This is a genomic window from Bacillus thuringiensis (genome assembly GCF_001182785.1).
GTDB lineage: Bacteria > Bacillota > Bacilli > Bacillales > Bacillaceae_G > Bacillus_A > Bacillus_A thuringiensis_S.
On sequence record NZ_CP012099.1, the window covers coordinates 1260221 to 1490033 of the forward strand.

Below are 229813 nucleotides of genomic sequence, written 5' to 3' on the forward strand. Positions count from 1 at the left end.
TCAAAGTGTTACGAAATCAGATCGACCAGGTATGATCCGTGTTAACTTACCAGATAAAGATGTTAAAACAATTGAGCCAGCATTTGGTAAACAATATTATTACAGCACAAAAGGTGACGATCTTCATACGAAGATGGAAACACCGTTGTTCGATTTAACGAATGCAACGAATGCAACGAATGCAAAATTTGATTTCAAGTCATTATATGAGATTGAAGCAGGTTATGATTTCCTTGAAGTACACGCTGTAACAGAAGATGGTAAACAAACGTTAATTGAAAGACTTGGCGAGAAAGCAACTAGTGGAAATGCAGATTCGACAAATGGAAAATGGATTGACAAATCATATGATTTAAGTCAATTCAAAGGCAAGAAAGTAAAATTAACATTTGATTACATTACTGATGGTGGTTTAGCATTAAATGGATTCGCTCTTGATAATGCTTCATTAACAGTAGATGGTAAAGTAGTATTCTCTGATGATGCAGAAGGTACACCACAATTAAAATTAGATGGTTTCGTTGTATCTAACGGAACAGAAAAGAAAAAACATAACTACTATGTTGAGTGGAGAAACTATGCTGGGGCAGATAACGCGTTGAAATTTGCTCGCGGTCCAGTATTTAACACTGGTATGGTTGTATGGTATGCAGATTCAGCTTATACAGATAACTGGGTTGGTGTACATCCAGGACACGGTTTCCTTGGTGTTGTTGATTCTCATCCAGAAGCAATTGTTGGTACTTTAAATGGTAAACCAACAGTTAAGAGCAGTACACGATTCCAAATCGCTGATGCTGCGTTCTCATTCGACAAAACGCCAGCTTGGAAAGTTGTATCTCCAACGCGTGGAACATTTACGTATGATGGCTTAGCGGGTGTAGCGAAGTTTGATGATTCGAAAACGTATATTAACCAACAGATTCCAGATGCAGGACGTATTTTACCGAAGCTTGGTCTGAAGTTTGAAGTAGTAGGACAAGCTGATGATAATTCTGCAGGTGCTGTTCGTTTATATCGTTAATACAGTAAAACTACCGAGAGATTTTCTTTCGGTAGTTTTTTTGTGAGCAATGAATTTTATATAGCTGAAAAAGTCATATATAATGTAACTTTAAGAATAGAAATTTGTTATATATGAAGTCTATATAAATAATGAAAGAATTGGATAAAAATAGTGGGAGAAGGTGAGTGAATGAGTATTTCCTCTATTGTAAGTAGGCAAAAGGAATATTTTTTAAAAGGGCATACGAGAAGCATCAAAATAAGAAAAAATAATTTGAAGAAACTTTATGAAGGCATTCAGCATTTTGAAGAAGAAATATTTCAGGCGTTGAAATTAGATTTAAATAAGTCAGTTCACGAGTCGTTTACAACGGAAGTTGGATATGTATTAAAAGAAATTTCCTTTCAATTGAAACATATGTCATCGTGGAGTAAACCGAAGCGAGTTCGAACGGCACTCACTCATTTTGGATCAAAAGGAAAAGTAGTGCCAGAACCGTATGGTGTGACGCTTATTATTGCACCGTGGAACTATCCTTTTCAATTAGCAATTGCACCACTTGTAGGAGCACTGGCAGCTGGAAATACAATCGTTTTAAAGCCGTCAGAGTTAACGCCAAGCGTTTCAAAAGTGCTTAAGAGAATGTTAGATGAATTATTCCCAGAAGAGCTTGTAGCGGTAGTAGAAGGCGGCGTTGAAGAGAGTACATCTTTGCTGAGGGAACCGTTTGATTATATTTTCTTTACTGGTAGTGTTGGCGTTGGAAAAGTTGTAATGGAAGCAGCAGCGAAACAGTTGACGCCGCTCACTTTAGAACTTGGCGGGAAAAGTCCTTGTATTGTACATAAAGATGCAAAGATAGAGGTGACAGCAAGAAGAATTGTTTGGGGTAAGTTTTTAAATGCAGGGCAGACATGTGTAGCGCCTGATTATATGTACGTGCATTCTTCCGTGAAAGAAAAGCTAGTTGAGGCACTGCGACATGAAATTATAGAGCAGTATAGTAAAGAACCTTTGCAAAATGAAAATTACGTGCGTATTGTAAGTGAGCGTCATTTTGAACGCTTATGTCGATTTTTACAAGATGGTCAAGTCGTAATTGGTGGAAACTATAAGAAAGATACATTACATATTGAACCGACAGTACTAGCGGATATTACATGGCAAGATGCTGCTATGGAAGATGAAATTTTTGGTCCGATTTTACCAATCATAGAGTACGACAATATAGAAGAGGTAATTGGCACAATCCAGCAACATCCGAAGCCGTTAGCGTTATATGTATTTTCGGAAGATAAAGAAGTACAAAAGAAAGTGACGAGTAATATTTCATATGGTGGAGGCTGTATTAATGATGTTGTCTACCATCTTGCTACGCCATATTTACCTTTTGGGGGTGTTGGAAGTAGTGGATTAGGGGGTTATCATGGGGAAGAAAGTTTTCGGACTTTTTCACATTATAAAAGCATTTTAGCCCAATCTACAGCATTCGACATGAAAATTCGTTACTCTTCTACAAAAAGTGCTTTAAAATTCATACGAAAGTTGTTAAAATGATGATGGTGTTTATCAGTAGGCGTAGCCGTATGATAATAGCCCCTTCGCAATGGAAGGGGTTTTTCTGTTCGACGTTATGTATCATGCGAAAATGAATCAAACATACTACATAAAGAATAGAAACGAACGCTTGCTAAATAACCATTTTTGTTTGGATCGAAACAAAAAATAGTCTATAGAACATAAATATTTATTCATGAATATAAAAATTAAAATTTAAGGTAGATAGGACGGGAAAATGAAAAAGATTATTAAAGTTGAAGCAGTTGAAAAACATTTTGGAAATCAAGTGATTATCCCACCTCTTTCTTTAGATATTAAAGAGGGAGAGTTTTTAACAATTTTAGGGCCGAGTGGCTGCGGGAAAACGACTTTACTTCGTATGATCGCAGGATTTGAAACTCCAACTAAAGGGAATCTTTTATTAGATGATGAAAGAATTAACGATTTGCCGCCATATAAGCGTCATATGAACCTAGTGTTCCAACATTACGCACTATTCCCACATATGACAGTAGAGAAGAATATTTGTTTTGGTATGAAAATGCAGAAAGTATCAGCAGCAGAGCAGAAAGAGCGTGCTGAAGAGGCAATGCGTTTAACGCAGTTACTTGAGTTCCGTAATCGTAAACCTGCGAAGCTTTCTGGTGGACAACAGCAGCGTGTTGCAATTGCAAGAGCGATTGTAAATAATCCGCGTGTATTACTATTAGATGAGCCACTTGGAGCGCTTGACTTTAAGTTACGAAAAGACTTGCAACGTGAATTGAAAAACTTACAACGTAATTTAGGAATTACGTTCATATACGTAACGCACGATCAAGAAGAAGCAATGAGCATGAGCGATCGTATCGTCGTTATGAATAAAGGACATATCGAACAAATTGGAACGCCGAAAGAAATTTATAATAAGCCGAAAACATTGTTCGTTGCGACATTCATCGGTGAAAATAATATTGTGAAAAATGGGGAAGGCTATGTAGCAATTCGCCCTGAAAATGTGAAAGTGCGTTCGGTTGAAGAACCAATTTTAAAAGAATACCATCTTGGACATATTGAAGATATCGAGTTTGTCGGAAATATGGAGAAGCTTTATGTACGTGATGAGAAAACATCAGAATTACTAATGGCATATCAAACTGCTGAAGAGGCAGCGCAGTGGAGCATTGGAGATAATGTATATGTAGGCTGGGAGCAAGAGGACGAGGTGACCTTAAATTGAAAAAAGGGAAATTACTCGCACTACCTACAGTCGCGTGGCTGTTAATTTTCTTCCTAATCCCGCTCGTATTCGTATTAGGATTCGCCTTCATGCAGCGCGGAGCTTACGGGACAGTAGAAATGCAATTTACGCTGGAGAATATATCCCGTGTGTTTGATCCATTGTACTTAGGAACGTTATGGGAAACTGTTAAGATTGCAGTTATTACGACAGTAATATGTTTATTAATTGGTTATCCATTTGCGTATACAATTACAATTGTTGACCGCAAATATCGTTCTATTCTTTTATTATTGGCAACGATCCCGTTTTGGATTAACTTTCTTGTTCGTTCATACGCATGGATTGTTATTTTACGTTCACAAGGTCTTGTGAATACGTTGTTATTAAAACTCGGCATTATTAGTGAACCGTTAAATTTATTATATAATACGCCTTCTGTAATACTCGGAATGGTCTATTCTTTATTACCATTTATGATTTTACCAGTGTATGCAGCAATTGAGCAGCTGGATAAGCGTAAGCTAGAAGCGGCTTATGATTTAGGAGCAACACCAATAAAGGCATTTTGGAATATAACAGTGCCGATGACAATGTCAGGAATTGCGACTGGTTCTATCTTAGTATTCGTTTCTTCTATCGGGATGTTTGTTGTATCAGACGTGATGGGCGGATCGAAAGTAGCATTAATCGGAAACGTTATTCAAAACCAATTCTTAGGTGCACGTGACTGGCCGTTTGGATCTGCGTTATCGATTATCGTTGTTCTATTCTCTGTTCTGTTAATTTACTTATATTATCGTGCAACGAAAGTATATAAATATAATGAGAACGGAGGGGAATAGGCAAAGATGAAGAAGTTTTTAGTTTCTTATTCTTGGTTAATTTTGTTATTCTTGTATTTTCCAATGATGGTTTTAATGGTCTATTCTTTCAACGACTCTCGCATTAATGCGGAGTGGGAAGGTTTTACATTCCATTGGTATACAGATTTATTTCAAAAACAAGATGTTATTGATGCATTTGTAAATAGTATTACGATTGCAGTTATAACAACGATTGTGACAACGGTACTTGGTGTATTCTTTGCGATTGCTTTACATCGTTATAAATATCGTTTCGAAGGGGCTATTAATGGCCTTGTATATTTACCAATTTTAATTCCTGATATTTTAATGGGATTATCTTTACTAATTCTTTTCAGTCAGCTAGGAATGGAACTTGGACAAACAACGATTATTATTGCACATATTACATTTAGTATTTCGTTTGTTGTTGTTATTTTAGCTGCGCGTCTTTCAAGTATGGGACGTGACTTAGAAGAAGCTGCAAATGATTTAGGAGCAACGCCTTGGCAAACGTTTCGTTTTGTAACGTTCCCAGCAATTGCACCGGGAGTTATTTCAGCAGCATTATTAACATTCACATTATCAATTGATGATTTTGTAATTAGTTTCTTCGTATCAGGACCAGGATCAACAACATTGCCATTATACATTTACAGTATGGTTAAGCGCGGAGTATCACCAGAAATTAATGCTCTTTCTACAATTTTAATTGTTGCTATCGTAGGATTAATGGTTCTATCTGAAATCTTCCGTAACAAAGGTGCAGATGGTGAAGAAAACTCTGGAGGACACCTTCCTTTATAATACGAACGATATAGAAAGTACGAGGAGGTAATAAACCGATGAAATTAATGAAAAGAATAGCTGGCGCAGCAATTAGCTTTAGCCTTGTTGCTGGTGTACTTGCTGGTTGTGGTGAAAAGAAAGAAGAATTAAATATTTATAGCTGGGCTGACAATTTTGATGAGCAAGTGCTAAGAGATTTTGAAAAGAAATATAATGTGAAAATTAACTATGATAAGTACGCAAGTAACGAAGAAATGCTTGCGAAATTACAAGCTGGTGGCGCAAAGTATGATTTAATTCAGCCATCTGATTACATGGTTAAAACAATGGCAAAAATGGATTTATTAGCGCCATTAGATAAAAAGAATATCCCAAATATCGAGAACATGGTTTCTAATTTCAAAACACCTGCGTTTGATCCAGAGAATAAATATTCTTTAGTGTACACTTGGGGTGTAACAGGGATTGCATACAATAAAAAGTATGTGAAAGAAGCACCTACGAGCTGGGCTGACTTATGGAATGAGAAATATAAAGGACATGTAACGTTACTAAACGATTCTCGTGAAGTATTAGGAGTGGGTCTTAAGAAGCACGGGTTCTCAAACAGCACGAAAGAAGATGCGGAGTTAAAGACAGCAGCAGATGATTTAAAGAAACTGCTTCCAAACTTATTAGCATTTGATACAGATAACATTAAACAAAAATTCATTACAGAAGATGCTTGGATCGGAACAGTTTGGTCTGGAGATGCAGCATTTATCGCAAAAGATAATAAAGATGTAGAATACGTTGTACCAAAAGAAGGTGGCACAATTTGGGCTGATACGTTAGCAATTCCAAAAGGTGCAAAACATAAAGAGCTTGCTGAGAAGTTTATGAACTACTTACTTGATGAAAAAGTAAGTGTGAAAAACTACGAGTCAATTGGTTACAGTAATCCAAATGAAAAAGCTCATCCTCTTCATAGCAAAGAATACCGTGATAATCACATGATTTTCTTAACGAAAGAAGAGTTAGATCGTACAGAATGGCTTGTTGATGTAGACGATAAGTTAAAAGACTATGATCGTTACTGGACAGAGCTAAAAACAAAAGGTAAATAAGTAAGAAAATGCGGTTTCTAAAGTAGAAATCGCATTTTTTCATAGTAGGAGGAAATCGTTTGAAGAAGAAGTTACATCAGTATGAGGTAATGTGTATCGGTTTATTATTTGCTGTATTTAGTATTGTTGCTTGGCGCGTACATGCAGGTGGTGTTACAGTGATGGATACATATGTCCGCGGATTAGTAAAAGGGCTACAAACGGAAAGTTCCCTTACATTTTTCTCGTACTTTACAAAATTGGGATCAGCAATTGGGATAGTCGCTACGCTCGTGATAAGTTTGCTTGTTTTTTGGAAGAAGCGTTATTATGCTGCGATGATTGTGTATCCAATGGGAATTTTAATAACACATCTTGTGAATAAAGGGATAAAAGAGATTGTAAAGAGAGAACGTCCGTCATTAAATGAAGCGCTAGATGCACTTGGATATAGTTTTCCTAGTGGACATGCAATGCTATCGATTATGACATTTGGATTTCTTGCTTATATCATTGCGGCTAATTTGAAAAGCGTAGCTGGGAAATGTGTCATAACGATTTTGATGGGGATAGTAATCTTATCGATTGGATTAAGTAGAATCATTTTAAATGTACATTACCCAACTGATATTTTAGCTGGTTATTGCGTAGGTGGTATTTTGTTAATTATCGCGATTTACTACCATCGTTTACTTACTGAGAGATTGGGACTTAATAAAGAGAGATAGAAAAAACGCCTGGAAAAACTATCATTATAGTGTTCCTAGGCGTTTTTTGTTTGTATAAAGATATGATACAGTATAAGTGACAATTGAATTATTTAAAGTAGGTGAAAATGTGTGAAGACAAATGTTCATAAAGTTGATAAGTGGGGGAAGTTAGGAGCTTTTTTGTATCAATTTCGTTATACAGTAATTGTAGCGTTACTGTTGCTTGCAATCGCACTTGGGATTTTTGCTCCAAAGCTACCGGGAGTATTAGGTGGTGACGGTTTCCAAACGGAAGGAGACTATCAAAAAACAAAAGAAATTTTAGATAAAGATTTTAAGAAATCTCAAGATACGCTGCTACTCGTTTTTGAGAAAAATAAAGATGCTTCACATGAGGAATTTAAAAAGCGAATAGATGAAATTGTAAAGAATGTTCAAGAGAAAGAGAACTATGAATCTTTCCATCACCCAATGCAAAATAAAGAAATGTTACAAGATGATATCGGTTATGCGACAATTTTATTTTCCGGGAAAACAAATAAAGAAAGAATGGAAAAGACTTTACAATTTGCTGATGAGATTGAGAAAGAAAGTAATGCAGCATTAAAAGTAACACCTACAGGATTTCCAAAAATTAATCAAGAGATTAATGAAAGAACGCAAAATGATTTAAAAGTAGCAGAAATGATTGGATTACCAATTGCGTTTCTTGTATTACTATTTTCGTTTGGTAGCCTTTTGGCATCAATTTTACCGATTTTGAATGGGGCGCTTAGTGTTATTAGCACGATGGGTATATTGTATTTCATCGGTGTGGATAAAGAGCTATCTATTTTCGTGTTAAACGTTGCACCGATGATTGGACTTGCACTATCTATTGATTTTGCGCTATTATTTGTGAACCGTTTTCGAGAGGAAGTTGCTAAACGAACGGTAAAAGAAGCGATAGCAATTACATATCAGACGGCAGGACGTGCAATTGTATTTTCAGGATTATGCGTATTTGTTGGGTTATCCGGTTTGTTTTTCTTTAAGATAGATTATATTCAATCTGTCGCAATTAGCGGAATGATTGTTGTGATTATGAGTATTTTATTCTCACTCACACTTCTTCCAGCGCTATTATCGTTAATAGGTAAAAGAATATTAAAAAAGAATCAAGTAGCACATACGCCGGCAAAAGCATGGCGTAAATTTGCACAATTTGTGATGAAACATCCAATTGCAATGATTGTTGTTGTTACAACATTTATTGTTATTTGCTTATTACCGTTACGTACAGCTAATTTGCAGTTCCCTAGTGTTGAAGCTTTACCTGAAAAGAGTGATACAAGGATTGCATATGAAAAGTATGAAGAAGCATTTAATAAAACTGTCAAAACACACGCTGATGTTACGTTAGTTGTAGAGACGAAAAAAGATATGAAAGAAAAAGAAAGTCTACAAAAGATAGAAGAAGTCGTTCAAAAGTTAAAAGATGATAAGAAAGTACATGAAGTAAGAAGTTTATACGACGGGTTAATTGGAATGAAAGCAGATCAAGTTGCTGGAATATTGCAGTCGCCAGAAGCTGCAAAACTAACTCCTGTATTTGAAGCATACACGAAAGGGAATAAGACGACGATAGAAGTCTTTTTGAAAACAAAACCACGTACAGAGACTGCAAAACAGTGGGTGCGTGACTTTAAAAAGAACTATAAAGAAACGGATGTTACGTATTATCTAGGCGGAATGACGACGTTTCAACAAGAATTAGAAGATGAAATTAAAGATAAAGTCGTAATTGGTATGTCTGTTATATTTGGATCGACCTTTGTTATATTATTATTTGCATTCCGATCTATACTCATTCCAATTAAGGCAATTATTATGAATATACTTAGTTTAAGTGCAACCATTGGAATTGTTGTTTGGTTATTTGAAGGTGGTCATTTCGGTTTAGAAGCGAGTCCGGTTCTGTTTGTCTTACCAATCTTCATTTTTGGTCTCGTATTTGGGCTTAGTATGGATTATGAAGTATTTCTTATTTCACGTATTCATGAGCTCTATGAAGAAACAGGCGATAATGATCAAGCAACGTTAGAAGGGCTCGTTTCAACAAGTAGAATCATTACATCAGCTGCTTTAATAATGATTGTTGTAACTGGTGCATTCGCATTTACTGATATTTTACCAGTAAAGCAGATGGGGCTTGGCGTTGCATTAGCAATATTTCTTGATGCAACAATTATTCGTCTTATGCTCGTTCCAAGCTTAATGAAGTTATTTGGAGACTGGAATTGGTGGTTACCATTTCGAAAAAAACGAGAAAAATCATCGTAAAAAAATGCTCATCATATTGATGAGCATTTTTTTATGAATAGCAAGGCCTACATTTTGCAAATAGTATGTGATAAGAACATTACATACAAGTAGGTGAAGGCAATGTTTCGTTATTTTAAGTTTAAGTTAAATGATACAGTACAGTTTGCAGAAAACGATGGGCATATGTATCGCATTGTCGGTTATCGGTTAGAAAAGGGATTTTATCCAAAAGATGAATGGACTCATATCATTTATGAACTACTTAGAGAATTTGACGGGTATACGATGGATGCAGAGGAGGAAGAACTTGTAAAGGTCGTTCAAGTAGAGGATGAGTATTACAAAATACAAGAAGTATCAGGTTATCGTTATCCAGTAAAAATGAAACAAAAACAACAAGTGATGAAAATAGAAAGGATGGACGATTTATTAGATGCTTACAATGACTATAAAAGGTTGGCGGATTTCTTTAAAGATTTATCGTATGAACAAAAAGCTGAAGAAGTATTGTTAGAAATGAAAAGGCTTAGAGCTTGAGGGGCAGTCTATTATAAGACTGTCCTCTATTTTTGACGGTGCATCAAAGTGTGTTTTCCGTTACAATGAGAGAATCAATAGAAATAAGGTGATAAACAGTATGGAAACAAAGAAAAAGGGCGAATGGTGTGAAATTACCGTTCCAGCTAAATGGAATGGTATAAGTATTGAATCCGTATTAAAAGTAGAATGGGAAATACCGAAAAAGCTATTGCATCAGCTTCGTATGGAAAAAGGTGTTACGGTTAACGGGGAACAAAGAAGATGGAATGAGCTTTTAAAAGAGAACGATAAGTTACAAGTTCATATGTTTGCGGGGGAAGAGTACGGTGTAGATCCAGAATATGGTGAATTACATGTAGTATACGAAGATGATCACGTACTCATCGTAAATAAACCAGAGAAAATGGACACACATCCTGCTGAAAAAGGTGGAACCGGGACGCTTGCAAATCTTGTTGCTTTTCATTTTCAAATGCAAGGTTTAGAGACGAAGGTGCGTCATATTCATCGTTTAGATAAAGATACGACAGGTGGTGTCGTATTTGCTAAGCATAGAATTGCTGGTGCAATTATGGATCGTTTATTAATGGAAAGAAAAATTAAAAGGACGTACGCAGCGCTCGTTGAAGGGAAAGTAAAGAAGAAACAAGGAACGATTGATGCTGCTATCGGAAGGGATCGCCATCATGCTACAAGGCGTCGTATTTCTCCAAAAGGTGACCAAGCTATCACATATTATAAAGTAGAAAAGTATTTTAAGAAGCAAAACACGACTTTCGTAACGTTACAATTAGAAACAGGTAGAACGCATCAAATCCGTGTTCATATGAGCCATAATGGTAATCCGCTAGTTGGGGATGTATTATATGGTGGACAAACAAAATATATGTCCAGTCAAGCATTACATGCGATGAAGATAAATTTCTTGCATCCAATTACGAAAGAAGCGATTGAAGTTGATGTGCCGTTTCCTACAAAGTTAAATAATAAAATAAAAGAATTTCAAAAAGAAAATGCGTAAAGTATAAGTTTTAATTTGAAAAAAGTAGATTTTTGCAGGGATTTCTCTAAAAGAGGCGAAGCCGTTAAGAGAAAAGAGAGGTGAGAATTACTTGATCAAATATAAGTATGTACTTGGAATATTTTTCGCTTGTCTTTTACTTACTCTATGCCTCTATCCCTATTTACCAAATCGTATGGCAGTACATTGGAATGTAAATGGTGAGCCAAACGAGTTTATGAGTAAACAAGTTGTTGTAGCATTTATTCCTTGTTTTATTATTTTTTCATATGGATTTTTGTATATTATTTCACATAATATATTTAAGTTTAATGAAAGAGAGCATTGTATTATAGATGGATTTATAAAGAAAATTACGTTATTTATGTTGTTTATTCATATGCTTATCCTCTTTATTAATTTTGGGGATTTGATATTCTTTCAAACAGGATTAACGATTGGGATTAGTATGTTTCTTTTTATGCTGAGTAAAGAATTTAAGAAAATAAAAGGTAAAGAAAAAGACCCAATTAAATTACAAAAAATTCGTTTAGTAAGTAGACGGATTTTTCAAGTGATGGCATGTAGTATATTGTTTTCATTGTTTTTGAAATTAGAGTGGGGATTTTATGTATTGCTTAGTATAATAAGCTGTGGATCTATGCTGTTTATGTTATATATTTTCTATTCATACATAATAGAAAGCTATGAAACTTAAAAAAGAGTCTTCTCATTATGAGAAGACTCTTTTAATCTATTTACTTTGTAATAAATTGTTGTGTCCAGTAGTTGCCGCTTTCTACATAACCAACACCGATGTGAGTGAAGCCGTTATTTAAGATGTTTGCACGGTGTCCAGCGCTGTTCATCCAAGCTTGTACTACTTCTTCAGGTGTACGTTGGCCTTGAGCGATGTTTTCACCTGCAGATGTATAAGAAATACCAAATTTCTTCATCATATCAAACGGAGATCCGTATGTAGGGCTGTTATGATCAAAGTAGTTGTTTTTTTGCATATCTTCAGACTTAATACGTGCTACTTTGCTTAATTCAGTATCGATTTTTAGTGCTGATAAGCCTTGTTTTGCACGCTCAGCGTTTGTTAATTCAACAACACGTTGTTCGAACTCGCTTAAAGATTTTGCTTCTTCAGCAGGCTTTTGCTCAGCTGGTTTTTGTTCAGCAGGTTTTTGCGTATTGTTGTTTTCAGCAGGCTTTTGTTCAGCAGGTTTTTGAACTTCTTCAGCAGGCTTTTGCTCAACTGGTTTTTGCTCAGCAGGCTTTTGAGTTTCTGGCTTAGCTGTTGGTTGCTCAGTTGCAACATTTTCAGTAGGTTGTTGACCAGGAATGAAGCAGTTTGGTTGGAAGTTTCCTTGTTGCCATTGTGCTAATGATTCAACTCCCATAGATTGTAAGAATGCTTGTAATTCTTGTTGGCTCATTTGCTTCATCATCATTTTTGAATGCTGAATATTTTGAACCTTTATGTTAGATGGTTGTACTGTTGCAGCTTGTGCATCTAGAGAAGATACTCCTAAAGTAAGAGCCGTTGCAGCAGCTACAGATAATAAAACACGCTTTTTCATGATGTGTGTCCCCCTATATAAAGTTTTAATTTGTTTTCACACGATTTGTTTTTGACAGCCTGTCTGACTGACAAATTCATCGTAGCATACAATTTGCAAGAAAAAAGATGGAAAAAAATTCATAGACTTTAAAATTACCTAATTTATCCTAAGAGAAGAAGGGAGAAAAAATAAGAGAAATATAGAGTATAAAAGGAATTTATAGTGTTTTTATACTTGGTTTTAAGAGGGTGTTTTTGGATAAAGTTACCTAAATAGAAAATGAAGAATCCTATTGTATCAATGGTTTGAGCGATTTTTTGAGGAATATAATGGATTGATTTTTACAAAACTGTAATGTTTCTGTTGTTCTTTTTTATAATAAAGTAACATATTTTTAATGTTGTAGCAGACAAAAAAGCGGCTATCTCTTTACATAGACGAAGGAGATAGCCGTTTTCCTATTATTACGTATGTTACGAGTTATTACGAGTTAGTTTCAATTGCTTCTAATAATAAATCCACAATGTGAATTCCTCTCATTTTATGAGAAAGCCCTTCTCGCTCAATGCCCAATTTCATTTGTAATAAACAACCTGGATTTGCAGTAACAATGGTTGCTGCGTCTGTTTCATGCACACGGTCCATTTTGTAATCTAGAAATTCCATTGATAACTCTGAATGAACAATATTGTAAATACCAGCAGAGCCACAGCAGCGGTCCGCATCTTTCATTTCTCGATATGTTGCACCTTGGATAGCCTCTAGTAACATACGAGGTTCAGAAGATGTGCGCATAACATTGCGTAAATGACAAGAGTCTTGATACGTAATAACCTGCGGCGTGAGTCGTAAGTCAGTTCGCTTATGGAAGTCTAGTTCTACTAGTATAGCAGTAATATCTTTAATCTTAGAAACAAACTGCTTAGCACGTTCAGCCCAATCCGGATCATCCTTTAAAAGATAATCATAGTCTACGAGGTAAGCTCCGCAACCTCCTGCATTCGTAATAATATAGTCGATGTTTAAATCTTCGAATGCTTTTATATTTCGCTTTGCTAATTCTTTTGCTCCACTCTTTTCACCAGCATGTCCATGCAATGCACCGCAGCAACTTTGTGTTTTCGGAATAACAATATCACAACCAGCTAATTGGAGAAGTTTCATCGTTGCGTTATTTGTTTCTAAAAACATCGTATCCATTAAGCAGCCTGTGAAGAATGCAACTTGTTTTTTCTTTGTACTTTCTGCAGGTAAAAATGAAGGACGATCTTTCATTGCTTTCATTTTAGGGACTTTTGGTAAAACGAGATCCATCGTTGCAAGTGTTTCAGGGAATAACTTCATAATACCTGTTTTATGTGTTAGCGTTTGTAAACCAGAACGTTGATAAAATCCGATTAGTCCGGTTAATGTTCGCATTCGATTTTGATGGGGGAATAATCCTTCAAAAACGACTTTTCGAACAGCTTTCACTGGCATTGAGAATTTTTTATTTTGATTAATAATATCTCGAGCTTCTTCTAATAAATGTCCATAATTTACACCAGATGGACAAACAGGCTCACAAGCACGGCAACCAAGACAAACGTTTAATGTATTTTCAACATCTTCATCTGGTTCGATTAAACCATCAACGACTGCTTTCATTAATGCGATACGTCCGCGCGGTGAATGTGACTCTTTATATCCGGATTGAATGTAGGTAGGACAAGTAGGTAAACAAAAACCGCATCGCATACAGTTTAGTAGCTCATCTTCACTTAATCGTTTTTTAAATTCTTTTTGAATATTTTCTTTATTTAATGTGGTCATCGCTCAACCACCACTCTTTTTCGAGTGTCTTTCGCGAACATTTTTCCAGGATTCATAATGTTATTTGGATCAAAAGCTTGCTTTATTCCTTGCATAGCTGCAATACCTTCTTTACCTAATTTCATTTCTAAATATGGAGCTTTCATCGCACCAACACCGTGTTCACCAGTAATTGTGCCACCAAGTTCAATTGCTTTTGCAAATATTTCAGCAAAAGCTTGTTCAGCTCGGTGCATTTCTTCTGCATTACGAGCATCTGTCATACAAGTTGGATGTAAGTTACCATCACCAGCGTGTCCAAACGTACAAATAGGAATATTATATTTTTTTGCAATGGCATTAATTGCTTCAACCATCGGAGCGATTTGTGAACGTGGTACAGTCGCATCTTCTAATATTGTAGTAGGTTTTAATCGTGCGAGCGCTGATAGAGCACTACGGCGAGCAGTACGAAGCGCATCTGCTTCTGTTTCATCTTTTGCAATGCGAACATCAACTGCATTCATAGAGCGGCAAACGTTAGCCATGTTTTCAATATCTCGATTGACTACTTCGGGCGGGCCGTCTTGTTCGATTAATAAAATTGCTTTTACATCTGTAGGTAAACCGATTTGCGCAAACTCTTCTACTACTTCAATTGTCGGTTGGTCTAAAAACTCCAGGGTTGCTGGAATGATTTTATTTGCAATAATAGAAGAAACAGCACGTGCAGCTTCATTAATATCTTCATATAATGCAAGCATTGTTTTCTTTGTTTCAGGTATAGGAACAAGTTTTAATATAGCTTCTGTTACCACACCAAGTGTTCCTTCAGAACCGATAAATAAACGAGTTAAATCGTAACCTGCTACATCTTTTGCTAATTTACCGCCAGTGCGAATAATATCACCATTTGGTAAGACAAGTTCAAGCCCCATTACATAATCACGTGTTACGCCATATTTCAAACCGCGTAATCCACCTGAGTTTTCATTAATATTGCCGCCGATTGTAGAAATTTTCATCGAGCTTGGATCTGGTGGATAAAATAAACCTTTTTCTTCTACCGCTTTAATAATATCAAGTGTAATGACACCAGCTTGTACAGTAATTGTTAAGTTTTCTTCATCAATTTCTAAAATATTGTTCATATGGCGGAAAATAAGGACGATACCGCCTTCAAGTGGACATGTACCTGCGCAAAGGTTTGTTCCAGACCCGCGCACATATACAGGAATTTTGTGAGTGTTACATATTTTTAACACTTCAGCTACTTCATTTGTATTACGAGGAGCAATGACTGCATCAGGCATTGCTTGGAAGTTTGGAGTGGCATCATAACTATAAGTTAAACGACCCATATTGGATGTATCTACATTATCTTCGCCAACAATAGATACGAATGAATGAATAATTTGCTTTTCTAACATTGGAAATCCCCCTCAAACTGTTAACGTTTTTAGTTATAATAAACAACGTGGTAACAGTGCTTTCATTATAATGATAAAAAAGTCGAGGGATTCTTTCTATGTGTAATCATCTGAAGATTAATCTGTTTTATCCTTCTTTTTTGTATGATTATCTAATAGGAGGAGTGCGAAGTATAAAACGTTTAAGTCTTTGAATTGCTTTGGATCAAGTCCTGTATGTTCTTCAATCTTTTTTAGCCTGTAATGTAATGTGTTAATGTGTATATGTAATTGTTTAGCCGTCTGTTTATAAGATTGGTTATAATCGATAAACAAGCGTAAAGTGTGCATAAGCTCAGGAAATGATAGTAAGTTCTCGATGGTACGCTCTAGAAATTGTTCGCGCGTTTCGGCAGAAATATCTTGTAAACACATTTCTAAACGTAAATCTTCATTAAATACAATTTTTTTCGTTTCCAATGATACAGAAAGAGCACGTAATGCTTGTTCGTAACATATGTTCATATTGTTTGGGGTAACTGTTTGTCCAATCCCAATATATAAAGGAATCGAAAATAAAGTTTCGCAGTCTTGTTTTAACCGTTTTAAAAATTGATAAGTTTGCTCTTTGGAGCTCATCGCTGTAAATAAAATAAAACGATCATTTCCCCAGCGAACAAATAGATGCTCTTTTGTTAAAATATTACGTACATGTTGCCATATTTTACGCTGGAGCATCGTGTCATTTTTGCCAATAGAAAACAAAATAAGTTGTTTCTTCTTATATAAATCAATGCCAAGTGTTTTGGCGCGATCGAGAAAACTCGGGGACCACTCTGTATTTTGAAGCCAATCAAAGACGAAAGCTTCATAGGAGCGGTGCTCAAGTTCTAGTTGCTCTAAAAAGTAGTTTTCATGAATTAATAATTCGGTCATCTTACGCAATATTTCTCCGTAGCGTGAAATATTTTCAGGTTCTCCTGTAATTCCAATGACACCAATTACTTCATCATGAAATAATAAAGGAAGATTCATCCCAGCCTTTACACCTTGCAATCGCCTTTCATCTTCTTTTGTAATTATGACGGTTTTCTTTTGTTTGGCGCAGCGGAGTGCACCTTCATGAAATTGACCAATTCTTTCTGTATCTGTACTTGCGATAATAACGCCTTCTATATTAATGATAATAATATTTTCTGTAATTAGTCTGCGTACTTCTCGTACAATTTTATTCGCTAAATCAGGAAATAGCATAATTGACACACCTCAAATTCTATTTGTTGTACATTATATATGTAAATGCAGTAAGAAAGGAAAATTTCACACTTTCCACACATTTATTTGTTATTTTACAATTATAACGAAATCATCCGAAGATGGAGGGAATCTTTTGAGAAAGTATGTTTTTCTTCTCTGTTTTTTATTTCTATTAGTAGGGTGTCAAGGAAGTTCATATACACCAATTGCTAAAGATAAAAATGTTATTATAACAACGAATATAAAAGAAGGCAGTATTAGTTTTATTGATAAAAAAGATAAAAAGTTAATCACGACATGGGAACTAAATGAGCCAATGGCCGGAATCACACTGCTTCCAAACGGTGAGGAAATACTTGTATACGGTAAGCAATTAGAATATATGTATGTATATTCACTAGCGGAAGGAAGGCAAGTAGGAAAATATAAAACTGGAAAGGGCATTGTAAATGTGGTCGTATCAGAAGATAAAAAACAATTATTTGCTGCCGATCAAAATGTTCAAAAGGTAAGGTTCTTTACGATAAATGGGAAAGAGACAGGAAATGTTTCAACAGGCAAAGGACCTATAACGATGGTAGAGTATCATAATCGGTTATCTGTATTAAACTTTTATGATACGAAACTAACGACAATTGATACGAAGAAAAAAGAGGTTGTTCAATCCTTTATGATTCCACCAGCATCAACAGGAGCAACGATTAGTCCTGATGGGAAAGAAATATGGATTGGCGGACATGGTGATGGAAATCAAGTAAATGAGAAAGTGTTAGTGTATTCTTTGCAGGATGGAGAAATGGTACGTTCTTTACATGCTCCATTTATGCCTGTGAATATAACGAAGGATAGTAAGTACGTATATGCATTAAGTCATGGGTCGAATACACTTAGAAAGTTTGATATTAGCACATATAAAGAAATAGCTTCTGTAGAAGTAGGATCGAATCCATTTGCATTTTTGGAGAGCGGAGTAGAAGGATATGTAGCAAGTTATGATAGTGATGAAGTGTGCGTTATGGATATGAAGAATTTAAAAATAAAACAAACAATTAAAGTCGGAAAAGGACCGTTTCAACTCATAGAGAGGGAAGGGAAGGACAATGAATAAATATAGAGTGCTAGTTGTAGATGATGAAAGTGATATGAGGCAGCTTGTTGGAATGTATTTGGATAACTTCGGATATGAGTGGGGAGAAGCTGAAAATGGAAAAGAGGCTCTTAAAAAAATAGAAACGGATCATTATGATTTCGTTGTATTAGATATTATGATGCCAGAAATGGATGGCCTTTCAGTTTGTAAAGAAATTAGAAAAACGTCAGATGTGCCGATTATATTTTTAACCGCAAAAGGTGAAGAGTGGAATAGGGTGAACGGCTTACGTATGGGAGCAGATGATTATATTGTAAAACCGTTTAGTCCTGGTGAATTGGTTGCCCGTATGGAAGCTGTGTTAAGAAGATATACAAAGCAAGAACAGCAAGAAGAGATTCAATTCGGACCAATTCTTATCAATGAAAAAAGTAGACGAATCGAGGCGGATGGTGAGTCGATTTCTCTTACTGTAAAAGAGTTTGATTTACTATATTTTCTTTGCCAGCATACAGGACAAGTATTTAGCCGGGAGCAATTACTTGAAAAGGTATGGGGATATGATTATGCCGGAAGTACAAGAACAGTAGATACGCACGTGAAAACGATGCGCTTGAAGCTTGGAGAAAGTGGAAACTACATTCAAACTGTTTGGGGTGTAGGCTATAAATTCGAGGTGTAACGTATGTTTACGATGGTACAAAAACTTTGGCTTACAGTAGTATGTGCAGTATGTGTAACAGTGTCCTTTCTTTATTTCGTATCTTTATACTCGTATGAAAAACTATACGTTGATAATTTAAAAGGCTCATTAGTAATGGAAGGAAAAAATCTTGCTGCTCAATATGATAAGCACGAAGGAATATCAACTTTTGAAGAGAAAGTAAGGTCGTTTGATCAAATATCTAGTTCAGACGTTATTTTCGTGTCTAATCCGCGTGATTTAAGCGCATGTTTGCCTTTTGATGTGCATCATCATTCCCTTATAAGTGAAGGAGATAGGCAAACACTATTAGATGGGAAAACTGTGACAAAAATAGGATATGAAGAACATTTTGACCGTAATATTATGGGGGTTGTCATCCCTGTATTGGAAAATAAAAAATTAGTCGGAATTGTCTATTCGTATATTCCTTTAAAAAGTATAAAAGACTTAATTTATGATATGGGTCTTATTTTAGCACCATTAGCAATTGCTATGATTTTAATTACTATATGGGTTGGAAGAAAAATTATAATTGCAATTACGAAGCCACTTTCGCAAATGGAACGGGTTGCAAATCATTTGGCTACGGGAGATTTCTCAGAGCGGATTACAGTTTCTTCAGAGGATGAAATTGGACGATTAGGAAAAGCATTTAATAAAATGGCCAATTCATTAGAAACAGAAGATGTAAAGCGTAAGGAATTTTTAGCAAATGTTTCGCATGAACTTAGAACACCACTTAGTTATATAAAAGGGTATAGCGAGGCTATTTTAGATGGCGTTGCCAAGGGACCGCAGCAGGAAAAAGTAACGCAGCTAATTCATAAAGAAGCAGGTCGTATGCAGCGTCTCGTGCATGACTTGTTAGACTTAGCACAATTAGAAGGTGAGCACTTTCCGTTAAAGAAGCAACCTATCGTTTTTTCACAGCTGATTGAAGACGTATTAGATACGTATGAGATTAAGTTTATAGAAAAGGAAATTCATATTTCAACCAATTTAAATCCAGAGGTCATTGTCATGATTGATGAGGATCGTATGCAACAAGTGCTTCATAATGTGTTAGATAATGCGATACGGTATACAAACGAAAACGGAAATATCGTTATAACTTTAGAGCAAATCGATGATTACTGTGAATTGAAAATACAAGATACAGGAATTGGAATTGATATAGAGCATTTAGAAAATCTTGGAGAGCGCTTTTACCGAGTTGATAAAGCGAGAAGTCGTCAACATGGTGGAACAGGCTTAGGTCTTGCTATTGTGAGACAAATTGTCCATATACATGGTGGACAGTGGCGAATTGAAAGTGAAAAAGATAAAGGAACAACGGTTATTATTAAACTGAATGTACAGGATGAGGTGGGCATGTTCTAATTTTTAGGACATGTTCTTTATATTGAAGGGAATATTTATCCCGCTATTTGCCGAGCAGTAAGATCCCCACCTCAAAATTCAACGGAAGCAAAGAAGTTAGGTGGGGAATGAACAAGACCCCTACTGATTAAAGTTTCACTTTATACGTAAAAATATAAATTAATATGTAATAAATATCAAAAATTTGACTATTTTATGAACAAAACATTTGTACTTCTTATCAATTCGGTCTAAAATAGTTATGATGCAAAGTTCTTATAAATCGTTTCAATTGTTGTTTGGAAGATACTGAGGTGATTTAACTGGAGTACAAATCTATTAAACCGAAAAAAATTTACGAAGAAGTATCTGAAGCTATTTTAACAATGATTAAAAATGGTACGTTAAAACCTGGTGACAAACTACTCCCTGTGCATCAATTAGCTGAGCAGTTTCAAGTTGGCAGATCTGCTGTTCGTGAAGCGCTAAGTGCGCTAAGAGCGATGGGCTTAATTGAGATGAAACAAGGAGAAGGTACATATGTGAAGAACTTCGATTCTTCTTCATTAACGAAATCATTAAACAATAGATTATTAATGAAGAAAGAAGATATTTTGAATTTATTAGAAGTACGAAAGGTGCTTGAAGTGGGGGCAGTTCGAGTAGCGGCGGCAAAACGTACGGAAGCTAATTTACAAAATATGAAACATTGGTTAGATGAAATGGCAAAGAGCATTGGAGATGAAAAGGCTGGTGAAAAAGCCGATTTTCAATTTCATATGGGAATTGCAGAGTCTTCGCATAATAACATTTTGCTTGAACTCATGAATCATGTTTCAGAGATGATTGCTGAAACGATTGGTGAATCAAGACGCATTATTTTATATGGTGAACAAACGACATCAGAACGACTTATAGAAGAGCATCAAGTTATATATGATGCGGTGTTAAAACAAGATGTAGAATTAGCGCAGCAAGCAATGCTAGATCATTTAACAAATGTAGAACATATTGTCACAGGTAAAAACGATATAAATTCGTAATTTAATCTTTTAAAAATTTAATTTTCTGATAAAATAGAGAAAGATTAAGTAAGCGTTTTCTTTAGAAGAGGGAGAGGATAGGCCATGGTTGAGCCTATTTCTTCTCTACTCAGTCATCTGATGACCATATGTTTGTTGGTGAAGTTGTAAAAAGGGGGAGTAATAGTTATGAAAGTTACTTTATTTGTTACTTGTTTAGTCGATATGTTTGAAACAAATGTCGGCAAAGCAACAGTTGAAGTGTTGGAGCGTTTAGGTTGTGAAATTGAATTTCCAGAAGCACAAGTTTGTTGTGGCCAGCCTGCTTATAATAGTGGCCATGTAGAAGCAGCAAAAGAAGCGATGAAACATATGATTGAAACTTTCGAAGATGCAGAATATATTGTTACGCCATCTGGTTCGTGTGCGACAATGTTTCATGAGTATCCGCATGTTTTCAAAGATGATCCAAAGTGGGCTAAACGTGCACAAAAAGTTGCTGATAAAACTTATGAATTTACACAGTTTATTGTAGATGTTTTAAAAGTTACAGATGTTGGTGCAAGTTTACCAGGGATAGCTACTATTCATAAATCATGTCATATGACACGTATGCTTGGGATAAAAGAAGCACCAGGAATTTTATTATCAAATGTAAAAGGATTAACTGTGAGAGATTTGCCAAACGTGCAAAATTGTTGCGGGTTTGGGGGAACGTTTTCAGTTAAGATGACTCCAATTTCTGAGCAAATGGTAGACGAAAAAGTAGATAGTGTAATGGAAACAGGTGCAGATTATTTAATCGGTGCAGATTGTGGGTGTTTGTTAAACATTGGCGGACGTATTGAGCGTTTAGGAAAAGAAGTAAAAGTAATGCATATTGCTGAGGTACTGAATAGTCGCTCATGAAGGGGGAACATAAGCTATGTCTATGAAAATCAGTGAGAAAAAATTTAATGATCGCGTTGGTGATGGAATTCAAGATTCGTTTATGCGCGGAGCAGTTTCTTCTGCACAAACGCGTTTATATACGAATCGCTTAAAAGCCGCAGATGAATTAGGAAACTGGGAAGAGTGGCGAGAACTAGGTGAACAAATTCGTCAACATACATTAGAAAATCTTGATTATTATTTAATGCAGTTAAGTGAAAATGTATCAAAAAGAGGCGGACACGTGTACTTTGCGAAGACGAAAGAGGAAGCAGCAAAGTATATTCAAGACGTTGCCAAAAAGAAACAAGCGAAAAAAGTAGTAAAATCAAAGTCGATGGTAACAGAAGAAATCAGTATGAACCATGCGCTTGAAGAGATTGGCTGTGAAGTGTTAGAGAGTGACTTAGGAGAGTATATCTTACAAGTAGATAACGATCCACCTTCACATATTATTGCACCTGCACTTCATAAAAATAGAACGCAAATTCGCGATGTATTTAAAGAAAAACTAGGATATGAAAATTCTGATGACCCGTATGAAATGACAAAGTTTGTTCGTAAACAACTTCGTGAGAAATTTATGGATGCAGAAATTGGTGTAACTGGTTGTAACTTTGCTGTTGCAAATACTGGCTCTCTTTGTTTAGTAACGAATGAAGGTAATGCAGATCTTGTTATGTCAATTCCGAAAACACAAATTGCGGTAATGGGTATGGAACGTATGGTTCCGACAATGGAAGAATTAGATGTTTTAGTTGGTTTACTATGTCGTAGTGCAGTAGGCCAAAAATTAACAAGTTATGTTACAGTAGCAGGACCAATTCAAGAAGAGGAAGTTGATGGACCTGAAGAATTCCATTTAGTTGTTGTTGATAATGGTCGCTCTCAAATTCTTGGATCTGAATTCCGTTCAGTATTACAATGTATTCGTTGCGCTGCTTGTGTTAACGTATGTCCTGTATATCGTCACGTTGGTGGACATTCATATGGATCGATTTACTCAGGGCCAATCGGTGCGGTATTAACACCGCTTCTAGGTGGATATGATGATTACAAAGAGCTTCCTTATGCATCTAGTTTATGCGGAGCATGTACAGAAGCTTGTCCAGTAAAAATTCCATTGCATGATTTATTATTAAAACATCGTCAAGTCATCGTTGAGCAAGAAGGTCGTGCACCACTTGCAGAAAAACTAGCGATGAAAATGTTTAGTATGGGTGCTTCTTCAGCTGCTTTATATAAAATGGGTTCAAAAATGGCACCAGCGGCAATGAGTCCATTTACATCTGGTAATCGTGTATCAAAAGGTGTTGGACCACTTAAAAACTGGACGGATATTCGTGAATTTCCAGCTCCAAGTAAAGAACGATTCCGTGATTGGTATAAAGATCATAAGAAAGGCGGAGATAAATAATGACAGGATTAATTCAAAACCGTGATGCCTTTCTAGATAACATTGCAAAAGAACTTGGACGCGCGCGTAAAACAGAAGGTGTAGAGCGTCCAGTATGGAAAAGTAATGTGAATATAGAAACGTTAAAAGATTATTCACAAGAAGAATTACTAGAAGTGTTTAAAAAGCAATGTACAAACATTCATACAAATGTAGTAGAAACGACAAATGACCGTTTAGGTGAAGACCTTCAAAAAGTAATCATGGAAAACGGCGGGGGACCTATTTTATTATCAGCAGATGAGCGTTTTGATGCATATGGTTTAACATCTTTATTTAAAGAAGAACTTCCAAAGCGAGACATTGAAGTAAACGTATGGGATCCAGAGAGAAAAGACGAAAATATGCGTTTAGCTGAAAAAGCGAATATTGGTATTGCATTTAGTGATTATACATTAGCTGAATCTGGTACAATTGTTGTACAAAGCCATAAAGGGCAAGGACGTTCTTTACACTTTTTACCGACTGTATATTTTGCTATTATTCCACGTGAAACACTTGTGCCTCGTATTACACAAGCGGTTCAGGATATGAACTCACGTGTAGAAAATGGGGAGACAGCGGCATCTTGTATTAACTTTATTACAGGGCCAAGTAACTCGGCTGATATTGAGATGAATCTTGTTGTCGGAGTACATGGACCATTAAAAGCAGTATATTTCATCGTATAAAAGAGGGGAAAGCAGGCCGGAAAATGGCCTGCTTTTTTAGTAGAATAAAGGATAATATGAAGTAGAAGTTCTCTCCTTTTTTTGCTATGTTTTTTGGGAAAGGAGAGGAAGGGATGTTCACTTATTTATATGCAATGTTAGCAGGGATGGTGTTTGGTTCTTTTTTTATGTTAGTTGCGATGAGGATTCCATTAGGTGCGTCTATCATTACCCCGCGTTCACATTGTTATTATTGCAAATATGTGCTAAGGCCAAAAGAATTAATCCCCATCATTTCATTTTATATACAAAGAGGCTGTTGTACGAATTGTAAGAGAAAAATTCCAATTATGTATGTAGCATTTGAATGTATAACAGGAAGTATATTTCTTCTTACCGTGTATATGATTGGAATAGAACGAGAGCTTATTATCATTTTATCCCTTTTTTCGCTACTTCTTATTATTTCAGTTACAGATTACTTATATATGTTAATTCCTGATTGTATTTTAATTTCGTTTGCCGTTTTACTCATTCTTGAAAGTGTTTTTGTACAATTAGTTACTTGGACAGATAGTATAGTTGGTAGTGGTGTTATATTCATTTTGTTATATTGCATGCAAAAGATATATCCAGAAGGGCTTGGCGGAGGAGATATAAAACTACTTTCGTTACTTGGGTTTATAGTAGGAGTGAAGGGAGTTTTTATCGTTTTATTTTTAGCGTCTTGTTTCAGTCTTTGTTTCTTCGGGATTGGTATCGTATTAAAACGTATAGAAGTACGAAAACCAATTCCATTTGGTCCTTTTATTAGTCTTGCGGCAATATGTTATGTATTGGCCGCATATTCAAATTAGAGAGGGAATAGAAAATGAACGTATATATGGATGATCAAAGAAGTTGCCCGTTCGGGTATGTGCCCGCAACTACAGTAGAATGTGCCTTGCAAATGGTCCGGGATTATGATGTGAATATTCTTTCCCTTGATTTTAATATGGGGTGGGGAGCAAAAAATGGACTGGATTTTGTAGAAGCTTTTTGTACAGAGGGGTTATATGTAAATGAAATTCACCTTCATACGAATGATATCATCGGTATGCACAAGATGAAACAGAGAATGGATAAGGGAAAGGAAGAAGGAGAAATTAATCCTCACCTTGTTGTTAAATACGTGGGAAGCTAAAAACTCCAAAGTAAAACTTTGGAGTTTTTAATGTTTCATATGTGCTTGTAAAGGAATAATCTCTTCTTGTTGAGTTGCTGCGATTTCAGTTTCTTCCTGTTGAACTTCAGGTGTTTTCTTTGTTAAGTAGTGGTATACCATACCGACAAATACTGATCCGCCAATAATGTTACCGATTGTAACAGGAATTAAGTTATGAATAGCACCTGAAAAAGAAATTGTCTCAGGATGCGGTGAAACTAAAGATAAAGCAAAGAGTGACAAGTTTGCAATACTATGTTCGTAACCAGATAAGAAGAATGTGAAAACAAGTAGCATCATGACCATTATTTTTGCTGTGTCGCCTTTAACCTGAGATGGTAAGAAGCAAGCAAGACATACGAGCCAGTTACATAAAATGGCTTTAAAGAATAGCTGCATTGTAGGTGTGTTCATCTTTCCTTCAACGACTTTATTCATTAAGTGACCGTGATCAATTGCTTCAAAAATTCCAGTTGCGTAAAATAGTAAGGCAAAGAATAACGCGCCGGCTAAGTTACCTGCATAACAAGCAACCCAGTTACGAAGTGTATCAGAAATCGTTGTTTCTTTCCTTAAAGTTGCTACAGTAAAGTACATTGTGTTTCCAGTAAACAATTCAGCACCGCCATATATAATAAGTACGAGAGCAATCCCGAAAAACATAGAAGCAGCTAAATAAGTTGCTGGTGAATCTGCAATGTGAAAAAAGTTACCTAATTTAAAACATAGTACAATAATAAAACCGATATAAATACCCGCAAGTGCAGCACGAATGAAATATTGCATTGGGTTTGTATCTAGCATTTTCTTTTTGCTTTTAGCCAGTTTGACAACATAATCTAGTCCTTGTTCTAGCATGAGTAATACGCTCCTTTAGTAAATCTTCTATAAATACTCCTTATATGAATAAAGTACATGGAATTGTTCTCACTTTCAATAAGTTTGTGCAATGTTTCACAAAAAGGACATACATACGTTAAGAAAACGTTTACAAAAGATAGTATAATGGAATTTTTTCTGGACATTGAGAGGAAGAAAGGAAAAAGAAAAAGCGCTGTAATTACAGCGCTTTTTCGTCTAAATTCTTTTCTACTTTTACTTCTACTTCTTTTGAGAAGAACCAACCACCAACTGCGATTCCGACTAATACAATCCAGAATGTAAGCTTCCACGGAGTGGATTCTGGGAATGAATGTGGAATTACATTTAATGCAGGGTGTGCTAATGTATAAACTGCTAGCTTCACACCAACCCAACCTACAATTAAGAATGCTGCAGTTTCAAGTCCTGGTTTACGTTTTAAGATTTGTACGAAAGCAGTTGCTGCAAATCGCATAATGATTAATCCGATAAGTCCACCTACAAAGATAACAACGAATTGCCCAGTATCTAGACTACCAATTGTACCTAATCCTGTTTTTGGTAAAGTCATTGCTAGTGCAACCGCAGCTAAAATTGAATCAACTGCGAAGGCGATATCAGCAACTTCAACTTTAAATACAGTCCACCAAAAGTTCTCTTGTTTTTTCTTTGCTTCTTTTTCTTCTGTTTCTTCATCTGTATTCTTTTTAACATATGTTTTAAATAAGTGATTACCAGCGATAAACATAAGGTAGATGGCACCGATTGCTTGCACTTGCCATACATCGACTAAGAACGAAATCATAAATAACGATCCAAATCGGAAAACAAATGCCCCCGCTAATCCGTAAAATAGTGCTTTCTTTCGTTTTTCTTCTGGTAAATGTTTTACCATAATTGCAAGAACAAGAGCGTTATCAGCCGCTAAAATCCCTTCAAGTGCAATTAGGATGAGTAATACCCAACCATACTCCAATAATAATGATACATCCATGTACATTCTCCTCTCATCTCTATAAGTTCTAAATAAGTGAAGAATTTCCCCACTATTTAGTTTCCCCATACTCCTGCCTATTAACTTTGGAAGAATTTGGAAGTGAATACAAAAAAGACCTCTGCCGTTAATAGGCAAAGGTCTTGCTAGACATATGTAATAAAAATGCCAACAAAGCCGGAAGAACTAAGTTCTACGTAATGACGACTTTGTTTCCAAGAAATATTCTTGGACGCTACTCCCCTTTGGAGATATGTTATTGTATTCTCATTATATGGATAATTTATACGGTTGTCAACCTGTTAAAATATCTTCATTAGGATATTTTATTTTCCGGTTCTTTTTACGAGCAAATGAAAAAGCCAATGTTAAAGGACCCATTTTCCCAAAAAACATCATAAAGATAATAATAGCTTTTCCGATTATAGTTAAGTGAGGTGTTAAGTTCATACTGAGGCCAACAGTCCCAAATGCTGAAAATACTTCGAAAGCACTCATCAATAGAGGAACTCGCTCAGTAATACTCAAAATTAAAATAGCAAAAAAGATAAATGAAATGGAAATAATAGTAATGGTTAATGATTTGACAATGAGAGTATCTTTAATGGATTTTTTAAATACGACAATATCCTCTTGTTCTTGTAAAAATTTAAATACGCCAAAAAATATGATTAAAAATGTTGTTAACTTAATCCCACCACCCGTTGAAGCACTACCAGCACCAATAAACATAAGGAGCATCATTAATAGGAGGGAAGGTTTTGACAATGTAGAAATATCAACAGTATTAAACCCGGCAGTTCGTGTTGAAATTGCTTGAAAATAAGAGGCCATTCCTTCTTCAAATGGGGTAAAACCTCTCATAGAAAGGGAGTTATGGAACTCGAATATAAAAATAAAAAGGGTAGCAATAATGTTGACGATTAGAGTAGAAGTGAGCATAAGTTTTGAATGTAGTGTAAGGTTTTTAAAGTTTTTCTTTCTTTTTATGTCTACAATTACTGTAAAACCAATTCCACCTAAAATGATGAGAGAGGAAATGACGAAATTGACAAGAATGCTATGAGAATGGGACATTAAATTATCGCTCCACACAGAAAAACCAGCATTGTTAAAGGCTGAGATTGAATGGAAAAAACTATAATAGATCCCTTTGGTAACCCCATATTTTGGTACCCATTCAAAAGAAAGAATTAAAGTAGCGATACATTCGACTGTAAAAGAGAATAAAAATAATGCTTTGGCAAGACGGATAACGCCGCCGATATTCGTTTGATTTAATGCTTGTTGCAATAAAATACGGTTTTGAAGACCGATTTTTCTTCCGAGCATAATGGCAATTAAGACCGCAAAGCTCATAATGCCAAGCCCGCCAACTTGTATAAGCGTTAAAATGACACATTGTCCAAATAAAGTAAACACTTTTCCAGTATCCACAACACCAAGCCCAGTAACAGTACAAGCGGAAACGGTTGTAAATAAGGCATCGAGCCATGAAATGGACGTTGTCGTAGCAATTGGCAGTTTTAATAAGCATGTGCCGACAACTGATAATACAATAAAAGATAAAGTAAGAACGCGGGGAGGGCTCATGCTAATATTAATCCGTTTCATGTCACATATTGCTCCTTTCGTTTTGCTTTGATTAGTATGTGAAAAAGCACTGTTATGTATGTTGAAAATAGAAAGAGGCAGATAATATCTGCCTCTAAGCCATATGTTATATTATTATCCACGTAATTGTTGTTGAGCTAAAGCAACAAGACGTTTTGTTACTTCACCGCCAACTGAACCGTTAGAACGAGATGCTGTATTAGAACCTAAGCTTACACCAAATTCTTGTGCAATTTCATATTTAAATTGTTCAAGCGCTTGTTCTGCACCTGGAACTAATAATTTGTTTGTTTTTACCATGTTGATACACATCCTTATGAGTAGTCCAGTTCAGCTAAGTTCTTATCTAAACTGGTAACGTTATTTTATGTGGAAACGACATACTCATACGCGGAAGTAATCGGTGCGATTAGAAGTTCTTGGATAGAAAAAAGAGTAGCAAATTTGCTACTCTTTTTTCAGTATTGTCGCTGTACCTTCCACGACAATATCATCCGATTGATTATATATGTTTGTTTGCAACGTAATGATTTTTTTATCGTCACGCTTCTTAATAACCTCTGCCACAACGCGAAGTGTATCACCGATTTTGACAGGGGCACGGAATGAAACGTTTTGGGATAAATAAATCGTATTTTTGCCTGGGAGTTTCGTTCCAAGGATGGTAGAAATAAAACTCGAAACGAGCATACCGTGAGCAATACGTTCTTTAAACATTGTCGTTTTTGCAAAAGAATCTAAAATGTGAATAGGATTCACATCTCCAGTCAATTTTGCAAAATTGATAACATCTTCATCTGTAATTGTTTTTGTAAGGGATGCTTGATCACCGACTTGAATCTCATCATAACGAAGCTCCGGAACAGTTTGTGCTTCTTGAAATGGATTCATTTTGTCCTCCTTCTTTTCCATATCGAAAAATGTTAGCCATCTTGATGTAGTAGGAGGAAGAAAGAGTTTTGTTTGTGCTGCAGTTAGCTCCCACATTTTTCTTACTTGATGGAAGTAAATAGATTTTTTGAGTTTTCCTCGAACTTTTTTGCGAGTTCCAACTGTTTTGACTTGAACTCTTCCAAAAAACCCTCTAACTGTTTTTGAGCCTCTTCACGTTGTAATTGTTGTTGCTCAATAAATTGTTTTGTTGTTTCTTCAAATTGACCGCTTGTTTGTGTAAGAATTGACAAAGATGTTTTTGTAGGAGAAACAGTAAGCTGCTGCATATGAGCAGAAAGTTCCTTCCACTTGTCTTGCCACTCGTTAATTTGATCATTTAAGGAGTTACCAGTTAATTGTTTCACGTAATCTGTATATTGGTTATTGAACTGAGCAGTGATTTGTTGTAGTTCTTTTTCTAGTTCATCTACTCCTGATGTTAATTTATGCAAAGCGTCTTGTTGTTGTTTTAATGTTTCTAAAGTAAGTTGCTCTAATTGTTTCCCAGCTGAAGAGAAAAGGGAAAGTGATTGAGACCAGTTTTTCCAAAATGCATCGACTAATTCGTATGGTTTAGTTTCCATTGTTTGACCCCCAAATGTTTTTTTGCATATTGTGAACGCAGATTACTCTGCTGTACCACCAGGTGAAGATGAAGAATCCTTTTCATCCTTTTCTGGAGAAGTAGAAAATGGAAAGAATGCATTGGTGTATAACGTGAAAAACGTTCGCAACATATTTTGATAATGTTCAAAAGAAGTCGCACATGTTGTTAAATATTGCTCTCCATATTCAGTTAAAGAATAAATTCTTTTTGCCGGCCCTCCATCGCTTGTATCCCAAGTAGAAGAAATAAGGTTTTCTTTTTCTAATTTGCGTAGTGTTCTATAAACATTACCTTGGTCAACAGAAGAAAAGCCGATATCCATTAGCATTTGAATAAGTTTGTAACCATGAAGACTCCAGTCTTTTAGACAGAGAAGTAAGAAGGGAACTAAGAAGTTTTTTGGCATGGAGTTTGGTTGTTTCGCTTGGTTGTTCTCCAAACTTTCGCGTTGTTCTGGTTCATTTTGTAGCATGATTGTGCATCACCTCATGAATCAGTTAGATGGAATTTTTTGCTTATAAGTGCAATTTACACCTATCTGTTTTTAAAGTCAACACATTTGTTAGAAAATAGAAAAAAATAAAATATAGACTTGAAGTTTTATTCAGAATATTAGAAAATAGTGAATAGGTTGAATTGTTTCAAAAACGAAAAAGGGAGTGTAGGTAAAGTGATTGATCAAAAATTCGATCCACTACAAGCATGGAAAAATGCTTATGAACAAACCGAAACATTTTGGGGAAAAGCGCTCAATGAAACAATTAAAACAGAAGAATATTCTGCTTGGATGGGCAGCGTTCTAGATTTGAATTTGTTTTATCAAAAAGCATTAAATGATACGACAAAAAACTATTTAGAACAAGTAAATGTGCCGACGAAAGAGGATATCGCAAGAGTGGCTACGCTTGTTATTAACTTAGAAAATAAAGTAGATAACATTGAGGAGTTTCTAGAGGAGAAAGTAGATTCTTTAGGACAAGCTCCTACATTAAAGCGTGATGTGACGAAAGTGAAACAAGATATTCGTACGCTTGAAACAAAAGTAGATCAAATTTTAGAATTGCTAGAAAAGCAAAATGCAGTACTAGCTAAACTACAAGTACCTGTAAAAGAAGAGATAAAGCCTGCGAATAAGCCGGAAAATAAAAAATGATAAAAGCGCTTGTTTATAACAGGTAAAAGAGAGAGGGAGAATCTCTTTTCACGTGTAAACAGCGAAACATAATTATATAGGGACTCTACAGTATGAGTGCCAAAATGATTCATAACAATCGTTCACAAATTCATTTAAGGGGGAAAAGAAATGGTTCAATTAAATGGCAAAGTAGCAATCGTAACAGGTGGAGCAAAAGGGATTGGAAAAGCAATTACAGTAGCATTAGCACAAGAGGGAGCGAAAGTAGTTATTAACTATAATAGCAGTAAAGAAGCAGCTGAAAACTTAGTAAATGAACTAGGAAAAGACGGACATGACGTTTATGCAGTGCAAGCGGATGTTTCTAAAGTAGAAGATGCAAACCGACTTGTAGAAGAAGCTGTGAATCATTTTGGTAAAGTTGATATTCTTGTTAATAATGCTGGTATTACAAGAGATCGTACATTCAAAAAGTTAAATCGTGAAGATTGGGAGCGCGTAATTGACGTGAATTTAAGTAGCGTATTTAATACGACAAGCGCGGTTCTTCCATACATAACGGAAGCGGAAGAAGGAAGAATTATTAGCATTTCTTCTATTATTGGTCAAGCAGGTGGATTTGGCCAAACAAACTATTCAGCAGCAAAAGCGGGTATGTTAGGATTTACAAAATCATTAGCGTTAGAACTTGCAAAAACAAATGTCACTGTAAATGCAATTTGCCCAGGGTTTATTGATACTGAAATGGTAGCAGAAGTACCAGAAGAAGTACGTCAAAAAATCGTTGCAAAAATCCCGAAAAAACGTTTTGGTCAAGCTGATGAAATTGCAAAAGGTGTAGTATACCTATGCCGTGACGGTGCGTATATCACAGGTCAGCAATTAAACATTAACGGCGGATTATATATGTAATGAAGTAAGAAAAAAGTGCATATCCATAGCAGGAATGCACTTCTTTTTTTAAGAAGGAAATCGACCAAAAAGGAGATAAAAAAATGACTACATTCGCAACAGAATGGGAAAAGCAATTAGAGCTATACCCAGAAGAGTACCGAAAAGCATACCGCCGAGTGAAAAGGGCGAGTGAAATTTTATTACGTGAACCAGAGCCGCAAGTAGGATTAACGCCGAAAGAGGTTATTTGGACGAAGAATAAGACGAAGCTTTATCGCTACATTCCAAAACAAGAAAAAACACAAAGAGTTCCAATCCTGTTAATATACGCTCTTATTAATAAACCATATATTATGGATTTAACTCCTGGAAATAGTTTAGTGGAATATCTAGTGGATCGTGGTTTTGATGTGTATATGCTTGATTGGGGCACATTTGGTTTAGAAGATAGTCATTTGAAATTTGATGATTTCGTGTTTGATTATATTGCAAAAGCAGTAAAAAAAGTAATGCGAACTGCAAAATCGGACGAGATTTCTTTACTTGGTTATTGCATGGGTGGAACGCTAACTTCTATTTATGCAGCACTTCATCCGCACATGCCAATTCGTAATTTAATTTTCATGACAAGTCCTTTTGATTTCTCTGAAACAGGATTGTATGGTCCTTTATTAGATGAGAAATACTTCAATTTAGATAAAGCGGTTGATACATTTGGAAATATTCCGCCAGAAATGATTGATTTCGGAAACAAAATGTTAAAACCAATTACAAACTTTGTCGGTCCATATGTTGCTTTAGTAGATCGTTCAGAGAATGAGCGCTTCGTCGAAAGCTGGAGATTGGTTCAAAAGTGGGTTGGTGATGGTATTCCGTTCCCAGGTGAATCATACAGACAGTGGATTCGTGATTTTTATCAAAATAATAAACTGGTTAAGGGTGAACTCGTTATTCGCGGACAAAAGGTAGACCTTGCAAATATTAAGGCGAATGTCTTAAATATTTCCGGGAAACGTGATCATATTGCTTTGCCATGTCAAGTAGAAGCATTACTAGACCATATTTCTAGCACAGATAAACAATATGTATGTTTACCGACAGGGCATATGTCTATCGTTTACGGTGGAACAGCTGTAAAACAAACATATCCGACGATTGGAAATTGGCTTGAAGAGCGTTCTAATTAAAAATAAAAAATCCAACTAGCCTATGTTAGTTGGATTTTTTTATGGAAAATAACAAAACATAGAAAGGAGAAATTTATATTTTAGGAGTATAATTATGAAACTTATGACTGGTAAGTTGTTTTGGAATACAGGGGTTTCTGTACCTTGTTATCAACTGTTAGAAAATGATATGATATGTGATGTGCTTGTAGTCGGGAGCGGCGAAGCCGGTGCTCATATAGCGCATTCATTAGCGAAAATTGGCATGAGTGTTACACTTATTGAAAAAAGAGCAATTGCGTGTGGTAGCACAGCTGCTAATACAGGCTTACTACAATTTCTTCATGATAAATCGTTAACCTCTCTTATCCATACATTTGGTAAAGACAAAGGGATACGAGCATATAAACTTTGTTATGAAGCGCTAAGAACAATGGAAGAGGCTATACCGACTCTTGATATTGATCCCCATTTTATTCCGCGAAATAGTTTATATTATGCAAGTAAAAGTGAGGATGTCTCATTTTTACAAGAGGAATATAATACGTTACAGAATTATGGATTTCCAGTTGAATATTTTACAGAAGCTGATATTAAGAAACGTTATTCTTTTGCAAAACAAGCAGCGTTATATACGCAAGGTGATGCTGAGGTGAATCCGTATTTATTAGCACATAGTTTTTTGCATAAAGCAAACCAAATGGGAGCTAATATATATGAACATACAGAGGCAATACATATAAAAAAACGCCAAAATGATTTAATTTGTTACACGAAAACAGGAAATCAAATTGTAGCAAAGAATATTATTATGGCGACAGGTTATGAAGCGCTTTTTGGAAAAAAAGAAAAAAATACAACAGTAGAAACTTCTTATGCAATTGTAACAAATGAAATAGATCAGTTTGAAGGCTGGCATGAGCAATCGTTAATTTGGGAAACGGCACGGCCCTACTTATATTTTCGAACGTATCAAAACCGCATTATTGTAGGCGGATTAGATGAAGCGATGCAAATTCAAACAATCGGTGATACGAAATTATTGCATAAGCGTGATATCCTTATTAATATTGTAAAAGAGATGTTCCCGCAGTATAAAAATATACAGGCAGACTACTATTGGGCAGCAGCATTTGGTGGTACTCATGATGGTCTCCCCATTTTAAAAGAAGACGAAAAGATACATAATTTATTTTACGCATTGCCGTATGGGGGGAATGGAACTGTATATGGAATGGTCTTTGCCAAATTATTTGAACAGTTATTTACAAATAAAGAAAGGGAAGATTTTTCTTTATTTAATCGATAGAAAAAAGGTAGCGAAGTGATGGAATGAGAGATATAAAAAAGTTTTTACAAAAATTACGTCCAGTACAACTCATTGTTTTATTTTATTTATTAGCAGTAGTTGTATCGGTAATCTTGCTTAGTTTACCGTTTGTTACGAAACCTGGTGTGAAATGGACATTTATAGATGCCCTTTTTACATCGGTTAGTGCGGTAAGTGTTACGGGACTGTCTGTTATTACGATTTCAGATACGTTTACTACAGCAGGAATTATTGTTTTAGCCCTTATTTTACAATTAGGCGGCTTAGGAATTATGGCGCTTGGTACATTTGTTTGGATCATTACGGGGAAAAAGATTGGTTTGCAAAGAAGAAGATTAATTATGGCAGACCATAATCAAGGAAATTTATCGGGTCTTGTAGAATTGATGCGTTCTATTTTAATTGTAATTATTTCGATAGAACTTATTGGAGCAATCCTATTAGGTACAAGATTTTTACTTTACTTTCCGACTTGGCAAGAAGCTTATTTTCACGGTTTCTTTGCAGCAGTTAGTGCGACTACGAACGGCGGATTTGATTTAACAGGACAATCGTTAATTCCGTATAAAAAAGATTATATTGTTCAAATGATTCATATGCTACTAATTATTTTAGGAGCAATTGGTTTCCCTGTGCTAATGGAAGTGAAACAATTCCTTAGTAAAAGAGGACAACAATTATTTCGTTTTTCATTATTTACAAAATTGACGACAACAACATTTTTTGCACTCGTTGTTGTTGGTACAATTATGATTTTTTTACTGGAGAGAAATCACTTTTTAGTAGGAAAGTCATGGCATGAAACGGTATTTTATACATTATTCCAATCTGTGACGACGCGAAGTGGTGGACTTGCTACGATGGATATACGTGAATTGTCACAACCGACGCTTTTATTTATGAGTATATTAATGTTTATAGGGGCATCTCCAAGTTCGGTTGGGGGCGGAATACGTACAACAACATTTGCTGTTAGTATATTGTCACTATACACCTTTGCAAGAGGCGGTAGAACAGTTAGAGTCTTCAAACGTCAGCTACATGAAGAGGATGTACTAAAAGCATCTGTCGTTATGACGATGGGGATTTTGTTATGTGCTACTGCGCTATTCATTTTATCTATTACGGAAAATGTACCGCTTATGAGCTTAATTGTTGAAGTTTGTTCTGCTTTCGGAACGACGGGATTATCAACAGGTGTTACGCCTGATTTAACAACTGTTGGGAAACTTGTACTCATTGTGCTTATGTTCATCGGACGCGTTGGTATTTTAACATTTATTTTAGCTAGTGGTGGAAGGGAACAACCACCTCGCTATAAATACCCGAAAGAGCGGATTATTATTGGATAGTATGAAACCATTCTACCTACGTTAGGTAGAATGGTTTTTTAGTCGTTAATTCCAAATTGTGGATGCATAAAAGCTTCATTTTTATTATCTGATTCGTTTTTTAGCAACTCTTGATTTTCTTCTGAAATCCACCCAATATCATTTGTAGGATGGATCCACTCATCGCCAGCCATAATGGCAGGATCTACTTCATCACTCCAATTGTTAAGCGGACTGTTCTCGGAATTATATTTACTGTCTCCAATTACAACATCATATTGATTCACAAAAGGTTGTTGCATCGTTTTTCCTGTTCCTTTAAAAGATGGAAAATTCATTTGATGCGGGAGCGTTTCGTCTAAAATTGGTGATTGAATCTTTTCTTTTTTCTTCAAAATCATCGCTCCTTTTTATAATGATTTCTTCATACGTAGTATTTCCATCGAACGCCTCTTATGTACTTGTTAACACTTGCCAGTAATAATTATTTTAAGTTGTTTCAAACTAGAGTAGAAAGTGATTTCTTGAGAGCAGGTGAATGTATTGGTAAAAAGAAAAGTGAAACAAAATGCGGCAATCAATAATAATAAAACTCCGAAAGAAAGCTTACCAGATGCAGAATTTGCATTAGAGTATGAAGGAGAAAATAGCGCAAAGTATGCTAATCGTAATTCGAAAAAAGGGAAACAAAAATGAGGCGTTTTTTACAAACGCCTCATTTTTTTGTGGGATTATAAAGGTTTTTTTAATTATTTGTAAATTTAGTGTTTTCTATTAGCAGAAAAATGCGAAAAAACATAGAAGTAGCAACGTATTACACAAAAACAAACAACAAACAAAAGATTAATGTTGGTTTAATACTGCTTTTACACTAGTTGTTTATATTTGAGTTGTACATAAGATTTGTAAAAGGAGAGAGAGACAGTGAAAAAAACAATCTTTAAAGCTGTAGCAACTGGAATGGTATTTTCGTTATTAATGGGGTGTGGTGCAAAGAAGGAGGAAAGTGCTGGAGCGAAAGTGAAAGATGACAAATTATCTGGATCATTAACTGTTTACACAGCAATTGAAGAAGAGCTTGTACCAATTTATCTTGATTCCTTTAAAAAGAAATATCCTGATGTGAAATTGAACATTGTACGTGATTCAACAGGAGTTATTACTGCGAAATTGCTAGCTGAAGGGAAAAATACACAAGCAGATGTTGTATGGGGAACTGCGGCATCAAGTCTATTAGCTTTAGATAAAAAAGATATGTTAAAAGGATACTCTCCAAAAGGAGCAGATCGTGTTCTTCCGCAATTTAAAGATGATAAGCAACCTGAAAAATGGGTAGGAAATACTGCATTTATGACGGGGATTGCTGTAAATAAAGAAGAGTTAAAGAAGAAAAATTTACCGATGCCAGAATCATATGAAGATTTAACGAAACCAGAGTATAAAGGAACACTTGTTATGCCACATCCAGCATCATCTGGAACAGGATTTTTAACAGTTTCTGCATGGCTACAAATCATGGGTGAAGATAAAGGCTGGGATTACATGAAGAAACTTCATGATAATATGGCAAGTTATACGCATTCAGGATCAAAACCAGCGAAATTAGCAGGAGCAGGTGAATATCCAGTCGGTGTATCAATGGTTTATAGTGCTTTAAAAGAGAAACAAAAAGGTGCACCAGTTGAAGTTGTACTGCCGAAAGAAGGATTAGGCTGGGAAGTAGAAGCGAACGCACTTATTAAGAAAGATAATGCGAAAAATGATAAAATAGCGCAAGCATTTTTAGATTGGGCAATTACTGATGATGTAATGAAGTTATACTTTGAGAAAAATGGATTTGCGACAATTAAAAATGATTATAAACTTCCAGAGGGGTTCCCGAAAGATGTTACTGAAAAATTATATAAAAAGAATGACTTTAAATGGGCAGCAGAAAATCGTGACAAAATTTTAGAAAAATGGGAAAAAGAGTTTGGCCAAAAAGCAGAACCGAAAAAGTAAGTGAGTGGGAGAGAGAAAAATGAGCGAATATTTATCAATTCAACACATTCAAAAACAGTTTGATGCATTTACAGCGTTAAAAGATATTTCTTTTACTGTGAACAAAAATGAGTTTGTTTGTTTATTAGGCCCGAGTGGCTGTGGGAAAACGACGTTGCTTCGCATTTTAGCGGGACTAGAGGAACCAACGACTGGCAGTATAGCTGTGAATGGAAAAGATATTACAGCATTGCCTCCTGGAAAGAGAAACTTCGGAATGGTTTTCCAATCGTATGCTTTATTTCCGAATTTAACAGCACTTGAAAATATTGAATACGGCTTAAAGACAAAAAAATATGGGAAAGCAGAAGTGAAAGAGAAAGCGCTAGATGCGTTAAAACTTGTAGATTTGCTGAATGTAAAAGATAAATATCCTGCTCAAATGTCTGGTGGACAACAGCAGCGAGTAGCACTTGCACGTGCGCTCGCTCTGTCTCCAGATATTTTGTTACTCGATGAGCCGTTATCAGCTTTAGATGCAAAAGTGCGTGAAAAATTACGTAGGGAAATGCGTGATTTGCAAGAGAAAATAGGAATAACGACGATTATGGTAACGCATGATCAAGAAGAGGCATTAACGATGGCTGATAAAATTGTTGTAATGAATCATGCGGAAATTATGCAGATTGGAACACCAGAGGAGATTTATCAAAGACCAGCCAATCCGTTTGTGGCAGATTTTATTGGTTCTATTAATTTCTTTTCGAAAAATAACGAAGAACATGCAATTCGTCCTGAACATGTAACAATTGTACAAAAGGACGGTATTAAAACAGTTGTGGAAAGTATGGAATTTCGCGGATCTGTATATCGGACGGAAGTTCGAGTCGTAGAAGAAAACACACACCTTTATAATGAGAAAATTGTAGTGGATATATTAGCATCAGAAGTAGAAGCAACGGCTATTAGAAAAGGAAAGCCGATTCAAATCTCTTTCTCAGAAAATCATATGTTGTCATATGGAAAGAAGGTCATTGTATAGATGGAGATGTTAGAAAACTATAAGGTAGAAAGTACGAAAAAAAAGATTAAGAGAAGTATAGGGAAAGAGGAATGGATCCAAAGGCTTGTAATTATCGGTATGATTCTTTCCTTCCTTATCATACTTGTACTACCGCTATTACAACTATTTACACAAGCTTTTTATAATAAAGATGGAGTTTTCATTGGTTTAGCGAATTTCAGTAAATATTTCACAACACCAACTTTAGTGCAGTCTTTACAAAATACAGTATGGATTTCGGGCGTAACAACAATTATTTCAGTTGCAATCGCATTTGTTTACGCATATGCAATTGCCCGTACGAATGTTTTTGGAAAGCGCGTATTTCAGTATGTAGCGTTATTACCATTGTTCGCACCAACGATGATGCACGGTATAGCACTTACATATTTATTTGGTAATCAAGGGCTAGTAACGAAAGGAATGTTTGGTTTATTTGAAGGTATACAAATCCCTTTATATGGACCAGTAGGAATTGTAATAGCTGAAGTTATGTATACATTTCCGCAAGCCTTTCTCATATTGCTAATTGCCTTTCAAGGATCTGATTATCGTTTATATGAAGCTTCTAATATGTTAGGGGCGAGTAAAACAAAGCAATTTTTCACGGTTACTTTACCTAGTGTAAAGTACGGATTAATTAGTGCAATGTTTGTTGTGTTTACACTTAGTTTTACTGATTTTGGGGCACCAAAAATTGTTGGTGGGCAATATAATGTGCTTGCTACTGACGTATACAAACAAGTGATTGGACAACAAAATATGCCGATGGGTGCAACTGTCGGAATGATTTTATTAATCCCAGCTATATTCGCATTTGTAGTTGATCGTATTACGCAAAGAAAGCAGGCGAATTTCTTATCTTCAAAGGCAGTACCATACAGAATAATAGCTAATAAGAAAAGAGATGTAATCTCATTCATATATTGTAGTGTGATTACCCTTATGATCATTCTATTATTTGTTGCAGTTGGTATTGCTGCAAGTGTGAAAGTATGGCCATATAATATGAGTTTTACATTTGAGCATTTTAATTTTTCAAGTTTAACAGGAGATGGACTTGAAGCATTTACAAATAGCGTAATTGTTTCAGCAGTTACAGCAGTTATCGGGGCGATTTTAACATTTGTATTCGCATATGCAATTGAGAAAATAGACCAGCTACAATTTTTCAGAAAAACAGGTTACTTTTTCTCTATAGTGCCGTTAGCGATACCAGGTTTAGTACTCGGATTAGGATATGTCTTTTTCTTTAGTCAACCAACGATTCAAATTCTTGGACTATCAGTAACGAATCCGTTTCATTCTTTATACGGAACAATTGCTGTATTAGTACTAGTAAATATCATTCATTTTTATTCTGTAACATTTGTTACGGCAACGACTGCCTTAAAGAAATTAGACCGAGAGTTTGAGCTTGTTTCGCAGTCGATGGGTATTCCGTTTTATAAAACATTCTTCCGAGTAACAGTACCAATGTGTTTACCAGCAATTTTAGAAATGGTAATGTACTACTTCGTAAATTCAATGGTAACTGTATCGGCAGTTGTGTTCCTATATGCAGCTGATTTTAAACTAGCTGCCGTATCAATCGTAAATATGGATGATGCAGGAAATGTAGCGCCAGCAGCTGCAATGAGTGTACTTATTGTTGTTACAAATATTGTAGTGAGAGTTGTATATGAATGGGGAACGAAAGCACTTCGTAACCGAACTTCACAATGGCAAAAAAGATAAGTAAGAAGGGTGATGGACAGAATGAAAATTGAAGCAGTTATTTTTGATTGGGCAGGTACGACGGTTGATTACGGATGTTTTGCACCACTAGAAGTATTCATGAAGATTTTTCATAAACGCGGCGTTGAAATTACAGCAGAAGAAGCACGTAAGCCAATGGGATTATTAAAAATAGATCATGTAAGGGCACTAACAGAAATGCCTCGTATTGCGGATGAGTGGAAGCGTGTCTTCGGTCAATTACCAACAGAAGCAGACATTCATGAGATGTATGAAGAGTTTGAAGAAATTCTCTTTTCTATTTTGCCAAATTATGCCACGCCGATTAATGGGGTAAAAGAAGTAATCGCTTCTTTACGTGAGAGAGGCATTAAAATCGGTTCAACAACTGGTTATACGAGAGAAATGATGGATATTGTAGCAAAGGAAGCAGCGTTACAAGGATATAAACCTGATTTTCTTGTTACGCCAGATGATGTTCCAGCAGGCCGCCCATACCCATGGATGTGCTATAAAAATGCAATGGAACTTGGTGTGTATCCGATGAACCATATGATAAAAGTAGGGGACACAGTATCAGATATGAAAGAAGGTAGAAATGCTGGAATGTGGACAGTTGGTGTAATTCTTGGAAGTAGTGAGCTCGGTTTAACGGAAGAGGAAGTGGAGAGTATGGATTCGGTAGAGCTTCGTGAAAAAATAGAAATAGTTCGTAATCGGTTTGTTGAAAATGGGGCTCATTTTACGATTGAAACGATGCAGGAGCTCGAAAACGTAATGGAACATATCGAGAAACAAGAACTTATTATTTCATAAAAGGGGTACGGGATCATGAATGAAAATCACTACTTATTATTAACACCAGGACCATTAACGACAACAAAATCAGTAAAAGAAGTTATGCTATACGATTGGTGTACGTGGGATGTTGAATATAATACGATGGTGCAAGAAGTAAGAGCTAAACTTGTATCGCTAGCGACGAAGGAAGAAGAGAAATATACAACAGTGTTAATGCAAGGAAGCGGTACGTTTTCAGTTGAAGCAGTAATTGGTTCTGTTATTAAGGAAAATGGGAAGCTTCTCGTTTGTACAAATGGTGCGTACGGTAAGCGCATTGTACAAATGGCAGAGATGTTACAGATTGATGTAGTGGTCAGTCAAACAGAAGAGTGGGAACCTACTAATATTGTAGAAGTAGAAAAGTTATTGGAAGAAGATAAAGAGATTACACATATTGCAGTTGTTCACTGTGAAACAACGACAGGCATTATAAATCCAATTGTAGATGTATGTAAATTAGGAAAGCAGTATGGAAAGGTTACAATTGTTGATGCGATGAGTAGTTTCGGCGGGATTGAAATAGACATTGCTGATTTACAAATTGATTTTTTAATTAGTAGTGCGAATAAGTGTATTCAAGGGGTTCCTGGATTCGGATTTGTAATCGCAAAACGTGATGAATTATTGAAGTGTAAAGGGCAAGGACGCTCTTTATCTCTTGATTTATATGATCAATGGGAAACGATGGAAAAACAAAATGGGAAATGGCGTTTTACTTCACCTACACATGTTGTACATGCTTTTTATCAAGCACTACTTGAACTAGAAAAAGAGGGTGGAGTAAGAGCGCGTTACAATCGATATTACAACAATCAAAAACTACTAGTGAATAGAATGGGAGAAATCGGATTTAAGGCACTAGTAGATGAGAAATATCAATCTCCTATTATTACATCTTTTATTTATCCAAAAGAGGAGTTCGAGTTTCAACAGTTATATAACGAATTAAAGCGTTATGGATTTGTTATTTACCCTGGTAAAATTTCGAAAGTAGATACGTTCCGCATTGGAAATATCGGTGATGTACATGAAGAAGATATTAATCGCTTAGTTGATAGTATTGCTAAAGGAGCTGTTATTGGATGAAAGTATTTTGCTTAGGTGGAGCAGGTAAAATTTGTCGTGAAGCTATTTTGGATTTAGTTCAATTTTCATCTTTTGAGACGATTACAGTAGCTGATTTTAACGAGGAAGAGGGCCGTAAAGTAGTAGAATGGCTCAATGATCCTCGTGTTGATTTTGTAAAAGTAGATGTAACGAATCACGAGGATACGGTTGCAAAAATGAAAGATTATGACATTGTAATGGACGGTACGACGATAAATCTAAACGGTTTGTCGACCCGCTGTATTGCAGAAGCAGGCTGTCACGGTGTGAACTTAAATGGATTTGGTGAAGAAAATGAATCGCATGCTATATTTGTTCAAAATGAAAAAACATTTTTACCTGGATTTGGCATGACGCCAGGTGTAACGCAAATGATGGCAATGCATGCAGCAAATCAACTGGATACTGTAGAGTCCGTCCGTGTAAGTCATGGTTCGTATCGTCCGATTGCTTTTTCTGCATCAATTACAGAGACAACGACATATGAATATGATCCACATTTACCATCGCGTACAGTGTATGAAGATGGTGAATTTAAGCAAGTACTTCCGTTTGCGCGTCCGAGAGAAATAGAATTGCCAGCGCCTTATGGTAAGGCAACGCAGTATATCATTCCGCATTCTGAAACGATTACGTTAGCAAAGGCATTAGAAAATAAAGGTGTTAAACTGATAGAGACGAGAGGAACTTGGCCGAAGCAAAATATGCAACTTGTACGTGCTTTATATGATTACGGCATATTGCGTAATGATCAGATTGAAATAAACGGGAAAGAAATAGGCATTATGGATTGTATTTCGCAGTATTTATTGCAATCGAAAGAAGGACAAGAAACAGAGCTTTATGGTTATGCACTTCATGTAGAAGTAATAGGTATGAAAAATAATGAGAAGCAAAGACATGTGTTATATCATACACACCCGTTATCTGATGGTTCTGTTGTAGGATGGGAAAAATTAAGAGCGTATACGAGAAACGTCGGTATTCCATTTGGGATTGCTGCAGAGTTAATTGCAAATGGAAATGTAAATAGGGTGGGTGTTGTTACGCCGGAAGAAGCTTTTGAAAATCCACAATTGATTTTTGATGAGCTAGCAAAGCGCGGTATTCATATTCATGAAGAAGTTTTCACTTACAAAGAAAAGTATAACTTTGTATAAGTAAGTTTATGAGGGAGATATAAATGAGGTGAAGCTATGTCTGTAGTAGGAGAAGAAAGAAAGCGAACCATTCTTGAAAAGGTAGAATTTAAAGGGAAAGTAAAGGTTTCAGAATTAGCGAGAGAATTTGCTGTATCAACAGAAACGATTCGTCGATATTTAGAAGAATTAGATCGTGAAAAGAAGCTGAAGAAAGTGTATGGTGGAGCTGTTCAACTTCCAGGCGCTGGGATAGAGGCACCAATGTTAGAAAGAGAAATGCTACATATAGAAGAGAAGAAAAGAATTGGTTATAAAGCAGCGACATTTGTAGAAGATGGTGATGTCATTGCAATTGATGATGGAAGTACACCGCTTCAAATGGTTCCATATCTTGTTCATCGTAAAAACTTAACGATTGTAACGAGTTCATTTCCGGTCGCAACACAATTAATTTCTTCTATTAATAAAAAGATGTTTCATGGTGAAGTTTTATTTATAGGTGGAAAAGTGTCTCCAAAGCATTCGCGTGTATCGGGATCTATTTCGCAGCAAGTAATACAGCAATTCCATTTTCATAAAGCGTTTGTTTCGATTGATGGGCTATTACCTAGTTTTGGAGTTTCCAGCTTTGAATTAGAGAAAGCGAAATTGTCAGAGGCGATGATGAAATTAGCTGAGAAGACATATATTTTATGTGATCATACGAAGGTAGGCGTGAAAGGGAATTATCGTATAGCAGCATTTTCACGTATTCAACATGTAATTTGTGATAAAAAAATGCCATATAGTTTTGAAGAAGAACTTATGAAGCATAATATTCAGTGGACAGTTTGTTAAATAAAGTGAAAGTACCTAAACTCCCGCCTAATTTTTAGGAGGGAGTTTTATTGTCTACAAATCGTAAAATAAAAGATTTGCATTTATGCAAAAAGTGGACACATTTTCTCATCTCTTTCATATAATTTACCAATACAAAAAAAGTTGGTCGAAGGAAAGAAGGGAGAACATGTCAGAACGAATATATAATAAACTTGTATTGTACGCGAATATTTTGCAAAAAATTGGTGTCATCAATGAGAAGGAAAAAAGTGAAATTCTTCATACGATAGGTAAAAAAGCCCTTTGAATAAAGGGCTTTTTATTTTTTATCTTTAAAAATATAAATTTAATGTAATATTCTCATTGACAATGATAATGATATTCATTATCATTTATTTGTGAGTAATTGATATTCATTATCAATTATAAAAAATTATATATGATAGGGGATATTATTTTGAAAAAAAATTATATGAAGGCGCTAGTAGTAGCCACAACATTAGCAATTCCATTTGCTACGTATTCTACTCCAGCATTAGCGGCATTAAAAGTTGAAGCAAATCAATCGGTAGCAGCAGCGAGTGATCGCACGTATGATACTGAAATTAAAATATATAAGGACCAAAAAGACGAGCCATCTATGGTTTCTCAATATATAAAAGATCCTAAAGTAACGATTGCAGCTGGCAAAAAAATTGTCACTGTAACAATGCAAGATAGCGATTATTTTCAATATCTTAGAATAGAAGATAGAAACCAGCCTGGTGTATTTCATGATGTGAAGGTTTTATCAGAAGATAAGAGGAAGAACGGAACGAAAGTAGTCCAATTTGAAATTGGCGAGTTTGAGAAGAAGCACAATATGCAAATGCATATACTTATTCCGGCTATTGGATATGATCACAAATATCAAGTTCAATTTGAAATTAAAGATCCAACTGTAGGTAACAAAGAAACAGAGAAACCAGATGATAACTCTAATTCAGGCAATACGGAAACGGATAATCCAGTTGATAATCAAAATATGATAACAGATAACAAATTAAGAGAACTTGTTAATAAAAAAGTATTTAATAGAAAAGATTTAAATACACCAATTACGAAAGAAGAGTTATTACAAGTAAAGGATTTATTTTTAAATACAAATGAGATACTTGATTATAGTGCATTAAAATATATGCCAAATTTAAAATCTTTAACAGTTGCGAATGCGAAGATAAAAGACCCGTCGTTCTTTGCGAACTTAAAGCAATTAAATCATTTAGCTTTGCGTGGTAATGAATTTGCAGATGTAACGCCACTTGTTAAGATGGATAATTTAGAATCTCTTGATTTAAGTAATAATAAAATTACAAATGTTGCACCACTAACTGAAATGAAAAATGTAAAAAGTTTATATCTATCAGGCAACCAAATAGAAGATGTAACAGCATTAGCGAAAATGGAACAACTAGATTACTTGAATTTAGCAAATAATAAAATTACGAACGTTGCTCCATTAAGCGCTTTGAAAAATGTAACATACTTAACTTTAGCAGGTAATCAAATTGAAGATATTAAACCGTTATATTCATTACCTTTAACAGACTTAGTAGTAACACGTAATAAAGTTAAAGATTTATCCGGCATTGAGCAAATGAAGCAATTAGAAGAATTGTGGATCGGGAAAAATGAAATAAAAGATGTTACTCCTCTAAGTAAGATGACACAGTTAAAACAATTACACTTACCTAACAATGAGTTAAAGGATATTACGCCACTATCAAGTCTAGTAAACTTACAAAAACTTGATTTAGAAGCGAATTATATTTCAGACTTATCACCCGTCAGCAATTTGAAAAAATTAGTATTTCTAAGTTTTGTTGCAAATGAAATCCGTGATGTCCGACCAGTTATAGAACTAAGTAAGACGGCTTATATTAATGTCCAAAATCAAAAAGTATTTTTAGAGGAAACAGAAGTAAATAAAGAAGTAAAAGTACCTATATATGAAAAAGATGGTGAGGTTTCTACGAAAATCCGTCTGAAGAGCGATAATGGTACGTATAGTAATGGTGTAGTGAAATGGAGTACATCAGGTGAGAAAGTATATGAATTTGGTGTGAAAGATCCATTTGCGGATACAGGAATCTTCTTTACAGGGTCTGTTATTCAAAATGTAGTAGAAAGTAAAGAAGGTAATACATCTAAAGAAGATGAGAAAACAGAAGTGGTAGAATTTAAAGATGTACCAAAAGGACATTGGTCAGAAGAAGCAATTAATTACTTAGCGAAAGAAAAATTATTTATAGGCTATGGAAATGGTGAATTTGGATTTGGGGATAACATTACTCGTGGACAAGTAGCGCTTCTAATACAAAGGTATTTAAAATTAGAAAATAATCTAGAACCAAAAACGGCATTTACAGATACGAAAGGGAATATGTATGAAACGGCTATTGATGCAGTGGTTCAAGCTGGTATTATGACAGGGTATGGAAATGATATATTCCGTCCAGATGGAGTATTAACTCGATATGAAATGTCAGTGGTACTACAAAGAGTATTTCAGTTAAAAGAAAATGAAAATAGTGCAGAGAATTTTAAAGATATACCAAATGGTCATTGGGCGAAAGGATATGTGAAAGCTTTAGTAGATAATAAAATATCAAAAGGTGACGGAGAAGGGAATTTTTTAGGAGATAATTTCGTAACACGTGAACAATATGCACAGTTTTTATATAATGCAATAAAGAAATAAAGTGAAACTTTAATCAGTGGGGGTTTTGTTCATCCCCCCCACCAAACGGGATTTTACGGGCAGCCCGACCCCGACCTAACTTCTTTGCGTTCGCTGAATTTTGAGGTGGGGGTCTTACTGCCCGGCAAATAGCGGGATAAAAAATGAGGAAAATGCGCTATTCTTTAAGTAAAGAATAGCGCATTTTTTATGTACAAAATGAAATAGGCAATAGACAGGAGTATAGACATATGAATAGCCTATTTTAAAGAAGAACCGCGAAACTATATTGACAAAAAAGCGTTCTCATGTGATAATTCAATTAAATTTTTAGAATAATCAAAAAATATTCCTTTTTACATAGAAAGGATTCGAACCTTATATGAATATTATGCCGGGGGTGACGAAATGTTATTTTTTCTGAAGAAATGGAATGAATTAAAAGATGTGAAATCTGAATTGGCACTTCGTGATTGGTTTTATGGTACCAAAATTAGTTTATCGCTATGTACTTCAAAAGAGCCGTTAACATTCTTAGTAAATGTTGAGGGAAGAGATAAAGGGCTATTTTCGGAAGAAGATTTTATTGTCGTAAATTGCATGTGCGAGTCAGTATTTGAAAATGAAGAAAAACCAGCTGCAGAGTCATTTATGCATGCGGATATTTATAAAAAAAGTAGTGCAGGATGTATTTTACAAGTGCAGACTGTAGATAGTCATTTAATATCAGAGTTATATGGAGAAGAAGGAGAAGTAACGTTCGATAAACGCAGTGTGGAGCGTGTTTTCGGAAAAGAAGGTATAACAGAAATGACAATTCCAATTGTAGAAGATGAAAAAAAATTCGCTGATTTATTAGAAAGCAATGTTCCAAATTTCATTGAAGGTGGAGGAGTAGTTCTTGTTCATAATTACGGCATGATTGTGTGGGGGAAAACGCCAGAAGAAGCGAAAAAATGGCTAGAGGGTATAGAATATTTAATGAACTATCATGTAAAGTTATTAATGATTAAGGGTGCAAGGAGCTCTGTTATATAAAAATGTATGTGATATGGCTACAAGCTAATAAATAAATGAAAGCGTTTTAAAAATAATTTCACTCATAAAATATAGGTCTCCTTATTATATATAGATTACATGTTGACATGTAAGGAGGAACATATTTTGCGAGTTAAATATCATTTTCTGCCAAAGCAGCAAGTAACATTTTGTAAAATAAATGATTCTGGTGAAGAGGCACTGCAAATGATGAACGAAACGGGATTTCGAGCCATCCCGGTATTAGCAGAAGATGAGAAGAAATTCACGGGGATTATTTATAAAGTAGATTTATTAGAAAAAAAATGCAATAGCGGATTAGATCATGTAAGTGCAGGAGATATGCTTGACAATTCCAATGCATTTATTTTTGAAAAGGATTCCTTCTTCAGAGCCTTTTATGTAATTCGTCGACTTCCGTTTTTAGCCGTGCTAAATGATTATAATGAATTTGTCGGTATGTTAACGCATTCGAATATATTTGATGTTATTGAAGATTCATTTGGTATGCGAACAGGTGGTTACATATTAACAATTGCAACACAAGATTGTAAGGGAACGATTAAAGAGCTTGGGACATTGTTAAAAGCATATAATATCGGTGGGTTGTTTACACTCGATAACGGTGATCAATATATCCGCCGTGTTATTGTAAATATATCAGATGAGTTAGATGAAAGAAGATTAAAGCAATTAATCGGAAAAATAGAGAAAAAAGGATTCAGAGTGAGTCATGTAGATTATATTTAAGTTAAAAAAGTACCTATCTGTTATATACAGATAGGTACTTTTTTGTCCCGCTATTTGTGGGCAGTAAGACCCCCGCCTCAAAATTTAGCGAAAGAAATGGGGGCCCGTAAAAGCTCGATTGGTGAGGGCTGATTATATGTGAGTAATGAACTTTATTTTGAAACAGGAGGCGGAGATAATGCTAGATCAGATAAAAAAATAAAGTCTGCATGCTCACGAATTTTAGGGATAGAAGTTTCGATAACGCGTGATGTAATTTCACCTGGGGGGCCCACATGCCCGATAGCTACCATAATAGGTTTTTCTTGAATTTTTTTGATGAGTAATTGGGCTTGTTTTGAAATATGTCCTGCTGTATACACATCATCAAAAAATAGTTGGTTCTCAATAATAGGAACTCCTAATTCTTTTCCGATTTTTGGGACGACACTATTAGGATTGGTTTTACTATCTAAGTAAAATAAACCGTGTTTTTTACAAGCAGCAAGTATAAGGCGAACAATTCGTTCATCCGCTGTTACTTTTGAACCCATATGATTGTTCATTCCAATTGCATGCGGTACTTCTTGAATCGCTTGTTCAAGTCGGTTGTTTATTTCTTCATCGCTTAAATCAGTTGTAATTGCTTTCGGTCCAAGCCATTCTTTTTTCCCTTTTATAGGTTCCATTGGCATATGTATAATAACTTCATGGCCTTTCTTATGGGCAGCTATTGCATCTTCTTTTGTGGAAGGAAGAAAAGGCATAACAGCAACAGTGAGTGGAATGGGAAGTGATAACATTTGATTAGTCCCCTTCATGTTATTGCCGAAATCATCAATGACAATAGCAACTTTATTCGTATGAGCATTTGCTTGAATAGGAAATAAGAAGGACGGTAAAAACAAAACAATGATGAACAATGCAATCGTATATTTTCGCATATAAATATTTCCTTTCTATTGTTATCCTGCTATTTGTGGGTAGTAAGACTCCCACCTCAACATTGGGCTGGATAGGTGGGAGATTCACTGCCTATAAACGCCCGATTGATAAATGTTAATAATCAGTGGGGGCTGAACAAAAAACACTGATTAAAGTTTCACTTTATCAATCATCATTATGTTTTGCTTTTTTATATAAATTAAACAAAAAATGTCGAAGAAAAGTAGTTGGAAAATTAAGAATCCCCGGTTTACGTAGAATTTGTAAAAAAAGAAGATGAAAAAAATGTCTATTATTGCGAATGTATTTACAAAGATAGAATAATTTGTAATAATTCTCAAAGTGAGGGTAAAGATTTGTAAATTACAGGGAGAAAATGTTAAATTTTCTGATTCTTCAAATTTGCATATGATTAAGTAGTTAAAAAAGTCAATGGAGAAGTGAAGTTGAGAGCATGGAAGTATAATAAGGGGGATATGGATGTTTACTGTAAAAAGGAAGTACACATTAGAAAAGCTTTCACGTGATATTCATATGAAACGTGAAGAAATGATTCAACTAGGATTAACAAGTGGGCTAAATAGTAGGGAGACAATTCAAGTTAGTCAAGAATTGGACAAGCTTATTTTACAATATCAGTGTTATAAAGAAAAACAAACACCGAAATGGTTTTCAATTATAAAAATACCTATTTTCCAAATCGGGTATGAAGGAAAATCAAATAATTTTTGGCGAATGCTTGTCGCTGGTTTTATGAAATAAGTATAATTACCCTTATAGGATAAGGATAATTATACTATGTGTAACGGAATTTCGATATGAACTGTCGTTCCTTCGTTTTCTGTACTGTCAATAAAAATATGCCCATTATACATCTCTACAATTCGTTTACATATGACAAGTCCAAGACCTGTTCCAGTATCTTTATTAGTAAAGAACGGATGAAAGAGGTGTTTTTGAATATGTTGTGGAATTCCTTTTCCAGTATCTATAATCTGCAATTGTGCGTGTGTTTCATTGTTTTTTACTACAATGGTTAGTGTATCACTAGAAGTCATAGCCTCAATTGCATTTTTTGTAATGTTTAAAACCACTTGTTTCATATGGTCTTTCGAACAACGGATATGAACAGGATGGTCTGGTAAATGTAAATGGAATATAATGTTATGTAAATTCGCCTCAGATTGAATAATTAATGCTACCTCATTGAGAATCGTTCTTACATCATATGTTTGTTCGATGATGGCGGTTGGCTTTCCAAGAATAAGAAATTCACTTACAATTTCATTGATTCGCTCTATTTCTTGTTCAATTACAGAAAAGTAGAACTGATCTTGTTCATCTTTATATTTCTCTTTTAATAGAGCGACGAGTCCTTTAATTCCAGTAAGAGGGTTACGGATTTCGTGTGCTGTACTCGCTGCAAAAGTTCCAACTAATTCAATTTTCTGTAGTTCATTTTGTTGTCTTTCAAGTTTTGTTTGACGTTTTAACAACATATATTGAGCAAGTAAAAATAAAATAGACATTAAAAATAAAGTAGCTACACACTCTATTGCAACCCACTGGTATAAGGTTTTTTGATGAATAGGTAATGGAGAAACAGAGACCTTCCAATTTAATCTTTGGAGTGGGGTAGTAAGCATATTAGAATGTGAATCACTTGTGTCGGTATTATCATCGGTTAGAAAAACTACATCATGTTTATCAGTTACCTCAAAATGGTATTGTGGTTTAATGGCATTTAAAGAAGATGAAATGTAATCAAAGCGTAAACTAGCTAATAATAATCCAGAGAGCTCCTTTTGTTTATTGAATATGGGGGCAGCAATCATAATAGCTTTATGTCCAAGAACGCGATCAGTAATGACTGATGATACAGTGGTTTTTTTAGTTTGGAGCACGTCTTGAATATATTTACGGTCTGAAACATCTATAGGCTTTGATTCATCTTCAGATGCGATTGTAATGACCCCTTCTGGTGTAGCGTAATATAGACCAGAAAAGCGTGCATCGTTTCCATCTGTATCATGTACAATTTGTTTAATGCCATTTATATTACCAGTCTCGGTGCCCACAACTTTTGCAAGCATGTCTAAAGCAGAAATTGCTTCACCAAGATGATGATCCAAATAATCTCTATATAAAAAGAGAACTGTATGAGCGGATAATTTGTTTTCCTGTTTCATTTTATATGTATGATACGAATAAAATGTAGCACCAATCCCTATTGTCGGTAGGATAACAAGCAATATATATATAATTATGCTTTGGAATTTGACTTTCAAATGTGGTACTCCTTCTTTTTTTATTATCATTATATATAAACTATGTTAAAATTGTCATGTTTTTATTCAAGAATGATTCTTAATATATTAGGGGAGAGGAAATGGATGAGTGAATGCTCATTCGGAATTCACATGAAGTATGAAGTGGCATTTTCTTTTTATTGCTGAGAATTTAAGTGAAGGGTTGAAAGTTGTATGACATCAAATAATGAACGAGAAGATATTTCTCAATCTTTAAAAGTATTTATTGCATTATCTCGTGTACATCGTTCTGTTATGGATACTACAAATAAATCTATACAAAGTAACGGGTTAAATCCAACTGAATTTGCTGTATTAGAACTGCTATATCATAAAGGCGGTCAACCACTCCAGCAAATTGGTGAGCGCATTTTAATAGCTAGTGGCAGCATTACATATGTTGTAGATAAGCTAGAGAAAAAAGGATTAGTAAAGAGAATCCCATGTCCGAATGACAGACGTGTTATTTACGCGCAATTAACTGAGTCTGGCGAGAACTTTATTGCTTCTATTTTTCCGGGGCATGAGAAAGTTATACATCAGTCTTTTGAAATGTTAACGAAAGATGAAAAAGATGAATTACTTGATCTATTAAAAAAAATTGGAAAGTATGAAAAATAATAATATGTTCCAAAGGAGCTTTGGATAAATAAATCCAAGGCTTTTTTGTTTGCAATGAACTCAGGGTAGTAACTGCCGAATTTTGTTGAAAATTAAGAGGGAATTCGAGAATACGTATTGAATTATAATAAAGGTATGTAATGGAGAGGAGGCTCGTTCATGTCATTTAAAGACTATGAATATAAACGCCCAAATATTGAAGAGTTAAAAGAGAAATTTACTGTTGCTTTAGAGAAGTTTGATAACGCAAAAACTGTAGAAGAACAAAAACAAGTCATTAATTCAATTAATGAAATTCGCAACGATTTTGGTACAATGGGAAACCTTTGTTACATTCGCCATTCTGTTGATACGACGGATACTTTTTATAAGGAGGAGCAGGATTTCTTTGATGAATTCTCTCCAGTTGTACAGGGATATGGTACAAAATATTATAAGGCACTCATTAATTCTCCATTTCGTGAAGAATTAGAGGCGTATTATGGAAAACAATTATTTGCTCTAGCAGAATGTGATTTAAAAACATATTCAGATGAAGTCGTGAAAGATTTACAATTAGAAAATAAATTATCGTCGCAATATACACAGTTATTAGCATCTGCAAAAATTGACTTTGCTGGAGAAGAAAGAACGTTATCGCAACTGATTCCGTTTATGCAAGGAAAAGAAAGAAGCGAACGTAAAGCAGCAAGTGAAGCATACTACGGATTTTTAGCTGGAAATGAGGAAGAACTAGATCGTATTTATGATGAGCTTGTTAAAGTGAGAACGAAAATCGCAAAATCTTTAGGTTTCAAAAACTTTGTTGAACTTGGATATGCAAGAATGTACCGTACAGATTATAATGCGGAGATGGTGGCTAATTACCGTCAGCAAGTGCTGGATTATATCGTTCCCGTTACAACGGAATTAAGAAAGCGACAACAAGCACGTATCGGTGTAGAGAAGTTAGCTTATTATGACGAAAACTTTGAGTTTGCTACAGGTAACCCAACTCCAAAAGGAGATGCGGATTGGATTGTTGATCATGGAAAGACGATGTATAAAGAGTTATCGGCTGAAACAGATGAATTTTTCAATTTCATGCTAGATAACGATTTATTAGATTTAGTTGCGAAAAAAGGAAAAGCTGGTGGCGGATATTGTACATATATTGAGAATTATAAAGCGCCATTTATTTTCTCAAACTTCAATGGAACATCTGGTGACATTGATGTATTAACACATGAAGCAGGTCATGCTTTCCAAGTATATGAAAGTCGTAAATTTGAAATTCCAGAATATAATTGGCCAACATATGAAGCATGTGAAATCCACTCTATGAGTATGGAATTCTTTACATGGCCATGGATGAAGCTATTCTTTGAAGAAGATGCAGATAAATATTACTTCTCTCACTTAAGTTCAGCACTTCTATTTTTACCTTATGGTGTATCTGTTGATGAATATCAACATTATGTATATGAAAATCCTGAAGCATCACCTGAAGAGCGTAAGACAGCATGGCGTAACATAGAGAAGAAATATTTACCGCATCGTGATTATGAGGATAATGATTATTTAGAGCGCGGTGGTTTTTGGCAACGGCAAGGGCATATTTATAGTTCACCTTTCTATTATATTGATTACACGCTTGCTCAAATTTGTGCGCTACAATTTTGGAAACGTGCAAGAGATAATAGACAAGAGGCATGGGAAGATTATGTGAATCTATGCCAACAAGGTGGAAGTAAATCGTTCTTAGAATTAGTAGAAGTTGCAAATTTAACATCACCATTTGCTGAAGGCTGTGTGAAAAGTGTTATTACAGAAATTGAAGCATGGTTACATGCAATTGACGACACAAAATTGTAAAAAACATGCGCTTTTTTTCACATGTTTAACATCGACATAATGGGAAAATGATGAGATAATAAAAGAAAATTCAGAATACTAAAGAGGTGTTTCTAATAAGGAGCACCTCTTTTCACCAACAAAAAGGGGGGAAAGAAGTATGCTTCAATCTAATATGGATGTGAGTTTAGAAAGTTTAGTAAGCTCATTACAGTCTACTCGAAGCACGCTATTATCAGAAATTGAAATGTTAAATGATACAGAAGTGAATGTAAAGCCACGCCGTGATAAATGGAGTATTATTCAAATTTTACACCACTTGCATTTAGTTGAACAATCTGTCACGTCTGCCCTTGTATATGCTTTACAAAAAAATGAAAGAAACATGACTCCATTTAAAGACCTCCAACTTACGCTTGATCGCACACATAAACGAGAAGCTCCTCAGCAAATGCAACCAACAGAAACTTTAATGAAAAAACAGCAAGGAATTCAATTACTAGAACATTCACGACAAGAACTATTACATGCGCTTCATAGTGTTATAGATGAAAAAGATCTATTTGAAAATGGATTAAAGCATCCTGTTTTTAATGATCTGAATTTGTATCAATGGATTCAATTTCTTGATTTGCATGAACAAAGACATCTTACGCAATTAAAAGAGGCGAAACATGCAATTTTGCAGCGCTAAAGTGGAAGAAGTGGGAAACCACTTCTTTTTTTGATACGTGCATAGTTTTCTTTCTTATTTTGGAATACTACATGGAGAAAGAAAAGAAGGAGTTGAAAAAATATGTCTAAGAAGAAGCGAGAAGAAGAGCGTGCCTGGAAAGCGCGTAAAGAAAATCAACAACCGCACGGAAAAGTGAAAGCTTTTGCTGAATTAGTTGAAGGAACAGAAAAAACGTGATGATTATTTTATCACGTTTTTTGTATGAGTGGAAAAGTTAATAAAAAGGTTGTACCTGTTCCTTTTTCACTTATAATATCAATTTTTCCATTCATAGCTTGAACAACACTGAATACGACCATCATTCCAAGTCCAGTGCCTTTTTCTTTCGTTGAATAGAAAGGCGAGCCAAGACGTTTTACTTGTTCTGAATCCATACCGACTCCTGTATCTTTTATATATAACTGAATATGCTTATGATCAGGAACTAATGTGAAATAAAGATCACCGCCTTTTGGCATAGCCTCAATGCAATTTTTTAAAATATTTAATAAACATTGATTTAGTTTTTGCTTTTCTCCAGCGATAAAAAAAGAAGTGCTTTGCTTTATATAATGAGTACGTACATTTGTTAAATTAGCAAGTGGTGTAATTAACGATAATGCATGTAGTAATTCTTCTTCTAACTGTAATGTTTGTTCTTTTTCAATGCTTGGTTTGGCAAAGGTTAAATAATCTGTAAGAACATGATTTGCTTGTTCGATGCCATTAATGGCAATGTCGATATATAATTTCCGTTCCTGCTCAGTGCATGTATCTGATTGTAACAGTTGTAAAAAACCTTTCGTTGAAGTTAATGGATTGCGAATTTCATGAGAGATAGACGCTGCCATTTCACCAATTAAATGAAATTTTTCAGCATTTATAAGTTCGTTTTGGAGACGAACTTGAGTTTGTAATATGTGTAGTAAATATAAAATTAGGATTGTACCAAGCATTGAACATAACTCATACACAATAATATGCGGTATATAATCAGCCTTATTTGTAACCTTTGAAAGGAAGAAGGGTATCCAACTAAATCCGTATGTGAGACTGTAGATAATAGCAAGTGTTATTTTTATACGATTAGAAGTTCGATTGAAAAATTTATATGTTAATAATAGAACAATAAATAGAATAACAGAACCGATAAGAGATGGGAAAACACCTACCCCACCTAATAATAAGCGATATATGTTTAATACAACTAAGATAGAACCACCAGCAATAGGCCCTCCCGTTAATGTACCGACAATTAATACAATATGGCGCATATCAAATTGAAAACCATTATTTGTTTTTGCTGCAAATGTAATACAGAGTACGGTAGCGAGGCAACAGAGTACAATGAATATAGCTGAATTTAATTTAGGAGAGCGTTTCCCTTTTTGATTCCAAAATAAATGATATACGAGCATTGTAATAAGGATGAATAATATATTTAAAAAGAGATAAATAATAAAGGATTTCAGTGGGATGCCTCCTCTCTGCTTATATTAAATTAATCATACTATAAAATGAAAGAAATGAAATGATAAATAGCGGAAAAATCAGAAATTTTTACGCTAGTATACAATATGTTACAATAAGCTGTGTCAATGAAAGAAGAAATTCCGTGCACCGCGCGGGAGAGGTTCGCGAACTCCCTCTATAAAAAACTATGGAAACAACAATATCCTTAGGTATTGTTTTGTTTTTTTATTGTGACAGTTCAAGAACGTTCTTTCTTCTTATTTATAGTAGAGAAGGAGAATGAGTGAAATGAAAAAAGAAAAAGCAGTTGTTGTTTTTAGTGGAGGACAAGATAGTACAACATGTTTATTTTGGGCAATAGAGCAGTTTGCAGAGGTAGAAGCTGTAACGTTTAATTACAATCAACGTCATAAGCTAGAAATTGATTGTGCAGCGGAAATTGCAAAAGAGCTAGGAATAAAGCATACGGTACTAGATATGAGTCTATTAAATCAACTTGCTCCAAATGCGTTAACGAGAACGGATATGGAGATTACACATGAAGAAGGTGAATTGCCGTCGACATTTGTAGATGGACGAAATTTACTCTTCCTATCATTTGCTGCTGTATTGGCAAAACAAGTTGGAGCACGTCATATTGTAACGGGTGTATGTGAAACTGATTTCAGTGGTTATCCAGACTGCCGTGACGTGTTTGTGAAATCGTTAAACGTTACTTTAAATTTATCTATGGATTTCCCGTTTGTCATTCACACGCCACTTATGTGGATTGATAAAGCTGAAACATGGAAATTATCAGATGAACTTGGAGCATTTGAGTTTGTTCGAGAAAAAACATTAACATGTTATAACGGAATCATTGGTGATGGTTGCGGTGAATGTCCAGCATGTCAACTTCGTAAAGCAGGATTAGATACGTACCTACAAGAACGCGAAGGAGCGAACAACTAATGGATAACTTTTTTGGATTTCGCATCGTAGAGAATTTGCAAAAAATGGACAAGGATATTCAGCGTAAACAACTCAAATATCATAATAAAAGAGTAATGGTCAGCAAGGAATTTACATTTGATGCAGCACACCATTTACATTGTTATGAAGGGAAATGTAAAAACTTACATGGTCACACATATAAAGTTGTATTTGGAATTAGTGGATATGTAAATGAAATAGGTCTTGCAATTGACTTTGGAGATATAAAAGAAATTTGGAAGAATGAAATAGAAATTTATTTAGATCATCGTTATTTAAACGAAACGTTACCAGCAATGAATACGACTGCTGAAAATATGGTCGTTTGGATTTATGAAAAAATGGCAGAAGCACTAACAAAAGAGAATCGAGTGAACGAATATAAAGGAGCTCGCGTTGAATTTGTTCGTCTATTTGAGACGCCGACTAGTTATGCGGAAGTAAGACGGGAGTGGATGCTCGATGAGTAAAATCCCTGTCTTAGAAATATTCGGTCCGACTATTCAAGGTGAGGGAATGGTCGTAGGACAAAAGACAATGTTTATCCGTACAGCTGGTTGTGATTATAGCTGCGCTTGGTGTGATTCTGCTTTTACGTGGGATGGATCGGCTAAAGATCAAATTAGACAGATGACAGCAGAAGGTATTTGGGACGAGCTTGTTGCAATTGGAGGAGAAAATTTTTCTCATGTTACGATTTCAGGCGGAAATCCGGCATTACTGAAAAATATTGAGTTTCTTCTTTCTATATTAAAAGAAAATGGAATGCGAACGGCAATTGAAACACAAGGGAGTAAATGGCAAGATTGGTTACTTCAAATTGATGAGGTAACAATTTCTCCAAAACCACCAAGTTCGACGATGAAAACAGATTTTCAGAAGTTAGATGCTATTATTCAGAAACTAGCAGGAAAAGATATTAGTTTAAAAGTAGTAGTATTCGATGATCATGATTTTGAATATGCAGTTAAGATGCACGAACGTTATCCAGGTGTACCATTTTTCCTGCAAGTAGGAAACGATGATACAAAAACAGTGGATGATGCGATGCTTATTAAAAAATTATTAGATAAGTATGAGTGGCTGATTGATAAAGCTGTAAATTGTAAAGAGATGAATGATGCAAAAGTATTGCCTCAGCTTCATGCGTTAGTATGGGGAAATAAACGCGGCGTATAACGAGAAGGGATGTTTAAAATGACAGGAAGATTAGATGAAGATTTAAAAGATGTAACATTACTAGGAAATCAAAATACAAAATATTTATTTGAATATAGCCCAGAAATATTAGAGGTATTTGATAATAATCATCCAAACCGTGATTATTTTGTAAAATTCAATTGTCCTGAATTTACAAGTTTATGCCCGAAAACAGGACAACCAGATTTTGCAACAATTTATATTAGCTATATTCCAGAGCAAAAAATGGTAGAGAGTAAATCTTTAAAGTTGTATTTATTTAGTTTCCGCAATCATGGTGATTTCCACGAAGATTGCATGAACGTTATCATGAACGATTTAATTAAATTAATGGATCCACGTTACATTGAGGTATGGGGGAAATTTACACCACGTGGTGGTATTTCAATTGATCCATACTGCAACTACGGTCGCCCAGGGACAAAGTATGAACAAATGGCTGACTACCGCATGATGAACCACGATCTATATCCGGAAACAATTGATAATCGTTAATAGAAAGAAAGGGCCTGTATAGTATACAGGCCCTTTCTTTCTATTATATTATGCATTTTGATTAATGACAGTATAGTTTTTATGACTTACAACTGTAAGAGGTTCCATATCTAGTTCTCTAAAATTCTTCATAATTGTTATATCAACAATAACAGAGTTTTGATTTACTTTTTGAACACGGCCTTGCATGCCACCTTTAAATTCGATGATATCTCCAGTTTCTGCGATCTGCATAAGCAACTCTCCTTGTTACAGTTTTCCCAAAAAAAGAATAAATTTGGGTTTTTTTATTTCCTCCTATTTTGAACCATATTTCCTACTTTGTAAATGTTTCCAAAGTAAAAATTCGAAAAATATTCACTTTTTGTAAGAAAATATGTAGAAAATCCACGTTATTTGAAAAAAATAGCAAAAATGCGGGAATCTTTATATCGAGGTATAATGAAAAAGTAGAATAACCTGCTGAAGTGGGAGAAATTAGAGGCGGTAAAATGATGTTTGAATTTGTGGGGAGTGTTATAGCTTTAATGTTATTTTTATTTTCTTATATGCATTTAAAAAAGATTCGTCAATATGATACGAGTACATATTTTGATGGGATGGATGGTATCCATGCTTCGATAACGCATGATAGTGGTGGGGAGATGTAAAGGTATATGCCTTTCTTTTCTTGCGTGGTATGATGTTTAGAACTAGTGCATAATAGAGTTCGTAAGTGATGAATGGAGAGTGAAAAGAATGAAGATTTCTTTTATTCGTCATGGTTGTTTAGTTCGTATAAGAGAACCGATGACAATTAATTCATTTCACGAATGGATGAAACAGTATGATTCCGAGTCAATGATACAAAAAGCTAAAATGCCGATAGAAACAATAGAGGCAATTGAAGCAGCGAAATTTGTCTTAACAAGTGATCAAAGGCGTGCTGTACAATCAGCAGCTGAATTAACGGATTCTTTATCTTTTATGCAAAACTCTCTTTTTAGAGAAGCTGAAGTTCCTTCATACTTTTTTGCTCCGAAGTGGTTGAAATGCACAATTAAGGTATGGATGTTCATTGGACGCACATTATGGATACTTGGCTACCATAAAGATGTTGAGTCTTATAAGGAAGTAAGAGAGAGGGCAAGGCAAGCGGCTTACCTGTTACATCGTTATGCTCTCGTACATGGAAGTATTGCTCTTGTAGGTCATAATTATTTTAATTCGATGATTGGAACGGAGCTGAGGGCAATGGGATGGTCTGGTTCTCCTATTTTGCATAGAAAGCCATGGGGATGTACAACATATACGTTTCACGAGGCGATGGATGGAAATATATTAAATACGAATTTAACATAAAAGCACACGATTTATATAAATCGTGTGCTTTCTTTTTAAGATATAGAAATTTTGACGTTTAATGGTTTTACGAGATGAGCATAAGGTTCGCCTACTAGCATAACAATTTCATCTTTTTTATAACCTAACTTTTCGTATAGTGAATAGGCGCGTGTGTTTTCTAAATTAACAAGTAAAGCGATTTTTTCATGCCCTTTTTCAGTTGCATAGATTTCGGCAGCTTCAATTAATTTAGAACCAATACCTTTTCCACCGTGTGCACTTGAAACTGATAATGTATCAATGTAATACTCATCAAGCTCAGCTTCTTTTTCTAACGTAATCGATTCATCTTTATGTAATTCTCTTAAGTGATGTACAATTGGTGCGTCAAGCTGTGTTGCTTCACTACCGTGATAAGCGACAATAATTCCAACTGCACTCTCGTCTTGTTCATAAATAAAACAGTTTTCGTAGCTCAGACGGTTATTTTCTTTTGAGAACCATGTCTCAAGTCCTAGTAATACTTCTGCTTCAACTGTGCTACCTGTGATTTTTTCAGCAATTTCATGCAGAGCATTATACAATAAAGGAGCTATTGCCATTGCATCTGTCTTTTTTGCTTTCCGAATCATAGTATCCCTCCTAGTTCTATTTGTATATTGTAGCATAGTGGTATGGAACTTTGCATAATTGAATGCCGAAATGTTTGATATAGAGAAGTAGCTATGTTAGTATATGATATTTAGTGGACATATAGTAAAACGATATTGTTTGCGAAATAACGAAAATAAAATCATGGCATAACAACGAGATAAAGTGAAATGTTAATCAGTAAGATTTTTTGTTCATTCCACGACTGATTAGTAGTCAGCACCAATCGGATTACCCGCAAATAGCGGGATAATTTTACAGTTGTTGACCTATAGAATATACGATAGAATAAAATATTGCAGAGAGGTGAAATACATGGATAAAGAATTAGCAAATACAATTTTAGATCAGCTGAAAAATGGTGAAATAACGGAGTATGTTGTTACGAAAGATGTATTTTATACGTTCAGAGAAGTTGTTGTAAATAGAGAAGACTTTAAGCATTTCATTGGTAACGCACAGCGAGGCGGGCAAGTGATTTATACATATTCAGAAACGCCACGTTCATAAAGGGGAATTTTGATCAGCAGGGCATCCTTCACTAATTAGTAGCCTTCACCAACCGGACGTTTAATGTGGGATAAATAAAAGATAAAGGAGAGGGGAATTATGGGCGATTTTAAACAAAGCATTTTACCACATTGGGATTATATGTGGAAAGATAGAGCCGGCAATAGATTTATGGGAATGGTTATGTATCCAGAGAAACGAAAATGTTCAGCAAAAATGCTTCAGAAAATAAAAAGAGCATATGAAGAAGCGATAGAAATTAAAGTAACTGTACAAGTTCAACATACATATCAGTACGTAGAAGGAATGATTGTATACTTTGATGAAGAGGCTCCTGTATGTACAATGCTTGATAAAGATGAAAATCCACATCACATATTTGTAAAAGATATTTTGCGTATTGAGCACTCTGAATAAACTTTTCATAAATAAATTGAAGTTCCATAATAATAATCTTTTTCTATAATAGTTATCTTTTAGTATGTAACGAAAAACGAAAGTATATGTATAATATATTTAATAAGGTAAATTTGATAAATGTAATCGTTTTTTAGAGCAGATTATAGTTTCATATCTGTTCTTTTTTGCGTGATGCTGGAGAAATATATTTCTCCAGCATCTACCGTTTTATGACAAAATATATTGTTAACTTTTTTAAAAATAAGGTTAAATTCGTTGACAACTTTTTTGAAAAGCACTTTATTGACATGAGTTTTAGAATGTTGTTTCATAGTCATTGTATTGAAAAAAAACGGCTATCATGTCGAAAAGTAAAATTTAAAAAAAGAAAGAATTTATACATATATCTTGTGTCTTATTTTGAAACGTAATACAATATATAGAGAAATCAAGAACAACATATAGAGAATATAGATTTGAGAGGGAGGGTCGGAAATGTTAGTTGCATATGATTCTATGACAGGAAACGTGAAGCGTTTCATTCACAAATTAAATATGCCGGCCGTTCAAATTGATGAAGATCTAGTAATAGATGAAGACTTTATTCTTATTACGTATACAACAGGTTTTGGCAATGTACCAGAACGTGTTTTAGACTTTTTAGAGCGCAATAATGAAAAATTAAAAGGCGTATCTGCAAGCGGCAATCGTAACTGGGGAGACATGTTCGGTGCAAGTGCTGACAAGATTTCTACTAAATATGAAGTGCCTATTGTATCAAAATTTGAGTTATCTGGAACAAATAACGATGTAGAATATTTTAAGGAAAGGGTGCGGGAGATTGCGACACATTGAACTGAATAATGAAATCACGCAAATGCAGGACGGTTTTTATCAGCTTCATAAAGATAAAGAGGCATTAGAAGTCTTTATGGAAGAAGCTAGAGAGAATACCGTTCCTTTTAATAGCGTGGCAGAGCGAATGGAGTATATGAAAGAACATGATTACTATTACAACGTTCTGGACGAGTATAGCTTGGAGGAAGTAGAGGAAGTATATAACATCGCTTATGGTGAAAACTTCGAGTTCCAATCTTATATGGCAGCATCTAAGTTCTACAAAGATTATGCGTTAAAAACGAATGATCAAAAACAATACTTAGAAAGCTATGAAGATCGTGTAGCAATTGTTTCATTATACTTAGGACGCGGTGATGTTTCGAAAGCAAGACAATTCGCAAGCATGATTGTAAAACAAAACTACCAACCAGCGACACCAACCTTTTTAAATGCGGGAAGAAGCAGAAGAGGAGAAATGGTGTCTTGTTTCTTGTTAGAGATGGACGATAGCTTAAATTCAATCGGCTTTAACATTAATACTGCGATGCAATTATCGAAAATCGGCGGGGGAGTAGCTTTAAACTTATCTAAGCTACGCGCACGCGGTGAGCAAATTAAAGGTATTGACAACGCTGCAAGTGGCGTAGTACCTGTTATGAAGTTGCTTGAAGATTCGTTTTCATATGCGAATCAGCTTGGCCAACGAAAAGGTGCCGGTGCAGTATATTTAAACATTTTCCATTGGGATATTATTGAATTCCTTGATACAAAAAAAATAAATGCCGATGAGAAGAGCCGTATTCAGTCTCTATCAATCGGAATTATCGTTCCAAGTAAGTTCTTTGAGCTTGCTGAGAAAAACGAACCTTTCCATGTTTTCGCGCCTTATACGGTTTATAAAGAATATGGCAAGCATTTAGATGATATTGACATTGATGAAATGTATGATGAATTAATGAGCAATCCGAAAGTGAAGAAGAAGCCACTAGATATTAGTGCACGTGATATGCTTATTAAAATCGCTATGATTCAGCTTGAGTCTGGTTACCCATACTTAATGTTTAAATCAAATGCAAATAATCAACATCCATTGAAGGATATTGGAACTGTGAAGATGTCGAACTTATGTACAGAAATCTTCCAGCTTCAAGAAACTTCAGAAATAAATGATTACGGTACAGATGACATTATCCGTCGTGATATTAACTGTAACTTAGGATCGTTAAATATCGTAAACGTAATGGAAAATAAAGAAATTCGTGAAGCAGTTCATGCGGGAATGGAAGCTTTAACAGCTGTTTCTGATATGACGATTATTCCGAATGCACCAACTGTGAAAAAAGCAAATGACGAGCTTCATTCAGTTGGACTTGGAGCAATGAACTTACACGGATATTTAGCAAAAAATAAAATCGCTTATGAAAGTGCAGAAGCGAAAGAATTCGCTCGTACATTCTTTATGATGTTAAATTACTACTCTATTGAGAAAAGTATGGAAATCGCTACAGAAAAAGGCGAGACATTTAAAGACTTCGATAAATCTGATTATGCGAATGGCACATACTTTGAAAAGTATGAAACGACAGATTACAGCCCAGTAACTGAAAAAGTTCAGCAACTATTTGAAGGAATTCATATTCCAACAAAAGAAGATTGGACAAGTTTAAAAGAGCAAGTGCAAAAGAATGGTTTATACAACTCATATCGTCTTGCCATTGCTCCAACACAATCAATCAGTTACGTTCAAAATGCAACTTCAAGCGTAATGCCGATCGTAAGTCAAATCGAATCAAGAACATATGCGAACGCGACAACATATTATCCAATGCCGTATTTATCAAAAGATACGTTCTGGTACTATAAATCTTCTTACGATATGAATCAGTTTAAATTAATTGATTTAATCGCAGAAATTCAAGAACATATTGACCAAGGAATTAGTACAATTCTTTACGTTAATAGTGATATTTCAACACGTGAATTAGCACGTTACTACATCTATGCACATAAAAAAGGCTTAAAGAGTCTGTATTATACGAGAACACGTAAATTAAGCGTGGAAGAGTGTGTGGCTTGTACCGTTTAATATAAAAAGTGAGACATGATGAGCAGGGTTTTCTGAACCCTGCTCATGCTTAGTTATCATATTTAGAGAAGGGGCGATTTAATGCGTGCGGTAAACTGGAACAAAAAAGAAGATGATTTTAGTTTAATGTTTTGGAAGCAAAACATCGCTCAGTTTTGGACAGAAGAAGAAATTGCGGTTTCGTCTGACAAAAATACTTGGGTGCAATTATCGAAAGAAGAGCAAATTGCTTATAAGCGTGTATTAGGTGGTTTAACACTTTTAGATACGAAACAAGGTGGCGAAGGAATGCCACTTGTACTTGTTCATCTTGAAAATTTACAAGCTAAAAGTGTATTAGCTTTCATGGGAGCTATGGAAGAAGTACATGCGAAGAGTTACAGTCATATCTTTACAACGTTAGCTACTGAAGAAGAAATTGATGATATTTTTGACTGGGTAGACAATCATCCATTACTTGAGAAAAAGGCCGGTATTATTACTGGTTACTATCGTCGTTTGTTAAAGCCCGAAGTAACGAAAAAAGAGCTATATATGGCAATGGTAGCAAGTGTGTTCTTAGAAAGTTATTTATTCTATAGTGGATTCTTCTATCCGCTTTACTTAGCTGGTCAAGGAAAACTAACAGCAAGTGGTGAGATTATCAACTTGATAATTCGTGATGAGTCAATTCACGGCGTATTCGTCGGTATTTTAGCACAACAAATCTTCGCAGAACTTTCTGCAGAAGAGCAACAAGAAGTGCAAAAAGAAACACAAGAGTTATTAATGGAACTATATGAAATTGAAATGGCCTATACAGAAGAAATTTACACTTCTATCGGTCTTGTAGAAGATGTAAATCGTTTCGTTCGTTACAATGCGAATAAAGGGCTTATGAACTTAGGACTTGAGCCGAAGTTTGAAGAAGAAGAAATTAACCCAATCGTTTTAAATGGTTTACGTACAGATACGAAAAACCATGATTTCTTCTCTGTAAAAGGAAATGGTTACGTAAAAGCAACGAACGTTGAAAAGTTAGCTGACGATGACTTCGTGTTTAACTTTTAATATAGGATTATAAAGAAAAGCTGTCTTATTCATTGATAAGACAGCTTTTCTTTATAATTTTGTTTACATAACACTATTATTTCTATATAGCGATTTGTGTCTGGGAAGTTCTATTCGGTTAACGGATAGAACTTTTTGTAATTAAATGGGTATTTACAAACTTTTTGTATCAGTGTATTATTTAACTAGTACACCAATACAAAAGGAGGGAAGAAATGAAAATAGAGTTTTCTCCAAATATACCAATTTACATTCAGGTAATGGAATACATAAAAAAAGAGATCGTAACAGGACATTTATTGCCTGGTGATAAAATTCCCTCTGTCCGTGAATTAGCGAGTGAATTACAAGTGAATCCAAATACGATTCAGCGTACATTTCAAGAGCTAGAACGGGATGGAGTTGTTGTAACACGTAGAGGAATGGGACGGTATGTAACGAATGAAGGGGAGAAAATTATGGAGCTGCGAAAAGAGATGGCGAAAGAATTACTTCATTCTTTTATAGATGGAATGGACAATTTAGGTTTTTCAGAAGAAGAAATTCTTACAATTCTTCGTTCTTCATTACATGAAAAGAGGGAGGAGAGCCAATGACAGAGCTATTAAAAATAGAAAACTTATGGAAGAGATACGGATTAAAAGCAGTGATCCGTGAATTAAACATAGAGATTACGGAAGGGAAAATCGTTGGGCTTGTTGGAGATAACGGGAGCGGGAAAACGACGTTATTGAAAATGATTGCAGGCTTGCAACACCCTTCTGAAGGTAGTATCACAATAGATGGTAAAAAGGTAGGATTACAGACGAAAGAAATCGTTTCATTTATGTCCGATAAGCCAGTCTTTGATGATTGGATGACTGTAAAAGACGCTTTATTTTTCTACCGAGATTTTTATAAAGACTTCGATATTCAAAAAGCGGTAGATACGATTGCAGAATTTAAAATACCGTTAGAAGAAAAAATTACAGCATTGTCAAAAGGTATGATAGAGAAGCTGCAAATTATTTTAACATTTTCTCGAAAAGCGAAGCTATACGTACTGGATGAGCCATTGGGCGGGATAGATCCTCTTTCTAGAGAACATGTATTGGATCTAATTCTACAGTTCTATAGAGAAGATTGTACGATATTAATTTCCACTCACTTAATAAATGAAATTGAAAATATTTTTGATGAAGTGATCTTTTTAAAAGATGGAGAAATGGTTCTATATGAAAATGTAGAAGAAATTCGTTTTCAGAGAGGAAAAGCAGTTCATGAATTGTTTAAGGAGGTGTTTAGTAAGTGAAGTCAGTACTTTCCTATTTATGGAATGTAAATAAGAAAAGATATATTGTTACTTTTTTATTCTTTGTGCTAATTGAAGCTGTGTTATTTTCACAAATGATTGTAAGAAAAAGTGATGCGGCTATCAGTAGACAAGAGGGTATATTTGGAATCATTATGATTATATTTTTCTTTTATATTGTTTATATGTTTATACAAACAATGAAATCATATTCACGCTTACTAACTAATCCAATGTTACGACTTACAGCAATATCTGGGAAACAATATGTAATTTCTATGCTTATTTTCTCATTTATCGCAATGGCTATATGGTATGGGATATGTGGAATTCTCTTCTACGTAAGTTATATATTAGCTTTTCCTACGACTTCTGTATATGTAGAGGCAAAAGAGATTATGCAAGTAGGCATAATTAATAATTTAATATATACGATAAGCGATTTATTTGAGTTTTTGTTTAGTGTGTTACAAATTATATTAGTAATTACTCTAGTTAAGTTACTTACGAAAAAGAAAAAGGCGCAAAATATACTAATCGTTATTATTTTTTTAGTAATAAATATAGCGATTACTTTAGCGACAACCTTGCTAGGAAAATTAGCTCCAGCTTTCCAAGTATTGCGAAGAGTAGAATATCATGGTGAAAGCAAGAGTCTGTTTATTAATATGTTTCAAGAAAATGGATTTAACATTTTTAATATAAGTTTCATGGTAATGGTTAGTGCTCTAATAATATATGTAATTGCTTATATTATCGATAAAAAACTAGAAGTCTAAAGGAGGAATCAGCATTGGGAAACGTAGTAGTAAAGTTAGAGAATGTTCGAAAAAGGATTGGTGGAACGGAAATTATTCGTGGTTTATCATTTGAGGTTCGTGAAGGAGAAGTATACGGATTCCTTGGACCGAACGGTAGCGGTAAGACGACGACGATCCGTATGATGACAGGTCTTATTTCAATGACAGAGGGCGATATTACGATTTGTGGACATAGTATTCGCTCGGAGCGTGAAAAGGCACTAGAGCAAATTGGAGCGATTGTAGAAAATCCTGAACTATATGATTATATGACAGGAATGCAAAACTTAAAGCATTTTGCGAACATGGCCATTACTCCAATTAGTAAAGAGCGGATTGCTGAGATTGTAAAGCTTGTTGAATTAGAGCATGCGATTCATAAAAAGGTGAAAACATATTCACTTGGTATGAAACAACGTTTAGGAATTGCACAGGCATTACTTCATCAGCCGAAAATCTTAATTTTAGATGAGCCGACAAATGGATTAGATCCAGCTGGTATTCGCCAAATTCGTGATTATTTACAACGTTTAGCGAAAGAAGAGAATATTGCTGTAATCGTATCAAGTCACTTATTGAGTGAAATTGAATTAATGTGTGATCGCGTTGTTATTATTAAACAAGGTGAGTTTGTACAAGAGTACAACTTACATGAAAAAGTGAAACATGATGAGGCAGTCGTTGTAGCGTTTGAAGTAGATGAAGCTCAGAAAGCGAATGAAATCATTAAAGGTAAAGCAAAAGGGAATGTAATTGTAGCATCTGTAACAAAAGACAACATTCCGCAACTCGTAAAAAAACTTGTGCATGCTGATGTGCTTGTATACGGAGTTACTGTTCAAAATAAAACGTTAGAGGATGAGTTCTTAGCGATTACTGGGGGAGTGAAAGCGTAATGTTTAAATTAATTCAAAATGAATTTTTAAAGTTGCATGCGAAAAAAGGTATGTATATTTTAATTGGTGTCATTGCGGCACTCGAAATTTTAGGTACTTTAGCAATGTTGAAGTGGGGAAAAGGTGATGAGTTTAAGGGATCATATTTAGATTATGCAAACTCAGAGATTGGCTTAATTGTTTTATTTACAACGATTTTTGGGATTACACTTGCTGCCCGTACTATTACTGATGAGTTCCAAAAAGGTACAATTAAACAATTGTTAATCCGTCCAAGAAAAAGACTTGCAGTTTTATTTTCTAAATATATTACAGTGTTATTAGCAATGTTATTTATCGTATTAGCTGGTATGCTAATTGCAATGATTATTGGCGGTATTGTAATGGATGGTAGTAAAACAGAATTAACGTTAGGAATCGTAATGAAGTCCACTTTATATCAACTACTTTCACCGTTCTTTTTTGCAACACTTGCATTTTTCCTAGCAAATGTCTTTAGAAAGTCTGTATTACCATTAATTATTACGATGTTCCTATTCTTCTTACAAGGTGCAATTAATATGGTATTGATAATGTTTGCAAAAGGTGTAGCGAAGTTTGTAGTATTCAACCATTTGGATTTAAGAGCTTACGATAGCAATAAATTAATCAATGGTGGAATGGAACCAACATTTACAGAATTTACGTTTACAACTTCATTATTACTTGTAGCGGCATACTTTGTTGTGTTACTTGTAGCATCAAGTGCATTATTCCAAAAACGTGACGTATTATAATAAAAGAAATCCCCGCTTGTAAAAACGGGGATTTTTATTACATAAATTTCACTTGGATTGCAACTTGAAGAATAGCGATATGTTATTTTAAGAGATATGCTGTTTGAAATGATTTGAGAAAAATAGGAAGAATTTCAACTAGATTCATATTGCAATTTAGTTATCCAATTATTTATAAGGAAAGGACGCCTATAAAATATTGATTCAAGTTTTACTTTATTTTTTACTATCTTTGGGGGTGTTTCATATGCACTATGCATTTTCACGTATAAGACTACGTAGTTTTTTTGGATGGATGATTATAGGGGTGTTCCTTACAATGATTCCATTAAGTCTAGCAAATGTTTCTGAGAATACGATGGAGGTTATTTCACAAATAACTGTATTTTTTGTATTTCCGTTACTTTGGCTATACGTAAAAACAAATAAAAATAATGTTGTATTTAACAGTTTTTTTGATAAGCCAGGACGTTTATCTTGGGGATTAATTGTATTAGCAACGATAATGGGGATGATTTTTTCAGTTGGCATATCTCAGATTCAATTTTACATATTAGCACATACGTTACCGAATTTCTTAGTTACTATGCTAGAAGACGGAAATGTTATTAATACGAGTAACGTATATATGACGATATTTACTTTCATTTCAGCATGTGTGTTAGCACCTATTATGGAAGAGGTTATTTTTAGGGGATTTTTCTTACAGCGAATGGCTCATAAATGGGGAATTAAAAAAGCTGTAATTATATCTTCAATTATTTTTGGCCTAGGACATTTTGATGTTATTGGTGCGTTCATGTTTGGTGTCGTTATGTGTCTTTTATACATAAAGACAAAAAATATATGGACGAATATAGCTGTGCACGCTCTAAATAATTTGATTGCAACAAGTATGCAATTTTTCGGTGGAGAAGAAAGTGGTACAATCTCAATTACTGAATTACAAGCGCAAAGTAATTTATGGATTGGTATCGGTCTTACAGTTGTTGGATTACTATGGTTAATTCCTTATGTTTGGAAACAATGGCGTATAGTAAAAGAAGTTGGCGTGCCACCAGTACGTTTTATAAATGAGCAAAAAGTAGAGAGTGCATCACATGAAAATGAAGTGTATAGTCAAGTGATCGTAACCGATAGATTGATGGCCATAGAGTTACCAGATGAGGCTGTAAATAAGCTTCGGTTAGAAGAAAGTGATTATGTAACAGTATCTGTAGAAGAAGATAAAATCGTTATAAAGAAAGCACATAATAGATAATTAAAAAGTAGCTCTTAGGAGCTACTTTTTAATTTGTAATAATTTCTACACGAAAATTATTACCGTTCTTTACATATTTAATATCTGTAACAGTGCGGACCGTCTTTAAAATCTCCACTTTTTCACCAATTCGCGGGATGGTTGGAACATTATCCCAAATACCAAGCAAGTCATCTAATTGTGCCGTTTTTTCATAAAACCAGATTTTCAATGTAAAGCCCCTTTCTCGAACTTTATGTATTTTAATACATAATATATTATTTTTATTCTTATTGTAAGGGGTTTTTTTATATTTTATGAATAAAAATAAATTAATCTTCTGGGAAGATATGTTCAATATCAGGAGTAAGAGATACTTCTGATAATACGATATGAGAAACTGTCGTTGCATATGAAGAAACATCATTGATAAATTCTTCAAGTTCAACGAGTGAAGGAACAGAAATTTTTACAATGTAGCATAAGCTTCCTGTTACTCGGTAACAAAAACTTGCAGATGGATAAGACTGAATAAATTGTTGCATACGTGTTGTATCACCATTCTTTAAGGTGATTTCTAAAATACAATCTAAAACTAGTCCTGCCTTTTTATAATCAATATCAATTGTGTATTTTTGAATAACACCTTCGCTTTCGAGCTTACGAACACGTTCTGAAGTAGACGGAGCAGATAAGTTTACTCGTTTAGCCAATTCACGCATCGAAAGGCGACTATCATTATATAATTCATTTAAAATTTTTCGATCAACACGGTCTAATTGCATTTGTAAATATACCTCCAGTAAAATAATGATTTTTGTAAAGGGAAAATATAAATTAAGATTCATATGAAATGTAAAGTGAACGTTATTTATTTTACAATAAAACAGAAGGAAATAGGAGGGGAAATGATGGAGAGAATTTCATTATCAAATGTAGGAGATACAAAGTTTCAAAAGTTATTAGGGCATAATTCGGATATATTACACTCGTGGAGTAAGTTAGAAGATACACTGTACAATAAAGGAACTCTTTCAGCAGAGTTGAAGGAGCAAGTGAGAAGAACATTAGCGTATGGGAATGAATGTCCGTACTGTATGGCAAAGGGAAGACCAGATGATGTGCAAAAGGCAGAGGAGATTGGTGTAGCCGTTACTTTTGCGCATACATTTGTTCATGACCGAAAAGCAATAGATGATACTATGTTTCACGCATTAAAACAATATTGGACAGAAAAAGAAATTGTAGAGCTTTGCGCCTATGTTTGCTTTATTACTGCGTCACAACAACTTGGTTTTCTATTTCAATTACAGCCAAATTAAGGGGGAAATGATGACAAATCAAATAGCACTTATCATGATCGATGTACAAAAGGCATTTCAATTACCAGATTGGGGCGAGAGAAATAATATTTTTGCTGAAGAAAACATGAGAATTTTGTTAGAAGAATGGAGAAAAAGGAAACGACCAGTTTTTCATATTCAACATGTAAATAAAGAAAATGCTCAGTCAATGTTTTATGAGAGAGCGGAAACGGTAAACTTTAAAGAAGAAGTGCAACCACTACTTGGTGAAGTGGTTATTCAGAAATTCGTTAACAGCGCGTTCATTGGGACAAATTTAGAAGAGCGATTAAGAAAGAACAAATGTAATGCAGTAGTGGTTGTAGGATTAACGACAAATCATTGCGTGGAAACTACGACACGAATGGCAGGGAATTTAGGATTTACAACATATTTAGTGAGTGATGCAACGGCTACTTTTAACCGTAAAGGTTTAGATGGTAAGGAGTATAGTGCAGAGGATATTCACAATATGACACTTGTAAATTTACATGAAGAGTTTGCTACGATTGTGAAGACAAAAGAAGTATTAAAATTATTTTAAGAAAATAATTGCGAATTATGTAGAAAAAAATAAGAATATTTCGTATAATCTAAGTACAATCATTTTGAAAATAGGGGTGGCATCATATGGAGCAAATTTCAGTAAAGAAATTAGAAGAGGTACTTGTTGTAGCAGGGGATGATAAACAGAAGCAAAAGGAATTTTATGAATTACTCTTATCTACTGAGTTTTATGTTGCTGGTTCACTAGAAGCAGAGGACGGGGCAACAGAAGGAATACTTCGTTTGCGTCATTTCCAAGGAGAAGGTAGATGGATCGTTCCGTTCTTTACACAAATGGAATTTGTAAAAGATGTGTTGCCAGAAGGAACGCCCCTTATTACGATACGTGGGAAAGAGTTATTTGGTAGCATTGAGAAAGATGCTACAGCTGTATTAAATGTTGGCACTGATATAAGTAAAACATTTATTCCAGAAGAAATTGCAGATATCGCATCTGGACGAATTTTTAATTATTATAAGTAAAAGGAAAAGCGTAATCGCTTTTCCTTTTTAATTTGAATATGGAGTGGCTATACCAGAAGAAATAGAGACTGTTTTATTATTCGTGTTTATTGTCGCTGTAGCTCCAAGTGGAATACCGAAGTTTGGACTTATATGTCCAATTGGTAAATCGAATAGGACAGGTATATGATATGGCGCGAAATATTCATATAATATTGTTTGCAATGATTGAGATGGCTTTGAAGGAGTGCAGTCGTGACAACTTGTGAAAATAACGCCCCTGCATTCATTAAACTTTCCAGATAAAAGTAGCTGATTTAACATACGGTCAATGCGGTACGGTTCTTCACCAATGTCTTCAAGTAATAAAAGTGTATTGTCCGTATTTATCTCGTAGGGCGAACCAATTATACTTGTTAACACAGCTAAATTTCCTCCAACTAACGTACTTGTAACTGTACTGTGAGAGCTAGGTACGATACATTCTGATGCAGATAAAATGGTTGAATACGGATGGAATAGCTGATTAAAAGAGGATAAAGATAGGGAATCAATACCTTTTCCTAGTTCTTCAATCATCGGACCATGAAATGTTATAAGCTTTGCATAACGTGAAAAAGCAGTATGTAAAGCTGTAATGTCGCTATATCCCCAAAAGATTTTTTGATTCTGCCTAATAACTTCATATTGAATGTGAGGAAGAAGACGAGCACTTCCATAACCACCTCGTGCACAAAAAATTGCCTTCACTTCATTATTTGTAAATGCTTCATGTATATCGTCAAGCCGAACTTGATCACTTCCGGCTAAAAATCCATATTTCTCGTAAACACTCTTCCCGATTATTACGGATAACCCCATCTCTTTTAATACATTCACACCTTTTAATACATTTTCGATTGTAGGTGGACCAGATGGTGCAATAATCATTACTGTATCACCTTGTTTTAATGCATTTGGATAAATCATTAAGCTCAGCCTCCTTCTCTTTCAATATATTCGCTTCATTTGAGGTCCAACCCTTGCAAAAGCAGGGGAAAGCTTATCAAATAAAGAAGATATAAAGGAAATAGGAGGGAAAATGATGTTTACAAGTCGAGTAACAGACATATTAAAAATTGAGTATCCAGTCGTTCAAGCCGGTATGGCAGGCGCGATTACGACGCCAGAACTTGTTGCAGCAGTAAGTAATAGCGGAGGATTAGGGACGCTTGGAGCGGGCTATATGAGCCCAGAACAAATTCGTGAAGCGATTTATAGAATAAGAGAACTAACAGATAAGCCTTTCGGTGTTAATTTACTTGTAACGAAAGAGATACAAATAGAAGAAGAGAAGATAAATGAGGCGAAAGTATTACTAAGTGGAGTGAATAGAGAATTAGGTATAGAAGTAGAGGGGACGTTAAAGCTTCCAAAAAGCTATAAGGAACAATTACAAGTGCTATTAGATGAAAAAGTACCGGTCGTTAGTTTTGCATTTCAAACGTTAGAAAAAGAAGAAATAAATGCTTTAAAAAGAAGTGGAATAAAAGTTATCGGAACAGCTACCCATGTGAAGGAAGCGAAAGTACTTGCTGAGCTAGGAGTAGATATTATTATCGGGCAAGGTAGCGAAGCAGGAGGGCATAGAGGAACGTTTATTGGGGAAGAACGAGATGCTATGATTGGTACGTTTGCGTTAATACCTCAGTTAGTAGAAGCTGTTCCGCATATCCCAATTGTCGCAGCAGGTGCTGTAATGAGCGGGCAAGGGCTTGTTGCGGCATTGGCACTAGGAGCAGAAGGTGTTCAAATGGGATCGGCCTTTTTAACAAGTGAAGAGAGTGTTACGCACGATGTGTATAAAGAAGCGGTTTTACATAGTACAGATACGAGCACAACTGTAACTCGTGCGTTTTCCGGGAAATATGCACGGGGTATCCGGAATGAATTTATAGAGAGACATGAAGGAAAAGAAGAAGGGCTTCCGATGTATCCAGTGCAAAACGTATTAACTTCTAAAATACGCCAAGAGGCAGCGAAGCAAAATAAGGAAGAATATATGTCACTTTGGGCAGGACAGGCAGCATCGTTGGCACGAATCGAATCAGCTCAGCATGTAGTGGAGCGAGTTATGAAAGAAGCGGAGAATGCAATCGAGCAATTACAAAATATATACAAAAAGACCACTTGAGTAATTCAAGTGGCCTTTTCATTAGTTTGCTTTATAAAATTGTTGGATGGCTTCGTCGATGTAAACCCAGCCTTTCCAACCTAAGTGCATATGATCTTTTAAGAAGTATTTATCGTATTCATGATTTGAGAAGTCGGCAATTGGATAACCAGCTTTTTCAATTTGCTCATGAACTTTCTTATAGTATGCTTCGCGGCGTTCTTTCGGGAAGCCAGCGTAGTCGTACCAAGGACCTTTTACAGGAACAGAAATGAAGAGTGGTTTTGCACCAGATTGTTTTAATAAATCAAGTACAATTTGTAAATCTTCATATTCTGGCGATTGGTCATAAGCATCATTTTTTAAGTAACCTTCACGTTGCTTTAATTTTTTCTTAATTTTGCTATTGAAATAATCATCTTCAATACCGTATTCATTAGATCCAGATTCTACTGCACCTGTTTGATCCGCATGTTTACGAGCCTCTTCCCAGTTCATTTGTTTTAATGAAGGATCAAGCTTTTCTTTGTGCGGTTTAATATTAAACATAGCTGTAAATAAATCTTTACGATCTAAAATATTACGATAAATATAAGCGAAAGGTTTAGCAGCAAGTGCTTTTACTTTATACTTCGTATCATCATAAGCGATACCTTCAAGCGAAATTTTTAATAAAGTTTCTTTTTTTACAATCTCAAAGTTTAATAAACGCTTTGCAATTTGTTTTTTCATTTCAGGTTTTAAATCATTGTTGAAAATGAAGTGGTAACCTTGTTGTTTTGAAAAGTTAGGTGCAAAGTGCGTCTCGTCAATACCTTGTGGTACAAACCATTGCGGAGAAAGAACGAATACCATTTTCTTATCTTTCAATTGATCCATTGTAGATGCGAAGTTTAACACATGTACAATGTCTTGTGTTCCGCCGCGTCCAAGAAGGAATGGCGTAAATCCTTCAGGCTTTACTTTAAAATAATTAGATGGATGGAAAGCATCCATACGTGCGAATTCCGATGAACCGTACATCGGAAGATATTTTGGATCTGCTAACATCTTTTGCTGTAAAATCATACTTTGAATCTTTTCTTCTTTTAAAGAAGTAGCAGCTTGTTCTACTTTTTCATCACTTAAAAGTGGAAGTAGAAAGCGCGTTGGAATAAGTAAGAATACAGCAAAAAGGGCCAATGCTAAAAGCATCGGACCAAATTTTGCTTTGTTCATCGGATTTCTTCCAACTTCTTAATAACCATGTTTGGTGTAGCCCACTCGTCACGGTCAAAATCAGAAATAGAAACTTCAATATCTAAACGCTCTTGGAATTCAACTAATAAAGATACTACAGCGAAAGAATCAAGAATACCTTCTTCAAATAATTGAACATCTAAGTTTTCTTTCACAATATCGTTTTCACATACTTCTTCTAAAATATCTAATACTTGCTCTTTGAATTCTGCCATTTTTAAAATCTCCTTTATATCCGAAATATATTATATGTGCAACTTCTTAATGGAATAAGAAGGGTGCATTAAAAGTATCTGTTAAGGTGTCCAGAGAAGATTAGGAAACCGAAACATACAACGTGGAACGTAATTACAATCGCAAGGATGCGTGTAAATTTATTGTTGGGCCAAAACTTATGCTTCTTGTTTTTTCGTTCGAAAATATCGAATAAAATAAACAGTGCGGCATGATATAGACCATAAATAATATACTGCGCAACAGCGCTTCCTTGGATATGCCAAATTCCCATAATGAAAAAATTTAAAAATGCACCGATATACGAAATTGTGTAACGGTTCTTAATTAACTTTTTCTTCGTTGCAAAAAAGACGAAACGCATGTAAATAAAATCACGGAACCAGAATGATAAACTCATGTGCCAGCGGTTCCAGAAGTCTTTAATATTACGACTAAGGAAGGGCTTATTAAAGTTTTCTGGCGTTTTAATTCCCATCATATAACTTACACCAATTACAAAAGAGCTATAACCAGCAAAATCAAAGAATAGATATAAGCTATAGCTATACATGTAAATCATATTTGAAAAGATTGTATCGTGTTGAGCGAATGCTGGATCCATACAATATTGTTTTATTAAGTAAGCAATAATAAATTTATACAAGAAACCTTGGAAAATACGATTTAGTCCTGTATATAGTAAATTTTGATATTCTTCAGCGCTAGGTGGCTTTTGAATATCTTTTTGGAATCTTCGGTAACGATCGATAGGTCCTGTTGAAATCGCAGGGAAGAATAAAACGAATTCCCAGAAGTTAAAGAAAGAAAGCTCTTTAATTAAACCATCACGAACTTCAAATACCATTTGAACTGCTCTGAATGTTACGTAAGATATACCTAGAAAAACAACAAGTTTTAACTCAGGTAATAACGATGCAAATGGTGCGATTTTTGCCAAAATAAGTGGCAAAATCGATAAAACAACAGCTATACAAAACATGAATGTACTATTGTTTTGTTTTCTTAAAAGTAAATAGCCTTTAATCAGGGCATATTGCCAAATAATAAATGCAGCTAACATAATCGCTTGCTTCGGTTTATCTGAGAAGATAATAGCAAGCATGACTAATGTTAAAACGGCATTATATTTACGCAACATTTTACCTTTTAATCCAGCTATGATAGTAGGTATTAATAAAATGCCCACTATAGCGAAAAAATAAAATGATCCATATGCGGTCATGCTGTAACCTCACTCAATAATTTTTTGCGATCTACCTTTCCATTTGGTGTCATTGGAATAGAAGATTGATACATGAATTTACGTGGAATCATGTAGTTTGGTAATCGCTCATTGAGTTCTTTTTTGATTGCAGATGTTAATTTGAATTCTTTTTCAAACGAATGTTCTCCAGGAACAACAACCGCTAATAAATAATCGTATTTCTCACCTTTTTTAATTGGAACGATAACTGCACCTTCTACGTAAGAACACGCACGAAGGTGATGCTCAATTTCTTCTAATTCCATTCGATAACCATGCAGCTTAATTTGGAAATCAAGACGACCATTATAGAATAGAAGACCATTTTCAACATAGCCAGCATCGCCTGTTTTATAGGCGCGCTCACCGTCAATCATAGTAAATGCTTTTTCTGTTAATTCAGGGCTTCCTAAATATCCAACGCTTACGCTTGGACCGACAATTACGATTTCGCCTTTTTCACCATCAGGTGCAATCGTACCATCTTCTTTCATAATAAGAAGGCGACAGTCTGATTTACAGTAGCCAACTGGAAGTGATTTGTATTGATCAAGTACCTCTACTGTCACGTGAATACCTGTTACAGCGACAGTAGCTTCTGTTGGACCGTACGTATTCATAATTGTTGCATTTGGGAAACGCTCAATTAATTTTCTAGCTACTTCATTTGGTAACACTTCACCGCAGAATAAGAATGTTTTCATGTTTGGTAGCATATTCTCAGAGAAAGATGCTTCCATTAAACACATCTCTGCGAAAGAAGGTGTGGAAGTCCATACTTGTATATCCGATTGCTCTAAAGAAGCAAACAAGTCTTTTGGACGCGCAATCATATCTTTATCGATTGCCCAAAGCGTACCACCTGTTACTAATGATGGGTAAATATCCATAACAGATAAATCGAATGAGAAAGGTGCTTGGTTTAAGAATACTTGCCCTGTTTGTAAGTTGAAATCTTCTACAGCCCATTTTGTAAAGCTAACAAGGCAGTTATAAGTAATCTGAACCCCTTTCGGATTACCTGTGCTTCCTGATGTGTAAATAATGTAGAAGTTCTCATCACCTTTTACCGCATGTTCAGGATTTGGAGTGTTCCCTTTATGAGTAAAGAAAATATCTTTTAAGTTGTCTTCACTTACGATGCGAACTGGCAAATCAGTTACAGTTACTTCTGCTGCCGATAAAAGCAATTTCGCACCAGAATTTTCAGCGATACGTTGTACACGATCAGCTGGGATAGATAAATCTACAGGAATGTAAGCATGTCCAGCTTTTACACATCCTAAAAAGTTAATAATCATTTCAGGTTGCATATGGCCATACACCATAATTGGTGAACGATCGTCTGGATACTCAGAAGAAATCCAATGTGCTAACGCATCAGAATCTTCCTTTAATTGTTTGTACGTAATTTTCGCATCTCGCCAAACAAAAGCGGTTTGATCAGGCGTTTCAATAGCCCACTTTTCAATTTGTTCTAATAACTTCATAACGTTCCCACCCTAGAATTCATTGTAAATAAATGTACTTGTGTTTGTATCATGGAATCCATACAACCAAAGTAATGCAAATAAAATTGCAAGATAATAAACCGTCTTTGCAACCCATTGTGTGAGTGGTCGAGACCATATCTCTTTTAATCTTTCCATGTCTTTCCCTCTCTTAATGAAATAATAGCTCTTTGTAGGTATCATGTCCTACATTATTGTGAAAAAAACAAAATCCCACATTTTAGGTAAAAATAAGTCAAAAGGCTCTTTTCTGATATTAGCACTAAATACTAAAAAAGAAAATCCCTAACTTAGCAATTATATTACATTCAGCATGAATTTGTAATGGGTTTGACATGTAAATAGAAAGTGGATTGTGTGAATACATAAAAGTGGACTATAAGAATACGTAAAAATGCAGTATTTGTTTTTATTAATCATTTAAGACGGAGTAAAATTTCTAGTTCTTTTGAAAAGGAGGAAATTATCATGAATAGAGTGTGGAAGGGTCTAATTTCGGAAGAAAATATCGTGAAATGGAGAAGGCATTTTCATAAGTATCCGGAATTATCATTTCATGAAAAAGAAACTTCGCAATTTATATATGATACATTATGCTCATTTTCTTCTTTTGAAGTAACGAGACCGACGAAGTATAGTGTACTAGCAATTAAAAGAGGTGTGAAGCAAGGGAAAGTAATTGCGATTCGAGCTGATATAGATGCTTTGCCAATTCAAGAGGAGACAAGTAAATCTTATACATCTGTGAATAAAGGAATGATGCATGCATGTGGGCACGATGCTCACGCAGCTATATTATTAAGCACTGCAGAGGTGATTAATAATATGAAGGAAGAGTTTGTAGGGGAAATTCGTCTATTCTTTCAGCATGCAGAAGAAGTATACCCTGGTGGTGGACAAGAAATGGTTGAGGCGGGCGCTATGGACGGTGTTGATTATGTAATAGGTTTACATGTTATGTCTGGCTTGGAAAGTGGGAAGGTAGGAATTGTATATGGACCGATGATGGCAGCACCAGACGTATTTACAGTTGAGATCCAAGGCAAAGGAGGGCATGCGGCGCGGCCAGAAGAAACGATTGATCCTATCGCTATCGGAGCGCAGATTATTACAAATCTACAACATATCGTATCTAGAAATACAAGTGCTTTCATGCAAAGAGTCGTTTCAGTTACGCAGTTTCATGGGGGAGTGGCTGACAATATTATTCCTAGTACAGCAACTTTAATGGGAACTGTTCGTTCATTTAATCAAGCATTGAGGGTGGAAGCAGAAGGGAAAATCGAGAAAATTGTGAAAGGAATTACAGAAGCACATGGAGGATCGTATACATATACGTATCGATATGGATATGATCCGGTTATTAATGATGAATATATTACGAAAATAGTAGAAGAAAGTGCACTACATTTGTTTGGGAATGAGCGTGTTGTGAAGCTTGAACCTTCTATGGGTGGGGAAGATTTTTCAGCATATTTAAGAAAAGCACCCGGTTGTTTCATTAAATTAGGAACAGGTAATGAAAATATATATACTTGTTATCCACATCATCATCCGAAATTTGACGTGGATGAATCAGCATTAATTTGTGGAGTGGAGCTATTCTTAGAGACTACTATAAGATTACTAAAATCATAGAAAAACAAAAAAAGGCAACTGCGCTCTATCGCAGTTGCTTTTATTTCTTTCCGTCAGAGAGGGCTGAGAAAGAACTATGCTCATTTATAGTATATGAATAGCTAACGGACAAGCTTGTACATTTTAATCATTTTTTTAAAAATAGTTGTTGACATTGATAATCAATGTCAATTAATCTAAATATAGTTGAAATTGATAATTATTATCAATAGGATGGATGCGACATGTTAATGAGAAAAAAATTTCACCTTCTACGGAGGGGATTAAAAGATAAAAATAAAGATGTTGATCAGCATATGGAATGGCAACGAAATGTAATTCGGTCTGAATATGTAGATGAGAAGAAGAGCATTCAAACAGAAAAAGAGATACAAAGTAAAGGGAGAGGTTCAGTTGAGTAAGTTAGTAATGATTTTTGCAAGTATGAGTGGAAATACAGAGGAAATGGCTGATCATATTGCCGGCGTGATTCGTGAAACAGAAAATGAAATTGAAGTTATTGATATTATGGATTCACCAGAAGCTTCTATATTAGAACAGTATGATGGAATTATTTTAGGTGCCTACACTTGGGGAGATGGTGATCTTCCTGATGATTTCTTAGATTTTTATGATGCAATGGATTCTATTGATTTAACTGGGAAAAAAGCGGCAGTATTCGGATCATGTGATTCGGCTTATCCGAAATACGGAGTGGCGGTTGACATTTTAATAGAAAAGCTACAAGAGCGCGGGGCAACAGTTGTGTTAGAAGGACTAAAAGTAGAATTAACGCCAGAAGATGAAGATGTAGAAAAATGTTTACAGTTTGGAGCTGAATTTGTAAAACACCTTTCTTAATGGCAGAAGGGAGCTGAAGAGCAAGTGCATGAGAAAATCTCAATCAAAACGATGACAGATTATCATTTGTATGATTTTATGCGGTGTCCGCATAAATTTTATTTTCGTCATATAAAAAGAAGAGAACCTTCTTCATTTGAATGGCAACAAATAGCGCAAATGATTGTGAATCAAATTATTAACGAGTATTACACGCTACCTGCGGGTCAACAAACGAAAATTGTACTTTTAATATTAATAGAAAAGTATTGGAAAAAAGTAACGATTAATATGTTTGCTTCGAAGACGGAGTACTATATTGTATTAGCGAAGCTAACGGATCACTTATTACAGTTTGTTGAAAGGGATGATAGTCAGACACCACCATTGTTTTTATACGAGAAGTTTCAAACATATATGGAAGAGTTAGGTGTCCACATGTCATTGACATTTGAAGTTGGTGAGTGGAATGCTGAGTCGTTTGTAATTAAAAAGTATGTTGTCGATGCGGATGAGGAAATGCTTGCTCTTTGTCAGAAGCTAATGACAGTATTCAGTTATAAAGCTTTCGGCGTTCTTCCAGGAAAAATTGAAGTTATTAATTTAATAGAAGGAACTAAGTATGAGTACATTCCGAAACAGGAAGATATTATAACTGGAATGGCTGATTTATCTAGAATGAAAGAAATGTTACAGCAACCTGAGCATTATACAGAGCGTCATTTTCGTTCTGAGTGTATAAGTTGTGCGTTTCGTAGTGAATGCCAAGGGGAAGAAGTAAAGAAAGAAGCGAAACAGAAGAAAAATATAGTACATTAAAGGATGCAATTTTGCATCCTTTTCTGTTATTGACATGAAAAGCTTTTCATCATTTACGGTATATTTGTAGCAGATTTTAATAAAGTGAAACTTTAATCAGTGGGGGTCAATCGGGCTACCCGCAAATAGCGGGATAAAGGGAGGAATAATCAATGAAAGATGAAACGAAAGTATTTCAATGGTTAAAAGAACAAAATGCTCCTTTTGAAATTCAACTGCAAATTTTACAGGCATTTCAATTGTATAAAGTTATTGTTGAAATGGATAAAAAGTTAATGATGTATGAGGAGAGAGTATATAGGGAGAGAATGTAATCTCATCCCTGTAATATCGTTTTTAGTTGTTCTGTACTTGTAATGAATTCGAGTTCATTCTCTGATTCAAAGTTATAAATAATATTATGTAGTAAAGGACTATATTGATAAAAGGTAGTAATGCGGTGAATGAGTAATGGATCATGATGAGAAATAAGTGTACTGTACTGTTCATATACAGATGTAGTAAACTCATGTCCGAAATCATAATATAGTCCTGCAAAATCAAAAGCAGGATCGCCAATTTGCGCATCACCAAAATCGATAACACCTGAAATGTGTTTGTTCTGCTTGTTAAATAAAATGTGATGATGTGTAAAATCAGCGTGAATGATTGTATTTTGAAATTTAGATGTAGCTAGACAGGCAAAGAAATTCTCGAATAAACGATTTAAGGCTGATTTCTGGAACGAAGTAAGATTGTTAGTAACATACTGATTTAATTTAGTTTGTAGCTCTTTCCAGTAGGTAAGTGTTTTTTCAATAGGGAATCCTAACGCTGTAACACTTTTTAGAGGAATACTATGTAGAACAGCAAGGAAAGTTGCTAATTGTGTAATAAGTGCTTTTCGTTCTTGTTTTTCTAGTGTAGTAACTATTTCTGTTTTTAATGGTTCACCATGAATGAGAGTATAGTAACTACAAAGAGGAATCTCATCAGATTCATTTTTATAAATTAGGTGATATTGTGGAACCTTGATTTCTTGTAGTGATTGAGTGAGAATTGTGCATAGTTCTTTTTCTAACGGAATTCGCATTGCATATTCCTGTTTTCGCGGGAAACGAAACAGTAGCTCATCATTTACTATAATTGCTACATTATCCCAACCTTCTTCATTTTGTTTATATGAATGTATAGAAAGATTAGGCAAAGCTTCTTTTATATAATGTTTGTAAGAGTCCATAATTGTTCCTCGTTTCTGAGTTAAGTTATTCTACTTTATGATATCAGAATTTTCTTTCTATATGTTAAAATATAGCTATCATTATGAAGAAGGGCGGGAGTATTACGAAAAAAAGACTGTTAATCATTTCTCTATGTATCGCTTTTGTATTGTTTTGGTCATATAAAGAGGAGGTTTTTGCTACCTTTAAACCGATTGATCAGTACGAGTTAAATAAGGAATTAAAGAACAAAAGTATAGAAAATTTAACTCATAATGAAATGAAAAAGGTAGGAGAGCATTTTGTGACCGAGCAACTATCCGTGTTTGAGTTTAATAATAAAGAAGATGTGAAACGAAAAGGTGAAGAACTATTTTTAAATAGAGGGTATGAACAATTAATAGAAAATTATTATCCCAATCGTTTTCAAGATTTAGAGTATAAATTTACAAACGAGGAGATACGTGAAGAGACAGATGAGAGTTTTCTCTATCAAGCTGTAGCGTACGTTGCGGGTACTGAAAATGGTAAGAGAAGCGAAATGAAATTGAATTATGAAGTGAAAATTGTAAAGGTTAATAATATATTTATGGTGCTAGAACAAAAGCAGCGCGTACAATAAAGGAAATTCATTGCTCAATAGATCATTTGGGGGTGTACTACTTAATGCGGAATAAAAAGGCCCTCAAGGAATCAAGGACCTTTAAAGATTTTCATTTTGTTGACCAAGTTCTTTTTGAGCAATATATAAATTTCCTTGCTCCACTTGTTTAAGTGTATGAACAGAATCGCCTGCATATCCTTTTTGTGTTTTAACAGTTCTTTTGGAACGATTGGAATTTTGTTTCTTCATATAATAGGCCACCTTTCATCAAAAATAAACGAAAATGATAAGTATGAGTAATACAGCGGCGAAAATGGTAATGCCCATTAAAAACGAAGTGTTTTTATATTTAGGTGGCTTATGTACATCTTGCCGATATCCAGGTGAAATTTCAGGGGCAAATTCTTCATCGAATGATTGCTTTTTTTCTTTGTCGTCCATATGTACCCACCTTTCTTTTTCATTATATTATACGTTACAAGAAAAAATATGCATAAAGAAAACAGCCGCTTTATTATTAGCGGCTGTTTTGTGTTGTATATTTTCGTTGTACTTGAAAGAGACGGATAAGGAGGAAGGCAGCGCCAAATGCTAGACCGATAATAAGACCGATCCAATAACCTTTTGCGGCCCATTCTGTATATGTTGCTAATATGTAACCTAGTGGTAGACCTATTATCCAATAAGCAATTAAAGTCATAATTAGAGCAACATTTACATCTTTATACCCACGCAGAGCTCCTTGTACAGGGGTTGCAATTGCATCTGAAATTTGAAATAAAATCGCAAAGATAAGAAATTCTTTTGCTAAATGATGAACTTTTGCATCTGTCGTATAAATAGAAGCAATTTGATTATCAAAGAAGTAGAGAAGAATTGAATATAATAAAGCAAAGGCAAGGGCTAATCCAATTCCAATCAGTCCGTATTGTTTTGCATTATCGTAACGTTTTGCTCCAACTTCGAATCCGACTGCAATAGTCATTGCCATTGCTAAACTTAGCGGAGTCATATATAACAAGGAAGCAAAGTTCATAGCTGCTTGGTGAGCTGCAATAGTTGTCGTACTAAAATTACTCATCATGAGCGTTACCGCAGCGAAAATACTCGTTTCAAAAAAGATAGCAAATCCGATAGGAACGCCAAGCTTTAAGAATGTTGTCCAACTCGAAAGAGAAGGGCGATATAATTGTTTGAAAATGTTGAAAGAGGCAAAAGGCTCTTTCGTCTGAATAATAATGACTGTAATAATTAAAATGCACCAATATGTTGCAGTGGAAGCAATTGCTGCTCCGACACCACCAAGCTTTGGGAAACCGAAGTTACCAAAAATTAATAGGTAATTTAATATTACGTTAATTGGTAATGATAGTAATGTAATAATCATCGTTGTGCGAGTTTTTCCTAATGCATCAATAAATCCACGTAAAACAGTGTAAGTGAATAAAGGTATAATTCCTATTGCGATAATACTTAAAAATTGAGCTGCAATTCGTTCCACAGGTTCTTCTAAGCGCATGCCGTTTAAAATAGGTGAAACGACGAAGAAACCGATGAGGATAACAACGAAGCTAGCACAAATTGCTAAATAAACTGCTTGTATGACAACGTGGGGAACGTCCTTTTTTTTCTTGGATCCGACGAGTTGTGCAACAATGGGAGTAGTAGCCATTAAAATTCCTGTTAATCCCGTACTAACTGGAAGCCATATACTTGTTCCAATTGCAACACCTGCTAAATCAGTTGGACTTGCATGTCCTGACATTGTTGTATCAAAAAAACTCATCGCAAATAATGACATTTGCGTTACGAAAATCGGAAAAAATAGTAATACAAATTGCTTTAACTTTTGTGAAAATGAAGTAGTTTCTTTCATAAAATCCCCTTTCCATATAAAAAAACAAACTCTTACTATCATACAATTTAATCAAAGATTAGAAAAGAAATACGCGCCTACAACATATGAAACCAATAAAAAAAGGATGCACTTTGAAAAGGGATAAGGTATTATGATAAGGTGTGAAAAAATTACATATTATTTGTTATTAAGGAGGCACTACTTGTGGCTGATTGGTTAATTGGTTTAATCATGGGTGCTGTTGAAGGGTTAACAGAGTTTCTACCAGTATCATCAACAGGACATATGATTTTAACAGGACATTTAATTGGATTTGACGATGAGAGAGCGAAAGTTTTTGAAGTTGTTATCCAATTGGGATCGATTTTAGCAGTTGTTGTTATATTTTGGAAGCGTCTATGGTCGTTAGTTGGAATAGGTAAAGTAACAGACGGACCATCGTTAAATTTATTACATATTATTATCGGGATGATTCCTGCCGGGATACTTGGCGTATTATTCCATAGCACTATTAAAGAGGTTTTATTTGGTCCAGGACCAGTTGTTATTAGCTTAGTAGCCGGTGGTATTTTAATGATTGTTGCTGAGAAGTTTTCAAAACCAAGTACAGCAAGAACGTTAGATGAAATCACATATAAACAGGCATTTACAATTGGAATGTTTCAATGTTTAGCTCTTTGGCCAGGATTCTCTCGTTCTGGTTCTACAATCAGTGGTGGTTTATTAGCTCGCGTGTCGCATACAGCGGCAGCTGAATATACGTTCATTTTAGCGGTACCGATGATGGTAGCTGCAAGTGGATTAGATTTAATTAAAAGCTGGGATGTATTAAGCTCAGCAGATATAACGCTATTTGTAACAGGGTTTATAACTGCATTCGTTGTTGCGATGCTTGCAATTGTTTCATTCTTGAAATTATTATCTCGTGTGAAACTAACACCGTTCGCTTATTATCGTTTCATTTTAGCTGCGGTATTCTATTTCTTCATTATGTAATAAAAAAACCTGCCGAGCTCGGCAGGTTTTTTTATTTTACTATTTTTTCCACCATATTTTCCATTACATGCTCCCAAAGAGAAGTATCATCAGCTAATGTAGCACGGAAATTAGCATACATTTCTTTTTGTTTTTCTTCGAATGTTGGATCTTCTTTTTCAGGTAATGTAGCGCGCATTGAAGTTACTAATTCTTGTACTTTTGGAGCGCGTGGTCCAAAGACGGCTTGTTCATTTCCATCTTTATCAATGAAAATAAAGATTGGAATCGCACGTGCTGTTCCATTTGTTAAATATTGATCCATTAATTCTAAGTTTTCGTCGCGAATTAATAAACTCATTTCAATATTTGCAACTTCAGAAATTCGTTTCATAACAGGTACGCATAAAAGAGCATCGCCACACCAATCAGCAGTTAATACGATAACACGCCAGCCGTCATTTTGACGTTCTTCTAATACAGGAAGTAATTCATTTGGAATTAAAAAGTTATTGTAAATGTGTAGTAGCTCGTATTGGTTTACTTGCATTTCATTCACATATGTATCAAAGGACATACCTTTATCAGCCCATTGTTGTAAGTTCATAATTAACACCTCTTTAGTAAGATTTGCTTTCATTGTACCAATTTTTATATAGAAAAGCTTGTATTCTTACTCTTTCTCGTCACTTAATAATTTATTTAAGAGGAAAAAGAATAGTACGACACATAATTCAGCTATGTTGGACATTTGTACGCTTTCTATCCAATCATCAGCAGTATGAATGACGAACCAATCTAGTGTAATTTCAATGAATGAGAAAAGAGTAATAGAAATCCAATTTGGCATGTTTTGTGTCAGTGGATATAGCAGCGCTTTGAAGAAACTGAAGATGAAAAATGTAATACTGTCTAAGAAAGTGATTAATAAAAAAAAGAGAAGTAACGCAGTACGTGAACTATACTCTATACCTGTAATTTGAAAGATTCCTACATATACAAAAAATATAAATGCAAAAATTATAATGAGAAAAAGAGCGATAATACTAATGATAATCGTTTTATCTTTTAGGCTGAGATTTGAGAATTTCTCCTCCTCATGCATTAAAATACCCCCTTTTTCTGGAAGTTAACTTCATTTTATCATGAAATACATATTAAAAAACTACGAATTATGGGAAAATAAGGTGACAAAAAGTAAGATTTCATGTAAAATTATTAATAAGGTTTTTATTTAACTAAATGAAATAAAAGGAGCTGTCAAAGTTGTCTCAAAATCGAGAGCAATTAATGGAAGAACTATCGACAAATGTGTTTGCTATGTTTCGCACATTGCGTAATGATATCGGAAAAATATTCGGTGGTTACATACCGTGGAATGAATTCATCGTCCTGAGAATATTAAATCGTACGAATAAAGAAATGGTATCGCGTGTAGCAAATGAATTAAATGTGTCGAATAGTCATATTACAGCTGTTACAGAAAAATTAATTAATAAAGGTTTTGTAACTCGTTCACGTTCTACATCAGATCGCCGAGTTGTGTATTTAGAGATTACAGAACAAGGGAAAGATTTAGTTGCGAAAATGGAAGATGCGAAAAAACAATATTTACAAGAAAGATTCTCTACACTTTCAGAAGATGAAATGAATGTAATGATTTCGATTTCCAAAAAACTTATTTAAGTGATAATAAACAAGAAAACGCTTACGTAATGAAAGAGAAGATCTTCCTTATATATGGAAGGTCTTCTTTCGTGTGTAATAGATGTTAAAAAATAAAATGTGTATGAAAAAAGATAGAGCGCCATACTACTAATACAAGGAAGGGAGGGAGAAATATGACGAATCGTAACGGTAGTAAAGGGAGCGGTAATCAAGGGTCACCAAAGTCCGGCCAGTTTAATCAGGAATTTAGCACTGAATTTGAAACTGGTAATGATAATAAAGGGAAAGAATATCGTTCTAAAAAAGGGAGTAAATCAAAAAAGGAGTGAATATATTCACTCCTTTTTTGATTTACGATGCTGCCGATTGATCAGTATTATATTTTTCTTCTGATTTTGCGACAATCATTGCGCAAATTGCATCACCAGAAATGTTTACAGCTGTTCTAGACATATCTAGAATACGGTCAATACCGATAATTAAAGCGATACCTTCTACTGGTAGATTTACTTGATTTAAAACCATTGTAAGCATTACAAGTCCAACACCTGGCACACCAGCAGTACCGATACTAGCTAGTACAGCAGTTAATACGACCATAGCTAATTGCGGTAATGTAAGTTCAACTCCGTATACTTGAGCGATAAATACAGTGGCTACCCCTTGCATAATGGCAGTACCATCCATATTAATAGTTGCCCCTAGTGGTTGTACAAATGAGCTTATCGCTTTTGGAACGCCAAGCTTATCTTGTGCTGTTTTCATTGCAAAAGGAAGCGATGCATTAGAGCTAGATGTACTAAATCCAATTGCCATTACTGGTCCGAAATGTTTAAAGAAACGAACAATACTTTCTTTTGCTAATACCTTTAATAAGCCGCCATATACAAAGACCCCGTGAATAATGAGTACTAACATAACGACAATCATATACTTGAACATCGCAGCGACGCCTGCAAGACCCATTTTACCAACGGATGAAGCGAGCAAACCGAATGTTCCAATTGGGGCTAATTTCATAACGAGATTAACAAGATACATCATTAATTCGTTGCCCTGTTCAAGTAATGAATGGATACCTTGAACTCGTTTTCCTAAAATAGCTATACCGAGTCCAATCAATACGGCAAAGGCAATGATTTGTAACATGTTTCCGTCAGCCATCGCTTTTGCTGGGTTATCTGGTACGATATTTAGCAATGTGTCGACGAAAGATGTTTCAGTTTTTGCCCCTTCATACTTAAGACCTTCTGTTTTAAAATTACCGCCAGCTCCTGGCTTTATAATAAGTGCAAATGTAATCGCTATAGTGATGGCAACCGCAGTTGTTACGAGAAAGAATGAAATTGATTTTAAACCGATTCTTCCAAGTTGTTTCGGATCTCCAAGGCCGGCAGCACCAAGTACGATAGAAATGAACACAACAGGAACAACTAGCATTTTAATAAGTCGAATAAACAATTGACCAATTGGGTTGAACACATATTGATTTAGTGGCTCAAAGATAGATGGAGCGGCTAAATTTAGAGTGAGTCCGACAACTAGACCTAGAAATAATGCGATTAAGATTGCTTTTGTTTGTTTCAATAAAATCCCCCCTTTTGTTTTTGCGAAATTCCTTCCTAAAGTAATTATACCGAAAAAATACCTAATTTGACAATATTTTCTGAATTTTTCGTTTTTTTATTTAAGTACAGATAGATTGATTTTGTGTTTGGAAAATAAAATAGACCATCACATTGGATGGTCTAGGGAAGGGGACAATTTATGTCAATTTAATTAGGGATGGAAGTTGCTTTAAGACACTGGGGAATGTCTTATAAATTAGGGAGGAACAACTTCGATACATATACTATAAAAGATAGGTGTGACTCTCATGTGAACATAGGGTGAAAGAGAGAGGGAGTTTTAAATAAAAGATAGAAAGACAAAAAAATAAGACCATCATTTATAAGATGGTCAAGGAAGGGGACAATTTATGTCAATTTAATTAGGGATGGAAGCTGTTCAAAGACACTGGGGAATGTCTTGTAAATTAGGGAGGAACAACTTCGATACATATACTATAAAAGGGAGATGTGACCTCTGTGTGAACATAGAGTGAAAGAGAGAGGAAGTTTTAAATAAAAGATAGAAAGACAAAAAAATAAGACCATCATTTATAAGATGGTCAAGGGAAGGGGACAATTTAATTAGGGATGGAAGCTATTCAAAGACACTGGGGAATGTCTTATAAATTAGGGAGGAACAGCTTCGATATATATACTATAAAAGGTGGATGTGACCTCTGTGTGAATATAGAGTGAAAGAGAGAGGGAGTTTTAAATAAAAGATAGAAAGACAAAAAAATAAGACCATCGCATATAAGATGGTCAAAGGAAGGGGACAATTTATGTCAATTTAATTAGGGATGGAAGCTATTCAAAGACACTGGGGAATGTCTTATAAATTAGGGAGGAACAGCTTCGATACATATACTATAAAAGGTGGATGTGACCTCTATGTGAACATAGAGTGAAAGATATGGGGATTTGAAAAATAGTACATATGAAATTGTTATTGCTAGCAATATTGAGCTAGGATATATAGTTTTCAAGCATAAAACAAAAAGAAGTCTGAATATAAATAAAAGTTGTAATCTATGAAAAAAAGGATTATGCTCAACTATATTATAAGAATATAAGGTTTGTCCCAATTGTTTAAGGGCTTTAAAAAGCTTTTTATTTATGAGGGGAAAGCTTCACTTTAATAAGGGAGTTAGTGATATGGAAGTAACAAAAAAACAAGGGCTGTATAATCGTCTTATACGATTAAACCCACCACAAATATTAGCGTTAGGTTTTTTCTGCTTAATTGTGGTTGGCGGTTTGTTATTAAAGTTACCATTCGCAACGAAAGCACATATTAGTTGGGTAGATGCTTTCTTTACAGCAACGTCAGCAGCGACCGTAACTGGTTTGGGAGTAGTGGATACAGCAAGTACATTTACGATGTTTGGCGAAATTGTTATTATGTTTTTAATTCAAACAGGTGGTCTAGGTCTTATGACAATTGCCATTTTAATTGTTTGGGTATTAGGCAAAAAAATCGGATTACGCCATCGTTTATTAATTGGAGAAGCATTTAATCAAACAAATATAGGTGGTCTTGTAAAATTAGTAAAGCGTGTCTTTATATTTTCGATTTGTATTGAGCTTATTGGGGTCATCTTTTTATCGTTTCGTTTTATTCCAGAGTTTGGTTTTGGAAAAGGTTTATACTATAGTATTTTTCATGTAATTGCATCTTATAATAATGCAGGATTTGCTTTATGGCCAGATAATTTAACAAGATATGTAGGGGATCCCATTATTAATATTGGGATTTGCTCTTTAATTGTAATAGGTGGACTCGGTTTTACCGTATTAATTGATATATGGTATAGTCGCAGTTTTCGAAAATTATCACTTCACTCAAAAATAATGATTATTGGAACAGTAGTGCTAAATGTTATAGCAATGATTGTGATTTTTGTATTGGAATATAATAATGTGAAGACGTTAGGGAATTTATCTTTAAATGAAAAACTGTGGGCTTCCTTCTTTCAAGGTATTACCCCGCGGACAGCTGGATTTAATACGGTTGACTATGGAGGTATGGAAGAATCATCTATATTATTTACGATGATTTTAATGTTTATTGGTGCAGGAAGTGTATCAACAGGTGGAGGGATTAAATTAACAACGTTTGTTATCTTAATTACATCTGTCCTTTCTTTCTTTAGAAAAAAGGAGGAAATTGTTTTATTTCAGCGTACAATTAAAATGTCGACAGTAACGAGGGCCTTAGCGATTGCTGTTGCCAGTCAAATACTTATTTTTGCAGCGGTATTTATATTAATGCTTACAGAAAACTTCAGCTTTATTCAATTATTATTTGAGACAATATCAGCGTTTGGCACAGTCGGATTAACGATGGGAATTACTGCAAAGCTATCGGCATTCGGAAAATGTATTATTATGTTTGTTATGTTCTGCGGATTAATTGGACCATTAACACTTGTGTTCTCTTTAGCGCGACCAGCAAAACAAAAAATAAAATATCCATCGGAAGATGTGTTTACAGGATAAGGTATCCCGCGTTAAGCGAGATACCTTTTTCTTTTTTAGAACAGGGAGAACAATAAGCCAATAAGTGCTACTCGGAATAAAATTGCGATAAGTGCAGCAATCCCACCGACAATTGCAGCAATACCGCCAGTTACAGTAGCTCCGCGATTATAAGCGTAAATACCGAGTAAAACAGAAACAAGACCAAATAGTGTTGGGAATGTAAATAGTGATAAAATAGATAGCGCAAGAGCGATAAAACCAGCAGTTGATCCAGCGGCGGATGATTTTACAACGTCTTTATCGTCTTTATCATCGTAATCATAATCAATCCGTTGTGGTGCAACCTCAGCAGCATATTCTTCTTTATAGTCACTATAATCACTATCTATTCTATCTCTTCTTTTATAATCATCAAATTTCTCAGTCAAAGTCATGACTCCTTTCATAACAAGGTTCAATAGTAGTATGTATCTCTTTTTCTTTTTTATCCCGCATTAACGGGCAGTAATATCTTTTAAAAGGAAGAAAATGTTTTCTTGAAATAGGAAAAGTTAGTATGACTTCCTCTATTTTGGAAAGTATAAAAAGGAATAATGAGGAAAGGGTGCAATACATAATGGAACATCCAATTGAAAATTTAATGAAAACGGCAATGACAAATTTAAAAGAGATGGTAGATGTAAATACGATTGTTGGGAGTCCGGTTTCAACAGCTGACGGAAATGTAGTATTAACAGTATCTCAAGTGGCTTTTGGTTTTGGAGCTGGTGGAAGTGATTTTAAAGGGGATTTTATTACTGAAAAACATAACGGTGGGCAAAATCAGCATAAAGAGAACAAGCAAGGGCATCCATTTGGAGGAGGAAGCGGGGCTGGGGTTTCCATTAGTCCAGTGGCTTTTTTAGTAGTTGGTTCTAACGGGGTGCAGGTATTACATCTCAACAGCAGTACACATTTAATTGAAAAGGCTTTAAATACTGTACCAAGCACTGTAGATAAATTTGTGAATGGTCGTCAAAAGTGAACTTGCATTTTTTAGGAATTATGATATATTAGAAAAAGTGCGCTTTAGGATGATCGGAATAATTGAAATGTAAATATATATGATGTATGGAATAAGGGAGAGGAATTTATGATTAATATCAAAAACTTAGTAGTTGGCTTATTTATGTTAGTAAGCGGCTTTGTTGTATATGTAATAAAAGAAAAAGCTCCATTCTAAAACAGACAAACCGTTAATGTCTGTTTTTAATTTACGGAAAAATGTTGACAAGTTATTGTATTGGTGTTATAATTTTAATTCGTGTCTCGGTTACAGCTAGTGTAAAGTAAATATCTCTTATGAATGCAATACAAAAAGTTTGCGAAAGATCGGGTAATTTTATCAACAACTTTTGTGAACAAACCCTATAAATTGTATTTGTAAGCTATATATGTATACTAGTGAATCAAGGAGCGGTCAGTGGAACCGTAATGATGAGAGAGAGGTAGGGCTTTCATCCAGTATATGTTACTTTCCCGTTAGGTGAATATAAAAAAGAGGGCTCCTTTAAAAGGAGTCCTCTTTCATTTTTTAAGTGCGACTTTCAATTTGTTGACAAATTTCATCCGTTGTTAAACCGTGAGCTGTAATGACTGATCCTTTAATTGAGGCATCTGCAATGCCCATCACATTAGAATCTTGCCCAGTTACAACGCAACAATCACACCCTTGTGCATCCTGTTCTGAGTTAAGTGTAACAACTTCATGACCTTGTTGCTGAAGAGCTTGTTGAACGTCTGTTAATGAGTTTTCAACGCCAATTCTAGCCATAATTCTCACCTCCTACCATCTAATTGCTAGTATGCTCAAGTTCACTGCATTTATGAAAAGACGGTAGGAAGTAAATCTTTGTTTAGTCGTTATATACGCCAGTAAGCATTTGACTAACGAATTGATCGTTTAATGTATCTTGGGCAGAAGAAGTATTTGAATGGATGTCGATTGAAGCAATAAAATGATTATGTTCTTGCGTATTTGGTTCTACCTCTACGTAATTATCGAATTTACAAAAACCTTTCGTATCCATTAGATCAAATAATTGCAGCATTTCTACTACCTCTTGTCTCGTTCCTTTAATTTGTACACACGCCATATTTATTTCCTCCTTCATTTTGACAAATTGTTTTTTAAAAATAGGATTATGATTACGAAATGAAAAATATGAATGTTATTTTTAGACAGCGCTATTTTTGTTATTTTCCCCCTTTTTCAGCAAAAGTCGTTATATATTCCCGGATTTATAAAATCGGACGTCCGTTTATTGAATACAATAGATTCGTATCAATTGATGAAAATCCTTCTTTTAAACAAATATTTTTTTAGGGGAAATTGGTGAAAAAAATTTTTTGATTTTTTGTAAACGTTAACAATGTTGTTAAATCAATATAAGTAAAGAAGTACGTACGATTAAAAATTATAAATTTTCTAAAAATTCACTTGATTTATTTAGAAAGGAGAGTAAACTAGGAAACAATAAAAAATTCATAGAACATAGGAGGCGCTTCTAGTGAATGAGCAATGGATTTTCTTAAATGGAGAATTTGTTCCAAAAGATGAAGCAAAAGTTTCAGTATATGATCATGGCTATTTATATGGCGATGGAGTATTTGAAGGAATTAGAGTTTATAGCGGTAATGTTTTCCGTTTGAGAGAGCATCTTGTCCGGTTGTATGAATCAGCAAAATCAATCCTTTTAGAAATTCCATATTCATTAGATGAAGTAACAAATATTGTTGTTGAGACGATTCGACAAAATAAATTATCTAATGGATACATTCGCCTTGTTGTATCAAGAGGAGCAGGAAATCTTGGATTGGATCCCGATTCATGTAAGAAGCCGAATGTAGTAGTAATTGCAGAACAATTATCTTTATTCCCGCAAGAATATTATGAGAAAGGAATTCCAGTTGTAACAGTTGCAACGCGCCGAAATCGTCCCGATGTTTTATCCCCTCAAGTAAAATCTTTAAATTACTTAAACAATATTTTAGTTCGTATTGAAGCGAAATTAGCTGGAGTACAAGAAGCACTTATGTTAAATGATCAAGGATATGTAGCTGAAGGATCAGGAGATAACGTGTTTATTGTTAAAGGAAATAAATTAATTACACCACCAAGTTCTGCTGGAGCGTTAGAAGGTATTACACGAAACGCCATTTTAGAAATCGGCGATAAACTTGGGTATGACGTAAGAGAAGAGCTATTTACAAGACATGATGTATATGTAGCTGATGAAGTGTTTTTAACAGGAACAGCTGCTGAAGTTATTGCTGTTACGACAGTAGATGGTAGAACGATTGGTTTAGGGCAAACAGGTCCACATACGAACCGTTTATTAGAAGAGTTTCGTAAGTTAGTTGTAGAAGATGGAGAGAAAATTTACGCAGAAAATAAAGTTGTATAACAATTCTTTTTAACATAAAAAAAGCGTTGATAGGGAGGAGTAGTTGATTGTGAAGCCTCACAGAGAGTCGGTGGTTGCTGAAAACCGATGGTTCACGTCGACGAACATCGCCCTTGAGTGCTAAGCTAAAGCATTTGTCTAGGCTTAGACGGTAGCTCCGTTATTAGCTAGATCCATTTATGGATCACTGAGGCAAGAGTATTCTTGCAAAGAAGGGTGGTACCGCGAAATCTTTCGTCCCTTCAGCACATAGCTGGAGTGTGGACGTAGGATTTTTTTATTGTATAAAAGTTTGAAAAAGGGGGCTTATAAGAACAATGTCTTCAAAAACGGAAGAGAAACTGGCAACTGGTGCACAGCTATTGTTAGAAGCGCTAGAAAAGGAAGGCGTAGAAGTAATTTTCGGATATCCGGGTGGTGCCGTTTTACCTCTCTATGATGCACTGTATGATTGTGAAATTCCGCATATTTTAACAAGGCATGAGCAAGGGGCAATTCACGCTGCTGAAGGGTATGCCAGAATTACAGGGAATCCAGGGGTTGTAATTGCAACGAGTGGACCAGGTGCTACAAATGTAATTACGGGTCTAGCGGACGCGATGATCGATTCATTGCCACTTGTAGTATTTACAGGCCAAGTAGCAACAACGTTAATTGGGAGCGATGCTTTTCAAGAGGCGGATATTATGGGACTTACGATGCCAGTGACAAAACATAACTATCAAGTGCGAAAGGCCTCAGATTTACCTCGAATTATTAAAGAAGCATTTCATATTGCTAAAACAGGAAGACCAGGACCAGTCGTTATTGACCTTCCGAAAGATATGGTAGTCGAGAAGGGTGAGCGATGTAGCAATGTACAAATGGATTTACCAGGATATAACCCTAATTATGAACCGAATCTACTTCAAATAAACAAATTACTACAAGCAATTGAAACCGCAAAAAAACCGTTAATTTTAGCTGGAGCAGGTATACTGCATGCGAAAGCTTCGAAAGAATTGACAAGTTTTGCCCGTAAATATGAAATCCCTGTTGTGCATACGTTACTTGGACTTGGTGGTTTTCCGCCAGATGATGGGCTATTTCTAGGGATGGGGGGAATGCACGGTTCTTACACAGCCAATATGGCGTTATATGAATGCGACTTACTCATTAATATAGGTGCAAGATTTGACGATCGTCTTACTGGGAATTTAGCTTATTTTGCTAAAGGGGCGACTGTCGCACATATCGATATTGATCCAGTAGAAATCGGGAAAAATGTGCCGACTGAAATTCCTATTGTTGCAAGTGCTAAGCAGGCGTTAGAAGTATTGCTTCAATCAGAAGGAAAGAAAGAAAATCATCATGAATGGCTCTCTTTATTAAAGAGTAGAAAAGAAAAGTATCCATTCTCTTATAAACGAAATTCTGAAAGTATTAAACCTCAATACGCGATTGATATGCTATATGAAATCACGAAAGGAGAAGCGATTGTAACAACAGACGTTGGGCAACATCAAATGTGGGCAGCACAATACTATCCGCTGAAAAATCCAGATAAATGGGTAACTTCTGGAGGATTAGGGACGATGGGATTTGGATTTCCGGCAGCAATTGGTGCACAAATTGCAAAACCAGATGAACTAGTCATTGCAATTGTCGGTGACGCTGGGTTTCAAATGACTCTGCAAGAATTAAGTGTATTAAAAGAACATTCTTTACCTGTTAAAGTATTTATTTTAAATAATGAAGCTTTAGGGATGGTAAGGCAATGGCAAGACGAATTTTATAATCAAAGATATTCACATTCTTTATTGTCGTGTCAACCAGATTTCGTCGCTCTTGCGAATGCGTATGGTATAAAAGGTGTTCGTATTGATGACCCACTTCTTGCAAAGAAGCAATTGAAGCATGCGATCGAATTAAAAGAACCAGTCTTAATTGATTGCCGTGTACTTCAATCTGAGAAAGTTATGCCGATGGTTGCGCCCGGGAAAGGTGTTCACCAAATGGAAGGAGTGGAAAAAAGGTGAAGAGAATTGTTACAGCGACAGTTCGTAATCAGAGCGGTGTGTTAAATAGAATTACAGGTGTTATGACCCGAAGGCATTTTAATATTGAAAGTATTTCAGTGGGGCATACGGAATCATCGGATATTTCACGGATGACGATAGTTGTGCATGTGGAAAGTGAACAGCAAGTTGAGCAGTTAATTAAACAACTGCATAAGCAAATCGATGTTCTGAAAGTATCAGATATTACAGAAGAAGCAATGATTGCTAGAGAGCTTGCTCTTATTAAAGTAGCAACTTCTGTAGCAAGGGCGGAATTATATAGTTTAATTGAACCGTTTCGAGCCGCTGTAATAGATGTTGGGAAGGATTCCATAGTTGTGCAAGTAACAGGTACACAAGATAAAGTGGAAGCGTTAATTGAATTACTTAGACCATACGGTTTGAAAGAAATTGCGAGAACAGGTGTAACAGCATTTACACGTAGTATGAAAAAACAAGATAAGCAAGTTATGTTAATTCAATAATCATTTAAATATAGGGGGAAATGAAAATGGCAAAAGTTTATTATGAGAAAGATGTAACGGTAAATGTATTAAAGGAAAAGAAAGTAGCAATCATCGGATATGGTTCGCAAGGTCATGCGCATGCGCAAAATTTACGTGATAACGGATTTGATGTAGTAGTAGGTTTAAGAAAAGGTAAGTCTTGGGATAAGGCGAAAGAAGATGGATTTTCTGTATATACAGTAGCAGAAGCGGCGGAAAAAGCTGATGTAGTAATGATTCTATTACCTGATGAATTACAACCAGAAGTATATGAAGCTGAAATTGCACCAAACTTACAGGCCGGAAACTCTCTCGTGTTCGCACATGGATTTAATGTTCATTTTGATCAAGTAAAACCACCAGCTAATGTAGATGTATTTCTAGTAGCTCCAAAAGGACCGGGGCATCTCGTACGCCGTACGTTCGCCGAGGGCGGGGCTGTTCCTGCATTATTTGCAGTATATCAAGATGCAACAGGAGTTGCGACTGAAAAAGCACTTTCTTATGCTGACGGAATTGGAGCAACGAGAGCTGGTGTATTAGAAACGACGTTTAAAGAAGAAACAGAAACAGATTTATTTGGAGAGCAAGCTGTACTCTGCGGCGGAGTGACTGCACTTGTAAAAGCAGGGTTTGAAACGTTAGTTGATGCGGGATACCAGCCTGAACTTGCATATTTTGAATGTTTACATGAACTGAAGCTTATCGTTGACCTTATGTATGAAGGTGGACTTGAAAATATGAGATATTCAGTTTCAGATACAGCGCAGTGGGGAGACTTCGTATCAGGACCACGCGTTGTTACTGAAGATACGAAGAAAGCGATGGGGGCAGTACTAGCAGAAATTCAAGATGGTACATTTGCAAAAGGCTGGATTGCAGAGCATAAAGCAGGAAGACCAAATTTCCACGCGACAAATGAGAAAGAGAATGAACATGAAATCGAAGTAGTTGGACGTAAATTACGTGAAATGATGCCTTTCGTACAGCCGCGAGTAAAGGTAGGGATTAAATAATATGAAGCAGATTTTGTTCATGGATACAACGCTTCGTGATGGCGAACAATCACCAGGAGTAAATTTAAATGAACAAGAGAAATTACAAATTGCTAGGCAATTAGAGAGGCTTGGTATTCATGTAATGGAAGCTGGATTCGCGGCAGCTTCCGAAGGTGATTTCCAATCAGTAAAACGCATCGCGAATACAATTCAAAATGCTACGGTTATGAGTTTAGCTAGAGCGAAAGAAAGTGACATTCGAAGAGCATATGAAGCTTTGAAAGGTGCTGTATCTCCTCGTCTACACGTATTTCTAGCTACAAGTGATATTCATATGAAATATAAACTTTGTATGTCAAAAGAAGACGTGTTAAATAGTATTCATCGTTCGGTTACGCTTGGAAAATCATTATTTCCGACAGTACAATTTTCTGCAGAAGATGCGACAAGAACATCGAGAGCATTTTTAGCTGAAGCAGTAGAAACTGCGATTCGCGCAGGAGCGAATGTAATTAATATTCCGGATACAGTTGGATATACGAATCCGGAAGAATATTATTCTCTTTTTAAATACTTACAAGAATCCGTTCCATCATATGAAAAAGCGATTTTTTCTTGTCATTGTCACGATGATCTTGGTATGGCAGTAGCAAATTCGTTAGCTGCGGTTGAAGGCGGAGCATTGCAAGTAGAAGGAACGATTAATGGCATTGGAGAAAGAGCAGGGAATGCAGCGTTAGAAGAAGTTGCGGTTGCTCTTCATATTAGAAAAGATTTTTATAAAGCAGAACCTTCGATGACGTTAAAAGAGATTAAGGCAACGAGTACATTAGTAAGCAGGTTAACGGGTATGGTTGTACCGAAAAATAAAGCAATCGTTGGAGCGAATGCTTTTGCTCATGAATCAGGCATCCACCAAGATGGGGTTCTAAAAGAAGTAACAACTTATGAAATTATCGAACCGGCGCTTATAGGGGAATCTCAAAATCTCTTTGTACTTGGGAAACATTCTGGCCGTCATGCGTTTACGGAAAAGATGAAAGAGCTTGGTTATGAATTTACAAATGAAGAGCGAGATGCGGTATTCGAAGCGTTTAAAAAATTGGCTGATCGTAAAAAGGAAATTACTGAGGAAGATTTACGCGCACTTATGCTTGGTGAAGCAGCATTTGCAGCCCAGCAATATAACATTACGCAATTACAAGTGCATTTCGTATCAAATAGTACACAATGCGCAACAGTTGTGCTGAAGGATGAGGAAGGAAATGTGTATGAAGATGCAGCCACTGGTTCTGGTAGTATTGAAGCGATATACAATGCGATTCAAAGAATTTTAGGACTAGAATGTGAATTGGCAGATTATCGCATACAATCTATTACACAAGGTCAAGATGCACTTGCTCACGTTCACGTTGAATTAAAAGAAGGTAGTCACCAAATATCAGGTTTCGGAGTTGCGCAAGACGTATTGGAAGCGTCGGCGAGAGCTTATGTCCATGCAGCAGGGAAATTAAAATCTCTTATAGCGCTTGTGAAATAAATATTTGATAGGTGAGAGAAGTTTTCCTCACCTATCAAATTAAAGTTCTGAAAATTCAGTTAAAGGAGTGTTGAAAATGGAAAAACGTATCGTTTGTTTAGCTGGTGATGGTGTCGGTCCAGAAGTTATGGAAAGTGCGAAGGAAGTATTGCATATGGTAGAAAGGCTATATGGACATCATTTTCATTTGCAAGATGAGTACTTTGGTGGTGTTGCTATCGATTTAACTGGGAAACCATTACCACAGCGAACACTTGCCGCCTGTTTAGCGAGTGATGCGGTTTTACTTGGAGCAGTAGGTGGACCAAGGTGGGATAGTGCGAAAGAAAGGCCTGAGAAAGGATTATTAGCATTAAGAAAAGGACTCGGTGTATTTGCGAATGTTCGCCCTGTAACGGTAGAAAGTGCAACTGCACATTTATCACCATTAAAAAATGCTGATGAAATTGATTTTGTTGTCGTTCGTGAATTAACAGGCGGAATTTATTTTTCTTATCCGAAAGAGCGAACGGAAGAAGTGGCGACAGATACACTTACGTATCATCGCCATGAAATTGAACGTATCGTTTCGTATGCTTTTCAATTAGCGAATAAGCGGAAGAAAAAAGTAACATCTATTGATAAAGCGAATGTTTTAGAGTCTAGTAAACTATGGAGAACTGTGACAGAAGAAGTAGCACTTCGCTACCCAAATGTGGAAGTAGAACACATTTTAGTAGATGCAGCGGCTATGGAATTAATTCGAAATCCAGGAAGATTTGACGTTATTGTAACGGAAAATTTATTTGGTGATATTTTAAGTGATGAGGCTTCAGTATTAGCTGGATCATTAGGAATGCTGCCATCAGCAAGTCACGCTGAAAAGGGGCCTTCATTATACGAGCCTATTCACGGATCAGCACCGGATATTGCGGGGAAAAATAAGGCAAATCCAATTGCGATGATGCGTTCTGTTGCAATGATGCTTGGGCAATCGTTCGGATTAACGAGAGAAGGATATGCAATTGAAGAAGCAGTTTCTGCAGTCCTTAAATCAGGAAAATGTACAGCAGATATCGGAGGGACTGAAACGACAACTTCATTTACAAAGGCAGTCATTCAAGAAATGGAAGAGCAAGCGTTAGTAGGGAGAGGAAAATAATGGGGAAAAGGTTACTAGATAAGCTTTGGGAAAGACATGTAGTTGCGACAAATGAAAATGGATTGGATTTATTATATATCGATCTACATCTTGTTCATGAAGTAACGTCACCGCAAGCCTTTGAAGGCTTGCGGCTTACAAATCGAACAGTCCGCAGACCAGATTTAACATTTGCAACGATGGATCATAATATTCCAACGAAAGATGTTTGGAATATTACCGATCGCATTGCGAAGCAGCAACTAGATACACTTCGGGAAAACTGTAAACAATTTCAGGTGCCATTAGCGGATATCGGAGATGAAGAGCAAGGGATCGTTCATGTTATAGGACCAGAACTTGGGCTCACACAGCCAGGAAAAACGATTGTTTGTGGTGATAGTCATACAGCGACACACGGTGCTTTTGGCGCACTAGCGTTTGGGATTGGTACGAGTGAAGTGGAACATGTATTGGCAACGCAAACGTTATGGCAACGAAAGCCGAAAGCGATGGGCATTGAGTTAAAAGGAAGGTTACCGCAAGGTGTTTATGCGAAAGATATTATTTTACATCTCCTTTCAAAGTACGGAGTAGCAGTTGGAACAGGTTACGTAATGGAATTTTACGGAGAGGCCATTCATGCTCTGGATATGGAAGAGAGGATGACGCTTTGTAATATGGCAATTGAAGGGGGAGCGAAGGCTGGCATTATTGCACCAGATGAAAAAACGGTTGCTTACGTAAAAGGACGTAAATATGCACCGAAAGAATATGAATCTATTAAGAAAAAATGGTCGGAACTTTATACAGATTTAGATGCAGTTTATGATTTACATATTATAGTAGATGTTACGGATTTAGCGCCGTACGTTACGTGGGGAACAAATCCTAGTATGGGTGTTCGGATTGATGAGAAATTGCCAGAAAAGCATGATGCAAATGACGAAAGGGCGTTTTCTTATATGGGCTTGAGTCCCGGCCAAAGTACGTATGACATTCCAGTTCAACATGTTTTCATTGGATCTTGTACAAATTCCAGGCTTTCTGATTTAGAAATTGCTGCATCTGTCGTGAAAGGTAAAAAAGTAAAAGAAGGTGTGCGAGCACTTGTTGTACCTGGATCTCAAAGGGTAAGAGAAGCAGCGATGCATAAAGGATTACATCGCATATTTGAAGAAGCTGGATTTGAATGGAGAGAGCCCGGATGTTCAATGTGTCTAGGTATGAATCCAGATCAAGTGCCTGAAGGAGAACATTGTGCCTCTACGTCAAATCGCAATTTTGAAGGAAGACAAGGAAAGGGAGCACGAACGCACTTAGTTAGTCCGGCAATGGCGGCAGCGGCTGCGTTATATGGTCATTTTGTTGATATTAGAAAGGAGAGTTATGATGGAGCCATTTCGTATTCATAAAGGTACTGCCGCAGTACTGATGAATGATAACATTGATACAGATCAAATTATTCCGAAGCAATATTTAAAGAGAATTGAAAGAACTGGGTTTGGAAAGTTTTTATTTGATGAGTGGCGATATGATAATAATCGCCAAGAAAACCCTAATTTCCCACTTAATGCACAAGAAAGAAAAGGAGCCAGTATATTAATTACAGGTGATAATTTTGGATGTGGCTCGTCAAGAGAACATGCTCCGTGGTCACTTGCTGATTATGGTTTCCGCGTTATTATCGCTGGAGGATTTGCCGATATCTTTTATATGAATTGTATGAAGAATGGCATGTTACCGATTGTAATGGATAAAGATATACGTGAACAACTTGCTAAAACAGATGCGAGGGAACAAATCAAAGTAGATTTAGAAAATGAAGTAATTACAACGAATACGCACAGATTCCATTTTACAATTGAGAAAATGTGGAAAGAGAAGTTATTAAATGGTTTAGATGAAATTAGTATTACAATGCAATATGAAAAAGAAATAAAAGAGTATGAAAGAAAAGTGGCTTTACATTAAAAAAGTGACGGAATATTAAAAATGTATTTACATTCAAAATTAACTGTTATATACTATGTGAAAATCAGAGGAGAAAGGGAGTAAGTATTATGAATATCGTGCGATCTATTACAATGCTTACACAACTACATCATCATACATGAAACCCTTGAACCTAGCGTGAAAACGTGTAGGTACAAGGGTTATTCCCGTTGTACCTACACTCTACTGAAGAGCCTTGTAGGTATTTTGTCTACAAGGCTCTTTTTATTTTCGGCTTAGGTGAATGAAATAGGCATACATTAGAAGAGGAAAGGTGTGAAAATTCAGATGACAAAATGGAGACGGGCAAACCCGAATGGAACGAGAGATTATTTATTCGAAGAATGTACGTTAATTGAAGAAGTGGAGCAAAAATTAAGGCTTACTTTTTTAGAGAGAGGTTATGAGGAAATAAGAACACCTACAATTGAATTTTATGATGTTTTTGCATTTCAAAATAGACCGATAGATGAAGAGAAGATGTATAAATTTTTTGATGAAAAGGGAAGGATTATCGTTTTACGTCCAGATATGACAATTCCTTTAGCGAGAGTTATTGGAACACAGAGATGGGATACGCCACTTAAATTGACGTATAGCGGGAATGTATTTCGAGCGAATGAATCCCATTCTGGAAAATATAATGAAATCGTACAAAGTGGTATTGAAGTTATCGGGATTGATAATGTAAGAGCTGAAATTGAATGTGTAATAAGTGTCATTCAAGCACTTCAAAAGTTGAAGGTACAATCTTTTACAATTGAGATTGGGCAAGTACAGTTATATAAATGTATTGTAAAAAAACTCTCCATCCATGATGAAGAAGAAAGAGTACTTAGAACGTATATAGAAAGTAAAAATTATGCTGCCCTCTCAAATTTTATCGGAGAAAAGAAATTAGATCGATGCGATGAGACAGTAAGATTACTTGAGAAATTGCCAAGGCTATTTGGAAATTTAGAAGTTATTGAGGAAGCAGAAAAGCTTGCTTCAAGTAATGAAATGAAAATGGCAATTGCAAGAGTAAAAGAAATGTATGAAACAATTGAAACGTTAGGATATGGTTCTTACATATCAATTGATTTAGGTATGATTCAACACTTAGATTACTATACGGGTGTTATTTTCAAAGGATATATATATGAAATTGGGGAAGAAATCGTTAGTGGCGGAAGATACGATGAGCTAATTGGGAATTTTGGAGAAATGCTGCCGGCTGTTGGACTCGCGGTGCAAGTAAATCAAATTGTGAAGGCGCTGCAAGAGCAGCAAGAACCATATGAACGAAATCAAATTGATATTGTGATTCATTATGAGTTAAATAGATTAGCAGAAGCAGAAAGGTTACGAAATTTACTTCGAAAGGACGGTAAGAATGCCTGGTTATCTTTATTTTCTAATTTAAATGATACCTTTCAATTTGCAAGAAAAAATAAAATAGGAACAGTCGTTGAGGCAAAGAATGAATACTTAGTGGAATATGTATGGAATGAAAAATGGGTAGTCCAGAAAGAAGGAGAGACTTCATGCGTAACATTCAAATTGCGTTAACGAAAGGAAGATTAGAAAAACATGTAATTCCACTTTTTGAGCAGATTGGAATTGATTGTTCCGAGCTCAAAAATAAAGGTCGGAAGCTTGTATTTCAAAGTAAAAATACAAATGTTTCATTTATTTTAGTAAAGGCGGTTGATGTTGCCACTTATGTAGAACATGGGGTAGCTGATATTGGGATCGTTGGAAAAGATATTTTAATGGAAAACGAGAAAGATATTTATGAAATGCTGGATTTAGGAGTGGGGATTTGTAAGTTTTGTGTTGCTTCTATTCCTACGTATAACCCAAAGAGTTATCGGAAGAAAAGGATTGCTACGAAATACCCACATATTACTTCTACTTATTTTCATGATAAGGGAGAGGATGTAGAAATTATTAAAATAGAAGGTTCTGTAGAAATCGCTCCTCTTCTTGGATTGGCAGATGCGATTGTAGATATTGTTGAAACAGGAAAAACATTACAAGAGAACGGACTTATTGTATTTGAGGAAATGCACTTTATATCGGCTCGGATGATTGTAAATAAGGCAGCCTTAAAAACTAAAAAAGACGAAATATTCAGTATTATAAATATGATGGAGCAAGAAATCTTATCAGGGAAATAGGAGGACTTAAAATGGAAATCATTTATGAAGACTTTAAGGAGGCATTATCTAAAATAAAAGTGCTAAGAGAAAACGCTAATATAATAGAAGAAACTGTTCAAAGAAGTGTAAGAGAAATCATTAGAAATGTAAGGGAAGGGAAAGATGAGGTTTTATCTTTCTATACAAAAAAGTTTGATGGTGTAGAGATGAAAGATTTTCGTGTAAGTGAAGAAGAAATACAGCAAGCGAGTATGTTTGTAGAGAATTCATTTTTAGAAGCTTTAAAAGAGGCGAAGAAAAACATTGTTTCGTATCACGAAAAGCAAAAGAAGCACTCAATATTCGATTGTGAAAGTAAAGGCATAATTAGAGGGCAGCTCATTCGGCCATTAGAAAATGTAGGTGTATATGTACCAGGCGGGACAGCCTCATATCCTTCTTCAGTATTAATGAATGTATTGCCAGCGAAACTCGCAGGTGTGAAAAAGATTGTAATGGTAACACCACCGAGGAAAGGAGGAATTGATCCTCATATATTAGCTGCTGCAAATCTTGCGGGAGTAGATGAAATTTATACGATAGGTGGCGCGCAAGCAATTGCTGCTTTAGCATACGGGACGGAATCGATTCCGAAAGTGGATAAAATAGTTGGACCGGGAAATTTGTACGTCGCTCTAGCGAAACGAGAAGTATACGGAATAGTAAACATCGATATGATTGCTGGCCCATCAGAAATTGTAGTTGTCGCGGATGAAACGGGTAATGCAAAGTATATCGCAGCGGATTTATTATCGCAAGCAGAGCATGACGAGAGAGCAACGGCGATTTGTATTACAACGAATATGGAACTAGCTAAAGAAGTAGAAAAAGAGGTAGAAAGACAGTTAGAAATGTTACCAAGAAGTGAAATTGCACGTGAATCGATAAAGAGAAATGGAGCCATCTTTATCATTCCTTCCTTAGATGAGGCACTAAAATTATCAAATGAAATTGCTCCAGAACATTTAGAGTTACATATAAAAGAACCGATGAATGCTCTAGATTATGTGAAACATGCAGGCTCTATTTTCCTTGGGGCATATGCGCCTGAACCGCTCGGGGATTATTTGGCGGGACCGAATCATGTATTACCAACGAGCGGAACGGCAAGATTTTTTTCTCCGTTATCAGTCGATAATTTTGTGAAAAAATCAAGTTTTATTTCTTATACGGAGGAAGCATTAAAAAATGTACAGCATCATATTGTAGAGCTTGCAAATAAAGAAGGGTTACATGCACATGCGAGAGCAATCCAAATAAGGTTTGAGGAGGGAAAATAATGCGTCAGTCCAGTCAAGTACGTGAGACGACAGAAACAAAAATTAAATTAAGTTTGCAGCTTGATGAAAGTACGAATGTATCTATTCAAACGGGGGTTGGTTTTTTCGATCATATGCTGACTTTATTTGCTAGGCATGGAAGATTTGGATTGCAAGTTGAGGCAGAAGGTGATGTATTTGTCGATGCACATCACACCGTTGAAGATATTGGAATTGTACTCGGAAATTGCTTGAAAGAAGCATTGCAAAATAAAGAGAGAATTAATCGTTACGGTTCAGCGTATGTACCGATGGATGAATCTTTAGGATTTGTCGCAATTGATATAAGTGGACGCTCATATTGTGTATTTCAAGGGGAATTAACAAATCCGAAGCTCGGGGATTTTGATACAGAATTGACGGAAGAATTTTTTAGAGCAGTTGCACATGCTGCCAATATTACATTACATGCGCGCGTTCTATACGGAAGTAATACACATCACAAAATTGAAGCATTATTTAAAGCTTTTGGTAGAGCGCTTAGAGAAGCGGTCGAAAAAAATGCCAACATTACTGGTGTAAATTCAACGAAAGGGATGTTGTAATTGATTGCCATTATAGATTATGGAATGGGGAATATTCGTAGTGTAGAGCAAGCATTAACATATATTGGGGCAGAGCACATTGTAACGAGTGACAAAGAAGAGATATTGAGAAGCGATGGCGTGATTTTACCAGGAGTAGGTGCATTTCCGAAAGCGATGGAAGTATTAGAAGAAAGAGATTTAGTGTGTGTACTAAAAGAAGTTTGTGATATAGGAAAACCACTCCTCGGTATATGTTTGGGCATGCAGCTTTTATTTGACCGAAGTGAGGAACTAAAAGATTGTAGTGGGTTAGGTTTACTACCAGGGGAAATTCGTAAGTTAAAAGTTTCGTATAAAATTCCTCATATGGGATGGAATGAATTAAGGAAGGAAAGAGAATTTCCGCTTTGGAATGGATTAGTGGATGGTTCTTTCGTGTATTATGTTCACTCATATTACGCGGATTGTCCAGATGAAATTGTATGCGGAGTAAGTGATTATGGAATACAAGTACCAGGGTTTGTAGCGAAAGGAAATGTATTTGGTGCACAGTTTCATCCAGAAAAAAGTGGTGAAATTGGCATGCAAATATTAAAAAATTTTCAAGGGGTGGTAGAAACATGGAAGTCTTCCCAGCTATCGATTTAAAAGAAGGAAGATGCGTTAGACTTTATCAAGGAGAGTTTAGTAAAGAAATGGTGATGAATGAAGATCCGGTAGCGCAGGCAATCATATTTGAAAAGCTTGGAGCGGAAATACTACACATTGTTGATTTAGACGGTGCAATTGCTGGCGAGTCGTTAAATTTGCCTGTCATTGAAAAAATCTGTAAGGCGGTACGCATTCCTATGCAAGTTGGAGGAGGAATTCGTTCACTTGTAGCGGTGGAGAAGTTATTGTCAGTAGGTGTAGAAAAAGTGATTTTAGGAACAGCAGCTCTTTATGATAAGTCATTTTTAGAGGAAGCAGTTCGTCTATATAAAGAGAAAATCATTGTTGGAATTGATGCGAAAAATGGTTTCGTAGCAACGAGAGGTTGGCTTGATCTGTCTGAAATTTCTTATATTAATTTAGCGAAACAAATGGAAAGTTTAGGTGTTCAAACGATTGTGTTTACAGACATTTCGAAAGACGGGACGCTTGCAGGGCCAAATTTTGAACAATTGGCGTTACTTCAAAAAAGTGTGGGTATTCGTCTCATTGCCTCTGGAGGAGTGGCATCTATTCAAGATGTGAAAAAGTTAAATGATATGAATATATATGGTGTCATAATTGGAAAGGCGCTTTACGAGAAAACGATTGATTTAGAAGAAGTGTTACAGGTAACGAAGTTATGTTAGCGAAACGAATTATTCCATGTTTAGATGTGAAAGAAGGGCGAGTCGTAAAGGGTGTAAATTTTATAGGATTACAAGATGTCGGTGATCCGGTTGAAATAGCTGAAGCATATAACGAGGCAGGGGCAGATGAAATCGTATTTTTAGATATTACGGCGACCCATGAAGGAAGAAAAACGATTATAGATGTTGTAGAAAAAACAGCAGCAAAAGTATTTATTCCTCTTACGGTTGGCGGGGGGATTTCAAGTGTGAAAGATATGTACAATTTACTAAGAGTTGGAGCAGACAAAGTTTCAATAAACTCAGCGGCAGTGCGAAACCCGAAGCTAATCGAAGAAGGGGTAGAACACTTTGGATCACAATGTATTGTCGTGGCAATTGACGCTAGAAAAGTAGCAGAAGATAAATGGAACGTATACGTCAACGGCGGAAGAGTTGATACAGGAATGGATGCCATAGAATGGGCGAAGCGTGTTGTTAAGCTCGGGGCGGGTGAAATTTTGTTAACGAGTATGGATGCAGATGGAACGAAAAGTGGATATGACCTTCGTTTAACAGAAGAAATTTCAAAAAGTGTTTCCATTCCAGTCATCGCATCAGGGGGCTGTGGTCATACGGATCACATTGTAGAAGTTTTTCAAAAGACAACAGTTGATGCAGCGTTAGCGGCATCCATATTTCATTATGGTGAGGCGACAGTGCAGAGTGTAAAGCGAAAATTAAGAGATGCAAATGTTGAGGTGCGGTTATGAAACCTAATTTTTCAAAAGGATTAATACCAGCAATTGTCATCGAAGAAGGTACGAAAGAAGTTTTAATGCTAGCTTATATGAATGAAGAAGCATATGAAAAAACGTTGGAGACGAAAAGAACATGGTTTTATTCTCGTTCGAGGCAGTCGTTATGGAATAAGGGAGAAACATCAGGGAATGTCCAATATGTGCAATCTCTATACTTAGATTGTGATCACGATTCAATTGTCGTGAATGTGAAACAAGTAGGACCTGCTTGTCATACGGGGGAGAAGACATGCTTTCACTATCAAATTATATAGGGGGATACATATGGAAAATGCCTTTAAGTTGCTGTATAAAACAATTGAAGAACGAAAGGAAAGCCCACTTCCTGAATCATATACAAATTATTTATTTTCAAAAGGAGAAGATAAAATTTTAAAGAAAATTGGTGAAGAGTGCGCTGAAGTAATTATCGCATGTAAAAATAATGATAAAGAAGAAGTAGTGAAAGAAATGGTTGATGTATTTTATCACTGTTTCGTTTTATTAGCTGAAAAAAATATTGCATTGGAAGATGTCATGCGAGAGGTGAAAGAACGAAATGGAAAGCTTTCGAGAGTTGGGGATAGAAGGGAAATAGATACATTATAAGGAGGAATGTATATGAAAGTAGATTATCATCTTCACTTAGAAGAAGGACCGTATTCAATAAGATGGCTTGCTAAAATAAATGAAGCATTGGAATGTTATGAACCGCTTCAAGAAAGGCATTCTATTGATTGGCTTATGAAAACACAAGAGCGTTTGCAAAAGCGTGTGAAGGAGGGGCCATTTACAAGAGAATGGATGGATCTCTATTTAGAAGAAGCTGTGCGAAAAGGAATAAAAGAAGTGGGAATTGTTGATCATCTATATCGTTTTCATGAAGCGAAAGGATATTATGAAAAATATGTAGATATTAGTGATTCTAGGCTTGGTCGTATACAGAAGGAATGGTTAGATCAAGTAAGGGTAGTTTCACTGTATGATTTTACAAAGGCAATTGAAGAGGCGAAAGAACGATGGAGTAAAAGAGGTGTCACGCTTAAACTTGGAATTGAAGCGGATTATTTTACCGGTTGTGAAGGAGAGTTAAAAGAATTATTAGGGCTAGGAGACTTTGATTATGTAATTGGTTCCGTTCATTTTCTAAATGGCTGGGGATTTGATAATCCAGATACGAAAGAATATTTTGAAGAGCATGACCTACGAGCATTATATGATACGTTTTTTAAAACGGTTGAGAGTGCGATTCGTACCGAGTTATTTGATATTATCGCTCATCTTGATAATATAAAGGTATTTAATTATCGATTGGATGAGAATGAACAGCTTTCTTATTATAAGGAAATTGCCTCTGCGTTAGTAGAAAAGAATACGGCAACAGAAATAAATGCAGGATTGTATTATCGTTATCCTGTTCGTGAAATGTGCCCAAGTCCACTATATTTACAAGTATTAGCTAAGTATGGTGTTCCAATTACGATTTCTTCGGATGCCCATTATCCAAATGATTTAGGAAACTATGTACAAGAAAATGTACAAACATTACGAGCTCACGGTGTTACTCAGGTTGCAACATTTACGAAGCGAGCAAGAGTAATGAGGTCGATTGGAGAAGAAGTAACAAATTCAAAATGAAACGCGATTTTTTGATGAAAACCGTCCTTTTTGTTCAAAATAAGAAAGAATGAAAAGGAGGGTAAGAAATGGCGAAACAACAAAATAAACAAAATGTACAAGGTGCACAGCAACAAGCTTATACTTCTGAAACGAATGCTGCATCTCAATCGGTTATTGAGGAGCAAATTAGCGATACGGTTGCAGAAGGAACTATTGATGTGAAGCTCGGAAAAGAATCGCAGGAAAAAGCGTAAGAAGAGGGGAGAGTTGCATCTCCTCTTTTTTTATGGAAAAGTGTCGATTTTCAAAACTATAATCAAATTCCTTGGTTTTTATATGTGGATTTCTTACAATGAAATATAAGAGATATCTTATTTTCTATAGAAGAGGTGTTAGTAGTGGCAAAAATATTAGTAGCGGGAAAAATTCCGGAAATTGGATTAGAACTATTAAGAGATCATGATGTAGAAATGTACGATAAAGAGGAGTTAATTTCTATAGATGAATTAACAGAGCGTGTAAAAGATAAAGATGCATTGTTAAGTTTACTTTCGACAAAAGTGCCAAAAGAAGTTATTGATGCGGCACCTCATTTAAAGATTGTTGCAAACTATGGTGCTGGTTACGACAATATTGATTACACGTATGCGGGCGAAAAAGGAATTGCAGTAACGAATACACCGAAAGTATCAACGGAAGCGACTGCAGAATTAACATTTGCACTTCTTTTAGCAGCGGCGCGTAGAATTCCTGAAGGGGATACGTTATGTCGTACGACTGGATTTAACGGGTGGGCACCGTTATTTTTCTTAGGAAGAGAAGTCCACGGTAAGACAATTGGAATTATTGGTCTTGGAGAAATCGGGAAGGCTGTTGCAAAACGTGCGAAAGCATTTGGAATGGATGTTTTATATACAGGGCCAAATCGTAAACTTGAAGCTGAAAGTGAACTGGGAGCAACGTATGTGACGTTGGAAGAATTATTACAAACAGCAGACTTTATTACAATTAACTGTGCTTATAATCCAAAATTACATCATATGATTGATGAAAAGCAGTTTAAAATGATGAAGAACACAGCGTATATTGTAAATGCTTCACGTGGACCAATTATGAATGAAGCAGCACTTGCTCATGCATTAAAAACGAATGAAATTGAAGGGGCAGCTCTTGATGTGTTTGAATTTGAACCGAAAATTACAGAAGAGTTAAAAGGATTAAAGAATGTAGTACTTGCTCCACACGTAGGGAATGCAACATTTGAAACTCGTGATGCGATGGCTGAAATGGCTGTCAGAAATATTATAGCTGTATTAAATGGCGAAGAGCCAGTAACACCTGTAAATCAAAAGGTATTAGTTACAAAATAAAAAGAAACCTTCCGGACTCGGAAGGTTTCTTATTTTTCTTTATTCGTTTTTTTAGAAGGTCTTTGTCTAATGAATTGAGATAACATGTACAAAATATATAGTGGAATGGCAATGAATAAGAAAACAGAAAAATTGCCAAATCCTGTTTGATACATTGTAATAATGATTCCAACTAAAAATAGTGTAATAATGATGCTATATCGTGGAATTGGTACATCTTTTAAACTTGGGATACGAATGCGGCTCACCATTAAAAATGCGAACGTTACAAATACGGTAATAAGAACGATTTTTGGAATGGTATGTGAAAATAATGTTAAGAAAGCAACAAGCCCTCCCGCTGCTGTAATCGGTACTCCAGTGAAATATTTCATTGAAGTAGAAGATGGTGTTACATTAAATCGTGCTAAACGATATGCTCCGAAAAGAGGGAATAATCCCGCTATGTATAATCCGATGATTCCGTAGTTTGAGAAAGATGTGTAATACATTAAAACAGCAGGTGCTGCACCAAATGTTACGACATCTGCAAGCGAGTCGAGCTCTTTTCCCATTTGTGAATCAACACGTAATAAACGAGCAACACGACCATCAAGACTATCTAACATCATCCCGATAAGTACTAAAATAGCAGCTGATTTATAATATCCTAAAGATGCATAGCCGATTGATAAAAATCCGCTATATAAATTTCCGAGCGTAAATAAGTTTGGAATAGCTGCTCTATACAAAATCTGATCCCTTGCTTTCTGTAATGAATTCTTAATTAGTGTATGAAAGTTTACTTATTTTATCATACCATAAATTTATTCCTCATACGAAAGAAATTACCAATTTGTGAAAGATTTCATAGAAGGATGGTTTGAAAATTAAGTGGAAATAAAAAGAGGAAGCAACTTGTATAAAGTTGCTTCCTTTACTATTCAAATTTTGTTGTCATCGTTCCAGTTTTATATCGATTATTAGGGTCGAAGCGTAATAAATCTCCATAAATTAATTTGTCGGAGAATTTTAATTCCGTTTTTGCTTTTTCAATGTACGGCTGACATAGTGTTATATCAGTTTCTTCACCCGTACCTCTTTTGTAGCACATATTTTTTGTATAAATATATTCGTCAGAAACAAAGCTACCATCACGCATTACCATAAGTGGGTCTTTTTCTTTAATAAATAAGTCAGTTCCAAATTCAACTGATTTATTTGTTTTAATACCAAGTAAGTGAAGGAGCGTTGGCTTAATATCAATTTGACCGGAAACTTTAGAAACAACTTTTCCTTCTTGACCAGGCACATGAATAATGAGAGGGACTCGTTGTAATTGCATAGAATCGAATGGTGTAATAGTATCTTTCCCTAGGAACTGTGCCATAGCTGCGTTATGATTTTCAGAAATACCATAATGATCACCATAAATGACAATAACGGAATTATCATACAGTCCTTCTTCTTTTAATTGTTTAATAAATAATTTAAGAGCTTCATCTGTGTAACGAACAGTTGGGAAGTAGCGGTTTACGACACCACTTTCCGAGTTGAATTCATCAACATATTGATCTTCCGGATTTAGAAGAAATGGAAAATGATTTGTTAATGTAATAAATTTTGTATAGAACGGTTGCGGTAAAGATTTTAGCTTTGGAATAGATTGTTCAAAGAACTCTTTATCTTTTAATCCCCAACCGACAGACATTTGTTCCGTTCCTGCGTAATCATTTAAATTAAAGTAACGATCATATCCAAGCGCAGGATACATTACATCCCGATTCCAAAACGTTTTATCGTTTGAATGGAAGACGGCAGAAGAATATCCGTATTTCTTTAATTGTTCTGGTGTAGCTGTGTATTCATTTGTTGCATGCGTAAAGAATACAGAACCACGATCTAGCGGATAAAGTGAGTTTTCAACGATAAATTCAGCATCAGAAGTTTTACCTTGTCCAGTTTGGTGATAGAAGTTATCGAAATAGAAACTATCCTTAATAAATTCATTTAAAAATGGTGTAATTTCTTTTCCATTTATTTTTTTATTAATAACAAAGCTTTGTGTAGATTCCATTGAAATTAAAATTACATTTTTACCTTTTGCAGCTCCAAATAAGTTTTTATCAACTTGCTTGTCTTTTGAATCTGTATAGTTTTTAATTTCAGAAAATCCATCACCACTTGCAAATACACGCTCAGCTGAAGACTTGGATTGAAGTGTAATATCAAATAGATGATATGTGTATAAACCTAAATTTTTCACGACAGTTTGACGGTCAAATGAGCGTGAGAACATTTGTGGTTTATAAATAACTGATACAACAATTTGTAGTGCTAATAAAGCTGTTACACCGCTAAAGAAAGTTCGCTTCTCTGAGCGGGAAAGTGGTGTTTTGTCGCCAAATGATGGGAATTTACGCGAAATAAACATTAAAATAATTGCATCTGCAAATAAAAGTAATGTTTTGTACGTAAAGAGTTCTTTTATACTTGTCCCTAAATCAGCCATATTGTTTGTTTGGAATAAAACCGGGAAAGTAACGAAATCGTTATAGAACCCATAAAACATTGCGTTTCCAAATAAAATAAATGACAGTATAAAACTGATTCCAATTATAATTCGGTTTCGGTGCTTAGATGCAAGTAAAGCTAAGCCGAAAAATAAAAGTAACGCAGCTAGTGGATTAATAAAAAGCATGAATTCTTCAAAGAAATTATCAATTTTAATATCAAATGCTAGCTTGTACACAATATATGTTTTAATCCATAGTAAAACGACTGCAACGAGTGCAAATCGCAGTTTTGGAAACAGATGTTGTAGCATAATATACTCCTCTCCTAAAAAGCATGACAGTTCGTGAGTCAGTTTGCTTAACGACTCATTTTATATATACGAACAGTCCTTTGTTATTATGATTATTATACTATGAGTATAGTTGTTTAAAGTCAATATCCCTTGATATATTAAGGTTTATCTAGTTTGGTTTTCTTGTTTGCAAACATTTTGCAAACAATGGTTATCCAAAGATGCTTTTGCCGAAGTTTTCAACCGCTTCTTTTTGCATGTTTGGTAATATGTGTGAATAAATCCTCAAGGTCATTGAAATGTCTGTATGGCCTAATCTTTCGCTTATAATTTTTGGATTGACTCCTTGTTTTAATAATAAGGTTGCATGTGTATGTCTTACATCATGAAATCTTATTTCTTTTACACCCGCTTTTTTAATAATTTTCTTGAAGTGAGCTCTAAAAGTACATCTCTTCAAAACTTCTCCCACTTCATTGCAATTTATTAAATCTAAATCGCTATAAGCAGAGCCTAAGCGTAATTTCTCCTTATTAACTTGTGTTCGGTATTTTTTTAGAGCTTCTATAGTTTTTGCTGGCACAGGAATCGTACGCTTGGATGATTTGTTTTTTGCAGTTAATTTAACTTTGTTATCAAAACCAATAGTCTGATTGATTGTAACAGTGCTATTTTTAAAATCAACATCTTGCCATCGTAAACCAAGAACTTCTCCTAAACGCATACCTGTAGTAATTGCAATGACATAGCCGATATGGTATCGTGAATCTTGTGAATGAAATAAAAAACTCTTTACTTCTTCCTCTGTCCAGGGCTGGATAGAGGATTTTTCTTTTTTTGGTATTTCAGCAAAGTTAGCAGGGTTTTTGGTAATAACATTTTGTTTTACCGCTAAATTGAGAGCGCTCTTTAAAATTTTATGCATAAGAAGAATGGAGTTGTTAGCGATCCCTTTATCTATTGTGGCCTTATAACATTTTTGAATGTGTATTGCATTTAATTTATGGAGTGAAACCATCCCAATAGTTGGCATAATATATGCATTTATATAGGCTTTATAAGAAATATACGTACCGTTTTCTAAACTCATTTTTTTTACTTCTAACCATTCCAATAAATATTCTTTTAAGGTAAGTTTAGATGGCTCCACAAAAGTTCCTTCATTCAACTCTGTAATCTTCTTCGCTACATCAGCCTGTGCTTCTTTTTTCGTCTTATACCCAGAAAACCACTTCTGTCTTCTTTTTCCTGTCTCCGGATCTGGTCCAATATCAATAATAATGCAATATTTATTTCCTCTTTTTCGAATATGTCCTTTCACTTAAACCACTCCTTCATTTTTTGAATCATGTTGTATAAAGTCTAGTTGTAATTTTGCTGCTATGAAAATTACATAGTTGGACATATCAGCGATGGATACATTTTATCATATATAAACAAATTCGGTTATAGGATATGTTTGTCGGCTCTTGTTGAATAATGGTAAAATATTAATAGAATTAGATAGGAGGGGAAAGGATATGGGAGAATTCACAATGGACCCTGGTACTCATAAAGTTACAAATCCTGGTGGCTTGAAAGCAAGATTAGGACCAGGAACTATAGTACATAGAAGGAGCCTAACAGCTCTTTTTTTATTACATAAAAAAAGAGAGAGCATCGGCTCTCTTGATTAAATTGTAAAAGGAAGAAAATTTTACAATTTGAAATTGGAAATGATTTCTTTTATGATGAAATCAAATCACAATATTTCATTATTTTCACTTAGGAACCTTACATAATGATCTAGTTGCTTACAGAAGTTTTTTCTTTGGCTTTCAGATAACACCCCATATGTTTTTTGAATGCCAATCATGGTATTGTGCAACATTGTATCATCAAAATCATCAATGCGTCCTGTAAGTATATCTAGTGTCACATTGAAATAGGAAGCGAGGCGAAATAATGTAGTAAGATCAGGCTCAGAAAAACCATTTTCGTAATTGTTTATTTGGCTTCTACTAAGGTTTAGTTCATGAGCTAAATCCTCTTGCCTTAACGAACGACTTTTTCTTAACGTTTTTAAAGTTTCACTAAATGTTTTCATAGTACAAGTATAGTTATAGGTGTATCGATATACCATAAATGATAGATTTATTGTCGTATATTATTCATTGATAGAAAAATAATTATATATGTGAAGTAAAATAGAACGAAGGTTCGTATTTATGATAAAATATGTATGTGAAGTCTTCACACGCCGCATGCAAAATTGCATATTTTTGTGTAACTTAAGAACCGTTGATATACAGCTATTTCATAATTTTCTCAATAATTATCAGAAAAATCCACGACTGAATTTTGGAAAATTTGTGGTATTATGAAAATATTAAAATAAATGGAACGAAAAAAAGACTCACAGCGTGTACAAGTAGTGCTCACAACACTCTTATACCATTCGCCCGACTCACTAGGGGAACATTTGCCATAAGTCTCTTTTCGGTTACTTCATGAGTAACACTTCACATTATAACATGCCGATAATGATAATAAAACATTACTGTGGTATTAATTTCCTTTTAAGAAGTTGAGAAAATAAGCGAAGTCTTTGTTCCAATAGGAGGAGCAAAAATGAAGAAGTTAATGAACATGGTAGGAGATTTTATTGATTCTAACAATATGGTTAGAAATGATTTAGCTATAAAAATAGGTGTTAGTAATACAACGCTTGGAAATGGACTGAATGGAAAATTCGAAATGAAATTCGAAAATTTTTTGAAATTGTTGAATGAAATCTATGATAATCAAAGAGAAATTAGATTGAAAATAAAAAAATTCGCAATGAAATGTACAAGCGATTTAAATGTGAAAAAATCGCTTTTTTATTGTCAGGCAGCTGGGGAATATGACACTATTCAATATTTAATTAGAAAATATAAAAATAATGAAAATTTACAAAGGTATATTGATGTATATGAACTTTTCAATAAGAGGAATCGTAATGAAATGCGTGGACAAGAATTAAGTAATTTGGTTAATACATTGACGCAAATAGAGGATGTAGACCGCCAAATACTTATTGAACTGTTATTAACGGTATGCATGTATGATCATGGTAATTATAGCGCGATGCTTCCACATGCTGATAATGCTAGAAATGCACTACCAAAAGTAAAAAATAAGTTTATAAAACAATGTGTAGAATTATATTTTCATGAACGCCAAGCCTATATACAACTTCTAAATAATAATGTTAGTGAAAGCCGCAGGATAGCTAATAAAGTCGTAGAATCAAGTTTTAATGCTTTAATCACTAAAGCCACAGCATTATGCTGCATTGGGGAATCTTATATATTTTCAGGGGAAATTTTGAAAGCTGAAAAGTACATCCTAGAATCCATTAGTTTATTAAAAGAAGTATCTTCTGCACAGAAAACCAGAAAATACAAATCATTTCATACAACATTAGCTTTTCTTTACATAGAACATAACTTTAATCTTGATAAAATTGATTTTATGGCAATAGATAAGGCTGAAATCGCTTTTTTTGAAGCGAAGTATGGCGATCGAAACCTTGCTATTAAGCTATTAAACGAATTGTTAGAAGAGAACGGAAAATTGACTGGTTTTCAATGGTATTATTATGCTTACGCTAGACCGGAAAAAAGAATAGAATATCTCAATAATGCGTTGCTAGAACTTGCTAAAAATGGTAATATATATTACATGCAGGCTATTCGCGAAGCCTTTACGAAAGAGCAGGTGAGTTGATAAATGAAAAAAATCATAGCAACAGTAATTTGTACTTTCGCCTTATGTGCATTTGTACATAAGGCAGACACAGCAAACAACGCAAATTTATCTGTTAAACCTACAATTCAATATATGATGACGGATCCTGGTGGGCTTTAGGCTCAAAATGAGGGGATTTTAAAAAGACGCTACTTCGGTAGCGTCTTTCGTGCATTATAGGCTATAAAACTTTTTAAGGTAAAAGGTTAAAGTTTTAAGATTGTGATTTAATTCACAATATAATATGAAGAAACCGAGGGGGGTAAAGTATGTTAAACATTATTGAAAAGGATAAATTAGAGATTTTAATTAACGCAGCAAATAAAGGGGACCAACAAGCTATAAATTACTTGCAAATATTGTTTGACCATGTGAGCGAGTTCGAAGAAGCAAATAAAAAAAAGAGGATTGTTAGCGTATAATTGCTATCAATCCTCTATATTGTCTACCATGCCGTTTAACATTTTGATAATGAATCGTTGTTGTTCTTCAGTCAACTTCTCGATTCTGTCTACAGCAGTATTCAGTTCTATTTTTACTTCAGATGCCTCATTTTCACTGGAATTTCTATTATTTGTTCTTCCCAGGATGTAATCAACACTAATATTACCTTTCTTGGCAATCTTGTTAATCGTTTCTACTGAAGGGTTTTTTCTACCAAGTTCGATCAACGATATTAGAGATTTACTAACTCCTATAGATTCTGCAAATTGACTCTGACTTAGTTTTAATTCAGCACGTATTTCTTTAACACGTTTGCCGATAGCATTCTCCATTTAAAATTCCCCTTTTTTATAAAGAAATTAAATACCATTCTATATATAAATTAACACTATCGACTACTCTAAGACAACTTTTTTTGTTTTTTTTGAAAAAAATCAAATTAAGTGTTTACTAAGAGTAGTCGATGGTGTTATTATGAATTCAACGAAATAAACGAGGGTGATTCAAATGACTCAAACAATAAAATTAAACACAGAAAGAGCTAGAGAGCTAAGGGAAAATTATGGTTATACTCATGGTTATGTTGCTCAACAACTCAACTGTCATAAAAGTGCATATAGTCATATTGAAAGGGGTTTTAGGCAACCGAGCATAGATAAGTTAGGGAAACTATCAGAGTTATATGGTGTCTCTACAGATGAATTATTAAAAAAAAGTACACTATAGGTGGAAATTTTTTTAGACTATTCGACTACCCTAGGTAGTCTTAGGAGGGGGACGAAAATGGATCAATTACAGGTCGTTGAAAATAATCAACTTACATTAACAAGTTTAGAAATCTCTGAAATGTTGAATAAACGTCATTCGGATTTATTAAGAACTATCGAAGAATACGTATTTGTTTTAGAAAACGCAAAATTGCGTTCTCAAAATTTCTTTAAAGAATCTTCATATAAGGTTGAAGGTAACAACAAAACTTATAAACAATATCTTTTAACTCGTAAAGGTTGTGACATGGTAGCTAACAAAATGACTGGAGAGAAAGGGATCTTGTTTACCGCAACATATATTGAAAGATTCCATCAAATGGAGCAGGAGTTAAAAATAAAGCAAGCACATTTACCAATTAATCCATTTAATCAGATTCAACTAATTGCTATAGGTACCACACAACTAAATGAACGAGTTGAAAAGCTAGAGGTATTCTTTGATGAAAGATTAACAGTGGATTACGGTCAGCAACAAGCAATTAGAAATGCTTTAAACCGTAGAGTGTACAAGCTTTGGGATGACGGAACTATAAATCAAGTTGTTCATGATAGCAGAAAGAAACTTTTCTCAGCAGCATGGAGAGATGTGAAGTCAGCATTTGCTGTAAATAGTTATTGCAACATCTTACAGAAAGACTTTAATGAAGCGATATCATACATAAATGCTTGGCGGCCGAGGTTGGTGTGATTATGTATTTTAGTTATTTTGAAAGGAGCAAAATGAAATGGGATTAGATCAAATCATTAAAGAATCAATCCGCGAAGTTGTTCGAGAGGAAATCCAAGCGGCATTAGCTGCATTCCAACAACAAGCACAACCAAATAAAGTAATGCGAGTAAAAGAAGCGGCTGCTTATCTCAATATCGCAATTTCTCGAATGTATGAATTAGCAAACCACCCACAGTTTCCAGTAATTAGAGATGGGCGTAAGTTACTCTTTTTACAGAAAGATTTAGAAGCATGGCTTGAAGCACAAAAAGAAGAATCAAGCATTGTTTAAGCATATACGTATTTGATAAATAAGGAGGTGATTTAGTGGAAGATACAACATCGTTAGTTATATTCGCAATGTTAATCGCATGTGGTTCATGGTTGCTTTACATCACTTACGAACCAATAAAATAATGGGCTTGGAGTGATGTAAAACAAAATAAAAAGACCCATAGCAGTGGGTCCTTTAAGAAAAAATAGTTGCTATAAGTATACCACGGAAAGTAGGGAAATAGTACATGGATTTAAATGAATATCAAGTGCTATTACCTAATAAGTTCTGGGACTTAGCAAAAAGCAATGAAGAATTAAAAATGATGATTGAGCAATACTTCAGTGTTGGTTACCCGCATTATGAGATTCAACGAATTATCAATAGTGGGCAAACGCAAATTGCAATTTGTATTCGGAGGTAAATAAATGGCTAAATACAGACATGTTCAAACTACATTTTGGTCAGATCCAAAGGTTACAGAAGAAATGACACCAGAGGATAGATACTTTTATCTGTATCTAATGACAAATGAACATACAACTCAAATTGGTGTATATCAAATTACACGGAAACAAATGGCTTTCGAATTAGGTTATTCCATAGAAAGCGCTAAAGCTTTGCTAGATCGTTTTACGAAACATCATGAGTTGATAGTATACAACGAAGAAACGAGGGAAGTATGCATCCTTAACTGGGGGAAATACAACTTGATTAAAGGCGGAAAGCCAATTGAAGATTGTATTCAAAAAGAGTTAAAAACAATTAAAGACTTATCGTTGGTAAAACTTGTATTAGATAGAACTAAAAATGAGGTGCTAGTTAAAAAAATCAGTATTATGGCAGGGTTTGACGATACGTACCACGATACGTCAACGATACGTGGACAAAAAGAAAAAGAAAAAGAAAAAAATACTACGTCATCTTCTTCTGACGAATCAGATACAAAAGTATCCATTCCTTATCAAGAAATACTAAATTATTTAAATAAAAAAGCGGATAAGAACTTTAACCATAAAGCAGAAAGTCATAGAAAGTTAATTAGAGCCAGATGGAATGAAGGGTATACAGTTGAAAACTTTAAAACTGTTATTGATATCAAGGTAACACAATGGCTTGGAAAGCTTGATAGAGAAGGGAAACCTCTTAATCAGTATTTAAGACCAAGTACATTATTTGCCCAGAAACATTTTGATAACTATTTAAATGAAACAGTAAAAGGAGCGAAAAATAATGATCCAATTGCAAGAAACGGAGCAGTTTACTACAACGAAACTGAATTTGACTTCTAATCTATGTGAAGTGTGTAAAGAAAAAGGAATTAAGCAACGAACAATGATTTTTCAAGGCGAGGAAGTTTGTCCTAAATGTTATTTACAAAAGGACCACGATAGATTGTATACGGAATGCAACAAATATTACAAGGGTGAAGAGGAACGGAGAAGAAAAGCTTATTTCCATAATCATAGTTTAATCAGTGATCCTACAATCATGAATGCAAAATTTGATAATTTCATACCTGATTGTGATGAAGAAGTGAGTAACAGAGCTCAAGCTGTAACACATGCCCATAACATTATAAGCGATATGAAATATACATTAGTAGCTTCTGGAGATGCAGGAAGAGGAAAAAGTCACTTAATGCATGCCATAGCTGAAGAAATTAATGAGAACGGAACGCAAACTGTGTTGTTTATTAGCGAAAGTGTTTTATTCAAAAAGTTAAAAGCTACATTCAAAAGAGGTTCTGAGTTATCTGAAGATGATTATTTACAAAAAATAATTGATGCAGATGTAGTGATATTTGATGATTTCGGTTCAACGTTAGGTGATTACAGAGATATCAACTTGAAAGCACTTGAATTCCACAATAAAAAAGGGGAAGGGAATATTACTGATCTCCAAAGAGCAACAAAATATATGAATGATACTTATATGACCATTTTTGATGGTAGACAAGGAAAGGCTAATGGAATTGCTACAAATTTAGTAGGTGCAGCAATCACGTATTGTTATGACCAGCGAATCACATCTAGGATACTTGGTTGCAAATCAGCCATGACATTTAAAAATACACCTGATAGACGTAAGAAAGCTTTGCCTTTTTGATAAGTAATACATTTAAAACAAGGAGGAATAATCATGTGTGCATCATGCCGTAATACAGGAATTATTCGTAAAGAAATTTATTCAGGTGTGGATCTAACGGAAGGGTGTAACTGTGAAGTAGCAAAACAACAGCAAGAAGAAAATGATAAGCGTTGGAAAGCGTACTTAATTAAATTCGAGTCAATGAAACAAGAGTTGCAACGGAATCAACAACAAAAAGTAAGTTAACAAGGGGGAGCAAGTTATGAAAAATACAGGTGTTGTAAGAAAAGTGGACGAGCTAGGGCGATTAGTAATTCCAGTTGAATTGCGCAGGACCTTAGGTATTGCTGAAGGGACAGCGTTAGACTTTCATGTTGACGGAGAAAACATCATTTTAAGAAAACCAGAAAAGTCATGTTTTGTAACAGGTGAAGTGTCTGAATCCAACATCGAATTGTTAGGCGGCCGAATGGTTTTGAGTAAGGAAGGGGCAAGTGAGTTATTGGACCTTCTTCAAAAGAATGTGATGGAACATGCCTAAACAGCTAAATATTTTTGAAGTCGAGCCATCCGTTTGTGAATTCGATGTAATGAAGGCAAATGTAAAAAGAGGAAATGGACGCACTACATATGCAGATGTACGCGTTCATGTTCCAAAGAATGCAAAGTGTACGGATGAGTTACCACGCACAACAAAACAAGATGATCGTTATGACATCTTCGAAGAATATGTAATGGCAATTTGGAGATTTCAACGCGCTGTAGATAAATTTTTTAGTTGGGATACAGCAGAAGAGTTGTGTAAGGCGGCAAGGGATAAAAAAGAAATAATTCCAGTGCGGGTTTATTTAGGAAGTGGCTTTAAACCTGATGTTGTCGAGTACATGAAGTGAGAAAAAAGGGAGAGGAACATAGAACATATGAAGAAAGAAATCGATGTTACAAGTAATAAACTCCTTGTAGTAAAAGATGGTGAAATCCTTTCATTCAATCCACCAGAAAGTGGTTTTGGTGAGCAAGTCGTAATTTGGGTAAACGGTAAGGGTGTCCATGTCAAAACTACTTCTAATGAAAAGATAGATTAATTATTTAATAAGAAAGTGGGTTCGCTTATGAGTGTCGCAAGGAATCATGAAGTGATGAAGGAATCACGTTTGAAGGTATACATCGCTTTAGAAGAGGCTAACTTCATTTGGGATGAAAGAGATGTAGTTCGTTTTCGTGAAATGTGGAGTCAAGGGATGAGCTTACCAAAGATGGCAAAAGCTTTAAGGAGACACCAAGCGGAAGTTGCGCTTCTTGTAATAGACCAGGCTGATAAGTATTTGATTGAGAATCGTTCAATTGGGTTGGGCACATAAGAGGGAAACTACTTCCCTCTTATGTACTCTTCAGCGTAATCTGTTGTATCAGTTTGACACATTTCAGCAGAAACTTTTAATAAAAATGTTTCGCCACCGCAAGATTCACAATAGAAAGCGTCGGGTGGATTTATGTTTAAACAAGTATCTCCAGAATCATTACAACTATTGTATAAAGAAGTACCGCAACGTTTGCAAAAATGCGCATCTGGTGAAAAATCTTCATTTTCACAGTAAATACATTTAGAAAATCTTAATTTAGGATCATCTTTCATTAGTGATTACACCTCCTTTTCTAAATATAGTTTATAACAAAATGTAGAGGTTAGCACGTATGAAATAGATCCGTCCGATAAGTATATGATTGAACATTTAGTAAATAGGAAGGGGAAAACAAAATGAATTTAAATAAAATATTCGGAATGCAAAAGGTATTAGATACAAGAATCATTAAGGAGCATGGATTGGAAGGACAAAATTTATTTTACAACATGATTCTTGCTTTACAAGTTGAAATTGGGGAACTCGCAAATGAAACAAGATGCTTTAAGCATTGGAGCAATAAAGGTCCTAGTGAAAAAGAAGTCATTTTAATGGAGTATGTAGATGGATTTCATTTTATAGCTTCATTTGGGTATGGCATCGGATTTAAAACTAATCAATATAGCCTGGAATTATTAGAACATAATGCGAACGTCTATACCGCAAGTACGCTAGTAAATCAATTTAACAATGTATATGAGGCTGTATCGGAGTTTCGTGCAACTCAAGACATTGAGCTTTATGAGGAATTGTTGTACTCGTTCTTAGGTTTAGGTAAGAAATTAGGATTCACATTTGAAGAAATTGAACAAGGTTATTACAAAAAGAATGAAGTGAACCACCAGCGCCAGGATAACGGATATTAAGACCAAATTTGAATTTTATTAAGAAAGTGGACTAAAAGCGTTGATAACTAGATGGGAAAAGAGAGCATCCTCACTGAAATAAAAAAGCCCTGCACACAGGGCATCTAAAAGATACCTTAGCAATAACGACGATTAGGGGGACGTATTAGCTAAGGTATCTGGATGGATGGCTGCATACTAGGTATGCAATCAAGAGCATGGTTGAATGTATTGGGATATTCAACACGTTAAGAATAACATGAAATTTCAGTTAATTCATCCGGTAAATTTGTCCAAAAAAGGTGCTTCTATAAAAGTTTTTCACCTAAGAATTGGATTCATGGATCTTAACAAAAGCGTTATTTTAATCGGAATGGCAGGTAATGGACCAAATCACCTGCCAAGTGCCTAAACAGTCCGGAGGGGTAAAGCTCCGTTATGAAAGAGTATAGCTGACTCGTAGATAGTATGTGTAATGTAAAACAGATTATTCGTAAAGGGGAATGCAAGATGGGATACATTGAAAAAGCAATTGAGGAAATTAAAAATGATTGGTTCGCAGATCATGTTGCTGAAATAAAAGGTGAAGAAGGATTACAAGTAATTCAATGGGGTAAACCAGGTACAAATATGTACCGTACAAAATATGTATTATCTGGTGCGAATGTCTTTATTTCTGGTGATATCGGTGAATCGGTTTATAGATTAACATGTTTAGCAACATTAGAGAATATTAAAGGATTTAACCTAAGTTATTTTACAGGTAAATTAGTAGCGTTTTGTGGGGAGCGTTGGAACTTTGATAGTAATAAGGCAAAAAAAGAACTTAAAGAGTATTGGGAAGAGTATGAAATGAACGATCAAGAAGACGGAAAAGAAATGTATAGAAAAATCATGTCGGCAATTAATGAAAGTTCATCAATGAATGAATATCAATATTGGTTACATGATGCATATCACAGTACATCAATGGATTCTGACACGATTTCAGATGTTAGTGATTTCGGGAAAAGGTTACCGTATCGTTTAATTGGTTACTGGTTAGGATTGCAAATGGCAATTGAGCAATTAGAGAAAAATAAACCTGCAGCAGAAGCAGTTACTTTATAACAAAATAGTTATTTTATGCAGAAAAATAAAAGAACCCGCTGATGCTAAACGGATTCTTTTGTAACAGGAACACAAGGAACACCAGGAGGCTGGTCCAGAGCGACCTAGGTATTCACTTGGATGATATTACTATATGTAAATTGGATAAAACGGTTAATGGAAATTAAATGAAATTCTTATTGTATGAGAAAAAATAAAAGAATCCATTTTTGTGAATGGATTCTTCCCTTAAGGTGTGCAAGAAATTCAAGGTAACTTGACCAGAGTAACCTGTGGAAGTCCTTGTGATAATACTGTATGTAAAGGAGCCAATAAGGTTAATGAATTTCAAACAAAATCCTTATTTGAATAGAAAAAAGAGCACTAGGGAAAGCGCCCTTTAATCAAGACTCATATCGAAAAGCTTACCATGATTAGTGTATGTATGATTTTAATGTATGTGCAAGTTTTTTATCAAATCGTTATTTTAAAAATAAAGAGCGCTCTTGACACCTAATCATGAATTATTATGTTCCAGCTTAGAGTTCTCGGCTGGAGGAATAAAATAATCATGGACAAAGTTTTGATAAATCATACCGCTTATAAATGTAGTATAAAAGACTACACAAAAGAAGATTAAAATGTATTTAAATACCTTGTTCATATTAGCGCCACCTTAAAAGAGAGTTTTAATAGGATGGGTAAAAAAAGGTACGGTTATACAAGGATAGAGCGGTTAGCAGGAATAAAACAAAATCGTTATCTTGTGTGGAAGTGAGGTAAAGGTAATGGAATTGGTTTTATGGATAATTATCGGTATTTTGTTTGGTCACATCGTGTGTATAAAGTTGGATTTAAAACGCTCAAAAGAACGTTTAGATACTTATAAGGAAATGCTGGATATACAAAACGAAAAAATTGATGACGTTTGGGAGTATGTTAAGAAACTTTAACCAAAACGCTATTTGATCCATTATTTTATAAATAAAAAGAGCACATTAATATATGTGCTCTAGGTAAAGATCTTTAAAAGAGGAGTTTTAAAGAATTTAAATTGTCAATATACTATATGCTTGTCTTTAAAAAGTGTGACTGAAATAAAACTTTCATTTTAGGGAAAAGGGGAGTTGGAGCGTGAGCCCAAAAGTGTACGCCGTTTATAAAGGTGAATTGCTAATATGTATTGGAACTGTACAGGAGTGTGCTAAACATTTGGGAGTACTTCCTAAGACGGTATATTATTACAATTCATCATCTTATAAAAAAAGAGTCGCTATTAGAAAGAACGCTCGTAATTATTTAACTGTTATAGCGTTAGAAGATTAATATAAATATTTCATTTTGTAGAAAAGGTGGATGGATATGTGTACTTATTGGGAAGATGCTGTTAAAGCATTCTTTAAGAAACAAGAGCAGGAACGAAATAAAAGAGCAGCTAGCAAAAGCTAACTGCTCCACATTCGACAAAAGATTTCGGGCAGAAATCACTGCAAAGAAATCTGCTTATAGTTAGTATGTACAAGATTACGCTTAGTATTCAAAGAAATAAAAAGCAGCCAGCAAAAGCTAACTGCTCATGTAAAAAAATCGGAGAAAGATAACAATGTATCTATAGTATTAACGGAATTTTGAGTTTTATTCAGGGGAGGAAGAAGAAAATGATTCAAATTTGTCCGATGTGCAGCCAAGAAACAAGTAATCCAAATGATGAAGAAATTGATGTTGATTTCTGTGATAAATGTATGACAGCAGCAATTGATATGGAGGACGAGAAACAGTACAAACAAACGATAATAGGAATGGATTGGGGTAGTCCTGATGGTTCGTTTAGTGCTACTGTTACGGTCCCATATAAAAGAAACTGAACAAAATAATCCTTTTAATAGAAAGTGAGGTTAGGAGAATGAAACCCTTGAAGAAAAGAAAAATCAGAAAATCTATTACTCGTCGTGCAAAAGATGTGGAGAAGTATCAAGTGAATAAAGCTTGGAGAAACATTTTTGTACAAGCTGGTATTTTAAAGTGAATGGAAACATAATATAGTCCGGCTAGAAAACTAGAGGACACCAATTCATTAAAGCAGCAATTAAAGCTGTTTTAGTAATGGGTGTCCTTTTTATTTTAAAAAGGGAGATGGGGAAATGAAGGGGTTAAAGGATCAGTTACGTGAATGGAAAAAGCAATCGAATCAAGCAAAGAAGAAAAAGAAGAAAAAGCGAAAAGAGAAATTAAGTACTCGTGACATTGAGGATTTAATGGGGATGCATAGACCTTGTTATGAACGAAGACGTGGGGCAATAAGACAAAAGTAATTTAAAAATAAAAAGGAGTGGTCTTACATGACTAAACAATTATCTTTCTTACCAAAAATTGATAGAACAGCAACACAAGAGGAATTAGAAGGTGTGTTGGAAAGCGTACGTATACATAGACAATTTGGGATGATGCGTAAAGAAATGAAAGTCACTCCTTCTTATGAAGTACGTGAGCATGGTCCTACACATACAGTTGGAAAACCATTAGAAGATGTTGCTTTAGCAAATATTCAACAAAGTAAACGAGAAGAGTGGCTGGAAAGAATGTCAGTACGTATTGATCAGTTTCTAAATCGATTAGGGAACGGACGTGCAGGAAGCATTCAAAGAGATATTATTTATAAGCGTTATTTAGAAGAAGAGGACGTATGTGATTACATGGTTTACAACGAAATAGGGATGTCAGAGCGTACTTATCGACGTTGGAAGTCTAAAGCATTTTATAAGCTTGCTTTTGCACTTGGATTAGAAGTTTACGAGACAGAAGAGACTGGAGGTAATGAATAATGAATTTTGTTCAGCCAATACGTAATCCAGAAGAAATACAGCAGCTAAAAGAGTATTTTAAAGAAAAGAGCTTACGTAATTACATTCTCTTCATTATGGGAATCAATACAGGCTTGAGAATATCGGACATTTTGAAATTGAAGGTAGGAGATGTCAAAGGTAGTCATATATCTATGAGAGAAAAGAAAACCGGGAAACAGAAACGAATACAAATTACTGCAGCATTGAAAAGAGAACTGAAATGGTTTATTGAAGAAAGAGAAGATAATGAGTATTTATTGCAAAGTAGACAAGGGAGGAATCGTCCAATTGGTCGTAGTATGGCATATAAGATATTAAGCGGAGCAGCGGCAGAATTCGGATTAGATGAAATAGGCACACATACCTTGAGAAAGACGTACGGATATCATATGTACATGCAAACAAAAAACATAGCATTACTCATGGAGATATTCAATCACTCGTCAGAGAAGGTCACGTTACGTTATATAGGTGTAAACCAAGATGCAATGGATAAAGCAATGACTAGGTTTAAAATCTAAGCATTGCTTTTTCTTTTAAATCTATACAATTACTCATAAATTTTGTACTGTGTAACTCAAAAGGGAAAGTTTAATTAAGCCAATGATATCAAGGGATTTGGCGAAGGGGTCAGTTACACACAATATAAGATATGGGTAAGTGGCAGTGTCAAGGAATTGCATGGTGTGTATACATAAATATAAAATATAAAGGGGAGGTAATTGTCGTTCATGTTAAATGAAGAGCTACTAGAAGCAATAATTAAATATAAAAGGAATACTGGAAGGAATCCTAATATGTTACAGCTAAATCCAACTTATTTTAGAAGTATTTTAGAGGAATTGAATTATCCAGAATGGATTATTGAAAAGAAGATGACTGAAATGAAAAAAAGTATCTTCGGTGTACCGGTGGAACTAATAGATGAGATTGAAAAATTTGAAATATAAAATAAGTGGCAGAGTCGTGACCGCTTTTTGGCAGGAAATGTGCCGGTTGTTTTGGAATTTCCGTGTTATATTTGTATTGTGAGAAGTGGCGGAAAACACAACTCACTATGTTGTTTCTAAACTTCTAAACGGTTCATAATGACGGCACATAAAATCCGAAACCAGCAGATGGTACTGATTGAATGATACCGTTATTAGGGAGAGCTTTTGCTCTTCTTCCAGTTACTTAATAGTATTTAGTGTATAGATGCATAAAATATTATTAGGTGACTGGAAGAAGAATAAATCCTAAATTATCGTATATAAATTAATATAGGACAAATAGTCATAAAGCATCCATTAGGATGCTTTTAATTATGTGATAAAAAGTTGGTAATTTTGTATAGGGAATGTTTGATAAGGTAATCATGAGGAAAATAAATTATGGGGTGATTTAATATGAATGAAATTTGTATCGATGATAAAGTAGAGGTTATTTCAAGGTTCAATCCAGAGTTATATGGAAAAGTTGGACAAGTAATGAAGACTAAATCTAGTTCTCATGGAATAGAAGTAAGAGTAATATTTAATGACGGATATGAAACATGGATTGGTTTTGAAGATTTATCTATTATTTCAGAAAAATAATACTTTCTAATATATAAATTTGATATAATATATATGTGACAAATTTATATATTGGAGGTATGACTATTGGATTTTCGAGTATATCAAGTAATTTATCCAGATGATTTAACTCAACACGGTCAAGCGCTATACGAGTTTCTTGGTGCTATGGCAAAACAACCTGGGGAGCATAGGTTCGAATACTGCATTACAAATGATATTGATTATTCAAATGATATAATCACATTTTGTTTGAGTGAAGAATATCAATCAAATATCAGTTCAGTAGACGATAATAAAAATGCATATGTTCCAGAAGTATCACCGTACTTAAGTACATGTGTAGCACTAGATCTTCAAGAAAAGCGCCTTTTAGTTCAACATAGGGACTATCCACCTGATAATCTATCAAAGGATACTAATATGACACGATTATCATTAATGTTAAATCAAGCTTTTGAATCAGTTTGTAATGCTATATTTAACTATTTAGACACGTCTCGTGAGGCTGATGATGAAGATTTTGCTCATATTTTCAGACATTACCGAGTGACAATGTTAAGAGTGAGATTATTTGAGACAGGTCGATATATCTCAGAGGATACACAATTGTTTGAAAATGAAGTTACAGACGACCATTGGAAACGTGGATGGGCAGAAGATGGAAGTAGCATGCATGAGGTTATCCTTAAAGCGCCAGGCCGTGGCGGGGAAGGGGATTTAAGAGAATCTCCTATTGCTAAAAGTCTAATTAACTTAGTAAGAAAAGATGTCATGGAGATTAATTATTGGGATGATGATGGTGTTTCTGAGTCGTTATCTCGTGCAGATTTCAGAAGATTTAGTATAGCTGGAATTAATATTCATACGTTAGCTATTACTGCCATTCAAACCATTTCTAACGAAGTATACAATAGACGTGGTGAAGTTCGACGCTTTATTGCAACTAGAGAATTTGATTAATAAAAAAGCATCCATTTGGGTGCTTTTTTTATTTTGGAGGAGGGGTGTTTTAATGAGACTGTTTGAAAAGATTTGTTCGTTTTTTAAAAAGAAAGGCATGAAATTACAAATATTAGAGGTTCAAATAAATGATTTACAGCGAGAAGTGGAAAGTTTAAATCGATCTGTTTATGTGTTAGCAACGAAAATAGATTCGAAAGCGGATAAGGCAGATGTTTTCCTAATGATTAAACAATCTGAAGTGGTTAAAAAAATTAATGAAAGCGAACCAATTAGAACGGATTGTAAAGTTAACATTAAATTAGATGGAAAGGTTATAGCGGAATCTATAGCTGAACATACAGCGGATTCAATACAAGGTCGTGTAATTAAAAGGAGTGAAATAAATGAAATTAACTAAACAAGAACAAGCGGTTGCAATTGGCACTTTCATTTCAATGTTAGGACAGGAACTTGTGAATGAGCGTATTGATAAACAGAAATTAGAAAGTGTACTTCCTATCTTTAATGAAATGCAAGATAATACAACGCCAAAGCAAAAGAGAGAAGCAATGATTAGTTTGCTCGGTAAAGCGGTGGATGAATTCATAGAAAAGTAGCCATAAAAAAAGGAAAAGCAACTCGCATTGGGGTGCGAATCACTTTTCCTGATGGCAATGTTAACCTTATTATAACAACTTGTATTTATTTGGTAAATATATAATTGGAATATTCTTTAAAAAGAGGTGAGGATAATTGGATGGTGTTTTAAACGGTAAGATTGCTGCACTTGGTCTTATGTCTATTGATAAGAAAGCATATATCAAATACCTTAAACCGCTTGAAAAAGCGCATAAAAAGTCTGGATTAGATGTTAAGTATTACAAGCTCTATGGTGGGAAGCCTATGTTTTATTCTGTGGAATACCTGGAACAAACATCAATAAAAGAATTGTTGGAAAAAGATAAATGGAGAAAGGGTTTAAGTGTAAGGGGTGAGATAGATGTGTGAGGTTCGAAATGAGATTAACTATTATCATACTTCTAAATGTTTAGTGTGCGGTCATCAGGATAGAGTAAATTATCCATCTAAAGAAGAATATCAAGAAGTTACTGTTTGTCCTAAGTGTAATGGTGCTTTTGTAGATATGTGGAAGTTAGAGAAGTACAAACAACATATCAATCAACACAAAGAATGTGAACATAAATATCGATTGATGGATAGTAAAACAACACAGATACAAGCTGATAATAGCCAAGTATCTATCCATATCTTGGGTAGTTTCTATTGTGAAAAATGTCTTGATATTCAATTCCGTGGAAAGATTGAGGAAGGAGAAAAGAAAAGATGCAATTAACTAAACTTGAGAAGGCTGTTGCTCTTAGTATTATTTTTAATGCCATTGATAATAAAGAGTTGATTGGACATGTAAGCAAGGAAAAGATATCAGAAGTAGTTGAAGTATTTGTGGAGTTAAAAGAAGATACAACACCAGAGGAAGAAAAGGAAACTCATATAAATGTAATTAATAAATTAATTGATTGTTTATTAAATGATAGTGACTTATACAATGTAATTGGTGTAAATGAAGCTTCATCTATTCTTAATGTAACACCTGGTCATATCAAGAACCTTTGTGCTCAAGGAAAGATTGTATCAAAGAAGATCGGCAATACATGGGTGATTGATAGATCAGGGTTAAAAGGAGACTGATAGAATGCTATGGTTATTAGCTTATCTTATTGTAGGTATGATATACACTTCTTCTGGGATGTATTCAACTGTACTTAAGTTGTTAAAAGATGATAAAGGTGATCCGAATAAAGAGATGATTACATTTGTGGTAACGTTAGTTCTTATTTGTATCTTCACACTAGTGTGGCCAGCAATAGCAACAATGAAGATAGCTGGTAAGTTTCATAAGAAGAAAGAGTTTGAGAAGTAACTATGAAAGAATACAAAACCAAACAACAGAAGCGTAAGTTCTATGATAGTGGTGAATGGAAACAGATACGAGAACAAGTAAAGAAGAGAGACAACTATGAATGCCAAGAGTGTAAGCGCAATGGTAGTGTTCGTGTGGACACCAATGAATACAGTGAGAGTGCAAAGCGTAAGAAGATTCAGCTCGTTGTCCATCATATAAAAGAACTAGAACATCATCCTGAACTTGCATTAGAAATAGATAACTTAGAAACAGTCTGTGTGGATTGCCATAATAAAGAACACGGTAGAGTGTTTGTTAAAAAGATAAACAAATGGGAAAACGATGAAAAGTGGTAAAAATGGTTCGGTAATAATACCCCCCCTTAAATAATTTCATGAAAAATTCGTCTTAGGGGCACCGGAGGAGGGGCTCGTTTTTCCAGATTTTTGAGCCATATCGCATAGGACCCCTACCCAGTATGAAAATATGATTGAATCGAGGTGATAGTATGGCGGACATTGATGAGCGTGAGTTGCTAGTTAACAAAGAAAAAAATCGTTTGAAAAGACTATTTAAAGACATCCCACCTAGTAAGTTGAAAGTAGTTGAAGGATTAATTATTCAGGCAGCAAGATTACGAGTTTTATTGAATGAGATGTGGATGGATATATCTGAGAATGGTGATTATGAAATGTTCTCACAATCTGATAAAACAGAGCCGTATGAAAGAGAACGGCCTGTGGCCCGGCTATATAATACCCGTGATCAATCATATCAAAGGGTCATTAAACAGCTAACAGATTTGTTGCCAGAAGGAAATAATAAAAAAGAAATTAAGAAGTATTCGGCAAGTGATTTAATATGATTGTTCATAAGTATGTAAGTGAATATATAGAACTATATGAGACGGGAACAGTGGTATTAAACAAAGAACGTATCATGCTTATTCATTATTTAAAGCAAGATATATTAACCCGTAATGATCTACATTTTGATATGGATTTAATTCATAAATGTGTAACTTTCATAGAAAAGTGGCATTTTAAATTAAATTCCTTTCAAAAATTTTTAATAGCATTTGTGTTTTTGTTTGATGAATATGAGGATGTTTATTTTGATCAGCATTTCTGGATGATGGCAAGGGGTGCTGGTAAAAACGGTTTGATTAGTGCGTTGACACATTTCTTTATTAGCGAATTGCACGGTATTGAGCATTACAACGTATCAGTAGTTGCTAATACAGAAAGGCAGGCAAAAACATCTTTTATAGATGTTTTTGAAAAGAATAAAAAGCATGAAATATTAGACGAGCTATTTGTATCAACCAAACAATTGATAACGAATAAAGCGACTCGTTCGACTTTTGAATTTCATACATCAAATGCAGGAAGTAAAGACTCATTAAGAGATGGATGTGTCATTTATGATGAGATACACAGATATGAAAATAGCGATGTTGTAGAAGTATTCTCTAGTGGTTTAGGTAAAGTTCCTAACTCTAGGGAATTTTTTATTACCACAGATGGATTTGTTCGTGAGGGATATCTTGACAAAATGAAAGAAAGAGCTATGAATATCCTGAAAGGGAAAGAAAAAGAAGATAGATTGTTTCCTTTTATTTGTAAGCTTGATAATCCTGAAGAAGTAGACAATCCAGATATGTGGGAAAAAGCAAATCCGATGTTTAGTAAGCCTATGAGTCAATATGCTAGAGGGTTATTTAAAAAAGTTATGCGTCAGTATAAAAACCTTGAAAATGATCCATCTAACAGAGAAAATTTCATGACAAAAAGAATGAATTGGCCAGAAGTAGATTTAACAAAGGCTGTAGCCCCATGGGAGGAAATCATGCGTACAGGGTATGAAGAAGATGGGGAAACATTAAGGGAAATACCAGATTTAACACATAAAGTTGCTGTGGGTGGTCTTGATTATGCTGATATTAAAGACTTTGCAGCAGTTGGATTGTTGTTTAAATATAAAGGGAATTATATCTGGAAAACTCACTCCTTTGTACGTAAAGGCTTCTTGGATAAAGTGAAGTTAAAAGCTCCTATTTATGAATGGGCTGAAAATGGGTTACTAACTATTGTAGATGAACCAGTTATCAATATTTCTCACATTGTAGATTGGTTTGTGGAAATGCGGGAAATATATGGGGTTAGTACAATAGTAGCTGATAATTATCGTTTAAGCCTAGTTAAGATGGCTCTCGAAGCGGAAGGCTTCACATTACTATATATTCGCAGCCCAAGAGCTATTCATTCGCTTTTAGCTCCACGTGTTGAAACATTATTTGCAAATGGACAAATTATCTTTGGTGACAATCCATTAATGCGTTGGTACACCAACAACGTTTACGTTCATATTAAAAAGGATGGCAATAAAGAGTACTTAAAAAAAGATGAATTTAAGCGGAAAACGGATGGATTCCAAGCTTTTATTCACGCTTTATGGCAAGCTGACAACATTCTTGAAGAAGAAGTTGAGTTTATGCTACATGAAATAGATTTTTAAGGGGGTGATTGCAATTGGCTGGCTTGATAATGTGTTTAACAAGAATAAAGAATTAGATTATATGTACGATGATGATATAGTTTCAGAAACTTCAAATAGGGTTCATATGAAGCGATTAGCTGTAGAAACATGTGTATCTTTTTTAGGGAGAACAATTAGTCAATCGGAGTTCAGAGTTAAAAATGGTGATGAATTTTTAAAAGATGAACTGTATTATCGATTGAATGTTAGACCGAATAAGAATATGACAGCAAGCACTTTCTGGGAAAAGTTAATTCGTAAATTAATTTATGAAAATGAGTGTTTAGTCATTCAATCTGATGATAGCGACTTACTTATTGCTGATTATTTTCAACATAATGAGTTCGCTGTATTTGAAGATACTTTTACAAATGTAATAGTAAAAGATTATGAGTTTAAGCGTTCATTTAAACAAAGTGAAGTAATTCATTTGAAATATCGAAATGATAAGCTGTCGCCACTAATTGATGGCTTGTTCACTGATTATGGCGATTTATTTGGGCGGATATTAAGTTCTCAAAAACGTAAAAATCAAATTCGTGGTGTAGTAGATATAGAGGCTCAGACGGCAAAGTCCGAAGAAGGTCGAGGGAAATTGCAAAAGTTCGTTGAGAAAATGTATAAATCATTTGGAGAAAAAGATATTGCAATTGTGCCTCAACAACCTGGTTTTAAATTCAGTGAGACGTCTTCTGGTGGTGGAAGTTCTGGGCAAAGTGTGGAAGAAATCAATAAAGTAACAAATGGTTTTTTAAATCAAGTCGCAATGGCTATTGGAATCCCAACAGCTTTGTTATATGGAGAAATGGCTGATGTGGAGAAGCAAACAAAAAATTACATGCTCTTTACAGTGAAACCTTTGTTAAAAAAGATTTCAGATGAAGCAAACGTGAAGTTTTTCGAAATGAGAGAGTATCTTGAAGGACAAAAAATTGAAGTGAAGGCCGTTTCTTATCAAAGTATTTTTGATCTTGCGACAAGTATCGACAAACTCGTTTCCTCAAGTGCATTTACTGGAAATGAGATTCGATTAGAAGTTGGATATGAATACTCAGATGATCCAAATCTCAATATCCATCATATTACGAAGAACTACAAAAAATTAGATGAATCCGAAGGAGGTGAGAAAGAAAATGACGGTGAAAATTGACGTGAAAGGCCCAATTATTTCTAATGATGAGGCTTGGATTTATGATTGGTTTGAAATGGATGCTACAAGCCCAGGTAAGATTTCAAAAGAACTTGATAATGCGAATGGTGAGAGTTTAATTGTCTCAATTAATAGCCCAGGTGGTTACGTAGATGAAGGTTCAGAAATTTACACGGCATTAAAAAATTATTCTGGGCATGTGGAAGTTCAAATTGTCGGATTAGCAGCAAGTGCAGCTTCTGTAATTGCGATGGCTGGTGATAAAGTTCGAATTTCTCCAACAGCAAAAATCATGATTCACAATGCTGCTAAGTGGCATGGTGGAGATCATCGTGACATGGAAAAGGCGGCCGAGATGTTGAAAATAACAGATCGAGCAATTGTGAATGCCTACGTCATTAAAAGTGGTAAATCAGAAGAAGAACTACTTAATATGATGGCTGAAGAAACTTGGATGGGTCCACAACAAGCATTAGAAAACAATTTTGCAGATGAAATCATGTTTATGGAGAATCAGGTTAAAATGACAGCTTCAACGGCTACTGCTGCCATGCTTCCACAAAAAGTAATTGATGGTTTTAGAAATGGAACAATGAACAAGGGCCAAGGAATTACAAAAGAAGATTTAAACGCTGCACTATTAGGACTAAAAAACGAAATTCTGAATGATTTACAAACAAATACAAATCCAAAAGAGCCTATTCAAGAACCTGTTAATACAAAACAGAATTTGAGTACGCTCTTTTTAAATTTAGGAGGAAAATAAAATATGGTTATTAAATTTAATAATTTTGAAGAAAAGAAACTAGCATTTGCGAAAGCAACACAGGAGGGAACTCCAGAAGAACAAACAGCAGCATTAAATTCTATGATTGGAGCACTTGCTACAGATGTACGAGCAGATATTTTAAATCAAGTAAATGAATCAATGGTAGATCGTTCTATTATGCAGTCTCGTGGCGCTAATGTATTAACAAGTGATGAAATGAAATTCTTTAATGCAGTAGTTGAAGAAGGTGGATTTAAGTCTACTGAAACTTTACCTAAAACAACTCAAGAACGTATTTTTGATGACTTAGTTGAAGATCATCCTTTCTTACAACATATTGGTTTAGAGAATTTAGGTGCAGTAACAGAATTCGTTTATGGAGATCCAGAAGGGGCTGCGGTATGGGGGCCATTATTTGATGGTATTAAAGGTCAATTAAATGCTACATTCCGTAAAGATAGCATTTCACAACTTAAATTAACGGCATTTATTCCATTAGCGAATGACATGTTAAAACTTGGTCCAGTATGGGTAGAACGATATGTTCGCACAATGATTACAGAAGCGATGAAAGTAGGCTTAGAACGTGGATTTGTAGCTGGTACAGGCAAGAATGAACCTATTGGGTTATTAAAAGATCCAAGTGGAAGTGTTGTTGGCGGAGTGTATCCAGATAAAAAGCCAGTAGGTACTTTAACATTTGAACCAGGTCGTAAAACAATCAATGAATTAAAAGGCGTTGTTAAATTGTTAGCTAAAAAATTAAATGCTGATGGTTCAGATGCAGATCGACCAAAAAATATTGCTGGTAAAGTAGTTATGGTAACTAATCCGTTTGATACTTTTGATATTCAGGCAAACGCGACAATTCAAAATGCGGCCGGAGTATATGTAACTAGCTTGCCATTTAACCCAATCCTTACAGAATCAGTGTTTGTACCTCAAGGAAAAGTATTATTCTTTGTTAAAGGTCAATATGTTGCAGCAATGGGTGGAACAGAGCCAATCAAGAAGTATGAAGAAACATTAGCTTTAGAAGATGCAACTGTTTATATCGCTAAACAATATGCTACAGGTAAACCGAAGGATAAATACACTTCACAAGTTTATACACTGAAACTTGAAGAAGTAACGCCACCGACACAAGGATGATGTGAATGGAAACAGTAATTTCAGATGTAGTATTACAAGAATTTAAAGATAGGATGCACTTAGGGGATGAGGAAGATGATAATCTAAAGCGCATCCTTTCTACCTCTAACAAGGCATTACTTAGGGTTTGTGGGAATTATGATGTAAATAAAGACGAGGAGTTCAAAGAATTAGTCTTTGAACGTTCTCGTTATGTTTATAACGATGCATTAGAGTATTTTGACAAGAATTTTTTAAGTCAGATTAATAGTTTAGGTATCGATAAAGCATTAGAAGAAATTAAATTGGACGGTGATTAATATGCGTCCTTTTCAGTACAAGAAACCACTGAATACAGGTGATTGTAGAAATCGAATTATCATTGAGCAACCTGAAGTAATAAAAGATGATTTGAATCAAGAAGTTGAAACAGGCAATTGGCAAGAAGTAAAAAAAGCATGGGCAATGATAAAAACGGTAAAAGGTTCGGAGTACATTGAAGCTTCGGCTTCACAGTCCACGCGAATTTATCGGTTTGTTATTCCTTATACAACAGGTATTACAGAATTAATGCGAATTAAAATGAAGGATCGTATCTTTGATATTATTGAACCGCCAATGAATGATGATGAAATGTATCAAACATTGACTATTATCGCAAAGGAGCATACTTAATATGAATGATTTTGCGAGTGAGATTGCTAGAGAATTACAAAGATATGCGAATGTTGTGGAAGAAGAATTACTGACAGCGCAAGAAGAAGTTTCTGATGTTGCCGTAGAAAAATTAAAGCAGAAAAGTCCTAAAAAAACAGGTGCATATCGTAAAGGTTGGCGTAAGAAAAAAGAAGGCAATGGTGTTGTTATCCATAATACTCAAGGACAATTAACACACCTATTAGAAAAAGGACATGCGAAAGTTGGCGGTGGGCGTGTTCCGGCACAGGTGCATATCCGTCCAGTTGAAGAATATGTAATTGATGAATTGCCAAGACGTATTGAAAGGGCGGTTCAACAATGACGTTAGGTGAATTAACAAAAATCCTTGAGGCTACAGGTTATCCTGTGGCTTATTCGCATTTCACAGCAACGCCGACCAAGCCAGTTCCAGCGCCACCTTATATATGTTTCCTTGTGGATGGATCAGCAAATTTAATGGCTGATAACAAGGTGTATCACAAGATAGACGATGTAAATATTGAACTTTACACAACTAAAAAAGATTTAGTTGCAGAAGAAAAACTTGAAAAAGTCCTAGACGATCATGAAATTCCTTATGACTCATATGGGACTTTTATTGAATCTGAAAAAATGTATCAAAAAATTTATGAAACGAGGTTGATGTAGGTGAATAAAGAAAATAAAGTTACGTTTGGTCTGAAGAATGTACATTATGTTCCATATGATGTTCAAGACTTTTTAGTGAAATTTGGTACACCGATTCCATTGCCTGGTGGGGTTGAACTAACATTTGAACCGCGTGGTGATTTAATTGAATTCTATGCAGATGACATGCTTTATTACGCAGCAAGTAATAACCAAGGTTACGATGGAACATTAAGTATTGCTACTATCCCAGAAAAATTTGCTATCGATGCACTGGGTGAGGAATTAGATGAAACGGATGGCGTATTAAATGAATTAGCTGATGCAAAAGGAAAACCGTTCGCTTTATTATTTGAGTTTGATGGTGACGTGAACGCAACTCGACATGTTATGTATAACTGTTCAGCAAGTCGTCCAACACTTGCATCCAAAACAAAAACAAGTTCGGCTGAACCAAATACAAATGAACTGAAGTTTGTTTCTAGCCCAATTGTTTTAGTACCAGGTGGAAGACCAATGGTTAAAACGAAAACGACTGCTAAAACAACACAAGCAATTTACGATAACTGGTACAAAGAAGTGTACGTTAAAAAACCAGCAGCACCAAAAGGAGCGTAAGTAAATGGAAAAGACGATTACAATCGATGGAAAGCAAGTCAAATTAAAAGCTACAGCAGCAACAGTTAAGCGATATAAAGCACAATTCAGACGTAATTTATTTGCAGATTTGATGGGGTTAGGGGCAATTAATGCTTTAGCTTCATCAAATGGGACAGAACAACCTATTGATATGTCTAATGTCGATATGAGTAAAGTAGATTTTGAACTTATTTATGACTTAACGTGGTTATACGCTAAAACGGCTGATTCTAATATTCCTGATCCTATGACATGGCTAGATGGATTTGAAGAATTCCCAATTGAAGAAATTATGCCTGCGGTCATGGAATTAGTTCAGGTTACTATGGGAGCAAAAAAAAAATAAAGAAAAATAATGGAGAGCAAGGGACATTCAGTGATGAGGAATTTACTACTGAACTGTTTCTTGCTCTTTGTTATAAAGCGAAATTAACACGCTGGGATTTAGAAGATATGACAATTGGTGATTGTTTTGATTACATTGCTGAATTCGCTGAGCTAGAGAATCCAGATAAAGAAAAAGTTAGAAAGGCAAATCAAAAAGACTTCGATTCATTCTAAGAAAGGGGTGAGAAAATGGCAGGGAGAATTAAAGGGATTACGATAGAAATTGGTGGTAACACTCAGCCGTTACAAAACGCTCTAAAAGATGTTAATAAACAAAGCGATTCTTTAGCTAAAGAACTAAAAGATGTCGAGCGTTTGTTAAAGTTTGACCCTGGTAATGTGGAAGCATTAGCGCAAAAACAACAGTTACTTACACAGCAGATTGAAAATACAACGCAAAAACTAGATAAGTTGAAAGCAGCGGAACAACAAGTACAAGCTCAATTTCAAAACGGTAAAATTTCTGAAGAACAATATCGTGCATTCAGGCGTGAAATTGAATTTACAGAAGGATCGCTTAATGGTCTGAAAAATAAACTCGGAAACATGAAAGCTGAGCAAGAGAATGTAGCGAGTTCTACAAGGCAATTAGAAACATTATTTAGAGCTACAGGAAAAAGCGTTGATGATTTTGCAGGAGCATTAGGAAATCGTCTTGTGAATGCAATTCGAAATGGAACAGCTACAAGTCGACAGTTAGAGCAAGCGATTGGAATTATTGGCCGTGAAGCATTAGGCGCAGAAACTGATATAGAGAAATTACAAAGAGCTCTTCGATCTGTGGATGCTGGAAATTCCATACGGCAAGTACAAAATGAGTTAAGAGAATTACAACAAGAAGCTGGTAGAACCGAAAAGAAGTTTGAAGGACTACAAGTAGGATTAGAAAACGTTATTGGTGGATTAGCGGCTGGTGGCGGAATCGCAACAGCTATTGAAAAAGCGATGGATATGTCAAAATTAAAAACAAAGATCGATATTACATTTGATGTTCCGGAGTCCTCTAAAAAATCAGTAGAGGAAGCTATTAGAGGTGTTACCGCTTATGGTGTTGATGCAGAAGCATCTTTAGAAGGGGTCCGTAGGCAATGGGCTTTAAATAAAGATATAAGTGATGAAGCGAATGCAGCAATCGTTAGGGGAGCGGCAGCAATTTCAGCTTCTTATGAAGGTATAGATTTTACAGAATTAATTCAAGAAACATATGAAATAGGAAATGAATTAGGGATAACGCAAGATAGTGCTCTTGGTATGGTTGATGCGTTGTTAAAAATGGGCTTTCCACCAGAACAGCTAGACATCATTGCTGAATATGGTAGTCAACTAACCCGTGCAGGCTTTAAAGCTGAGGAAGTCCAAGCAATTATGGAAGCAGGCGTTGAAACAGGTAGTTGGAATATTGATAATCTCTTAGATGGGCTTAAAGAAGGTAGGGTTAAATTAAATGAATTCGCACAAGGAGCTGACAAAGCTTTAAAAGAAGCACTTGATGGTTCTGGTATTGCAACTGAACAAATAGAAAAATGGGGTGCATCTGTCGCTAAGGGTGGAAGAGATGGTGCCGCAGCGATGGTAGAAGTAGCTAAAGCTATTGATGGAATAGAAGACCCAATTAAGAAAAATCAAGTTGGGGTTAAAGTCCTAGCCACTATGTTTGAAGACCAAGGGCAAAATCTAACAAACACTTTAATAAGGTCTTCAGAAAAAACAGTAGACTTACAGAAGAATCAAGATAATCTAAATGAATCAGTTAAAAAATTAGATACAAACCCAGTTGTAAAGTTCCAAAAAGCAATGGGAGATTTACAAATGGCTCTTGAACCTATACTAGGGGTAATTGCTGATGTTGTTGCTAGTATTGCTGATTGGATTTCTAATAATCCAGAATTAGCAGCGACATTAGCAGCTGTTGCAACGGCTATTGGGGTAATTTCAGGGGCACTTATGGCAATTGCACCAATAGTTGTAGCTGTCATGGGTGTATTTGAAATCGGAGCCGCCGCCGCACTAGGCATAGTTGCCATAGTTCCTATTATCATAGCAGCTATAGTTGCTCTAGGAATTGCCATTTATCAAAATTGGGATTCTATAAAACAGTGGACAATAGATACATGGAATTCTATTAAGGAATATTTAATAGAACTTTGGGACGGTATTGTTCAATCCTCTAGCGATGCATGGAATTCATTTTTAGAAACAATGCATTCATTCTTTGATCCAATAGGCCAGTTTTTTAGTGATTTATGGACGGGAATAGGGCAAATATGTAGTGATACGTGGAATTCTATTGTTGAATTCTTTTCAGGAGCTTGGGCCTCATTCACTGAAATGATGCATAGTTTCTTTGATCCGATAGGTGAATTCTTTAGTAGTCTATGGTCCGGAATTGTGGAAACAGCTTCCTCTTGGTGGACTTCTTTAACTGAAACAGCGTCTGAATTGTGGGGATTATTAACGCAAGCATGGCAAGAAACCTGGGATACGATTCTTACTGTGTTAGATCCAATTATTTCGGCAGTTTCTACCGTTTTAGAAGCTGGTTGGTTGTTAATACAGGCAGGTGCACAAATTGCATGGGCAGCAATCTGTCAATACATTATCCAACCAATCCAGGAAGCTTACGACTGGGTAAGTACACAAATCGGTGAAATGGTCACTTGGCTTGGTACACAATGGGAAATTGCGAAAGCTATGGCGCAAATCGCTTGGGGACTATTTAAGCAATATATTATTCAACCTGTCATAGATACTTGGAACTTAGTAAAAGAAAAGTTTGGCGATTTAGTTTCTTGGCTAAATTCGAAATGGGAAACAGTTAAATCATATACTTCTGCAGCGTGGAATTTAGTAAAACAATATGTCATTCAGCCTGTTCAGGAATTGTGGAACGCAACAAAAGAAAAGTTAAATGATTTATCCAATTGGATATTAGGAAATTGGGCGAAAATAAAAGGGTATACACTTGAAGCTTGGAAGATGGTTTACACATATATCGTTGAACCAATTATTTCAGCTTATAATTCTGCAAAAGAGAAATTCAATGATATGTACAACACAGCACGGGAAAAATTTGATTCTGTAAAGAATGCAGCTCAAGAAAAATTTGAAGCAGCTAAACGTTTTATTATTGATCCAATTAAAGATGCAGTTGACAGCGTAGAAAAATTTATTGGGAAGATCAAGAGTTTCTTTAGTGACTTGAAGTTAAAGATTCCTAAACCTGAAATGCCACCTCTTCCACACTTTAGCTTGCAAACTAGTACGAAAAATGTCTTAGGGAAGGATATTACGTTCCCTTCTGGACTCAATATAGATTGGCGTGCAAAAGGTGGTATCTTCACTAAACCGACTATCTTCGGAATGAATGGTGGCAACCTACAAGGTGCAGGAGAAGCCGGCAAAGAAGCGGTTTTACCTTTGAATAAAAAGACACTTGGAGATATTGGTGCAGGAATCGTAGCAGCCATGCCAAGACAACAATTTGCTGTATCAGGAGAAATAAACCAATTAGTGGATGATATGAGCCGTATGATGGCTAGTTCCGCAAGTCAATTAGCAGGATTAAAGACCGTTATGAGTGGTGTGTATGGAAGTATGTCAAACAGTAGACAAGCCATGACAAATAGTGTATCAAATCAAGTAATTAATAATTCTTTCGGATCATCTGGAGGCGGAGTAATTCCAATGCTTGGTGGTGATTTAGTTGTGGAAGTACCTGTTAGTTTAGAAGGAAGAGACGTGGCGCGCGGTACTTATCGTTATACAACCGAGTATCAAGAAAGAGAAGCAAAAAGAAACTCAGACTTTTAGGTTTGGGTTTCTTTTATTTTATAAAGAAATGAGGTGTCAAAATGAGCTCTTTTACATTTAACAATCAACGAAAAGAATATATTCAAATAGAAAAAGGATGGAGTCCACCAACATGGGCACCTCTAAAACGTAATTTCTTAAAAACACCTGGATATCCAGGTGCAAGATTATTAGGAACGGATACAGATCCTCGTCCACTTCCTGTTCCTGTAGGAATTATCGTTCCAGATAGAACAGATTTAGAAACGTTAAAAGAAGAAATAGCAGCATGGTTAATTACAGAAGAAGCAGTCGAGCTAGTATTTGATGCAACTCCTGACCGAACATATTTAGCTATAATTGATGAAGATTTTAATCCTGATGATTTCGTTACGTTAGGTAAAGGTACTTTGAAATTTATTTGTCCAATGCCTTATAAATTAGGACCTACTCGAACAGTAGATTTTCAAACAGGTGCGCTTGGGTTAACAGCAAATGTTCAAAACAAAGGAACCGTTCATTCTAATCCTATTATCGAGGTTAACATTACGAAACCAAACACTTTTTTAGATGTATGGTTCGGCGGAGTATCCTTAAGTGATCGAGATTATTTTCGTATCGGTATGCCACTTAAAACTGTAGAAAAGCCTGTAGAAAGGAATCAACGTATCGTATGGGATGAAATGGCTACTACGGTCGGATGGAGTAAAGTCAGCGCAATGGAAGATGGTGAGCCAGTCGGTGAAATGAAATCAGATAAATATCAATTTTATTGTTCTGATTTTGGTACTGGAACAGCTAAAGGATGGCATGGTGCAGCTGTTAAAAAGAGTATACCTGGTGGTCCAGTACAAGATTTTATTATGCAAGCCTACGTAACTTGTAAGAGTAAGAAAATCAATGAAATGGGACGAGTTGAGATAGCAATACTCGATGAAAATAGTAAGGTACTTTCAAAAATTGCTATGAACGATCTCTATTGGCAAGCTGAACAAAATTTTGGAACGATGGTTATTGGATACGATAACAAGCCAGGGAAAACAGGGTTGATTTATGAGAGCGGTGATTATCCAAATACATGGAATCAATATTTTGGTCGATTATGGATAGCTAGAACAGGGAATGTGTGGGAAGCGTATATTTCGAAATTTCTTCCAGGGACAGAAAAAGATGATTCAGAACGTTTTGCACGATGGACAGACGAAAATAACTATCATATGGAAAAAGCAGCTCAAATACAGATTAGTATTATGCAATGGCAAGATGTACCGCCAGTAGAAGCGATGTCTGTTAGTGATTTAAAGTTTTGGAAAGTAAATTTAAATACCAAAAATAAACCGCCTTATATAGTAGATGTGGGCGATAAAGTTGTAATTGATACAGAAAATAGTCATGTAACGATTGAAGGGAAGGATGCAATTAATATTAAGGACTTTTTCAGTAATTTTCCTGTCATTAATAAAGGTATGCATACACTAGAAATCATGCCTCCTGATATCGGAACAGCAAAGGTTAAATATAGGGAGCGGTTTAGATGAGAACACCAAGTGGAATCTTACATATTATTGATTTTAAAACGAGTCAAACCGTTTCAGCTATACAACCAAAAGATTATTGGGATGATAAACGTCATTGGGAAATCAAGAATAATATCGATACTTTAGAGTTTAAAGTATTTGATAACACGAAATATGCAGCAACACTTATGCAACAAAACTTAGTATTAAAAGAAGTAAGGGATGGGCGTATTGTTCCCTATGTAATCACTGAAGTAGAAAAGGACCCAAACGATAGATCCGTAATTACTTACGCATCGGGTGCATGGATTAATCTTGCTAAAGATGATTATATTCGTCCACAGAAAATTGAAGGCAAGACAGTAAATGAATTTATGGATATTGCTCTCGTAGGTACAAAATGGAAGCGTGGTAAAACGGAGTACGCTGGATTTCATTCTATGACTATTGACGAATTTATAGATCCATTGAGTTTCTTAAAAAAGATTGCTTCCCTATTTGAACTAGAAATTATATACCATGTTGAAGTGGCTGGTTCTCAAATTGTAGGTTGGTATGTAGACATGGTGAAAAAAAGAGGAAGAGAAACCGGAAAGGAAGTCACGTTAGGTAAAGATTTAGTTGGAATTAAGCGTATTGAAAACTCACAAAACATTTGTACCGCTTTAATTGGTTTTATCAAAAAAGAAGGCGGAGAAGTTCTCACTATCGCAGATATAAACAAAGGTATGCCATATATTGTGGATAACGATGCTTTTCAACGTTGGAACGAAAAAGGTAAACATAAATTTGGATTTTACACACCAGAAACAGAACAAGATATAACACCAGAACGTTTATTGACTCTTATGAAAACAGAATTAGCAAAACGTGTGAATACCTCGGTTTCTTATGATGTTCAAGCACAAAGTATAGGGCGTGTATTTGGACTAGCTCACGAGTTAATCAATGAGGGAGATACAATTCGAATTAAAGATACTGGATTCACACCTAAGCTTTATTTAGAAGCGAGAACAATCGCTGGCGATGAATCTTTTACCGATCCTACGCAAGATAAATATGTGTTTGGTGATTATCGCGAAATTACTGATCCAAACGAAGAACTACGAAAGATATATAATCGTATTCTTAGTTCACTAGGAAGTAAGCAAGAACTGATAGATCAGTTAGATAAATTAGTGAAAGATGCAAATGAAACAGCTAATAATGCTAAGAAAGAATCCGAAGCGGCGAAAACATTGGCTGAAAAGGTTCAAGAGAATCTTAAAAATAACACGGTAGACATCATTGAAGCTAAGAATCCACCGACCACGGGACTGAAACCTTATAAAACACTTTGGCGTGATATTAGTAATGGAAAGCCTGGTATTTTGAAAATATGGACAGGCGCAGCTTGGGAATCGGTTGTACCAGATGTTGAATCTGTTAAGAAAGAAACACTTGAGCAGGTTAATAAAGATATTGAGTCCACAAAAACAGAATTAAACCAAAAGGTACAAGAAGCACAGAATCAAGCTACAGGACAATTCAATAAAGTACAGGAAGGTTTACAAGGTTTCAGTCGTACAATTTCTAATATCGAAAATAAACAAGGTGAAATCGATAAGAAAGTAACTCAGTTTGAACAGGATTCTAATGGATTTAAAACTTCTATTGAATCGTTAACTAAAAAAGATAATGAAATTAGCAATAAATTAAATATAGTCGAACAAACTGTAGAAGGTACAAAGAAGACTATTTCTGATGTGCAGCAAACAACAAATGAGCTTAAGAAAACAACAACTGATATTAAAGAAGAAGCTGGGAAAATCTCAATAAAGTTAGAACAGGTTGAGGCTCGTACTGTAGGTGGTGAAAACTGGCTAATCAATACAGGTCCAAACGAAAGACCTCAAACAATCGGGATGATCGGTGGCGCGGTATTGAATAAAGTTACATCATTTGTTCAGCCTGGCGAATACGTAGCGATTGAATGTCAAGATCATACAGATGCCTTTTATCAATTCCATCTAGATAATACTAAGATAGGAGACTTTGAAAAAGGGAAAGATATAACAATATCTTTAGACATTCAAAATGATGTTCTTTTAGATTTTATTTTATTCCAATACATCAACGGATCGTGGAGTGAGTCAGTACAAAAGCCTGTGCCAGCTAAAGACTGGCGTCGTGAGTCATGGACGTTTAAAATCGATGTTCGTGCTACTGGTTGGGGATTTAGAATTCGTTTTGCTAGAAATGAAGCATCTAAAGGGAAAAGGTTCCGTTTCAAGAAAGCTAAACTCGAAAAAGGATCTGTTCCAACAGACTTCAGCAAATCAACATATGAATTAGAGCAAAGTGTGGATGGTGTAAAATCTACTGTAACTAAGGTGCAGGATAACCAAGCCGGATTCGAAAAACGCATGACTACAGTAGAACAAACAGCAACTGGATTATCTTCCACAGTGAGCAATTTAAATAATGTAGTATCAGATCAAGGGAAAAAGCTTACTGATGCAAATACAAAACTCGAACAACAGGCAACAGCAATCGGTGCAAAAGTGGAGCTTAAACAAGTAGAAAATTATGTTGCTGGATTTAAGATACCTGAGTTGAAGCAAACAGTCGATAAAAATAAACAAGATTTGTTGGGCGAATTAGCTAACAAACTTGCGACTGAGCAATTTAATCAAAAAATGACTATGATTGATAACCGCTTTACTATCAATGAACAGGGTATAAATGCTTCAGCCAAAAAGACAGAGGTATATACAAAAGAGCAAGCAAATGGGCAATTTGCAACATCATCTTATGTAAGAGATATGGAAACCCGTCTTCAGTTAACGGAAAAAGGCGTTAGTATATCTGTAAAAGAAAACGATGTAATCGCAGCATTCAATATGAGTAAAGAAAACATTACTTTGAATGCTAACAGAATTAACTTAGTAGGTTTTATTACAGCAAATCATATCAAAGGACAAGTTTTAGAAGGAGTAACACTTAAAACGAGTGGAAATAGATTTGTTGAAATAAATAAGCAAGACATGAAGATTTTCGATGCAGATAGGCCGCGTGGTTATATAGGATTTATGGAAGCAAATGACGGAAGTATTCAACCTTCATTAGTCCTTGGTTCTGATAATAGAAAATACGCCGGCACAGGATCGTTTTATATTTATCAAGTCATGCCGCGAATTAATGGAGTCGATCAACCTTCTAAAGCGTATGCAACATTTGGGATTTCTAAAGGAGAAAATGCAGAAGGCACTAATATATGGTCATCTTATATTAATATGCAGAATGACGGTGGACATCTTTATGCATATGCAGCCGGAAGATTATACTTTGATAATTTGAATGACATTGTTTTTAACTCAGTGGGATGGGCTCGAGGATACGGGAAGTTTATAGTGACAACCACAGAGCCACATTATTTTAAAAATGACTATGGTGAGTTTCATTTTGATAGAAAAAGTACTGGTAACAGTATATACTTCGTCAATGGCGTTAATGATCATGATTTAAACATAGGAAGATTAATGCTAAGAGCAAGTCTTGTATCAGGCTATGATATGAATTTACAAATTAAAGATGTGTATGGTAATGGATGGCGAGATATAGAATTAAGAACGCTGCGAGCGCAAGAAAATGTAAATGCCAATGGTCAAATGTGGGCGAAAGCATTTAATCCTACATCAGCTAGGAATATGAAAGAAAACATAAAAGATATTCCTTTCTCAGCTCTTGATAAAATCATGAGTTTAGCTATCAAACAGTACAACTTCAAGGACGACATGTATGATCTGTATCAAATGCGTGTGAACAAGCCGGAAGAACAAACAGAACCATATACAACAAAAGAAATTGAAACGTATTTCGGTATGATTGCAGATGATACGGAAGATATATTTACAGATAAAGAGAAACGGGCCATTAATTTATATAATACTGTTTCAATCTTTATTGCAGCTTTCCAACAGCAGTATCATCAATTTAACGAAGAGTTAACTACTGTTAAAAGTGAGAATAAACAACTAAAAGAGCAAGTTGTAACACTGACAAACGATGTGTCTACATTAAAAGAATTAGTACAAAAATTAATAAATGAAAAGCCAGAGCAGCCATAAGCTGTTTTTTATTTTGTATAAAATACGGTTTTTAGAGACAAATGTATGATAACCTGCTTTTTATTTTTAGAAAAAGTTTATGGTGGGGTTCTATGATGACACGATTAGAACAGGTACTGAGTATAAAGAAAGGGCGACTGTAAGCGGAGTGTAAATGGTTCAAAATATTAACGAGCAGATTTGATGCATGGCAAGTTATCTTTGTAAAAGAACCGAACATTAAGATTAATAAAAAGTGATTTAAAAACGTTACTCTTGATGTCAATTAAATCACTAATATTAATTAATCTTATGAATTTACGTTTTCATGATTCCCTAAGTTTGAATCATAATGATTATTTTCTGAATGATCCTGAGCACTTTTCATAGACGCTGTAATAAATGCGGTTGTCATTACGGCATTCATCCAGTCAGCTTCAGCATCATTAGTATTTGTTCCTGAATCGTTATGATTACCATTTTTTTGTATTGAGTAAGGATTTTTTAATTCTTTTTTAATAGATTTGTAATCTTGTTTCTTCCTGTCAAAACGCTTCATAATTATTAATAACATCAAGCATACAATGAAGACTATTAAAGAGAAAATTATACTTTCCATGTGCACACCCACTTTCTACTTTATACAATAACAAATAAAACGGTACAATAATAGATTATAAGGGGATTCTTAAAAGTAATACTATTCTGAATAGAATGCGGTTTTTGTTTTGAAATTTCTGCGAAATATTCACCATAAATAAGGTTGTCTCATATCATGTAGAGATTGCTTTATTAAGATTTTAAAAGGATGTGAATATATTGGAAGATGTATATGTAAAAATCGACAGTTTAAAAGCAGAACAAAAAGAAATTATGCGAGATATTCGTAATTTAGAAACTCGCACAACAATTAATGAGAAAGACATCACCACAATTAATAAGCAATTAGAAAAGATTAGCATGAATACAACTTGGATTTTACGAATCATTATTAGTGCAATCACTATGTCAGTTTTGGGTTTAATATTAAAAGGGATGATTTAATATTATTAAAATAAAAGTACTTATTGAGAGAGGGACAAGCGTCTCTCTTTTTTATTGTAAATAAGGAGATGAAAAGATGGATCGTATTGATGTATTAATGAAAGCATTTATCGCTACATTTGGCGGATTTTGTGGGTATTTCTTGGGAGGATGGGATGCAACATTGAAAATCTTAGTGACGATGGCAGTTATTGATTATTTAACTGGCATGATTGCAGCAGGATATAACGGAGAATTAAAAAGTAAAGTTGGTTTCAAAGGCATCGCCAAAAAGGTGGTGCTTTTTCTTTTGGTCGGAGCGGCCGCTCAACTAGATTCAGCAATGGGAAGTAACAGCGCAATCCGTGAAGCGACTATTTTCTTCTTCATGGGCAATGAGTTACTTTCACTTTTAGAAAACGCTGGTCGTATGGGGATTCCCTTACCTTCAGCATTAACAAATGCAGTTGAAATTTTGGGTGGAAAACAAAAACAAGAAGAGAAAAAGGAGATGTTCAATAATGGAAATTAGAAAAAAATTAGTTGACCCAAGTAAATATGGTACAAAGTGTCCTTATACAATGAATCCAGAATTTATTACAGTTCATAATACGTATAATGATGCTACAGCACAAAATGAAGTAGCTTATATGATTCGTAATGACAACCAAGTTTCGTTTCATATCGCGGTAGATGATAAGGAAGCTGTACAAGGTCTACCGTTAGATCGTAATGCATGGGCTTGTGGTGATGGAAATGGTTCAGGTAATCGTAGATCTATTAGTGTAGAAATTAGTTATTCTTTAAATGGTGGAGATCGATATTATAAAGCGGAAGACAATGCAGCTATCGTTGTAGCTCAACTCATGAAACAGTTCAATATTACAATTAGTAAAGTTCGTACACACCAATCATGGAGCGGGAAGTATTGTCCTCATCGTATGTTAGCAGAAGGACGATGGGATAGCTTCATTAAAAGAGTCCAAAATGCATACAATGGAGGTGGTAAAGTAACTCCTACACCTATTCCTCCGGCAAATAATGGGACAGGTATTGCGTATATTGAAGGGAATGGCGTTAACCTTCGTAAAGGGCCAGGTACTGGATACGGGGTTATTCGTCAATTAGGTAAAGGTGAGTCCTACGAAGTATGGGGACAATCAAACGGATGGTTAAACCTTGGTGGCGATCAGTGGACTTATAACGATCCATCATATATTCGTTATACAGGAGGGGATGCACCGGCACCTTCTAAACCTTCAAATGATGGCATTGGTGTAGTAACCATTACAACTGATGTATTACGAGTTCGTACTGGTCCAGGAACTAACTATGGCGTCGTGAAAAATGTGTACCATGGTGAAAAATATCAAACGTGGGGATATAGAGATGGTTGGTATAATGTTGGCGGCGATCAATGGGTTTCTGGTGAATATGTGAAGTTTGAAAAGTAAAACATATTACTATACAAAAGAATAATTTTATGAACAAATACAAAAGCCGTCCTGTTGGGCGGCTTTTATATTTTTGAAGCTAAATAATAGATAATAAATTTCTCAATATTTGAGCTTCTTTTAGGATGTATATTTAAGTAAAAGTAAATTTATAAAGGAAGGAATAAGGAACGATGGAAATAAAATCAAAAGAGTTAATAGCAACTGTAATACCTCGTGAAATTTTTAGTACTGAAAACCTTCCACACGGAACAAAGTTTTTAAAGTGGGAAGTTGAAAATGATAATCATAGTGAGCATATTAGCTTTGATGTAATGAAGAACGTATCTCAGGGAATGGGAAGTACGATATTCAGAGATGTTTTAAGTGGAAATCGAACAAATTTGATACGAAATAATAGCCTTTGTATTGCTAGTCCCAAGGGCTCTAATCTTCCTTTTCAGGTAAGTGTATATGCTATTGTTTTTTAGCGAAAATAAAAATCAAAAAGAATTTTCTCAATACCTTTAATTTACATAAATGATATATTTTAGAAGTGGTTACTGGTTTAACCACTTCTAAAAAAATTTAATTGAGAAAAGGGGAATGTTAATGGAAACGCAAGCACAACAATTAGTAGCGACGGTATTATCTCAACCAAAACCTTTAGATGGACAAAAAAACCGCTCAAGTGGGAATTTTAGTACGGAGAGCCTTCCTTCAGGTACACAATATTTAAAGTGGGAAGTTGAAGGGGGCGGAAATCCAGATCTTGTTAGCTTCAATGTTATGAAAGATGTATCTGCTGGTACAGATCCTGTTGTTTTTCACGATGTATTAAGCGGTAATAGAACAAGTGTAGTATCAGCGAGATCATTATATATTGCGAATCCTAAAAACGCATCGGAACCATTTACTGTAAGTGTGTATGCCATTTATTAATACTTATAAAGTACAAAATAATAAAAGCAAAACATACCATGTAACTGTAAATGAGACCTATGTATATGTGAAATGATTTTTTACAAAAGAATAGTTTTATTAAAATGAATAATAAAAACCAGAGTACTCTTGTGGAGTGCTCTGGTCACATGAGATGATTAACATATGAGAGAAACGTGTTTATTTCATTTTATGTAGTAACATGCTGGAATATGAGAAAAAGACACTCTCCTTGTTGAAAGTGTCTTTTCCTTTATGGATTCTCCGATGACAATCTTAATATATGCGAGGGAAAATATTATATGACTGTAAAATAAAAAGACGCCCCCTTTAGGAAAGCGTCCGTTTTATATAAACTTCTCTCGGTGTCTGTTTCAGTATATGTTGTGTGGAGGATGAATATTACATCCTTAGGACGGTTTTATAAAAAGCTTCAGCTTGTTCTTCCCCGTGAGTTAACAAAGTTAAATACTCATCGAAAAAGTCCAAGATTAGTGAGACTTGATAATCTCGCAATGTCATATGATTGACTACATACATGGTACCTTCAGCAGCAAGGTCATCAGTATACGTCTGTTTCTTGCTCATCCAGTCTTTCCACATTGTTAATGCATGCTCAATACATTGTTTATCTGCTGCGAGACGTTCGTATTCCGATTTCGTTAACATATGTAGCCACTCTCCTTATTCTTCTAACATTTCTTCATAGGTGCTCTTGTAAAAATCAAATAGTTCCTGATCGTTTAAATCTTGAATTAATTGGGTTAGTTCGTTTAGTGTTAATCTAGTTGAAAGTCCAGTCGCAATAGTTGCTAGCTCTATTCTCTCGGAATAGTAGCAAATATAAGCTAAGTCATATTCTTTGAATTTACGCATCTGTTTTCCCTTCATAACTATTTTAATCATTTTAGTTGCACTATTTTGCTAACTATATCTAACAAATCGGGTGCAGTGTGCAAATGGGCAGTTTTTTATTATTATGCAATTAGAATTTACTTTTAGATAATGCCTTTAATATAGGATTTATAATTTTATTCAATAAACAAAACCCCTTAAATATAGACCGAACAACCTTCAAATAATCGCCCCCCTAAAAACAAGAAAATCATACTAATTGTTAGAATGTATTTCATTCAAGAAATAAAAAAGTGCTAACACGTTTGCAAACGTACTTGCTAACGTGTAGACGAAATAGACATAATACATCGCTGATATGTCCTTCATAAAAATAAGCTTATCCAAGTAGATGCTACTAACTCAGAATACTTATGATGATAAGCCTGATACTATGAGTATCATTATACGAAAATAAAAGAGAGTTGTGGGCTTTTTTATAATAATCGAGTAGAAAAAGAGTGGTGGGAGACAATAAAACAGAATTTCTATGTATGATAATTATCGTACGCAGAAAGAAGCGCGTGATAATACGGAGGTTATAATGCGAAAATTATTATATTTTATAGCATGCAGTAGTGTTATACTTTTTACTTTACCGAGTGTGTCAATAGCTCAATATGATGCACCTCTTATGGAAGATGCACTTTATTCTGTTTTATTTCCAAAAATAAATAAAGCAATTGAAAAACAATATGGAAGTTTGAAACCGTATCAATGTCCTAAAATTATTAGTTTAAAAAAAGTGTATAGCGGTACATATTTATTTCAAGCAAGTATTGAAGTGACAAAGTATGAACGTGTTGCTGGGAAAATTGCTCCCCCATTTGAGAAGGTAACGATTACATTTAATAACGAAGAAGGCGAATGGGAAGTGAAAAAGATTTCAGTAAAGCGCTTACCAAATGATACAAAATTAAACTGTAAAAAAACAATATAAAAAATTGTTTGACAAATAAAATGGTCCTTTGGTATTGTTAATAGCAACAATTAGATGTTTGAAAATTAAATAGACTTACCTCATCTACTCTCAAAGGTAGAGGCCGCGATAGGAAAGAGTAAGCTATGGGAGATTTCATGGAATCTGTGATCATAGGCTGAAAGGGACTATTGCCGAAATATAAGAATAACCATCTTATTCATATATTGGGACTACATTGAATAAATGTAGTACTGTCATAAGATTTATTTTATGGAGAGCTATTTGGAGATGTTGATGCGGTTTCTTATTTTGAGGAGATAACAACTCGTTTATTTTTTCAATATATATTTTTCCTAATAAGAAACGCGTGTGAACATTGTTCCGCGCGTTTTTTGTCTATCTAAAAGCGTGCTGCAATGAATAGAAGATTGGGGTTATGAGTTTTAGAGGAAATAAGGGAGGAATTTAAATGTATTTACACGGCACAAGCCGAATTAATGGGCAAGGACACTTAGAAATTGGAGGGTGCGATACGACGCAGCTAGCAAAGCAATACGGAACACCACTTTATGTATACGATGAAGAGTCTATTCGAGGAAAATGCCGAGCATTTCATCGTGCTTTTAAAGAAAGTGGTTTCTCTTATCAAGTAGCATATGCAAGCAAGGCGTTCTTGTGCATGGAGATGTGCCGAGTAGCTCGTGAAGAGAATATGTCATTAGACGTTGTTTCTGGAGGAGAATTATATACTGCGCTCCAAGCAGGATTTCCAGCATCACGTATTCATTTTCATGGAAATAATAAAACAGAAGAAGAGATAGTGATGGCTCTTCAGGCGAATATCGGTTGTTTTGTCGTAGATAATTTCTTTGAATTAGAAGTTTTACACGATTTAGCGATGCAACATGGAAAGTTTGTGAACATATTAATTCGTGTAACGCCTGGAGTAGAGGCGCACACACATGAATATATTACAACAGGCCAAGATGATTCGAAATTTGGATTTGGCGTTTCAAACGGTCAAGCGATGCAGGCAATTGGATTTGCTTTACAAAAATCCAATTATAATGTGCTAGGGATTCATTCACATATCGGATCGCAAATATTTGAAACAGCTGGCTTTGTTCGAGCGATTGAAGTTCTTCGCCAATTTTTAGAAGAAGTGAGAGAGCAAACAAACTATGTAGTAAAAGTGTTAAATGTAGGCGGGGGATTTGGAATACGCTACACAGAGTCGGATACACCGTTAACTCTTGAGACATATGTGCGAGCTGTAACAAGTGCAGTGAGAGAACAATTTACTGTATGTGAATATCCATTGCCAGAAATATGGATTGAACCAGGCCGTAGTATTGTAGGTGATGCTGGGACAACAATTTATACAGTTGGATCTGTGAAAGATATTCCTGGTATTCGGAAATATGTATCAGTCGATGGTGGAATGACAGATAATTTAAGACCTGCTTTATATAGTGCGCGTTATGAAGCAATGTTAGCGAATCGAGGGAATGATGAGAATGAGGAACTCGTTTCGATTGCGGGGAAATGTTGTGAGAGCGGAGATATGTTGATTTGGGATATTCATTTACCGAAAGTCGCTGCTGCTGATTTACTAGCAGTTTCCTGTACAGGAGCCTACGGGTACTCGATGGCGAATAATTACAATCGGATTCGAAGACCAGCCGTTGTCTTTGCAAAAGGCGGAACATCGCAAGTAGTTGTGGAACGCGAAACATATGAAAATATTATTGGGAACGATCGCATACGTATTAAAGAGCTTGTTTAAATAGAAAAAGGAGTTGTTCGGATGGGCAATTCCTTTTTTGTAAAATAAAATAATTAAAATATATCGGAAAACTAGGATTGAAAAAAATCAGAATTGTGATAAAATACAAATACAAAGCTTATCAAGAGAAGCGGAGGGAACTGGCCCGAAGAAGCTCGGCAACCTGCTTATAGAAAGCAAGGTGCTAAATCCAGCAAAATGGAATCCATTTTGAAAGATAAGGTAAAATATATTACCGAACAGTCTTTTCGAAATGGGAAAGATTTTTTTTATGAATAAAAAGGGGGGCTGTTCGCGTGAGTGTACGGGAACATTTTGATGAAGTATCCGAGAAGATTGAAGCGATGCTTGCTGATATGAAATATGGCTCAATTACAATTGTTGTGCAAGATGGAAAAGTAATTCAGTTAGAGAAAAGTGAAAAAGTACGTTTAAAGTGAAAAGCGCTGACTAGAAAAACTAGAGGCGGTTTTAACCTATTTTCATTAGGTTAAAATCGTCTTTTTGCTTTTACAGGGGGAAAAAACATGTTGACGTATGAAACGTGGGAAGAAAATGTTGTTTCGTTTTCGGAAGAAGATGAAACGAAAGGTGCGCTATCAGTATTAAATTGGGCTTATGAAGAGTATAAAGATGAAATCGTCTACGCATGTAGCTTTGGGGTGGAAGGTATGGTATTGCTGCACCTTATAAACCAAGTAAATCCATCTGCTAAAGTTGTATTTTTGGATACAAATGTTCATTTTCAAGAAACATATGAATTAATTCAAAGAGTGAGGGAACGATTTCCTTCATTGAATATTATAGAAAAGCAGCCAGAACTTACACTTGATGAACAGGCGAAGTTGCATGGTGAAAAACTGTGGGAGAGCAATCCGAATCTTTGTTGTAAGATTAGAAAAATTTTACCTTTAGAAAAATCATTAGTCGTGGAAAAAGCATGGATATCGGGCTTAAGAAGGGAACAATCAGAAACACGTAAGCATACAAAGTTTATAAATCAAGATCATCGTTTTCAATCTATTAAAGTTTGTCCACTCATTCATTGGACGTGGAAAGAAGTTTGGCGATATGTATACAAACATAGCTTGCCGTATAACCCGTTGCATGATGTTGGCTATCCAAGTATTGGGTGTGAGAAATGTACTTTACCTGTAGGGGATGGTGGCGATTCAAGAGATGGTAGATGGGCTGGGAAAGTGAAAACCGAATGTGGTCTTCATTATCAATAAGATGAATCTTGAAATAAAGCTAAGAGGGGATATAGAAAATGAGCACAGTAAACGAATTAGTAAACCGTATAGATGAGACATATGACGTATCACAAATTGAAAAAGAAATTAAATTAGACAACATTGCTTTAAGTGATTTAGAACTATTGGCGACAGGTGGATATAGCCCGCTTACTGGTTTTTTGGGGAAGGAAGATTATGATTCAGTCGTAGAAACGCTTCGTTTAGCAAATGGTAGTGTGTGGAGTATACCAATTACATTACCGGTAACAGAAGAAGTCGCAGAAAGCCTGAAGACCGGAGAGGAAGTAAAGCTTGTCAACAATGGAAATATATATGGTGCTATTCAAATAGAAGATATTTTCGTACCAGATAAAGAAAAAGAAGCGTTACTTGTATATAAAACAACGGATGAGGCTCATCCAGGAGTGAAAAAATTATATGAACGACCAAACGTTTACGTTGGAGGAACTATTATTCTAACAAAACGCTTTGAAAATAATCAATTTCCTTCTTATCATTTAGACCCAATTGAAACGAGAGAAGAATTTAAAAAACGTGGGTGGAAAACAGTAGTCGGATTTCAAACGAGAAACCCGGTACATCGTGCCCATGAGTATATTCAAAAATCTGCTCTTGAAATTGTAGATGGTCTCTTTTTAAATCCACTCGTTGGAGAAACGAAATCGGATGATATTCCTGCTGATGTAAGAATGGAAAGCTATGAAGTACTCCTTCAAAACTATTATCCGAAAAATCGTGTCTTTTTAAGTGTATTTCCTGCTGCAATGCGTTACGCAGGACCAAGAGAAGCGATATTTCATGCGTTAGTAAGAAAGAATTTTGGATGTACCCACTTTATTGTAGGACGTGATCATGCCGGAGTAGGAGATTATTACGGAACATACGAAGCGCAAGAAATCTTCACGAATTTTACGATAGAAGAGTTAGGCATTACACCACTATTCTTTGAACATAGTTTTTATTGCACGAAATGTGAAGCGATGGCTTCAACAAAAACATGTCCGCACGGAAAAGAAGATCATGTTATTTTATCGGGTACGAAAGTAAGAGAACTATTAAGAAACGGTGAGATTCCGCCAAGTACATTTAGTCGTAAAGAAGTAGTAGAAGTGCTAATTAAAGGTTTAAAAAAAGAAGTAGTAACAGAATAGGGAGAGAACGAGATGGATACGAATATTACTTGGCATACAGCTTCGGTTTCAAAAGATGAGAGAAGAGTGAAGAATGGACATCACAGTTTTGTAATTTGGTTTACTGGTTTATCAGCTTCGGGTAAATCTACAGTAGCGAATGCGGTCGCTCGTAAACTGTTTGAAAAGAATATTGGAAATTATGTGCTGGATGGGGATAACATTCGCCACGGTTTAAATAAAGACTTAGGATTTTCTGAAAGTGATCGCATGGAAAATATAAGACGTATTGGCGAAGTGGCAAAGTTATTTGTAGATCAAGGAACAGTTGTCCTTACAGCATTTATTTCACCATTTCGAGTAGACCGCAAACAAGTAAGAGATTTATTAGCGGCAGATGAATTTATTGAAATTTTTGTGAAGTGTCCGATTGAAGAGTGTGAGAAACGTGATCCGAAAGGACTTTATAAAAAGGCAAGAAAAGGTGATATTAAGGATTTCACAGGTATTGATTCGCCTTATGAAGAGCCAGAGCAAGCGGAATTAATTGTAGAAACGCACAAATATTCTATAGAAGAATGTGCAGAACAAATCGTGAAGTACTTACAAGAGCGTAGTTTTATCCCGCTATTTGCCGGGAAGTAAAATTCCTACCTCAAATTTCGATTGGGGCAAGGAAGTTAGGTGGGGGTCGGGCTGCCCGTAAATACCCGATTGGTTAAGGCTAATAATCAGCGTGGGATGAACAAAACTCTACTGATTAAAGTTTCACTTTATATAGGGGGATTTAAAAATGAGTTATGAAAAAGTATGGGCTAACAATGAAAAATTAAATCAGACGGAGAAAAATAAATTAGAAAAAGATGGCTTAGAAATTTTTAATGATATTCCTTACTATGCGGAAAATGGATTCGAATCTATTCCGAAAGAAGAGTGGGATGCTTTTAAATGGGCAGGATTGTATTTACAACGTCCAAAAGAAGCTGGTTATTTTATGATGCGGGTAAATATTCCGTCAGGGATTATTACAAATGCGCAGGCAGAAGTACTTGCTGCCATCGCTGAGGATTATGGACGTGATGTAATAGATATTACGACGAGACAGGCGATTCAGTTTCACTGGTTAGAAATTCAGCAAATTCCAGATATTTTTAAAAGATTAGCAAGAGTTGGATTATCTTCAGCAGGGGCTTGTGGTGATATAACACGGAATATTACAGGTAATCCGCTTGCTGGAATTGATGCAAATGAACTATTTGATACAACACATATTGTGAAAGAGGTATATGACTATTTCCAACATAATGAAGAGTTTTCTAACTTGCCACGTAAATTTAAAATGTCTATTAGTTCTAATATTTATAACTCAGCAAATGCAGAGATTAACTGTGTTGCATTTACACCTGCTACGAAAGAAATAGATGGTGAGAAAAAAGTTGGTTTTCATATAAAAGTAGGCGGAGGGTTGTCAGCCCGTCCATATTTAGCTGATGAATTAGATGTTTTCGTTTTACCAGAAGAAGTGAAGGCGGTGGCGATTGCGATTGCTACTATATTCCGTGATTTTGGATATCGTGAGAAACGTCATTTAGCACGTTTGAAATTTCTTGTTGCGGACTGGGGAGCAGAAAAATTTAAAGAGAAACTAATAGAGTATACAGGGCCTTTACAAAGTAAAGGAGAAAGTGCACTCAAAGGATGGAATGCAGGCTATTTTTATGGTGTTCAAGACCAAAAACAAGAGGGATTAAAATATGTAGGTTTTAATGTACCGGTAGGTCGTTTACATGCGGAAGAAATGTTTGAGATTGCAAGAATCGCAAAGCAATATGGAAATGGACAAATTCGTACATGTAATTCACAAAATTTCATTATTCCGAACGTTCCTCCGAAAAATGTAAAAGGATTACTTAGTGAACCGTTGTTTGAAGCGATATCTGCAAGCCCAAAATCATTTATTGGTCATGCGGTTTCATGTACCGGTATTGAATATTGTAATCTTGCACTAGTAGAAACGAAAGAAAGATTACGAAAAATTGCAGAATACTTAGATACACAAATTGCACTCGATGTTCCAGTTCGAATTCATATGGTAGGCTGCCCGAATTCATGTGGTCAACGTCAAATTGCTGACATTGGGTTACAAGGGGTGAAAATGAAAACGAAGGAAAAGGGAATTGTTGAAGCATTTGAGATATACGTTGGTGGAACGTTGTTAGATGGCGGTGCCTACAATCAAAAGTTAAAAGGAAAAATAGATGGCGAGGATTTACCTGATGTACTCGCATCATTTATAAGTTATTTCAAAGAGAATAAATTACCAGCCGAAACATTTTATGATTTTGTAGGTCGTGTTGGTGTAGACACATTACAAATAGCGTTAAATACCGTGTTAGAAGAAGTCATAGCGTCTTAGGGGGGCAATATGGATTTATATCGATTTGAAGCTGTATTAGTGAGTGATATTGTTCCGATTGTTGTTGTTGCTCAAAGTGAAGAACAGGCATTTAAGCTTGCGGAGATTGAGCTTGAAAAACATTTTTTACCGTTGCCAGAGGTAAAAGAGATTTCTTTGTTTGAAAAAAAGAAAATTCGAAAAGGTGCGGCATTTGTTATTCATGAGTAGAGAGCAGTAATACGAAAAAATAAAAACTTCCATTCGTATATAAGAATGGAAGTTTCATTTTAATAGTAGAAATGAGGAGAGATGATGGGGAAGGTTTATATTGTTGGAGCGGGTCCTGGCGATCCAGATTTAATTACTGTTAAAGGATTGAAATGTATTGAGAAGGCAGATGTTATTTTATACGATCGTCTTGTGAATAAAGAGCTGCTTTCACACGCAAAGCCTGACGCGGATTTAATTTATTGCGGGAAACTCCCGAATTATCACACGATGAAGCAAGAAACAATTAATACATTTCTTATTAAGTATGCGAAAAAAGGAAAAGTTGTAACAAGGCTTAAGGGCGGCGATCCATTTGTATTTGGTAGAGGGGGAGAAGAAGCGGAAGCATTAGCAAAGCAAGGTGTACCATTTGAAATCGTCCCAGGTATTTCGTCTGGAATAGCTGCACCTGCTTATGCTGGTATTCCAGTGACGCACCGTGATGCAAGTGCAAGTTTTGCTATTGTGACTGGGCATAGGAAAGAAGGTGCTGAAGAAGAAGTGAAATGGGAAAGTTTAGCGAAAGGTGTAGAGACTTTAGCCGTATATATGGGGGTTAGTAATTTGCCCTACATATGTGAGCAACTTATGAAGCATGGAAAAGATAAAAGTACGCCAGCTGCTATTATTGAACAGGGGACGACGTCTATGCAGCGCACAGTTGTTGGGACATTAGGAACAATTGTAGATGTTGCGAAAAAAGAGAAAATTCAAAATCCGAGCATGATTGTAATTGGAGAAGTTGTCCGTTTTAGAGAAAAAATCCATTGGTTTGAGAAGCAAACAGAAAATGCTTATCAAGTAAGTGGAGTGTTGTAAAATGAAAGCCGTCTTATATATATGTCATGGAAGTCGTTTGAAGACAGCGAAAGAAGAGGCGATTCAATTTATTACATCGTGCATGAGCCGTATAGAAGCGACTATTCAAGAAGTTTGTTTTTTAGAGTTAGCGAATCCTTCTATTGAAGAGGGTTTTCATACATGTGTGAAGCGTGGGGCCACGGAGATTATTGCTATCCCTGTTTTTTTATTAGCGGCAGGTCATGTGAAGAAAGATATTCCATTTGAATTGGTAAAGCTCAAGAATCAATATCCGAATGTTAAAGTGACTTATGGTAATCCGTTTGGTGTATCAGAAACACTTATAAAATCAGTATATAACGGAAGTGGTATTGAACAGGAAGATAAGGCTGAAGTGACCCTTCTGCTCGTTGCAAGAGGGAGTAGTGATCCTGAAGTATTACAAGATGTAAAATGGATCGCTTCTTTATTTCAAGCTGAGGAGAAAATTAAAAAAGTTGAGGTTTGTTATTTAGCGGCTGCGGAGCCAAAATTTGAGAAGAAATTGCAGGAAGTTGTAGAACGGAAAGTGGAGAATATCATTGTGCTACCTTATTTGCTATTTACAGGTTTACTTATGAAACATATTGAGAAAGAAGTGCGCCAATATAAATTGGAAAAGATAAAAATAAGTCCATATTTAGGGAAGAATGAAGCGTTTCAAGATATGTTAATTCAGAAAACGACGGAGTTATTGAAAGGAGATCAGTATGTATCCACTTACAGTGCGAGTTAATGAGAAACGCGTTGTTGTTATTGGCGGGGGGAAAGTTGCAGGGTTTAAAATTATTCCTTTACTCAAACAAGGTGCGGATATAGTTGTGATAAGTCCAGAATTGGATGCGAATTTAGTAAAACTTGTGGAAGAAAAGAAAATTCGTTGGTATCAAAGAGAATATGAAAAAAGTGATATTAAAGGTGCTTTTTTAGTTGTTGCAGCGAGTAGTGATTCAATATTAAATGAACAAGTTGCTGAAGATGCCGCAGAGAATCAATTAGTAAATGTTATTACAAATCCGGAAAGTGGTAATGTTCACTTTCCAGCAGCGATTCATCGTGGTTTGCTTAATATAGCAGTTTCTACTGGGGGAGCGAGCCCGAAGCTCGCAAAAAAAATTCGAGATGAGATTGCAAATAAATATGATGAGGCATATGAATCATATTTAGATTTTTTATATGAAGTAAGGGTGAAGTTAAAAGATTTACAGTTAGAAAAGAGGGAACGAAATATATTACTCCAAGAAGTGTTGAAATCAGTATATGTGCAAAACGAGGGGAAAAGAGAAAGTTTTTTACAAGAATTAGAAGAGAAAGTTTTAAAATAATAAAAAGTAAATTGCGCTTTACAAATATGGAAATATAATTTATAATCACAATTAACTTCAATAGATGAAATCGATGAGCAAGAAGAGTACGTATATTTGATGCGGTCAGAGAGCTGGGGTTAGGTGTGAGCCCAGTACGATAAAATATACAGAATGGGCTTGCGAGAGGTATGTTGAACATTGTAGTAGGCAACCCGGGTTCCGCCGTTAAAAGGATAGAGTATCGGAATTATTCCTGTACTTGAACAAGTGGGATTTATCAATCCAATTGAGGTGGTACCACGGTATTTACATTACATATATCGTCCTCTACATGCATATTTGCGTGTAGGGGACTTTTTTATTTTCTAAAGGAGGTGTGCGAGTATGAAATGAAAGTGTATAATTAACAGAAATTTTAATATTCAGAAAAGGAGAGTTTATGATGAAAGAAACACAGCAATGGACGTCGAAAATAGGCTTTGTACTCGCAGCAGCCGGAGCCGCAGTAGGTCTTGGTGCAATATGGAAATTTCCGTATGTTGCAGGTAATGGAGGAGGAGGCGCATTCTTCCTTGTATTTTTACTATTAACTTTATTTATAGGTATGCCTCTTCTAATAGCGGAGTTTGTTATTGGACGTAGCACGCAAAAAGAGGCGGTTACAGCTTATAAAGTACTAGTGCCAAATAGCAAATTATATCCTTGGATTGGTCGTATGGGAGTTGTTACTTGTTTTAGTGTACTATCTTTTTATAGTGTTGTAGGTGGATGGATTTTACTTTATTTATATTATAGTGTGACAGGAAGTTTCTGGAATGGAGTAGCTGATTATGGACAATTGTTCGGTGAAACGATTTCAAATCCGTTAAGTGCGATTGGAGCACAATTTATCTTTATGCTTTGTACGATTTTTGTTGTAAGTAAAGGTGTAGAGAAAGGTATAGAAAAGGCAAGTAAGTACATGATGCCGCTATTATTTATTTTATTTATTGCAATTATTGTTCGTGCGTTAACACTCGATGGTGCTTTGGCTGGAGTAGAGTTCTTCTTAAAACCAGATTTTTCAAAGCTTACAGCAGATACGGTTTTATATGCGATGGGACAATCTTTCTTCTCTCTAACAGTAGGTGCATCCGTAATGGTAACGTATAGTTCTTATTTAAAGAAAGAAGAACATTTAGCGAAATCAGCAACATCGATTGTAAGTTTAACTGTTTTTGTTACAGTACTTGCAGGATTAGCAATCTTCCCAGCGATTTTCGCATTAGGAGTTAAACCGACTGAAGGACCGGGATTACTGTTTATCGTCCTTCCAGCAGTATTTGCAAAAATACCATTTGGTCAATTTTTCTTTATTATGTTTTTAATTTTATTCTTCTTTGCGACTTTAACTTCTGCCATTTCAATGCTTGAAATTGTAGTAGCATCTGTTGCGAAAGGTAACGAGAAGAAGCGTCCGTCAGCATCATTATTAATTGGTATTCTTATTTTTGCGGTCGGTATTCCATCAGCGTTATCATTTGGGATTATGAGTGACGTGAAAATATTTGGAAAAACATTCTTTGATTTAGTCGACTTTTCGGTAAGTAACGTATTGTTACCGTTAGGAGTACTAGCTATTTCATTATTTGTACCAAATAAAATGAGTAAAGAGTTGTTGATGAAAGAATTAGAAGTGACGGAAACGAAGGGGAAAACGTTATTTAACATTTGGTTCTTCTTACTTCGTTATGTTATTCCGGTAACTGTAATAATTGTATTTTTAAATGCTATAGGCATATTTAAAATGTTTGCATAATAAAAAGACGGAGAAATCTCCGTCTTTTTATTATGTTGTAGAAGTATTTAATAAACGATTATATGCTTTATAAGCTGTGACGACTGCGATGAATGAACCGATTAAAAATAACGCTGAGCCGCCAAATGTAAATATTCGGCCAATAAACGTTTCCCTAGCTTCTTCTATTTCTTGTTGTAATTGTGTATTCATATTAATCACCCCGTAAACTATAGGCATTTAGTTATAGTCTATGTAGAATGCCTATAGTGTGTGAAGTGTAAATAAAAAACCTCGGTAGGCACCGAGGTTTTTTATAATCCGATATAAGGAGATGGATCAACTGCGTTTGTCTTGCCGACATTCCATTCTCCAAGATGAAGTTCGAAGTGTAAATGTTGTCCGTATGATTGGCCCGTGTTCCCCATAAATCCAAGCTGATCGCCTTGTTTTACAGTTTGTCCATTCGATACAGAACGGCTATTCATATGAGCATATACTGTCGTATATGTTTTTCCGTTTATACGGTGAGATAAATACACTACGTTTCCGTAACTAGATGATAATTCTGAACGAATAACAACGCCATCTGCAGCGGCGATAATTGGAACCGTTCCCGAAGCAGCGATGTCAATTCCTTTATGGTTATCTAAAGAACGTACACCAAATCCGGAAGTTTTTGATCCAGCTGCTGGTTTGATAAAGCCACCGATATTTGTATCATGTGGTGTTGGGGCTGCTTGAGTTGCTTGAGCAGATTTAGTAGCTTGTTGTTTGCGAGCCTCCTCTGCCTGGCGAGCTTCTTCCGCTTTACGAGCTTCTTCGGCCCGTTTTTCTTCTTCAATTGCTTTTTGAACAGCTTGACGCTGATTTTCTAAAATGCCTTTGGATTCTTCTAATCCTTCAATCTCTGAATCTACTTTTGCTACTTTCGTATGTAGATCGTTAATAAGAGTTTGTTGCTGTTGTTGGTTATTTTGTAATTCTTGCTGTTTTTGTTCTAGTTTTTGCTCAGATTCTTTCAGTTGTTGTTCTTTTTTCTCAACAGCCTCTTTTTCTGTAGTTACAGCATTTTGATCAGATGTTTGTTTTTTTACAATATCTGTATCATTGTTTAATATTAAACTTACGGAGTACATATTATCAACAAGATCGGCAATATTTGAAGAATTTGTTAGTACCTCTGTAATGATATTTGTACGAGGTTTTTCTTGCATAGATTGTAATCGTTGTTTAATAACTTCCTGACGTGTATCTATGTTTGTTTGTAATTGTTCAATATGTTTCTTTTTGTCAGTAATTACTTGTTGAGTTTTGCTAATTTCTTTTTTTGTATCGTTTAATTCAGCCTCGTTTTTATTAATAGAAGTAGTTAATTCATCGATTTTCTTCTGTAATTCTTGAATTTCTTTTTCTATTTGTTCTTTCTCGACTGATTTATTTTGTAAGTCACTTTGTTTGCCTTCTAATTCAGATTGAATGTTAGATAATTTATCTTGATTTGTTTCAGCGTATACGGGTGAAAGTAACGGGGAAGCAAAAATCGTTCCTGCTGCTAAAACACTAAACGCTGCAAATTTCTTTTTCATAGTTGTCTGACTCCTTTCCCTATGAATGTTATATATCATAAGAAGAAGAGTGTCTATCGTTGTAATCATAATGTAAAGAAAACTTTATAAAATTGCTAAGTTTTGTCGGAATTTATCATTTTTCAACTTTAATTGTCATAGTACTTACATGTTATTTACTTGTGTAACAAAGGTATATTTTGGGATTTATCTGTGAAATTAAGGAGAAAACTAAGAGTTTTTATGAGGTGAAATATTACTTGAAAAGCTAATAAAACACTAGTGAGGAATCGTTCTCATGTGAGGTTTTCTGACATGAGTCTACTTTTTGTCAAGAAAATTATTTGCGTTCGGGCAAACTTATTTTGTTGTCAGATTTTAATTTTTGATTTATGATTTTTAACAGGGACAAAATGTAGTGAATTGTCGAATAATATGTAATACTCTTAATTTCAAGTTTTATAGAGATAGAATGAGAGATAGAGTGAAACATCGAAGAGGGGGTTACAACAAATATGAAAAGAATAGGACTTGCATGGCAAATATTAATAGGACTTGCGCTTGGTATTGCAGTTGGGGCGATTTTCTTTGGCAATCCGGCGGTAGTGAGTTATTTACAACCAATTGGTGATATTTTCATCCGATTAATTAAAATGATCGTTGTACCGATTGTTGTAGCAAGTATTGTTGTTGGGGTTGCTGGTGTTGGCGATGTAAAAAAATTGGGCCGACTAGGCGGAAAAACAATTATTTACTTTGAAATTATTACAACAATTGCAATTATTGTCGGTCTATTAATTGCGAATATTTTCCAACCAGGAAAAGGCGTAAATATGGAGCAGTTAACAAAGACAGATATTTCGAAATATACACATACGACAGAGCAAGTACAAAGTCATTCATTTGCAGATACATTTGTAAATATTGTTCCAACGAACATTATGAAGTCATTAGCTGACGGAGATATGCTTGCTATTATCTTCTTCTCTGTATTATTTGGTTTAGGTGTAGCAGCAATTGGTGAAAGAGGAAGACCGGTTCTTCAATTTTTCCAAGGTGTAGCTGATGCGATGTTTTACGTAACAAACCAAGTTATGAAATTTGCACCATTTGGTGTGTTTGCGCTAATTGGAGTTACAGTTTCTACATTTGGTCTTGCTTCATTAATTCCATTAGGAAAATTACTAATTGTTGTATATGGAGCAATGATCTTCTTCGTTGTAGTTGTCTTAGGACTTACAGCGAAAATATTTGGAATTAACATTTTCCAATTCTTTAAGATTTTAAAAGACGAGCTGATTTTAGCATATTCTACAGCAAGTTCAGAAACAGTTTTACCAAAAATCATGGAGAAAATGGAGAAATTCGGTTGCCCAAAAGCAATTACATCTTTCGTTATTCCGACAGGTTATTCATTTAACTTAGATGGATCAACTTTATATCAAGCAATTGCGGCTATTTTCTTGGCGCAAATGTACGGTATTGAGTTATCTATTACGCAACAAATTACATTATTACTTGTATTAATGGTTACATCAAAAGGTATTGCAGGTGTACCGGGCGTATCATTCGTTGTATTATTAGCGACACTTGGTACAGTAGGTATTCCACCTGAAGGTTTAGCGTTCATTGCTGGTATTGACCGTATTTTAGATATGGCTCGTACAGCAGTTAACGTTGTAGGAAACTCTTTAGCAGCTGTAGTTATGTCTAAGTGGGAAGGTCAATATGACGCTGAAAAAGGACAAGCTTATTTGAAAGAGATTTCTGAAAAAGGTCAAGCAGCTTAATTATAATATGAACAAGCTCTCACATAATATGTGGGAGCTTTTCTGTATATAGAAGAGGAGCAGACATAATGAAACGTAAATATGGTGATGGTTCTTCGTGGAAGAGACTAATAGAAAAGGGTTATACGGTTAAGCAAGTAGAAGAGGGAATGCTCGGAATACTGGATATAAAAAAGGTGAGAGAGCCTAGTTGTAAAGAATATGATGGTAAAGAAATTTGTATTGCAGGTAATGGGTATACATGGGTTCAATATTTTATTAATGGAAAGAACTTTGCGATTACAGCTATGTTAGATGATAGGCACAATTTAGTGCAATATTATATTGATGTGACGAAAGAATATGAAATAGATGACCGTGGTTTACCGTATTTTGATGATTTATATTTAGATGTAGTATTATTACCTAGCGGTAAGGTGTATGTATTAGATGAAGAGGAGCTAGAGGACGCTTATAAAAGTGGCGATGTCACGAAGGAAGATTATGAGCTAGTTTGGTACACGACGAAATGGATATTAGCAACAATAAAAAATAGTGAATTTTATTGGATTTCAATATTGGAAGAAGAAATCGAAAAGTTAAAATGATTATTGTATTCAAATTTTTGTATAATTACCAAAAAAATCTATACAAAAAATAATTGACTTTTGTTTTGTAAGCGAGTAAAGTTAGGGAAGAAATTATTATTAAAAAATAAATATGAAACCTTCTTATAAAGAGAGGCGGAGGGACTGGCCCTACGATGCCTCGGCAGCGGACTCGATTTCAGAGTGCTGTGCCAAATCCAGCAAGCGTGTGCTTGAAAGATGAGAAGAGTGTTTCTTATAGATGTATAAGACCTCTTCTCGTCGGAAGAGGTCTTTTGTTATTCATTAGAAAAAAGGTTGAAACTAGGGAGAGATGGTACTTTGAAAGAAACGAGAGGAAATGGTTTAGCTTTATTACCACTTGGGATATTTTTGGCGCTATTTATTGGTTCTGGAATTATTACAGGTGATTTCTATAAATTGCCGATACTTGTAGCGATTTCAATTGCTGTAGGAGTCGCTTTAGTGATGAATCGTAAAGAAAGTTTTAATGTGAAAGTCGAGCGGTTCGCTAAAGGTGCAGGAAATCCGGATATTATGATTATGGTATTAATTTTTGTGCTTGCAGGTGCATTTTCTGAAACTGCTAAAGGAATGGGTGGAGTAGACTCAACTGTTAATTTAGCGTTAACTATTTTGCCACCAGGATTTATCGTAGCTGGAATCTTTGTTATTGGTGCATTTATTTCATTAGCGATGGGAACATCAATGGGAACAATTGCAGCATTAGCACCGATTGCTGTAGGTATTAGTGGTCAAACTGATATCTCAATTGCACTTGCGATGGCTACTGTTGTTGGCGGAGCGATGTTTGGTGATAATTTATCATTTATTTCAGATACAACAATCGCAGCTGTTCGTTCACAAGGAACAGAAATGAAAGATAAGTTTAAAACGAACTTTTTAATTGTATTACCAGCGGCTATTATTACAATTGTACTATTAGTAATAGTTACTTCAGGAAGTGATACGCAGATTAAAGCGCATAGCTTTGAGTGGATAAAGATTTTACCGTACGCAGGAGTACTTATTACAGCGCTACTTGGCTGGAATGTACTTATTGTATTAACTGGTGGAACTGTACTATCTGGTGTTATCGGTCTTATAGATGGAAGTTACACGTTAGAAAGTTTCTTTAAAAGTGTAACGACTGGAATGGGCGGTATGATGGAGTTAGTGTTACTTGCTATATTAATTGGCGGTATGGTTGAATTAATCCAATATAATGGTGGTATTCAATATTTAATGAATGTATTAACTCGTAATATTCGTTCGAAAAAAGGAGCAGAATTTGGTATTGCTGGTTTAGTGAGTATGACGAATATGTGTACAGCGAATAATACAATTTCAATTATCTTTACAGGCCCGCTTGCAAAAAATATTGCAGATCAATATGAAATAGACCCTCGTAAATCAGCGAGTGTATTAGATCTTTTCTCATGTTGTGTGCAAGGGTTAATTCCATACGGTGCCCAAATGTTAACGGCAGCAGGATTTGCAGCGTTATCTCCGGTTGAATTGTTACCATATGCATTTTATCCAATTTTAGTTGGAGTATGTGGGATTGTTTCTATTTTAATTGGGTTTCCAAGGTTTTCGAAAGTAGCTGAGAAAAAAGAGTATCATAAAACAGCTTAATTTAATATGAACGTTAGTAATTAAAAAACGTGCAGAGAATAGACTCTGCACGTTTTTTTTGCGTAAAGGGCTGAATATGACTCGGTCTTAAGTCTGAGTTAAAAACGGTTCTTAAGCTCGTTATGGAAAGATGAAAAAATAGTTAAGATAAGAGTATCAAATCGAAGGGAGGCAAGCACAAGATGAAACAATTTCTAGCGTTTATCGCAGCCGGTATTTTGGCTTTAATTGCTCTTGGTAGTCTTGCTGGTATTGTAGGATTCGCAATCGGAGCAGGAGTTGTATATTGGAGCTATAAATCATTTGTGCGAGCTAAGTCATTTTTTGGAAAGTTAGCTTGGGGTATTGTTGGTTTAATCGGTTTATCCATTGCACTTTCTCATTCACCAGCATTAATCGGTATCGCTGCTTTAGTGGTTTTATACTACGGATACCGTGAGTGGAAAAAAGAAAAAGATGTAGTTGTTGAGTCTGCTCCAGAAAGTTCTAAACCATATAGCAACTTTGAAGATGAGTGGAACAAATTAATGAAAAACTAAAACAATAAATCAAATTATAAATAAAGTAGAAGAGAGGAAGATTTATAATGAAACAATCTTTATTCGGACGTGTACGCGATGCAATTTTAGCTGATTTTCATAATGTGTTAGATGAGAAGGAAAGAAAAAATCCAATTGCGATGTTAAACCAATATTTACGTGATAGTGAGCGTGAAATAACAAAAATTGAGAAGTTAATTGAACGTCATAAAACATTAAAATCTAACTTTGCTCGTGAGCTTGAGCAAGCACGCTATTTCGTTAACAAAAGATCAAAGCAAGCTATCATTGCTCAAGAAGCAGGCGAATTACAATTGCACGAACGTGCTTTAGAAGAGGTAGCTTATTATGAAGGGCAAGTAACTCGATTAGAAGAAATGTATGCAGGTGTTGTAGAGCAAATTGATGAGTTAGAGCGTCGTCTTTCTGAAATGAAAAATAAATTAAAAGAAATGCACGCAAAGCGTATGGAACTAATGGCACGTGAAAATATGGCACATGCAAATCGTCGTATGAATACTGCGATGCATAAAATGGATGAAAATAATCCGTTCTTACGATTTGAAGAAATTGAAGATCACATTCGTGACTTAGAAACTCGTATGAATGAAGAGCATGAGCGTGACACATTTGATATGAAAATTGCAAAACTTGAGCGTGAAATGAAGGAAAAGAATGATGTATCGTTAACGAAAGAGTTAACAAAATAATAGTAGTATATTATAAAACAGGCTTATGATATAGTGATAGGAGAAAAGGTGTTGGAAAGCAATGCCTTTTCTTCTATGTATATGTGACAAGAAGGGGGGGAGCTGAAATGAAGAAACATTTTTCAAAGACACAATTAATGGGGATGCTCCTCATCATATTTGGATTCGGTCTTTTTCTTGATATGATACTTGGACATTTTGAACCAGGTGGTCTCATTTTTGCATTTATTATGCTTATGTTTGGAAGGCATTATCGTAAAAAGAATCGTTATGTACGGGGAAATGTATTTTTATTTGTTGGTGGTATCGTATTTTTATTCTTCTTATTTTCATCAGCAGCATTTGTTCTTGTCGTATTTGCTTGTTTAGCTTTAATTGGTTATCAATTGATTCAACAAGGACATCAGCAAAAAGCAATGAAGGTTGAAATTAAAGAAAAAGGGATTATAGACGAAGAGAAGCAAATATATCGTACAGAACCATATTTGAAAAATATGTTTGTAGGCAATGTACGAATGATGGATCATATTTATGAACTTGAGGATATTAATGTTCAATATGGTGCTTGTGATGTGGAAATGGATTTAACAACTGCTATGATTCCAGAAGGAGAAACAGTAATTGTTATTCGAGGTGTCGTTGGTAATATTCGTTTATATGTGCCATATGATATTGAACTTTCTTTAAATCATTCTGTTCTTGTCGGCCGTGTGCTCTTGCCAGGTCATGAAGAGACAGGGTTTAACCGCAATGTTACATTTAGAACAGAGCAGTATAAAGAGGCTCCTCGTCGTATTAAAATTATTTCTTCGCTTGTCGTAGGCGACACGGAAGTGAGGAAAGTATAATGAAGAAACAAAAAAATATTTCGTGGATGTATATTCGTTATTCTATGTTGTCCTCTGTTAGTATCGCACTCATTTGTACAATTGTATATGTATGGAAAAGCGAGCAACAAGTGTATGATTTATTATGGAAGGAATCCATCGCTTCTGTTCCAATTGGCTTGTTTATTATGACTACAAGTTTACTTATCGGGGGAATTGTAGGATATGCAATCGGTTACTATATAGAGCAGCGTATACAAGGATTAAATACTTTTCTATTTGAAGTAGAGCGAGGGAATTTTCCGAGCGATGTTTCGTTTACTGCAGATGATGAATTTCATGAAGTGGAACGAAAAGTAATCGCTCTGGCTCGTCGATTAGAGGAGCAAGCGGGACTCTTTCAAAAAGTAACGAATGAACGAGCTCATTGGAATGAAGAGATGAGACAAGAAGCGATATCTCAAGAAAGGCATCGTTTAGCAAGGGAGTTGCATGATTCAGTAAGTCAGCAGCTTTTCGCAATGTCGATGATGATGTCAGCGATTAATGAACAAATAACTGAATTTCCAGATGTGACAAAAAAACAATTACAACTTGTTGAAAATATGGTTGTAAATGCTCAATCAGAAATGAGAGCATTGCTCCTTCATTTACGTCCTGTACAATTGGAAGGAAAGAAACTGACAGAAGGTATAGAGGAATTATTAACGGAATTATCGCGAAAACAACATATGAAAATTGAATGGCTTATTGAGCCAATAGAATTAAAAAAAGGTGTAGAAGATCATTTATTCCGTATTGTGCAAGAAGCGCTATCAAACACGTTGCGACACGCGAAGGCAAAGAAAACAGAAGTGCGCCTTCGAAAAATTGATCAATATGCGATTTTAAAAATCATTGATGACGGTGTTGGGTTTGAAGTAGGCGTTAATAAAGCCGGTTCCTATGGCTTAAGATCGATGCAAGAGCGTGTTCATGAAATTGGTGGGACACTCAAGGTACTTAGTTTCCCGGCCAAAGGTACACAAATAGAAGTGAAAGTACCGATTATGCTTGAGAGAGGGGGAGAAGTATGATAAAAGTATTGCTTGTCGATGATCATGAAATGGTTCGTATGGGTGTATCGGCATATTTATCTACACAGCCAGATATTGAAGTAGTAGGGGAAGCTGAAAATGGAAAAAAAGGATCAGAATTAGCACTGCAATTAAGACCGGATATTATTTTAATGGATCTTGTTATGGATGAGATGGATGGTGTCGAAGCAACACGTGCTATTATTCAAGAATGGCCAGAAGCAAAAATTGTAGTTGTAACAAGCTTTTTAGATGACGAAAAATTGTATCCTGTTATTGAGGCTGGGGCGACTAGTTATTTATTAAAAACATCAAGAGCAAGTGATATTGCAGATGCTGTACGAGCTACTTATGATGGAGAAACAGTATTAGAGCCGAAAGTTACCGGGAAAATGATGTCCCGTATGCGTCAAAAGAAAGAGCAACCTTTGCATGATGATTTAACGGAAAGAGAGTTTGAGATTTTGTTATTAATTGCAGAGGGAAAAAGTAATCAAGAGATTGCGGATGAGTTATTTATTGCACTGAAAACGGTAAAGACACATGTGAGTAATATATTAAATAAATTGAATGTAAGTGATCGTACTCAGGCAGTTATTTATGCATTTAGACATCAATTAACGAAGTGATAAAGTGAAACTTTAATTGGCGGGGGGATTCCTCGCTAATTATTGGATCGCTACAATATAGATTTGGCGTTAAAACCATTGAATGTTTTTATTGACGATAAATATTGTAAGCGTTATCATTGAGGTGTTAACAGTACATATAAAGGGGAGAATGTATATGTTAGTTCAAACTATATTCGGAATGGATAAGTCTAAAAAATTAGGGGATTATGTGAACGCATTACAAGCACTTTGTGAACAATATAATGTTGAAACAGATAAAATTGCGATTATTGAGGCAACAGAGGAATACTATTTATTTTTAGTAAAGCAAGAAGAGCACTATGATGTTGTCAAGGTAGAAACAGTTGATACGAATATTGAATATTATACGAAAGCTTATAAAATAAGCAGTTTTAATCATAATGCTTATCAAATGTAAAAAAACTCCCTTTTGGGAGTTTTTTTAGGAGGCTTTTACTTCGTTAGATTCGGTTAGTAATGGAACTTTTTTCGTACCGCTTAACTTAGCGATTGCAAGGCCAATAAGAGCTCCTGCTAATGCTGGTATTAGCCAGCCGATTCCTTCATTATATAAAGGGATAAATTCAAAATATGGTGTGATGAATGAAACTGAAATACCACCTTGTTTTAATCCATCAAATACGCTCACTACAGCTGCTCCGATTAAAGCACCTACATAAACAGAGCGATATCCACCGAAGTATTTATGAAGTAACGATAGTAGTACGAGTACAATCGCAATTGGATACACAACAAGTAGAATTGGAACAGAGATTGCGATAATTTTCGTTAAACCTAAGTTGGCAACTAATAATCCTAATGCGCAAATGATACTCGCGAACGTTTTGTATGAGAATGTAGTCAATAATGTTGAAAAATATTGGCTGCACGCAGATACGAGTCCAACGCATGTCGTTAAACAAGCGAGTGTAACGATAAGAGATAATAGGAGCAAACCGTACGGACCGAATAATTGTTGTACGATAACAGTAAGTAGCTGTCCACCATTTTTTGCATATCCGAGAGAGACACTAGTTGCCCCAAGCCAGCCGAGTGCACCATATACAAGTACGAGTCCTGTAGCGGCAATAAGCCCTGCTTTTGCTGTGGCGATGGCAATGGACTTACGATCATTCACACCTTTAGAGCGAATTGCATTTACAACGATAATTCCAAATGCAAGTGCTGAAATGGTGTCCATTGTTAAGTACCCTTCCATAAAGCCTTTGAAGATTGGAGAAGTTTGATACTCTTGCATAGCTGGTCCTGATTGCCCAAGTGGTGTAAAGACACTTTTAACAAACAATAAGAAAATTGAGAGTAATAAAATAGGTGTTAATATATTTCCAATACGATCGACAAGTTTAGATGGATTTAAACTCAGCCAAAATACGAAAGTAAAGAATATGATTGTATATACAAATAGCACTAGGCTGCTAGAGCGGATTGTTTCTGGTAAGAAAGAACTAACACCCATTTCATAAGCGACATTTGCAACACGTGGGATGCCCATGGATGGACCGATGGCAATGTATACAACTACTGTAAAGAAAATTCCGAATAATGGATGGACATGACTCGCGAGTTGCTGCATCCCATTTCCTGATAGAGAAATTGCGATAACAGTTAGTAGTGGTAAGCCAACTCCTGTTAGTAAAAATCCAATCATTGCTGGCCAAAAGTTTTCACCTGCGTTTTGTCCAAGCATGGGAGGGAAAATTAAATTACCTGCCCCAAAAAATAAAGAAAATAGCATAAGACCCGTGAAAAAAATATGTTTTTTTGATACAGTGTTCATTGTTTTTCCTCCTTTTTTAAATTCATTTGTAAGAACACAAAAAACTCGTCCCTAAAGAAAGGGACGAGTTATATTTACCCGCGATACCACCCTAATTTATACATGTAGAAATAAATCTATATGTATACGGCTTTGCAACGTACAACATGATACGTGTTCCTTGTAACGGGGGACGGCCGGTAAGAACTTACTGTAACATTCGGTTCTACTTCTCGGAGATGATTTTCGGTTACATACTGAACGTTGGCTTTCAGCAAATTGCCAACTCTCTGGGGAACAGTTCTATAACGTACTCGTTCTCGTCAATGAATTTTTATTCAAGTATTCTGACAGTATTGTTGCATGTTTTTTTTAGAAAGTCAATATGTTTTTTGAAAGATATATTTATATACGGAAATATCGAAAGTAAAATTCGTTGTTGCAAAAGGAATAATGAATTGTAAAATGGGAGTAAAAATTTGCGGAGAATTGTAAAATTTATAGAGAAAGTTGATATTTATAGGAGTAAAGAAGGGATTATTTGAATTTACAGAGAATATTACAACAATCCACTTGCTGGAAAGAACAAACCAAAAGAGGTGACTGAAATGCTTGCGATGGGAGTATTATTTGGCATTATTGCTATAATTGGTTTTATGTGGTTATATTATTCGCGTTCGTTTAAACAAGCAGAAGTTTTACTCTTTCAAAAAGGTAGTTTGTTGACAAATCAGTCTAGATATTTAGTATGTCCGAAGTGTGGAAGTGCACAGGCCAGAAGTGGAGGATATCAAGAGTGTTGCAAAATTAGATTATGAAAGAAAGGAAGCCTCACATTATTTTGTGAGGCTTCCTTCCTTACAACTTCATGGCGCTCCAAATTGTCCATCGATCTCTTTCAATAATAGGAGAGACGTTTTGTAATGCGGTCTGTATATGTTGTAGAAGTTGAGAAATTTCATCATCTGTTAACTCATATAGAATGGATCGACCTGTTCGAGGAGATAAATCTTGTAGCAATGCTTCTACAGAATCATGTATTTTTCGTACTTCCCATTGTGTTTGTGTGGGAAGTACGTGAAGAGAATGTTTTTGTAATTCTTTCTGTATCGTGTTAGTTTTTGGACGTCTTTTTGACTCTATTTCAATGAGTTTTGGAAATATAGAGAAAAAATATCCACGAATGTGTTCGGGACTTCCTGGAACTGTACAATCTTCAATCGTTCGATCTTGTAAAATAAGTACACCGTTTTTATTTAATATACGAGAAGCTTCACGTAAAAATGTAGGAATGTCTTGTAAATGATGAATAACTGCGCGCGAAATAACTATGTCGAATGTTTCATTAGGGTATGGGATATTATGTGCATCACCGTGGATGAATGAAATATTTGGAAAGTTGTTGCAATTTTCTTTTGCAGCTTGTAATATTTCTTTTGAAAAATCAAGTCCCACAACATTTTTAGCTCCCATAAGAGCAAGTTCTTTCGTATAAATCCCGCCACCGCAGCCAATATCAATTATTTGCTTGTTTTGTATGTCTGTAATGTTTGTTACCATTTCAGCCCAAGAAATATGAGCGTTTCTTGTTGCGTATGTGTATTTATTATTTGCATCATGAAAATTAATGGACATGATAAAGACCTCCTTTCAATGATTAGTATAACTTATTTAATAGGATGTCACGTTTTTGTTTTATGTATGAAGATTATAAGAATTTCTTATCGTAAAAGGAGGATTAATTTGAAAGGGAAATATGTATTGTTGTTATTTGTTATGTTACTAGCAGCTTGTGGTCAAGCTGAGCAAAAAAAAGAAACAAAAAAAGTAGAAGAGACGGTGAATGAAGTGAAAGAAACAATAGGGGGAACCGTTATACAAAAAAAACATAAAGAGAAAAAGTTGCAGGAATCAGAAGCGAAGTTAGTAATAGACATTTTGGATAAAGCTGAGAAACAAGAAATAACCGGAAGCTTCGGTGAACCTGAATATGAAATACAAATTAGTAGAGATGGGAAAAAAGAAACTTATTATGCATGGTTAAGGGGAGAAGATAGACGAGGATGGGTGCAATATAAGAAAGCTATGTATATGTTGAATGAAAAAGATACGGAAAAGCTTCTGGCTATATTTCCAAATGTTTCAGAACAAAAAGAAGATGAGATGCAGGTAGGTCCTTTAACGGAAGTAACAAAAAAAGATTTGCAGATTACTGCGTTTCATATTAAAGCAGGCGATCAAAATGTGAATTATATGGTACGGTATACGATTTCACAATCACTATACAACAAGTTAGTGAAGGAACAAGAATATTATTTGCAACTCACTTTCCCAGAAAAAGTTCAAAAATTAATTGGAGCAAAAGAGAGTGAAATGATTTTAGGTGAAAAAGTAAAGGAAGGGTATAAGCAATATGAATTGCATGCTACTGTTCCGATAAAAGGTGCTTCAGAATCACAATTAAAATCATTAGAAACATATTACGAAAAGTATGATTTAAAAATATTAAACAGTGAAAAAGAAAAAATAGGCGTGTTTCAAAATATAATTCAAATCGTTAAAGAGTATGGTGAAAAAATGAATTTTCAAAGATAAAGTGAGACTTTAATCGGAGGAGGATACTCATTTTTCATTGATTAATAGTCTTTGCCAATTCGGCGTTGACTCCCGCTTAACTTCTTTGTTCCAACTGAATTTTGAGGTAAGATCCTTATTGGCTGTAACTGAATTGAAATTCTATGTAGCCTTTCCTAGGAAATGATAATAGAGAGGGGGAAGAACCCCTCTCTATTATTTTGCTTTTGCAGATGGCTCATTCATTGATTTTCGTGTAATAAGAAATGAAATCATAAGAGCGGAAAGAATGATAAGAGTGATAAGTAAGTGATTTGGCAACCAATCTAATAATAATACATAGCTCACTGTATAAAAAATAAGAGTTGAAGCTAAAAATGATAAAACACCTATTATGAGAGATTGTAAATTCATTCGTATGCACCTCCTTTATTTGTATTTTTGGCTAAAAATGGATTAAATAAACATTATTTCTAACAATAGAAAAAAATATGTCATAATAGAGGCAAGAATAATTTTTGATGGGCTTTTATGACTCGTCACAGGGGGTTAAAGGAGAGAGAGATGAAAAATAATAAAAAAGGATTATGGGGAATTATTGTTGCCATAGGATTATTTTTACTGTCTAAGTTAAAGTGGATATTTGCAATTTTTAAATTAGCAAAGTTTTCAACGGTATTTAGTATGTTTCTATCGCTTGGCGCATACGCAGTTATTTATGGTTGGAAATTTGGAGTGGCGCTCATTTATTTGTTGTTTGTTCATGAAATGGGCCATTTATGGGCTGCGAAAAGAAAAGGGATCCCAACATCGCCAGCGATCTTTATTCCATTTATGGGGGCTCTTATTGGAATGAAAGAGATGCCGAAAAATGCAAAAGATGAAGCTTACATTGCCTATATGGGTCCGCTTTTCGGACTTCTGTCATTTTTGCCAGCGATACCGCTTTATATAATGACGAAAGAGCCATTTTGGGCGCTTGTTATTTTGCTTGGAAGTATGATTAATTTCTTTAATTTAATTCCCGTTTCGCCGCTAGATGGTGGGCGAATTATTTCAGTTGTCAGTACTAAAATTTGGGGAGCGGGCCTTATTTTATTACTTGGCTATTCAATTTACTTTAAAAGTATTTTGGGAGGATTTATTGTTATTATCGGTTGTATGGAATTATATAGAGTGATAAAGAGAGATGAGCCGATTAAGGAATTAGGGCATAAAATTGATGGGATGAAAGAATATGTTGCTAGGCTTGAAGAGGAATTAAAAGAAACGGGTGCTGTACATCGGACTATATACATGATGCATCATGAGATGAATGCATTAAGACAAAGAGAACGGGAAAAAGAGTTACAAATAGGTGAACTTCAAAAAATGGAAGTGTTAGAGTATCTTTTACCGAAGTTCGAACCATTAGATTATGTTCCATATGAAGATGAAAAAGATGAGTATACTATTCACATAAGAGAAGCATTTGAAGCGTCAGAAAGAAAATTAAATGAATGGAAAACAGAAAAGGAACAACAAGAAAACTATTATAAAGTGGATACGAAAACGAAATGGACAGTATTTGCTTGTTATATCGGATTAATAGCTATACTTGGTTATACAGCTTATGAAGGTTATATTGTTTTACAGGAGCATTTGCCAAGACGAAATGTGTAGAAAAATATTGTCGAAATGATAGGAAGAATTAATACAGGAATTATATTTCTACGAGAGAATGTTACAAGTATAGTCATACATTGTAATATCTTTAGTAGAGAAGGAGTTCTGTATATGAAGAAATTGTTAAGTGTATTCGGGATTATTATCGTAATGATCATTGCGAGTTATAGTCTTATGAAAGTGCTGTTACATTATGCGAATAAGCCTGCTGAGGTAAATACAATAGCTCAAGTAGAAGATGTGCAAGAAGAGACAAAAGTGCTAGATTTTATTCGAATGACACATGAAAGCTATAATAATTTCTTAAATTACGGTAAAGCAGAGAATTATACAGACGGGGATTGGAATCAATTTAAGCAATGGTTTCAACAACAAGAACCATCTTTAAAAAATATACATACGGAAATAAAGAATGAAAAAATAAAACGCGATGTAAATAGAAGCTATAAAATTGTAAAAAAAGGTGTGGAACTTCAAAATATTGAGTATGTAGTGTATGCCCACCGTGTATATCATGACTTGGATATTATCGTAAATAAATATAGAGGTGAAACGAATATCTGGGGGTATACGGAGTTTGGTGATGGGAAAGATAGAAAGGTAATTGAACAAGCTATACAAACAAAATAATAAGCTAGCTAGAATTCTAGTTAGCTTATTTTCTTTTGTAAATGCAATGTTCATATATTATTCACAAAAACAACGTGTTAATAGTGATTAAAATCACAATCTGCATTATAAGATTCAGTTAAACTAAAAACAGTTAAGGAAATAGAGGAGTGGGATACAATGTTAAGTGCAAAAACAATTGAAATCGTAAAGTCAACAGTACCATTATTACAAGAAAAAGGCGTTGAAATTACAACGAGATTTTATCAAATTTTATTTTCGGAACATCCGGAGTTATTGAATATTTTCAACCATACGAATCAGAAAAAGGGAAGACAACAACAAGCGTTAGCGAATGCTGTTTATGCTGCTGCAACGTACATTGATAATTTAGAAGCTATTATTCCAGTTGTAAAACAAATTGGTCATAAGCATAGAAGTTTAGGTATTAAAGCTGAGCATTATCCGATTGTAGGCACATGTTTACTACGTGCCATTAAAGAGGTCGCAGGTGCACCTGATGAAGTTTTAAATGCATGGGGAGAAGCATATGGTGTCATTGCTGATGCATTTATTAGCATTGAAGCAGAGATGTATGAAGAAGCTGCACATAAAGAAGGTGGATGGAAAGACTTCCGCAACTTTGTGATTGTTAAAAAAGTGAAGGAAAGCGATGTTATTACGTCATTTTATTTGAAACCTGAAGATGGAGGGAAAGTTTCTTCATTCATCCCAGGTCAATATGTAACGGTTCAAATCAATATTGAAGGTGAGACATATACACATAATCGTCAATACAGTTTATCCGATGCTCCTGGGAAAGAATATTATCGTATTAGTGTAAAGAAAGAAAAAGGTGTAGATACACCAGACGGTAAAGTGTCTAATTACTTACATGAACATGTAAAAGAAGGAGATATTTTGCCAGTAAGTGCACCAGCGGGAGATTTCGTATTAAAAATGGATTCAACGTTACCAGTTGTACTAATTAGTGGTGGAGTAGGGATTACACCGATGATGAGTATGTTAAATACGTTAATTGAACAAGATTCAAAACGAAATGTATATTTTGTTCATGCAGCAATAAATAGTAATACACATGCAATGAAAGAACATGTTAAGGCAGTAGACAATGAATATGAACAAGTTAAAGCATACACTTGTTATTCTGCACCAACTGAAAAAGATTTGGAAACGAAGAACTTTGATAAAGAAGGATTTATTGAAGCAGAATGGTTACAAACTATTATTCCGACAACTGAAGCAGAATTTTATTTCTGTGGTCCAGTAGCATTTATGAAGCATATAAATGCTGCACTAACTGATTTAGGTGTGAAACAAGAGCATATTCATTATGAATTTTTCGGCCCAGCAACAAGCTTACAATAAGACGGATGAGAATAAACAATAAAACGAGGTATTTATTTTACCTCGTTTTTTATTTGTTCTCGTAATAAACGGTTAACTGTTTCACGGCGTATGCCTATCAGTTGACCAATTTCAGTTTGTGTTAATATTTCATATATAGGAATGTCATCTAAATATAATGTGAACCATTCTTGTAAACGATGAAGACGTTCTTTTGGTGAGACGGTTGTCAATTGATCAATTCGTTGTTGCATCATTCTTAATTTCGATTGCAATTGCATAGCGATGTTGGCATATGATTCAGGATTTGCTTGAAGTCTCTCATACCATTCACTACTAGTAATTGGTTCCACTTCTGTTTTTATTAAAGCGATAGCTGTACCGTGATATTCTTTCGGTGAAATTAAAGAATGATGAGGTATCGTTTCACCTGGAACGATAATGTTGAATAAAAATGGTGTTCCGTCTTCTTCTAACCGAACTACTTTTAATAAGCCAGTTTTTATAAAGTATAAAGGACCGTCCTCGCCTTGACGGAATAGTACATCTCCTTTGTGTAGAATCAATGTTAGCCCCCCATTAATATGTTTCTATTTCTTCTATTTTAGCGTATATGTATATAGATAATATGCTATTTCAACAGCAATTTCATTGACGAAATGTATGCTATTACAGTAGTATACTATTTAGTGTGTAATAGTACTAGCAATGAATACGCTGTAGGGGGTTTAGTATATTGTTAGATGCGATGAGAATGACGGATATGAGAATTCCGGCGAATGCTATCATTCATGTAGAAGAGATGAAAGGTGGAGTCGTTTTATCCGTTGAAGTAGACGGCCAAATTATTTATACGATGGCTTATGATGAAGAAACAGATAGTTATGCTGAATTATATGATCGAAATGATAAGAGGGCGTGCCAAGTACATGAAGACTTTATGGGATGGTCACTTCTTCACTAAAAAAGATGTCAATATGACATCTTTTTTTATTAAATCGATAGAATATACAAAGAAATGAAATATAAGGATAAAATTTGTAATAATTGATTTTGCATTGTTAGCACTCTGTAACTGCAAGTGAACTATTTTTTCGCTATCATAAAGATAACAGTCGCAGTTATAGGAGTGGTCAACTTGAAGAAAGTACATATTTCAAATTATATGTTATTATGTGTTTGTTTAATTTTATTTGTTCTCCTTGGAGGATTTTTATATTCATGTGTATAAGAAAAACGCATTCTAAAAAGAATACGTTATAAAAGGGAAATAATGATTAATCTAGTTCCAAGAATAATTAACGTAATACGTAATAAATTAATTACGGCGTTACCACTCAGTTTTGTATTAATGTAAGCCCCGATTTTTCCGCCGATCCATGCACCAGGAATAAGGATTAATGCATAAATCCAGCTGACATTTCCAAGTGAGATGTGAGTTGCAGAACTTACAATTGCTGATAGAAATACGATGAACATTGAAGTTGCTACTGCAATATGTGCTGGGAATGCAAAAAGAAGCATCATTGCTGGAACAAGTAAGGCACCGCCACCAATTCCAAATAACCCAGATATAAACCCAACTATAAAGGCAATAAAGATAGCAAGAAACGGTGGGAATTGATAGTGTACAGTATTTCCATCATTATCTGTAAAAGAACGCTTAATTACAGACGTATTTGAGAGGGAAAGAGGTTTTAATTTGTCTCGAAGCATAAGTAGAATTGAGACGAATATAAGGAAAATCCCAAAGTATAAAGAAAATGTGTCTTGGTTTAAAAATTTATTTGCCCATGATCCGATAATACCACCAGGGCCGCTTCCGATAAATAAAATAAGTCCACTTTTATAATCTACTCGTTTATGCTTCATGTAAGTAAGGGTGGAAGATAGCCCTGTAAAAACGACTGTTACCATAGAAGTCCCTACTGCAAGTTGTGGTGATAAACTGTGTAATCCAATTAATAACGGAACAATAATAATTCCGCCTCCAAGCCCAACTAGGCTGCCGACTGTCCCGGCGATTAGTCCGATGAAAAGTAACATGATGTATTCCAAAATTGCCAACTCCTCTAAATAACTTATCCACCAATTATTATACACGCTTTTTAATGAGAAATAGGCTTGTTCACAAAAAAGTCGTCTTCCTAGAAAAATAAGGAAGACGACTTTTGATTAGAAAACAAAATGTAATAGGTAGTAAAACAGAGCAGCTAAAGAAGCTGAAATAGGAAGTGTAATAACCCATGTAATTAACATACGTTTTGCAGTTCCCCATTTTACCCCTTTCACACGGTGAGAAGCACCAACCCCTAAAATAGAAGAAGAGATAACGTGCGTCGTACTAACCGGTAAGTGAATGAATGTTGCACCGAAAATAACAAGTGATGATGATAAATCGGCAGCTACACCATTTACAGGACGAATTTTCATAATTTGTCCACCGACAGTTTTAATAATTTTCCATCCACCGACAGAAGTACCAAGCCCCATTGCGATAGCACAAGATAATTGTACCCAGAACGGAATATCGCTAGAAGTATGATAGTTATTAGCCATAAGAGCCATCGTAATGATTCCCATTGCTTTTTGTGCATCATTCGTACCGTGTGTATAGGCTTGTAATGCTGCAGTGAAAATCTGGAATATACGGAAGTTTTTGTTCGTTTTCGTTAAGTTAAAGTTTTTAAAGACCACTTTAAAAATACTGTATACGATATAACCAATAACGAAAGCGATAATTGGTGAAATGATTAAAGCTTCAAGAATTTTAATGAATCCTTTAAGGTTTAATGAGCTAATACCAGCAGCAGCAATGGCTGCACCTGCGATTGAGCCAATAATTGCATGCGAAGAACTACTTGGGATACCGTAGTACCAAGTAATTAAGTTCCATGCTATCGCCGCAAGTAAAGCAGCTAAAATTACAAGAGAACCATTTTGTAAAGCAAATGGGTCAACGATATCTTTTGTAATCGTTTTTGCTACACCTGTAAATGTCATTGCACCTAAAAAGTTCATAATAGCTGCCATAATAATTGCATGTCTAGGCTTTAGAGCTTTCGTTGAAACAGCCGTTGCAATAGCGTTTGCTGTATCGTGAAATCCATTGATAAAGTCAAAAGCTAAAGCGCAAATGACTACTAAAACGGTCAGTATCAAGAGTGTATCCATGATCAAACTCCTTACGCGTTCTTCATAATAATTGTTTCTAATACGTTTGCAACGCTTTGACAGCTATCAGCTACTTCTTCAAGCTCTTCGTAAATCTCTTTAAATTGAATAATCTTAATCGGATCTTTCTCACGAGAGAATAAGTGCTTAATCGCATGACGACGAATATCATCGCATTGTGATTCGTAATCCTTAATCTTGATCGCGTTCGTACGAATGTCGACTAACTTCTTTTTAGACAGTAGTTCAACAGAATTTGCAATTTCAATTGCACATTGATTAATTGCTTCTACGAATTTAATCATGTATTCATCAGCTTCTGTAATAGAATACATTTCGAACAGACCAGCACTGTGATCTAATCCGTCTAATACATCATCCATACTCATTGCAAGTTGTAGGATGTCTTCACGTTCAATCGGAGTAATAAACGCTTTGTTTAGCTCCATAATGATTTCGTGAATAAATGAGTCACCTTTTGACTCATACTCTTTCATGCGCATAGAAAACTCTTTTAAATCGCTAGCATTTTTAATTTTATACTCCACGAAAAATTGCGCGCCTTCTTTTAAATTTTCTGAAACATTCATTAACATTTCAGAAAATTTATCTTTTTTTGATTTAAAGACCATTATTGTTACCCCCACAAAAGTAATATATGTAAAATATATTGGCTAATCAATTCTAACAAAAAACTGTCGTTTTTTAAAACATTTTATCGAAAAGTTTACAAAAACTTAACATAACTCTCGTTGTTCTATTAATAATATTAATATCCAATAGTGAATATCTTACTTGTAGAATGTCCTTTTCTTGCAAAAAGTATGAATGTAAAAGAAAAGCTTTACACTATAGGAATGACTACGTTATTATAATAAATTTAAAAGGCGGTATATTCTTCCTTTTAAAAAGAAGAGTGTAAATAAATGAAGGAAGTGAACGAATGAAATTGAAGAACACTCATTTTAAAAAAATGCTTGAGTGGTTCAATAAGAGGAAGAAACTTCGTAATTCATTAATTGTATTGGGAAGTGTACTCGTTACTCTATTTATTGCTGTAAATATAATAATTTCCATTCAAGACATATCTGAATTAAAACAAGCTGTTCCACAACCGACTTTAATTTATGATGCAAATAATGAGGTCGCAACTAAATTAGCTTCTTCGAAAACAGAAGGCGTTAAAAGAAAAGATATTCCTGATATTATGGTTCAGGCAATTGTTGCAGTAGAAGATAAGGAATTTTTTAACCATCATGGTATTTATTATAGTGGAATTATAAGTGCAGTTTTTAAAAATATTACAGCAGGAGAAGTTGTAGCAGGGGGAAGTACAATTACACAGCAGCTCGCGAAGAATGTATTTCTGACACAAGATCGTACATTTTCTCGTAAAATAAAGGAATACTTTTTAACGAAAAAAATAGAACGTACTTATACAAAAGATGAAATTATTGAAATGTATATGAATCAAATCTATTTTGGAGAAGGTGCTTGGGGGATAAAAAGGGCAGCTAAATCGTATTTTGATAAAGATGTAAAAGATTTATCAATTTCAGAAGCTGCAACGATTGCGGGCTTAATTAAAGCGCCGTCTGCGTATTCGCCTTATAAAAACTTTAATAAATCAATTGAACGACGTAATGTCGTATTAAGTTTAATGAAGGAACAAGGATATATTTCTGAAGAACAATACAATAAAGAAAAAGAGTCAGGCCTTGTATTAAAACGTGGGGTTGATGATAAATATAAAGGTAAATACTCCCAATATGTAGACTATATAGTTAGGGAAGCGATGGATAAGTATGAATTAACACAAAATGAAATTTTAGCAGGTGGTTATCGTATTTATACAGAGCTTGATCCGAAAAAACAACAAGCTGTAGAAGATGTTGTGAATAATGATAGTTATTTTAAAGATAGTGGCTCAGATCAACTTATGCAAACGGGTGTAGTCCTTATAAATCCCAAAACAGGCGGTGTTCCAGCTTTAGTTGGGGGGAGAGGACCATATCAGTTTTTACAATTTAATCATGCTACGCAATTAAAAAGACAGCCAGGTTCAACATTAAAGCCTCTAGCTGTATATGTACCTGCTTTAGAACAAGGGTATGAAGTATACGATATATTAAAGGATGAACCATTTCATATTAAAGAATATGAACCGAAAAATAGTGATCAGGCTTTTCATGGTAATGTGACAATGTATGAAGCGGTAGCAAAGTCGTATAATGTTTCTGCTGTGTGGTTATTAGAGCAAATAGGATTAGATAAAGGATTGAAATCTTTAGAGCGATTTGGTATTCCATTAGTACCAGAAGACCGTACGTATCCAATTGCTTTAGGTGGGATGCATGTAGGGACATCTCCATTTGTAATGGCCCAAGCATATAGTACATTCGCTAATGATGGGGTTCAAGTAGAGGCTCATGCAATTAGAGAAGTTCAAAATGCTGAAGGGGAAATAATAGGAAAATGGTATAAAAAAGAGACACGAGTGACGAGTGAAAAAATTGCTCAAAAGATGACGTATTTATTAAAAGGTGTAGTCGAAAAGGGAACAGGTGAAAAAGCGAAAGTTAATAATGTTGATACAGCAGGAAAGACAGGGACTACTCAACTTGTAAATGGTCCGAGCGTAGGAGCGAAGGACTCGTGGTTTGTAGGATACACACCAGATTTAGTAGGTGCGATTTGGGTGGGATATGACAAAACAGATAGCGAGCATTATGTGCCAGGTGGTAGTCAAATTACGACGACGATGTTCCGGGACATCATGAAAAAAGCAAATGCAAACCCAGCCCAAAAAGCGTTCCAATTGTCGTTAATATCTGAGGCGGACTATAAAAAACAATTGCAAACAATTGAAGAAGAAAAGAGAAGAAAAGAAGAAGAAAAGAGAAGGCAAGAAGAGGAACAACAAAGGAAAAAAGAACAGCAAGAGTGGTTTGATAAAGTGAAAGAGTGGATTCCATCATTATGGTGAAAAAAGAGGCGAATTTCATTATTCGCCTCTTTCTCATGTGAAAAATAAAGTGAGCTCATAATGAGTGAGATAAATGCTACTATTCATTAAGAGTAATGTTCGTACTGCCAAAGGATTGAGAATCGTATGTGACGATTATTTTTCCTTTACTAATCGGTTCGTAAGGTAATTCTTCTTCATAACTACCATTATTTTCATTATGGATAGACAGCGTGATTTCATCAATTCCTTTATTTGTATACTGATCTTTAATCGATTCAGCAATTTGAAGTAGAGTTTCGTAATTAGAAGCTTTCGTAATAAGCATTCCTTTTATAACTTTTTTTTCATTATTTGTGGAATTGGAATAAAGGATGTCGTTTTGTTTCGTATACAAAAGTTTGTATGGAACTGTTTTTCTCTCTGCTTTTGAAATAGTGGAATATTTTAGAGTTAAAAAAAATCCTACACATAAAATAATGCATATCATAAGTGCAATCCAAATGCGTATCGGTGACATAACTCTCATTTTTCATCCCTCTTTCATATCTTTGACTTCATTATTTATCATACAAAATGAGGATTAAGATAGAGTAAATTTGAGGTAAAGAAACGTAAAGAAGGAGCACTTATCCTCCCAAATAAGTGCTCCTTTTTATTAAAAGAGAGATTTAATACACAGTCAATTAAATATATAACTATAAATATGATTATTTGACGAAAATTAGTAAATTCGGAAGACGGTTAGTACTGCAGTTGTTTCACCTGTATTTGGAATAGAGATAGTATTTGCTGTAGGTTGTACAGAGATTGTTGTACCAGCTGTTAAAGTAATAATCGTTGAGAAAGAAACCGCACTACCGATAACGTTAGTTGAAAAATTACGACTAGGTGGTTGGCCATTAAATGAAAGACCGAAACCAAATGGTGAAGAGCCTGGGAATGTTGTAGATGCGGAGAAGTTAATATCGTATACACCAGTTTCTAAAACAGTTAGAGTATCAGAGCCGTTAAAGGAGAGGTTTGTTAATTCGAATGTTTCATTGAATTGTATATTGCTTCCTGGTGATACTGTTTGTGCATTTGTGTTACCTAAGACAGCTGTAGTTATAGGGATCGGAGTACCTGCTGGTCCTGTTGCGCCAGTAGCACCTTGAGCACCAGTAGCACCTTGAGCGCCCGCTGGACCTTGAGCACCAGTAGCGCCTTGAGCACCCGCTGGACCTTGAGCACCAGTAGCACCTTGAGCGCCCGCTGGACCTTGAGCACCAGTAGCACCTTGAGCGCCCGCCGGACCTTGAGCACCAGTAGCACCTTGAGCGCCCGCTGGACCTTGAGCACCAGTAGCGCCTTGAGCACCCGCTGGACCTTGGGCACCAGTAGCACCTTGAGCACCCGCCGGACCTTGAATACCTTGAGCACCTTGAGCACCTGCTGGTCCTTGAGCACCTTGAGGTCCTTGAGCACCAGTAGCGCCTTGAGCACCCGCCGGACCTTGAGCACCAGCGGGTCCTTGAGGTCCAGTAGCGCCAGTAGCGCCAGTAGTTCCTCCACCTAGGCAACCAGATCCATATCGAACTAAGATAGCTTGAATTTCTGAAATGAGTTTAACGAGATTATCGATAGCACAGCAATCAATTTTGAATAACTTAGCGATATACAATAAATAATTAAGCAGGCTTTGTAGTTCAACGTATAATGCTCCGCATGAGAAAGGTGTTGTTTTTAAAATAGTTAATAGGTTAGCAATAATAGAATTTCCGATTTGTTTTTGTGCAGGAGACAAATCTAAGCAATTAAGGAATTTCTGTAGGTTATTTAGGACATCAATCAAGTTATTGATATTAACTTGAGAATGGTTTTGAAAGACAGCTTGAATAGCTTGGCCAAGAACTTGAAGAAGTCTAACAAATTCTTTAAGTTCGGACTTAGAGATGTTGATATAACTACAAGCTCTTACTTCGCAACAATCATTACCATAAAATACTTTTCCTTTATTTTTATTGTTCATCTTTTCATTCCTTTCTTTCATAGAATAAATAGTCGTTACTATATATTAAAATGAAATTTAAATTAAATTCGTGATGGACAAACTACTATTTCTCAAAAAATAAGAAGTTTACCTACCTAACACGAACAATAAAAAAGTAGAAAAAAATCTATATGTTTTAAAGAGAATAAATTAGCATAAAAAACTCCCTTTAATTGTTAGAGTTTGCTTAACAATTAAAGGGAGTTCATAGAACAGCATTATCATTTTATAAGTTAATTGCTTCACGATTTACTTTAGGTAAAATCGGAATAGAGATAGTGAAGGTTGTGCCGTCTGGAGCACTAGTCATTTTGAGCGTACCGTTATGATTTTGAATGATTTTTTTTGTTACTGACAAGCCTAGTCCTGTTCCCGAATCCTTCGTTGAGAAGAATGGATCAAAGATATATTCTTGAATAGCTGGAGGAATACCAATTCCGTTATCTGTGAAAGTAATCCGAACGAAGTTATCTAGGCGATAACTAGTGATTTGAATAGAAAGAGGTTTTTCGCCTTGAGCATCGACGGCATTTTGAAATAGGTTTAAAAATACTTGAACAAGTTCATGTCGATCAATATTGACTAAAATATCATCTAATTCATTAGAAAAGTTATAATCAATTGAAATGTTATGCAAGAAGACTTCACTAGCTAGTAACTGTTGAATATAGTCGCGTAAAAATGTATTGATGGGAAACGGTTCTCTTGTAAATTCACGTGTTTTTGAAATCGCTAAAAATTTTGTAATAATATTATTTGCACGATCTAATTCAGGGATAAGCAAGTTTTTAAATAACTCTTTATTTGATGGAGAAACACTTTCTTGTAAAAATTGTAAGTATCCGCGTACTGTTGTAAGAGGATTTCGTACTTCGTGTGCAATTCCAGCTGCGATTCGTCCTGCTAACGAAAACTTCTCTGCATCACGTTCTGTATTTAAATAATGAAAGACACTAATAACTCTAAAAATCTCACCGTTATAATCACGAATAATTCGGTTATTTATAATGCCATAGTTTTTGTCTAAAACTTCTTCATTATATATTTCTGTTCCGGTTCTTAATGTTTCAATTGCTTTGATTTTTTCTTCCGGCAAGTTTAGTAATTGTTGAATTGGTTTTCCAATAATATCATTGCGTATTACACCGAAATCATCTGCGGCAACTTGATTACATAAAGTAATATTCCCTTTATTATCGACAAAGGTTACATGATGTGAAAAAGCATCAAAAATATGAACAAAGTGTTTTTCAAGTTGTTCAAATAAAAATAATGAATCACAAGTAAGTTGAAAATTAGCGTCTTTATTCTCTTTTGGTATTTCTTGAATGGAATGAGTTGTTCTGGTTTTCTTTATTTGTAAACCAATATGTGGATTTTTGTATGTGAAATGATGTGGTAATTGATTCACAAGTTCTTCATAAAAACGTACTTTATTTTCTAGTTCTTCAATTCGTTTTTCATGAAATACAGTAGCATCGTTTGGAAGCATAAATAAATAACCCCTCATTTTAAAAATTCTTCCATATAGTATATCATATTTTTATAAGGATACTCTTAAAGAAAAGGCTACATGATGCAAAGTGTTTGGAAAATGAATAGAAGATGAAGTTAAAAAGGGAGGGATATATGTGCTGTTCATTGGGGTGACAGGATGGGGAGATCATAATTCTTTATACATAGATTCCTATGAAAATAGAAATAAATTACGAACATATAGCGAGTATTTTCCTATTGTAGAGGTGGATAGTTCATTTTACGCGATGCAACCTGCACGAAATTATATAAAATGGGCAATGGAAACGCCGAAAGATTTTTCTTTTGTCGTAAAAGCGTATCAGGGAATGACAGGACATATGAAAGGTGAAATTCCTTTTTCTACGTTCGATGAGATGTTTGATGTGTATAAACAGTCTATTCTTCCTTTAATAGAAGCTAATAAATTAAAAACAATTTTATTTCAATATCCACCATGGTTTGATTGCAAAAAGAAAAATGTAGATTTTCTTCGATATACGAAAGAAAAAATGGAAGGTTTACCATGTGCAATAGAATTTCGAAATCAAACATGGTTTTATCCAGAAATGAGAGATAAGACGTTACAGTTTCTAGAACAGGAGAAATGGGTTCATACAATTTGTGATGAACCACAGGCTGGAATAGGTTCGGTGCCACTCGTGCTAGAGGTTACGAATTCAGACATGGCATTAATACGTTTTCACGGTCGAAATGTTCATGGTTGGCTGGATAAAGGGGAAAATTGGAGAGCGGTTCGCTGTTTATATCGCTACAACAATAAAGAACTGGAAGAATGGATTGAACGACTAGAGCAATTAAAAAAGAAAACAAAGGATATATACGTACTGTTTAACAACAATTCAGGTGGAGATGCAGCAGATAATGCGAAACAGCTTATGAAAATGATGAACATTACATATGGTGAGCCGAAGCCGGAGCAATTAAATTTTTTTGAATGATAATAAACAAGAAAGGCACTGTACAAACAGGGGGAATGTACAGTGCCTTTCTATATGAAAAAGAGGGGTAACAATGTTACTGAGCGTTTGGTTGATTCATCAATTGTTGGCTTCACAATAAATGATAATGGTTATCATTATCATTGTCAATGGTTTTTCTAAAAATATATAAAAAACTTTGTATATTTTAAATAGAGATAAAAAAAGAACAGCGATTAATGCTGTTCTTTTCCGTTGACGAATTGTTGTAAATCAAAAGGAGTTATCGCTTGGATAAATTCTTTTGAGATAAGTGTTTGAACGAGAGTGCTCTTAGAAATAGAAGCACCTGTTTTCTTTTCATAAGCTTGTTTTAATAAATCAAGTTTTTCAGCCGTTTCTTGCGGTAATTCAATTGTAAGTGTGTTCATAATTTCTCCCCCTTATTATTAGAGTACCACTACAGTATAGGAGAGACAAGAAAAGAGAATATGAAATATAAAAAAGGTTACCATTTTTTTATATGGTAACCTTTTTTATGTATAAGAGCTATTAAGCAATACCGATATACTTTAAAGTTTTTGATGGAGTACTGTGATCAAAGAAGTGTTGTAAAAATGCAATATCAACACCTGATTTGTATGCACAATAGCCCCAAGTTTTTCGAAGTGTATGTGAGCTAATCCCTTCTAATCCAACTTCTTTTGCAGCTTTGTTTAAAATGTACCATGCATGTTGTCTCGTAATAGATTTTGTTCCTTTTTGAGATTTTAACAATGGTTCATTACGTTTCCAAGTTTTACGTTCTTTCATGTAGTCTTCGATTGCGTGCTGTAAGTCTTCATTTACAGCAAACCATTTATGTTTCTTCACTTTTTCATTGTAAAATAAAATGGAATGGCGAACATTTTCATTTTCATCGATTACATCACTAACTTTTAATTGTAAGATTTCACTTACTTTTAAGCCAGAATTTACAGCTAATACGAATAATAAGCCATCGCGTTTCGAAGATTGTAAAAGTATATTTTTGATAGTTTCTAATTGTTTTTCGTTTTGAATAGGTTGTCCTGCTTGTTTCATTTCACGCACTCTCCTCTTTTATATGTGTAAAGGAAAGGATTAACTTGTTTCTTACTATAAAGGGAGAGTGTGAATTTCATGTGAACTCCTAGTGAAATTAAGACAAATTATTTGACTTCTTTTACTTTTTGTAAATTGAAATAGAATACAACACTGTTAGTCGTATTATACACACCGTACTCGGCATGATGGAGGTCTAAAATGTTTTTTACAATAGATAATCCGAGACCGGTACCTCCGGTGTGACGGCTACGAGATGCATCTAGACGATAGAAGCGATCCCAAATTTTTTCAAGACTTTCTTCAGGGATAGGGTTTCCTGTATTTTCGATTTCGACTTTTACGGTATCTTCTGCTTCTATAATGGAGACTTGTATTTTTTCTCCATCTGGCGTATAACGAATTGCATTACTTAGTAAGTTCACAACTACTTGCTCAATACGACTACGATTTGCTTTAACAAGTATAGAAGGGTCTGCATCGACGTTCACTTGTAAATGCTTTTCTTCCATGCTAAATAATAATTTTGTATAGACTTGTTGCGTTAATTCACCGATTGAGAACGTCGTCATATCTAGTTTGTAAGTACCAGATTCTAACTTTGCTAATTCTAACATTTCAACAATCAGCCTGTTCATATTTTCTGTTTCTTCTAAAATAACATCAGTATAATACGATGTATCTTTACTAACACCATCTTTAATTCCTTCTGCAAAACTTCTAATTACACTTAGAGGTGTTTTTAATTCGTGTGATACGCCAGAAATGAATTCTTTTCTTGTTTTCTCTAATTGACGTTCACGTTCAATATCTTGTTGTAACTTTGTATTGGCAACATTTAATCGATCGATTCGATCTTTTAAATTTACAGATAATGTATTGATACTGCCGGAAAGCCCGCCAATTTCATCGTCGGCTGTAATAGGTAATTTCTCGCTGAAATCAAAATTAGCCATTTTTTTTGTAACACGATTCATTTTAATTAATGGCTTAACAATGATTTTTGAGTAGTAGAAGGATAACAAAATAATAACGAGAAACACGATGATTAAGGCATAAACATAATAATCTTTTAAAACGAGCATCGCTTCATTAACAGGCTGCAAAGATGCTATCGCAAAAGCGTATTCTGTAATCTTTCCGTTTTCCATAATAGGCTTTACAAAGATACTATTTTTTATATTTTCTCCGCCATCTAATATGAAAGTGTTTAATTGGTTCGAGTTAGAAGTACCATCTCTAATAATATCTGCAAAATATTGAACGGCTTGTAATGTTTCAATATCATTTGCAAGACGAACCTCAGCTTTGGATGGGAGCTGTAACTTAGTTATAACACCTGTAAAGACGATGCGAGTTGTAGATTTGTATCGGCTCCCAAGTCTATTCTTAGAAGGGTTACCATTAATTGACTGGAAATCCGAATAGAAATGTTCGTTTTGCCATTGATTGTAATTCGTTCCTAATTTTTGTGGTGTGATTATATTATTTTCTTGTACGACTCCATCAACATTGATTATTACATCTTTTTTTAAACCTAAATTTTCGAATTTATTATATTCTTCTGGTGTTAAAAGATTATTGAGTGGAATGGAATACTGTTTAGTATCGTTGGGATTATATACATCGATATAGTAATTGTTATCACTTTTAATAATACCGTTAGAATCCAAAAACTGCATATCGGCATTTGTTTTATCATGAAATTCTTGTTTTAGTTTTCTAACTTTTTCATAACTTTTATCACTTTTGTCATAATTATCTACGAATTTTTCAAAAGCAGTTTGGACTGTTTTTACTTTTTTATTAATATAAAATTTCTCTAAAAATAGAGATTGTCCTAGGAAAAAAAGTAGGAATATGATTGTAAATAAAGTTGATGTTAATAAAAATAGTTTAAAGACGATACTTCTGTTTTTCACTGCGTCACCTCTTATGAGAAATACTGTAAATGATTTCTTTATCCCGCTTTAACCGGCAATAAGACTCCCACTTCAAAATTTGGCAAATACAAGAGAGTTAGGTGGGAGATCAACTGCCCGTAAAAGTCCGATTGGCTCAACTCATAATCAGTGGGGAATGGGAAAAATCCCCACTGATTAAAGTTTCACTTTATTATAACAAACGTTACAAGAAAGTAGAGGGGAGAAATCTGTCTCTTTATAAAATAGTTATTTATAAAAAGTCACATAAAAAGAACTCACCAGACGTATGACGAGTTCTTTAATGTATTATTGTTGAATTGCTGCATCTAAAGCGATTTCAATCATTTCGTTAAATGTAGTTTGACGCTCTTCAGATGTTGTTTCTTCGCCAGTGAAGATGTGATCGCTAACTGTTAATACAGATAATGCATTTACACCGTATTTCGCTGCTAATGTATAAAGAGCAGTTGTTTCCATTTCTACTGCTAATACACCGTAATCTCCAAGTTTTTTAACCATGTCCATGCTTTCGCGATAAAACACATCTGCTGTTAAAACGTTACCGACACGAACGTGTAATCCTTTTTCAGTTCCAGCATCGTAAGCTTTCTTTAAAAGATCAAAGTTTGCAGCTGGCGCGAAATCAAATCCTGGGAATGTTAAACGGTTCATATTAGAATCAGTACAAGCCGTCATTGCGATAATAACATCACGAACTTTTACATCTTTTTGAATTGCACCGCAAGTTCCAACGCGAATTAAATTTTTAACTCCGTAGCTTTGGATTAATTCGTTTACATAAATAGAAATAGAAGGAACACCCATACCTGTACCTTGAACAGATACACGTTTTCCTTTATAAGTTCCAGTGAAACCTAACATACCACGTACGTTATTATAGCAAGTAACGTCCTCTAGAAATGTTTCAGCGATATATTTTGCACGTAATGGATCACCAGGTAATAGAATAGATTCAGCGATTTCGCCTTGTTTTGCTTCGATATGTACACTCATGAAAAGTCCTCCTTATAATGTATTGATAGAAATCAATATCATTTGCATTATACACTACGAATCCTTTCAATTAAAATCTTTTTATTATTTGTAATATGTGCAAAATAGGAGGATTTCATAAATCATAATCTAGAATATATATCTTAAGAAGTTTTGTATGAATAGAGACAATAAAAATGGTAGGTGATGTTTTGAAAAATCTTGTCATTGGGCTTATTGCGTTAGTACTTATTGTGGCAGGAGGATTTTACATAAAAAAATATCAAGAAAACGAAGAGACTGTAGGAGATGTTCAGGAAGTAAAGTGGGATGTTTCAAATGGAAAGGGAAATGAAAAAGTAGATATTGTATTTCAGTTGTTAAACAAAAAGAATAATGAAATTCGTGGTGTAAATGATCAAATTCGGGCAGTGATTGTAGACGGACAGCTAAAAAACATACAACAAATTAAACCTACATTTGCAGGGAACGGGTCATATAAGTTATCTTCCAAAATAGCGAAAGACGAAGAATATACAATATTTTTATACGAAGATAAAAATAAGTCCGTAGAGTCATTCGCTAGGAAAGATTTTGGTAGAACGAAAGAGGAGAACAATAAGAAAAAAGTGAAATTTCCAATCGACAGTGTACTTACAAAAAAAATAGGAGATTATGAAGTTTCTCTTTTATTTGGAGCATTACATCCGAATGAACCAGTTACGTTAACATTTCAGTTTCAAGCGAAAAAGGGTGAAAAATTGAAATTACATTCAGAGAGAGGAGAAGTAGAGTCACTCTATATCGTGGATGAAACGAAGGAGAACTTTTTATACGCTATGCCTGTAGATACGGATGAGCAATTACAATACCGGATTACATTTCCTGCCGAGGGCACGTATAAAATGTGGGGGGATTTCTATATAAATGGTAAGAAGTATGAAAAAGAATTTATTGTACAAGTGCAAAAAAGAAAAAACAGCTAAGAATTTAGCTGTTTTTTCTTTTTCCTATTAATTTTGTTACAGAGAGCATTGTAATTGGTAAAGAATGATTCTTCCTAAATGCTAAATATTTACCGCTCCATGCTGGTTTATATTTTTCTTTAAAATGTCGTAATCCGCTGAAACTATACGTATAACGAACGTTATTAAAGATTGCAGCAGCCACTCGTTCAGACCAGAAAGACTGTGTAGATAAACCAACATTTGAAAGTGGTGCCATACCAATATTAAAGGAGTGGTATTCATTTTCTTTTGCCCATTGGAATAAGTGGATGAAAATTGCGTCCATAATGCCGCTAGGCGCATCGGGATAATATCGCATTAAATCGACAGATAATGATCCGTTTTGATATACGGGCATGAATGTTGTGAATGCAATAATTTTTCCATCTGCATCAGATAATGTTGCGATAGGAGCGCGACTAATATATTCACGATCGAAGTATCCGAGTGAAAAACCTTTCTCTTTTTTTCCACCAAGCCATGCATCTGAAACTTTTCTTAATTCTTCATATAATTCGTCTGAGAAAGGTGGCTCGTGAATAGAGAATGTATAGCCTTCTCTTTCAAAACGGTTGAAAGTAGCTCGCATGCCAGCACGTTTCTTTCCTGTTATTGTAAATGTATTTAAATCAACAACAGCTTCTTCACCGAGCTTAAAGAAGTTATAACCAAAATCGTGATATAAACTCATCCATTTGCTTTCAATTTGGTAGAATACACAAATGTATCCAAATCGATCAGCCTCAGCTAAAAACTCTTGCAATACAGTACGATAGGAGGAAGGGTCCCCAATTGGATCACCTAGTACAATAAGTCGTTTTCCAGTTATTGAGAAGAGAATGAGAGCTTTTCCATCGCTACTGAAAAAGAACTGTTTATCTCCTAAAAAACCTAAATGACTAAGTACATTTCCGCCATGTTCATCTAAGAAGTTTTGTAATCTTTTATCATTAGCTGGTTGCCCGGGAAATTCATTTCGATAACGATTTGCAATGAGTGAACCAATTAGTAAAAAAGTAGGAACAAAAAAGGCAGCTGCTAATGCACTTCGTTTCACTTGTGTAATATTACGAACGACAAAATCAGGTTTGAATGCTTCTTTTGCACCTGCAAATAAAATACCTAAGTTTTTATATAAATATAACGTTACAAGTAGGAATATAAAAACTTTTACGATATCGGAAAGTGAGACTTCCATTTTCTCACGTACAAACCTTTTACGAAGCATATACAATACAGCGAGTACGATTAATAAAATAAACGTTTCTTCAACATCAATTCCTTTTAGTGTATTAAAAATAGCAGCTCCAATTAAAGAAACAATCGTCATATAATAAGAACGTTTTGTTCCGTAATATATTCCCCGTGAAAGAATGAGGAGGAGAATACCGAATGTTAGCGATAAGCTAAAAGAAAATTGAATAAGGTGTTTTGGAGCTAGAATATGTAAGGCGTGTGCCCGATTTATACTTGTCGGTAGAATGGTTGATAAAATAACCATTAAGCCAGCAAATACCGTTAAAGCAGCAGATGCCCAAGAACCTAACTTTCCTAGAAAGTCACGCTGCAAAGTCCATATAACACCAGTTGTCTCTAGTGCAGGCGCAATAAAAGGTTTATCTTCAAACTTTTTAATGGCTACTCCTGTCATTTCAAAAGCTGCAAAAATGAGACCAAGGCAGAATGGTAAGATGTAATAGACGAGACGATATAATAACATAGCAGGGAGTAAAACACCTGTATCGATGCCGTATTGCCCAAGCCCAGTTAAGAAGACAAGATCAAATGATCCAAGGCCACCAGGAACAAGACTAACGACACCAGCTAAAGCAGCAATGACATATACGCCTAAAAACTTTTGGAATTCGATTTCAATGCCAAATAATAGTAATATGACGTACATAACAATACCAGCAGATACCCATTCGACTAATGAAACTAATGAGTATAAAACAGTTGGATTTTTCTCCTCTTCTTCTTGTCCCTCTGTTTGCGTCGCTTTTCTATTTTTTAATTTAGAAAATCCAATATATATAGGGACGAAAAGAGCGAAGAAGATAAGAACAGGCCATAGCCATGGTTTTTCATGTAAAATAAATCTCGTGTCTAATATTCCGATAAGACCAAGAAATGAAAGAATGGCTAATCCATTAATAAAGGCAGTTGTCATCCAAGCGATACTTTTAATAAGTTTTCCATTTTCTTTTATGTATGGACGATAAAGCATTGTGCGTACGCCGGCTCCAACGAGACCGCCAAACCCGATAAATCCATTTAAAGTATTAGCAATCCACGAGATACGGAAAATCTTTTGGACAGGGATATCAGCTTTTAAGTAACGAAGCATAACATAGTCATAAAAGAACATTGTTGATACAGCAAATGCACCAAGTGTAATTGCTAAAAAGACTCCTCCAGTTGGAATGTTTTTGATTGTATCAATCGCTTCTAAAAAAGAAATGCCCGCTAATTCTTTTTTTGCTTGAAAGAATACAATTGTTAATACAACAAATGGGAAGATAATTTTCCCGATTTGTAAGAAACGTTTCCATGAAAACGACATAAATACAACTCTCCTTGTGTAAGAAAACTGAGACAATAATATTATTATGACAAACTTCAAGAAAAATAAAAAGGTAAATTCCTGTGTAGGGGAGCTATTTTTTATATAGGTATATTTAAAAGAATATTTTGTTTATCAGAAAATTAAGTTAGAATAAGATGAAAGAAGGAGGAGGGGGAGTATATGATTATAAAAGGTTATGTAGGATATGAGTTAGAAAAAGCGAAACCTAATACATCAGAAGACTTTTTTAACAGATCTGAAGTGACATATATATTAAATGATAAAGAGAAAACTTTTTCGGTTTTATACGTTCGATATTTTGAAGAAGTTTTACAAGAAATTACTCCTTTTGAAGGAAATCCAGTGTATAAAGTAGAAGAACAAAACATATATTTGCGCGATATTGTAGCGATATGTTGTTTAGTGAAAGATAGGGAGCTTCGTGCGCAAAAACGTTTGTATTTAAATAATATGGAAGAATTTCAACAATATTTTGATGAGGGAACGGTGTCGAAAGTACAAGAAATATTGGCTGAATTACATAAAAATAAAAGAGTAGAAATAGCGTGAAATGGCAAAGGAGAGAGAAAAAATGTCTAATTTGATGGTTGAAAATCAAACAGAACAAGTTTCTATATTTTTAGAAGATGCTATTTATTTGATAACCAATTATGTAAATTATCATACGTTGCCTTCTTTATTAGAGGAGACACCGGCAGGGAATGAGCAATATTATAAAGGGTTATTAGCATCAATGAGACGACTTCTCGTTTTTTGTGAAGAAGGACATGATGCATGTTTTGTTTTGTTGAATAGTCAGCCATTTCGAAAAACAGCAGCTGAAAAAATTTTATATAAAATTTACCATCAAGTAATTGCAGAGTTTTTTTCACCGAAGAGTGATTATTGGTATGAAAATAGTCGGTCTGCATATACAGGAAAAAATTCTATCGTTTTTCAACAAACACCACCTGCATCTTTGGGGCAAGTGATGAAGAGTTTAGAAGGTAAATTTCAATTGATGCGTGAAGAACTAGAATATTATGAGACGGATTATCAGACAAAGATGTTACACAAATATTGATTGAGAAAAAGAAGCTAAGGTGACTTAGCTTCTTTTCCTTTTGTACAGTTATATAAGGGATTTTCGTTGAATATAGTTAAGTGGATAGCATTAGGGAGGTGCAACATGAATCAGCAAGGTGTATTTACAGATTACTTTCATGAAGTAGAAAATTGGTGTGAAAGTGTTCTTCATGTATTAGATAGCCGCGCAATGGAAGTGTATGATGTCCATATGCTTGCTTATAAAATTCAGACGTTATTAGAGCGTATGAAAGAGCATGAGTATGAAACAGATGCAGAGTTTATGTATGAAATAAGCGATGATGTAGAACATATTCAGCATCACTTGCAGGAAGTATTTATGCAAGAAGAAGAGGAGTATGAATTATATGAAAGAGGGGATAGTGAACGAGCTGTTCCAATTGGAGGACATACACTCCCACCATTACCTTATCCGTATAATGCGTTAGAACCGTATATTTCTAAAGAAATTATGATGTTACACCATGATAAACATCATCGTAGTTACGTGGAAGGGTTAAATAAAGCAGAGAAGATGATGGAAGAAGCGAGAAAAACAAATCAATTTGATTTAATTAAGCATTGGGAAAGGGAAGCGGCTTTTCATGGATCAGGCCATTACTTACACACAATATTTTGGAATAACATGAAAAAAGATGGTGGTGGAAGTCCAAGAGGTGCTTTTTCACAACAAATCGAACAAGATTTTGGGAGCTTTTTACGTTTCCAAAAACATTTTACAGAAGCGGCCTCTAAAGTAGAAGGTTCAGGCTGGGCAATTCTCGTTTGGGTGCCCCGGTCTGGAAGGTTAGAAATTTTGCAAAGTACACTTCATCAATTATTTACACAATGGGATACGATACCACTTCTTGTACTAGATGTCTGGGAACATGCGTATTATTTACAATACCAAAATCGAAAAGATGAATATATTAAAAACTGGTGGAATGTTGTAAACTGGCCTGATGTAGAAAAAAGGTTTGAAACTGCGAAACAAATTGAATGGACACCATATTAGACGCAAATTCCCTGCGTCTTTTTTAATGGAAGCAGAAGGAAGATTTCGTTCATATTTTAAAAGGCCAAGCATACACTTGTACAAAAAGTGCCAAAAGGACGTGGGGGGAAATATGAGACGAATTTGTGTAATCATTACGCTTCTTATTATGTACGCAAGCGTTATGCCGATTCCTACATATGCAAAGATGAACAGCAATGTCAGTGCTCGAAATGCTGTATTAATGGAGCAACAGTCTGGTCGTGTATTATACGGAAAAGCAGAACATGAGCCGCAAAAAATTGCTAGTATAACAAAAATCATGACCGCCTTGTTAGCTGCTGAATCAGGGAAGATGAAAGAAATGGTATCAGTTAGTAATGAAGCGGTGAGAGTGGAAGGATCGGCAATCTATTTAAAGCCTGGACAAAAAGTGAAGTTAGAAGATTTAGTATACGGACTTATGCTTAGATCTGGTAATGACGCAGCGCAAGTAATTGCTGAAAGTGTGGGTGGGAGTATAGATGGATTCGTATATTTAATGAATGAGAAGGCAAAAGAAATTGGAATGAAAGATACTCACTTCTCAAACCCTCATGGTTTAGATGGAGATGGATCACATTATTCGTCGGCTTACGATATGGCATTATTAACAAAATATGCAATGGGGAACGAGAACTTTAAGAAAATCTTTGGAACAAAAACGTATAAATCAGATTCTTGGGATTACCCGTGGAAAAATAAACATAAGCTGGTGACATCTTATTATGAATTTGCAACAGGAGGAAAAACAGGCTTTACGAAGAAAGCAGGAAGAACGCTTGTTACAACGGCATCAAAAGATGGACTAGATTTAATTGTCGTAACTTTGAGTGCTTCTAGTGACTGGGATGATCATATGAATTTGTTTGATAAAGGTTTTGAACGTTTCAAACAAACGAAAGTTTTAGGACAAGGAGCAATTGCTGAAATAAATGAAAAGAAGTATGCCAACCATGTTTATACGAAAAATGGTTTTTCAGTACCGTTAACTGAAGAGGAAAGAAAGAACGTGGTATTAAAAGTTGAACTTGATAAAAGTGCAAATCTTAAGGACGGAGTAAAGGTTGGAAAGACAGATGTTTATGTTGGTAATGAGAAAGTTGGAGAACGGAATTTATTTTATAGTAAACGGAAGTTAGTAGCTACAACGGGACTTTACTGGAATAATGTGAAAGAGATTTTTTCTTACATGATAGGTGTTGGGAACGATGGTTAATCTCGTATGGGTAGCGATGGCTGTTATTGGGATTGTATACGCCATGATAAACGGAACGATGGAAGAAGTGAATAAAGCTGTATTTGACGGGGCAAAAGATGCAGTAACGATTTGTATAGGACTTATTAGTGTTTTAGTATTTTGGCTTGGTTTAATGAAAATTGCAGAGGAAGCGGGACTGTTAAAAAAGTTAGTTACACTTTTTATGCCGATAGTAAAGAGGTTGTTTCCAGAAATACCGAAGGATCATCCGTCCATGGGATTTATTTTATCCAATATGATGGCAAACTTTTTTGGTCTAGGTAATGCAGCAACTCCTCTTGGTATTAAAGCGATGGAACAACTAAAAGAGTTAAATGGAGGAAAGGATTCGGCGAGCCGTTCTATGGTGACGTTTCTAGCATTAAATACATCGGCTATTACATTAATTCCTACGACAGTCATTTCAATTCGAATGACGTATGAATCAGCGAATCCTACTGAAATTGTTGGGGTAACTTTTATTGCACAAGTACTTTCTATGATTGGAGCAATTTGGATTGACCGCTATTTTTACCGAAGAAGGAGTAGAAAGGGGCGGAAAAAATGAGTATTGTAAATACAATTTCCTTATGGGTAATCCCTTGTGTAATTGGTTTTATCCTTTTATATGGGACGATAAAGAAAGTGCCGACGTATGAATCGTTCGTTGAGGGAGGAAAAGAAGGGATTCAAATTGCAATTTCCATTTTACCGTTTATGGTTGGAATGCTTGTGTCTATTTCTATATTCCGATCGTCAGGTGCGCTAGATGCAATGATATCAGTAATGAAGCCAATGTTAGATTTAATTCATGTTCCAGCAGAAATCGTTCCATTAGCACTAATACGCCCTATTTCTGGCTCTGCTGGTCTAAGTATTACGACTGATTTAATTGCCACATATGGGCCAGATTCATTCATTGGGAGATTAGCTTCTACGATGCAAGGGAGTACAGATACGACTTTTTATATTTTAACAGTATACTTTGGAGCTGTTGGTATTAGAAAAATGGGAGATGCATTAAAAGTAGGTCTTTTTGCAGATTTAATCGGAATTATTTGCTCGATTGTCTTTGTTTCTCTATTGTTTCAGTAAAGCTATTCATTTTTTATGCTATTTCGCGTATAATACGTATACGACCACTATTAAGGTGTAGCTTAATAGTGGTTTTTTTATGCAGTATTTTTGACAAAATGATGAACTTTTATTGTGAGAAATATGAAAAATATGGACAATAATAAAGGATAAAAACATGATTTGACCTTTATATGTTTATTATCATCGCTATGTTGTTTAAGTGAGATGGAGCGAATAACCGTAAAGCGTATGCGGTTGCCAAGTCTTTCTAATGTAAGGTAAGATAAATTCGAGGTGAAAAAAAGAAATGGAACGATTACAAAAAGTGATTGCGCAAGCAGGTATTGCATCGAGAAGAAAGGCTGAGGAATTAATTCAGCAAGGAAAAGTAAAAGTTAACGGAAAAATAGTGAAAGAGTTAGGAACAAAAGTAACTCCTCAAGATAAAGTAGAAGTAAATAACATCCCTCTTGAAAAAGAAGAACCTGTTTATTTTTTACTATATAAACCAACTGGTGTAATTTCAAGTGTATCAGATGATAAAGGTAGAAATGTTGTAACAGACTTTTTCCCTGAAATTACACAACGCTTATTCCCAATCGGACGTCTAGATTATGATACGTCAGGAGTATTATTAATGACAAACGACGGGGACTTCGCAAATATATTAATGCATCCTAAATATAAAGTTGAAAAAACGTATGTTGCAAAAATAAAAGGTCCACTAACAGGTGAGAAAATTCGTATGTTAGAACGCGGTGTTGCACTAGAAGATGGTAAAACAGCACCAGCACATGTGAAAATCATTTCTTGGGACAAGCGTAAAGAGATGGCTATTGTACAATTAACAATTCATGAAGGACGTAATCGTCAAGTGCGTCGTATGTTTGAAGCGTTAGACTGTAAAGTAGTGAAATTAAAACGTGAACGTTATGCTTTCTTAGAAGTAGGAAGCCTGCGACCTGGTGATGCGAGAGAATTGACACCACATGAGGTGAAACAATTACGCGCGCTTGCTTCTACAAAGCCAAGATAAGCTATAGAGTTAAAAATTCACCAGTGGAGTGCTCTGCTGGTGATTTATTCAATACAACATTTACAGAAGATAATACATAACATTTACCGAGGAGAGGAGAGGTAATATGAAGAAAAATCGCTTATTATTTCGCGTTATTATTCTACTCATTTTATGTGGTGCTGTAGGATTTACCCTTTATCAAGGATTCTTTGCTAATAAAGAGAAAATGCAAATCGGAAAAGAAGCACCTAACTTTGTTGTGACGGATTTAGAAGGGAAGAAAATTGAACTAAAAGATTTAAAGGGGAAAGGTGTATTTTTAAACTTTTGGGGCACGTGGTGTAAACCTTGTGAAAAAGAAATGCCTTATATGAATGAGTTATATCCAAAGTATAAAGAAAAAGGCGTTGAAATCATAGCGTTAGATGCAGATGAAACGGATATTGCAGTAAAGAACTTTGTGAACCAATATGATTTGAAATTCCCAGTTGCAATTGATAAAGGACAAAAGATTATAGGAACATATGGAGTAGGTCCATTACCGACAAGCTTTTTGATTGATAAAGATGGAAAAGTAATGGAGCAAATTATAGGTGAACAAACGAAAGAACAGTTAGAAGGGTATTTAAAGAAAATTACTCCGTAATAAAGAAAGCCTTTACATAAGAGGTGCGTGTCTATAGTGCCTCTGGTTTAAAAATTCTGAGTATTGCGGTAACTCGAGGTTAGAATATACAATAGTACATATAGATACAGGGGCGGTGAGAGTGTTGAAAGAAATTAAGTGTGAATGTGGACATGTTAATCCGATAGGAACCGTTTTTTGTGAAGCTTGCGGGAAACCATTTGAAAGCAATGAAAATGCAAAACTATTGGATATGCGCTATGAGGGGAGTGCACGGAGATCTCTCACGCAAACAAAAACGATAGTCGATAAAATTTGGAGCTTTTTCTCTTCTGTAAAAGTGGGTGTATGGCTAATCGTTATAACTTTAGCTGCATCAGCGATAGGAACTATTTTTCCGCAAGAAATGTACATAACTCCAGGGATTGCACCAGCTGAATATTATAAACAAGAATACGGATTTTTAGGACAATTATACTATCAATTAGGATTTAATAATTTATACGGTTCATGGTGGTATATGATTTTGATTGCTTCTATCGGTATTTCACTTGTGATATGTAGTTTAGACCGCGTTATTCCGCTTTATAAAGCTTTAAAAAAGCAAGGCGTAAAAAGACATCCTAGCTTTTTAAAGAGACAGAGAATATATGGGACTGGTACACCGCAAGATGGTGACCTGGAAACAGTGCAAAAGAATTTAAAGAAAAGAAACTATAATGTGAAAGTGGAAGACGGAAACGTTTTAGCAGAAAAGGGACGCTTCTCGCGTTGGGGTCCATATGTAAATCATATCGGTCTTATTATCTTTTTATTCGGTGCGATGCTTCGTTTTTTACCGAGTATGTACGTAGACGAAGCACTTTGGTTACGTGATGGTGAAACGAAAGAAATACCAGGGACGGATGGACAATACTACTTAAAAAACGAGAAATTTATAAAAGAAGTTTATGATAAAAGTAAGGATAAGGAAGTTTTTGAGGAAGCGATTGATCGTGTAGGCGATAAAATGATTGCGAAAAACTTCCAAACGAATGCTGTATTATATAAAGCTGTGGGTGAAAATATAGCAGGGCAAAAACCAAAGTTGGAAAAAGTAAAAGAAGCGGAAATTCGAGTGAATGAACCACTGAAATTTGATCAATTTGCAGTGTATCAAGTGGATTATAAAGAAAGTGAATTTAAAAGTATGTCCTTCAACTTGCAAAATAAAGAAAATAATCAAAAATGGGGACCGATTAAAGTAGATTTAACGAATCCTAAGGAAAAATATGATTTAGGAAATGGTTATTCTCTAGAACTATTAAGCTATTTTCCTGATTTTTATTTCGATGAGAATGGAAAACCAAATACAAAAACGAAATTACCGAACAATCCTGCATTTGTATTTAAAATGTTTACACCTGAAACACCAGATGGTGAAGTGAGTTTTGTTGGTATTCAGCAAAATATAGAACCTGATGGAAACAACAAATATAAAATGTCGTTTGCAGGTGTTGAAATGCAAAATGCAACAGCACTTACTGTAAGAAAAGATTTAACGCTTTGGATTCTCGGTATTGGAGGATTTATATTTATGGTTGGTGTCATTCAAGGTATGTATTGGAATCATCGCCGTATTTGGATACAACGGGTTAATGATGAATGGTGGATTGCAGGGCATACGAATAAAAATTGGTTCGGTTTAAAGAAAGATATTGAAAGAGTAATAGAAGGTACAGCAATTCCACAGCCAAATGATAAAGTAATTGATAAAAAAATTAGTTAAGGTGGGGAAACGATATGGTGCAAATAAGTAGTAACTTTCTCTTTACCGCATTTATTTTATATTTAATTGCGACTCTATTTTTTGGGGGAGCCATTAAAGAAAAGGGTCATAAATGGGCAAATATAGGAATAACAATTACAATTTTAGGGTTTATAGCACAAACAGTATATTTTGTTACAAGGTGGATTGCATCAGGGCATGCGCCAGTTAGTAACTTTTTTGAATTCGGTACATTTTTCGGCATGATGCTTGTAGGAGCATTTATTGTAATGTATTTTATGTACCGCGTAAGTATAATCGGACTATTTGCATTACCAGTTGCGCTTTTATTAATTGCCTATGCAAGTATGTTTCCGAGGGAAATATCTCCGCTTATTCCATCATTAAAAAGTAATTGGTTACATATTCACGTGACGACTGCAGCAGCAGGACAAGCAATTTTAGCGATTAGTTTTATTACGGGCGTTATGTATTTATTGAAAAATGTAGATCAATCAACGAGAAGTAAACGGACATTTTGGCTAGAGATGGTAGTATTTACACTTGTTTGTACAGTTGGATTTATTGGAGTAACAACGGTATTTTCTAGTATGAAATATGAAGCGAAGTTTCAATGGATTGATAAAAATGAACAACAACTGGAAATGAAGTATAATCTTCCGGCTTTAGTTGGACCGCATGAAGGGAAGTTACTGACAGAAAATAAATTAGAACCGGCAGTTGAAGTTCCAGCGATTGTAAATGCGAAAAAATTAAATACTGTTATTTGGTCAGTGTTAGTTGGAACATTACTTTATGTTGTATTAAGACTTGTTTTACGGAAGCGAGTATCGGCGGCACTTCAGCCGTTAGTAAAGAATACGAATAGTGATTTACTAGATGAAATCGGATATCGATCTATTGCAATTGGATTCCCAGTTTTCACATTAGGGGCGTTAATTTTTGCAATGATTTGGGCTCAAATAGCGTGGACGCGTTTTTGGGGCTGGGATCCGAAAGAGGTTTGGGCACTTATAACGTGGCTCTTTTATGCTGCAGTACTACATTTACGATTATCTAAAGGGTGGCATGGAGAGAAATCAGCTTGGCTTGCAGTAATTGGTTTTGCAATTATTATGTTTAATTTTATTGTAGTAAACTTAATTATTGCCGGTTTACATTCATATGCGTAGAGAAATAAAATAGGAGAGTGCATGTCACTTTCCTATTTTATTTTTGTCAACTTTTCTTCTTTTTTGAGAAAAACATGACAAAGTAGCGGTTGATTTTGTAAAATGATGTCGAGGACATTATATACTGTTCAAAAAAAATACATAGTTTTGGAAAAAAATCGAACAAAATTTATTATTCTTGTGAAGCATAATATGGGAAGTGAAACATTTAGAAGATTGCTTAAATAAACGAGAATAGCGCAACATAATAGTAAAGAAGGGTAGGTGTGAACCGCTGAGGTGAGAGTACGCAGCGGGTAGAGATGGAAAATGAATCAAGAATTTTAATTGTAGATGATGAGGATCGTATTCGTCGTTTATTGAAAATGTACTTAGAAAGAGAACAATACACAATTGAAGAAGCAGATAATGGTGATACAGCTTTAGAAATGGCGTTGCAAAATGATTACGATTTAATCTTATTAGATCTTATGATGCCTGGTAAAGATGGCATTGAAGTATGTAGAGGGGTTCGTGAGAAGAAAGCGACACCAATTATTATGCTGACAGCAAAAGGTGAAGAAGTAAATAGAGTACAAGGATTTGAAGTTGGAACAGATGATTATATTGTAAAGCCATTTAGTCCACGTGAGGTCGTGCTACGTGTGAAAGCGGTATTACGTCGTGCTGTACCAACAACATTTTTTACACAAGATACAACAACAAAAGATGTTACTGTATTCCCGCACTTAACAATTGATAATGATGCACACCGTGTTACTGCAGATGGTAATGAAGTAAACTTAACGCCGAAAGAATATGAGTTACTATTATTTTTAGCGAAAGCTCCTGATAAAGTATTCGATCGTGAGCAACTGTTAAAAGAAGTATGGCAATATGAATTCTTCGGAGATTTACGTACAGTTGATACACATGTAAAGCGTTTACGTGAGAAGTTAAGCAAAAAATCACCAGATGCAGCGAAAATGATTGTTACTGTTTGGGGTGTAGGTTACAAATTCGAGGTTGTGAACGACTGATGCTTTGGAGAAGTGTAGTAGGGAAGTTATGGATGACCATATTACTTCTCGTTTCGTTTGTTCTTGGATTTGTTGCGATTTTACTTTCACAGTTTTTTAGAACGTATTATGTTGATATGAGTGAAGCTAGGCTTCAAAAAGTCGCAACAAGTGTTTCGGAGTTAATTGAAGAAGGTGCCGATGTAAAAACGATTGAGAATATCGCGTACAAATTCTCTGATCCACTTTCAAGGATTATTATTGTAGAAGATGGTAAGGAAATCTCTTCTTCACCGAAACAAGAAGGGTTAGTCACCCTTACAATGGATGATTTAAAAGAAGATAAAGAATTAGCTGCTGTTTTTACGGACAAAAAAGAAATTAAAAATAACGTTAGAAAAGCGTCTAATAGTAGGAAGAATAAAAACACCGAAAATGATATTATGATCGTAGGAAAACCAGTGCAATCAAAAAATCAAAGTGCAGTGTTCGTATATGAATCTTTACAAGTACCGATACAAGGTATGGAAAGAACGACTGATTTTATTTTCTTATCGGCTGGAATTGCGATTATATTAACAACTTTCTTTGCGTTCTTCTTATCTACTCGGATTACAGCGCCGCTTCGTAAAATGCGTGAGGTTGCTTTTGAAGTGTCACGTGGTAAGTTTGATGCAAAGGCTCCTATGGTATCTCAGGATGAGATTGGTGAGCTTGCAACGGCCTTAAATCAAATGGGAAAACAGTTGAAGTTCAATATGAACGCCTTGCAACAAGAAAAAGAGCAGTTAGCAAGTATTTTGAGTAGTATGGCAGATGGGGTTATTACGTTAAATCAAGAAGGTGAAGTTGTAGTAATCAATCCGCCGGCCGAACATTTCTTACAAGTTTGGCAAGAAGAAAAAGAGATAGAGCTAAGTAAAAAACTACCTTCTGAACTTGTGGAACTATTCCATCTCGTTGTAGAAAGCGAACAACAACAAGTTGTTGAAATTAATTTACAAAAAGGGAACTATGTAGTTCTTATGACGCCGCTTTACAATCAAACGAAAATTCGTGGAGCTGTAGCAGTACTGCGAGATATGACGGAAGAACGTCGTCTTGAAAAGATGCGTCAAGACTTTATTGCGAATGTATCGCATGAACTTCGTACACCAATGGTAATGCTACAAGGGTATAGTGAAGCGATTTTAGATGATATTGTGCAAACGAAAGAGGAAATTGATGAGTTTGTTCAAATTATTTATGATGAATCTGTTCGTTTAGGTAAACTTGTAAATGAATTGTTAGATTTAGCTCGTATGGAAAGCGGTCATGTAGAGTTACATATTGGTGAAGTGGATATACATCCGTTTGTTGAAAAAATTGGTCGTAAATTCCAAGGGATTGCAAAGGATAAAGAAGTTGAACTAACAGTTGATTTCCGAAATCCGATCGAAGAATATGCGTTTGATGCAGATCGGATGGAACAAGTGTTGACGAACTTGATTGATAACGCAATTCGTCATACGAATGCGGGTGGACATGTAACGCTTGTAATTGATACGAAAAATAATGACCTCATTTTTGAAGTGCAAGATTCGGGTGCAGGCATTCCAGAAGAGGATATTCCATTTTTATTTGATCGTTTCTATAAAGCTGATAAAGCAAGAACACGTGGGAAAAAGGGTGGAACAGGACTCGGGCTTGCGATTGCGAAAAACATTGTTCAAGGTCATGATGGTAAAATTTCTGTTTCAAGTATTGTTGGAGAAGGAACTACATTCTCTGTATATTTACCGAATCGTATAATTTAGATATACGTTTTTAAAGTTGATAATGAATAAAGTTCTGCTGTTTTTTATTTTTTTGTAAACTCAATTAAATAAAGAATGGTAGAACTTTTTTCTATCTTGGTCGAATTAAGAATAACGAGAGAGGTGCTGTGAAGAAATGAAATTATATACAAAAACAGGAGATAAAGGAACGACAAGTGTAATAGGTGGCAGGGTGGATAAAGATGATATCCGTGTGGAAGCTTATGGAACAATAGACGAGGCAAATTCTCATATTGGATATGCAATGACTAAGCTTCAAGGCGGGGCTTTTAGAGATATTTACAATGAGCTCGAAAATATTCAACATGAACTATTTGATTGCGGAGGAGACTTGGCAATAGTGGAACAAAAAATTCCTTATAAAGTGACAATTGAGATGGTTGGTAGCTTAGAAAGAAAGATTGATTTGTATATAGAAGAAGCCCCGGCATTAGAGCGCTTTATTTTGCCAGGTGGTAGCGAGGCGGCGGCTACTATTCATATTGCACGTACCGTTGTAAGAAGAGCAGAACGCTCTATAGTATCATTGCAAAAAGAAGTGAATATAAATGAAGTTGTCTTAAAGTATGTAAATAGATTATCTGATTATTTGTTTGCGATAGCTAGAGTAATAAATGCCCGATTACAAGTGAAAGATGTGGAGTATAACCGTAGTGCATTAGTTTTTCGTGACAAGAAAGAGAAGGAAGTGAAGTAATTCACTTTCTTTTTTTTGTATACTTTTTTCTGTAATATACCAAAATAGAGAAGGTATGGTGTTAACTAGAAAACGGAGGATGTATATGAAAGTTTTAAAATGCGGCGTCATGTTATTGAGTATACTGTTTGTATCTCAATTACATGTTTACGCAGAAGAAAATCGATGGACATGGCCTGTTGAAGGTCAGATAAGTGATTATTTTGGGACAAGGCATGGAAAACACTATGGTATTGATGTAGCTGCGCCGATTGGAACGCCTGTGGCAGCTATCCAAGATGGTAAGGTAACGAAGTCTTATTATTCAAGTAGTTATGGAAATGTTGTATTTATTAAACACGGAGAATATGAGGCTGTATATGCACATTTAAATAAGAGATATGTGGATCAAGGAGATTATATTTCAAAAGGAGAAAAAATTGGAGAAGTAGGGAACACGGGAGAGTCGCGAGGTGCACACTTACATCTAGAACTTCATCAAGGAAGATGGACGATGGCGAAAAAGAATGCGATGAACCCATTGCTTGTTTTAAGTGAACAAAGAAATGAAGTTGTTTCTTCATCATTATATGTCGTACAAAAAGGGGATACTTTAGTTAGTATTGCACGGAAATTTAGTATGACACTTAAGGAAATTAAAGAAAAAAATGGATTGCAGCAAGAGCTAATTTATCCTAATCAACAATTATATGTTAAGTGAAGGCAACGTCTCAAAATTTAAACTTTGAATATTCTTAAATAAGGTTCAATGTAAATGAAATTATATGGGCGCTTCTGCTAGAAGTATTGAGTGAATTAGAGTATCTATATCTAAAAGAAAACCGTCCCAAAATTTATTTTGGGACGGTTTCTTTTACCAAAAAATAAAGACACATATAAATCCAGAAATAGCTAAATAGCTATATAAGTAAAAAACTTTTGTTCTTGTTTTCTCTTTTGTTCGAAACAGTACGATAGTCGGTTCAATTAAACCGATTGTCAAACAAAGTAGGCCAAGAAGCATACAACCAATTGAAATAGAATACAGGGCGATTTGTGGTGCTTGAAATGGAATCATCCATTTTAATAAAAATGCAATAAGTGCAGTGTAACAAATGCTACCGATGTATTTATTCAGTGGTGTATTAGAACGAAAACCGGGAAGTTTTTTTAAGAAAGAGCGGGAAACAACTTCTGTTTGTAAAGATGTATGCTCTTCAATAATTTTTTGAGCTTCTTTTCCTTTTTGAAAAAGAGATAAGATCCAATTTCGCTCACCCTGAAAAATAAATTGAGAAGTTGTCAAATAGTGATCAATCTTCACTTTATTCCAACTCTTCCACGGATGACGCTCACACAATTTTAATTTACTTTCTGTTTTTTTATCATACTGATAAATACTGATGCCATCTTCATCGAAAGTAGCATAGTATGTCTCGTTTGAGAATGTACCTAAATCAATTGGGCAGTAGAAAAGTAATTCTTTTTTTAAATAAAAGTATTCTTTTCTTAAATTTTTTTTCATCGCTTCTCGAATAGAATGTCTCTTTTCTTTTTTCATGACATTTCCTCCATAACTCAGAAAATGTTCTTATCTTAACAATTCAATATCTTATCACTTTTAATTATATATGACTAGGGAATTCAAAAGAGAAATGCCGAATAATAAAAAATATGGATTGTATTGTAAAATATCTCGCAATTTATTTGTTGTTACGAAAAATAAATAACTAATTATAAATAAGTTACAATTTTTTAGTTCACAATGTTATGAGGTTGTTGTATAATGAAGGGGAAAATAGAATATCGGTCTATCTTCGGGGCAGGGTGAAAATCCCGACCGGCGGTGATGAACTATTTATGATTTTGTTCTAAGCCCGCGAGCCGTTAAGGCAGGATTTGGTGTGATTCCAAAGCCGACAGTATAGTCTGGATGGGAGAAGATGGAGGTTCAAGCGTTCAAAAAAGATATGGATTTGAACGTCTGTTTGATGTGCCTTAAATTCTCCCTTTGTGTAAAACACAAAGGGTTTTTTCGTTCTATGAAAAAATAGGCATAGCAGAACCTTTCCACTTTCCATGAGATGATCGATGGAAAAGGAGAGAGAAAGATGAAACAAAAAAACAGTGTAGTGCAGATGGTGAGTGTAGCGATGCTAAGTAGTATTGCATATTTACTAATGATGTTGGATTTCCCGTTCCCAGGGCTTCCGCCATTTTTGAAAATTGATTTTAGTGATGTACCAGCTCTAATTGCAGCAATTATCTTTGGACCAGTAGCAGGAGTGATTGTAGAGGCGATAAAGAACATTTTACATTACGGGATTCAAGGAAGTTTAACGGGAGTACCAGTTGGAGAAATTGCAAACTTTATTGCAGGATGTTTATTTATTGGACCAGCAGCTTTCTTATTTAGAAAGTATCGTACTGTAAAGAGTTTAACGACAGGATTAATGCTAGGGACAATTACAATGGCACTTATTATGAGTGTATTAAACTACATCATCATATTCCCGGCTTACACTTGGTTTTTAAATTCACCGGCTATGTCTAGCGAAGCTATAAGAACAACGGTTGTAACGGCAATCTTACCATTTAATTTAATTAAAGGAATTGTTGTAACAATTGTATTTGTAGCATTATTTTCACGCCTGAAAGTATGGGTGTTTGCAAAAATGAAAAATGCATAATAAATATTAAAACCATTAGTAGTGTGGAACTACTAATGGTTTTTTATTAAGGAAAATAAAATTCAGATACAAAAAATGCCCCTCATCAATATGAGGGGCATTTTTTGAAGTTAATAAAAGACTATTCGAATTTTAAAGCGTCTCCGTCGAATGATTCGTCAGCAACTTTAATTGAGTCAGTTGGACAGCCTTCGAATGCATCCATCATATCTTCAATTAATACATCTGGAATTTCAACGATACCTTGGTTATCGTCTAATGTTACAAATGCAATACCTTCATCATCATAGTCATAAATGTCTGGTGCAGCAGCGCCACAAGCACCACATGCAATACAAGTATCTTTATCAACGATTGTATATTTTGCCATCTTTTTTCCCTCCTGATAATATGTATGTGAAAAGCTCGCCATAAAAATTATAACCTTATTGTAAAACGGTTTGTGAAACTTTTCAACATAAAATTATAATGATAATGCTTATCAATTAGAGTGTCAACTTATTTTTGAATTATGTCATAAGATTTTCAAAATACGTAAATGTGATTTCGTTTGATACAATAGAATATATACAAGTATATAGTTCTTATATGATAAGTTTAATGAGCGACAGTAGATAGTGTAATTGTACTGAAAAGAATGAAGTTAAGATTGGAAGGTGGAAGCGGTCATGCAAATACAATATACTTTGTTGCATTGTTTAAAACAATTGAATGGTGAAAGAACCGTTTCTTCTATTTATTATTTACTAAAGGGCAAACGTTCTTCGCAAACTTTGCAAGATGGAAATATGTTCCGGATTTCTTTTTTATTCGGAATATATAAATCATTAAATAGAAATGACTATGATGGTGAAGTTGTAAAGTTGTTGCAAGCGGATTTTATTCAAGAAATACATGAAAATACATATGTGTTAACACCTACGGGTAAAATGCAGTTACATAAATGGGAGGAAGTTTATGCTTTTCCAGCGCATTTGCATGGTTTACATTATGGTGAATTAGGTGAAACATTTTGGAAAAGATTATCATTGATTATTCAAACCATATCAAATTTACAACAGAATAATACGAAGTTTATCCCAATTCAACAAGATACAGAAATAATGATGTGGGTAAAACGTTTTCTAACAGGAAGGCCATATAAGAGAAGTGAGTTGGCGAGGAAACTATGGACGGAAGTACATAATCTTTTGGAAAAGAGTAATGCGATAGAAGCGACGATTGTAACATATCGACTAACGGGCTATGAACGTATTGGTTGTACATTGCAACAATTAGCAGAAATTACGAAACAAGATATATTTAGGGTGTATTTTTTATTTTGGGGTACAATGCATTTCTTTATACAAGAAGTACGTGATAAAGAAAATGAATTTCCACTATTAGCTGAAATTATATCTTATCCAAATGAGAGAGCTGAATTATTTAGTTTATCCACGAAAAAAACATATAATTTTTGGAGACAAGGGCGTTCTTTAGAAGAAATAGCAACGATTCGGAATTTAAAGGTTGCAACGATAGAAGATCATTTTGTTGAAATTGCTTTGCGAGAAAAAGATTTTTCTATTGAAATGTTTATGGAAAAAGAAAAGATAGACAAAGTAATAAAAGTAATTGAAGCATTACAAACGCGGAAGTTACGTGTTTTGAAACAAGAGGTTGGAGAAGATATCTCTTATTTTGAAGTTCGTCTTGTATTAGCGCGGATGGAGGGTGTAAATGAAACTTGAAGAATATTTATATAAGTGGTTTGGATATTCTGAATTTCGTCCAGGTCAAAAAGGAGTTATTACAGATTTATTAGAAGGAAAAGATGTGATAGCAATGCTTCCGACTGGAAGAGGGAAATCTATATGCTATCAGTTTCCGGGGCTTATGCGAGAAGGAACAGTGCTTGTTGTATCACCGTTATTATCTTTAATGGAAGATCAAGTGACACAATTAAAGTATGTTGTGAAAAACCGAGTGATAGCATTTAATAGTTTTCGGACATTAAATGAAAAAAGAGAAGCGATGAAAAAATTATCTTCATATAAATTTATTTTTGTTTCACCAGAGATGTTACAGTCGGAGTTATTAATTAGGGAATTGAAGAAAATTCATATTTCATTATTTGTTGTTGATGAGGCTCATTGTATTTCTCAATGGGGTTATGATTTTAGACCGGACTATAAGAAACTAAATGTAGTTATTGAAAATATTGGTTCTCCTACAGTATTAGCATTGACAGCCACAGCGACAAAAGGGGTACTGCAAGATATCGCAGACAGTTTAAATTTAAAGGGTGCCGCGGAACATGTATACTCTATTGATCGTCCTAATATTGCAATGGAGGTGCAATTTGTAGAGACGATAGAAGAAAAGAAAGAGGCGCTTTTGGAGCAGGTGATGTATTTACAAGGGCCGGGGATTGTATATTGTTCAAGTAGAGCGTGGACAGAAAGGTTAACGGAATACTTGAGAGGAAAAGGTGTTACTGGTGTAGCTTTTTATCATGGTGGTATGGAACATGAAGAGCGTATGTTAATTCAACAACAGTTTATGAATGATCAATTGCAGCTTGTAATATGTACAAGTGCATTTGGTATGGGGGTAAATAAGGCGAATACGCAATATATTATTCATTTTCATTATCCAACTAATATAGCTTCTTACTTACAAGAAATCGGAAGAGCTGGAAGAGATGGCGAACCGAGTATAGCTATTTTATTGTGTAGTCCGTTGGATCATGATTTACCAATTTCAATCATTGAGGATGAATTGCCAAGTAAGTTGCAAATACAATTTTTATTTTCTTTACTACAAGAAAGAATGTTTCAAACGAAAGAATTACCAATAGAAGATGTAGAAGAAATTTGTTATAATGCAGCAAGATTTAATGAGCAATATTGGCGTTTCGTTCGTTATCATCTCGAACAGGTTGGAATTATACAACAACGAAGATTATTATTAGAGGGTTTGTCAGATGAAATTATGAACCGATTAATAGCTGAAGTAGAAATAAGGTTGCGTAATAAATATAGTGAGCTAGAAAATATGAAGTCATGGATACGAGTTAAAGGATGTAGACGTGAATATGTGCTGCAACAGTTCGGTTATAGGAAAGAAAAAGAGTTAAATAATTGCTGTGATTATTGTGGTATTACAAAAGAAGATTATAAAAAAAGACGAGCGCAACAATCGGATTTCGACTATAATTGGGAAACAGAGTTACAAAAGCTTTTCGGCCTAGAAAAGATGGGGGAATGATGAACATTCAAAGGCATAATGTTGAAGATATGAGTCCGCAGGAAATAAGGCTGAATCTATATATAACACAGTTAATTATTATCGGTATTGGCTGTTTACTAGCATATATATTATTTCAAGATGTAAAAGAAGTGTTTAATTTATGGAGATGGGAACCAGTATCTATACTTATTATAGGTGGTTTGTTAGCGATTGGTATTGTGTTATTAGATTATGTTGCAATGCGAGTGTTTCCAGAGTCTTGGTTTGATGATGGTGGTATTAACGATAAGATGTTTCGAGGAATGTCGGTTCTGCATTTACTCATTATTACGTTCGTAATCGGTTTTGCAGAAGAATTTTTATTTAGAGGTGTAGTGCAGACTCATTTTGGAATTGTAATTGCGAGTTTCGTATTTGCAGTGTTACATATTCGTTATATAACAAAGCCATTTTTGTTTTGTTTCGTCTGTTTCATTAGTTTTGTCTTTGGCTATGTATTTGAATGGACAGGGAATTTGTTTATAACAATCTTTGCACACTTTCTTGTTGATTTTATAATGGGACTCCAATTAAGAAAATAAATGGAAGGTGGTGGTGAACAACATGAGGAAACGAATTCCTGATTTTGAAGAGGAATTAGAAGTTGAGCGAGTAGAAGAAAAAGAAAGTTTACCGCCGCGTAGTGAAATTCATAGAAATAAAGAGAAAAAACAAAAGTTTAAAATAAATCATATTTTCGTCCGGGTTTTAACATTTCTATTCATTCTGCTGCCAATTAGTATTTTGTGGTATACGGATAAATATATTCAGGTGAAGGGCGATAGTAATAATGCAGGGAAAAGTGCGTTTGAAGTAATCTTCTTTGATTCAGTTAAATCTGAGTCGCAGAAACAGTCTGAAAAAGCGATAACGCATACTGTGAAAGAGGGAGAAACTTTAGAAAGTATAGCGAAGCAATATTTTTCAGATGAAAATGGGGTTGAAGTAATTAAAAAGTATAATAACTTGCAAGAAGATGAAGTGAGTGCAGGTCAAGAATTAAAAATTCCGATAAAAGATAAGTCCACAAAGCAAGAGAGCTAGCGAATTAGGCGATCACAGTTTGTTATAAAAGCCTAGGGTTATCTTTATGATGAGGGGAGTAAAAAATATGATATGGATTATATTATTCAGTACTCTCATAGGAATGGGGATTTTATTACTTCTTGTGATGTATAAAGAAGCGACGCGTAATACAGTGTTGGAACATACTTTAGTATTTAAAGAATTTCCGAAAAGTTTTCAAAAAGTAAATGTGTTTTTTATTTCTGATATTCATAGAAGAGTCATTTCAAATTTGTTAATTGAACAAGTAAAAGGAAAAGTAGATCTCGTAATTATCGGAGGAGATTTAGCAGAGAAAGGTGTCTCTTTATCAAAAATCTCTGCGAATATTCAAAAGTTAAGAGAGATAGCTCCTGTATATTTTGTGTGGGGAAACAATGATTATGAGATAGAATATCATGAATTAGATGCATTATTATTAGAAAATAACGTAAAAGTTTTAGATAATACAAGAGTAGTATTTGAGTCTGAATTAGGCGAGAAGATTTGTTTGCTCGGTATAGATGATGTTGGATTGCACCGTGATCGTCTAGATTTGGCATTGGCGGATTGTAAAGAAGATGGTTTTCGTATCTTAGTTAGTCACAACCCTGATATAATAAAAAAGATGTCTGGAAGTGAACAGATTTCACTTGTATTAAGTGGACATACGCATGGAGGACAAATCCGATTATTCCCATCTAAAAAATATTTAAAAGGTGGCGTATATAACTATTTGAATACGATTCTCTTTGTTAGTAATGGGTACGGAACAACATTGATACCACTTCGTTTCCGAGCACCTGCTCAAACACATATTATTACATTGTGCGGAGGGAAATGATGCCAACTCTTAGTGGGAAATATAATATAAAAGCTGTTTCAAATATAATTGGAGTTCAGCCGAGTACGCTTCGCGCATGGGAAAGACGATATCAAATTATTGCCCCAAAGCGGAATCAAGCTGGGCATCGTTTATATACAGAAGAGCATATTCAAATTTTAAAATGGTTAATGGAAAAAGTTTCTTCCGGTATGATGATTGGACAAGCAGTTCAGTTATTAGAAGAGAATCGTTTGCAGAGTACAGTTCAAAAAGAGATACATTTCGATAAAGAAGTTGTTTTAGTGGACGATTTGCTACAAGCTTTGTTAAAATTTGATGAAATTACAATTGCTGCATTATTAAACGAAGCTTTTAGTATATATTCAACAGAAAAGGTTGTTGCCAATATCGTTCTTCGAGTGACAGACAAATTATTAACGTCAAAAAATAATAATGAGATTTCAATAGTGCAATTTCAATATGCACTATCATTTTTACAAACGCGTCTAGGGATGGTGTATCACAATGCCGCAATGTTTTCTTCTTTACACAAAGTTATTGTGTTAGAAAAGAATGCATTGAAAGGATTTATTTTTTCAACTTATTTACGCTTAAAAGGATATGAGGCGATATATATTAGGACAAGCTTAGCTGAAGATGGTATGTTGTTAGCGGTAGAGGAAATACAGCCGAAATATGTATTTGTATCTTTTGCTGATGAACAAGAAATGAAAAAGACGATGAACTTTATAAATTTATTACAAGAAAAAAGGGAATCTCTTTCTGTTGGATTTATCGGAAAGCTAGGCGTTCTAAACCAGTTGGACATTGAAACAATCTTAATTGGTGATACGAAAGAAGAATGGGATGAATGGTTAAAAATGTCGGAATAGTTGTTCGAAAAGAACCATCTATTTTCTATTTCATATAATAAAAATTAGATGCATTGGTTACGTAGGGAGGGTATGAGATGAGGCTGGAACGATTAAATTACAATAAGATAAAAATTTTTCTAACATTTGATGATTTATCTGAACGAGGATTAACGAAAGAAGATTTATGGAGAAATGCGCCGAAAGTACAGCAATTATTTCGTGATATGATGCAAGAAGCAAATAAGGAATTAGGATTTGAAGCAGATGGTCCGATTGCAGTTGAAGTGTTTTCTCTACAAGCACAAGGGATGGTTGTAATTGTAACGAAAGAAAATCAAGAAATGGATACAGATGATGAGTTCCGTGACGAGTTTATTGAAATGCAAGTGACTCTAGATGAAAGTGAACATATATTATATGAGTTTGCTACGCTAGATGACGTCATTAACCTGTCGAATCGCTTATATAACCTTGGTGTAACTGGCGGAAAGCTATATACGTGGGATGAGCGCTTCTATCTTTGGGTGGAAGAAGAAGAACAAATTCAATTGTTAAAGGCGGATTTTATAGCTATTTTAGCGGAATACGGCAATCCGTCTACAGCAACCATTTATCGCATCATGGAGTACGGTAAAGAATTAATGGATTTTAACGCGATAGAACAAATACACAATTACTTTGTGAAAAAACAAAACCTCAGCTAATACAACATAGCTGAGGTTTTGTTTTTATTTGGATAAGGGAAGGTATGATCGTAAATACTCGAACATACTTTTTGAAAATAAAATATGTAGTTTTATGGGAGTGTGACTGAGGAAAATAAAAAATATTTAAATATTTAAGTATTTTACTTTTCTAAAAGTAATAAAAGGACTATAATAATAGTGAAAACGCTTGCAACAGAAAATAGTTTGTATATATTTGTTAGCGTTTTCTATTGCATTCCAAATTTAAGGGTGTATACTAGGCAATGAAGGTTTACTAAACAAGTGAAATTACAGGGGGTTTACTTACTATGGTAGCCGAAAAGGGAACTCAAACAAAAACACAACAACAAAGGGAACAACATTTTGAACTATTGAATTCAACACAAATTGTTATTAGTGAAGCGTTAGAAAAATTGGGTTATCCAAACGAAGTATATGAATTATTAAAAGAACCAATTCGTATGATGACAGTGAAAATACCAGTTCGTATGGATGACGGGACTGTTAAAATATTTACAGGGTATCGTGCACAACATAATGATGCTGTTGGTCCAACGAAAGGTGGAATTCGCTTCCATCCGAATGTAACAGAAAATGAAGTGAAAGCACTTTCAATCTGGATGAGTTTAAAATGTGGTATTGTTGATTTACCATATGGTGGAGGTAAGGGTGGAATTATCTGTGATCCACGTGAAATGTCATTCCGTGAGTTAGAAAGATTAAGCCGCGGTTATGTACGAGCAATTAGCCAAATCGTAGGTCCGACGAAAGATATTCCAGCTCCAGATGTATTCACAAACTCTCAAATTATGGCATGGATGATGGATGAGTATAGCCGTATTGATGAATTTAATTCACCAGGATTTATTACAGGTAAACCGCTTGTATTAGGTGGATCACATGGACGTGAAACAGCAACAGCGAAAGGTGTAACAATTTGTATTCGCGAAGCTGCGAAAAAACGTGGCATTGATATTAAGGGTGCACGCGTTGTTGTTCAAGGGTTCGGTAATGCTGGTAGCTTCTTAGCTAAATTTATGCATGATGCAGGTGCGAAAGTTATTGCAATCTCAGATGCTTACGGCGCGTTACATGATCCAAACGGATTAGATATTGATTATTTATTAGACCGTCGTGATAGCTTCGGTACAGTAACAAAGCTATTTAACAATACAATTTCAAACAAAGAATTGTTAGAACTTGATTGCGATATTTTAGTTCCAGCTGCAATTGAGAACCAAATTACAGAAGAAAATGCTAATGATATTAAAGCGAAAATAGTTGTTGAAGCTGCAAATGGTCCAACAACATTAGAAGCGACTAAAATTTTAACAGATCGCGGAATTTTACTTGTTCCAGACGTGTTAGCAAGTGCTGGTGGTGTAACGGTATCTTACTTTGAGTGGGTACAAAATAACCAAGGTTACTACTGGACTGAAGAAGAGGTAGAACAACGTTTAGAAAAAGTAATGGTAAAATCATTTGATTCTATTTATGAAACAGCACAAGTTCGTAAAGTGAACATGCGCTTAGCGGCGTACATGATTGGTGTTCGTAAAATGGCTGAAGCAAGCCGCTTCAGAGGTTGGGTATAAAATATTATATCTTGAGAAAACGTGATTTCCTTTCGAGGGAATCACGTTTTTTTGTTGAAGTATTAAATGAGGTGTTGTATATGGAGAATGAAATGCTGGAACGAGTAGAACAATTAGAAGAAAAGGTTAAGAGGTTAGAGGGAGAACTTGCAAGGACGGTGAAAGCTCGAAAAATAAGTACTGTTCGGATGTTCGGGGAAGGGCTACTGTTTTTGATATTTGGTGTGGTTGTAGTAGGGCCGATTATTGCCTTTGTAATCTCAATTTTTACTTGGATTGCTGAAAAATAAAACAAAAACAAAAAGAACACTTGTTCCGTTCGAACAAACGTGCTATACTCTCCTTAGATAAACAAAACGGAAATGATTTTAAGGAGAGATAAATGATGAAAATGACAGTAGACCAAAGATTTATGATGCCAGCAGATGTTGTAGAGCGAGTGGAAGTATTACGAAACAAACAAAGCAAGCGTGGCACATTATTACAATCGGTAAACAAATTTTTCGGCTTAGATACGAAAGAAGATTGTGTTTGGTTTTACGGTTTTTATGGAGTGGCTGTAAGTATCTTGTTGTTTATGGTGTTCACTTCAAATATTTTCGATTTTCTCTTCGCGTAAGAAATATGCGATAAGGACATTGCTACCGAATACATATATAAGGAAGTAAGGTAATCTTCTAGAGCGGGAGTTGGTAGCAATGGCGATGTTTCCTATAGAGCGCAACTATATTGGATATGGAAGTTCACGACCGGGGATTCCTCTAACTAAAGTGAGATTTATTGTAAGCCATGATACGGGGAATCCTGGAAGCAAT

General features: G+C 35.1%; 266 protein-coding genes, 6 riboswitches and 3 other annotated features (2 of these 275 cut by a window edge). Of the genes, 203 read left to right on the forward strand and 63 right to left on the reverse strand.

Annotation, left to right across the window (positions count from 1 at the left end):
* From inhA1 to AC241_RS06570, 11 genes are all read left to right on the forward strand, one after another.
* On the forward strand, positions 1-1024 hold the 3' portion of the coding sequence (inhA1, locus tag AC241_RS06520; protein WP_050842914.1) for a M6 family metalloprotease immune inhibitor InhA1. Its footprint begins 1373 nt before the window's first position; the window shows 1024 of its 2397 coding nt (coding positions 1374-2397); its start codon lies off the left edge, out of view; it ends in the stop codon at positions 1022-1024.
* A 171-nt stretch (positions 1025-1195) separates the two neighbouring features.
* The gene (locus AC241_RS06525) at positions 1196-2563 is read left to right on the forward strand and encodes an aldehyde dehydrogenase (protein ID WP_050842916.1); all 1368 of its coding nucleotides are present in this window, start codon (positions 1196-1198) and stop codon (positions 2561-2563) included.
* Between the two features lie 238 nt (positions 2564-2801).
* A complete protein-coding gene (gene potA, locus AC241_RS06530) occupies positions 2802-3785 on the forward strand; it encodes a spermidine/putrescine ABC transporter ATP-binding protein PotA (RefSeq protein ID WP_000720333.1) in 984 nt (327 codons plus the stop codon).
* Positions 3782-4630: a spermidine/putrescine ABC transporter permease PotB gene (potB, locus tag AC241_RS06535; protein ID WP_000715500.1), complete on the forward strand. Its 849-nt coding sequence runs from the start codon at positions 3782-3784 to the stop codon at positions 4628-4630. The genes potA and potB overlap by 4 nt, the downstream gene beginning before the upstream one ends.
* Before the next feature lie 6 nt (positions 4631-4636).
* Positions 4637-5437 carry a spermidine/putrescine ABC transporter permease PotC gene (gene potC / locus AC241_RS06540; RefSeq protein ID WP_000714190.1) on the forward strand — a complete coding sequence of 267 codons (801 nt, stop codon included), beginning with the start codon at positions 4637-4639 and terminating at the stop codon, positions 5435-5437.
* A 38-nt stretch (positions 5438-5475) separates the two neighbouring features.
* Positions 5476-6525 (forward strand): spermidine/putrescine ABC transporter substrate-binding protein PotD, encoded by a 1050-nt coding sequence (gene potD / locus AC241_RS06545; protein WP_000772490.1) that lies wholly within the window; start codon positions 5476-5478, stop codon positions 6523-6525.
* 59 nt (positions 6526-6584) lie between these two features.
* A complete protein-coding gene (locus AC241_RS06550) occupies positions 6585-7232 on the forward strand; it encodes a phosphatase PAP2 family protein (protein ID WP_043936062.1) in 648 nt (215 codons plus the stop codon).
* 111 nt (positions 7233-7343) lie between these two features.
* Positions 7344-9536, forward strand: coding sequence for an MMPL family transporter (locus AC241_RS06555; RefSeq protein WP_043936064.1), 2193 nt, complete (start codon positions 7344-7346; stop codon positions 9534-9536).
* A gap of 102 nt (positions 9537-9638) precedes the next feature.
* The gene (locus tag AC241_RS06560; RefSeq protein WP_000490302.1) at positions 9639-10055 is read left to right on the forward strand and encodes a hypothetical protein; all 417 of its coding nucleotides are present in this window, start codon (positions 9639-9641) and stop codon (positions 10053-10055) included.
* Positions 10056-10155: 100 nt separating this feature from the next.
* On the forward strand, positions 10156-11079 hold the full coding sequence (locus tag AC241_RS06565; RefSeq protein ID WP_048564842.1) for an RluA family pseudouridine synthase: 924 nt from the start codon (positions 10156-10158) through the stop codon (positions 11077-11079).
* A 91-nt stretch (positions 11080-11170) separates the two neighbouring features.
* Positions 11171-11776, forward strand: a complete 606-nt coding sequence (locus AC241_RS06570) for a DUF1648 domain-containing protein (RefSeq protein WP_048564841.1) — start codon at positions 11171-11173, stop codon at positions 11774-11776.
* Positions 11777-11816: 40 nt separating this feature from the next.
* Here the strand turns inward: AC241_RS06570 and AC241_RS06575 are convergent, their stop codons facing one another.
* The 4 genes from AC241_RS06575 to AC241_RS06590 all read right to left on the reverse strand — a co-directional run bounded on the left by AC241_RS06575 (position 11817) and on the right by AC241_RS06590 (position 17080).
* A complete protein-coding gene (locus AC241_RS06575; protein WP_050842917.1) occupies positions 11817-12644 on the reverse strand; it encodes a CAP domain-containing protein in 828 nt (275 codons plus the stop codon).
* 465 nt (positions 12645-13109) lie between these two features.
* Complete coding sequence (locus AC241_RS06580) at positions 13110-14438, reverse strand: (Fe-S)-binding protein (RefSeq protein WP_050842919.1); 1329 nt, start codon at positions 14436-14438, stop codon at positions 13110-13112.
* A complete protein-coding gene (glcD, locus tag AC241_RS06585) occupies positions 14435-15847 on the reverse strand; it encodes a glycolate oxidase subunit GlcD (RefSeq protein WP_048564838.1) in 1413 nt (470 codons plus the stop codon). Before glcD ends, AC241_RS06580 begins: the two co-directional genes overlap by 4 nt.
* Positions 15848-15964: 117 nt before the next feature.
* Positions 15965-17080, reverse strand: a complete 1116-nt coding sequence (locus AC241_RS06590) for a CdaR family transcriptional regulator (RefSeq protein ID WP_050842921.1) — start codon at positions 17078-17080, stop codon at positions 15965-15967.
* A 136-nt stretch (positions 17081-17216) separates the two neighbouring features.
* Between AC241_RS06590 and AC241_RS06595 the strand changes: the two genes are divergently transcribed.
* From AC241_RS06595 to AC241_RS06635, 9 genes are all read left to right on the forward strand, one after another.
* Positions 17217-18191 (forward strand): YncE family protein, encoded by a 975-nt coding sequence (locus AC241_RS06595; RefSeq protein ID WP_050842923.1) that lies wholly within the window; start codon positions 17217-17219, stop codon positions 18189-18191.
* Positions 18184-18855 carry a response regulator transcription factor gene (locus AC241_RS06600; RefSeq protein WP_016082390.1) on the forward strand — a complete coding sequence of 224 codons (672 nt, stop codon included), beginning with the start codon at positions 18184-18186 and terminating at the stop codon, positions 18853-18855. The genes AC241_RS06595 and AC241_RS06600 overlap by 8 nt, the downstream gene beginning before the upstream one ends.
* Before the next feature lie 3 nt (positions 18856-18858).
* Positions 18859-20259: a sensor histidine kinase gene (locus AC241_RS06605; RefSeq protein ID WP_016082389.1), complete on the forward strand. Its 1401-nt coding sequence runs from the start codon at positions 18859-18861 to the stop codon at positions 20257-20259.
* 332 nt (positions 20260-20591) lie between these two features.
* Positions 20592-21281: a FadR/GntR family transcriptional regulator gene (locus tag AC241_RS06610; RefSeq protein ID WP_257721904.1), complete on the forward strand. Its 690-nt coding sequence runs from the start codon at positions 20592-20594 to the stop codon at positions 21279-21281.
* A 168-nt stretch (positions 21282-21449) separates the two neighbouring features.
* Entirely contained in the window at positions 21450-22169 is a 720-nt protein-coding gene (locus AC241_RS06615; RefSeq protein ID WP_000869147.1) for a (Fe-S)-binding protein, read from the forward strand.
* Positions 22170-22185: 16 nt separating this feature from the next.
* The gene (locus AC241_RS06620) at positions 22186-23607 is read left to right on the forward strand and encodes a LutB/LldF family L-lactate oxidation iron-sulfur protein (RefSeq protein ID WP_000061930.1); all 1422 of its coding nucleotides are present in this window, start codon (positions 22186-22188) and stop codon (positions 23605-23607) included.
* Positions 23607-24317, forward strand: a complete 711-nt coding sequence (locus tag AC241_RS06625; protein WP_029441774.1) for a LutC/YkgG family protein — start codon at positions 23607-23609, stop codon at positions 24315-24317. Before AC241_RS06620 ends, AC241_RS06625 begins: the two co-directional genes overlap by 1 nt.
* 113 nt (positions 24318-24430) lie before the next feature.
* Positions 24431-25153: a prepilin peptidase gene (locus AC241_RS06630; protein ID WP_050842927.1), complete on the forward strand. Its 723-nt coding sequence runs from the start codon at positions 24431-24433 to the stop codon at positions 25151-25153.
* A 14-nt stretch (positions 25154-25167) separates the two neighbouring features.
* Entirely contained in the window at positions 25168-25479 is a 312-nt protein-coding gene (locus AC241_RS06635; RefSeq protein WP_029441776.1) for a cyclic-phosphate processing receiver domain-containing protein, read from the forward strand.
* A 27-nt stretch (positions 25480-25506) separates the two neighbouring features.
* On the opposite strand, the gene AC241_RS06640 is transcribed toward AC241_RS06635, so the two are convergent.
* From AC241_RS06640 to phaQ, 7 genes are all read right to left on the reverse strand, one after another.
* The gene (locus AC241_RS06640; RefSeq protein ID WP_016082385.1) at positions 25507-26358 is read right to left on the reverse strand and encodes a formate/nitrite transporter family protein; all 852 of its coding nucleotides are present in this window, start codon (positions 26356-26358) and stop codon (positions 25507-25509) included.
* A gap of 202 nt (positions 26359-26560) precedes the next feature.
* A complete protein-coding gene (locus AC241_RS06645) occupies positions 26561-27355 on the reverse strand; it encodes a TerC family protein (protein ID WP_000383326.1) in 795 nt (264 codons plus the stop codon).
* A 90-nt stretch (positions 27356-27445) separates the two neighbouring features.
* Positions 27446-27611: riboswitch (yybP-ykoY riboswitch) on the reverse strand.
* Positions 27612-27649: 38 nt separating this feature from the next.
* Positions 27650-28969: a TrkH family potassium uptake protein gene (locus AC241_RS06650; RefSeq protein WP_050842929.1), complete on the reverse strand. Its 1320-nt coding sequence runs from the start codon at positions 28967-28969 to the stop codon at positions 27650-27652.
* Between the two features lie 114 nt (positions 28970-29083).
* A complete protein-coding gene (locus tag AC241_RS06655; protein ID WP_000241212.1) occupies positions 29084-29269 on the reverse strand; it encodes an alpha/beta-type small acid-soluble spore protein in 186 nt (61 codons plus the stop codon).
* Between the two features lie 147 nt (positions 29270-29416).
* Positions 29417-29860 carry a MaoC family dehydratase gene (locus AC241_RS06660; RefSeq protein WP_001067916.1) on the reverse strand — a complete coding sequence of 148 codons (444 nt, stop codon included), beginning with the start codon at positions 29858-29860 and terminating at the stop codon, positions 29417-29419.
* Positions 29861-29961: 101 nt separating this feature from the next.
* The gene (gene phaP / locus AC241_RS06665) at positions 29962-30486 is read right to left on the reverse strand and encodes a polyhydroxyalkanoic acid inclusion protein PhaP (protein WP_000448592.1); all 525 of its coding nucleotides are present in this window, start codon (positions 30484-30486) and stop codon (positions 29962-29964) included.
* Between the two features lie 42 nt (positions 30487-30528).
* Positions 30529-30981 (reverse strand): poly-beta-hydroxybutyrate-responsive repressor, encoded by a 453-nt coding sequence (gene phaQ / locus AC241_RS06670; RefSeq protein ID WP_000939954.1) that lies wholly within the window; start codon positions 30979-30981, stop codon positions 30529-30531.
* A 198-nt stretch (positions 30982-31179) separates the two neighbouring features.
* Between phaQ and phaR the strand changes: the two genes are divergently transcribed.
* The 5 genes from phaR to AC241_RS06695 all read left to right on the forward strand — a co-directional run bounded on the left by phaR (position 31180) and on the right by AC241_RS06695 (position 36386).
* On the forward strand, positions 31180-31662 hold the full coding sequence (phaR, locus tag AC241_RS06675) for a polyhydroxyalkanoic acid synthase subunit PhaR (protein ID WP_000566941.1): 483 nt from the start codon (positions 31180-31182) through the stop codon (positions 31660-31662).
* A 150-nt stretch (positions 31663-31812) separates the two neighbouring features.
* Entirely contained in the window at positions 31813-32556 is a 744-nt protein-coding gene (locus AC241_RS06680; protein WP_000250407.1) for an acetoacetyl-CoA reductase, read from the forward strand.
* 83 nt (positions 32557-32639) lie between these two features.
* Complete coding sequence (gene phaC, locus AC241_RS06685) at positions 32640-33725, forward strand: class III poly(R)-hydroxyalkanoic acid synthase subunit PhaC (protein ID WP_000206336.1); 1086 nt, start codon at positions 32640-32642, stop codon at positions 33723-33725.
* A gap of 94 nt (positions 33726-33819) precedes the next feature.
* Positions 33820-35013, forward strand: a complete 1194-nt coding sequence (locus AC241_RS06690) for an NAD(P)/FAD-dependent oxidoreductase (protein ID WP_029441777.1) — start codon at positions 33820-33822, stop codon at positions 35011-35013.
* A 23-nt stretch (positions 35014-35036) separates the two neighbouring features.
* Positions 35037-36386, forward strand: coding sequence for a TrkH family potassium uptake protein (locus AC241_RS06695; RefSeq protein ID WP_001204706.1), 1350 nt, complete (start codon positions 35037-35039; stop codon positions 36384-36386).
* Positions 36387-36424: 38 nt separating this feature from the next.
* Here the strand turns inward: AC241_RS06695 and AC241_RS06700 are convergent, their stop codons facing one another.
* Entirely contained in the window at positions 36425-36760 is a 336-nt protein-coding gene (locus AC241_RS06700; RefSeq protein ID WP_029441778.1) for a DUF3905 domain-containing protein, read from the reverse strand.
* Between the two features lie 148 nt (positions 36761-36908).
* Here AC241_RS06700 and AC241_RS34675 point away from each other — a divergent pair, with 148 nt between their 5' ends.
* From AC241_RS34675 to cbpA, 11 genes are all read left to right on the forward strand, one after another.
* Entirely contained in the window at positions 36909-37061 is a 153-nt protein-coding gene (locus tag AC241_RS34675) for a hypothetical protein (protein WP_000240799.1), read from the forward strand.
* A gap of 228 nt (positions 37062-37289) precedes the next feature.
* Positions 37290-38366, forward strand: coding sequence for a putative 2-aminoethylphosphonate ABC transporter substrate-binding protein (locus tag AC241_RS06710; protein WP_016082381.1), 1077 nt, complete (start codon positions 37290-37292; stop codon positions 38364-38366).
* 19 nt (positions 38367-38385) lie between these two features.
* Complete coding sequence (locus AC241_RS06715) at positions 38386-39387, forward strand: putative 2-aminoethylphosphonate ABC transporter ATP-binding protein (RefSeq protein WP_000006196.1); 1002 nt, start codon at positions 38386-38388, stop codon at positions 39385-39387.
* A complete protein-coding gene (locus AC241_RS06720; RefSeq protein ID WP_029441779.1) occupies positions 39388-41145 on the forward strand; it encodes a putative 2-aminoethylphosphonate ABC transporter permease subunit in 1758 nt (585 codons plus the stop codon). It begins immediately after the preceding gene.
* Positions 41146-41166: 21 nt separating this feature from the next.
* Positions 41167-41961 (forward strand): phosphonoacetaldehyde hydrolase, encoded by a 795-nt coding sequence (phnX, locus tag AC241_RS06725; RefSeq protein WP_016082378.1) that lies wholly within the window; start codon positions 41167-41169, stop codon positions 41959-41961.
* A gap of 15 nt (positions 41962-41976) precedes the next feature.
* Positions 41977-43074: a 2-aminoethylphosphonate--pyruvate transaminase gene (phnW, locus tag AC241_RS06730; RefSeq protein ID WP_029441780.1), complete on the forward strand. Its 1098-nt coding sequence runs from the start codon at positions 41977-41979 to the stop codon at positions 43072-43074.
* Positions 43071-44255, forward strand: coding sequence for a saccharopine dehydrogenase family protein (locus AC241_RS06735; protein WP_050842931.1), 1185 nt, complete (start codon positions 43071-43073; stop codon positions 44253-44255). Before phnW ends, AC241_RS06735 begins: the two co-directional genes overlap by 4 nt.
* A gap of 36 nt (positions 44256-44291) precedes the next feature.
* Complete coding sequence (locus AC241_RS06740) at positions 44292-45074, forward strand: DeoR/GlpR family DNA-binding transcription regulator (protein WP_016082375.1); 783 nt, start codon at positions 44292-44294, stop codon at positions 45072-45074.
* Positions 45075-45495: 421 nt separating this feature from the next.
* On the forward strand, positions 45496-47796 hold the full coding sequence (locus AC241_RS06750; RefSeq protein ID WP_043315113.1) for an NEAT domain-containing leucine-rich repeat protein: 2301 nt from the start codon (positions 45496-45498) through the stop codon (positions 47794-47796).
* Positions 47797-48183: 387 nt separating this feature from the next.
* Complete coding sequence (locus tag AC241_RS06755; RefSeq protein ID WP_000896006.1) at positions 48184-48813, forward strand: class II aldolase/adducin family protein; 630 nt, start codon at positions 48184-48186, stop codon at positions 48811-48813.
* A gap of 126 nt (positions 48814-48939) precedes the next feature.
* Positions 48940-49563, forward strand: coding sequence for a cyclic di-AMP binding protein CbpA (cbpA, locus tag AC241_RS06760; RefSeq protein ID WP_016082373.1), 624 nt, complete (start codon positions 48940-48942; stop codon positions 49561-49563).
* A gap of 152 nt (positions 49564-49715) precedes the next feature.
* On the opposite strand, the gene AC241_RS06765 is transcribed toward cbpA, so the two are convergent.
* Complete coding sequence (locus tag AC241_RS06765) at positions 49716-50486, reverse strand: divergent polysaccharide deacetylase family protein (protein WP_001234107.1); 771 nt, start codon at positions 50484-50486, stop codon at positions 49716-49718.
* A 481-nt stretch (positions 50487-50967) separates the two neighbouring features.
* Here AC241_RS06765 and AC241_RS06770 point away from each other — a divergent pair, with 481 nt between their 5' ends.
* On the forward strand, positions 50968-51249 hold the full coding sequence (locus tag AC241_RS06770; protein WP_000495536.1) for an aspartyl-phosphate phosphatase Spo0E family protein: 282 nt from the start codon (positions 50968-50970) through the stop codon (positions 51247-51249).
* A 29-nt stretch (positions 51250-51278) separates the two neighbouring features.
* Here AC241_RS06770 and AC241_RS06775 read toward each other — a convergent pair whose 3' ends face one another.
* The gene (locus tag AC241_RS06775) at positions 51279-52775 is read right to left on the reverse strand and encodes a DUF3149 domain-containing protein (protein WP_029441783.1); all 1497 of its coding nucleotides are present in this window, start codon (positions 52773-52775) and stop codon (positions 51279-51281) included.
* A gap of 195 nt (positions 52776-52970) precedes the next feature.
* On the opposite strand from AC241_RS06775, the gene AC241_RS06780 reads away from it, so the two are divergent.
* From AC241_RS06780 to AC241_RS35130, 4 genes are all read left to right on the forward strand, one after another.
* Positions 52971-53417: a MarR family winged helix-turn-helix transcriptional regulator gene (locus AC241_RS06780; protein WP_000203336.1), complete on the forward strand. Its 447-nt coding sequence runs from the start codon at positions 52971-52973 to the stop codon at positions 53415-53417.
* A 159-nt stretch (positions 53418-53576) separates the two neighbouring features.
* On the forward strand, positions 53577-55271 hold the full coding sequence (locus tag AC241_RS06785; protein ID WP_050842933.1) for a M3 family oligoendopeptidase: 1695 nt from the start codon (positions 53577-53579) through the stop codon (positions 55269-55271).
* A gap of 139 nt (positions 55272-55410) precedes the next feature.
* Positions 55411-55944 carry a DinB family protein gene (locus AC241_RS06790; protein ID WP_029441784.1) on the forward strand — a complete coding sequence of 178 codons (534 nt, stop codon included), beginning with the start codon at positions 55411-55413 and terminating at the stop codon, positions 55942-55944.
* A gap of 102 nt (positions 55945-56046) precedes the next feature.
* On the forward strand, positions 56047-56163 hold the full coding sequence (locus AC241_RS35130) for a DUF6254 family protein (protein ID WP_000038355.1): 117 nt from the start codon (positions 56047-56049) through the stop codon (positions 56161-56163).
* An 11-nt stretch (positions 56164-56174) separates the two neighbouring features.
* Here AC241_RS35130 and kinB read toward each other — a convergent pair whose 3' ends face one another.
* Positions 56175-57383, reverse strand: a complete 1209-nt coding sequence (gene kinB, locus AC241_RS06800) for a sporulation sensor histidine kinase KinB (protein ID WP_043936091.1) — start codon at positions 57381-57383, stop codon at positions 56175-56177.
* 206 nt (positions 57384-57589) lie between these two features.
* A riboswitch (PreQ1 riboswitch) is annotated at positions 57590-57633 on the forward strand.
* Between the two features lie 93 nt (positions 57634-57726).
* Here kinB and queC point away from each other — a divergent pair.
* From queC to queF, 4 genes are read left to right on the forward strand one after another with little or no spacing between them, the layout of a single operon-like run.
* Entirely contained in the window at positions 57727-58389 is a 663-nt protein-coding gene (gene queC / locus AC241_RS06805) for a 7-cyano-7-deazaguanine synthase QueC (RefSeq protein ID WP_029441786.1), read from the forward strand.
* Complete coding sequence (queD, locus tag AC241_RS06810) at positions 58389-58880, forward strand: 6-carboxytetrahydropterin synthase QueD (protein WP_000368414.1); 492 nt, start codon at positions 58389-58391, stop codon at positions 58878-58880. The genes queC and queD overlap by 1 nt, the downstream gene beginning before the upstream one ends.
* Positions 58873-59589, forward strand: a complete 717-nt coding sequence (gene queE / locus AC241_RS06815) for a 7-carboxy-7-deazaguanine synthase QueE (protein WP_016082368.1) — start codon at positions 58873-58875, stop codon at positions 59587-59589. Before queD ends, queE begins: the two co-directional genes overlap by 8 nt.
* Before the next feature lie 18 nt (positions 59590-59607).
* The gene (queF, locus tag AC241_RS06820) at positions 59608-60105 is read left to right on the forward strand and encodes a preQ(1) synthase (protein ID WP_001986050.1); all 498 of its coding nucleotides are present in this window, start codon (positions 59608-59610) and stop codon (positions 60103-60105) included.
* A gap of 48 nt (positions 60106-60153) precedes the next feature.
* On the opposite strand, the gene AC241_RS06825 is transcribed toward queF, so the two are convergent.
* Positions 60154-60339, reverse strand: a complete 186-nt coding sequence (locus AC241_RS06825) for a YkvS family protein (protein WP_001165082.1) — start codon at positions 60337-60339, stop codon at positions 60154-60156.
* Positions 60340-60572: 233 nt separating this feature from the next.
* On the opposite strand from AC241_RS06825, the gene AC241_RS34680 reads away from it, so the two are divergent.
* Complete coding sequence (locus AC241_RS34680; protein WP_080117240.1) at positions 60573-60755, forward strand: hypothetical protein; 183 nt, start codon at positions 60573-60575, stop codon at positions 60753-60755.
* A gap of 88 nt (positions 60756-60843) precedes the next feature.
* Positions 60844-61446 carry a phosphoglycerate mutase gene (locus AC241_RS06840; RefSeq protein ID WP_048564042.1) on the forward strand — a complete coding sequence of 201 codons (603 nt, stop codon included), beginning with the start codon at positions 60844-60846 and terminating at the stop codon, positions 61444-61446.
* A 35-nt stretch (positions 61447-61481) separates the two neighbouring features.
* Here AC241_RS06840 and AC241_RS06845 read toward each other — a convergent pair whose 3' ends face one another.
* Positions 61482-62060, reverse strand: coding sequence for a GNAT family N-acetyltransferase (locus AC241_RS06845; protein ID WP_000619547.1), 579 nt, complete (start codon positions 62058-62060; stop codon positions 61482-61484).
* A 334-nt stretch (positions 62061-62394) separates the two neighbouring features.
* On the opposite strand from AC241_RS06845, the gene AC241_RS06850 reads away from it, so the two are divergent.
* The 11 genes from AC241_RS06850 to AC241_RS06905 all read left to right on the forward strand — a co-directional run bounded on the left by AC241_RS06850 (position 62395) and on the right by AC241_RS06905 (position 71988).
* On the forward strand, positions 62395-62589 hold the full coding sequence (locus AC241_RS06850) for a hypothetical protein (RefSeq protein ID WP_000356686.1): 195 nt from the start codon (positions 62395-62397) through the stop codon (positions 62587-62589).
* A gap of 99 nt (positions 62590-62688) precedes the next feature.
* A complete protein-coding gene (locus tag AC241_RS06855) occupies positions 62689-63006 on the forward strand; it encodes a hypothetical protein (RefSeq protein ID WP_016082365.1) in 318 nt (105 codons plus the stop codon).
* Between the two features lie 477 nt (positions 63007-63483).
* Entirely contained in the window at positions 63484-63843 is a 360-nt protein-coding gene (gene nrdI / locus AC241_RS06865) for a class Ib ribonucleoside-diphosphate reductase assembly flavoprotein NrdI (protein ID WP_000959447.1), read from the forward strand.
* Positions 63830-65914: a class 1b ribonucleoside-diphosphate reductase subunit alpha gene (gene nrdE / locus AC241_RS06870; RefSeq protein WP_001215839.1), complete on the forward strand. Its 2085-nt coding sequence runs from the start codon at positions 63830-63832 to the stop codon at positions 65912-65914. The genes nrdI and nrdE overlap by 14 nt, the downstream gene beginning before the upstream one ends.
* A gap of 81 nt (positions 65915-65995) precedes the next feature.
* On the forward strand, positions 65996-66964 hold the full coding sequence (gene nrdF / locus AC241_RS06875) for a class 1b ribonucleoside-diphosphate reductase subunit beta (protein WP_001203025.1): 969 nt from the start codon (positions 65996-65998) through the stop codon (positions 66962-66964).
* Positions 66965-67179: 215 nt separating this feature from the next.
* On the forward strand, positions 67180-67560 hold the full coding sequence (locus tag AC241_RS06880; RefSeq protein WP_016082363.1) for a GntR family transcriptional regulator: 381 nt from the start codon (positions 67180-67182) through the stop codon (positions 67558-67560).
* Positions 67557-68255 carry an ABC transporter ATP-binding protein gene (locus AC241_RS06885; protein WP_000137747.1) on the forward strand — a complete coding sequence of 233 codons (699 nt, stop codon included), beginning with the start codon at positions 67557-67559 and terminating at the stop codon, positions 68253-68255. The genes AC241_RS06880 and AC241_RS06885 overlap by 4 nt, the downstream gene beginning before the upstream one ends.
* On the forward strand, positions 68252-69034 hold the full coding sequence (locus tag AC241_RS06890) for a hypothetical protein (protein ID WP_050842935.1): 783 nt from the start codon (positions 68252-68254) through the stop codon (positions 69032-69034). The genes AC241_RS06885 and AC241_RS06890 overlap by 4 nt, the downstream gene beginning before the upstream one ends.
* Before the next feature lie 14 nt (positions 69035-69048).
* Positions 69049-69951 (forward strand): ABC transporter ATP-binding protein, encoded by a 903-nt coding sequence (locus AC241_RS06895; protein WP_016082361.1) that lies wholly within the window; start codon positions 69049-69051, stop codon positions 69949-69951.
* A complete protein-coding gene (locus tag AC241_RS06900; protein WP_016082360.1) occupies positions 69951-70727 on the forward strand; it encodes an ABC transporter permease in 777 nt (258 codons plus the stop codon). The genes AC241_RS06895 and AC241_RS06900 overlap by 1 nt, the downstream gene beginning before the upstream one ends.
* A 247-nt stretch (positions 70728-70974) precedes the next feature.
* Entirely contained in the window at positions 70975-71988 is a 1014-nt protein-coding gene (locus AC241_RS06905) for a CPBP family intramembrane glutamic endopeptidase (protein ID WP_029441791.1), read from the forward strand.
* Positions 71989-72016: 28 nt separating this feature from the next.
* Here AC241_RS06905 and AC241_RS06910 read toward each other — a convergent pair whose 3' ends face one another.
* On the reverse strand, positions 72017-72199 hold the full coding sequence (locus AC241_RS06910; RefSeq protein ID WP_000707107.1) for a DUF3913 family protein: 183 nt from the start codon (positions 72197-72199) through the stop codon (positions 72017-72019).
* A 100-nt stretch (positions 72200-72299) separates the two neighbouring features.
* Positions 72300-72752 (reverse strand): Lrp/AsnC family transcriptional regulator, encoded by a 453-nt coding sequence (locus tag AC241_RS06915; protein ID WP_001175505.1) that lies wholly within the window; start codon positions 72750-72752, stop codon positions 72300-72302.
* Positions 72753-72878: 126 nt separating this feature from the next.
* Here AC241_RS06915 and AC241_RS06920 point away from each other — a divergent pair, with 126 nt between their 5' ends.
* The 3 genes from AC241_RS06920 (at position 72879) to AC241_RS06930 (ending at position 74339) form a co-directional block, all read left to right on the forward strand.
* On the forward strand, positions 72879-73289 hold the full coding sequence (locus AC241_RS06920) for a carboxymuconolactone decarboxylase family protein (RefSeq protein WP_016082359.1): 411 nt from the start codon (positions 72879-72881) through the stop codon (positions 73287-73289).
* A 10-nt stretch (positions 73290-73299) separates the two neighbouring features.
* The gene (locus AC241_RS06925) at positions 73300-73854 is read left to right on the forward strand and encodes a cysteine hydrolase family protein (RefSeq protein ID WP_029441792.1); all 555 of its coding nucleotides are present in this window, start codon (positions 73300-73302) and stop codon (positions 73852-73854) included.
* A gap of 86 nt (positions 73855-73940) precedes the next feature.
* Positions 73941-74339, forward strand: coding sequence for an SseB family protein (locus AC241_RS06930; RefSeq protein ID WP_000435265.1), 399 nt, complete (start codon positions 73941-73943; stop codon positions 74337-74339).
* Between the two features lie 27 nt (positions 74340-74366).
* Here AC241_RS06930 and AC241_RS06935 read toward each other — a convergent pair whose 3' ends face one another.
* Positions 74367-75287, reverse strand: a complete 921-nt coding sequence (locus tag AC241_RS06935) for a S66 peptidase family protein (RefSeq protein WP_050842937.1) — start codon at positions 75285-75287, stop codon at positions 74367-74369.
* 115 nt (positions 75288-75402) lie between these two features.
* Here AC241_RS06935 and AC241_RS06940 point away from each other — a divergent pair, with 115 nt between their 5' ends.
* Positions 75403-76491, forward strand: a complete 1089-nt coding sequence (locus AC241_RS06940) for an NAD(P)H-dependent flavin oxidoreductase (protein WP_043936094.1) — start codon at positions 75403-75405, stop codon at positions 76489-76491.
* A gap of 21 nt (positions 76492-76512) precedes the next feature.
* On the opposite strand, the gene dltD is transcribed toward AC241_RS06940, so the two are convergent.
* The 5 genes from dltD to AC241_RS06965 form a co-directional block, all read right to left on the reverse strand.
* A complete protein-coding gene (gene dltD, locus AC241_RS06945) occupies positions 76513-77688 on the reverse strand; it encodes a D-alanyl-lipoteichoic acid biosynthesis protein DltD (RefSeq protein WP_050842940.1) in 1176 nt (391 codons plus the stop codon).
* Positions 77685-77924, reverse strand: coding sequence for a D-alanine--poly(phosphoribitol) ligase subunit DltC (gene dltC / locus AC241_RS06950; protein ID WP_000807310.1), 240 nt, complete (start codon positions 77922-77924; stop codon positions 77685-77687). The genes dltD and dltC overlap by 4 nt, the downstream gene beginning before the upstream one ends.
* Before the next feature lie 68 nt (positions 77925-77992).
* On the reverse strand, positions 77993-79168 hold the full coding sequence (gene dltB, locus AC241_RS06955) for a D-alanyl-lipoteichoic acid biosynthesis protein DltB (protein WP_050842942.1): 1176 nt from the start codon (positions 79166-79168) through the stop codon (positions 77993-77995).
* Positions 79165-80679 (reverse strand): D-alanine--poly(phosphoribitol) ligase subunit DltA, encoded by a 1515-nt coding sequence (gene dltA / locus AC241_RS06960; protein ID WP_050842944.1) that lies wholly within the window; start codon positions 80677-80679, stop codon positions 79165-79167. Before dltA ends, dltB begins: the two co-directional genes overlap by 4 nt.
* A 12-nt stretch (positions 80680-80691) precedes the next feature.
* Positions 80692-80838 carry a teichoic acid D-Ala incorporation-associated protein DltX gene (locus AC241_RS06965; RefSeq protein WP_000440293.1) on the reverse strand — a complete coding sequence of 49 codons (147 nt, stop codon included), beginning with the start codon at positions 80836-80838 and terminating at the stop codon, positions 80692-80694.
* 330 nt (positions 80839-81168) lie between these two features.
* Here AC241_RS06965 and AC241_RS06970 point away from each other — a divergent pair, with 330 nt between their 5' ends.
* The 5 genes from AC241_RS06970 to AC241_RS34690 all read left to right on the forward strand — a co-directional run bounded on the left by AC241_RS06970 (position 81169) and on the right by AC241_RS34690 (position 84290).
* Positions 81169-82338: an amidohydrolase gene (locus tag AC241_RS06970; protein WP_050842946.1), complete on the forward strand. Its 1170-nt coding sequence runs from the start codon at positions 81169-81171 to the stop codon at positions 82336-82338.
* 224 nt (positions 82339-82562) lie between these two features.
* Positions 82563-82739 (forward strand): hypothetical protein, encoded by a 177-nt coding sequence (locus AC241_RS34685; RefSeq protein WP_000929009.1) that lies wholly within the window; start codon positions 82563-82565, stop codon positions 82737-82739.
* Positions 82732-83178 (forward strand): flavodoxin, encoded by a 447-nt coding sequence (locus AC241_RS06980; protein ID WP_050842948.1) that lies wholly within the window; start codon positions 82732-82734, stop codon positions 83176-83178. Before AC241_RS34685 ends, AC241_RS06980 begins: the two co-directional genes overlap by 8 nt.
* Positions 83179-83202: 24 nt before the next feature.
* Positions 83203-83976 carry a hypothetical protein gene (locus tag AC241_RS06985; protein ID WP_050842950.1) on the forward strand — a complete coding sequence of 258 codons (774 nt, stop codon included), beginning with the start codon at positions 83203-83205 and terminating at the stop codon, positions 83974-83976.
* Positions 83977-84128: 152 nt separating this feature from the next.
* Positions 84129-84290, forward strand: coding sequence for a hypothetical protein (locus tag AC241_RS34690; RefSeq protein WP_000651086.1), 162 nt, complete (start codon positions 84129-84131; stop codon positions 84288-84290).
* 2 nt (positions 84291-84292) lie between these two features.
* Here the strand turns inward: AC241_RS34690 and AC241_RS06995 are convergent, their stop codons facing one another.
* Positions 84293-85195, reverse strand: coding sequence for an aminoglycoside phosphotransferase family protein (locus tag AC241_RS06995; protein ID WP_050842952.1), 903 nt, complete (start codon positions 85193-85195; stop codon positions 84293-84295).
* A gap of 83 nt (positions 85196-85278) precedes the next feature.
* Between AC241_RS06995 and AC241_RS07000 the strand changes: the two genes are divergently transcribed.
* Positions 85279-85797 carry a hypothetical protein gene (locus tag AC241_RS07000; protein ID WP_029441798.1) on the forward strand — a complete coding sequence of 173 codons (519 nt, stop codon included), beginning with the start codon at positions 85279-85281 and terminating at the stop codon, positions 85795-85797.
* A gap of 81 nt (positions 85798-85878) precedes the next feature.
* On the opposite strand, the gene AC241_RS34695 is transcribed toward AC241_RS07000, so the two are convergent.
* The 3 genes from AC241_RS34695 to AC241_RS07015 form a co-directional block, all read right to left on the reverse strand.
* The gene (locus tag AC241_RS34695) at positions 85879-86028 is read right to left on the reverse strand and encodes a hypothetical protein (RefSeq protein ID WP_000744623.1); all 150 of its coding nucleotides are present in this window, start codon (positions 86026-86028) and stop codon (positions 85879-85881) included.
* An 18-nt stretch (positions 86029-86046) separates the two neighbouring features.
* Positions 86047-86220: a hypothetical protein gene (locus AC241_RS07010; protein ID WP_000341062.1), complete on the reverse strand. Its 174-nt coding sequence runs from the start codon at positions 86218-86220 to the stop codon at positions 86047-86049.
* 76 nt (positions 86221-86296) lie between these two features.
* Positions 86297-87655: an MATE family efflux transporter gene (locus tag AC241_RS07015; RefSeq protein WP_029441800.1), complete on the reverse strand. Its 1359-nt coding sequence runs from the start codon at positions 87653-87655 to the stop codon at positions 86297-86299.
* 186 nt (positions 87656-87841) lie between these two features.
* Between AC241_RS07015 and uppP the strand changes: the two genes are divergently transcribed.
* On the forward strand, positions 87842-88633 hold the full coding sequence (uppP, locus tag AC241_RS07020) for a bacitracin resistance undecaprenyl-diphosphatase (protein WP_029441801.1): 792 nt from the start codon (positions 87842-87844) through the stop codon (positions 88631-88633).
* Positions 88634-88664: 31 nt separating this feature from the next.
* Here the strand turns inward: uppP and AC241_RS07025 are convergent, their stop codons facing one another.
* Both AC241_RS07025 and AC241_RS07030 read right to left on the reverse strand, forming a co-directional pair.
* Positions 88665-89252 (reverse strand): thioredoxin family protein, encoded by a 588-nt coding sequence (locus AC241_RS07025; protein WP_002040836.1) that lies wholly within the window; start codon positions 89250-89252, stop codon positions 88665-88667.
* Positions 89253-89285: 33 nt separating this feature from the next.
* On the reverse strand, positions 89286-89717 hold the full coding sequence (locus tag AC241_RS07030; RefSeq protein WP_000544072.1) for a YrvL family regulatory protein: 432 nt from the start codon (positions 89715-89717) through the stop codon (positions 89286-89288).
* 161 nt (positions 89718-89878) lie between these two features.
* On the opposite strand from AC241_RS07030, the gene AC241_RS07035 reads away from it, so the two are divergent.
* A complete protein-coding gene (locus tag AC241_RS07035) occupies positions 89879-90298 on the forward strand; it encodes a MarR family winged helix-turn-helix transcriptional regulator (protein WP_000081434.1) in 420 nt (139 codons plus the stop codon).
* 155 nt (positions 90299-90453) lie between these two features.
* Positions 90454-90609 (forward strand): hypothetical protein, encoded by a 156-nt coding sequence (locus AC241_RS07040; RefSeq protein WP_000184928.1) that lies wholly within the window; start codon positions 90454-90456, stop codon positions 90607-90609.
* A gap of 22 nt (positions 90610-90631) precedes the next feature.
* Here the strand turns inward: AC241_RS07040 and AC241_RS07045 are convergent, their stop codons facing one another.
* Positions 90632-91867, reverse strand: coding sequence for a dicarboxylate/amino acid:cation symporter (locus AC241_RS07045; RefSeq protein ID WP_050842954.1), 1236 nt, complete (start codon positions 91865-91867; stop codon positions 90632-90634).
* Positions 91868-93045: 1178 nt separating this feature from the next.
* On the opposite strand from AC241_RS07045, the gene AC241_RS07050 reads away from it, so the two are divergent.
* Positions 93046-94389 carry a TrkH family potassium uptake protein gene (locus AC241_RS07050; RefSeq protein WP_000454115.1) on the forward strand — a complete coding sequence of 448 codons (1344 nt, stop codon included), beginning with the start codon at positions 93046-93048 and terminating at the stop codon, positions 94387-94389.
* 35 nt (positions 94390-94424) lie between these two features.
* Here the strand turns inward: AC241_RS07050 and AC241_RS07055 are convergent, their stop codons facing one another.
* Entirely contained in the window at positions 94425-94799 is a 375-nt protein-coding gene (locus AC241_RS07055; RefSeq protein ID WP_016082344.1) for a hypothetical protein, read from the reverse strand.
* A gap of 128 nt (positions 94800-94927) precedes the next feature.
* On the opposite strand from AC241_RS07055, the gene ytfJ reads away from it, so the two are divergent.
* Both ytfJ and AC241_RS07065 read left to right on the forward strand, forming a co-directional pair.
* Positions 94928-95395 (forward strand): GerW family sporulation protein, encoded by a 468-nt coding sequence (gene ytfJ, locus AC241_RS07060; RefSeq protein ID WP_000204241.1) that lies wholly within the window; start codon positions 94928-94930, stop codon positions 95393-95395.
* A 108-nt stretch (positions 95396-95503) separates the two neighbouring features.
* A complete protein-coding gene (locus AC241_RS07065; protein WP_000608227.1) occupies positions 95504-95593 on the forward strand; it encodes a hypothetical protein in 90 nt (29 codons plus the stop codon).
* 351 nt (positions 95594-95944) lie between these two features.
* Here the strand turns inward: AC241_RS07065 and AC241_RS07075 are convergent, their stop codons facing one another.
* Both AC241_RS07075 and AC241_RS07080 read right to left on the reverse strand, forming a co-directional pair.
* Complete coding sequence (locus AC241_RS07075) at positions 95945-96184, reverse strand: YkuS family protein (RefSeq protein WP_016082342.1); 240 nt, start codon at positions 96182-96184, stop codon at positions 95945-95947.
* An 82-nt stretch (positions 96185-96266) separates the two neighbouring features.
* Entirely contained in the window at positions 96267-96506 is a 240-nt protein-coding gene (locus AC241_RS07080) for a DUF3911 family protein (RefSeq protein WP_000752514.1), read from the reverse strand.
* Positions 96507-96920: 414 nt separating this feature from the next.
* On the opposite strand from AC241_RS07080, the gene ilvE reads away from it, so the two are divergent.
* The 20 genes from ilvE to AC241_RS07185 all read left to right on the forward strand — a co-directional run bounded on the left by ilvE (position 96921) and on the right by AC241_RS07185 (position 115153).
* Positions 96921-97817 (forward strand): branched-chain-amino-acid transaminase, encoded by an 897-nt coding sequence (ilvE, locus tag AC241_RS07090; RefSeq protein ID WP_050842958.1) that lies wholly within the window; start codon positions 96921-96923, stop codon positions 97815-97817.
* Positions 97818-97834: 17 nt separating this feature from the next.
* Positions 97835-98062, forward strand: a binding site (T-box leader).
* A gap of 72 nt (positions 98063-98134) precedes the next feature.
* Complete coding sequence (gene ilvB / locus AC241_RS07095; protein ID WP_050842960.1) at positions 98135-99835, forward strand: acetolactate synthase large subunit; 1701 nt, start codon at positions 98135-98137, stop codon at positions 99833-99835.
* Positions 99832-100341 (forward strand): acetolactate synthase small subunit, encoded by a 510-nt coding sequence (gene ilvN / locus AC241_RS07100; protein ID WP_000822952.1) that lies wholly within the window; start codon positions 99832-99834, stop codon positions 100339-100341. The genes ilvB and ilvN overlap by 4 nt, the downstream gene beginning before the upstream one ends.
* A 26-nt stretch (positions 100342-100367) precedes the next feature.
* Positions 100368-101378, forward strand: a complete 1011-nt coding sequence (gene ilvC / locus AC241_RS07105) for a ketol-acid reductoisomerase (protein ID WP_016082339.1) — start codon at positions 100368-100370, stop codon at positions 101376-101378.
* Between the two features lies 1 nt (position 101379).
* A complete protein-coding gene (gene leuA / locus AC241_RS07110) occupies positions 101380-102900 on the forward strand; it encodes a 2-isopropylmalate synthase (protein WP_016082338.1) in 1521 nt (506 codons plus the stop codon).
* Positions 102901-102976: 76 nt separating this feature from the next.
* Positions 102977-104041, forward strand: a complete 1065-nt coding sequence (gene leuB, locus AC241_RS07115) for a 3-isopropylmalate dehydrogenase (protein WP_048563683.1) — start codon at positions 102977-102979, stop codon at positions 104039-104041.
* The gene (leuC, locus tag AC241_RS07120) at positions 104041-105435 is read left to right on the forward strand and encodes a 3-isopropylmalate dehydratase large subunit (RefSeq protein ID WP_048563682.1); all 1395 of its coding nucleotides are present in this window, start codon (positions 104041-104043) and stop codon (positions 105433-105435) included. Before leuB ends, leuC begins: the two co-directional genes overlap by 1 nt.
* On the forward strand, positions 105413-105994 hold the full coding sequence (gene leuD / locus AC241_RS07125; protein WP_043936104.1) for a 3-isopropylmalate dehydratase small subunit: 582 nt from the start codon (positions 105413-105415) through the stop codon (positions 105992-105994). The genes leuC and leuD overlap by 23 nt, the downstream gene beginning before the upstream one ends.
* 309 nt (positions 105995-106303) lie before the next feature.
* The gene (locus tag AC241_RS07130) at positions 106304-107566 is read left to right on the forward strand and encodes an ATP phosphoribosyltransferase regulatory subunit (RefSeq protein ID WP_043315679.1); all 1263 of its coding nucleotides are present in this window, start codon (positions 106304-106306) and stop codon (positions 107564-107566) included.
* Positions 107542-108177, forward strand: coding sequence for an ATP phosphoribosyltransferase (hisG, locus tag AC241_RS07135; protein WP_001244491.1), 636 nt, complete (start codon positions 107542-107544; stop codon positions 108175-108177). The genes AC241_RS07130 and hisG overlap by 25 nt, the downstream gene beginning before the upstream one ends.
* A gap of 11 nt (positions 108178-108188) precedes the next feature.
* Positions 108189-109478: a histidinol dehydrogenase gene (gene hisD, locus AC241_RS07140; RefSeq protein ID WP_050842963.1), complete on the forward strand. Its 1290-nt coding sequence runs from the start codon at positions 108189-108191 to the stop codon at positions 109476-109478.
* Positions 109478-110062: an imidazoleglycerol-phosphate dehydratase HisB gene (hisB, locus tag AC241_RS07145; protein WP_016082332.1), complete on the forward strand. Its 585-nt coding sequence runs from the start codon at positions 109478-109480 to the stop codon at positions 110060-110062. Before hisD ends, hisB begins: the two co-directional genes overlap by 1 nt.
* Positions 110063-110692: an imidazole glycerol phosphate synthase subunit HisH gene (gene hisH, locus AC241_RS07150; protein WP_029441810.1), complete on the forward strand. Its 630-nt coding sequence runs from the start codon at positions 110063-110065 to the stop codon at positions 110690-110692. It abuts the gene before it with no gap.
* Positions 110665-111384: a 1-(5-phosphoribosyl)-5-[(5-phosphoribosylamino)methylideneamino]imidazole-4-carboxamide isomerase gene (gene hisA, locus AC241_RS07155; RefSeq protein WP_050842965.1), complete on the forward strand. Its 720-nt coding sequence runs from the start codon at positions 110665-110667 to the stop codon at positions 111382-111384. The genes hisH and hisA overlap by 28 nt, the downstream gene beginning before the upstream one ends.
* Positions 111378-112136 carry an imidazole glycerol phosphate synthase subunit HisF gene (gene hisF, locus AC241_RS07160; RefSeq protein ID WP_048563680.1) on the forward strand — a complete coding sequence of 253 codons (759 nt, stop codon included), beginning with the start codon at positions 111378-111380 and terminating at the stop codon, positions 112134-112136. Before hisA ends, hisF begins: the two co-directional genes overlap by 7 nt.
* A complete protein-coding gene (gene hisI / locus AC241_RS07165) occupies positions 112133-112438 on the forward strand; it encodes a phosphoribosyl-AMP cyclohydrolase (RefSeq protein WP_016082328.1) in 306 nt (101 codons plus the stop codon). The genes hisF and hisI overlap by 4 nt, the downstream gene beginning before the upstream one ends.
* A gap of 10 nt (positions 112439-112448) precedes the next feature.
* Positions 112449-112772 (forward strand): phosphoribosyl-ATP diphosphatase, encoded by a 324-nt coding sequence (gene hisE / locus AC241_RS07170; RefSeq protein ID WP_000426355.1) that lies wholly within the window; start codon positions 112449-112451, stop codon positions 112770-112772.
* Positions 112773-112784: 12 nt separating this feature from the next.
* Positions 112785-113801 (forward strand): histidinol phosphate phosphatase domain-containing protein, encoded by a 1017-nt coding sequence (locus AC241_RS07175; RefSeq protein ID WP_048563679.1) that lies wholly within the window; start codon positions 112785-112787, stop codon positions 113799-113801.
* A 68-nt stretch (positions 113802-113869) separates the two neighbouring features.
* Positions 113870-114037, forward strand: coding sequence for a YozQ family protein (locus tag AC241_RS07180; RefSeq protein WP_001118878.1), 168 nt, complete (start codon positions 113870-113872; stop codon positions 114035-114037).
* A gap of 144 nt (positions 114038-114181) precedes the next feature.
* Positions 114182-115153 carry an NAD(P)-dependent oxidoreductase gene (locus AC241_RS07185; RefSeq protein WP_016082326.1) on the forward strand — a complete coding sequence of 324 codons (972 nt, stop codon included), beginning with the start codon at positions 114182-114184 and terminating at the stop codon, positions 115151-115153.
* Between the two features lie 29 nt (positions 115154-115182).
* Here AC241_RS07185 and pssA read toward each other — a convergent pair whose 3' ends face one another.
* From pssA to AC241_RS07200, 3 genes are all read right to left on the reverse strand, one after another.
* A complete protein-coding gene (gene pssA, locus AC241_RS07190; protein WP_000285418.1) occupies positions 115183-115884 on the reverse strand; it encodes a CDP-diacylglycerol--serine O-phosphatidyltransferase in 702 nt (233 codons plus the stop codon).
* A 188-nt stretch (positions 115885-116072) separates the two neighbouring features.
* Entirely contained in the window at positions 116073-117959 is a 1887-nt protein-coding gene (locus tag AC241_RS07195) for an LTA synthase family protein (RefSeq protein WP_016082325.1), read from the reverse strand.
* Between the two features lie 193 nt (positions 117960-118152).
* Positions 118153-119262, reverse strand: coding sequence for a site-specific integrase (locus AC241_RS07200; protein WP_029437994.1), 1110 nt, complete (start codon positions 119260-119262; stop codon positions 118153-118155).
* Positions 119263-119461: 199 nt separating this feature from the next.
* Here AC241_RS07200 and AC241_RS34260 point away from each other — a divergent pair, with 199 nt between their 5' ends.
* On the forward strand, positions 119462-119617 hold the full coding sequence (locus tag AC241_RS34260; protein ID WP_155417051.1) for a hypothetical protein: 156 nt from the start codon (positions 119462-119464) through the stop codon (positions 119615-119617).
* 65 nt (positions 119618-119682) lie between these two features.
* On the opposite strand, the gene AC241_RS07205 is transcribed toward AC241_RS34260, so the two are convergent.
* A complete protein-coding gene (locus AC241_RS07205; RefSeq protein ID WP_050842967.1) occupies positions 119683-120027 on the reverse strand; it encodes a helix-turn-helix domain-containing protein in 345 nt (114 codons plus the stop codon).
* 524 nt (positions 120028-120551) lie between these two features.
* On the opposite strand from AC241_RS07205, the gene AC241_RS07210 reads away from it, so the two are divergent.
* The 3 genes from AC241_RS07210 to AC241_RS34265 all read left to right on the forward strand — a co-directional run bounded on the left by AC241_RS07210 (position 120552) and on the right by AC241_RS34265 (position 122134).
* The gene (locus AC241_RS07210) at positions 120552-121691 is read left to right on the forward strand and encodes an AimR family lysis-lysogeny pheromone receptor (protein WP_050842969.1); all 1140 of its coding nucleotides are present in this window, start codon (positions 120552-120554) and stop codon (positions 121689-121691) included.
* 3 nt (positions 121692-121694) lie between these two features.
* Complete coding sequence (locus tag AC241_RS34700; RefSeq protein ID WP_162901155.1) at positions 121695-121832, forward strand: hypothetical protein; 138 nt, start codon at positions 121695-121697, stop codon at positions 121830-121832.
* Positions 121833-121981: 149 nt separating this feature from the next.
* Positions 121982-122134 (forward strand): hypothetical protein, encoded by a 153-nt coding sequence (locus AC241_RS34265; protein WP_155417052.1) that lies wholly within the window; start codon positions 121982-121984, stop codon positions 122132-122134.
* Between the two features lie 6 nt (positions 122135-122140).
* Here AC241_RS34265 and AC241_RS07215 read toward each other — a convergent pair whose 3' ends face one another.
* Positions 122141-122488, reverse strand: coding sequence for a helix-turn-helix domain-containing protein (locus tag AC241_RS07215; protein WP_029437997.1), 348 nt, complete (start codon positions 122486-122488; stop codon positions 122141-122143).
* Positions 122489-122663: 175 nt separating this feature from the next.
* Here AC241_RS07215 and AC241_RS07220 point away from each other — a divergent pair, with 175 nt between their 5' ends.
* The 11 genes from AC241_RS07220 (at position 122664) to AC241_RS07275 (ending at position 127361) form a co-directional block, all read left to right on the forward strand.
* Positions 122664-122882, forward strand: a complete 219-nt coding sequence (locus tag AC241_RS07220; RefSeq protein ID WP_033694466.1) for a helix-turn-helix domain-containing protein — start codon at positions 122664-122666, stop codon at positions 122880-122882.
* A 57-nt stretch (positions 122883-122939) separates the two neighbouring features.
* Entirely contained in the window at positions 122940-123614 is a 675-nt protein-coding gene (locus AC241_RS07225; RefSeq protein ID WP_029437999.1) for a Rha family transcriptional regulator, read from the forward strand.
* 37 nt (positions 123615-123651) lie between these two features.
* Positions 123652-123927 carry a helix-turn-helix domain-containing protein gene (locus AC241_RS07230; RefSeq protein WP_029438000.1) on the forward strand — a complete coding sequence of 92 codons (276 nt, stop codon included), beginning with the start codon at positions 123652-123654 and terminating at the stop codon, positions 123925-123927.
* Between the two features lie 229 nt (positions 123928-124156).
* Complete coding sequence (locus AC241_RS34705) at positions 124157-124333, forward strand: hypothetical protein (RefSeq protein WP_050842971.1); 177 nt, start codon at positions 124157-124159, stop codon at positions 124331-124333.
* A 4-nt stretch (positions 124334-124337) separates the two neighbouring features.
* A complete protein-coding gene (locus AC241_RS07245; RefSeq protein ID WP_050842973.1) occupies positions 124338-125201 on the forward strand; it encodes a conserved phage C-terminal domain-containing protein in 864 nt (287 codons plus the stop codon).
* A complete protein-coding gene (locus tag AC241_RS07250; RefSeq protein ID WP_050842975.1) occupies positions 125143-126018 on the forward strand; it encodes a DnaA ATPase domain-containing protein in 876 nt (291 codons plus the stop codon). Before AC241_RS07245 ends, AC241_RS07250 begins: the two co-directional genes overlap by 59 nt.
* A 33-nt stretch (positions 126019-126051) precedes the next feature.
* Positions 126052-126246, forward strand: coding sequence for a hypothetical protein (locus AC241_RS07255; RefSeq protein WP_050842977.1), 195 nt, complete (start codon positions 126052-126054; stop codon positions 126244-126246).
* Between the two features lie 16 nt (positions 126247-126262).
* Positions 126263-126541, forward strand: a complete 279-nt coding sequence (locus AC241_RS07260; protein WP_050842979.1) for an AbrB/MazE/SpoVT family DNA-binding domain-containing protein — start codon at positions 126263-126265, stop codon at positions 126539-126541.
* Complete coding sequence (locus AC241_RS07265; protein ID WP_050842981.1) at positions 126534-126893, forward strand: hypothetical protein; 360 nt, start codon at positions 126534-126536, stop codon at positions 126891-126893. Before AC241_RS07260 ends, AC241_RS07265 begins: the two co-directional genes overlap by 8 nt.
* 27 nt (positions 126894-126920) lie before the next feature.
* Positions 126921-127085, forward strand: a complete 165-nt coding sequence (locus AC241_RS07270; RefSeq protein WP_050842983.1) for a DUF3954 domain-containing protein — start codon at positions 126921-126923, stop codon at positions 127083-127085.
* A 27-nt stretch (positions 127086-127112) separates the two neighbouring features.
* Positions 127113-127361: a hypothetical protein gene (locus tag AC241_RS07275; protein ID WP_050842985.1), complete on the forward strand. Its 249-nt coding sequence runs from the start codon at positions 127113-127115 to the stop codon at positions 127359-127361.
* Positions 127362-127369: 8 nt separating this feature from the next.
* Here AC241_RS07275 and AC241_RS07280 read toward each other — a convergent pair whose 3' ends face one another.
* On the reverse strand, positions 127370-127636 hold the full coding sequence (locus tag AC241_RS07280; RefSeq protein WP_050842986.1) for a hypothetical protein: 267 nt from the start codon (positions 127634-127636) through the stop codon (positions 127370-127372).
* A 123-nt stretch (positions 127637-127759) separates the two neighbouring features.
* Here AC241_RS07280 and AC241_RS07285 point away from each other — a divergent pair, with 123 nt between their 5' ends.
* The 33 genes from AC241_RS07285 (at position 127760) to AC241_RS07450 (ending at position 153960) form a co-directional block, all read left to right on the forward strand.
* Complete coding sequence (locus tag AC241_RS07285; RefSeq protein WP_050842989.1) at positions 127760-128269, forward strand: dUTP diphosphatase; 510 nt, start codon at positions 127760-127762, stop codon at positions 128267-128269.
* Between the two features lie 489 nt (positions 128270-128758).
* Positions 128759-129358, forward strand: coding sequence for a hypothetical protein (locus tag AC241_RS07295; protein ID WP_016081488.1), 600 nt, complete (start codon positions 128759-128761; stop codon positions 129356-129358).
* A 767-nt stretch (positions 129359-130125) separates the two neighbouring features.
* Positions 130126-130290 carry a hypothetical protein gene (locus tag AC241_RS34710; protein WP_050842992.1) on the forward strand — a complete coding sequence of 55 codons (165 nt, stop codon included), beginning with the start codon at positions 130126-130128 and terminating at the stop codon, positions 130288-130290.
* 181 nt (positions 130291-130471) lie between these two features.
* Positions 130472-130663: a hypothetical protein gene (locus tag AC241_RS07305; protein ID WP_000074682.1), complete on the forward strand. Its 192-nt coding sequence runs from the start codon at positions 130472-130474 to the stop codon at positions 130661-130663.
* Between the two features lie 332 nt (positions 130664-130995).
* Positions 130996-131202, forward strand: a complete 207-nt coding sequence (locus AC241_RS34270; RefSeq protein ID WP_141558559.1) for a hypothetical protein — start codon at positions 130996-130998, stop codon at positions 131200-131202.
* Between the two features lie 38 nt (positions 131203-131240).
* The gene (locus AC241_RS07315) at positions 131241-131363 is read left to right on the forward strand and encodes a DUF3983 domain-containing protein (RefSeq protein ID WP_050842994.1); all 123 of its coding nucleotides are present in this window, start codon (positions 131241-131243) and stop codon (positions 131361-131363) included.
* A gap of 115 nt (positions 131364-131478) precedes the next feature.
* Entirely contained in the window at positions 131479-131649 is a 171-nt protein-coding gene (locus tag AC241_RS34715; RefSeq protein WP_000677279.1) for a hypothetical protein, read from the forward strand.
* A 27-nt stretch (positions 131650-131676) separates the two neighbouring features.
* Positions 131677-132159, forward strand: a complete 483-nt coding sequence (locus tag AC241_RS07325; RefSeq protein ID WP_050842995.1) for an ArpU family phage packaging/lysis transcriptional regulator — start codon at positions 131677-131679, stop codon at positions 132157-132159.
* Positions 132159-132701, forward strand: a complete 543-nt coding sequence (locus AC241_RS07330; protein ID WP_050842997.1) for a site-specific integrase — start codon at positions 132159-132161, stop codon at positions 132699-132701. Before AC241_RS07325 ends, AC241_RS07330 begins: the two co-directional genes overlap by 1 nt.
* Before the next feature lie 210 nt (positions 132702-132911).
* Entirely contained in the window at positions 132912-133130 is a 219-nt protein-coding gene (locus tag AC241_RS07335) for a hypothetical protein (protein WP_050843000.1), read from the forward strand.
* A gap of 438 nt (positions 133131-133568) precedes the next feature.
* Positions 133569-133757: a hypothetical protein gene (locus AC241_RS07340; RefSeq protein WP_050843002.1), complete on the forward strand. Its 189-nt coding sequence runs from the start codon at positions 133569-133571 to the stop codon at positions 133755-133757.
* A gap of 66 nt (positions 133758-133823) precedes the next feature.
* Entirely contained in the window at positions 133824-134699 is an 876-nt protein-coding gene (locus tag AC241_RS07345) for a hypothetical protein (RefSeq protein ID WP_050843004.1), read from the forward strand.
* A 97-nt stretch (positions 134700-134796) separates the two neighbouring features.
* Positions 134797-135099 (forward strand): hypothetical protein, encoded by a 303-nt coding sequence (locus tag AC241_RS07350; RefSeq protein WP_050844811.1) that lies wholly within the window; start codon positions 134797-134799, stop codon positions 135097-135099.
* The gene (locus AC241_RS07355) at positions 135086-135298 is read left to right on the forward strand and encodes a hypothetical protein (protein ID WP_050843006.1); all 213 of its coding nucleotides are present in this window, start codon (positions 135086-135088) and stop codon (positions 135296-135298) included. Before AC241_RS07350 ends, AC241_RS07355 begins: the two co-directional genes overlap by 14 nt.
* A 136-nt stretch (positions 135299-135434) precedes the next feature.
* Positions 135435-135689, forward strand: coding sequence for a hypothetical protein (locus tag AC241_RS07360; RefSeq protein ID WP_050843008.1), 255 nt, complete (start codon positions 135435-135437; stop codon positions 135687-135689).
* Positions 135682-136035: a hypothetical protein gene (locus tag AC241_RS07365; RefSeq protein ID WP_050843010.1), complete on the forward strand. Its 354-nt coding sequence runs from the start codon at positions 135682-135684 to the stop codon at positions 136033-136035. The genes AC241_RS07360 and AC241_RS07365 overlap by 8 nt, the downstream gene beginning before the upstream one ends.
* A gap of 179 nt (positions 136036-136214) precedes the next feature.
* Complete coding sequence (locus AC241_RS35865) at positions 136215-136391, forward strand: helix-turn-helix domain-containing protein (protein ID WP_050844812.1); 177 nt, start codon at positions 136215-136217, stop codon at positions 136389-136391.
* Between the two features lie 4 nt (positions 136392-136395).
* Positions 136396-136623 carry a hypothetical protein gene (locus AC241_RS07375; RefSeq protein WP_050843012.1) on the forward strand — a complete coding sequence of 76 codons (228 nt, stop codon included), beginning with the start codon at positions 136396-136398 and terminating at the stop codon, positions 136621-136623.
* Between the two features lie 2 nt (positions 136624-136625).
* The gene (locus AC241_RS07380) at positions 136626-136961 is read left to right on the forward strand and encodes an HNH endonuclease (RefSeq protein WP_050843014.1); all 336 of its coding nucleotides are present in this window, start codon (positions 136626-136628) and stop codon (positions 136959-136961) included.
* Positions 136962-137113: 152 nt separating this feature from the next.
* Positions 137114-137470: a hypothetical protein gene (locus tag AC241_RS07385; RefSeq protein WP_050843017.1), complete on the forward strand. Its 357-nt coding sequence runs from the start codon at positions 137114-137116 to the stop codon at positions 137468-137470.
* Positions 137467-139122 carry a terminase TerL endonuclease subunit gene (locus AC241_RS07390; protein ID WP_050843019.1) on the forward strand — a complete coding sequence of 552 codons (1656 nt, stop codon included), beginning with the start codon at positions 137467-137469 and terminating at the stop codon, positions 139120-139122. Before AC241_RS07385 ends, AC241_RS07390 begins: the two co-directional genes overlap by 4 nt.
* 4 nt (positions 139123-139126) lie before the next feature.
* The gene (locus tag AC241_RS07395; protein WP_050843021.1) at positions 139127-140293 is read left to right on the forward strand and encodes a phage portal protein; all 1167 of its coding nucleotides are present in this window, start codon (positions 139127-139129) and stop codon (positions 140291-140293) included.
* Positions 140277-141059, forward strand: a complete 783-nt coding sequence (locus AC241_RS07400; protein WP_050843023.1) for a head maturation protease, ClpP-related — start codon at positions 140277-140279, stop codon at positions 141057-141059. The genes AC241_RS07395 and AC241_RS07400 overlap by 17 nt, the downstream gene beginning before the upstream one ends.
* Before the next feature lie 3 nt (positions 141060-141062).
* Complete coding sequence (locus tag AC241_RS07405) at positions 141063-142214, forward strand: phage major capsid protein (protein WP_050843024.1); 1152 nt, start codon at positions 141063-141065, stop codon at positions 142212-142214.
* A 5-nt stretch (positions 142215-142219) separates the two neighbouring features.
* A complete protein-coding gene (locus AC241_RS07410) occupies positions 142220-142513 on the forward strand; it encodes a hypothetical protein (protein ID WP_050843026.1) in 294 nt (97 codons plus the stop codon).
* Position 142514: 1 nt separating this feature from the next.
* Positions 142515-142868, forward strand: a complete 354-nt coding sequence (locus AC241_RS07415; RefSeq protein ID WP_030028310.1) for a phage head closure protein — start codon at positions 142515-142517, stop codon at positions 142866-142868.
* Between the two features lies 1 nt (position 142869).
* A complete protein-coding gene (locus tag AC241_RS07420) occupies positions 142870-143214 on the forward strand; it encodes an HK97 gp10 family phage protein (RefSeq protein WP_050843028.1) in 345 nt (114 codons plus the stop codon).
* On the forward strand, positions 143211-143540 hold the full coding sequence (locus tag AC241_RS07425; RefSeq protein WP_050843030.1) for a hypothetical protein: 330 nt from the start codon (positions 143211-143213) through the stop codon (positions 143538-143540). The genes AC241_RS07420 and AC241_RS07425 overlap by 4 nt, the downstream gene beginning before the upstream one ends.
* On the forward strand, positions 143541-144137 hold the full coding sequence (locus tag AC241_RS07430) for a major tail protein (protein WP_016124651.1): 597 nt from the start codon (positions 143541-143543) through the stop codon (positions 144135-144137).
* A 4-nt stretch (positions 144138-144141) separates the two neighbouring features.
* Positions 144142-144504, forward strand: a complete 363-nt coding sequence (locus tag AC241_RS07435; protein WP_050843032.1) for a hypothetical protein — start codon at positions 144142-144144, stop codon at positions 144502-144504.
* A 230-nt stretch (positions 144505-144734) separates the two neighbouring features.
* A complete protein-coding gene (locus AC241_RS07440) occupies positions 144735-148355 on the forward strand; it encodes a phage tail tape measure protein (protein WP_050843034.1) in 3621 nt (1206 codons plus the stop codon).
* A 41-nt stretch (positions 148356-148396) separates the two neighbouring features.
* Entirely contained in the window at positions 148397-149872 is a 1476-nt protein-coding gene (locus AC241_RS07445; RefSeq protein WP_050843037.1) for a distal tail protein Dit, read from the forward strand.
* On the forward strand, positions 149869-153960 hold the full coding sequence (locus AC241_RS07450; RefSeq protein ID WP_050843039.1) for a phage tail spike protein: 4092 nt from the start codon (positions 149869-149871) through the stop codon (positions 153958-153960). The genes AC241_RS07445 and AC241_RS07450 overlap by 4 nt, the downstream gene beginning before the upstream one ends.
* A 289-nt stretch (positions 153961-154249) precedes the next feature.
* Here AC241_RS07450 and AC241_RS07455 read toward each other — a convergent pair whose 3' ends face one another.
* Positions 154250-154558: a hypothetical protein gene (locus AC241_RS07455; RefSeq protein ID WP_050843041.1), complete on the reverse strand. Its 309-nt coding sequence runs from the start codon at positions 154556-154558 to the stop codon at positions 154250-154252.
* A 200-nt stretch (positions 154559-154758) separates the two neighbouring features.
* Here AC241_RS07455 and AC241_RS07460 point away from each other — a divergent pair, with 200 nt between their 5' ends.
* The 5 genes from AC241_RS07460 to AC241_RS07480 all read left to right on the forward strand — a co-directional run bounded on the left by AC241_RS07460 (position 154759) and on the right by AC241_RS07480 (position 157337).
* Positions 154759-154983, forward strand: a complete 225-nt coding sequence (locus AC241_RS07460) for a hypothetical protein (protein WP_050843043.1) — start codon at positions 154759-154761, stop codon at positions 154981-154983.
* 76 nt (positions 154984-155059) lie between these two features.
* Positions 155060-155494 (forward strand): phage holin family protein, encoded by a 435-nt coding sequence (locus tag AC241_RS07465; protein ID WP_050843045.1) that lies wholly within the window; start codon positions 155060-155062, stop codon positions 155492-155494.
* A complete protein-coding gene (locus AC241_RS07470) occupies positions 155484-156416 on the forward strand; it encodes an N-acetylmuramoyl-L-alanine amidase (protein ID WP_050843047.1) in 933 nt (310 codons plus the stop codon). The genes AC241_RS07465 and AC241_RS07470 overlap by 11 nt, the downstream gene beginning before the upstream one ends.
* A 173-nt stretch (positions 156417-156589) precedes the next feature.
* Positions 156590-156886 carry a hypothetical protein gene (locus AC241_RS07475; protein WP_050843049.1) on the forward strand — a complete coding sequence of 99 codons (297 nt, stop codon included), beginning with the start codon at positions 156590-156592 and terminating at the stop codon, positions 156884-156886.
* A gap of 121 nt (positions 156887-157007) precedes the next feature.
* Positions 157008-157337 (forward strand): hypothetical protein, encoded by a 330-nt coding sequence (locus AC241_RS07480; RefSeq protein ID WP_000449803.1) that lies wholly within the window; start codon positions 157008-157010, stop codon positions 157335-157337.
* Between the two features lie 402 nt (positions 157338-157739).
* Here the strand turns inward: AC241_RS07480 and AC241_RS07485 are convergent, their stop codons facing one another.
* A complete protein-coding gene (locus tag AC241_RS07485; protein WP_050843051.1) occupies positions 157740-158006 on the reverse strand; it encodes a hypothetical protein in 267 nt (88 codons plus the stop codon).
* 15 nt (positions 158007-158021) lie between these two features.
* A complete protein-coding gene (locus AC241_RS07490; protein WP_050843053.1) occupies positions 158022-158213 on the reverse strand; it encodes a hypothetical protein in 192 nt (63 codons plus the stop codon).
* A 562-nt stretch (positions 158214-158775) separates the two neighbouring features.
* Between AC241_RS07490 and AC241_RS07495 the strand changes: the two genes are divergently transcribed.
* From AC241_RS07495 to AC241_RS07555, 12 genes are all read left to right on the forward strand, one after another.
* Positions 158776-159171: a DUF3888 domain-containing protein gene (locus AC241_RS07495; protein WP_029441814.1), complete on the forward strand. Its 396-nt coding sequence runs from the start codon at positions 158776-158778 to the stop codon at positions 159169-159171.
* Positions 159172-159260: 89 nt separating this feature from the next.
* Positions 159261-159442: riboswitch (Lysine riboswitch) on the forward strand.
* Positions 159443-159622: 180 nt separating this feature from the next.
* Positions 159623-160939, forward strand: a complete 1317-nt coding sequence (gene lysA / locus AC241_RS07500; RefSeq protein ID WP_029441815.1) for a diaminopimelate decarboxylase — start codon at positions 159623-159625, stop codon at positions 160937-160939.
* Positions 160940-161054: 115 nt separating this feature from the next.
* A riboswitch (SAM riboswitch) is annotated at positions 161055-161163 on the forward strand.
* A gap of 72 nt (positions 161164-161235) precedes the next feature.
* Entirely contained in the window at positions 161236-161379 is a 144-nt protein-coding gene (locus tag AC241_RS07505; protein ID WP_000116158.1) for a YezD family protein, read from the forward strand.
* Between the two features lie 87 nt (positions 161380-161466).
* Entirely contained in the window at positions 161467-162171 is a 705-nt protein-coding gene (locus AC241_RS07510; RefSeq protein WP_000959018.1) for a phosphoadenylyl-sulfate reductase, read from the forward strand.
* A gap of 38 nt (positions 162172-162209) precedes the next feature.
* Entirely contained in the window at positions 162210-163346 is a 1137-nt protein-coding gene (gene sat, locus AC241_RS07515; RefSeq protein WP_029441816.1) for a sulfate adenylyltransferase, read from the forward strand.
* Between the two features lie 12 nt (positions 163347-163358).
* Positions 163359-163970: an adenylyl-sulfate kinase gene (gene cysC / locus AC241_RS07520; RefSeq protein WP_029441817.1), complete on the forward strand. Its 612-nt coding sequence runs from the start codon at positions 163359-163361 to the stop codon at positions 163968-163970.
* A gap of 148 nt (positions 163971-164118) precedes the next feature.
* Positions 164119-165741: a nitrite/sulfite reductase gene (locus tag AC241_RS07525; RefSeq protein ID WP_048563675.1), complete on the forward strand. Its 1623-nt coding sequence runs from the start codon at positions 164119-164121 to the stop codon at positions 165739-165741.
* A 9-nt stretch (positions 165742-165750) separates the two neighbouring features.
* On the forward strand, positions 165751-165951 hold the full coding sequence (locus tag AC241_RS07530) for a DUF3906 family protein (RefSeq protein ID WP_000366918.1): 201 nt from the start codon (positions 165751-165753) through the stop codon (positions 165949-165951).
* An 84-nt stretch (positions 165952-166035) separates the two neighbouring features.
* Entirely contained in the window at positions 166036-166812 is a 777-nt protein-coding gene (gene cobA / locus AC241_RS07535; RefSeq protein ID WP_043936111.1) for a uroporphyrinogen-III C-methyltransferase, read from the forward strand.
* Position 166813: 1 nt separating this feature from the next.
* Complete coding sequence (locus AC241_RS07540; protein WP_016082317.1) at positions 166814-167569, forward strand: sirohydrochlorin chelatase; 756 nt, start codon at positions 166814-166816, stop codon at positions 167567-167569.
* Positions 167544-168158, forward strand: a complete 615-nt coding sequence (locus AC241_RS07545; protein WP_029441820.1) for an NAD(P)-binding protein — start codon at positions 167544-167546, stop codon at positions 168156-168158. Before AC241_RS07540 ends, AC241_RS07545 begins: the two co-directional genes overlap by 26 nt.
* Positions 168159-168222: 64 nt before the next feature.
* Positions 168223-168471: a binding site (T-box leader), on the forward strand.
* A gap of 111 nt (positions 168472-168582) precedes the next feature.
* Positions 168583-169938 (forward strand): sodium-dependent transporter, encoded by a 1356-nt coding sequence (locus AC241_RS07555; protein ID WP_043936112.1) that lies wholly within the window; start codon positions 168583-168585, stop codon positions 169936-169938.
* A 30-nt stretch (positions 169939-169968) separates the two neighbouring features.
* Here AC241_RS07555 and AC241_RS34725 read toward each other — a convergent pair whose 3' ends face one another.
* Positions 169969-170130: a hypothetical protein gene (locus AC241_RS34725; RefSeq protein ID WP_172452168.1), complete on the reverse strand. Its 162-nt coding sequence runs from the start codon at positions 170128-170130 to the stop codon at positions 169969-169971.
* A 101-nt stretch (positions 170131-170231) separates the two neighbouring features.
* On the reverse strand, positions 170232-171506 hold the full coding sequence (locus tag AC241_RS07560) for a murein hydrolase activator EnvC family protein (RefSeq protein WP_029441822.1): 1275 nt from the start codon (positions 171504-171506) through the stop codon (positions 170232-170234).
* A gap of 494 nt (positions 171507-172000) precedes the next feature.
* Here AC241_RS07560 and gltP point away from each other — a divergent pair, with 494 nt between their 5' ends.
* From gltP to AC241_RS07605, 9 genes are all read left to right on the forward strand, one after another.
* Positions 172001-173275, forward strand: coding sequence for a glutamate/aspartate:proton symporter GltP (gene gltP, locus AC241_RS07565; protein ID WP_016082313.1), 1275 nt, complete (start codon positions 172001-172003; stop codon positions 173273-173275).
* Positions 173276-173343: 68 nt separating this feature from the next.
* Positions 173344-173862: a ribonuclease FAU-1 family protein gene (locus tag AC241_RS07570; protein ID WP_050843055.1), complete on the forward strand. Its 519-nt coding sequence runs from the start codon at positions 173344-173346 to the stop codon at positions 173860-173862.
* A gap of 120 nt (positions 173863-173982) precedes the next feature.
* A riboswitch (SAM riboswitch) is annotated at positions 173983-174088 on the forward strand.
* A gap of 95 nt (positions 174089-174183) precedes the next feature.
* Positions 174184-175500: a Na+/H+ antiporter NhaC family protein gene (locus AC241_RS07575; protein WP_016082311.1), complete on the forward strand. Its 1317-nt coding sequence runs from the start codon at positions 174184-174186 to the stop codon at positions 175498-175500.
* A gap of 182 nt (positions 175501-175682) precedes the next feature.
* A complete protein-coding gene (locus AC241_RS07580) occupies positions 175683-176039 on the forward strand; it encodes a lmo0954 family membrane protein (protein ID WP_000808640.1) in 357 nt (118 codons plus the stop codon).
* A 47-nt stretch (positions 176040-176086) separates the two neighbouring features.
* A complete protein-coding gene (locus AC241_RS07585; RefSeq protein WP_000814127.1) occupies positions 176087-176749 on the forward strand; it encodes a PspA/IM30 family protein in 663 nt (220 codons plus the stop codon).
* 107 nt (positions 176750-176856) lie between these two features.
* On the forward strand, positions 176857-177597 hold the full coding sequence (gene liaF / locus AC241_RS07590; protein ID WP_029441825.1) for a cell wall-active antibiotics response protein LiaF: 741 nt from the start codon (positions 176857-176859) through the stop codon (positions 177595-177597).
* Positions 177597-178652 (forward strand): sensor histidine kinase, encoded by a 1056-nt coding sequence (locus AC241_RS07595; RefSeq protein WP_016082309.1) that lies wholly within the window; start codon positions 177597-177599, stop codon positions 178650-178652. The genes liaF and AC241_RS07595 overlap by 1 nt, the downstream gene beginning before the upstream one ends.
* Positions 178649-179281: a response regulator gene (locus tag AC241_RS07600; RefSeq protein ID WP_016082308.1), complete on the forward strand. Its 633-nt coding sequence runs from the start codon at positions 178649-178651 to the stop codon at positions 179279-179281. The genes AC241_RS07595 and AC241_RS07600 overlap by 4 nt, the downstream gene beginning before the upstream one ends.
* A gap of 82 nt (positions 179282-179363) precedes the next feature.
* A complete protein-coding gene (locus AC241_RS07605) occupies positions 179364-179702 on the forward strand; it encodes a DUF3922 domain-containing protein (RefSeq protein WP_141542533.1) in 339 nt (112 codons plus the stop codon).
* 24 nt (positions 179703-179726) lie between these two features.
* On the opposite strand, the gene brnQ3 is transcribed toward AC241_RS07605, so the two are convergent.
* Positions 179727-181082, reverse strand: coding sequence for a branched-chain amino acid transport system II carrier protein BrnQ3 (gene brnQ3, locus AC241_RS07610; protein ID WP_016082307.1), 1356 nt, complete (start codon positions 181080-181082; stop codon positions 179727-179729).
* Positions 181083-181138: 56 nt separating this feature from the next.
* Positions 181139-181397 (reverse strand) — a binding site (T-box leader).
* Positions 181398-181669: 272 nt separating this feature from the next.
* Here brnQ3 and AC241_RS07615 point away from each other — a divergent pair.
* On the forward strand, positions 181670-181879 hold the full coding sequence (locus tag AC241_RS07615; protein WP_000880630.1) for a hypothetical protein: 210 nt from the start codon (positions 181670-181672) through the stop codon (positions 181877-181879).
* Positions 181880-181919: 40 nt separating this feature from the next.
* Here the strand turns inward: AC241_RS07615 and AC241_RS07620 are convergent, their stop codons facing one another.
* Entirely contained in the window at positions 181920-182696 is a 777-nt protein-coding gene (locus tag AC241_RS07620; RefSeq protein WP_050843059.1) for a class I SAM-dependent methyltransferase, read from the reverse strand.
* 108 nt (positions 182697-182804) lie between these two features.
* Here AC241_RS07620 and AC241_RS07625 point away from each other — a divergent pair, with 108 nt between their 5' ends.
* Positions 182805-183656 carry a YhfM domain-containing protein gene (locus AC241_RS07625; protein ID WP_050843061.1) on the forward strand — a complete coding sequence of 284 codons (852 nt, stop codon included), beginning with the start codon at positions 182805-182807 and terminating at the stop codon, positions 183654-183656.
* Positions 183657-183851: 195 nt separating this feature from the next.
* Here the strand turns inward: AC241_RS07625 and AC241_RS07630 are convergent, their stop codons facing one another.
* Positions 183852-184049: a hypothetical protein gene (locus tag AC241_RS07630; RefSeq protein WP_016082303.1), complete on the reverse strand. Its 198-nt coding sequence runs from the start codon at positions 184047-184049 to the stop codon at positions 183852-183854.
* Between the two features lie 150 nt (positions 184050-184199).
* Here AC241_RS07630 and AC241_RS07635 point away from each other — a divergent pair, with 150 nt between their 5' ends.
* The 3 genes from AC241_RS07635 (at position 184200) to hmpA (ending at position 187298) form a co-directional block, all read left to right on the forward strand.
* On the forward strand, positions 184200-185297 hold the full coding sequence (locus AC241_RS07635; RefSeq protein WP_016082302.1) for a site-2 protease family protein: 1098 nt from the start codon (positions 184200-184202) through the stop codon (positions 185295-185297).
* Between the two features lie 114 nt (positions 185298-185411).
* Complete coding sequence (locus tag AC241_RS07640; protein ID WP_048563669.1) at positions 185412-185930, forward strand: hypothetical protein; 519 nt, start codon at positions 185412-185414, stop codon at positions 185928-185930.
* A gap of 159 nt (positions 185931-186089) precedes the next feature.
* Positions 186090-187298 (forward strand): NO-inducible flavohemoprotein, encoded by a 1209-nt coding sequence (gene hmpA, locus AC241_RS07645; RefSeq protein WP_048563668.1) that lies wholly within the window; start codon positions 186090-186092, stop codon positions 187296-187298.
* Between the two features lie 32 nt (positions 187299-187330).
* Here hmpA and AC241_RS07650 read toward each other — a convergent pair whose 3' ends face one another.
* On the reverse strand, positions 187331-187843 hold the full coding sequence (locus tag AC241_RS07650) for a Crp/Fnr family transcriptional regulator (protein WP_016082299.1): 513 nt from the start codon (positions 187841-187843) through the stop codon (positions 187331-187333).
* Positions 187844-188013: 170 nt separating this feature from the next.
* On the opposite strand from AC241_RS07650, the gene AC241_RS07655 reads away from it, so the two are divergent.
* A complete protein-coding gene (locus tag AC241_RS07655; protein ID WP_000883009.1) occupies positions 188014-188241 on the forward strand; it encodes a hypothetical protein in 228 nt (75 codons plus the stop codon).
* Between the two features lie 293 nt (positions 188242-188534).
* Here the strand turns inward: AC241_RS07655 and AC241_RS07665 are convergent, their stop codons facing one another.
* The 3 genes from AC241_RS07665 to AC241_RS07675 form a co-directional block, all read right to left on the reverse strand.
* Positions 188535-189335, reverse strand: coding sequence for a sulfite exporter TauE/SafE family protein (locus AC241_RS07665; protein WP_000455762.1), 801 nt, complete (start codon positions 189333-189335; stop codon positions 188535-188537).
* A 117-nt stretch (positions 189336-189452) separates the two neighbouring features.
* Positions 189453-190451 carry an inorganic phosphate transporter gene (locus tag AC241_RS07670; RefSeq protein WP_000380276.1) on the reverse strand — a complete coding sequence of 333 codons (999 nt, stop codon included), beginning with the start codon at positions 190449-190451 and terminating at the stop codon, positions 189453-189455.
* 11 nt (positions 190452-190462) lie between these two features.
* Positions 190463-191083 (reverse strand): DUF47 domain-containing protein, encoded by a 621-nt coding sequence (locus tag AC241_RS07675; protein WP_000231445.1) that lies wholly within the window; start codon positions 191081-191083, stop codon positions 190463-190465.
* 311 nt (positions 191084-191394) lie between these two features.
* On the opposite strand from AC241_RS07675, the gene AC241_RS07680 reads away from it, so the two are divergent.
* Positions 191395-193437 (forward strand): transglycosylase domain-containing protein, encoded by a 2043-nt coding sequence (locus tag AC241_RS07680; RefSeq protein ID WP_016082298.1) that lies wholly within the window; start codon positions 191395-191397, stop codon positions 193435-193437.
* A gap of 79 nt (positions 193438-193516) precedes the next feature.
* On the opposite strand, the gene AC241_RS07685 is transcribed toward AC241_RS07680, so the two are convergent.
* From AC241_RS07685 to AC241_RS07695, 3 genes are all read right to left on the reverse strand, one after another.
* Entirely contained in the window at positions 193517-193945 is a 429-nt protein-coding gene (locus AC241_RS07685) for a hypothetical protein (protein WP_016082297.1), read from the reverse strand.
* A 195-nt stretch (positions 193946-194140) separates the two neighbouring features.
* Positions 194141-195427: a Gly-Xaa-Xaa repeat protein gene (locus tag AC241_RS07690; RefSeq protein ID WP_050843063.1), complete on the reverse strand. Its 1287-nt coding sequence runs from the start codon at positions 195425-195427 to the stop codon at positions 194141-194143.
* Between the two features lie 247 nt (positions 195428-195674).
* Positions 195675-196940, reverse strand: coding sequence for an ATP-binding protein (locus AC241_RS07695; protein WP_050843065.1), 1266 nt, complete (start codon positions 196938-196940; stop codon positions 195675-195677).
* A gap of 139 nt (positions 196941-197079) precedes the next feature.
* Between AC241_RS07695 and AC241_RS07700 the strand changes: the two genes are divergently transcribed.
* Entirely contained in the window at positions 197080-197925 is an 846-nt protein-coding gene (locus AC241_RS07700; protein ID WP_016082293.1) for a DUF72 domain-containing protein, read from the forward strand.
* 215 nt (positions 197926-198140) lie between these two features.
* Here AC241_RS07700 and AC241_RS07705 read toward each other — a convergent pair whose 3' ends face one another.
* From AC241_RS07705 to deoD, 4 genes are all read right to left on the reverse strand, one after another.
* Entirely contained in the window at positions 198141-198335 is a 195-nt protein-coding gene (locus AC241_RS07705) for a DUF3924 domain-containing protein (protein ID WP_029441834.1), read from the reverse strand.
* A 121-nt stretch (positions 198336-198456) separates the two neighbouring features.
* Positions 198457-198987, reverse strand: coding sequence for a tyrosine-type recombinase/integrase (locus tag AC241_RS07710; RefSeq protein WP_000806236.1), 531 nt, complete (start codon positions 198985-198987; stop codon positions 198457-198459).
* A 107-nt stretch (positions 198988-199094) separates the two neighbouring features.
* Positions 199095-200909, reverse strand: coding sequence for a sensor histidine kinase (locus tag AC241_RS07715; protein ID WP_016082291.1), 1815 nt, complete (start codon positions 200907-200909; stop codon positions 199095-199097).
* 309 nt (positions 200910-201218) lie between these two features.
* Positions 201219-201926, reverse strand: a complete 708-nt coding sequence (deoD, locus tag AC241_RS07725; protein WP_000110707.1) for a purine-nucleoside phosphorylase — start codon at positions 201924-201926, stop codon at positions 201219-201221.
* A 176-nt stretch (positions 201927-202102) separates the two neighbouring features.
* On the opposite strand from deoD, the gene AC241_RS07730 reads away from it, so the two are divergent.
* Positions 202103-202891 (forward strand): hypothetical protein, encoded by a 789-nt coding sequence (locus AC241_RS07730; protein ID WP_043935494.1) that lies wholly within the window; start codon positions 202103-202105, stop codon positions 202889-202891.
* 4 nt (positions 202892-202895) lie between these two features.
* Here the strand turns inward: AC241_RS07730 and mprF are convergent, their stop codons facing one another.
* The gene (gene mprF, locus AC241_RS07735; protein WP_000010853.1) at positions 202896-205475 is read right to left on the reverse strand and encodes a bifunctional lysylphosphatidylglycerol flippase/synthetase MprF; all 2580 of its coding nucleotides are present in this window, start codon (positions 205473-205475) and stop codon (positions 202896-202898) included.
* Between the two features lie 183 nt (positions 205476-205658).
* Here mprF and AC241_RS07740 point away from each other — a divergent pair, with 183 nt between their 5' ends.
* The 14 genes from AC241_RS07740 (at position 205659) to AC241_RS07805 (ending at position 218712) form a co-directional block, all read left to right on the forward strand.
* Positions 205659-206048 (forward strand): hypothetical protein, encoded by a 390-nt coding sequence (locus AC241_RS07740; protein ID WP_000584361.1) that lies wholly within the window; start codon positions 205659-205661, stop codon positions 206046-206048.
* Between the two features lie 22 nt (positions 206049-206070).
* A complete protein-coding gene (locus tag AC241_RS07745; protein ID WP_029441840.1) occupies positions 206071-206562 on the forward strand; it encodes a YpuI family protein in 492 nt (163 codons plus the stop codon).
* Positions 206563-206667: 105 nt separating this feature from the next.
* Complete coding sequence (locus AC241_RS07750) at positions 206668-207582, forward strand: superoxide dismutase (protein ID WP_001075742.1); 915 nt, start codon at positions 206668-206670, stop codon at positions 207580-207582.
* A 112-nt stretch (positions 207583-207694) separates the two neighbouring features.
* Entirely contained in the window at positions 207695-208819 is a 1125-nt protein-coding gene (gene dacB / locus AC241_RS07755) for a D-alanyl-D-alanine carboxypeptidase DacB (protein WP_029441841.1), read from the forward strand.
* Positions 208812-209408 carry a spore maturation protein SpmA gene (gene spmA, locus AC241_RS07760; RefSeq protein WP_000247811.1) on the forward strand — a complete coding sequence of 199 codons (597 nt, stop codon included), beginning with the start codon at positions 208812-208814 and terminating at the stop codon, positions 209406-209408. Before dacB ends, spmA begins: the two co-directional genes overlap by 8 nt.
* On the forward strand, positions 209405-209935 hold the full coding sequence (gene spmB / locus AC241_RS07765; RefSeq protein WP_000029514.1) for a spore maturation protein SpmB: 531 nt from the start codon (positions 209405-209407) through the stop codon (positions 209933-209935). The genes spmA and spmB overlap by 4 nt, the downstream gene beginning before the upstream one ends.
* Before the next feature lie 289 nt (positions 209936-210224).
* Positions 210225-210953: a 23S rRNA pseudouridine(2605) synthase RluB gene (gene rluB, locus AC241_RS07770; protein WP_029441842.1), complete on the forward strand. Its 729-nt coding sequence runs from the start codon at positions 210225-210227 to the stop codon at positions 210951-210953.
* 106 nt (positions 210954-211059) lie between these two features.
* On the forward strand, positions 211060-211581 hold the full coding sequence (gene resA, locus AC241_RS07775) for a thiol-disulfide oxidoreductase ResA (protein ID WP_016082287.1): 522 nt from the start codon (positions 211060-211062) through the stop codon (positions 211579-211581).
* Positions 211582-211702: 121 nt separating this feature from the next.
* A complete protein-coding gene (resB, locus tag AC241_RS07780) occupies positions 211703-213328 on the forward strand; it encodes a cytochrome c biogenesis protein ResB (RefSeq protein ID WP_048565220.1) in 1626 nt (541 codons plus the stop codon).
* Between the two features lie 14 nt (positions 213329-213342).
* Positions 213343-214500, forward strand: a complete 1158-nt coding sequence (gene resC, locus AC241_RS07785; protein ID WP_016082285.1) for a cytochrome c biogenesis protein ResC — start codon at positions 213343-213345, stop codon at positions 214498-214500.
* A gap of 302 nt (positions 214501-214802) precedes the next feature.
* Entirely contained in the window at positions 214803-215519 is a 717-nt protein-coding gene (gene resD, locus AC241_RS07790; protein ID WP_016082284.1) for a DNA-binding response regulator ResD, read from the forward strand.
* The gene (gene resE, locus AC241_RS07795; RefSeq protein ID WP_080990754.1) at positions 215519-217294 is read left to right on the forward strand and encodes a sensor histidine kinase ResE; all 1776 of its coding nucleotides are present in this window, start codon (positions 215519-215521) and stop codon (positions 217292-217294) included. Before resD ends, resE begins: the two co-directional genes overlap by 1 nt.
* Positions 217295-217430: 136 nt before the next feature.
* Positions 217431-218012, forward strand: coding sequence for a cob(I)yrinic acid a,c-diamide adenosyltransferase (locus tag AC241_RS07800; RefSeq protein WP_016082282.1), 582 nt, complete (start codon positions 217431-217433; stop codon positions 218010-218012).
* Positions 218013-218097: 85 nt separating this feature from the next.
* Positions 218098-218712: a peptidoglycan DD-metalloendopeptidase family protein gene (locus tag AC241_RS07805; protein WP_016082281.1), complete on the forward strand. Its 615-nt coding sequence runs from the start codon at positions 218098-218100 to the stop codon at positions 218710-218712.
* A 153-nt stretch (positions 218713-218865) separates the two neighbouring features.
* On the opposite strand, the gene AC241_RS07810 is transcribed toward AC241_RS07805, so the two are convergent.
* Positions 218866-219552 carry a hypothetical protein gene (locus AC241_RS07810; RefSeq protein ID WP_000711797.1) on the reverse strand — a complete coding sequence of 229 codons (687 nt, stop codon included), beginning with the start codon at positions 219550-219552 and terminating at the stop codon, positions 218866-218868.
* Positions 219553-219800: 248 nt separating this feature from the next.
* Positions 219801-219940: riboswitch (FMN riboswitch) on the forward strand.
* Positions 219941-220102: 162 nt separating this feature from the next.
* On the opposite strand from AC241_RS07810, the gene AC241_RS07815 reads away from it, so the two are divergent.
* On the forward strand, positions 220103-220681 hold the full coding sequence (locus AC241_RS07815; protein WP_000810856.1) for an ECF transporter S component: 579 nt from the start codon (positions 220103-220105) through the stop codon (positions 220679-220681).
* A 121-nt stretch (positions 220682-220802) separates the two neighbouring features.
* On the opposite strand, the gene AC241_RS07820 is transcribed toward AC241_RS07815, so the two are convergent.
* Positions 220803-221051: a ferredoxin gene (locus AC241_RS07820; RefSeq protein WP_001151993.1), complete on the reverse strand. Its 249-nt coding sequence runs from the start codon at positions 221049-221051 to the stop codon at positions 220803-220805.
* 298 nt (positions 221052-221349) lie between these two features.
* On the opposite strand from AC241_RS07820, the gene AC241_RS07825 reads away from it, so the two are divergent.
* The 11 genes from AC241_RS07825 to AC241_RS07875 form a co-directional block, all read left to right on the forward strand.
* Positions 221350-222411: a YpbB family protein gene (locus AC241_RS07825; RefSeq protein WP_050843067.1), complete on the forward strand. Its 1062-nt coding sequence runs from the start codon at positions 221350-221352 to the stop codon at positions 222409-222411.
* Entirely contained in the window at positions 222401-223930 is a 1530-nt protein-coding gene (recQ, locus tag AC241_RS07830) for an ATP-dependent DNA helicase RecQ (protein WP_050843069.1), read from the forward strand. The genes AC241_RS07825 and recQ overlap by 11 nt, the downstream gene beginning before the upstream one ends.
* Positions 223930-224493: a CPBP family intramembrane glutamic endopeptidase gene (locus AC241_RS07835; protein WP_001025783.1), complete on the forward strand. Its 564-nt coding sequence runs from the start codon at positions 223930-223932 to the stop codon at positions 224491-224493. Before recQ ends, AC241_RS07835 begins: the two co-directional genes overlap by 1 nt.
* Positions 224494-224515: 22 nt before the next feature.
* A complete protein-coding gene (locus AC241_RS07840; protein WP_016082278.1) occupies positions 224516-224995 on the forward strand; it encodes a LysM peptidoglycan-binding domain-containing protein in 480 nt (159 codons plus the stop codon).
* A 67-nt stretch (positions 224996-225062) separates the two neighbouring features.
* Positions 225063-225839: a metallophosphoesterase gene (locus AC241_RS07845; protein WP_050843071.1), complete on the forward strand. Its 777-nt coding sequence runs from the start codon at positions 225063-225065 to the stop codon at positions 225837-225839.
* Positions 225839-226714, forward strand: coding sequence for a MerR family transcriptional regulator (locus AC241_RS07850; RefSeq protein ID WP_016082276.1), 876 nt, complete (start codon positions 225839-225841; stop codon positions 226712-226714). Before AC241_RS07845 ends, AC241_RS07850 begins: the two co-directional genes overlap by 1 nt.
* Positions 226715-226791: 77 nt before the next feature.
* Positions 226792-227400, forward strand: a complete 609-nt coding sequence (locus tag AC241_RS07855; RefSeq protein ID WP_016082275.1) for a genetic competence negative regulator — start codon at positions 226792-226794, stop codon at positions 227398-227400.
* Between the two features lie 311 nt (positions 227401-227711).
* Positions 227712-228998: an NAD-specific glutamate dehydrogenase gene (gudB, locus tag AC241_RS07860; protein ID WP_000225172.1), complete on the forward strand. Its 1287-nt coding sequence runs from the start codon at positions 227712-227714 to the stop codon at positions 228996-228998.
* An 80-nt stretch (positions 228999-229078) separates the two neighbouring features.
* On the forward strand, positions 229079-229288 hold the full coding sequence (locus AC241_RS07865; RefSeq protein ID WP_016082274.1) for a hypothetical protein: 210 nt from the start codon (positions 229079-229081) through the stop codon (positions 229286-229288).
* A 92-nt stretch (positions 229289-229380) separates the two neighbouring features.
* Positions 229381-229617 carry a DUF3961 domain-containing protein gene (locus AC241_RS07870; RefSeq protein WP_001983018.1) on the forward strand — a complete coding sequence of 79 codons (237 nt, stop codon included), beginning with the start codon at positions 229381-229383 and terminating at the stop codon, positions 229615-229617.
* Positions 229618-229696: 79 nt separating this feature from the next.
* Positions 229697-229813, forward strand: partial view of a peptidoglycan recognition protein family protein gene (locus AC241_RS07875; RefSeq protein WP_001240655.1) — the beginning only. It continues 414 nt past the right edge of the window; only the first 117 of its 531 coding nucleotides appear in the window; its start codon is at positions 229697-229699; its stop codon lies beyond the right edge, outside the window.

Excerpts from the sequence above, each read along its gene's own strand:
- AC241_RS06525 (WP_050842916.1), top strand. The coding sequence starts at position 1,196 with ATGAGTATTTCCTCTATTGTAAGTAGGCAAAAGGAATATTTTTTAAAA.
- potA (WP_000720333.1), top strand. The coding sequence starts at position 2,802 with ATGAAAAAGATTATTAAAGTTGAAGCAGTTGAAAAACATTTTGGAAAT.
- potC (WP_000714190.1), top strand. The coding sequence starts at position 4,637 with ATGAAGAAGTTTTTAGTTTCTTATTCTTGGTTAATTTTGTTATTCTTG.
- potD (WP_000772490.1), top strand. The coding sequence starts at position 5,476 with ATGAAATTAATGAAAAGAATAGCTGGCGCAGCAATTAGCTTTAGCCTT.
- AC241_RS06560 (WP_000490302.1), top strand. The coding sequence starts at position 9,639 with ATGTTTCGTTATTTTAAGTTTAAGTTAAATGATACAGTACAGTTTGCA.
- AC241_RS06565 (WP_048564842.1), top strand. The coding sequence starts at position 10,156 with ATGGAAACAAAGAAAAAGGGCGAATGGTGTGAAATTACCGTTCCAGCT.
- AC241_RS06575 (WP_050842917.1), bottom strand. The coding sequence starts at position 12,644 with ATGAAAAAGCGTGTTTTATTATCTGTAGCTGCTGCAACGGCTCTTACT.
- AC241_RS06580 (WP_050842919.1), bottom strand. The coding sequence starts at position 14,438 with ATGACCACATTAAATAAAGAAAATATTCAAAAAGAATTTAAAAAACGA.
- glcD (WP_048564838.1), bottom strand. The coding sequence starts at position 15,847 with ATGTTAGAAAAGCAAATTATTCATTCATTCGTATCTATTGTTGGCGAA.
- AC241_RS06590 (WP_050842921.1), bottom strand. The coding sequence starts at position 17,080 with ATGCTATTTCCTGATTTAGCGAATAAAATTGTACGAGAAGTACGCAGA.
- AC241_RS06600 (WP_016082390.1), top strand. The coding sequence starts at position 18,184 with ATGAATAAATATAGAGTGCTAGTTGTAGATGATGAAAGTGATATGAGG.
- AC241_RS06605 (WP_016082389.1), top strand. The coding sequence starts at position 18,859 with ATGTTTACGATGGTACAAAAACTTTGGCTTACAGTAGTATGTGCAGTA.
- AC241_RS06615 (WP_000869147.1), top strand. The coding sequence starts at position 21,450 with ATGAAAGTTACTTTATTTGTTACTTGTTTAGTCGATATGTTTGAAACA.
- AC241_RS06620 (WP_000061930.1), top strand. The coding sequence starts at position 22,186 with ATGTCTATGAAAATCAGTGAGAAAAAATTTAATGATCGCGTTGGTGAT.
- AC241_RS06625 (WP_029441774.1), top strand. The coding sequence starts at position 23,607 with ATGACAGGATTAATTCAAAACCGTGATGCCTTTCTAGATAACATTGCA.
- AC241_RS06630 (WP_050842927.1), top strand. The coding sequence starts at position 24,431 with ATGTTCACTTATTTATATGCAATGTTAGCAGGGATGGTGTTTGGTTCT.
- AC241_RS06635 (WP_029441776.1), top strand. The coding sequence starts at position 25,168 with ATGAACGTATATATGGATGATCAAAGAAGTTGCCCGTTCGGGTATGTG.
- AC241_RS06640 (WP_016082385.1), bottom strand. The coding sequence starts at position 26,358 with ATGCTAGAACAAGGACTAGATTATGTTGTCAAACTGGCTAAAAGCAAA.
- AC241_RS06645 (WP_000383326.1), bottom strand. The coding sequence starts at position 27,355 with ATGGATGTATCATTATTATTGGAGTATGGTTGGGTATTACTCATCCTA.
- AC241_RS06650 (WP_050842929.1), bottom strand. The coding sequence starts at position 28,969 with ATGAAACGGATTAATATTAGCATGAGCCCTCCCCGCGTTCTTACTTTA.
- AC241_RS06655 (WP_000241212.1), bottom strand. The coding sequence starts at position 29,269 with ATGGTAAAAACAAACAAATTATTAGTTCCAGGTGCAGAACAAGCGCTT.
- AC241_RS06660 (WP_001067916.1), bottom strand. The coding sequence starts at position 29,860 with ATGAATCCATTTCAAGAAGCACAAACTGTTCCGGAGCTTCGTTATGAT.
- phaP (WP_000448592.1), bottom strand. The coding sequence starts at position 30,486 with ATGGAAACTAAACCATACGAATTAGTCGATGCATTTTGGAAAAACTGG.
- phaQ (WP_000939954.1), bottom strand. The coding sequence starts at position 30,981 with ATGCTACAAAATGAACCAGAACAACGCGAAAGTTTGGAGAACAACCAA.
- AC241_RS06680 (WP_000250407.1), top strand. The coding sequence starts at position 31,813 with ATGGTTCAATTAAATGGCAAAGTAGCAATCGTAACAGGTGGAGCAAAA.
- phaC (WP_000206336.1), top strand. The coding sequence starts at position 32,640 with ATGACTACATTCGCAACAGAATGGGAAAAGCAATTAGAGCTATACCCA.
- AC241_RS06690 (WP_029441777.1), top strand. The coding sequence starts at position 33,820 with ATGAAACTTATGACTGGTAAGTTGTTTTGGAATACAGGGGTTTCTGTA.
- AC241_RS06695 (WP_001204706.1), top strand. The coding sequence starts at position 35,037 with ATGAGAGATATAAAAAAGTTTTTACAAAAATTACGTCCAGTACAACTC.
- AC241_RS06715 (WP_000006196.1), top strand. The coding sequence starts at position 38,386 with ATGAGCGAATATTTATCAATTCAACACATTCAAAAACAGTTTGATGCA.
- AC241_RS06720 (WP_029441779.1), top strand. The coding sequence starts at position 39,388 with ATGGAGATGTTAGAAAACTATAAGGTAGAAAGTACGAAAAAAAAGATT.
- phnX (WP_016082378.1), top strand. The coding sequence starts at position 41,167 with ATGAAAATTGAAGCAGTTATTTTTGATTGGGCAGGTACGACGGTTGAT.
- phnW (WP_029441780.1), top strand. The coding sequence starts at position 41,977 with ATGAATGAAAATCACTACTTATTATTAACACCAGGACCATTAACGACA.
- AC241_RS06735 (WP_050842931.1), top strand. The coding sequence starts at position 43,071 with ATGAAAGTATTTTGCTTAGGTGGAGCAGGTAAAATTTGTCGTGAAGCT.
- AC241_RS06740 (WP_016082375.1), top strand. The coding sequence starts at position 44,292 with ATGTCTGTAGTAGGAGAAGAAAGAAAGCGAACCATTCTTGAAAAGGTA.
- AC241_RS06750 (WP_043315113.1), top strand. The coding sequence starts at position 45,496 with ATGATAGGGGATATTATTTTGAAAAAAAATTATATGAAGGCGCTAGTA.
- AC241_RS06755 (WP_000896006.1), top strand. The coding sequence starts at position 48,184 with ATGTTATTTTTTCTGAAGAAATGGAATGAATTAAAAGATGTGAAATCT.
- AC241_RS06765 (WP_001234107.1), bottom strand. The coding sequence starts at position 50,486 with ATGCGAAAATATACGATTGCATTGTTCATCATTGTTTTGTTTTTACCG.
- AC241_RS06770 (WP_000495536.1), top strand. The coding sequence starts at position 50,968 with ATGTTTACTGTAAAAAGGAAGTACACATTAGAAAAGCTTTCACGTGAT.
- AC241_RS06780 (WP_000203336.1), top strand. The coding sequence starts at position 52,971 with ATGACATCAAATAATGAACGAGAAGATATTTCTCAATCTTTAAAAGTA.
- AC241_RS06785 (WP_050842933.1), top strand. The coding sequence starts at position 53,577 with ATGTCATTTAAAGACTATGAATATAAACGCCCAAATATTGAAGAGTTA.
- AC241_RS06790 (WP_029441784.1), top strand. The coding sequence starts at position 55,411 with ATGCTTCAATCTAATATGGATGTGAGTTTAGAAAGTTTAGTAAGCTCA.
- AC241_RS35130 (WP_000038355.1), top strand. The coding sequence starts at position 56,047 with ATGTCTAAGAAGAAGCGAGAAGAAGAGCGTGCCTGGAAAGCGCGTAAA.
- kinB (WP_043936091.1), bottom strand. The coding sequence starts at position 57,383 with ATGCTCGTATATCATTTATTTTGGAATCAAAAAGGGAAACGCTCTCCT.
- queC (WP_029441786.1), top strand. The coding sequence starts at position 57,727 with ATGAAAAAAGAAAAAGCAGTTGTTGTTTTTAGTGGAGGACAAGATAGT.
- queD (WP_000368414.1), top strand. The coding sequence starts at position 58,389 with ATGGATAACTTTTTTGGATTTCGCATCGTAGAGAATTTGCAAAAAATG.
- queE (WP_016082368.1), top strand. The coding sequence starts at position 58,873 with ATGAGTAAAATCCCTGTCTTAGAAATATTCGGTCCGACTATTCAAGGT.
- queF (WP_001986050.1), top strand. The coding sequence starts at position 59,608 with ATGACAGGAAGATTAGATGAAGATTTAAAAGATGTAACATTACTAGGA.
- AC241_RS06825 (WP_001165082.1), bottom strand. The coding sequence starts at position 60,339 with ATGCAGATCGCAGAAACTGGAGATATCATCGAATTTAAAGGTGGCATG.
- AC241_RS06840 (WP_048564042.1), top strand. The coding sequence starts at position 60,844 with ATGAAGATTTCTTTTATTCGTCATGGTTGTTTAGTTCGTATAAGAGAA.
- AC241_RS06845 (WP_000619547.1), bottom strand. The coding sequence starts at position 62,060 with ATGATTCGGAAAGCAAAAAAGACAGATGCAATGGCAATAGCTCCTTTA.
- AC241_RS06850 (WP_000356686.1), top strand. The coding sequence starts at position 62,395 with ATGGATAAAGAATTAGCAAATACAATTTTAGATCAGCTGAAAAATGGT.
- AC241_RS06855 (WP_016082365.1), top strand. The coding sequence starts at position 62,689 with ATGGGCGATTTTAAACAAAGCATTTTACCACATTGGGATTATATGTGG.
- nrdI (WP_000959447.1), top strand. The coding sequence starts at position 63,484 with ATGTTAGTTGCATATGATTCTATGACAGGAAACGTGAAGCGTTTCATT.
- nrdF (WP_001203025.1), top strand. The coding sequence starts at position 65,996 with ATGCGTGCGGTAAACTGGAACAAAAAAGAAGATGATTTTAGTTTAATG.
- AC241_RS06880 (WP_016082363.1), top strand. The coding sequence starts at position 67,180 with ATGAAAATAGAGTTTTCTCCAAATATACCAATTTACATTCAGGTAATG.
- AC241_RS06885 (WP_000137747.1), top strand. The coding sequence starts at position 67,557 with ATGACAGAGCTATTAAAAATAGAAAACTTATGGAAGAGATACGGATTA.
- AC241_RS06900 (WP_016082360.1), top strand. The coding sequence starts at position 69,951 with ATGTTTAAATTAATTCAAAATGAATTTTTAAAGTTGCATGCGAAAAAA.
- AC241_RS06905 (WP_029441791.1), top strand. The coding sequence starts at position 70,975 with ATGCACTATGCATTTTCACGTATAAGACTACGTAGTTTTTTTGGATGG.
- AC241_RS06915 (WP_001175505.1), bottom strand. The coding sequence starts at position 72,752 with ATGCAATTAGACCGTGTTGATCGAAAAATTTTAAATGAATTATATAAT.
- AC241_RS06920 (WP_016082359.1), top strand. The coding sequence starts at position 72,879 with ATGGAGAGAATTTCATTATCAAATGTAGGAGATACAAAGTTTCAAAAG.
- AC241_RS06925 (WP_029441792.1), top strand. The coding sequence starts at position 73,300 with ATGACAAATCAAATAGCACTTATCATGATCGATGTACAAAAGGCATTT.
- AC241_RS06930 (WP_000435265.1), top strand. The coding sequence starts at position 73,941 with ATGGAGCAAATTTCAGTAAAGAAATTAGAAGAGGTACTTGTTGTAGCA.
- AC241_RS06935 (WP_050842937.1), bottom strand. The coding sequence starts at position 75,287 with ATGATTTATCCAAATGCATTAAAACAAGGTGATACAGTAATGATTATT.
- AC241_RS06940 (WP_043936094.1), top strand. The coding sequence starts at position 75,403 with ATGTTTACAAGTCGAGTAACAGACATATTAAAAATTGAGTATCCAGTC.
- dltD (WP_050842940.1), bottom strand. The coding sequence starts at position 77,688 with ATGAACAAAGCAAAATTTGGTCCGATGCTTTTAGCATTGGCCCTTTTT.
- dltC (WP_000807310.1), bottom strand. The coding sequence starts at position 77,924 with ATGGCAGAATTCAAAGAGCAAGTATTAGATATTTTAGAAGAAGTATGT.
- dltB (WP_050842942.1), bottom strand. The coding sequence starts at position 79,168 with ATGACCGCATATGGATCATTTTATTTTTTCGCTATAGTGGGCATTTTA.
- dltA (WP_050842944.1), bottom strand. The coding sequence starts at position 80,679 with ATGAAGTTATTAGAACAAATTGAAAAGTGGGCTATTGAAACGCCTGAT.
- AC241_RS06965 (WP_000440293.1), bottom strand. The coding sequence starts at position 80,838 with ATGGAAAGATTAAAAGAGATATGGTCTCGACCACTCACACAATGGGTT.
- AC241_RS06970 (WP_050842946.1), top strand. The coding sequence starts at position 81,169 with ATGAATAGAGTGTGGAAGGGTCTAATTTCGGAAGAAAATATCGTGAAA.
- AC241_RS34685 (WP_000929009.1), top strand. The coding sequence starts at position 82,563 with ATGTTAATGAGAAAAAAATTTCACCTTCTACGGAGGGGATTAAAAGAT.
- AC241_RS34690 (WP_000651086.1), top strand. The coding sequence starts at position 84,129 with ATGAAAGATGAAACGAAAGTATTTCAATGGTTAAAAGAACAAAATGCT.
- AC241_RS06995 (WP_050842952.1), bottom strand. The coding sequence starts at position 85,195 with ATGGACTCTTACAAACATTATATAAAAGAAGCTTTGCCTAATCTTTCT.
- AC241_RS07000 (WP_029441798.1), top strand. The coding sequence starts at position 85,279 with ATGAAGAAGGGCGGGAGTATTACGAAAAAAAGACTGTTAATCATTTCT.
- AC241_RS34695 (WP_000744623.1), bottom strand. The coding sequence starts at position 86,028 with ATGAAGAAACAAAATTCCAATCGTTCCAAAAGAACTGTTAAAACACAA.
- AC241_RS07010 (WP_000341062.1), bottom strand. The coding sequence starts at position 86,220 with ATGGACGACAAAGAAAAAAAGCAATCATTCGATGAAGAATTTGCCCCT.
- AC241_RS07015 (WP_029441800.1), bottom strand. The coding sequence starts at position 87,655 with ATGAAAGAAACTACTTCATTTTCACAAAAGTTAAAGCAATTTGTATTA.
- AC241_RS07025 (WP_002040836.1), bottom strand. The coding sequence starts at position 89,252 with ATGAAAGCAAATCTTACTAAAGAGGTGTTAATTATGAACTTACAACAA.
- AC241_RS07030 (WP_000544072.1), bottom strand. The coding sequence starts at position 89,717 with ATGCATGAGGAGGAGAAATTCTCAAATCTCAGCCTAAAAGATAAAACG.
- AC241_RS07040 (WP_000184928.1), top strand. The coding sequence starts at position 90,454 with ATGACGAATCGTAACGGTAGTAAAGGGAGCGGTAATCAAGGGTCACCA.
- AC241_RS07050 (WP_000454115.1), top strand. The coding sequence starts at position 93,046 with ATGGAAGTAACAAAAAAACAAGGGCTGTATAATCGTCTTATACGATTA.
- ytfJ (WP_000204241.1), top strand. The coding sequence starts at position 94,928 with ATGACTTCCTCTATTTTGGAAAGTATAAAAAGGAATAATGAGGAAAGG.
- AC241_RS07065 (WP_000608227.1), top strand. The coding sequence starts at position 95,504 with ATGATTAATATCAAAAACTTAGTAGTTGGCTTATTTATGTTAGTAAGC.
- AC241_RS07075 (WP_016082342.1), bottom strand. The coding sequence starts at position 96,184 with ATGGCTAGAATTGGCGTTGAAAACTCATTAACAGACGTTCAACAAGCT.
- AC241_RS07080 (WP_000752514.1), bottom strand. The coding sequence starts at position 96,506 with ATGGCGTGTGTACAAATTAAAGGAACGAGACAAGAGGTAGTAGAAATG.
- ilvB (WP_050842960.1), top strand. The coding sequence starts at position 98,135 with ATGTCTTCAAAAACGGAAGAGAAACTGGCAACTGGTGCACAGCTATTG.
- ilvC (WP_016082339.1), top strand. The coding sequence starts at position 100,368 with ATGGCAAAAGTTTATTATGAGAAAGATGTAACGGTAAATGTATTAAAG.
- leuA (WP_016082338.1), top strand. The coding sequence starts at position 101,380 with ATGAAGCAGATTTTGTTCATGGATACAACGCTTCGTGATGGCGAACAA.
- leuB (WP_048563683.1), top strand. The coding sequence starts at position 102,977 with ATGGAAAAACGTATCGTTTGTTTAGCTGGTGATGGTGTCGGTCCAGAA.
- leuC (WP_048563682.1), top strand. The coding sequence starts at position 104,041 with ATGGGGAAAAGGTTACTAGATAAGCTTTGGGAAAGACATGTAGTTGCG.
- leuD (WP_043936104.1), top strand. The coding sequence starts at position 105,413 with ATGGAGCCATTTCGTATTCATAAAGGTACTGCCGCAGTACTGATGAAT.
- AC241_RS07130 (WP_043315679.1), top strand. The coding sequence starts at position 106,304 with ATGACAAAATGGAGACGGGCAAACCCGAATGGAACGAGAGATTATTTA.
- hisG (WP_001244491.1), top strand. The coding sequence starts at position 107,542 with ATGCGTAACATTCAAATTGCGTTAACGAAAGGAAGATTAGAAAAACAT.
- hisD (WP_050842963.1), top strand. The coding sequence starts at position 108,189 with ATGGAAATCATTTATGAAGACTTTAAGGAGGCATTATCTAAAATAAAA.
- hisB (WP_016082332.1), top strand. The coding sequence starts at position 109,478 with ATGCGTCAGTCCAGTCAAGTACGTGAGACGACAGAAACAAAAATTAAA.
- hisA (WP_050842965.1), top strand. The coding sequence starts at position 110,665 with ATGGAAGTCTTCCCAGCTATCGATTTAAAAGAAGGAAGATGCGTTAGA.
- hisF (WP_048563680.1), top strand. The coding sequence starts at position 111,378 with ATGTTAGCGAAACGAATTATTCCATGTTTAGATGTGAAAGAAGGGCGA.
- hisI (WP_016082328.1), top strand. The coding sequence starts at position 112,133 with ATGAAACCTAATTTTTCAAAAGGATTAATACCAGCAATTGTCATCGAA.
- hisE (WP_000426355.1), top strand. The coding sequence starts at position 112,449 with ATGGAAAATGCCTTTAAGTTGCTGTATAAAACAATTGAAGAACGAAAG.
- AC241_RS07175 (WP_048563679.1), top strand. The coding sequence starts at position 112,785 with ATGAAAGTAGATTATCATCTTCACTTAGAAGAAGGACCGTATTCAATA.
- AC241_RS07180 (WP_001118878.1), top strand. The coding sequence starts at position 113,870 with ATGGCGAAACAACAAAATAAACAAAATGTACAAGGTGCACAGCAACAA.
- AC241_RS07195 (WP_016082325.1), bottom strand. The coding sequence starts at position 117,959 with ATGCTACAACATCTGTTTCCAAAACTGCGATTTGCACTCGTTGCAGTC.
- AC241_RS34260 (WP_155417051.1), top strand. The coding sequence starts at position 119,462 with ATGGGAGAATTCACAATGGACCCTGGTACTCATAAAGTTACAAATCCT.
- AC241_RS07205 (WP_050842967.1), bottom strand. The coding sequence starts at position 120,027 with ATGAAAACATTTAGTGAAACTTTAAAAACGTTAAGAAAAAGTCGTTCG.
- AC241_RS07210 (WP_050842969.1), top strand. The coding sequence starts at position 120,552 with ATGAAGAAGTTAATGAACATGGTAGGAGATTTTATTGATTCTAACAAT.
- AC241_RS34700 (WP_162901155.1), top strand. The coding sequence starts at position 121,695 with ATGAAAAAAATCATAGCAACAGTAATTTGTACTTTCGCCTTATGTGCA.
- AC241_RS34265 (WP_155417052.1), top strand. The coding sequence starts at position 121,982 with ATGTTAAACATTATTGAAAAGGATAAATTAGAGATTTTAATTAACGCA.
- AC241_RS07215 (WP_029437997.1), bottom strand. The coding sequence starts at position 122,488 with ATGGAGAATGCTATCGGCAAACGTGTTAAAGAAATACGTGCTGAATTA.
- AC241_RS07220 (WP_033694466.1), top strand. The coding sequence starts at position 122,664 with ATGACTCAAACAATAAAATTAAACACAGAAAGAGCTAGAGAGCTAAGG.
- AC241_RS07225 (WP_029437999.1), top strand. The coding sequence starts at position 122,940 with ATGGATCAATTACAGGTCGTTGAAAATAATCAACTTACATTAACAAGT.
- AC241_RS07230 (WP_029438000.1), top strand. The coding sequence starts at position 123,652 with ATGGGATTAGATCAAATCATTAAAGAATCAATCCGCGAAGTTGTTCGA.
- AC241_RS34705 (WP_050842971.1), top strand. The coding sequence starts at position 124,157 with ATGGATTTAAATGAATATCAAGTGCTATTACCTAATAAGTTCTGGGAC.
- AC241_RS07245 (WP_050842973.1), top strand. The coding sequence starts at position 124,338 with ATGGCTAAATACAGACATGTTCAAACTACATTTTGGTCAGATCCAAAG.
- AC241_RS07250 (WP_050842975.1), top strand. The coding sequence starts at position 125,143 with ATGATCCAATTGCAAGAAACGGAGCAGTTTACTACAACGAAACTGAAT.
- AC241_RS07255 (WP_050842977.1), top strand. The coding sequence starts at position 126,052 with ATGTGTGCATCATGCCGTAATACAGGAATTATTCGTAAAGAAATTTAT.
- AC241_RS07260 (WP_050842979.1), top strand. The coding sequence starts at position 126,263 with ATGAAAAATACAGGTGTTGTAAGAAAAGTGGACGAGCTAGGGCGATTA.
- AC241_RS07265 (WP_050842981.1), top strand. The coding sequence starts at position 126,534 with ATGCCTAAACAGCTAAATATTTTTGAAGTCGAGCCATCCGTTTGTGAA.
- AC241_RS07270 (WP_050842983.1), top strand. The coding sequence starts at position 126,921 with ATGAAGAAAGAAATCGATGTTACAAGTAATAAACTCCTTGTAGTAAAA.
- AC241_RS07275 (WP_050842985.1), top strand. The coding sequence starts at position 127,113 with ATGAGTGTCGCAAGGAATCATGAAGTGATGAAGGAATCACGTTTGAAG.
- AC241_RS07280 (WP_050842986.1), bottom strand. The coding sequence starts at position 127,636 with ATGAAAGATGATCCTAAATTAAGATTTTCTAAATGTATTTACTGTGAA.
- AC241_RS07285 (WP_050842989.1), top strand. The coding sequence starts at position 127,760 with ATGAATTTAAATAAAATATTCGGAATGCAAAAGGTATTAGATACAAGA.
- AC241_RS07295 (WP_016081488.1), top strand. The coding sequence starts at position 128,759 with ATGGGATACATTGAAAAAGCAATTGAGGAAATTAAAAATGATTGGTTC.
- AC241_RS34710 (WP_050842992.1), top strand. The coding sequence starts at position 130,126 with ATGGAATTGGTTTTATGGATAATTATCGGTATTTTGTTTGGTCACATC.
- AC241_RS34270 (WP_141558559.1), top strand. The coding sequence starts at position 130,996 with ATGATTCAAATTTGTCCGATGTGCAGCCAAGAAACAAGTAATCCAAAT.
- AC241_RS07315 (WP_050842994.1), top strand. The coding sequence starts at position 131,241 with ATGAAACCCTTGAAGAAAAGAAAAATCAGAAAATCTATTACTCGTCGT.
- AC241_RS34715 (WP_000677279.1), top strand. The coding sequence starts at position 131,479 with ATGAAGGGGTTAAAGGATCAGTTACGTGAATGGAAAAAGCAATCGAAT.
- AC241_RS07325 (WP_050842995.1), top strand. The coding sequence starts at position 131,677 with ATGACTAAACAATTATCTTTCTTACCAAAAATTGATAGAACAGCAACA.
- AC241_RS07330 (WP_050842997.1), top strand. The coding sequence starts at position 132,159 with ATGAATTTTGTTCAGCCAATACGTAATCCAGAAGAAATACAGCAGCTA.
- AC241_RS07335 (WP_050843000.1), top strand. The coding sequence starts at position 132,912 with ATGTTAAATGAAGAGCTACTAGAAGCAATAATTAAATATAAAAGGAAT.
- AC241_RS07340 (WP_050843002.1), top strand. The coding sequence starts at position 133,569 with ATGAATGAAATTTGTATCGATGATAAAGTAGAGGTTATTTCAAGGTTC.
- AC241_RS07350 (WP_050844811.1), top strand. The coding sequence starts at position 134,797 with ATGAAATTACAAATATTAGAGGTTCAAATAAATGATTTACAGCGAGAA.
- AC241_RS07355 (WP_050843006.1), top strand. The coding sequence starts at position 135,086 with ATGAAATTAACTAAACAAGAACAAGCGGTTGCAATTGGCACTTTCATT.
- AC241_RS07365 (WP_050843010.1), top strand. The coding sequence starts at position 135,682 with ATGTGTGAGGTTCGAAATGAGATTAACTATTATCATACTTCTAAATGT.
- AC241_RS07375 (WP_050843012.1), top strand. The coding sequence starts at position 136,396 with ATGCTATGGTTATTAGCTTATCTTATTGTAGGTATGATATACACTTCT.
- AC241_RS07380 (WP_050843014.1), top strand. The coding sequence starts at position 136,626 with ATGAAAGAATACAAAACCAAACAACAGAAGCGTAAGTTCTATGATAGT.
- AC241_RS07385 (WP_050843017.1), top strand. The coding sequence starts at position 137,114 with ATGGCGGACATTGATGAGCGTGAGTTGCTAGTTAACAAAGAAAAAAAT.
- AC241_RS07390 (WP_050843019.1), top strand. The coding sequence starts at position 137,467 with ATGATTGTTCATAAGTATGTAAGTGAATATATAGAACTATATGAGACG.
- AC241_RS07400 (WP_050843023.1), top strand. The coding sequence starts at position 140,277 with ATGACGGTGAAAATTGACGTGAAAGGCCCAATTATTTCTAATGATGAG.
- AC241_RS07405 (WP_050843024.1), top strand. The coding sequence starts at position 141,063 with ATGGTTATTAAATTTAATAATTTTGAAGAAAAGAAACTAGCATTTGCG.
- AC241_RS07410 (WP_050843026.1), top strand. The coding sequence starts at position 142,220 with ATGGAAACAGTAATTTCAGATGTAGTATTACAAGAATTTAAAGATAGG.
- AC241_RS07415 (WP_030028310.1), top strand. The coding sequence starts at position 142,515 with ATGCGTCCTTTTCAGTACAAGAAACCACTGAATACAGGTGATTGTAGA.
- AC241_RS07420 (WP_050843028.1), top strand. The coding sequence starts at position 142,870 with ATGAATGATTTTGCGAGTGAGATTGCTAGAGAATTACAAAGATATGCG.
- AC241_RS07425 (WP_050843030.1), top strand. The coding sequence starts at position 143,211 with ATGACGTTAGGTGAATTAACAAAAATCCTTGAGGCTACAGGTTATCCT.
- AC241_RS07435 (WP_050843032.1), top strand. The coding sequence starts at position 144,142 with ATGGAAAAGACGATTACAATCGATGGAAAGCAAGTCAAATTAAAAGCT.
- AC241_RS07440 (WP_050843034.1), top strand. The coding sequence starts at position 144,735 with ATGGCAGGGAGAATTAAAGGGATTACGATAGAAATTGGTGGTAACACT.
- AC241_RS07445 (WP_050843037.1), top strand. The coding sequence starts at position 148,397 with ATGAGCTCTTTTACATTTAACAATCAACGAAAAGAATATATTCAAATA.
- AC241_RS07450 (WP_050843039.1), top strand. The coding sequence starts at position 149,869 with ATGAGAACACCAAGTGGAATCTTACATATTATTGATTTTAAAACGAGT.
- AC241_RS07455 (WP_050843041.1), bottom strand. The coding sequence starts at position 154,558 with ATGGAAAGTATAATTTTCTCTTTAATAGTCTTCATTGTATGCTTGATG.
- AC241_RS07465 (WP_050843045.1), top strand. The coding sequence starts at position 155,060 with ATGGATCGTATTGATGTATTAATGAAAGCATTTATCGCTACATTTGGC.
- AC241_RS07470 (WP_050843047.1), top strand. The coding sequence starts at position 155,484 with ATGGAAATTAGAAAAAAATTAGTTGACCCAAGTAAATATGGTACAAAG.
- AC241_RS07475 (WP_050843049.1), top strand. The coding sequence starts at position 156,590 with ATGGAAATAAAATCAAAAGAGTTAATAGCAACTGTAATACCTCGTGAA.
- AC241_RS07480 (WP_000449803.1), top strand. The coding sequence starts at position 157,008 with ATGGAAACGCAAGCACAACAATTAGTAGCGACGGTATTATCTCAACCA.
- AC241_RS07485 (WP_050843051.1), bottom strand. The coding sequence starts at position 158,006 with ATGTTAACGAAATCGGAATACGAACGTCTCGCAGCAGATAAACAATGT.
- AC241_RS07490 (WP_050843053.1), bottom strand. The coding sequence starts at position 158,213 with ATGCGTAAATTCAAAGAATATGACTTAGCTTATATTTGCTACTATTCC.
- AC241_RS07495 (WP_029441814.1), top strand. The coding sequence starts at position 158,776 with ATGCGAAAATTATTATATTTTATAGCATGCAGTAGTGTTATACTTTTT.
- lysA (WP_029441815.1), top strand. The coding sequence starts at position 159,623 with ATGTATTTACACGGCACAAGCCGAATTAATGGGCAAGGACACTTAGAA.
- AC241_RS07510 (WP_000959018.1), top strand. The coding sequence starts at position 161,467 with ATGTTGACGTATGAAACGTGGGAAGAAAATGTTGTTTCGTTTTCGGAA.
- sat (WP_029441816.1), top strand. The coding sequence starts at position 162,210 with ATGAGCACAGTAAACGAATTAGTAAACCGTATAGATGAGACATATGAC.
- cysC (WP_029441817.1), top strand. The coding sequence starts at position 163,359 with ATGGATACGAATATTACTTGGCATACAGCTTCGGTTTCAAAAGATGAG.
- AC241_RS07525 (WP_048563675.1), top strand. The coding sequence starts at position 164,119 with ATGAGTTATGAAAAAGTATGGGCTAACAATGAAAAATTAAATCAGACG.
- AC241_RS07530 (WP_000366918.1), top strand. The coding sequence starts at position 165,751 with ATGGATTTATATCGATTTGAAGCTGTATTAGTGAGTGATATTGTTCCG.
- cobA (WP_043936111.1), top strand. The coding sequence starts at position 166,036 with ATGGGGAAGGTTTATATTGTTGGAGCGGGTCCTGGCGATCCAGATTTA.
- AC241_RS07540 (WP_016082317.1), top strand. The coding sequence starts at position 166,814 with ATGAAAGCCGTCTTATATATATGTCATGGAAGTCGTTTGAAGACAGCG.
- AC241_RS07545 (WP_029441820.1), top strand. The coding sequence starts at position 167,544 with ATGTATCCACTTACAGTGCGAGTTAATGAGAAACGCGTTGTTGTTATT.
- AC241_RS07555 (WP_043936112.1), top strand. The coding sequence starts at position 168,583 with ATGAAAGAAACACAGCAATGGACGTCGAAAATAGGCTTTGTACTCGCA.
- AC241_RS34725 (WP_172452168.1), bottom strand. The coding sequence starts at position 170,130 with ATGAATACACAATTACAACAAGAAATAGAAGAAGCTAGGGAAACGTTT.
- AC241_RS07560 (WP_029441822.1), bottom strand. The coding sequence starts at position 171,506 with ATGAAAAAGAAATTTGCAGCGTTTAGTGTTTTAGCAGCAGGAACGATT.
- gltP (WP_016082313.1), top strand. The coding sequence starts at position 172,001 with ATGAAAAGAATAGGACTTGCATGGCAAATATTAATAGGACTTGCGCTT.
- AC241_RS07570 (WP_050843055.1), top strand. The coding sequence starts at position 173,344 with ATGAAACGTAAATATGGTGATGGTTCTTCGTGGAAGAGACTAATAGAA.
- AC241_RS07580 (WP_000808640.1), top strand. The coding sequence starts at position 175,683 with ATGAAACAATTTCTAGCGTTTATCGCAGCCGGTATTTTGGCTTTAATT.
- AC241_RS07585 (WP_000814127.1), top strand. The coding sequence starts at position 176,087 with ATGAAACAATCTTTATTCGGACGTGTACGCGATGCAATTTTAGCTGAT.
- liaF (WP_029441825.1), top strand. The coding sequence starts at position 176,857 with ATGAAGAAACATTTTTCAAAGACACAATTAATGGGGATGCTCCTCATC.
- AC241_RS07595 (WP_016082309.1), top strand. The coding sequence starts at position 177,597 with ATGAAGAAACAAAAAAATATTTCGTGGATGTATATTCGTTATTCTATG.
- AC241_RS07600 (WP_016082308.1), top strand. The coding sequence starts at position 178,649 with ATGATAAAAGTATTGCTTGTCGATGATCATGAAATGGTTCGTATGGGT.
- AC241_RS07605 (WP_141542533.1), top strand. The coding sequence starts at position 179,364 with ATGTTTTTATTGACGATAAATATTGTAAGCGTTATCATTGAGGTGTTA.
- brnQ3 (WP_016082307.1), bottom strand. The coding sequence starts at position 181,082 with ATGAACACTGTATCAAAAAAACATATTTTTTTCACGGGTCTTATGCTA.
- AC241_RS07615 (WP_000880630.1), top strand. The coding sequence starts at position 181,670 with ATGCTTGCGATGGGAGTATTATTTGGCATTATTGCTATAATTGGTTTT.
- AC241_RS07620 (WP_050843059.1), bottom strand. The coding sequence starts at position 182,696 with ATGTCCATTAATTTTCATGATGCAAATAATAAATACACATACGCAACA.
- AC241_RS07630 (WP_016082303.1), bottom strand. The coding sequence starts at position 184,049 with ATGAATTTACAATCTCTCATAATAGGTGTTTTATCATTTTTAGCTTCA.
- AC241_RS07635 (WP_016082302.1), top strand. The coding sequence starts at position 184,200 with ATGAAAAATAATAAAAAAGGATTATGGGGAATTATTGTTGCCATAGGA.
- AC241_RS07640 (WP_048563669.1), top strand. The coding sequence starts at position 185,412 with ATGAAGAAATTGTTAAGTGTATTCGGGATTATTATCGTAATGATCATT.
- hmpA (WP_048563668.1), top strand. The coding sequence starts at position 186,090 with ATGTTAAGTGCAAAAACAATTGAAATCGTAAAGTCAACAGTACCATTA.
- AC241_RS07670 (WP_000380276.1), bottom strand. The coding sequence starts at position 190,451 with ATGGATACACTCTTGATACTGACCGTTTTAGTAGTCATTTGCGCTTTA.
- AC241_RS07675 (WP_000231445.1), bottom strand. The coding sequence starts at position 191,083 with ATGGTCTTTAAATCAAAAAAAGATAAATTTTCTGAAATGTTAATGAAT.
- AC241_RS07680 (WP_016082298.1), top strand. The coding sequence starts at position 191,395 with ATGAAATTGAAGAACACTCATTTTAAAAAAATGCTTGAGTGGTTCAAT.
- AC241_RS07685 (WP_016082297.1), bottom strand. The coding sequence starts at position 193,945 with ATGAGAGTTATGTCACCGATACGCATTTGGATTGCACTTATGATATGC.
- AC241_RS07690 (WP_050843063.1), bottom strand. The coding sequence starts at position 195,427 with ATGAACAATAAAAATAAAGGAAAAGTATTTTATGGTAATGATTGTTGC.
- AC241_RS07695 (WP_050843065.1), bottom strand. The coding sequence starts at position 196,940 with ATGCTTCCAAACGATGCTACTGTATTTCATGAAAAACGAATTGAAGAA.
- AC241_RS07705 (WP_029441834.1), bottom strand. The coding sequence starts at position 198,335 with ATGAACACACTTACAATTGAATTACCGCAAGAAACGGCTGAAAAACTT.
- AC241_RS07710 (WP_000806236.1), bottom strand. The coding sequence starts at position 198,987 with ATGAAACAAGCAGGACAACCTATTCAAAACGAAAAACAATTAGAAACT.
- deoD (WP_000110707.1), bottom strand. The coding sequence starts at position 201,926 with ATGAGTGTACATATCGAAGCAAAACAAGGCGAAATCGCTGAATCTATT.
- AC241_RS07730 (WP_043935494.1), top strand. The coding sequence starts at position 202,103 with ATGGTAGGTGATGTTTTGAAAAATCTTGTCATTGGGCTTATTGCGTTA.
- mprF (WP_000010853.1), bottom strand. The coding sequence starts at position 205,475 with ATGTCGTTTTCATGGAAACGTTTCTTACAAATCGGGAAAATTATCTTC.
- AC241_RS07740 (WP_000584361.1), top strand. The coding sequence starts at position 205,659 with ATGATTATAAAAGGTTATGTAGGATATGAGTTAGAAAAAGCGAAACCT.
- AC241_RS07745 (WP_029441840.1), top strand. The coding sequence starts at position 206,071 with ATGTCTAATTTGATGGTTGAAAATCAAACAGAACAAGTTTCTATATTT.
- AC241_RS07750 (WP_001075742.1), top strand. The coding sequence starts at position 206,668 with ATGAATCAGCAAGGTGTATTTACAGATTACTTTCATGAAGTAGAAAAT.
- dacB (WP_029441841.1), top strand. The coding sequence starts at position 207,695 with ATGAGACGAATTTGTGTAATCATTACGCTTCTTATTATGTACGCAAGC.
- spmA (WP_000247811.1), top strand. The coding sequence starts at position 208,812 with ATGGTTAATCTCGTATGGGTAGCGATGGCTGTTATTGGGATTGTATAC.
- spmB (WP_000029514.1), top strand. The coding sequence starts at position 209,405 with ATGAGTATTGTAAATACAATTTCCTTATGGGTAATCCCTTGTGTAATT.
- rluB (WP_029441842.1), top strand. The coding sequence starts at position 210,225 with ATGGAACGATTACAAAAAGTGATTGCGCAAGCAGGTATTGCATCGAGA.
- resA (WP_016082287.1), top strand. The coding sequence starts at position 211,060 with ATGAAGAAAAATCGCTTATTATTTCGCGTTATTATTCTACTCATTTTA.
- resC (WP_016082285.1), top strand. The coding sequence starts at position 213,343 with ATGGTGCAAATAAGTAGTAACTTTCTCTTTACCGCATTTATTTTATAT.
- resD (WP_016082284.1), top strand. The coding sequence starts at position 214,803 with ATGGAAAATGAATCAAGAATTTTAATTGTAGATGATGAGGATCGTATT.
- resE (WP_080990754.1), top strand. The coding sequence starts at position 215,519 with ATGCTTTGGAGAAGTGTAGTAGGGAAGTTATGGATGACCATATTACTT.
- AC241_RS07800 (WP_016082282.1), top strand. The coding sequence starts at position 217,431 with ATGAAATTATATACAAAAACAGGAGATAAAGGAACGACAAGTGTAATA.
- AC241_RS07805 (WP_016082281.1), top strand. The coding sequence starts at position 218,098 with ATGAAAGTTTTAAAATGCGGCGTCATGTTATTGAGTATACTGTTTGTA.
- AC241_RS07810 (WP_000711797.1), bottom strand. The coding sequence starts at position 219,552 with ATGAAAAAAGAAAAGAGACATTCTATTCGAGAAGCGATGAAAAAAAAT.
- AC241_RS07815 (WP_000810856.1), top strand. The coding sequence starts at position 220,103 with ATGAAACAAAAAAACAGTGTAGTGCAGATGGTGAGTGTAGCGATGCTA.
- AC241_RS07820 (WP_001151993.1), bottom strand. The coding sequence starts at position 221,051 with ATGGCAAAATATACAATCGTTGATAAAGATACTTGTATTGCATGTGGT.
- AC241_RS07825 (WP_050843067.1), top strand. The coding sequence starts at position 221,350 with ATGCAAATACAATATACTTTGTTGCATTGTTTAAAACAATTGAATGGT.
- recQ (WP_050843069.1), top strand. The coding sequence starts at position 222,401 with ATGAAACTTGAAGAATATTTATATAAGTGGTTTGGATATTCTGAATTT.
- AC241_RS07835 (WP_001025783.1), top strand. The coding sequence starts at position 223,930 with ATGAACATTCAAAGGCATAATGTTGAAGATATGAGTCCGCAGGAAATA.
- AC241_RS07840 (WP_016082278.1), top strand. The coding sequence starts at position 224,516 with ATGAGGAAACGAATTCCTGATTTTGAAGAGGAATTAGAAGTTGAGCGA.
- AC241_RS07845 (WP_050843071.1), top strand. The coding sequence starts at position 225,063 with ATGATATGGATTATATTATTCAGTACTCTCATAGGAATGGGGATTTTA.
- AC241_RS07850 (WP_016082276.1), top strand. The coding sequence starts at position 225,839 with ATGCCAACTCTTAGTGGGAAATATAATATAAAAGCTGTTTCAAATATA.
- AC241_RS07855 (WP_016082275.1), top strand. The coding sequence starts at position 226,792 with ATGAGGCTGGAACGATTAAATTACAATAAGATAAAAATTTTTCTAACA.
- gudB (WP_000225172.1), top strand. The coding sequence starts at position 227,712 with ATGGTAGCCGAAAAGGGAACTCAAACAAAAACACAACAACAAAGGGAA.
- AC241_RS07865 (WP_016082274.1), top strand. The coding sequence starts at position 229,079 with ATGGAGAATGAAATGCTGGAACGAGTAGAACAATTAGAAGAAAAGGTT.
- AC241_RS07870 (WP_001983018.1), top strand. The coding sequence starts at position 229,381 with ATGATGAAAATGACAGTAGACCAAAGATTTATGATGCCAGCAGATGTT.